Origin of the sequence: Streptomyces lienomycini, from assembly GCF_027947595.1 — a bacterium.
Taxonomy (GTDB): Bacteria; Actinomycetota; Actinomycetes; order Streptomycetales; family Streptomycetaceae; genus Streptomyces; species Streptomyces lienomycini.
Genome location: NZ_CP116257.1, coordinates 2392355 through 2623040, shown reverse-complemented (window position 1 = coordinate 2623040; position 230686 = coordinate 2392355). Strand labels below are relative to the sequence as shown.

At 71.4% G+C, this 230686-nt stretch carries 191 protein-coding genes and 9 pseudogenes (2 of these 200 cut by a window edge); 118 read left to right on the top strand and 82 right to left on the bottom strand.

All coding sequences use genetic code 11. The features are described 5' to 3' along the window. The 13 genes from BJ961_RS11870 to BJ961_RS11810 all read left to right on the top strand — a co-directional run. Window positions 1-74, top strand: the end of a protein-coding gene (locus tag BJ961_RS11870) for a hypothetical protein (RefSeq protein WP_271321266.1). Its footprint begins 1051 nt before the window's first position; only the last 74 of its 1125 coding nucleotides appear in the window; the start codon falls outside the window, past its left edge; its stop codon occupies window positions 72-74. 107 nt (window positions 75-181) lie between these two features. Continuing rightward, complete coding sequence (gene fxlM, locus BJ961_RS11865; protein ID WP_271321265.1) at window positions 182-1405, top strand: methyltransferase, FxLD system; 1224 nt, start codon at window positions 182-184, stop codon at window positions 1403-1405. Window positions 1406-1927: 522 nt separating this feature from the next. Beyond that, window positions 1928-2137 carry a hypothetical protein gene (locus BJ961_RS11860; protein ID WP_271321264.1) on the top strand — a complete coding sequence of 70 codons (210 nt, stop codon included), beginning with the start codon at window positions 1928-1930 and terminating at the stop codon, window positions 2135-2137. Beyond that, entirely contained in the window at window positions 2134-2601 is a 468-nt protein-coding gene (locus BJ961_RS11855; protein ID WP_271321263.1) for an NUDIX domain-containing protein, read from the top strand. Before BJ961_RS11860 ends, BJ961_RS11855 begins: the two co-directional genes overlap by 4 nt. After that, entirely contained in the window at window positions 2598-4595 is a 1998-nt protein-coding gene (locus tag BJ961_RS11850; RefSeq protein WP_381156731.1) for an ABC transporter ATP-binding protein, read from the top strand. Before BJ961_RS11855 ends, BJ961_RS11850 begins: the two co-directional genes overlap by 4 nt. A 134-nt stretch (window positions 4596-4729) precedes the next feature. Next, complete coding sequence (locus tag BJ961_RS11845; RefSeq protein WP_381156735.1) at window positions 4730-5353, top strand: NUDIX domain-containing protein; 624 nt, start codon at window positions 4730-4732, stop codon at window positions 5351-5353. A gap of 49 nt (window positions 5354-5402) precedes the next feature. Next, on the top strand, window positions 5403-6671 hold the full coding sequence (locus BJ961_RS11840) for a tyrosine-type recombinase/integrase (RefSeq protein ID WP_007389172.1): 1269 nt from the start codon (window positions 5403-5405) through the stop codon (window positions 6669-6671). After that, window positions 6668-7018, top strand: coding sequence for a helix-turn-helix domain-containing protein (locus BJ961_RS11835; RefSeq protein WP_007389171.1), 351 nt, complete (start codon window positions 6668-6670; stop codon window positions 7016-7018). The genes BJ961_RS11840 and BJ961_RS11835 overlap by 4 nt, the downstream gene beginning before the upstream one ends. Window positions 7019-7030: 12 nt before the next feature. Next, the gene (locus tag BJ961_RS11830; RefSeq protein WP_271321261.1) at window positions 7031-9352 is read left to right on the top strand and encodes a hypothetical protein; all 2322 of its coding nucleotides are present in this window, start codon (window positions 7031-7033) and stop codon (window positions 9350-9352) included. A 373-nt stretch (window positions 9353-9725) separates the two neighbouring features. Beyond that, window positions 9726-10826, top strand: coding sequence for an NAD(P)/FAD-dependent oxidoreductase (locus BJ961_RS11825; protein WP_007389169.1), 1101 nt, complete (start codon window positions 9726-9728; stop codon window positions 10824-10826). A 198-nt stretch (window positions 10827-11024) separates the two neighbouring features. Beyond that, the gene (locus BJ961_RS11820; RefSeq protein WP_007389168.1) at window positions 11025-11858 is read left to right on the top strand and encodes an aldo/keto reductase; all 834 of its coding nucleotides are present in this window, start codon (window positions 11025-11027) and stop codon (window positions 11856-11858) included. A 402-nt stretch (window positions 11859-12260) separates the two neighbouring features. Further along, complete coding sequence (locus BJ961_RS11815; protein WP_242755535.1) at window positions 12261-12968, top strand: alcohol dehydrogenase catalytic domain-containing protein; 708 nt, start codon at window positions 12261-12263, stop codon at window positions 12966-12968. A 213-nt stretch (window positions 12969-13181) separates the two neighbouring features. Beyond that, complete coding sequence (locus BJ961_RS11810; protein WP_007389165.1) at window positions 13182-13490, top strand: putative quinol monooxygenase; 309 nt, start codon at window positions 13182-13184, stop codon at window positions 13488-13490. Window positions 13491-13612: 122 nt separating this feature from the next. Here BJ961_RS11810 and BJ961_RS11805 read toward each other — a convergent pair whose 3' ends face one another. Together BJ961_RS11805 and BJ961_RS11800 are read right to left on the bottom strand one after the other, a co-directional pair. Beyond that, window positions 13613-13813, bottom strand: coding sequence for a hypothetical protein (locus BJ961_RS11805; RefSeq protein WP_239650169.1), 201 nt, complete (start codon window positions 13811-13813; stop codon window positions 13613-13615). A 3-nt stretch (window positions 13814-13816) separates the two neighbouring features. Continuing rightward, window positions 13817-13971: pseudogene (locus BJ961_RS11800) on the bottom strand (transposase); the annotation flags it as partial. Window positions 13972-14306: 335 nt separating this feature from the next. On the opposite strand from BJ961_RS11800, the gene BJ961_RS11795 reads away from it, so the two are divergent. The 4 genes from BJ961_RS11795 (at window position 14307) to BJ961_RS11780 (ending at window position 18611) form a co-directional block, all read left to right on the top strand. Continuing rightward, window positions 14307-14864, top strand: a complete 558-nt coding sequence (locus BJ961_RS11795; protein ID WP_007389163.1) for a type 1 glutamine amidotransferase domain-containing protein — start codon at window positions 14307-14309, stop codon at window positions 14862-14864. Window positions 14865-15054: 190 nt separating this feature from the next. Then, the gene (locus BJ961_RS11790) at window positions 15055-16248 is read left to right on the top strand and encodes an alcohol dehydrogenase catalytic domain-containing protein (RefSeq protein ID WP_007389162.1); all 1194 of its coding nucleotides are present in this window, start codon (window positions 15055-15057) and stop codon (window positions 16246-16248) included. Between the two features lie 368 nt (window positions 16249-16616). After that, entirely contained in the window at window positions 16617-17084 is a 468-nt protein-coding gene (locus BJ961_RS11785; protein WP_271321260.1) for an NUDIX domain-containing protein, read from the top strand. Between the two features lie 54 nt (window positions 17085-17138). Further along, a complete protein-coding gene (locus BJ961_RS11780) occupies window positions 17139-18611 on the top strand; it encodes an NUDIX domain-containing protein (RefSeq protein ID WP_271321259.1) in 1473 nt (490 codons plus the stop codon). Window positions 18612-18759: 148 nt separating this feature from the next. Here the strand turns inward: BJ961_RS11780 and BJ961_RS11770 are convergent, their stop codons facing one another. Then, window positions 18760-19629: an IS5 family transposase gene (locus tag BJ961_RS11770; protein ID WP_271321258.1), complete on the bottom strand. Its 870-nt coding sequence runs from the start codon at window positions 19627-19629 to the stop codon at window positions 18760-18762. A 662-nt stretch (window positions 19630-20291) separates the two neighbouring features. Next, window positions 20292-20960, bottom strand: a pseudogene (locus BJ961_RS11765) (IS5 family transposase); the annotation flags it as partial. On the opposite strand from BJ961_RS11765, the gene BJ961_RS11760 reads away from it, so the two are divergent. Then, complete coding sequence (locus BJ961_RS11760; RefSeq protein WP_333782080.1) at window positions 20866-22383, top strand: IS4 family transposase; 1518 nt, start codon at window positions 20866-20868, stop codon at window positions 22381-22383. The pseudogene BJ961_RS11765 and the gene BJ961_RS11760 sit on opposite strands and share 95 nt — an antisense overlap. Before the next feature lie 29 nt (window positions 22384-22412). Here the strand turns inward: BJ961_RS11760 and BJ961_RS11755 are convergent. The 3 genes and pseudogenes from BJ961_RS11755 to BJ961_RS11745 form a co-directional block, all read right to left on the bottom strand. After that, window positions 22413-22535, bottom strand: a pseudogene (locus tag BJ961_RS11755) (transposase); the annotation flags it as partial. Between the two features lie 94 nt (window positions 22536-22629). Beyond that, the gene (locus tag BJ961_RS11750; RefSeq protein WP_161377943.1) at window positions 22630-23049 is read right to left on the bottom strand and encodes a RacP protein; all 420 of its coding nucleotides are present in this window, start codon (window positions 23047-23049) and stop codon (window positions 22630-22632) included. A gap of 2 nt (window positions 23050-23051) precedes the next feature. Then, window positions 23052-23519, bottom strand: a pseudogene (locus tag BJ961_RS11745) (DUF6192 family protein); the annotation flags it as partial. A gap of 72 nt (window positions 23520-23591) precedes the next feature. Between BJ961_RS11745 and BJ961_RS11740 the strand changes: the two are divergent. Then, window positions 23592-24784 (top strand): IS3 family transposase gene (locus BJ961_RS11740; RefSeq protein WP_271321256.1). Its coding sequence is split into 2 segments (ribosomal slippage): window positions 23592-23862 and window positions 23862-24784, totalling 1194 coding nucleotides; the frame shifts between segments, so codons are not numbered across the junction. A 60-nt stretch (window positions 24785-24844) separates the two neighbouring features. Here BJ961_RS11740 and BJ961_RS11735 read toward each other — a convergent pair. From BJ961_RS11735 to BJ961_RS11690, 10 genes and pseudogenes are all read right to left on the bottom strand, one after another. Then, the gene (locus BJ961_RS11735; RefSeq protein ID WP_161378830.1) at window positions 24845-25201 is read right to left on the bottom strand and encodes a hypothetical protein; all 357 of its coding nucleotides are present in this window, start codon (window positions 25199-25201) and stop codon (window positions 24845-24847) included. Window positions 25202-25579: 378 nt separating this feature from the next. Beyond that, complete coding sequence (locus BJ961_RS11730) at window positions 25580-25888, bottom strand: PH domain-containing protein (RefSeq protein ID WP_161378831.1); 309 nt, start codon at window positions 25886-25888, stop codon at window positions 25580-25582. Window positions 25889-26132: 244 nt separating this feature from the next. Continuing rightward, a complete protein-coding gene (gene pulA, locus BJ961_RS11725) occupies window positions 26133-31478 on the bottom strand; it encodes a pullulanase-type alpha-1,6-glucosidase (protein WP_271321255.1) in 5346 nt (1781 codons plus the stop codon). Between the two features lie 47 nt (window positions 31479-31525). Beyond that, a pseudogene (locus BJ961_RS11720) lies at window positions 31526-34603 on the bottom strand (alpha-amylase family glycosyl hydrolase); the annotation flags it as partial. Between the two features lie 113 nt (window positions 34604-34716). Further along, complete coding sequence (locus BJ961_RS11715) at window positions 34717-36414, bottom strand: carbohydrate-binding module family 20 domain-containing protein (protein WP_007388229.1); 1698 nt, start codon at window positions 36412-36414, stop codon at window positions 34717-34719. 321 nt (window positions 36415-36735) lie between these two features. After that, entirely contained in the window at window positions 36736-37803 is a 1068-nt protein-coding gene (locus BJ961_RS11710; protein ID WP_007388230.1) for a LacI family DNA-binding transcriptional regulator, read from the bottom strand. Beyond that, on the bottom strand, window positions 37800-39440 hold the full coding sequence (locus tag BJ961_RS11705; protein ID WP_228956019.1) for a glycoside hydrolase family 13 protein: 1641 nt from the start codon (window positions 39438-39440) through the stop codon (window positions 37800-37802). The genes BJ961_RS11710 and BJ961_RS11705 overlap by 4 nt, the downstream gene beginning before the upstream one ends. A 76-nt stretch (window positions 39441-39516) precedes the next feature. Continuing rightward, window positions 39517-40422 (bottom strand): sugar ABC transporter permease, encoded by a 906-nt coding sequence (locus BJ961_RS11700; RefSeq protein WP_007388232.1) that lies wholly within the window; start codon window positions 40420-40422, stop codon window positions 39517-39519. Window positions 40423-40444: 22 nt separating this feature from the next. Next, a complete protein-coding gene (locus BJ961_RS11695; protein WP_007388233.1) occupies window positions 40445-41452 on the bottom strand; it encodes a carbohydrate ABC transporter permease in 1008 nt (335 codons plus the stop codon). Between the two features lie 113 nt (window positions 41453-41565). Continuing rightward, window positions 41566-42840, bottom strand: a complete 1275-nt coding sequence (locus BJ961_RS11690; protein WP_087788914.1) for an extracellular solute-binding protein — start codon at window positions 42838-42840, stop codon at window positions 41566-41568. Between the two features lie 404 nt (window positions 42841-43244). Between BJ961_RS11690 and BJ961_RS11685 the strand changes: the two genes are divergently transcribed. Next, a complete protein-coding gene (locus BJ961_RS11685) occupies window positions 43245-44273 on the top strand; it encodes a LacI family DNA-binding transcriptional regulator (RefSeq protein ID WP_161378187.1) in 1029 nt (342 codons plus the stop codon). 18 nt (window positions 44274-44291) lie between these two features. Here the strand turns inward: BJ961_RS11685 and rfbB are convergent, their stop codons facing one another. Next, window positions 44292-45269, bottom strand: a complete 978-nt coding sequence (gene rfbB / locus BJ961_RS11680; RefSeq protein ID WP_007388235.1) for a dTDP-glucose 4,6-dehydratase — start codon at window positions 45267-45269, stop codon at window positions 44292-44294. A gap of 77 nt (window positions 45270-45346) precedes the next feature. After that, window positions 45347-46420 (bottom strand): glucose-1-phosphate thymidylyltransferase, encoded by a 1074-nt coding sequence (locus BJ961_RS11675; protein ID WP_108988837.1) that lies wholly within the window; start codon window positions 46418-46420, stop codon window positions 45347-45349. 231 nt (window positions 46421-46651) lie between these two features. Here BJ961_RS11675 and BJ961_RS11670 point away from each other — a divergent pair, with 231 nt between their 5' ends. The 14 genes from BJ961_RS11670 to BJ961_RS11600 are packed head-to-tail and all read left to right on the top strand — an operon-like array spanning window position 46652 to window position 65027. After that, window positions 46652-47950: an aspartate aminotransferase family protein gene (locus BJ961_RS11670; protein ID WP_210918225.1), complete on the top strand. Its 1299-nt coding sequence runs from the start codon at window positions 46652-46654 to the stop codon at window positions 47948-47950. Beyond that, a complete protein-coding gene (locus BJ961_RS11665; RefSeq protein WP_007388259.1) occupies window positions 47947-48972 on the top strand; it encodes an ABC transporter ATP-binding protein in 1026 nt (341 codons plus the stop codon). Before BJ961_RS11670 ends, BJ961_RS11665 begins: the two co-directional genes overlap by 4 nt. Next, complete coding sequence (locus tag BJ961_RS11660; protein ID WP_125634041.1) at window positions 48969-49793, top strand: ABC transporter permease; 825 nt, start codon at window positions 48969-48971, stop codon at window positions 49791-49793. The genes BJ961_RS11665 and BJ961_RS11660 overlap by 4 nt, the downstream gene beginning before the upstream one ends. Next, a complete protein-coding gene (locus BJ961_RS11655; protein ID WP_125634039.1) occupies window positions 49790-50596 on the top strand; it encodes an ABC transporter permease in 807 nt (268 codons plus the stop codon). The genes BJ961_RS11660 and BJ961_RS11655 overlap by 4 nt, the downstream gene beginning before the upstream one ends. Before the next feature lie 6 nt (window positions 50597-50602). Next, entirely contained in the window at window positions 50603-52066 is a 1464-nt protein-coding gene (locus BJ961_RS11650; protein WP_161376552.1) for a hypothetical protein, read from the top strand. Window positions 52067-52073: 7 nt separating this feature from the next. After that, entirely contained in the window at window positions 52074-54161 is a 2088-nt protein-coding gene (locus BJ961_RS11645) for a glycogen/starch synthase (RefSeq protein WP_271321254.1), read from the top strand. Continuing rightward, a complete protein-coding gene (locus BJ961_RS11640) occupies window positions 54154-55275 on the top strand; it encodes a sugar phosphate nucleotidyltransferase (protein WP_271321253.1) in 1122 nt (373 codons plus the stop codon). Before BJ961_RS11645 ends, BJ961_RS11640 begins: the two co-directional genes overlap by 8 nt. Beyond that, a complete protein-coding gene (locus BJ961_RS11635) occupies window positions 55272-56198 on the top strand; it encodes a carbohydrate kinase family protein (RefSeq protein ID WP_007388265.1) in 927 nt (308 codons plus the stop codon). Before BJ961_RS11640 ends, BJ961_RS11635 begins: the two co-directional genes overlap by 4 nt. A gap of 17 nt (window positions 56199-56215) precedes the next feature. Continuing rightward, a complete protein-coding gene (locus BJ961_RS35980) occupies window positions 56216-59299 on the top strand; it encodes an HAD-IIB family hydrolase (protein WP_333782079.1) in 3084 nt (1027 codons plus the stop codon). Next, window positions 59296-61404 (top strand): 4-alpha-glucanotransferase, encoded by a 2109-nt coding sequence (gene malQ / locus BJ961_RS11620; RefSeq protein WP_210918228.1) that lies wholly within the window; start codon window positions 59296-59298, stop codon window positions 61402-61404. Before BJ961_RS35980 ends, malQ begins: the two co-directional genes overlap by 4 nt. A gap of 12 nt (window positions 61405-61416) precedes the next feature. Continuing rightward, window positions 61417-62598, top strand: a complete 1182-nt coding sequence (locus tag BJ961_RS11615; protein ID WP_161377946.1) for a sedoheptulose 7-phosphate cyclase — start codon at window positions 61417-61419, stop codon at window positions 62596-62598. Next, window positions 62591-63007 carry a cupin domain-containing protein gene (locus BJ961_RS11610; protein WP_125634031.1) on the top strand — a complete coding sequence of 139 codons (417 nt, stop codon included), beginning with the start codon at window positions 62591-62593 and terminating at the stop codon, window positions 63005-63007. The genes BJ961_RS11615 and BJ961_RS11610 overlap by 8 nt, the downstream gene beginning before the upstream one ends. Next, the gene (locus BJ961_RS11605) at window positions 63004-64056 is read left to right on the top strand and encodes an ROK family protein (protein ID WP_007388270.1); all 1053 of its coding nucleotides are present in this window, start codon (window positions 63004-63006) and stop codon (window positions 64054-64056) included. The genes BJ961_RS11610 and BJ961_RS11605 overlap by 4 nt, the downstream gene beginning before the upstream one ends. Next, a complete protein-coding gene (locus BJ961_RS11600; protein ID WP_161377945.1) occupies window positions 64053-65027 on the top strand; it encodes an SDR family oxidoreductase in 975 nt (324 codons plus the stop codon). The genes BJ961_RS11605 and BJ961_RS11600 overlap by 4 nt, the downstream gene beginning before the upstream one ends. Here BJ961_RS11600 and BJ961_RS11595 read toward each other — a convergent pair. Beyond that, window positions 64966-66315, bottom strand: a complete 1350-nt coding sequence (locus BJ961_RS11595; RefSeq protein WP_161377944.1) for a serine hydrolase domain-containing protein — start codon at window positions 66313-66315, stop codon at window positions 64966-64968. The two genes, BJ961_RS11600 and BJ961_RS11595, sit on opposite strands and share 62 nt — an antisense overlap. Window positions 66316-66621: 306 nt before the next feature. Between BJ961_RS11595 and BJ961_RS11590 the strand changes: the two genes are divergently transcribed. Continuing rightward, window positions 66622-66960: an alpha-amylase gene (locus BJ961_RS11590; protein ID WP_007388238.1), complete on the top strand. Its 339-nt coding sequence runs from the start codon at window positions 66622-66624 to the stop codon at window positions 66958-66960. Window positions 66961-67072: 112 nt separating this feature from the next. Here the strand turns inward: BJ961_RS11590 and BJ961_RS11585 are convergent, their stop codons facing one another. After that, entirely contained in the window at window positions 67073-67990 is a 918-nt protein-coding gene (locus BJ961_RS11585; RefSeq protein ID WP_271321252.1) for an alpha/beta hydrolase, read from the bottom strand. Window positions 67991-68187: 197 nt separating this feature from the next. Here BJ961_RS11585 and BJ961_RS11580 point away from each other — a divergent pair, with 197 nt between their 5' ends. Continuing rightward, window positions 68188-69045 carry a helix-turn-helix domain-containing protein gene (locus tag BJ961_RS11580; protein ID WP_125634023.1) on the top strand — a complete coding sequence of 286 codons (858 nt, stop codon included), beginning with the start codon at window positions 68188-68190 and terminating at the stop codon, window positions 69043-69045. A 528-nt stretch (window positions 69046-69573) separates the two neighbouring features. Here the strand turns inward: BJ961_RS11580 and BJ961_RS11575 are convergent. The 3 genes from BJ961_RS11575 to BJ961_RS11565 all read right to left on the bottom strand — a co-directional run bounded on the left by BJ961_RS11575 (window position 69574) and on the right by BJ961_RS11565 (window position 71759). Further along, the gene (locus BJ961_RS11575) at window positions 69574-69978 is read right to left on the bottom strand and encodes a hypothetical protein (RefSeq protein WP_271320152.1); all 405 of its coding nucleotides are present in this window, start codon (window positions 69976-69978) and stop codon (window positions 69574-69576) included. Next, window positions 69975-70829, bottom strand: a complete 855-nt coding sequence (locus BJ961_RS11570) for an IS5 family transposase (protein WP_271416969.1) — start codon at window positions 70827-70829, stop codon at window positions 69975-69977. The genes BJ961_RS11575 and BJ961_RS11570 overlap by 4 nt, the downstream gene beginning before the upstream one ends. Window positions 70830-70979: 150 nt before the next feature. Continuing rightward, window positions 70980-71759: a hypothetical protein gene (locus tag BJ961_RS11565; RefSeq protein ID WP_271321251.1), complete on the bottom strand. Its 780-nt coding sequence runs from the start codon at window positions 71757-71759 to the stop codon at window positions 70980-70982. Window positions 71760-72021: 262 nt separating this feature from the next. Between BJ961_RS11565 and cseB the strand changes: the two genes are divergently transcribed. The 3 genes from cseB to BJ961_RS11550 all read left to right on the top strand — a co-directional run bounded on the left by cseB (window position 72022) and on the right by BJ961_RS11550 (window position 74714). Next, window positions 72022-72732: a two-component system response regulator CseB gene (cseB, locus tag BJ961_RS11560; RefSeq protein ID WP_176156289.1), complete on the top strand. Its 711-nt coding sequence runs from the start codon at window positions 72022-72024 to the stop codon at window positions 72730-72732. A 1-nt stretch (window position 72733) separates the two neighbouring features. After that, entirely contained in the window at window positions 72734-73987 is a 1254-nt protein-coding gene (locus BJ961_RS11555) for a sensor histidine kinase (protein WP_164413965.1), read from the top strand. Window positions 73988-74168: 181 nt separating this feature from the next. Further along, complete coding sequence (locus tag BJ961_RS11550; RefSeq protein ID WP_248844602.1) at window positions 74169-74714, top strand: DUF3885 domain-containing protein; 546 nt, start codon at window positions 74169-74171, stop codon at window positions 74712-74714. Window positions 74715-74750: 36 nt separating this feature from the next. Here the strand turns inward: BJ961_RS11550 and BJ961_RS11545 are convergent. Further along, window positions 74751-75559, bottom strand: a protein-coding gene (locus tag BJ961_RS11545) for an IS5 family transposase (protein ID WP_107104626.1) whose coding sequence is annotated in 2 segments (ribosomal slippage) — window positions 74751-75209 and window positions 75212-75559 — 807 coding nt in all. Because the reading frame shifts where the segments join, the coding sequence is not laid out codon by codon here. A gap of 95 nt (window positions 75560-75654) precedes the next feature. On the opposite strand from BJ961_RS11545, the gene BJ961_RS11540 reads away from it, so the two are divergent. The 5 genes from BJ961_RS11540 to BJ961_RS11520 all read left to right on the top strand — a co-directional run bounded on the left by BJ961_RS11540 (window position 75655) and on the right by BJ961_RS11520 (window position 87282). Continuing rightward, entirely contained in the window at window positions 75655-76599 is a 945-nt protein-coding gene (locus tag BJ961_RS11540; RefSeq protein ID WP_271321250.1) for an MPN domain-containing protein, read from the top strand. 51 nt (window positions 76600-76650) lie between these two features. Next, on the top strand, window positions 76651-77178 hold the full coding sequence (locus tag BJ961_RS11535; RefSeq protein WP_161376415.1) for a hypothetical protein: 528 nt from the start codon (window positions 76651-76653) through the stop codon (window positions 77176-77178). After that, window positions 77175-77825: a site-specific integrase gene (locus tag BJ961_RS11530; RefSeq protein ID WP_161376414.1), complete on the top strand. Its 651-nt coding sequence runs from the start codon at window positions 77175-77177 to the stop codon at window positions 77823-77825. Before BJ961_RS11535 ends, BJ961_RS11530 begins: the two co-directional genes overlap by 4 nt. Window positions 77826-79697: 1872 nt before the next feature. Next, the gene (locus BJ961_RS11525; RefSeq protein ID WP_271321249.1) at window positions 79698-80138 is read left to right on the top strand and encodes a DUF3592 domain-containing protein; all 441 of its coding nucleotides are present in this window, start codon (window positions 79698-79700) and stop codon (window positions 80136-80138) included. Between the two features lie 220 nt (window positions 80139-80358). Next, window positions 80359-87282, top strand: a complete 6924-nt coding sequence (locus BJ961_RS11520) for a glycoside hydrolase domain-containing protein (RefSeq protein WP_271321248.1) — start codon at window positions 80359-80361, stop codon at window positions 87280-87282. Between the two features lie 55 nt (window positions 87283-87337). Here the strand turns inward: BJ961_RS11520 and BJ961_RS11515 are convergent. Then, window positions 87338-87676 (bottom strand): annotated as a pseudogene (locus BJ961_RS11515) (hypothetical protein); the annotation flags it as partial. Between the two features lie 88 nt (window positions 87677-87764). On the opposite strand from BJ961_RS11515, the gene BJ961_RS11510 reads away from it, so the two are divergent. From BJ961_RS11510 to BJ961_RS11500, 3 genes are all read left to right on the top strand, one after another. Further along, window positions 87765-88730, top strand: a complete 966-nt coding sequence (locus BJ961_RS11510) for a HAMP domain-containing sensor histidine kinase (protein ID WP_271321247.1) — start codon at window positions 87765-87767, stop codon at window positions 88728-88730. Window positions 88731-88821: 91 nt separating this feature from the next. Further along, entirely contained in the window at window positions 88822-89886 is a 1065-nt protein-coding gene (locus tag BJ961_RS11505) for a lipoate--protein ligase family protein (protein ID WP_271321246.1), read from the top strand. A 187-nt stretch (window positions 89887-90073) separates the two neighbouring features. Next, the gene (locus BJ961_RS11500; RefSeq protein WP_271321245.1) at window positions 90074-90736 is read left to right on the top strand and encodes a hypothetical protein; all 663 of its coding nucleotides are present in this window, start codon (window positions 90074-90076) and stop codon (window positions 90734-90736) included. Here the strand turns inward: BJ961_RS11500 and BJ961_RS11495 are convergent. The 8 genes from BJ961_RS11495 to BJ961_RS11460 form a co-directional block, all read right to left on the bottom strand. Further along, entirely contained in the window at window positions 90727-92277 is a 1551-nt protein-coding gene (locus BJ961_RS11495; protein ID WP_271321244.1) for an NCS1 family nucleobase:cation symporter-1, read from the bottom strand. The genes BJ961_RS11500 and BJ961_RS11495 overlap by 10 nt on opposite strands. A 110-nt stretch (window positions 92278-92387) precedes the next feature. Next, a complete protein-coding gene (locus BJ961_RS11490; protein WP_271321243.1) occupies window positions 92388-93410 on the bottom strand; it encodes a TIGR03842 family LLM class F420-dependent oxidoreductase in 1023 nt (340 codons plus the stop codon). A 19-nt stretch (window positions 93411-93429) separates the two neighbouring features. Beyond that, window positions 93430-94833: a dihydropyrimidinase gene (gene hydA, locus BJ961_RS11485; protein ID WP_271321242.1), complete on the bottom strand. Its 1404-nt coding sequence runs from the start codon at window positions 94831-94833 to the stop codon at window positions 93430-93432. Between the two features lie 34 nt (window positions 94834-94867). Next, window positions 94868-95710 carry a nitrilase-related carbon-nitrogen hydrolase gene (locus BJ961_RS11480; protein ID WP_271321241.1) on the bottom strand — a complete coding sequence of 281 codons (843 nt, stop codon included), beginning with the start codon at window positions 95708-95710 and terminating at the stop codon, window positions 94868-94870. A 135-nt stretch (window positions 95711-95845) separates the two neighbouring features. Further along, on the bottom strand, window positions 95846-97462 hold the full coding sequence (locus BJ961_RS11475) for a PucR family transcriptional regulator (protein ID WP_271321240.1): 1617 nt from the start codon (window positions 97460-97462) through the stop codon (window positions 95846-95848). A 38-nt stretch (window positions 97463-97500) separates the two neighbouring features. Further along, entirely contained in the window at window positions 97501-98784 is a 1284-nt protein-coding gene (locus BJ961_RS11470) for an aspartate aminotransferase family protein (protein WP_271321239.1), read from the bottom strand. After that, window positions 98781-99623, bottom strand: coding sequence for a nitrilase-related carbon-nitrogen hydrolase (locus tag BJ961_RS11465; protein ID WP_271321238.1), 843 nt, complete (start codon window positions 99621-99623; stop codon window positions 98781-98783). The genes BJ961_RS11470 and BJ961_RS11465 overlap by 4 nt, the downstream gene beginning before the upstream one ends. A 156-nt stretch (window positions 99624-99779) precedes the next feature. Then, window positions 99780-100031 carry a helix-turn-helix domain-containing protein gene (locus tag BJ961_RS11460; RefSeq protein WP_271321237.1) on the bottom strand — a complete coding sequence of 84 codons (252 nt, stop codon included), beginning with the start codon at window positions 100029-100031 and terminating at the stop codon, window positions 99780-99782. A gap of 87 nt (window positions 100032-100118) precedes the next feature. Between BJ961_RS11460 and map the strand changes: the two genes are divergently transcribed. Both map and BJ961_RS11450 read left to right on the top strand, forming a co-directional pair. Beyond that, complete coding sequence (gene map / locus BJ961_RS11455) at window positions 100119-100895, top strand: type I methionyl aminopeptidase (protein ID WP_271321236.1); 777 nt, start codon at window positions 100119-100121, stop codon at window positions 100893-100895. Window positions 100896-101037: 142 nt separating this feature from the next. Continuing rightward, on the top strand, window positions 101038-103566 hold the full coding sequence (locus BJ961_RS11450; RefSeq protein WP_271321235.1) for an ATP-dependent Clp protease ATP-binding subunit: 2529 nt from the start codon (window positions 101038-101040) through the stop codon (window positions 103564-103566). On the opposite strand, the gene ggt is transcribed toward BJ961_RS11450, so the two are convergent. Beyond that, a complete protein-coding gene (gene ggt / locus BJ961_RS11445; RefSeq protein WP_271321234.1) occupies window positions 103567-105378 on the bottom strand; it encodes a gamma-glutamyltransferase in 1812 nt (603 codons plus the stop codon). A 130-nt stretch (window positions 105379-105508) separates the two neighbouring features. Between ggt and BJ961_RS11440 the strand changes: the two genes are divergently transcribed. From BJ961_RS11440 to BJ961_RS11430, 3 genes are all read left to right on the top strand, one after another. After that, window positions 105509-106267 (top strand): hypothetical protein, encoded by a 759-nt coding sequence (locus BJ961_RS11440; RefSeq protein WP_271321233.1) that lies wholly within the window; start codon window positions 105509-105511, stop codon window positions 106265-106267. A gap of 137 nt (window positions 106268-106404) precedes the next feature. Continuing rightward, window positions 106405-107085: a response regulator transcription factor gene (locus tag BJ961_RS11435; RefSeq protein WP_271321232.1), complete on the top strand. Its 681-nt coding sequence runs from the start codon at window positions 106405-106407 to the stop codon at window positions 107083-107085. A gap of 2 nt (window positions 107086-107087) precedes the next feature. Further along, the gene (locus BJ961_RS11430; RefSeq protein ID WP_271321231.1) at window positions 107088-108368 is read left to right on the top strand and encodes a sensor histidine kinase; all 1281 of its coding nucleotides are present in this window, start codon (window positions 107088-107090) and stop codon (window positions 108366-108368) included. Here BJ961_RS11430 and BJ961_RS11425 read toward each other — a convergent pair. Continuing rightward, the gene (locus tag BJ961_RS11425; RefSeq protein WP_271321230.1) at window positions 108349-109911 is read right to left on the bottom strand and encodes an aromatic amino acid ammonia-lyase; all 1563 of its coding nucleotides are present in this window, start codon (window positions 109909-109911) and stop codon (window positions 108349-108351) included. The two genes, BJ961_RS11430 and BJ961_RS11425, sit on opposite strands and share 20 nt — an antisense overlap. Window positions 109912-109973: 62 nt before the next feature. Here BJ961_RS11425 and BJ961_RS11420 point away from each other — a divergent pair, with 62 nt between their 5' ends. The 4 genes from BJ961_RS11420 to BJ961_RS11405 are packed head-to-tail and all read left to right on the top strand — an operon-like array spanning window position 109974 to window position 115238. Beyond that, window positions 109974-111548 carry an NAD(P)-binding domain-containing protein gene (locus BJ961_RS11420; protein ID WP_271321229.1) on the top strand — a complete coding sequence of 525 codons (1575 nt, stop codon included), beginning with the start codon at window positions 109974-109976 and terminating at the stop codon, window positions 111546-111548. Beyond that, complete coding sequence (locus BJ961_RS11415; protein WP_271321228.1) at window positions 111545-112615, top strand: alpha-hydroxy acid oxidase; 1071 nt, start codon at window positions 111545-111547, stop codon at window positions 112613-112615. The genes BJ961_RS11420 and BJ961_RS11415 overlap by 4 nt, the downstream gene beginning before the upstream one ends. Next, window positions 112609-113979, top strand: a complete 1371-nt coding sequence (locus tag BJ961_RS11410) for a cytochrome P450 (protein ID WP_271321227.1) — start codon at window positions 112609-112611, stop codon at window positions 113977-113979. The genes BJ961_RS11415 and BJ961_RS11410 overlap by 7 nt, the downstream gene beginning before the upstream one ends. Next, complete coding sequence (locus BJ961_RS11405; protein ID WP_271321226.1) at window positions 113976-115238, top strand: cation:proton antiporter; 1263 nt, start codon at window positions 113976-113978, stop codon at window positions 115236-115238. The genes BJ961_RS11410 and BJ961_RS11405 overlap by 4 nt, the downstream gene beginning before the upstream one ends. Window positions 115239-115377: 139 nt before the next feature. Here BJ961_RS11405 and BJ961_RS11400 read toward each other — a convergent pair whose 3' ends face one another. From BJ961_RS11400 to BJ961_RS11350, 11 genes and pseudogenes are all read right to left on the bottom strand, one after another. Then, entirely contained in the window at window positions 115378-116844 is a 1467-nt protein-coding gene (locus BJ961_RS11400; RefSeq protein WP_271321225.1) for a class I adenylate-forming enzyme family protein, read from the bottom strand. A gap of 212 nt (window positions 116845-117056) precedes the next feature. Next, a complete protein-coding gene (locus tag BJ961_RS11395) occupies window positions 117057-117809 on the bottom strand; it encodes a lytic polysaccharide monooxygenase (RefSeq protein WP_271321224.1) in 753 nt (250 codons plus the stop codon). Between the two features lie 374 nt (window positions 117810-118183). Next, window positions 118184-118591, bottom strand: coding sequence for a DUF6278 family protein (locus tag BJ961_RS11390; RefSeq protein ID WP_271321223.1), 408 nt, complete (start codon window positions 118589-118591; stop codon window positions 118184-118186). Window positions 118592-118663: 72 nt separating this feature from the next. Further along, window positions 118664-119443 (bottom strand): exodeoxyribonuclease III, encoded by a 780-nt coding sequence (locus BJ961_RS11385; protein ID WP_271321222.1) that lies wholly within the window; start codon window positions 119441-119443, stop codon window positions 118664-118666. A gap of 119 nt (window positions 119444-119562) precedes the next feature. Next, on the bottom strand, window positions 119563-120201 hold the full coding sequence (locus tag BJ961_RS11380) for an MBL fold metallo-hydrolase (RefSeq protein WP_271321221.1): 639 nt from the start codon (window positions 120199-120201) through the stop codon (window positions 119563-119565). A gap of 43 nt (window positions 120202-120244) precedes the next feature. Beyond that, window positions 120245-121585, bottom strand: coding sequence for a bifunctional 3-oxoadipate enol-lactonase/4-carboxymuconolactone decarboxylase PcaDC (gene pcaDC, locus BJ961_RS11375; RefSeq protein WP_271321220.1), 1341 nt, complete (start codon window positions 121583-121585; stop codon window positions 120245-120247). A gap of 332 nt (window positions 121586-121917) precedes the next feature. After that, window positions 121918-122757, bottom strand: coding sequence for a MerR family transcriptional regulator (locus BJ961_RS11370; protein WP_271321219.1), 840 nt, complete (start codon window positions 122755-122757; stop codon window positions 121918-121920). Between the two features lie 21 nt (window positions 122758-122778). Further along, window positions 122779-122955 (bottom strand): hypothetical protein, encoded by a 177-nt coding sequence (locus BJ961_RS11365; RefSeq protein WP_271321218.1) that lies wholly within the window; start codon window positions 122953-122955, stop codon window positions 122779-122781. A gap of 164 nt (window positions 122956-123119) precedes the next feature. Continuing rightward, window positions 123120-123569, bottom strand: a complete 450-nt coding sequence (locus BJ961_RS11360; RefSeq protein ID WP_271321217.1) for a spore-associated protein — start codon at window positions 123567-123569, stop codon at window positions 123120-123122. Window positions 123570-123814: 245 nt separating this feature from the next. After that, window positions 123815-124510, bottom strand: a complete 696-nt coding sequence (gene pyrF, locus BJ961_RS11355; protein ID WP_271321216.1) for an orotidine-5'-phosphate decarboxylase — start codon at window positions 124508-124510, stop codon at window positions 123815-123817. A 58-nt stretch (window positions 124511-124568) separates the two neighbouring features. Next, a pseudogene (locus BJ961_RS11350) lies at window positions 124569-124847 on the bottom strand (NADPH-dependent FMN reductase); the annotation flags it as partial. 103 nt (window positions 124848-124950) lie between these two features. Here BJ961_RS11350 and BJ961_RS11345 point away from each other — a divergent pair. Beyond that, window positions 124951-125637 (top strand): hypothetical protein, encoded by a 687-nt coding sequence (locus BJ961_RS11345; RefSeq protein ID WP_271321214.1) that lies wholly within the window; start codon window positions 124951-124953, stop codon window positions 125635-125637. A gap of 69 nt (window positions 125638-125706) precedes the next feature. Here BJ961_RS11345 and BJ961_RS11340 read toward each other — a convergent pair whose 3' ends face one another. Beyond that, window positions 125707-126207 carry a MarR family winged helix-turn-helix transcriptional regulator gene (locus BJ961_RS11340; RefSeq protein WP_271321213.1) on the bottom strand — a complete coding sequence of 167 codons (501 nt, stop codon included), beginning with the start codon at window positions 126205-126207 and terminating at the stop codon, window positions 125707-125709. A gap of 30 nt (window positions 126208-126237) precedes the next feature. Here BJ961_RS11340 and BJ961_RS11335 point away from each other — a divergent pair, with 30 nt between their 5' ends. The 6 genes from BJ961_RS11335 (at window position 126238) to BJ961_RS11310 (ending at window position 132423) form a co-directional block, all read left to right on the top strand. After that, entirely contained in the window at window positions 126238-127302 is a 1065-nt protein-coding gene (locus BJ961_RS11335; protein WP_271321212.1) for a bifunctional NAD(P)H-dependent oxidoreductase/GNAT family N-acetyltransferase, read from the top strand. A 428-nt stretch (window positions 127303-127730) separates the two neighbouring features. Continuing rightward, on the top strand, window positions 127731-128864 hold the full coding sequence (locus tag BJ961_RS11330; RefSeq protein WP_271321211.1) for a PP2C family protein-serine/threonine phosphatase: 1134 nt from the start codon (window positions 127731-127733) through the stop codon (window positions 128862-128864). A 167-nt stretch (window positions 128865-129031) separates the two neighbouring features. After that, window positions 129032-129892, top strand: a complete 861-nt coding sequence (locus tag BJ961_RS11325; RefSeq protein ID WP_271321210.1) for a TetR/AcrR family transcriptional regulator — start codon at window positions 129032-129034, stop codon at window positions 129890-129892. 160 nt (window positions 129893-130052) lie between these two features. Then, on the top strand, window positions 130053-130946 hold the full coding sequence (locus BJ961_RS11320; protein ID WP_271321209.1) for a BKACE family enzyme: 894 nt from the start codon (window positions 130053-130055) through the stop codon (window positions 130944-130946). 29 nt (window positions 130947-130975) lie between these two features. After that, a complete protein-coding gene (locus BJ961_RS11315; RefSeq protein ID WP_271321208.1) occupies window positions 130976-131947 on the top strand; it encodes a 3-hydroxyacyl-CoA dehydrogenase NAD-binding domain-containing protein in 972 nt (323 codons plus the stop codon). Further along, complete coding sequence (locus tag BJ961_RS11310) at window positions 131944-132423, top strand: thioesterase family protein (protein WP_271321207.1); 480 nt, start codon at window positions 131944-131946, stop codon at window positions 132421-132423. The genes BJ961_RS11315 and BJ961_RS11310 overlap by 4 nt, the downstream gene beginning before the upstream one ends. A gap of 93 nt (window positions 132424-132516) precedes the next feature. Here the strand turns inward: BJ961_RS11310 and BJ961_RS11305 are convergent, their stop codons facing one another. From BJ961_RS11305 to BJ961_RS11270, 8 genes are all read right to left on the bottom strand, one after another. Next, window positions 132517-133788, bottom strand: a complete 1272-nt coding sequence (locus BJ961_RS11305) for an SWIM zinc finger family protein (RefSeq protein WP_271321205.1) — start codon at window positions 133786-133788, stop codon at window positions 132517-132519. A 1206-nt stretch (window positions 133789-134994) separates the two neighbouring features. Continuing rightward, entirely contained in the window at window positions 134995-137991 is a 2997-nt protein-coding gene (locus BJ961_RS11300; protein WP_271321204.1) for a DEAD/DEAH box helicase, read from the bottom strand. A gap of 106 nt (window positions 137992-138097) precedes the next feature. Further along, window positions 138098-138679 carry a sugar kinase gene (locus tag BJ961_RS11295; protein WP_271321203.1) on the bottom strand — a complete coding sequence of 194 codons (582 nt, stop codon included), beginning with the start codon at window positions 138677-138679 and terminating at the stop codon, window positions 138098-138100. Beyond that, the gene (locus tag BJ961_RS11290) at window positions 138676-139824 is read right to left on the bottom strand and encodes an ROK family glucokinase (RefSeq protein ID WP_271321202.1); all 1149 of its coding nucleotides are present in this window, start codon (window positions 139822-139824) and stop codon (window positions 138676-138678) included. Before BJ961_RS11290 ends, BJ961_RS11295 begins: the two co-directional genes overlap by 4 nt. Window positions 139825-139915: 91 nt before the next feature. After that, window positions 139916-140731, bottom strand: coding sequence for an ATP-binding cassette domain-containing protein (locus tag BJ961_RS11285; RefSeq protein ID WP_271321201.1), 816 nt, complete (start codon window positions 140729-140731; stop codon window positions 139916-139918). Next, the gene (locus tag BJ961_RS11280; protein ID WP_271321200.1) at window positions 140728-141768 is read right to left on the bottom strand and encodes an ABC transporter permease; all 1041 of its coding nucleotides are present in this window, start codon (window positions 141766-141768) and stop codon (window positions 140728-140730) included. The genes BJ961_RS11285 and BJ961_RS11280 overlap by 4 nt, the downstream gene beginning before the upstream one ends. Further along, on the bottom strand, window positions 141765-142769 hold the full coding sequence (locus BJ961_RS11275; protein ID WP_271321199.1) for a sugar ABC transporter substrate-binding protein: 1005 nt from the start codon (window positions 142767-142769) through the stop codon (window positions 141765-141767). The genes BJ961_RS11280 and BJ961_RS11275 overlap by 4 nt, the downstream gene beginning before the upstream one ends. Window positions 142770-142999: 230 nt before the next feature. Further along, window positions 143000-143737 carry a GntR family transcriptional regulator gene (locus BJ961_RS11270; protein ID WP_271417016.1) on the bottom strand — a complete coding sequence of 246 codons (738 nt, stop codon included), beginning with the start codon at window positions 143735-143737 and terminating at the stop codon, window positions 143000-143002. Between the two features lie 129 nt (window positions 143738-143866). Here BJ961_RS11270 and BJ961_RS11265 point away from each other — a divergent pair, with 129 nt between their 5' ends. Further along, complete coding sequence (locus tag BJ961_RS11265) at window positions 143867-144880, top strand: Gfo/Idh/MocA family protein (RefSeq protein WP_271321197.1); 1014 nt, start codon at window positions 143867-143869, stop codon at window positions 144878-144880. Window position 144881: 1 nt separating this feature from the next. Here the strand turns inward: BJ961_RS11265 and BJ961_RS11260 are convergent, their stop codons facing one another. Together BJ961_RS11260 and BJ961_RS11255 are read right to left on the bottom strand one after the other, a co-directional pair. Further along, window positions 144882-145571, bottom strand: a complete 690-nt coding sequence (locus BJ961_RS11260) for a response regulator transcription factor (RefSeq protein ID WP_271321196.1) — start codon at window positions 145569-145571, stop codon at window positions 144882-144884. Between the two features lie 76 nt (window positions 145572-145647). Continuing rightward, entirely contained in the window at window positions 145648-146877 is a 1230-nt protein-coding gene (locus BJ961_RS11255; protein ID WP_271417015.1) for a sensor histidine kinase, read from the bottom strand. Window positions 146878-147077: 200 nt separating this feature from the next. On the opposite strand from BJ961_RS11255, the gene BJ961_RS11250 reads away from it, so the two are divergent. Together BJ961_RS11250 and BJ961_RS11245 are read left to right on the top strand one after the other, a co-directional pair. Continuing rightward, window positions 147078-147278, top strand: a complete 201-nt coding sequence (locus BJ961_RS11250; protein WP_271321195.1) for a hypothetical protein — start codon at window positions 147078-147080, stop codon at window positions 147276-147278. A 55-nt stretch (window positions 147279-147333) separates the two neighbouring features. After that, entirely contained in the window at window positions 147334-148107 is a 774-nt protein-coding gene (locus BJ961_RS11245) for an SDR family NAD(P)-dependent oxidoreductase (protein WP_271321194.1), read from the top strand. Window positions 148108-148183: 76 nt separating this feature from the next. On the opposite strand, the gene alc is transcribed toward BJ961_RS11245, so the two are convergent. Together alc and allB are read right to left on the bottom strand one after the other, a co-directional pair. Further along, window positions 148184-149314 carry an allantoicase gene (alc, locus tag BJ961_RS11240; protein ID WP_271321193.1) on the bottom strand — a complete coding sequence of 377 codons (1131 nt, stop codon included), beginning with the start codon at window positions 149312-149314 and terminating at the stop codon, window positions 148184-148186. Between the two features lie 66 nt (window positions 149315-149380). Further along, window positions 149381-150718, bottom strand: coding sequence for an allantoinase AllB (gene allB, locus BJ961_RS11235; protein ID WP_271321192.1), 1338 nt, complete (start codon window positions 150716-150718; stop codon window positions 149381-149383). A gap of 260 nt (window positions 150719-150978) precedes the next feature. On the opposite strand from allB, the gene allR reads away from it, so the two are divergent. After that, window positions 150979-151782 carry an allantoin degradation transcriptional regulator AllR gene (gene allR / locus BJ961_RS11230; RefSeq protein ID WP_271321191.1) on the top strand — a complete coding sequence of 268 codons (804 nt, stop codon included), beginning with the start codon at window positions 150979-150981 and terminating at the stop codon, window positions 151780-151782. 113 nt (window positions 151783-151895) lie between these two features. Here the strand turns inward: allR and BJ961_RS11225 are convergent, their stop codons facing one another. Next, complete coding sequence (locus BJ961_RS11225; protein WP_271321190.1) at window positions 151896-152210, bottom strand: DUF5955 family protein; 315 nt, start codon at window positions 152208-152210, stop codon at window positions 151896-151898. Between the two features lie 149 nt (window positions 152211-152359). Between BJ961_RS11225 and BJ961_RS11220 the strand changes: the two genes are divergently transcribed. Continuing rightward, window positions 152360-152983: a nucleotidyltransferase family protein gene (locus tag BJ961_RS11220; protein ID WP_271321189.1), complete on the top strand. Its 624-nt coding sequence runs from the start codon at window positions 152360-152362 to the stop codon at window positions 152981-152983. A 184-nt stretch (window positions 152984-153167) separates the two neighbouring features. Then, window positions 153168-154790, top strand: coding sequence for a malate synthase A (aceB, locus tag BJ961_RS11215; RefSeq protein WP_271321188.1), 1623 nt, complete (start codon window positions 153168-153170; stop codon window positions 154788-154790). Window positions 154791-154869: 79 nt separating this feature from the next. Here the strand turns inward: aceB and BJ961_RS11210 are convergent, their stop codons facing one another. Further along, a complete protein-coding gene (locus BJ961_RS11210; protein ID WP_271321187.1) occupies window positions 154870-155826 on the bottom strand; it encodes a HipA family kinase in 957 nt (318 codons plus the stop codon). Window positions 155827-155998: 172 nt separating this feature from the next. Here BJ961_RS11210 and BJ961_RS11205 point away from each other — a divergent pair, with 172 nt between their 5' ends. The 19 genes from BJ961_RS11205 (at window position 155999) to BJ961_RS11115 (ending at window position 174201) form a co-directional block, all read left to right on the top strand. Then, window positions 155999-157336, top strand: a complete 1338-nt coding sequence (locus BJ961_RS11205; protein WP_271321186.1) for a TrpB-like pyridoxal phosphate-dependent enzyme — start codon at window positions 155999-156001, stop codon at window positions 157334-157336. 66 nt (window positions 157337-157402) lie between these two features. Beyond that, window positions 157403-158512, top strand: coding sequence for a 2-deoxy-scyllo-inosose synthase (locus BJ961_RS11200; RefSeq protein WP_271321185.1), 1110 nt, complete (start codon window positions 157403-157405; stop codon window positions 158510-158512). Window positions 158513-158517: 5 nt separating this feature from the next. Continuing rightward, window positions 158518-159159, top strand: coding sequence for a class I SAM-dependent methyltransferase (locus BJ961_RS11195; RefSeq protein WP_271321184.1), 642 nt, complete (start codon window positions 158518-158520; stop codon window positions 159157-159159). A 26-nt stretch (window positions 159160-159185) separates the two neighbouring features. Beyond that, window positions 159186-160028: a sugar phosphate isomerase/epimerase family protein gene (locus BJ961_RS11190; RefSeq protein WP_271321183.1), complete on the top strand. Its 843-nt coding sequence runs from the start codon at window positions 159186-159188 to the stop codon at window positions 160026-160028. A gap of 4 nt (window positions 160029-160032) precedes the next feature. Further along, window positions 160033-160914: a TatD family hydrolase gene (locus BJ961_RS11185; protein WP_271321182.1), complete on the top strand. Its 882-nt coding sequence runs from the start codon at window positions 160033-160035 to the stop codon at window positions 160912-160914. Beyond that, the gene (gene mfnA, locus BJ961_RS11180; RefSeq protein WP_271321181.1) at window positions 160877-162103 is read left to right on the top strand and encodes a tyrosine decarboxylase MfnA; all 1227 of its coding nucleotides are present in this window, start codon (window positions 160877-160879) and stop codon (window positions 162101-162103) included. Before BJ961_RS11185 ends, mfnA begins: the two co-directional genes overlap by 38 nt. Next, window positions 162100-163584 carry a B12-binding domain-containing radical SAM protein gene (locus tag BJ961_RS11175; RefSeq protein ID WP_271321180.1) on the top strand — a complete coding sequence of 495 codons (1485 nt, stop codon included), beginning with the start codon at window positions 162100-162102 and terminating at the stop codon, window positions 163582-163584. The genes mfnA and BJ961_RS11175 overlap by 4 nt, the downstream gene beginning before the upstream one ends. Further along, window positions 163581-164633 (top strand): zinc-dependent alcohol dehydrogenase, encoded by a 1053-nt coding sequence (locus BJ961_RS11170; RefSeq protein ID WP_271321179.1) that lies wholly within the window; start codon window positions 163581-163583, stop codon window positions 164631-164633. Before BJ961_RS11175 ends, BJ961_RS11170 begins: the two co-directional genes overlap by 4 nt. Then, window positions 164630-165955 carry a phenylacetate--CoA ligase family protein gene (locus tag BJ961_RS11165; RefSeq protein WP_271321178.1) on the top strand — a complete coding sequence of 442 codons (1326 nt, stop codon included), beginning with the start codon at window positions 164630-164632 and terminating at the stop codon, window positions 165953-165955. The genes BJ961_RS11170 and BJ961_RS11165 overlap by 4 nt, the downstream gene beginning before the upstream one ends. Further along, the gene (locus BJ961_RS11160) at window positions 165952-166692 is read left to right on the top strand and encodes an NAD(P)-binding domain-containing protein (protein ID WP_271321177.1); all 741 of its coding nucleotides are present in this window, start codon (window positions 165952-165954) and stop codon (window positions 166690-166692) included. Before BJ961_RS11165 ends, BJ961_RS11160 begins: the two co-directional genes overlap by 4 nt. Beyond that, on the top strand, window positions 166689-167837 hold the full coding sequence (locus BJ961_RS11155; RefSeq protein WP_271321176.1) for a BtrH N-terminal domain-containing protein: 1149 nt from the start codon (window positions 166689-166691) through the stop codon (window positions 167835-167837). Before BJ961_RS11160 ends, BJ961_RS11155 begins: the two co-directional genes overlap by 4 nt. A gap of 5 nt (window positions 167838-167842) precedes the next feature. Further along, window positions 167843-168643, top strand: coding sequence for a class I SAM-dependent methyltransferase (locus BJ961_RS11150; protein WP_271321175.1), 801 nt, complete (start codon window positions 167843-167845; stop codon window positions 168641-168643). Then, window positions 168640-170139 carry a coproporphyrinogen-III oxidase family protein gene (locus BJ961_RS11145; protein ID WP_271321174.1) on the top strand — a complete coding sequence of 500 codons (1500 nt, stop codon included), beginning with the start codon at window positions 168640-168642 and terminating at the stop codon, window positions 170137-170139. Before BJ961_RS11150 ends, BJ961_RS11145 begins: the two co-directional genes overlap by 4 nt. After that, a complete protein-coding gene (locus BJ961_RS11140; RefSeq protein ID WP_271321173.1) occupies window positions 170126-170932 on the top strand; it encodes a class I SAM-dependent methyltransferase in 807 nt (268 codons plus the stop codon). The genes BJ961_RS11145 and BJ961_RS11140 overlap by 14 nt, the downstream gene beginning before the upstream one ends. Next, complete coding sequence (locus tag BJ961_RS11135; protein ID WP_271321172.1) at window positions 170929-171861, top strand: carbon-nitrogen hydrolase family protein; 933 nt, start codon at window positions 170929-170931, stop codon at window positions 171859-171861. The genes BJ961_RS11140 and BJ961_RS11135 overlap by 4 nt, the downstream gene beginning before the upstream one ends. After that, a complete protein-coding gene (locus BJ961_RS11130) occupies window positions 171858-172769 on the top strand; it encodes a carbon-nitrogen hydrolase family protein (protein ID WP_271321171.1) in 912 nt (303 codons plus the stop codon). The genes BJ961_RS11135 and BJ961_RS11130 overlap by 4 nt, the downstream gene beginning before the upstream one ends. Window positions 172770-172774: 5 nt before the next feature. Then, a complete protein-coding gene (locus BJ961_RS11125) occupies window positions 172775-173389 on the top strand; it encodes a hypothetical protein (RefSeq protein WP_271321170.1) in 615 nt (204 codons plus the stop codon). Between the two features lie 6 nt (window positions 173390-173395). After that, window positions 173396-173629, top strand: a complete 234-nt coding sequence (locus BJ961_RS11120; RefSeq protein WP_271321169.1) for a ferredoxin — start codon at window positions 173396-173398, stop codon at window positions 173627-173629. Between the two features lie 2 nt (window positions 173630-173631). Next, window positions 173632-174201 (top strand): NADPH-dependent FMN reductase, encoded by a 570-nt coding sequence (locus tag BJ961_RS11115; protein WP_271321168.1) that lies wholly within the window; start codon window positions 173632-173634, stop codon window positions 174199-174201. Here BJ961_RS11115 and BJ961_RS11110 read toward each other — a convergent pair. Further along, the gene (locus BJ961_RS11110; protein ID WP_271321167.1) at window positions 174188-174832 is read right to left on the bottom strand and encodes a GyrI-like domain-containing protein; all 645 of its coding nucleotides are present in this window, start codon (window positions 174830-174832) and stop codon (window positions 174188-174190) included. The genes BJ961_RS11115 and BJ961_RS11110 overlap by 14 nt on opposite strands. A 230-nt stretch (window positions 174833-175062) precedes the next feature. Between BJ961_RS11110 and BJ961_RS11105 the strand changes: the two genes are divergently transcribed. The 4 genes from BJ961_RS11105 to BJ961_RS11090 all read left to right on the top strand — a co-directional run bounded on the left by BJ961_RS11105 (window position 175063) and on the right by BJ961_RS11090 (window position 179621). Beyond that, the gene (locus BJ961_RS11105; protein WP_271321166.1) at window positions 175063-175797 is read left to right on the top strand and encodes an alpha/beta fold hydrolase; all 735 of its coding nucleotides are present in this window, start codon (window positions 175063-175065) and stop codon (window positions 175795-175797) included. A 718-nt stretch (window positions 175798-176515) separates the two neighbouring features. Beyond that, the gene (locus BJ961_RS11100; protein ID WP_271321165.1) at window positions 176516-177322 is read left to right on the top strand and encodes a class I SAM-dependent methyltransferase; all 807 of its coding nucleotides are present in this window, start codon (window positions 176516-176518) and stop codon (window positions 177320-177322) included. 56 nt (window positions 177323-177378) lie between these two features. Next, window positions 177379-178098: a hypothetical protein gene (locus BJ961_RS11095; protein WP_271321164.1), complete on the top strand. Its 720-nt coding sequence runs from the start codon at window positions 177379-177381 to the stop codon at window positions 178096-178098. Further along, complete coding sequence (locus BJ961_RS11090; RefSeq protein ID WP_271321163.1) at window positions 178095-179621, top strand: DHA2 family efflux MFS transporter permease subunit; 1527 nt, start codon at window positions 178095-178097, stop codon at window positions 179619-179621. The genes BJ961_RS11095 and BJ961_RS11090 overlap by 4 nt, the downstream gene beginning before the upstream one ends. 84 nt (window positions 179622-179705) lie before the next feature. Here BJ961_RS11090 and BJ961_RS11085 read toward each other — a convergent pair whose 3' ends face one another. Then, window positions 179706-180401 carry a DNA alkylation repair protein gene (locus BJ961_RS11085; RefSeq protein WP_271321162.1) on the bottom strand — a complete coding sequence of 232 codons (696 nt, stop codon included), beginning with the start codon at window positions 180399-180401 and terminating at the stop codon, window positions 179706-179708. Between the two features lie 236 nt (window positions 180402-180637). On the opposite strand from BJ961_RS11085, the gene BJ961_RS11080 reads away from it, so the two are divergent. Beyond that, on the top strand, window positions 180638-181927 hold the full coding sequence (locus tag BJ961_RS11080) for an FAD-dependent oxidoreductase (protein WP_271321161.1): 1290 nt from the start codon (window positions 180638-180640) through the stop codon (window positions 181925-181927). A 4-nt stretch (window positions 181928-181931) separates the two neighbouring features. On the opposite strand, the gene BJ961_RS11075 is transcribed toward BJ961_RS11080, so the two are convergent. Next, window positions 181932-182753: an AraC family transcriptional regulator gene (locus tag BJ961_RS11075; RefSeq protein ID WP_271321160.1), complete on the bottom strand. Its 822-nt coding sequence runs from the start codon at window positions 182751-182753 to the stop codon at window positions 181932-181934. Between the two features lie 351 nt (window positions 182754-183104). Here BJ961_RS11075 and BJ961_RS11070 point away from each other — a divergent pair, with 351 nt between their 5' ends. The 7 genes from BJ961_RS11070 (at window position 183105) to BJ961_RS11040 (ending at window position 190378) form a co-directional block, all read left to right on the top strand. Continuing rightward, window positions 183105-183671 (top strand): GyrI-like domain-containing protein, encoded by a 567-nt coding sequence (locus BJ961_RS11070; RefSeq protein WP_381156849.1) that lies wholly within the window; start codon window positions 183105-183107, stop codon window positions 183669-183671. Between the two features lie 180 nt (window positions 183672-183851). Next, window positions 183852-185042, top strand: coding sequence for a BtrH N-terminal domain-containing protein (locus BJ961_RS11065; RefSeq protein WP_271321158.1), 1191 nt, complete (start codon window positions 183852-183854; stop codon window positions 185040-185042). Between the two features lie 44 nt (window positions 185043-185086). Further along, complete coding sequence (locus BJ961_RS11060; RefSeq protein WP_271321157.1) at window positions 185087-186106, top strand: methyltransferase; 1020 nt, start codon at window positions 185087-185089, stop codon at window positions 186104-186106. Window positions 186107-186183: 77 nt separating this feature from the next. Next, complete coding sequence (locus BJ961_RS11055; protein WP_271321156.1) at window positions 186184-186786, top strand: hypothetical protein; 603 nt, start codon at window positions 186184-186186, stop codon at window positions 186784-186786. Window positions 186787-186864: 78 nt separating this feature from the next. Next, the gene (locus BJ961_RS11050; protein WP_271321155.1) at window positions 186865-187521 is read left to right on the top strand and encodes a class I SAM-dependent methyltransferase; all 657 of its coding nucleotides are present in this window, start codon (window positions 186865-186867) and stop codon (window positions 187519-187521) included. Continuing rightward, a complete protein-coding gene (locus BJ961_RS11045) occupies window positions 187518-188279 on the top strand; it encodes a DNA alkylation repair protein (RefSeq protein WP_271321154.1) in 762 nt (253 codons plus the stop codon). The genes BJ961_RS11050 and BJ961_RS11045 overlap by 4 nt, the downstream gene beginning before the upstream one ends. A gap of 20 nt (window positions 188280-188299) precedes the next feature. Beyond that, the gene (locus BJ961_RS11040) at window positions 188300-190378 is read left to right on the top strand and encodes a molybdopterin-containing oxidoreductase family protein (protein WP_271321153.1); all 2079 of its coding nucleotides are present in this window, start codon (window positions 188300-188302) and stop codon (window positions 190376-190378) included. A 15-nt stretch (window positions 190379-190393) separates the two neighbouring features. Here the strand turns inward: BJ961_RS11040 and BJ961_RS11035 are convergent, their stop codons facing one another. The 3 genes and pseudogenes from BJ961_RS11035 to rsgA all read right to left on the bottom strand — a co-directional run bounded on the left by BJ961_RS11035 (window position 190394) and on the right by rsgA (window position 193165). Beyond that, window positions 190394-190843: an ATP-binding protein gene (locus tag BJ961_RS11035; RefSeq protein ID WP_271321152.1), complete on the bottom strand. Its 450-nt coding sequence runs from the start codon at window positions 190841-190843 to the stop codon at window positions 190394-190396. A 143-nt stretch (window positions 190844-190986) separates the two neighbouring features. Continuing rightward, window positions 190987-192245, bottom strand: a pseudogene (locus tag BJ961_RS11030) (GNAT family N-acetyltransferase). A gap of 35 nt (window positions 192246-192280) precedes the next feature. Further along, the gene (gene rsgA, locus BJ961_RS11025) at window positions 192281-193165 is read right to left on the bottom strand and encodes a ribosome small subunit-dependent GTPase A (protein ID WP_271321151.1); all 885 of its coding nucleotides are present in this window, start codon (window positions 193163-193165) and stop codon (window positions 192281-192283) included. Window positions 193166-193759: 594 nt separating this feature from the next. Here rsgA and BJ961_RS11020 point away from each other — a divergent pair. Next, on the top strand, window positions 193760-194620 hold the full coding sequence (locus BJ961_RS11020) for a helix-turn-helix domain-containing protein (RefSeq protein ID WP_271321150.1): 861 nt from the start codon (window positions 193760-193762) through the stop codon (window positions 194618-194620). Next, window positions 194617-194802: a DUF397 domain-containing protein gene (locus BJ961_RS11015; RefSeq protein ID WP_271321149.1), complete on the top strand. Its 186-nt coding sequence runs from the start codon at window positions 194617-194619 to the stop codon at window positions 194800-194802. The genes BJ961_RS11020 and BJ961_RS11015 overlap by 4 nt, the downstream gene beginning before the upstream one ends. 42 nt (window positions 194803-194844) lie before the next feature. Here the strand turns inward: BJ961_RS11015 and BJ961_RS11010 are convergent, their stop codons facing one another. Then, window positions 194845-195495 carry a TOPRIM nucleotidyl transferase/hydrolase domain-containing protein gene (locus BJ961_RS11010; protein WP_271321148.1) on the bottom strand — a complete coding sequence of 217 codons (651 nt, stop codon included), beginning with the start codon at window positions 195493-195495 and terminating at the stop codon, window positions 194845-194847. Between the two features lie 53 nt (window positions 195496-195548). Further along, window positions 195549-197066, bottom strand: coding sequence for an IucA/IucC family protein (locus tag BJ961_RS11005; RefSeq protein WP_271321147.1), 1518 nt, complete (start codon window positions 197064-197066; stop codon window positions 195549-195551). 208 nt (window positions 197067-197274) lie between these two features. On the opposite strand from BJ961_RS11005, the gene BJ961_RS11000 reads away from it, so the two are divergent. The 3 genes from BJ961_RS11000 (at window position 197275) to BJ961_RS10990 (ending at window position 200929) form a co-directional block, all read left to right on the top strand. After that, window positions 197275-198786 carry an IucA/IucC family siderophore biosynthesis protein gene (locus BJ961_RS11000; protein WP_271321146.1) on the top strand — a complete coding sequence of 504 codons (1512 nt, stop codon included), beginning with the start codon at window positions 197275-197277 and terminating at the stop codon, window positions 198784-198786. Between the two features lie 62 nt (window positions 198787-198848). Then, window positions 198849-200114 (top strand): vWA domain-containing protein, encoded by a 1266-nt coding sequence (locus tag BJ961_RS10995; protein WP_271321145.1) that lies wholly within the window; start codon window positions 198849-198851, stop codon window positions 200112-200114. Beyond that, window positions 200114-200929 (top strand): hypothetical protein, encoded by an 816-nt coding sequence (locus BJ961_RS10990; RefSeq protein WP_271321144.1) that lies wholly within the window; start codon window positions 200114-200116, stop codon window positions 200927-200929. The genes BJ961_RS10995 and BJ961_RS10990 overlap by 1 nt, the downstream gene beginning before the upstream one ends. Before the next feature lie 87 nt (window positions 200930-201016). Here BJ961_RS10990 and BJ961_RS10985 read toward each other — a convergent pair whose 3' ends face one another. Further along, the gene (locus tag BJ961_RS10985) at window positions 201017-201676 is read right to left on the bottom strand and encodes a winged helix-turn-helix transcriptional regulator (RefSeq protein ID WP_271321143.1); all 660 of its coding nucleotides are present in this window, start codon (window positions 201674-201676) and stop codon (window positions 201017-201019) included. 87 nt (window positions 201677-201763) lie between these two features. On the opposite strand from BJ961_RS10985, the gene BJ961_RS10980 reads away from it, so the two are divergent. The 5 genes and pseudogenes from BJ961_RS10980 (at window position 201764) to BJ961_RS10960 (ending at window position 208556) form a co-directional block, all read left to right on the top strand. Continuing rightward, window positions 201764-202972, top strand: coding sequence for a pyridoxal phosphate-dependent aminotransferase (locus BJ961_RS10980; RefSeq protein ID WP_271321142.1), 1209 nt, complete (start codon window positions 201764-201766; stop codon window positions 202970-202972). A 28-nt stretch (window positions 202973-203000) separates the two neighbouring features. Then, window positions 203001-203600 (top strand): histidine phosphatase family protein, encoded by a 600-nt coding sequence (locus BJ961_RS10975; RefSeq protein ID WP_271321141.1) that lies wholly within the window; start codon window positions 203001-203003, stop codon window positions 203598-203600. 47 nt (window positions 203601-203647) lie between these two features. Then, a pseudogene (locus BJ961_RS10970) lies at window positions 203648-204297 on the top strand (hypothetical protein). 315 nt (window positions 204298-204612) lie between these two features. After that, window positions 204613-208185 (top strand): ALF repeat-containing protein, encoded by a 3573-nt coding sequence (locus tag BJ961_RS10965; protein WP_271321140.1) that lies wholly within the window; start codon window positions 204613-204615, stop codon window positions 208183-208185. Next, a complete protein-coding gene (locus tag BJ961_RS10960) occupies window positions 208185-208556 on the top strand; it encodes a DUF6086 family protein (RefSeq protein WP_271417014.1) in 372 nt (123 codons plus the stop codon). Before BJ961_RS10965 ends, BJ961_RS10960 begins: the two co-directional genes overlap by 1 nt. Window positions 208557-208620: 64 nt before the next feature. Here the strand turns inward: BJ961_RS10960 and BJ961_RS10955 are convergent, their stop codons facing one another. The 8 genes from BJ961_RS10955 to BJ961_RS10920 form a co-directional block, all read right to left on the bottom strand. Then, the gene (locus tag BJ961_RS10955) at window positions 208621-210009 is read right to left on the bottom strand and encodes a nucleobase:cation symporter-2 family protein (RefSeq protein WP_271321139.1); all 1389 of its coding nucleotides are present in this window, start codon (window positions 210007-210009) and stop codon (window positions 208621-208623) included. A gap of 274 nt (window positions 210010-210283) precedes the next feature. Beyond that, window positions 210284-211672: an 8-oxoguanine deaminase gene (locus BJ961_RS10950; RefSeq protein ID WP_271321138.1), complete on the bottom strand. Its 1389-nt coding sequence runs from the start codon at window positions 211670-211672 to the stop codon at window positions 210284-210286. Window positions 211673-211744: 72 nt separating this feature from the next. Further along, complete coding sequence (locus tag BJ961_RS10945) at window positions 211745-213202, bottom strand: nucleobase:cation symporter-2 family protein (RefSeq protein ID WP_271321137.1); 1458 nt, start codon at window positions 213200-213202, stop codon at window positions 211745-211747. Between the two features lie 65 nt (window positions 213203-213267). After that, window positions 213268-214203 carry a factor-independent urate hydroxylase gene (gene pucL / locus BJ961_RS10940; RefSeq protein ID WP_271321136.1) on the bottom strand — a complete coding sequence of 312 codons (936 nt, stop codon included), beginning with the start codon at window positions 214201-214203 and terminating at the stop codon, window positions 213268-213270. Between the two features lie 7 nt (window positions 214204-214210). After that, the gene (gene uraH, locus BJ961_RS10935) at window positions 214211-214618 is read right to left on the bottom strand and encodes a hydroxyisourate hydrolase (protein WP_271321135.1); all 408 of its coding nucleotides are present in this window, start codon (window positions 214616-214618) and stop codon (window positions 214211-214213) included. A gap of 2 nt (window positions 214619-214620) precedes the next feature. Continuing rightward, window positions 214621-215130: a 2-oxo-4-hydroxy-4-carboxy-5-ureidoimidazoline decarboxylase gene (gene uraD, locus BJ961_RS10930; RefSeq protein ID WP_271321134.1), complete on the bottom strand. Its 510-nt coding sequence runs from the start codon at window positions 215128-215130 to the stop codon at window positions 214621-214623. 149 nt (window positions 215131-215279) lie between these two features. After that, window positions 215280-215648: a helix-turn-helix domain-containing protein gene (locus BJ961_RS10925; protein WP_271321133.1), complete on the bottom strand. Its 369-nt coding sequence runs from the start codon at window positions 215646-215648 to the stop codon at window positions 215280-215282. Continuing rightward, a complete protein-coding gene (locus BJ961_RS10920; protein WP_271321132.1) occupies window positions 215645-215911 on the bottom strand; it encodes a thiamine-binding protein in 267 nt (88 codons plus the stop codon). Before BJ961_RS10920 ends, BJ961_RS10925 begins: the two co-directional genes overlap by 4 nt. Before the next feature lie 141 nt (window positions 215912-216052). On the opposite strand from BJ961_RS10920, the gene BJ961_RS10915 reads away from it, so the two are divergent. The 5 genes from BJ961_RS10915 (at window position 216053) to BJ961_RS10895 (ending at window position 220867) form a co-directional block, all read left to right on the top strand. Further along, window positions 216053-216892, top strand: a complete 840-nt coding sequence (locus BJ961_RS10915; protein WP_271321131.1) for a TIM barrel protein — start codon at window positions 216053-216055, stop codon at window positions 216890-216892. A gap of 48 nt (window positions 216893-216940) precedes the next feature. After that, entirely contained in the window at window positions 216941-217831 is an 891-nt protein-coding gene (locus tag BJ961_RS10910) for a 2-hydroxy-3-oxopropionate reductase (RefSeq protein ID WP_271321130.1), read from the top strand. A gap of 217 nt (window positions 217832-218048) precedes the next feature. Further along, window positions 218049-219512 (top strand): catalase, encoded by a 1464-nt coding sequence (locus tag BJ961_RS10905; RefSeq protein WP_271321129.1) that lies wholly within the window; start codon window positions 218049-218051, stop codon window positions 219510-219512. A 451-nt stretch (window positions 219513-219963) separates the two neighbouring features. Then, window positions 219964-220206, top strand: coding sequence for a hypothetical protein (locus tag BJ961_RS10900; protein ID WP_271321128.1), 243 nt, complete (start codon window positions 219964-219966; stop codon window positions 220204-220206). Window positions 220207-220276: 70 nt separating this feature from the next. Beyond that, window positions 220277-220867: a TIGR04222 domain-containing membrane protein gene (locus tag BJ961_RS10895; RefSeq protein WP_271321127.1), complete on the top strand. Its 591-nt coding sequence runs from the start codon at window positions 220277-220279 to the stop codon at window positions 220865-220867. An 82-nt stretch (window positions 220868-220949) separates the two neighbouring features. On the opposite strand, the gene gcl is transcribed toward BJ961_RS10895, so the two are convergent. Then, window positions 220950-222734 carry a glyoxylate carboligase gene (gcl, locus tag BJ961_RS10890; protein WP_271321126.1) on the bottom strand — a complete coding sequence of 595 codons (1785 nt, stop codon included), beginning with the start codon at window positions 222732-222734 and terminating at the stop codon, window positions 220950-220952. A 147-nt stretch (window positions 222735-222881) separates the two neighbouring features. On the opposite strand from gcl, the gene BJ961_RS10885 reads away from it, so the two are divergent. After that, window positions 222882-223568, top strand: a complete 687-nt coding sequence (locus BJ961_RS10885; protein WP_271321125.1) for a hypothetical protein — start codon at window positions 222882-222884, stop codon at window positions 223566-223568. A gap of 17 nt (window positions 223569-223585) precedes the next feature. Here the strand turns inward: BJ961_RS10885 and BJ961_RS10880 are convergent, their stop codons facing one another. Further along, window positions 223586-225799 carry a trypsin-like serine protease gene (locus BJ961_RS10880; RefSeq protein ID WP_271321124.1) on the bottom strand — a complete coding sequence of 738 codons (2214 nt, stop codon included), beginning with the start codon at window positions 225797-225799 and terminating at the stop codon, window positions 223586-223588. 47 nt (window positions 225800-225846) lie between these two features. Then, a complete protein-coding gene (locus tag BJ961_RS10875; protein ID WP_271321123.1) occupies window positions 225847-226392 on the bottom strand; it encodes a hypothetical protein in 546 nt (181 codons plus the stop codon). A gap of 540 nt (window positions 226393-226932) precedes the next feature. On the opposite strand from BJ961_RS10875, the gene BJ961_RS10870 reads away from it, so the two are divergent. After that, entirely contained in the window at window positions 226933-230301 is a 3369-nt protein-coding gene (locus tag BJ961_RS10870; protein WP_271321122.1) for an ALF repeat-containing protein, read from the top strand. A 124-nt stretch (window positions 230302-230425) separates the two neighbouring features. Then, on the top strand, window positions 230426-230686 hold the 5' end (the start) of the coding sequence (locus BJ961_RS10865; protein WP_271321121.1) for a DNA/RNA non-specific endonuclease. 1695 nt of this gene lie beyond the right edge of the window; 261 of the gene's 1956 nt are visible here — the first part of the coding sequence; its start codon is at window positions 230426-230428; its stop codon lies beyond the right edge, outside the window.

The window sequence follows — 230686 nt, the reverse complement described above, 5'->3', positions numbered from 1 at the left end:
TCTCGGCGGATGTCTGGGAGCGCCACGTCACCCGTCGAGCCAGCTCCGGCTCGTCGCACAACCTCGACTCTTGACCGCGGTGGCGAGCCCCTTGGCGTTACGTCGCCTGCACACCGAAGGAGCTGAAGTGCCTACCCGCAGGTCCGACCCTGGGACCCTAGCCTCCCGAATGGAGATCACCGTGGCAGCCAGTACCGCCCCCACCAACCCGGACGAGGCCCTGGCCAAGCGGCTCATCGGCAGCGGCCACCTGCGCAGCCAGGCGGCCATCGACGCCTTCCGCACCACCGACCGGCACGCCTTCCTGCCCGGCGTCGCCCTGGAGAGCGCGTACGAGGAGGACGCGGTCCCGATCAAGCACAACGAGTACGGGGAGATGATCTCCTGCATCTCCGCTCCGTCCATCGTCGCCACCCAGCTCGAACAGCTCGGCGCCCAGCCCGGTCACAAGGTCCTGGAAGCCGGAGCCGCCACCGGCTACAACGCCGCCCTCCTCGGCAAGATCGTCTCCCCAGGCGGGCAGGTGTGGACCGTCGACGTCGACCAGGACCTCGTCGCCGGCGCGAGCCGGCACCTCGCCGAGGCCGGCGTCGACAACGCCACCGCGGTCATGGCCGACGGCGCAGCCGGGCTGCCTGAGCACGCCCCCTACGACCGGATCATCTTCACCGTCGGCGCCGGCGACGTCCCCGTGGAGATCCTTGATCAGCTCGCCCCCGGTGGGCGCCTGGTCCTGCCGATGCGCGTCCGCGGCAGCATCTCCCGCTCCTTCGCCTTCGAACGCGACGGGGAGACGTGGAAGACCGTCTCCTGCAAGATGGCCACCTTCATCCCGCTGCGCAAGGGCGTCTGCGACGACGTCTACACTCTCGTGCCGATGGCCGGCGAGGGCAACGTGCGCCTGGAGACGTTCAGCGAGCAGGACGTCGACCACAAAGCCCTGCGCTCCGTCCTCGACCAGCAGCAGACCAAGATCTACACCGGGGTGAAGTTCCGCCAGGGCTCCGCCTGGGAGTGGCTGTACCTGTACCTGGCCTGCGTGCTGCCCAACGGCCTCTCACGCCTGCCGGGCCAGCGCCCCGGGTTCACCCCGCACTTCGGGTGGGGCTCCATGGCAGCCCTCGACGCCGGATCGCTCGCGTACTTGACCATCCGCGAGGGGCACGAGAAGGGCCGGTACTGGGAGGTCGGCGTGATCGGCCACGGCGAGGGTGGCGGCGACCTCGCCGAGCGCGTCGTGAGCGAGATCCGCGCCTGGGACGCCAGCGGCGGCAATGACGCCCCCGAGCCGAGCTTCCGAATGGCCACCGCCGACTCGCGCGACCGGCTGACGGCGGACGACGCCCGCTTCGTCGTCGACAAGCCCTACAGCCGACTGGTCGTCGACTGGGCGCGCAAGGGCTGAGCCGATGATCCCCGCGATAGCCAGCCGCATCCCCTTGACCCGCCACACGCGCTCCCGCTTCAGGAGCGCATCAACCATCTCACCGGGCTGACCGTCGCGCCCGCAGGTACCAGCGGTCTCTGAGCGGGTCCGTCGCCCTCGGCGAAGCCGAGCTGCAGCGACTTCTCCGATACGACAGGGCGGCTTCAGGCAATCCCCTGAAGGAGGTACCGCAACCCACATGAGTGATCGAACACGGCATCACAGCCCGTCCCGCTCGGCCACAGAAGGAGTGGGCCCTGTATTCGAATTCAGGTTCTAGATTTCGCCCGTCTCCACCCGTTACGGCGACACAAGGGCGCCCGTTATCCGATCACTAGTCCGCATCTCTCCCGAGGAGCCCCCATGAATGCCGTACGCCTTCCTGCCCTCGTTTATCCCGTGTTCGAAAACACGACCGGCTCGTCGGGCGCCCCTTCGCACTCCGCCGTCGACCGCAACGCGGTCCACCCGTAGGTCGCGGCTGGATACGAGGTATCAGGCATGAATCACGCCACCAAGCCGCTGAGGCCGACCGATCCGAGCATGGGGTACGGCCGGCGTTTGTCCGAGACGGAGGCCCCGGCGTTGACCGCGTTCGCCGTCACGGAGACCGCGTGCGTCATCGCCTACGGTCCCCGGCAAGGCAATGTGCTCGTGACTGCGCGGGGCCCGCGCATCGTGAAACGCATGCGGCAGGAGGGCCGTCCGTGAGCGAGTCGCCTCACCTGCTCATCGCCGACGTCGCCCAGGTCCTGCTCCGGTCCAACGGCACCGCCCTGTGCGTGCGCCGCAATCCGGGCACCGCGCTCGCACCGGGACAGCTCACCGTCATAGGCGGCCACCTGGAGGCCGACGAACCACTCGATCATGCCGCGCGGCGCGAGGCGAAGGAGGAGACGGGCATCCTGCTCAGCGCGGAGCAGCAGGAGTTCTGCGGCCTCATCCACCACTACGACCCCGGTGACGGACTGGACCGGGTCACCGCCGTGTTCGTCGCGCAGTCCTGGACGGGTGCGCCGTACAACGCCGAGCCAAACAAGCATGAAGGGTTCTACTGGGTGCCGATGCAAAGACCGTCGCCGGACTGCCACCCCTACACCGCCACGATCTTCCACCTGCTCACCCACGGCCCGTGCTTCCGGGCTACCAACTGGCCTGCGGGAGGCGCCCGGTGAAGAGGTTCTTCGGGCCGGTCTCGATGGCCGAACCGCAGGTCTCCGACGCCGAACAGGAGTTGTTCGGCGGGCCCCTGCGCTACGACATGGGCTGGTCCCAGCACGAGCACGCGACCTTGGACCTGACCATGCTGTCGGCGCTTCGCTCCATGCCCGGGCTCGTCGGCTCCACTCTGCGCATGGCGTGGCAGGCCGACCGGCGTGCCCTGCTCTCGGTCGGGGTCAGCGAGATCGGCCAGGGCATTGCCGCAGCCGCCGGCCTACTTGCCGTCAACGCCATCATGCACGCGCTGCTCGCCGGCACCGGCAGCGGCGCCGACCGGCTGCACGCCCTGCTGCCCGGTCTCCTGGCTGCGGCCATTGTCGGCGTCGTCAACTCTGCCTTGTCGGCCTGGTCCACTTCCCGAGCCGGGCGGCTGGAACCCAAGGTGGAACGGATCGCCACCACCCAGTACCTGGCCGCCGCAGCCCGCGTTGAACTGGAAGCCATCGAGGATCCCGACTTCCGGCGGCTCGTGGACATCGCCCAGCTCGGCCCCGGATCCGCTCGCCGCATGATCGGCTCCTGCGTCGCGGCGCTGAACGGCCTCATTTCCCTGATCACCACCGCCGGCGTTCTCGCCGTGTTGCACCCCGCGCTGCTGCCCATGCTGATCCTCATCGCCGCCCCGCGCGGCTGGGGCGCCATGCGCGTGGCCCAGGAACGGTACGTGTCGGTGATGAGCTGGATCGAGCACGTACGGGCCAGCCGCCTGATCGGCAACCTGCTCACCGAACGCACCGCCGCGCAGGAGGTCCGTCTCCACGCGGTCGGTGCCTTCCTCCTCAGCCGCTACGAGCGCATGGCCGAGAGCGCCGAGGCCGAACAAGAGCGCCTCGCCTCCAGCAAGGCCCTCACCGAATGGGTCGCCTCCGCACTGTCCGGCCTGGCCATGGCCGCGACCTACGGCGCCATGTTCTGGCTGATCATGGCCGGGCACATGAGCCTCGCCGTCGCCGGGACCGCCGTCATCGCCGTACGGACCGGCTCGGCGAGCCTGGGCGCGCTGGTCATGAACATCAACCAGCTCCACGAGGAGAGCCTCTACGTCCGCGACCACGGCCGCTTCCTCACCGAGGCCGGCCAGCGGACACTGCCCGCTGGCGGGGCGCCCGTACCGGAACGCGTCAAGGAGATCGTTCTGGACCAGGTCACCTACCGCTACCCCGACCGGGACACCGCCGCCCTGGACGGAGTCTCCCTGACCTTGCCGATGGGCTTGGTGACCGCGGTGGTGGGCGAGAACGGTTCCGGCAAGAGCACCTTGATGAAGATTCTCTCCGGCATGCTGTTGCCGGCCTCCGGCACGCTGCGCTGGGGCGAGGCGGATCTCACCGGCCTCGACCGGGCTCAGGTCTTCGAGCGTGTCTCCCTGCTCACCCAGGACTTCCAGCGCTGGCCCGTGACCGCCGCGATGAACATCCGCCTCGGCCGCCCCGACCACTCGGCAACCGACGACGACCTGAAGCCCTCGGTCGACTACGCCGCCGCCGGCCCCGTCATCGCCAAACTCCCCGACGGACTGCGCAGCCTGCTGGCTCGCATGTTCCGTGGCGCCATCGAACTGTCCGGCGGCGAATGGCAGAAAGTCGGCCTGGCCCGCACCCACTGGCGTAGCTCAACATCACAGGCAGACGGCGTCCTCATCGTGGACGAGCCGACCTCCGCCCTCGATCCCGAAGCCGAGATCGAAGCCTTCGACCGCATCCGCCGCCTCGCTGCCCCGAACCGGGCCGTCGTCCTCGTCACCCACCGCATGTCCGGCGTCCGCCACGCCGACCACATCTACGTCCTCAACAACGGGCACCTCGCCGAGCACGGCACCCACGACGAACTCATCACCGCCCGCGGCCGATACGCCGCCATGTTCGACGCCCAAGCCGCCCAGTACGCCCCGACCGCGACCATCCCCCACCCCGCCGCGCCCACCGTCCCGGAAGGCAGAGCTACGTGACCTCTCCCGTCTCCCCTTCGGATCACGACACACCGCGTGCCGTTCCGTCGCCAGCGCAGTACGCCGCGTCCCGGCATGCCGCGTGGCTCGGGGCCGCCGCTGTCATCACCAACGAGGTTGGACAGGTTCTGCTGGTGCGCCCCACCTATCGCGAGGACGGCTCGTGGGTGCTGCCCGGAGGTGTCGTCGAACACGGTGAACACCCTCACGTCACCTGTCGGCGCGAGATCACCGAGGAACTGGGCCTGGACCTGCCGCTGTCGGCCGTGCTCGCCGTCCACTCCTTCTCCGCTCACCACCCCGACCTGCAATCCGGCACGCACTGCCCTGGAGAGGTCCGGTTCGTCTTCGACGGGGGAACCCTCACCCCCGACCAGGTGGAGGCGATTCGCCTGCCGACCAAGGAGCTGTCCGAGTACGCCTTCCTGGAGACCCGGGACGCGGTCCAGCGGCTGCGCCCCGTGGACGGGCAGATCATGCTCGCCGCCTACCGTGCCCGGCTCGGCAACACCGCCACCGCGCACCTCGCCGACGGCCGGCACATCCTTGACGTCCCGGCCCTGGACCGGCACGACGTTCACGTCCGCTTCCGGCCCTTGTGGGACAGCCCGCTCCACCCCGGTCCCGTGCCCGAGCGGCTGCCCGTGCGGCAAGCCTGGGCGTGGTGCTTCATCCTCGACGGCCGGGTCGTCGTCGTTGCCGACCCCGGCCCGCGGGGCGCGCTGCCGATGCTAACTGGAGTGCGCGCGGGTTCCTGAACGGTCGGCGGCGGACCGTTGCGCCATGTCGGCAGGTCAGGGGAGTGCGATGAGGCCGCGCCCTCACACCCTGGAATTCTGGTGCTACTGGCAGAATCTCAGAGTAATTCCTGTAACCTCGTGGATCGTGACGGATTCCGGGACTCGCGTGCTGTCCCTGGTCCCGCCGCTCATTGACGAGGTGCTCGATGAGTCTTCGGGCGTGCGGGGCGGGGATCAGGGCCTGGTCGACGTGCTCTCCCTGCAGCGCCGGTACGCCGGTGGCGCCTCGCTGGAGGACGAGCAGGCATTCTTCATGGACACGCTGGTGGAATACCAGTGGGCACGTGACTTGGCGGGGCTTGCCTCCTCGACGCTGGACGCGCTGACGAAGCCGGTCATCGAGGTCTGCGACCACTACCAGTTGGTGCCGTGGCGGCTGACCCCGCGGCATGTCGACGCGTACTTCGCGGGGCCGGGCAAGCGGCAGGCGCCGACGATCCGGTCCAAGCTCAACAAGATCGACCACTTCTTCGCGTTCCTGGAGCAGCGCTACGCTCATGAGATCTTCCAGCAGTTCGGGGCGATGGTCGAGTCCCCGATCGATCCGTTCAACCGGCAGGCACATCGCGGGGACTTCGGGCTGCGGGTGCCGCCATCGGCGCGGGCGACAAAAGAGTTCTTCGCCGCATGGCGGTCGGATCTGCCGAACGCCCGCAAGGAGGCGGTGGCCTGCCGCGATTACGTGATGTCGAAAATGATCTATATCTCGGGGGTGCGGGCGGCCGAGCTGTGCGGCATGAAGATGTGCGATCTCCACTGGGAGTCCGGGGAGTTCGGGCGGTTCCTGGTGCAGGGCAAGGGTGCTCGCGGGTCGGGGCCAAGACCGCGGGAGGCGTACATGTTCGCCGAGGGGCGGGCACTGATGTGGTGGTACGTCTCCGAGGTCCGCGGTCTGTTCGCGGACGATCCCGAACATCCCGAGGCGCCTGTGTGGCCCTCCGAGCGCCTGCCCAGGAGCATCGAGGATCTGAATATGCCGGTGGCGCCGGCGGTGACACCCTCCACGCTGCGCAAGGCGTTGAAGCGGGCCTCGGCCGGCCACCTGCACGGCCCGGTACGGCAGTTGTTCCCGCATCTGCTGCGGCACGCGTGCGCCACGCACCGCTACGAGGGAGGGATGAGCCTGTGGGAGGTGCAGAAGTTGCTGGGGCACGAGTGGACCACGACAACGGTTCGCTACATTTTGTCTGCCCAGGGCGACCCGGAGGTCGCCAGCCGGCAGTCGTCGGCGCGGGCCACGCAACGCTTGAGGGTCGACGCGGGGAGTCTGTCGTGAAGTGGAATCTGCGGTGGGCCGCCGCCAAGCAGAACATCTGGCGGCCCAGCGAGCTACTGCCGCGGTTCGCGGAGTACGGGTTCACGCCGTCACTGTCGAAAGTGTCGGCACTGTGGTCCGGCATCCCGGTCACCGTGCGCCTGGATGACCTCGACAAGATGTGCGCAGCACTGAACTGCACGGTCGGCGACCTGATGGAGGCTGATCCTGTCGAGCGGGTGGCACCCGGCGCGGAGCAGGGGCAGTCGCAGGAGCGGGCGGTCGGGGACGACGGCCCGGGGAGCGCAGGACCTCGCCCGGTGCCGCAGCGCGGTACGGGACGGCCTCGTTCACTGCCGCCGAACTGAGCGGTTTCGTAGATGGGCAAGCCGAAGCCGCGGACGGACGAGTGCGTGGGCTGCAACGGGTGGGGACGGCTGGCGCAGCCGCCGTACTGCTCTCCCTGTCACCAGTGGCGCTCGAAGCGGCACAATCCCGCAGCCGTATGCCGCCGCTGCGGACGCGACTGGCGGGTCAACATCGACGGATTCTGCCGCGCATGCGTCCTGGTCATCATCGACCACGACGCCGACTGGTACTACGACCCCGCTGCGGCCGTGAAGCTGCAGGTCGTGACGCAGCTCGCCCTGATCGTGCCGGGCGTCACGCTGACGGCCGCACCGTTCGGCGCGTACCGGCAGCGCAGTGACGGCCGCTACCACCCGCCCGCCTGGGCCCGTGCGCAGCGCCCTGACCCGGTGCGCGACGATCCGCGGATCTGCCCACCCACCTTGTCCGGGCAACTGGCCCTGTCCCCGGCGCCGTACCGGATGCGCCACGATCACGCCGCCGCGATCGTCGACCGCCCCGAGGATGAACTCCCGGAGTTACTCCGGGTGATGGAGGTACTGAACGCCTATACAGACGGTCACGCGTGTGCGGCGCGCTCGCGCAGTCTGGCGCTGCGGGTGCTGCGTCTGGCTCTGGCGGCCAGCCGTGCGGCCGGGGGCTGGCCGATCGACGGCCGCCTGATCAGGGCGCTGCCCGGATCCCGGCCCATCGTGACCGCAGTCCTCGACCGTGCGGGGCTACTGGCTACAGGCGGCGACGCGTACGCGTCGCAGACGGCCGAGCGTCACCGGGCCCGTGCCGATGCGCCAATCTGTTGCCCGCAGTGCCAGGCGTGGGGCTGCGGGCACAAGGGGCTCTGCCGGGGCTGCTACATCTGGGGCGCTCGTGCTCGCCCGGTCGGAGACTGTGTGCGTTGCGGCGGGGGTCCCCTGCCGTTGCGGGAGGGTTGGTGCCACGGCTGTTTGCGCCACCGCGCCCTCCTCGGCCCCGCATACGACCACGTGTCATGGCGGCAGCTACGCCTCACCGAGGAGTCGTTGGACCGGCACGCCGCGCGAACCAACCTCTGCCCACCCGGGCGCAAGCGCGCCAAGACGAGCGCGCAGAGCCACCCGAGCGAGGTGATCACGCCCGGTGTCGTGCCGTACGGGCAGCAGAAACTGTTCCCCGCTGAACGCGACTGGTCCGCTCTGCGCAGGGCCACCCTTCCCGAGCCGCAGCCGGAGGCCGTCCGGCTGCTGGCCACCTTCGACGCCCACGCCCGGGCACACGCCTGGACAAACCATGCCCGCAAGGCCGCCGCCCACGTCCTGCGAATCGCGGCCACCTGGCTCGGCACCCATGATCCTTTCGCCGAATACGATCTGCGCGCGATCAGCGCCGCCACCGGCCGCGGAAGCAGTTGCCGCCCCCGTGCGCTGAACGCCTTCCTGGCCGAACGCGGCCTGCTTCTCCCGCAGCCCCGGCCCGCCATAAGCAGTGTCGAAGCCTTCGTGGAACAGGTCATTGCCGGCTATCCGCCCCGGATCGCCGATGAGCTCGCCTCCTGGGCACGCCGGTTGCGCAGCCACTCCGACCGGCCGCCCACCGAGTGGCACACCCTGCGCCGATACCTCTCCTACCTCCGGGCACCGCTTGCCGACTGGACCGGCCGCTACCAGACCCTCCGGCAAGTCACCGCCGACGACGTCCACGCCGCCGTCACCGCAGTCAAGGGCGACCGCGCTCACGAACGCGCCGTCGCCCTGCGCTCGATCTTCCGCGCACTGAAACAGGCAAAAATCGTATTCACCGACCCCACCCGCGGCCTGAGCGTCACCCGCAACGAACCCCCGCCCACAACGCTGCCCCCTGACCGCCTCGCCGGACTCCTCGACATCACCGACCGGCCCGCCATCCGCTTCGCCCTGGCCCTGGTCACCCTCCACGCCCTCAACGGCACCGACCTCAACCGTCTCACTCTGGGCGACGTGATCTCGGCTCGCGCCCAGCTCCTCGTCCGCCGACCGCACAGCCGCCACACCGTCCACCACGACGAGGTCACCCTCCGCCTCCTGCACACTTGGCTCCGCCACCGCCACCAGCGCTGGCCCCGCACCGCCAACCCCCACCTCTTCGTCACCCGCCAGACCGTCATCCACACCGGCCCCGCCAGCAACAACTACTTCCCCGCGGCCTTCCAGCGTCTCGGCCTCACCCTCAACGGCCTGCGCACCGATCGCATGCTTGACGAGGCCCGCGACACCGCCGACCCCGTCCACCTCGTCCGCGTCTTCGGCATCTCCATCGCCACCGCCATGAAGTACGTCCACACCGCCCACCCTCACCGTGTCGGCGTCATCCCCCGGTGAACGGGCCGCCGGGGGCGCACCTTCTTCCGGTACGCCGGGTGAGAAATGCCATGGATGACACGCGTGGGTATCCGCCGGCCGTCGCATCATGGGCCGAAGGTGTGGCAGGTGGTGGTCGTGCCGCTGTCCGCCGGTGGCTCGGGGCAGCAGGGGGAACGCTGGGTTCGGTCAGCGGACGGACAGCATCAGGGGAAGTGGGAGCCGTGAACGAGTGGGATGTGATCTTGGTTGAGCAGTTGCCAGACTTCGGACCGGTGTGAGACTGAAGGGGACACGCTTTCGCCGTTGCGTCACGGAGAGCGTGACAACTCCGCTCACCGGGTCCAGTCACCCAACAGTTTCGCGGGGGCGACACGCGAAGTGAGGCGATCTAATGGACCGGGTTCCCGAGGTGGCCGTGGTAGGGGCTGGCATCGTCGGCCTGTGCACCGCCTATGCACTGGCCGAACGCGGAACGACTGCGCGGGTGTACGAAAGCGGCGTACCAGGCCACGGGCAGTCCAGTGGTCAGTCCCGCATATTCCGCCACGCGCACGACGACGCTCGCCTGGTCGAATTCGCCCGGCAGGGCCGGGCCGTTTGGGACGAGTGGGCCGACCGGTTGGGCGCCGAACTGATCTCCCAGGACGGAGTGGTCGCACTGGGCGGTCCCGTTCCTGAGAGACTGCGCATTCTGCAGGATGCCGGCGGTATACCGGTGCGAACCGTGGACAACGCCGAGCTTCACGCCCGTATGCCGCTGTTCGCCGACTACCACGGTCCCGCGATGCTCGAAGGGGACGGTGGCGCCATCCGCACCCGTGTGGCGATCGAGAGCCTGGCCAACGCGCTGGGTGACTCGGTGGTCACCGACGAGGTCATCTCGCTGCATCCAACGGGCCACGGCACGGTGGAGGTGCTCAGCGCGGCCGGCCGCGAAGAGTACGCAACGGCCGTGGTGTGCGCGGGCCTGGGCACCGCGCGGCTTGCGCGCAACGTGGGGCTTTCGCTGCCGGTACAACCGGCGGCCCACGTCCGCCTCACCTTCCAGGTCAGGGGAGCGCCCCCGGAACGGGTTGCCTGCCTGCAGGACAGCAGCGGGGAGTTCGGCGAGGTCGGCGTCTACGCGGCCCCCTACCCAGGCAACAGCCGGTACGCGGTGGGCCTCAGTCAAACGGTCGAGGTACGCGAGGACGGCAGCTTTGCGGATCCCAGTGCACTGGTGGCGCTCAACGACCGCGCCCGCGCGTATGTCTCCCACGCATTGCCCGGCCTCGACCCCGAGCCCGTGGAGTACCTGCACTGCTGGGTGACAAGCCTGCCGTGGAGCGAAGACGGCATGGCAGTCTGGGAAGCCGACAGAATCTTCTTCGCCGCCGGACACAACCTGTTCAAACAGGCACCCCGACTGGGACGGGCATTGGCCAGCGCGGCCATGGGCGAAGAACTCGAGGAGAACCTGTGGCCAGCGGCAGCACTCGGCCAGCCCCGCTGAACGCCCCGCCCAATCGGCTCCTTGCTCAGCCGCGGCACACCGCTGGCATCCGCGTGGTGGGTGACCGTGACCAAGCGGGAATCCTCGCCCGTGCCACAGAGAATCCCATTCCGGGCTGAGAGGATTCCGTTCCAAACTGAGATCGTGGTGCAGGTGGTGGTTGGCAGTCTTGGCCGCCGTTACACCTAGGAGGAAGCCATGGCGGATCCGCGGACGGTCGTCCTTCCTTGCGGGGTTGCGGTCCCGGCGCTCGGTCAGGGCACCTGGGGGATGGGGGAGGATGCCGGGCGCCGCGTGGCCGAGGTGTCGGCCCTGCGCTCCGGGCTGGACCTGGGGATGACCTTCGTCGACACCGCGGAGATGTACGGGGACGGCGCGGCTGAGGAAGTGGTGGCCGAGGCGGTGTGCGGACGGCGGGACGAGGTTTTCCTGGTCAGCAAGGTGCTCCCCTCCCATGCGGACGCCGGTGGAGTGGCCGAGGCATGCCGGGGGAGCCTGCGTCGTTTGCGCACGGACCGGATCGATCTGTACCTGCTGCACTGGCGTGGAGCCGTGCCGCTGGAGGAGACGGTCGAGGCGTTCGAGTCCCTGGTGCGGGAGGGTGCCATCCGCTCCTGGGGGGTGAGCAACCTGGACGTGGATGATCTCGCGGACCTGCCGCCCGGAGCCGGGCCGCAGACCGACCAGGTGCTGTACAACCTCAGCCGTCGAGGGCCTGAGTACAGTCTGCTGCCCAGGTGCCGTGAACTGTCGATCCCCGTCATGGCGTACTCGCCGGTCGAGCAGGGCCGTCTGCTCGGTCACGCGGCGCTGCGGGACGTGGCAGCCGCCCACGGTGCGACGCCCGCGCAGATCGCCCTGGCCTGGGTCCTGCGGCACGAGGACGTCATCGCGATCCCGAAGGCGTCCTCCCGCGCGCACGTCGAGGAGAACAGAGCGGCTCTGGAGGTGGACCTGACCGCCGAGGACCTCGCGACCCTGGACCGGGCGTTCCCGCCGCCGGGGAGCAAACGGCCGCTGGAGATGCTGTGACACCCCTGCAGCGCGCCCGACCGGGCTCCGCCAGGAGCCGGGTGGCCCGACCTCACCGATGGCGGCAGAGGGCGTCGTACTGTTCCTGCAAAACGCGGGCATTTTCCACAACGCCCTGGACATCGCCGAGATCGTCCGCCAGGTGCTGGAGGAGGGCTGGACGATCGAGCCGAAGGATCTGACGCGCATCTGGCCCCGAACACCCACAGAACTTGGTCAAGTCAAGTTCGGGGTCGGCGCGGCCGTTAGAGCGGAGTCCAGAGAGTCGCCGCCTGGTCCACGAATCGGACGCGGGTCACCCGCGGACTGCGTTTGCACGTGAGGCGAAGCCAGGTGACGGTGGAGATAGCTCGAACACTTCCACGGCGGCTATCCGGCTTCGCCCCCGGAGCGGAGCACGCGATGAACGGCAAGGCACTGACGTTGTGCGGCCTGGCTGTGGGCGGCGGGGCAGCGGTGATGATCCGCCGGTGGAAGGGTGAGTCGAGCGGGGCCGCCAGCGGGCACAGCGATCGCTGGCACACGGTGACGATCAACCGTCCCCCGGACGAAGTCTCTGCGAACGGACGGCTCCCCGAGCCGCTCGCGAAGCTCGGCGACAAGATCGAGGTCCAGGTGCGGCCGGCTCCCGGAGACCGCGGCACCGAGGTCGCCGCCCGCCTGCGCGAACCCGTGCCCTTCGGACCGGGAGGCGCCGCGGCCCGGCTCAAGGGCCAGGACCCGCGCGGGTCGGTCCGCCGTGCTCTGCGCGATTCCCGGGCGCTGCTCGAGTCCGGGCGGAAAGCTGATCTCTGCCGCCACCGCGCGCGCACGCGAGGAGGGAAGGCTGTGAGAGCACTCACCTGGAACGGGGTCAACGACCTGACCGTCGAGCGGGTCCCTGACCCGCAGATCATCAACCGCCAGGACGCGATCGTCAAGGTGCGTCTGAGCTCGGTCTGCGGCTCGGACCTGCACCTGATCGGCGGCTACATGCCGGCCATGGAACGCGGTGACGTACTCGGTCACGAGTTCCTCGGCGACATCGCCGAGGTCGGCTCGTCGCGCACCGCGCAGGAGAGCACAGGAGTCGTGCGAAAGCCGCGTAGGAGAGCAGAGGAGTCGTCATGACGGGCAAACGCGGGTGTGCCGCCACCTCGGCCGACGTTGATGATGATCTTCGTTTGTGGCATCCCGCTCCCCCACGACGGCCAGGTCCTGGGGCTCGGTAGGAGTGATGGGGGGCAGCGGCGAGCAAGATCAGACGGTCGCCGAGGCGGCCATAGCGGCGTTCTGATGATCGCGGCGACGCGAACCAAGGAAAGGGAAGAGGAGAGACCCAAGATGGCAACACAGGTCAGCAAAGCACTTCTGGTACGCCTCGAAGCACTGCCCGGCAGGGAGGACGACGTCCAGGACTTCTTGAACCAGGGGCTGTCGATCGTCGAGGGGGAACCCAAGACCGTCAGGTGGTTCGGAATCCAGTTCGGACCCTCGTCGTTCGGAATCTTCGACGCCTTTCCCGACGACGACGGACGCCAGGCGCATCTGTCGGGCGAGGTCGCGCAAGCGCTCGCTGAGAACACGGGTGAGCTCTTCGAGGAGCCCACGATCGAGCAGATCGATGTCCTCGTGGAGAAGCCGCCCGCCTAGAGCAGGTGCTGCCCGCGGGGCGGCGTGGTCAGCCGTAGCTGTCGCGGATAGTTGGTGGAGAGCCAGGGCTTGGTTGACGTTCTGGTGGGGCGGTGCCGGATGTGGGGAGTCCGACGAGGGCTTCAGGGTGGGGCGAAGGGCTGGGGGCCGTGCCACTGGAGGAGGACGGTGGTGGCGTCGTCGCAGAGGTGTCCGTGGTGGCTGTGCATGAGGCGGCGCAGAGTCTCGGGGAGGGGCACGCCTTCATCGAGGTGGCCGGTGAGGGAGGCAAGGAAGCGGTCGAGGCCGAATTCCTGGCCGGTTCGGGAGCGGGCTTCAGTGATGCCGTCGACGACGTATCGGATCGCGTCGACGATTTCGCGACGGGAGTGCTTCCCCGGCAGGCCACCGCGAGCCGTGTCGCAGGCCGCCGGCGGCAGCAGCGGTTCGGCCAGAGCCCAGTGGCATCAGTGGTATCCGACGGATAGCGAGGATGACGCATGACGGCCGCCCCAGCGATGTGACGGAGGCCGCCCGATCGCGGACGGTCCCCTTGCGGATCCCTGCCGTGGTTTGTCGTGGGCCGGGCAGGCCGGGTTCCCGGCGCGTCACCGGCCAAGCGAGACAACTCGCACCTTTTGACGTGTCTTGTGAGGGTGGGACAGTGGGAGTGGTGAGGTCGTTTCGTGGGTGACGTGCCCACCAGACATGGGGACGGGCCAGGCCAACCAGGCTGATCGAGCAGGGCAAGGACCAAGGTCCTCCTCCCCGACGGCAGCTGAGCGGAGGGCACGGACCCGAACCGGTCCTCCGCCGATCACCGGAAGGAACAGCACCATGACCAACGAACTGCACGGCAGGAAGGTCGCCATCCTGGCCACCGACGGCGTGGAGCGCGTCGAGCTCGAAGAACCTCTCGGCGCACTGCTGGGCGCCGGAGCACAGGCCGAACTCCTCTCCCTCCACACCGGCGAAATCAACGCGCGCCAGATGGACATCAACCCGGCCGGAACCTTCACCGTGGACAAGAAGGTCGCCGACGCACGCGTGAGCGACTACGACGCGCTCCTGCTGCCCGGCGGCACCATGAACCCCGATCAACTGCGAACCGACCCCGACGCCGTCGCCTTCGTGAGGGAGTTCGTGGAGACCGGCAAACCCGTTGCCACCATCTGCCACGGACCCTGGACCCTGGCAGAGGCTGACGTGCTGCACGGTCGCCGCCTCACCTCCTGGCCCAGCATTCGTACTGACCTGCGCAACGCCGGCGCCGAGGTCGTCGACGAGGAGGTCGTGATCGACCGCCAGCTGATCTCCAGCCGCGGCCCGCAGGACCTCCCCGCCTTCTGCGCGGCGATCATCGAACACTTCGCCAACGCACCGCAACCCGCCTGATCGGCAGAAGACGCGCTTGACCGGGCGCGTGGCACGCAGCGTTAGTGCGATGGCAAGCAAGAGGGTGTGGCGCTGGCCTGCATACCTCGGGTGTAGCCCTACGTTTAGGAAAGCCGACGTCGCAAAGTCGCCCAAATGACCGCCGACACTCACTCGGCCGAGTCACCGTGAATCAGCAGAGGAGATCGTCATGGCAAGCAGCAACCGCGCTATCACCTTTCAGAACCCGAAAGACATGCGCGTCGAGTCGCTCGACTTCCCGAAGCTTCAGATGCCGAACGGGAAGAAGGCCCCGCACGGAGTCATCCTCAGGATCGTCGCCACCAACATCTGCGGGAGCGACCTGCACATCTACCGCGGGTCCTTCCCCGTGCCCCAGGGCATGGTGATGGGGCACGAGATGACCGGTGAGGTCATCGAGATCGGCCCCGACGTCGAGTTCCTCAGTGAGGGCGACCTCGTCTCCGTCCCGTTCAACGTCGCCTGCGGCCGATGCCGCAACTGCAGGGCGCGCCGGACCGAAGTCTGCGAGACCGTGAATCCCAAGGTGTCCTGCGGAGCGTACGGCTTCAACCTGGGGGACTGGACCGGCGGCCAGGCCGAGTACCTGTTCGTCCCGTACGCCGACTTCCAGCTCCTGCGCTTCCCGGACAAGGACCAGGCCATGGCGAAGATCCGTGACCTGGCGCTGCTCTCGGACATCCTGCCCACCGCGTTCCACGGTCTCATGGAGGCCGGTGCCAAGCCGGGCTCGACCGTGTACATCGCGGGCGCCGGCCCCGTCGGCCGCTGCGGCGCCGCTGCGGCGCGCCTGCTCGGGGCGTCCTGCATCATCGTCGGCGACTACCACAAGGACCGGCTGGAGCTGGTGAAGAAGAACGGCTGCGAGACGATCGACCTGAGCCAGGAAGCGGCGCTCACCGACCAGATCGAGGCCATCCTGGGCGAACCCATGGTCGACTGCGCAGTTGACTACGTCGGCTCTGAGGCACACGGCATCGGGCGTGAGGCCGAGGACATGGACCCGGCCTACGCCCTCAACCAGGTGCTCGACGCCACCCGCGCGGGCGGGGCCACCGGAGTCATCGGTGTCTACGGCGCCGACCCGCTCGCGAAGTCGAAGGCTGAGCAGGAGGGAACGTACCCGCTCGACTTCGGCAAGGCTTGGATCAAGTCGCCGCGGATCACCGCCGGGCAGGCACCGATCATGCACTACAACCGCGAGCTGATGATGGCGATCCTGTGGGACCGCCTGCCCTACCTGAGCGCCATGCTCAACACGAAGGTGATCAGCCTCGACGACGCCCCCGACGCCTACGCGACCTTCGACACGGGAGTATCCGAAAAGTTCATCATCGACCCCCACGGCCTCATTCCCGCCTGAGGTCCGCCTTCCCCGGCTCGCAGTCCCCGTTCGGGGAGGCTGCGGGCCGGACCCCTGCCTTGCCGACGCACAGTCGCGAAAGGACCTCGGAACATCCCTGCTGCGTACGCTGGGACAGCACTCCGTGAGCCTCGGGCTCGCCACGAAGCGGTCAAGAGAAGAGCACGGCCAATGGCTCTGGGTGGCAGCGGGTGGCGCCGCAGGCACCGACGCGGCTGCAGGGTGGTGGTCCGCAGGTACCGCTCGGTGGACAGCTGAACCTCCGGCTCTCCCCTGCCGTAGAGAAGTCCGCCCGACTCGGTGTGGCCGGAGACCGTGGCGCCGGAGCCCAGCCACGGCGAGCAGTGCAACCCGCCATACTCTTTCTCATGGAGCGGCCACTCACGCGTGGGTTCCGCGGATTCCAGCTTCAGTTCGCGACGAACCCGCTCGCTTCGCCCGGCGGCACCATGGAAACAACCGACCCGACGCCCGAGGACACCCTGCACCGCGAAGCCGCCGAGGAGGCCCAGCTCGCCCTGACCGACCCGGTGCGACTGGGCTGGGTGCTGGACAAGACCGGCGAGGTCTACGGCGGCGTGGGACCCAACGCCCGGCTCCGCCTGGCCGCCCGGGTCACCGCCATCGGGCCGGCGGCCGTCGACCCCGCCACCGGGCACCCATTCGCCCGCCTGCTCGCCGCCCCCGCCCAAGCAGCCGCCCTGCTGGGCTGGGGTCCGCCCGGTGCACGCCAAGCCCAGCTCGCGGCGGAGACGGCACGCCAGAGATGGGGCCTGCCCACCGCTCGCGCCGCCGCTATCGACGCGATCCCCGCGCAGGGGATGCGGCTGAGCTGACTCGCACGCCCGGCCCGCCTCGACTTGTCCCGCACACACCCCTGAGGTAGCTCCATGCCGCTGTCGCACGAACACATCCGCACCACCGTCGAGACTTACCTCGCTCGTCACCCTCACGAGCGCGAGCAGCTCGGCGCCCTCTTGGACGCTCTCGAACGTCCTACCGACATCGCCAGCCGCTCCACGTTCACCGGACATGTCACCTGTGGCGCGATCGTCCTCGACCCGCTCGGCCGCGTGCTGCACGTGCTGCATTTGGCGAGCGGGAAGGTCCTCGCTCCCGGCGGACACGCCGAGCCCTCTGACGAGTCCCTGGCGGGAACGGCGCTGCGGGAGCTGTACGAGGAAACCGGGATTCCTCCCAAGGCAGTCACGCCCTGGCCCGGCTACGAGACGGTCCCGTTCGACATCGACATCCACGACATCGATGCAAACCGGGGCAAAGGCGAACCCGGCCACCAGCACTTCGATCTCCGGTTTCTCTTCCGCCTGCACACCCCGAACGAGGTGGAGGTGATGCTGCAGGAAGAGGAGGTCGGCGGCATCGAGTGGCGTCCCGTGGACAGGGCGGCCTCCCCATCCCTGCGTGAGAAGCTCCTGAAGCTCCCGCTACAGGTGGGACCTGAGATGGCCAACGCCTCCGCGCTGATCTACAACGACCGCGGCGAGTACCTGCTCCACCTACGCGACTACCTCCCCGGCGAGATCTGGGAGCCGGGCATGTGGTCCCTTCTCGGTGGTGGCCAAGAGCCGCAGGACGCCACGCTGGAGCACACCGTGCGGCGCGAACTGGCCGAGGAAGCCGGCCTCGATCTCGCTGACCTGTTCCCGTTCGGCACCGAGTACGCCTCCCACGACGACGGCACGACCGTAGCCATCGCCATCTACGCAGGCCGCTGGAACGGCGACCCGCGCGAACTCCACCTGACCGAAGGAGTCATGCTCGCCTGGTTCGCCCCCGACGACCTTCATCGCCTGCGCATCGCGGACACGACCAGCGACCTCGTACGGCGCCACGCCGCCAGCCTTCCGGCGGCGCAGAGCAGGCCCGAACCCGTAGAAGAGCGTCTGGCTTCGCCGCACGGAACAGTCCCCAACATCATCGGCGTCCACCTCTACCTGGAACGCCCCGACGGAACGATGCTGCTCGGACTGCGCCACCCCGACTCCGCGTTCGCGCCGTCCACCTGGCATGTCCTGGCCGGCCACTGCGAGCAGGAGAACGCCATCGACTGCCTGATCAGGGAGGCGAGGGAGGAAGCCGGGCTGCACATCGACCGGAAGGACGTCGAACTCGTCCACGTCGTCCACCACATCGGTCAGCCCAGGAACCCGCCCCGCATGGGCCTGTTCTTCCGCGCCCGTACCTGGAGCGGCGAGCCGGTGCTGCGCGAGCCGGACAAGTGCACCCAGTGGAAATTCTGGGACCCCACCGCCCTTCCCGACGACCTCGTCCCCTATACCCGACTGGCTATCGCGAAGATCCAGGACGGGGAGCTGTACAGCGAGACGGGATGGCCCGCATGACCGGCTCCCCGAGCAGCGCAGCCTGTCGCGCATCCACTGCAACTGCAGCCGGACGTTCGGACACCCGTCTGGTGGTGATCCGCGGCAACTCGGCATCGGGCAAGTCGAGCGTGGCCCAGAGCCTTAGAGGTCGTTTTCTCCCGTTGTTTCATCCCGGAATCTGCTGTTTGGTCTGCGGTGCCGGGCCGCGCCAGGAGATGGTGTTTTCGCTGGTTAGGCGGCGGGCCATGAGGTCTGTCATCGCTATGTGGATCATGGCTTCGGAGCGGGCGGGCCGGGTTTCGTAGTCGCGGGCCAGGCGGCGGTGGAGCATGAGCCAGCCGTAGGTCCGCTCGACCACCCACCGCTTTGGGATCGGGGTGAATCCCCTGGTCCCGGGCTTGCGTTGCGTGACTTCCATGTCGATGCCGAGGCTGGCTGCGTGCTCGACGAGGTGCTGGCGGTAGCCGCCGTCGACCCAAATCTTGCGGATGCGCGGATGTTCGGCGGCGACCCGGTTCAGTAGCTGGGTGCCGGCGATGGAGTCCTGCACGCTCGCCGCGGTGACCAGCACGGCAAGGAGAAGGCCCGTCGTGTCGGTGACGATGCTCCGTTTGCGCCCGACGATCTTCTTCCCGGCGTCGATGCCCTGACTGGTGGCGAGCACGCTGGTGGAGGTTTTCACGCTCTGCGCGTCGATCACGCAGGCCGACGGTTCGGCCTCTCGGTTTTCCTTCTGCCGTAAGAGTTGCCTCAGCAGGCCGTTGAGCTGGGCGAACACGCCTTCTTGTTGCCACCTGGCGAAGTAGCCGTAGACCGTGTTCCAGTGGGGGAAGTCGTGCGGGAGGTAGCGCCACTGAACCCCGGTGCGGTCGACGTACAAGATCGCGTCCATGATGTCGCGCAGGTCGTGCTCGGGCGGCCGGCCGAAGTCCAGGGCTCGGCCGCGGCGCTCGAAACGCCAGGCCGTCAGGACCGGCTCGATCAACTCCCAGCGTGCATCGGACAGATCACTCGGATACGGGCGTCGCTTCGACATGCATCCGGCGTACTGCCCCGGGCCGAGTGCGCCCAGTCGCGCTGAATCGGCGCTCGAAGCACACAACCTCAAGGACCGGACACTCTGGGATGAGACGGGATTGAGGCCCATTCCGCCCCGTCAGCAACATCCCCTGCCCCGCAGGTATCGACGGCCTCCAAGACCTCGCCGGCACCATCATCCATCACCCAGAGAATCGCCCAATTACGACGCAAGAAAGGTGAAAACGACCTCTTAGTGATTGTTTTCAATCCTTTCGGGTGCTTTGAGCGAAAGCGGCGTGCGGAGAGGGGGCACCGTTGCAGAACTTGAGGGATGTGACGATCTGGTTGCGGGTGGCGGGGCCGCCGTGGCTCCGGGGAGAGAGCGTCGTTGGACTGGATATGGATCCGCATAACCAAGCCGGGTTGTCTGGTGGCCATGGCGCCCAGTTGACCGGTGCGTACTGGCTCGACTCTCCTGTTCACGAACAGGACGACTGCATGTGGTGTCGTCAACTGCTGGGACCTGGTGTCGGCGCCCAGAGTGGCGTATCGAGTAGGCAGAAAAACGTTCCTCTTCATGGGCTGTCCGTGGTCCGAGCTGCGATGATCGGTCTCGCCGTGGTCACCATTGTGGTGGGAACTCTGTCAGTCGCGGTTGCCTGAACCCGCGGGGGTAGCCCTCTTCGTCCACCGGGGCCGCTTGCGAGTGAGCCGCCGCGTCATCAAGGTAATGGCGGCCCAGGTGATCAAGGTCTCGGAGTGCTGGATCAGCCGTTCGTAATCGCGGGCATGGCGGCGGGCGTGCATCATCCAGGCCAGGCTCCGCTCAACCACCCAGCGGCGGGGCAACAGGACCCAACCGGAGGTGTTCTTCGGGCGGCTGACGGTCCTGATCGTCAGGTTCAGGTGCTTCTTTGCCCAGGTCACGAGCTTGCCCGCATAGGCGGAGTCCGCCCAGACGAGGGTGATTTCGGGGTGCATCAGGCGGAGGCGGAAGAGGACTTCCTTGGCGGCGGCGGCGTCGTGCAGGTCGGCCGGGGTGACCATCACCATCAGCGGCAGGCCTTTGGTGTCCACAACCATGTGCCGTTTGCGGCCATTGATCTTTTTGCCCGCGTCATAGCCCCGGCTGTCCTTGCCGACGGTCGAGGCGGCTTTCACCGACTGGGAGTCGATGATCGTCGCGACGGCTCTCGGGCCTCTGCCCATGTCCCGGCGGATCCGCTGGGACAGGGCGTCACGGATCTGGCCGATGACCCCGGCCGCCGCCCAGCGGGCCATGAAGCCCCAAACGGTCCTCCATGGAGGGAAATCCGCAGGTAAGGCCCTCCATTTGCAGCCGGTGTCCCAATGCCGTTGCTTGTATGCCACAGATACCCGTGTCCCGGCCGGGACGCCGGTCGTTGAAGCGGGCATGCATCCATGGGTGGGGTTATCGGATGAGGTACGGCTCGGGTTGCTTACCGAGTGGATCACTCCCGAGCTGGTGGACGAGGTACTGGCCACGTGCGGCCGGCAGGACGCCAATCCCCGTCCCTTGTCGCGTCGGTTCATGGTCTACTTCGTGTTGGCTCTGGCGCTGTTCCAGCAGGACTCCTATGACGATGTCGCGGAGAATCTGGTTGGGGCGCTGGGTGAAATGGATCAGTCGATCCCGAACAAATCGTCGTTCACCAGGGCCCGACAGCAGCTCGGTGCTGCGCCACTGGAGGCGGTGTTCCGTCGGGTGGCAGGGGCGATCGCCCCGCCCACGCTTGAGGCGGCGTTCTGGCGCGGGATGAGAGTTGCCGCGGTCGACGGGTTCGTGCTGGACGTGCCGGAGAACGATGTGACACGTGCCGCGTTCGGTGGGCGGGCGGACAGCGCTGGCCAGCCTGTCGGGTTCCCGCAGGCCAGGGTAGTGACGCTGACAGAGACCGGCACGCACGCGACGATCGACGCGCGGATAGGCACCTTCAAGGGCGGTGGAGGCGAGCCCGCGCTTGCGACGGAGATGGCCGACAGTGCCGCCGGCATGATGGTGATCATGGACCGGGGCTTCCCCAGTGTCGCGCTGTGGAAGGCCTACACACAGGCCGGGGCGCACCTGCTGATCAGGGCTCGTACCTTCATCGCCGCGAAGCCCATGGAGATCTTGCCCGACGGGACCTATTTGACCCGGATGAACCTCGCCGGCCAGCGGAGATCTCATCCGGGCGGTGTGACGGTGCGGGTGATCGACTATCAAGTCGATGGTGGCGAGACCATCCGGCTGCTGACTGACCTGCTCGAACCCGAGGCCGGGCCCGCCGCTGAGCTGGCAGCCCTGTATCACGAGCGATGGGAGGTCGAGTCCGCCTACCGGCAGTTGAAGACCTTCCAACGCGGGAAGGCCGAAGTGCTGCGGTCGGCGTCGCCCGAACTGATACGGCAGGAGATCTGGGCGCACCTGGCCCTCCACCACTGCTTGAACCGGATCATCATGCGGCTGGCCGACGGTGATGGCCTGGACCCTGACCGGATCTCCTTCGTCAAGATCCTCAAGCACACACGACGCAGTGTCGTCCTCCAAGCCGGGAGGTCGACCCGCCGACTCCGCCAGTTCACAAAGCAGATGACCACGAAAGTCGCACGCAAACTCGACAACGGCCTCCGGCGGCTACGCGCGGCGGACCGCTACACCAGGCGGCCGATCTCGCAGTACGTCGCCCGCAGGAAAGACCAGGTCAGGCATGCTACGCGACGAGTCTCAGCAAAGATGATCACCCTCGCGCCCCCGATACTTCAGTAGGCGAAGCAACGGCATTGGCCGGTGTCCACGACGTATCGGATCGCGTCGACGATCTCCCGCCGGGGATGCTTCTCCGGCCGCCCGCCGCGGGCGGTGTCGCAGGCCGGCTGCGGCAGCAGCGGTTCGATCAGTGTCCATTCGTCGTCCGTCATGTCCGAGGGATATCGGCGGTGACGCACTTCTCCTCCCGTCACTGACGTGCGGCGGGGGCCGACCGGCTTCGCCGGTCGGCCCCCGCGGGATCGGTCAGGCGCTGGCGATGAGGTCGAGGGTGGACTCGATGGAGTTGAGCTGGGCGACGATGTGCTTGACCCACTTGTCGTTCGGATGGGCCGCGGCATGCGGGGCGACGGTGCCGGTGATGAACCGGCGGAACTGGGTCAGCTTCTCCCTGACCACCGCCCGTTCGTATGCCTCCAGCGCGGCCCGTTCGGCGCCGAGCTGATAGCCGTCGGCCCGGGTCCAGATCAGCGGCGGCCAGCCCTTGGACGCCGCTTCGTCCCGCAGGGCCGCAAGCCCCGATCTGACCTGGCTGTCCGACAACCCGCTGGCCCGGATCAGCTGGTGCATCAGCAGACCGGCGGGCCTGGCCTCGAACAGGACGAACCGGATGGTGTCCGCGTGCCGCCGGGCGGCATCGCCCTTGCGCCGTGAGGCGCGAGGCACGACTACTCGCCCCGCAGCATGCGGGCCAGCTCGCTGTCCATGTCGACCTTGCCGGTGTCGACGGCGGTCTCGATCCAGTCGAGCGTCGCCCGCACCTTGGCCACGTTCTCGTGGACGATCGTGCGTTCGTCCTCGCCCAGGGTGCGATCGCGCAGGCCGGGGACCGCCCGGCCGGCCGCGGCCACGAACGAGTGGCAGGCGGTGACCAGGTCCAGGAACTCCACCGTCCGGTCGATGTGGCGGACCGCCGGCGCGACCGGGCTGGTGTCCTCGAAGTGCTCGCGGGCCTGCCGGCCCCGCTCGACCTGGGCGTGATTGACCTGGTGGCGGGCGGTGTCGTCGCTCATCGCCTTGAACGCGACCTCGGGCCGACGCAGCAGACCGGTGGTCACCTGGGTGGCGACGTGCTCGTCTCGGGTGAACTCCTCCACCACCCGGACCTTGTCCTGGTCGGAGACCTTGGCTGCCACTGAGATGCCCCCGGATTCGTGGAGTCCTTGAAGCCAGGCTTATGATCCTGGCCCGAAGGAGAACCACGAGCAGTGCCAGCACCACGTAAGTACCCGGACGAGCTCCGCGAGCGGGCCGTCCGCGAAGTCCGCACCACCGGCCGTCCGATCGCGCATGTCGCGAAGGACCTGGGCATCCACAAGGAGGCCCTGCGCGGCTGGGTCCGTCAAGCCGAGGCGGACACCGGTGAACGCGACGACCGGCTGACCACCGCCGAGCAGGAAGAATTGAGGCAGCTCCGCCGGGAGAACGCGGAGTTGAGGCGGGCGAACGAGATTCTGAAGGCCGCAAGCGCGTTTTTTGCGGCGGAACTCGACCGTCCCCGGACGAGGCCGACCAGGTGATCGAGCACCTCAGGGACAAGGGCCTCGGGGTCGGGTTCGCCTGCCGGGTGCTGGGGCTGTCCGAGTCGGCGTACTACGCGCGCAAGAAGCGGCCGAAGTCGGCCCGCCGGCTGCGCGACGAGCAGCTCATGCCGCTGATCGAACAGGTCCATGCCGAGTCCGGCGGCACCTACGGCGTCCGCCGGATCACCCGCGCGCTCAAGCGCAAAGGTGTGCAGGTGGCCCGCTGCACCGTCGAGCGGCTGATGGACGAGCTGGGCCTGGAGGGCGTCATCCGTGGTCAACGCCGGAGGACTACCGTGCCGGAGCCGTCGGCGCCCCGACCGCCGGACCTGGTCGACCGCGACTTCACCGCCTCGCGGCCGGATCAGCTGTGGGTGGCGGACATGACCTATGTCCGCACCTGGTCTGGGTGGGCGTACGTGGCGTTCGTCCTGGACGTGTACTCGCGGATGATCGTCGGCTGGCAGGTCGCGAACCACATGCGGACCGAACTTCCCCTGGACGCACTGGAAATGGCGTTGTGGAGACGGAGGATCAAGAAGGACTCCGGCCTCATCCACCACAGCGACCGCGGGTCGCAATACGTATCAATTCGGTATACCGACCGGCTCGCCGAGATCGGGGCTTCAGCCTCGGTCGGCTCGGTCGCGGACAGCTACGACAACGCGATGGCCGAGGCGCTGAACGGCACCTTCAAGGCCGAGCTGATCGAGATGCAAGGACCGTGGCGGAACGTCGACCAGGTCGAGCGGGCGATCTTCCAGTGGGTGACCTGGTACAACGAGGAACGGCTTCACTCCGCCCTCGACTACGTACCTCCCGCCGAGTACGAACGCGACTGGTGGCGACAACAGGAAGCCACCCCACAGTCCGCCTGAAACAAGATCCGCGGACTCTACGAAACTCGGGACAGCTCACCCGTGGCGGGAAGCTGGGGATCAGGCCGTCATGTGCAACCGATCGTCCCAACAGCAGGCATTACCCACCCATCCGTTGTCGTGCCGACGCGCGGTGGCCAGAAGGATCTCCTTCCGGCAGAACTTGCAGGTCTCCAGCTCGACGTCGACACCGTGCTTTTCGAGCACCAGGGCGATCTGCGCGTCGGTGGGATACCCGTCAAACGATTCGTCTTCGGTGAGGATCTGGCCGTCACGGCGGCGCACCAGATCGTAGGAACGGCCGTCGATGCCGTTCCAGAGCAGTTCCTGGACGAGGTACTGCTCTCCGTCCACCTCGAAGGGGTCATGGTCGATTTCACGGGCAACGACGCTTCCGGGCTTTGAGGTGTTCCCCATAGTGGCCAACTTCCGTTTCGGGTTCTGTTGCTCTTGCGGTTGTCCCGCTCAGTGCTTGCGGTCGGACACTGCTCTGGGTGGGACCAAGCCGCGCAACTGCCGGGAAGTACCGGTGCGGAGCGCGGGCCGGGGTGCCGAGAGCAGAGGGCCTGAGGCCGGCCAAGGCTGGCTGGATCCTGGACAGGGGGTTGGCACGAGCCGGAACAATGGTGGCGAGCCGGTGGAAGAAGCCGCCTGTGAGAGAGACGGCACCAGCGGGGCCGGGACGTGGCGTCGCTGCTTCTCGTCGGCAGGCGAGTCAGGTCCGTGCGGGCCGCTATGGGGCAATGCGGTGCGGCCCGTCCCGCCAGCGGTGGGCGGGACGGGCCTGTCGTGTTGTCACCCGCGTGAATCGGCGTTCTTGCTGTGGGGTGCCTCGGCTTCGTCCATCAATGTCCGGTAGAGGCGAGTGGCGAGGTCAGCAGCCTCACTCGTGGTGCGATGCGCGGCGGGTACGCTGCCGCCGCCGGGCAGATGGGCGTAGACGCTCGCCAGGTCAAGCCTGCGCTGCCACGGACCTTGACGGGTGCTGACGGACTGCACGCGGTGGGCGGGGCAGACCGTGGTCACGTTGCGGAGGAAGAACCCGCTCCACACGGTGAAGTATTCGCCGATCCGGGCCGGGTGGGCGGTATGGCGTCTCGACATCGTGCTCGCGCCGCGGGAGGAGGGCGGTGTCCCTCCTGATTCGCGGCGCGATGCAGGTGCCGACGGTCGTCAGGTCTGACCGGAGTGAGGACATCTGCCGCCGCTACCGAGGCATCAAAGTCGTGGGCCGGAAGGGCTTCCAGGGCACACGGAACAATGCCCTGTTTGTTGCCGGGATCCGGCAACAAACAGGGCAGAGTCCTGTGTCACGTGTCGCCCTCTGTCTCCGGCGACGCCTCTGTCATCACTTGTCGGTGAAGACCGCGACGGTGCGGGCCGGCACGGTGAAGGTGCCGGTCTTCGCCGCGTAGGCCGACTCCTTCACCACCGGGTCCGCGCCCGCCGCCTGCACCGGGTGCAGCCGGTAGCCGGTCCCGGCCGCCGCGCCGACGCGCTGTTCCTGCTTCTCGGGCGTGGCGTTGAAGACGACGACGAGGTCGCCGAGGCTCATGGTGATCACCCCGGGTGTCTCGTCCTTGCCGGAGAGCGGGAAGGAGAGCCGGGACTGCACCTGCGCGGCCGTGGCGAGCGAGAAGTCCTTCTCGCCGCTGCGGATCCTCAGCAGGTCCCGGTAGGCCGCCGAGGCGCCGTTGATCTGCGGGCAGCCGACCTGGACGTCGCTCAGCAGGGGCTTGGCGTACGGCCACTTGTCCTGGTTGTCCGCGGCCGGTGGCAGCCCCCGGCCGAAGCCGTTGCCGTCGGCGCAGTTCCAGTGCAGGGCGTTGAACCAGTCGCCGCTGTCGTAGGAGTTGCGGTCCAGTGACTTGGAGCGCAGCAGGTCGGTGCCCGCCTGGGAGAGCGCCGGGCCCTGCGAGAGGGCGGCGGTCGCCATGGCGAGGACCTGCATGCGGGCCCGGTCGTCGGCGGAGGTGTCCTTCGGCAGCTTGAAGGTCAGCGCGTCGAAGAGGGACTCGTTGTCGTGCGCGTCGGCGTAGGCGAGGGCGTCGCCGGGTGCCGCCGCGTATCCGGCGGGGGCGCCGTTGTAGTCGACCTCGGAGCCCTTGACCTCCTTGCCGTCGGTGTCGGTGAAGGCGTAGTCGGCGAGGTTGCCGGTCAGGCCGACCTTGATCAGGTCCTGGTAGTGCAGGAGGCGGGCCTTCTGCTCGGCCTCGGTGCCGTTGGCCTTCGAGGAGTTGGGGTCGGTGTAGAGGCCGGAGGCGAAGCCCTGCACGCCGGGGTCCTCGTCGAAGGGGCCGCCGCCGCGCACGGCGTCGCGGGCCCGGTCGGAGAAGGTGGCGACGCCGGTGCCGGCCATGTTCTTCTGGGTGGCCTGGACGAAGCGGGCGTCGTCGGCGACCTCGCCGAAGTTCCAGCCCTCGCCGTACAGGATGATCTTCTTGCCGTCGACGCCGTCCTTCTTGAGCGTCAGCTCGTCCAGCGCCTTGCGGACCGCGAGGATGTTGGCCTTGGGGTGGTGGCCCATGAGGTCGAAGCGGAAGCCGTCGACCTTGTACTCCTTGGCCCAGGTGACGACCGAGTCGACGACCAGCTTGCCCATCATGGCGTTCTCGGTGGCCGTGTTGGCGCAGCAGGTGCTGTTGGCCACCGAGCCGTCGGCCAGCAGCCGCTGGTAGTAGCCGGGCACGATCCGGTCGAGGACGCTGGTCTTCGCCTGGCCGCTCGCGGCCGTGTGGTTGTAGACGACGTCCATGACGACGCGCAGGCCGTCCTCGTTGAGGGCCTTGACCATCTTGCGGAACTCGACGGTGCGCTCGGTGCCGTCCGGATCGGTGGCGTAGGAGCCCTCGGGGACCGTGTAGTGGTACGGGTCGTAACCCCAGTTGAAGGCGTCCTTGGCGGCGGCCTTCGTCACGCACTCCTGCTGCTTCTCGGAGTCGGCCGGGAGGGCGGCGAGGTCGCAGTCGGGCGTCGTCCGCTCGGACTTCCTCTCGGGGATGGTGGCGATGTCGAAGGCGGGCAGCAGGTGCACGTAGGAGGTACCGGCCTCGGCCAGCTCGCGCAGGTGCTTCGAGCCGTCGCTCTTCTCGTCGGTGAAGGCGAGGTAGGTGCCCCGGTGGTCCGCGTCGGCGGTCGGGTCGGCGACGGAGAAGTCGCGGATGTGCAGCTCCTGGATCTGGGCGTCCCTGAGCGGCACCGCCTCGGGCTTGCGGTAGTGCTCCCAGCCGCGCGGGGCGAGGGAGCGGTCGTCCAGGTCGACGACGAGGCTGCGCTCGGAGTCGGTGGACAGGGCGAGGGAGTACGGGTCGGTGACCTTGTTGGTGACGACCTTCTGGACACTGGGTGCCCACACAGTCACCGCGTACCGGTACTCCTTGCCTCGCCAGGCGGCTGCGGGGCCGGTCACCGACCAAGCACCGCTCGCGTCGTCACGGCGCATGGGGATGGTTCTGCCGTCGAGTTCGAGGGACACCTTGTGAGCCGTCGGTGCCCAGACCGTCAAGGCCGCGGTGCGGCCCTTGAACACCGGCCCGAACACCGTCCGTTTCGCCTTCCCCGCGTACACGTCGTCGAGGACACCCTGGATCTGGACGCCGGTCGCGGTGGCCAGAGCACCGTTCGCGAGGCGTTGGGTCAGGATGAGCTGCCCGAAGAGCGCGTCACGCACTCGGTCCCGGTCACGTGGGTCGACCGTGAACGCCGTGTACGCCTTCAGGTGGGGATACGCGGCTTTCTGGGACTCGGTGAGCTGCGCGGGCAGCAGCCTCAGCCAGCGCCCCTCGCTGCTGAGCGCACCGTCGTCGACGGTGATGCCGCCGTCGCGGGAGTACACCAACTGGGTCGACGCGGCGGCCTTGACGTTCATGGAGGGCGGCAGGGCAACGGTGTCGGTGTCGATCCACTGCGCCTGGGCCTTGGTGATGTCGAGGTCCGGGGCCGAGCCGACCGAGGGCAGCAAGTAGCCGCTCTCCCCCGCGTTCAGCCAGACTTCGTTGCCGTACACGGCCAGGTCCAGGGACCGGTCGCTGGGGATGTCCTTCTCGTCGCCCTTGTGCAGGATGTAGCTCAGTGAGGTCGCGCCGTCGGACAGCGGCACCTCGAAGGTGACCCCGTATGCATCCTTGCCGACGGGCTGCAGTGGCTTCGTCCAGTCCGTCTCCTTGGCGGAGCCGGTCCAGGTGTGCAGGCCCCATCCGTCGTAGTCACCGTCGGAGCGGTGGACGTGGATGACCGCCTTCGTCTTGTCCGGGGACGGGTACACCCCGTCCGGCTTGGTGGTCGCCTGGCCCTCCTTGCCCTGCTCGACCCAGACCTCACCGGTCTGCGCCAGGTCGATGGTGCGCTCGCCGCCCTCCGCCGTGCCGGAGTCCTCGATCGTGTACGTCACCGAGTCCGATCCCTCCGGAACCCTCACCCAGGCGAAGGCACCGTAGGCGTCCCGGCCGACGAAGCGTGCTTCCGTGTCCCCGGACTTGAGCAGGACGTTGTCGTAGTCGCCGTTCGCCCGCTTGTAGTGCACGACTGCGTGTGCGCGGTCCACGGCGCTCGGCTTCTTCGGTGTCGGTACCTGCCCCGTCACGGTGTCGGCGAGTGTGCTCGCGGTGCGGCCGGCACGGTCGACCACCACGGCCTTGTAGCGCAGAGGCGTCCCGGCTGCCACCGAGTCGGGGATCTTCTGCGTGAACTTGTACGGAGCGTGGTCGGCGGAACCGAGAGTCTGCCATCTGCCGTTGCCCACCTGGGCGGCCAGGACGACCCGCGCACCCGCCGTCCGCCCCGGATCCGCCGAGATCGTCACCGTGCCCGTGGCACCCGCCTCCGGCGCCTGCAGCGACACCGACGGCCGCACCGACGGCCGCTTCAGCTTGTTCTGCGCACGCAGCACCACCGACGACAAAGCCGGCACCGTCACCTCGATGCGCCCGTCCTTCGCCCGCACCTTGCCCGAACCGCCGTACAGGAACCGGAACTTGCCCGACCCACGACTCTCCACCGGCAGCTCGACCGTCTTCGCCGCACTCGCGTTGTTGACCGCGACGACATACTCCCGGCCACCCCCCGTACGCGAGAACGCGTACACGGAATCCTTCGCGTACAGCTCCTTCTGCACCCCGTCCGCCAACGCCGGATTCGCCTTGCGCAGCTTCGACAACGCCGCGATCGACCGGTACAGCGGATGCCGCACGTCATACGCGTCACTCGCATGCGTACGCTCCGTACCGATCTCGTCGTCGTCCAGGTAGTCCGTCACCTTCGACGCGAACATCGTCTGGCGGGCGTCCTTGTCCCCGCCGGCGCCGGTGAAGCCCTGCTCGTCGCCGGAGTAGATCACCGGGTTGCCCCGCGACAGGAACATCAACTCGTGCGCCAGCCGGTCCCGCCGCAACAGTTCCGCGTCCCCGGCCCCCGGGTGATCGGACTTCAGGAAGGAGCCGATGCGGCCCATGTCGTGATTGCCGAGAAACGTGACCTCGTTGTATGCGTTGGCCTTGTCCGTGGTGTACCGGTAGTCCTGTGCGAAGACGTCCGACAGGCCGGAGGCCGACTTGCCCTGCGAGGCGTAGCCGCGGATGGCGTTCTGGAGCGGGAAGTCGAGCGTCGCGTCGAGGCGGCCCTCGGTCACGTACGGGGCGATGACGGACGGGTCGGCGGAGAGCGTCTCACCGAAGATGAAGAAGTCGTCCCGGCCCCGCTTGGCGGCGTAGGCGTCGAGGGCCGTGGCCCACTGCGTCCAGAACTTCATGTCGACGTTGCGGACGGTGTCCACGCGGAAGCCGTCGATGTCGAAGTCCTTGACCCACCTCTCGTAGATCTTCTCCATGCCCTCGACGACCTCGGGCCGCTCGGTCCACAGATCGTCCAGGCCGGTGTGGTCGCCGTAGAGGCCGCTCTCGCCGACGAAGGTCGAGTCGCCGCGGTTGTGGTACATCGTCGGGTCGTTCAGCCACGCCGGGACTTTGGCCGTCTTCTCCGCAGCCGGGATCTGGGGCGTGTAGGGGAACGAGTCCTCGTCGACCTTGCGGTCGGTCTCCTCGGTGTCGTCGAACGGACGGCCCTCGGTGTCGAGGTAGGGGTAGGCGCCCTTGCTCCGGTAGCCGTACTTCTTCTCGGTGTTGGTGAGGACGTCGGCGGTGTGGTTGGTGATGACGTCGAAGTAGACCTTCATACCCTTGGCATGGGCCTTGGAGACGAGGTTCTTCAGGTCCTGGTTGGTGCCGAAGTGCGGGTCGACCCGGGTGAAGTCGGTGATCCAGTAGCCGTGATATCCGGCGCTCTCGCCGTTGCCCTGGACCGGTTTGTTCTTGAAGATCGGCGCCATCCATATCGCGGTGGTGCCCAGGCCCTTGATGTAGTCGAGCTTCCGGGTCAGACCCTTGAGGTCGCCGCCCTGGTAGAAGCCCTTGTCCGTGGGGTCGAATCCGGTCACCGAGCGGCTGCCGGTGAGACCTCCCCTGTCGTTGGACCGGTCCCCGTTCGCGAACCGGTCGGGCAGGACGAAGTAGAACTGTTCGCGGGTCACATCATGGCGTGCGGGCTCCGCGGCCAGTTTCGCGTCGGAGGGCGGCTTGGGCGGTGTCGGGGCCGCCGAAGCCGGCGTGGCAGTGTGCAGCGCTGCGCCGAGCAGCGCCGCCGCGACCGCTGCGGCGGCCGCCTTCCGTGAGGCGCCGTGCGCGCCATGTCTGCGGTTCACCTGGTCGAACCCTTCTGGACCTGCTGGGGCGTGGAGAACAGTGCTGTCACGCTCGTTGCACCCAACAGAGCTCCGTTGTCGGAACGTTGGGTGGCGATGAGCTGCTTGGCCCGGCGTGCTTCGGGGATGCGGTCGCGGTCGCGCGGGTCGATGGAGAACGCCGTGGTGTCGGCGAGTTCGGGGTGCGCCGCCTGCTGAGCCGCGCTCAGCTCGGTGGGGACGAGACGTAGCCACTGCCCTTCGTCGGACAGGACGCCGTCCCGCAGAGTCAGACCCCCGTCCGCGGCGTAGACGAGTTGCTGGGCGGCGACGCCCGTGCCGGTGCCGTGCCACACGACGGTGTTCTCGTCGATCCAAGTGGCCGCGGAGGCCGCGGGATCGAGATCCATCGGGAAGGCACCGCCGAGGGACGGCGTCAGATAGGGCGCCTCGCCCGCGACGCGCCACACCTCGTGGCCGTACAAGGAGAAGACAAGTGCCTCGTCGGCCGGGACGTCCTTTTCTTCCTTCTTGTGGAAGACGTAGCTCAGGGAAGGCGCACCCGCTTTGAGAGGCACTTCGAATACGAGACCGTAGGCGTCGCGGCGTACCGGCTGGATCGGTTCGTTCCACTCGGACGGGTTCGCGGCTCCGGTCCAGGTGTGCAAGCCCCAGCCGGCGTAGTCGCCGTCCGGACGGTGGTAGTGGAGGACGGCCTTCGTCGTGTCCTGAGGTGGATAGGCGTCCGCGGGACGGACGGCGTCCACGAGGTCCGCGTTCTCCTTCGTCCATACCTCACCGGCCGCGGCGACGTCCACGACACGCTCGGCGCCTTCGGGTTTACCGTCACGCTCGACCGTGAATCGGATCTTCCCGGTCCCCTCCGCGGGGCTGAGCCATGCGAACGCTCCGTAGGCGTCCCGTCCCGAGAAGTCGGCGGTGGTCCCGTTCGCGGTGTGCAGCGTCAGGCCGGCGTAGTCGCCGTCGGCGCGGTGGTAGTGCACGACGACGTGGCGGCGTTCGGCCGTCGGCTTCTTCGGCGTCGGTGGCTGCCCCGTCACGGTGTCGGCGAGTGTGCTCGCGGTGCGGCCGGCACGGTCGACCACCACGGCCTTGTAGCGCAGAGGCGTCCCGGCTGCCACCGAGTCGGGGATCTTCTGCGTGAACTTGTACGGAGCGTGGTCGGCGGAACCGAGAGTCTGCCATCTGCCGTTGCCCACCTGGGCGGCCAGGACGACCCGCGCACCCGCCGTCCGCCCCGGATCCGCCGAGATCGTCACCGTGCCCGTGGCACCCGCCTCCGGCGCCTGCAGCGACACCGACGGCCGCACCGACGGCCGCTTCAGCTTGTTCTGCGCACGCAGCACCACCGACGACAAAGCCGGCACCGTCACCTCGATGCGTCCATCCTTCGCCCGCACCCTGCCCGAACCGCCGTACAAGACACGGAACTTGCCCGACCCACGACTCTCCACCGGCAGCTCGACCGTCTTCGCCGCACTCGCGTTGTTGACCGCGACGACATACTCCCGGCCACCCCCCGTACGCGAGAACGCGTACACGGAATCCCCCGCGTACAGCTCCTTCTGCACCCCGTCCGCCAACGCCGGATTCGCCTTGCGCAGCTTCGACAACGCCGCGATCGACCGGTACAGCGGATGCCGCACGTCATACGCGTCACTCGCATGCGTACGCTCCGTACCGATCTCGTCGTCGTCCAGGTAGTCCGCCACCTTCGACGCGAACATCGACTGACGACCGTAGACGTCGTCCCCGGCGCCGGTGAAGCCCTGCTCGTCACCGGAGTAGATCACCGGGTTGCCCCGCGACAGGAACATCAACTCGTGCGCCAGCCTGTCCCGCCGCAACAGTTCCGCGTCCCCGGCCCCCGGATGATCGGACTTCAGGAAGAAGCCGATGCGGCCCATGTCATGGCTGCCGAGAAACGTGACCTGGCTGTACGCGTTCGTCTTGTCCGTGGTGTACCGGTAGTCCTGCGCGAAGACGGTGGCCAGGTCACCGGCGGGGCCGCCTCGTGAGGCATAGTTGCGGATGGCGGACTGGAGCGGGAAGTCGAGAGTTCCGTCGAGGCGGCCCTCGGTGAGGTAGGGAGCGGTGATGGCCGGGTCGGCGGAGAACGCCTCGGCGAACAAGAAGAAGTCCTCACGGCCCTTCTTCGCGGCGTAGGCGTCGAGTGCCGTGGCCCACTGCGTCCAGAATTCCATGTTGACGTTCTTGGCGGTGTCCACGCGGAAACCGTCGACGTCGAAGTCGTCGACCCACTTCTCGTAGATCTTCTCCATGCCCTGGACGACCTCGGGCCGCTCGGTCCACAGATCGTCCAAGCCGTAGAAGTCGCCGTACAGCGCGCTCTCGCCGGCGAAGGTCGAGTCGCCGCGGTTGTGGTACATCGTCGGGTCGTTCAGCCACTCGGGAACCATCTCGCCGGTGTTCTCCGGCGTGTACGGGAAGGAGTCCCGGTCGACCTTCGACATGGCCTCGGCGTCGTCGAAGGGCCGGCCCGACGCGTCCAGGTACGGGTAGGCGCCCTTGCTCCGGTAGCCGTACTTCTTCTCCGCGTAGTCGACGGTGTCGGCGGTGTGATTGGTGATGACGTCGAAGTAGACCTTCATACCCTTGGCATGGGCCTTGGAGATGAGGTCGGTGAGATCGCGTTCCGAACCGAAGTGCGGGTCGACGCTGGTGAAGTCGGTGACGGCGTAGCCATGATAGGAGGCGGTCTTCTTGCCGCCCCGTTCCAGCACCGTCTTGTTGCGGAACACCGGCGTGAGCCAGATCGCGGTGGTGCCCAGTCCCTTGATGTAGTCGAGCCTGCGCGCGATGCCCTTGAGGTCGCCGCCCTGGTAGAAATTCTTGTCCGTCGGATCGTAGCCCGTGCTGTAGCGGTCGCCGCTGAGGCCTCCCCGGTCGTTGGACGGGTCTGCGTTCGCGAAGCGGTCCGGCATGAGGAGGTAGAACTGTTCCCTGCTCACTGAAGGGCGTGCGGGCTGCGCTGCCAGCCATGCGTCGGGTGGGGGCGCGGGTGCCGTGGGTGCGGACGCCGCGTGCGCGGGTGCGGGCAGGGCCGTGGCCAGAACGGTCGCCAGCGCCGTGGTGAGAACGGATCTTCGCAGAGAGCCGGTCACGCGTGTGTGCTCCTCGTCTGTGCGGTCGGTTGGGATCCGGGGCACGTCCGGCCGCCCGGCGCCTGCGGCGAGGCGCGGCACCGGGCGGCCGTGGGTCGTGGAGGTGCGGGTGTTCAGTCGCGCCAGGTGTCGCCGAGCACGACGGTGCCTGACGACGAGACGGTCGCGGTGCGGTTCGCGCCGCTCTCCCAGGTGACCTTGCCGTTCGCGTCCTTGCGCAGGTACTTGTACTCGAAGGAGGTCCCGGCCGGGAGGCTGACGTCGAGCTTCCAGACCGGGTAGGCGGCCGGGTCGAGCTTGAGTGCGTTGTCGGGGTTCCAGTCGCCGAGCCGGGTGTTGTCGCCAGTGACGTAGATGTTCTCGCCCCAGCTGGTCGTGGCGTTCACGCGGAACGAGGCGCCGGCGGCCGGCTCGGGGTCGGTGCTGCCGCCACCACAGGTCTTGGCACCGACGTGCAGGGCCAGCGCGGTGTTCGCCCCGAGCGTGGCCGTGAACTGGCCGGCGGAGTTCACCGTGACGCCCTTGCCGCTCTGCACGTCGCAGTAGTCACCGGCGGGCAGGGAGGTCTGGAACGTGCGGGTCAGCGATCCGCCCTCGTGGTTGATGGCGACGTACGCCTTGGATCCGCGGCCGAAGGCGATCTGGTTGTTCCCGTTGTCCCACCAGTCCGTCACGGCCTCGCCGTGGGCGGTGTTGCGCCAGGCGACCATGCTCGCGACCTCGCGCCAGGCGTGCTGGCACTTCCAGCCGTCGGTGTAGCAGGCGTTCACCTGGCCGCCGTTGGGGCCGCCCGCCGCCGTGTCGGTGAAGGAGTAGCCGGAGTGCACGTCCGGAGCACCGTACGGCCAGGCCAGCGAGAAGACCTGGGCGAGCGTGTACGTGGCGCCGTCCTTGTAGGTGAGCGTCCGGCCGTTGCGTTCGGTGTCGTGGTTGGTCACGAACACGGACGCCTTGTCGCTCGGCAGGTACCCCCAGTCCTCCCCGAAGTTCTTCAGGTACGCGAGCTTCTCGCCGCTGAAGACCCGCTTGAGATCATAGGCGTACGTGAACTCCTGCGGGTCGCCGACGCCCAGGTACTCACTGGGCTGCACGGCCTCCCCCGGGGCTCCGATCGTTTCCAGCTTCATGTACGCGTTCGGGTCGGTGAGCCGCGACTTGATGTCCTTGAGATCGTCGACGGCGATGTGCTTGGCGGCGTCGACGCGGAATCCGTCGACGCCCAGGGAGAGCAGGTCGTTCAGGTAACCTGCGATGGTCTTTCGGACGTACTCCTCGCCGGTGTCGAGGTCGGGCAGACTGCCCATCTCGCAGTGCTGGACGTTCCAGCGGTCCCGGTAATCGGTGATGTCGGTGCGGCAGTCGTCCATGTCCGCGCCGGAGTAGGTGCCCGGGTAGTCGTACTTGCTGTACGTGGAGCCGCCGGTACCCGTGCCGGAGGAGTTGGCCATGTGGTTGATGACTGTGTCGGCCACGACCTTCACTCCGGCCGCGTGACAGGTCTCGACCATGCTCTTGAACGCGGCGCGGTCACCGAGCCGGGTGGCGATCTTGTAGCTGACGGGCTGGTAGGCGGTCCACCACTGGCTGCCCTGCACCCGCTCGTTGGGCGGTGAGACCTGGACGTAGCCGTAGCCGGCGGGGCCGAGCGTGTCGGTGCACTCCTTGGCAACCGATGCGAAGTTCCACTCGAACATCACCGCGGTGACGTCCTTGTCTCCGACCGGCGCGGCCTGCGCCGGGGCCGGGACCGTGACGGCGGCAGCGGCTCCCGCCACGACGGCGAGTGCGGCAGCCACGGACTTTCTGGCCATGGTTCCTCCTGAGTCGAAGGGCAACGCGCCATGCCCGTGGGGTTGGTGGGGGGATGGAGTCAACCATCGCATCGATGAATCTTGCTGCAAATGGTTGCGGGCCGACCGTATGGGGAGGCGCCTTCATGGTCAACCCCTTCGACCCCACTCTCGCCAAACCGCCGCATTCAATGGGGAATTCTTCTTGCAAGGACTTACGCAAGAGTTCCGACGGTGTTACCTTCAACCACGCTTCCGGTCCGGTGCCGGTGGCCCGGTCCGCACCGGGCCACACGCGCCCGGCCCGGACCGGAGCGGTACACACCGGCCCCGTTCACGGATCTAGGCGTGCGCCTGGCTCCGCGCCACCTGCGCCGTAGAGCCCCGCACCACCAGCTCGGGCTGGAACACGTACTCCGTCCGCTGGACCGGCGTACCGCCGATCTCTTCCAGGAGCGCTCCCACCGCCGCGGTCGCCATGGCCTGTACGGGCTGGCGCACCGTGGTCAGCGGTGGATCGGTGAACGGGATCAGCGGTGAGTCGTCGAACCCGATCACCGACACGTCCCGCGGCACGTCGAGGCCTCGCTCGCGCACCGCCCGGATGACGCCGAGCGCCATCGGATCGCTGCCGCAGACGATGCCGGTGCAGCCCTGGTCGAGCAGCGCGCCGGCGGCCGCATGGCCGCCCTCGACACTGAACAGCGTGCGCTGGATCAGTCTTCCGGCCTCGTCACCGGGAGTACCGAGGAAGGAGTGCAGCGCGGCCACGAAGCCCTCCGCCTTGCGCCGGGACGGTACGAAACGGGTCGGCCCGACGGCCAGGCCGATGCGCTCGTGTCCGAGATCCACGAGGTGACGCACGGCCATTCGCGCCGCCGAGCGGTCGTCCGGGGACACGAACGGCGCGTTGACGTGTTCGTTGAACCCGTTGATGAGGACGAACGGCACCTTCCGCTCGGCGAGCCGGGCGTAGCGCAACGCGTCCGCCGTGGTGTCCGCGTGCAGCCCGGAAAGGAACACGATGCCGTTGACACCGCGCTCCTCCAGCTGTTCGACCAGTTCGTCCTCGGTCGCCCCGCCCGGCATCTGGGTGCACAACACCGGGGTGTACCCGTATCCCGCGAGGACCTGCTCGATGACCTGGGCGAACGCGGGGAAGATCGGGTTGGTCAGCTCGGGGATGACCAACCCGATGAGTCCGGCGCTGCGCCGGCGCAGCCGTGTCGGCCGCTCGTAGCCGAGCACGTCGAGCGCGGCGAGGACCTTCTGCCGGGTACCGGAGGCGACGCCGGGCTTGCCGTTGAGCACCCGGCTGACGGTGGCTTCACTCACCGCCGCCTGGGCCGCGATGTCGTGGAGGCGCAGCGTGCCGGTCTCGGTTGCGCGAAGCGGCCGCAAGGCCGTCATACCTCCCACCAGACGGCCGTGTCGGCGGGCAGTTCGAACTCGTCGCCGCTTGCCCTGACCGGGCTCGATGCGAGCAGTACGCGGCCGGGTGCCGCGATGCGGACCGCGCTCCCCGTCGTATTGACGGTGCACGCGAAGCCGGGCCGGTCGAACCTCAGGGTTCCGGTCGGGGCGTCGTCGTGCCAGACCACGTCGGTGCCGGCGCCGAGGCCCGGCTGCTCGCGGCGCACGGCGAGGGCGGTGCGGTACAGCTCGAGAGTGGAGCCGGCGACGCCGGTCTGCGCCTCGACGCTCAGCTCGCCCCAGCCCGCCGGCTGCGGCAGCCAGCTGCCGCCGGCGCCGAAACCGTATGAGGAGCCCTCGCGGGTCCACGGGATCGGCACCCGGCAGCCGTCGCGGAAGCCGTCCTGGCCCTGGGCCCGGAAGAAGGACGGGTCCTGGCGCAGTTCGTCGGGCAGGTCGGTGACGTCGGGCAGGCCGAGTTCCTCGCCCTGGTAGATGTAGGCGGAGCCGGGCAGCGCGAGCATCAGCAGCGTCGCGGCGCGGGCACGACGCAGGCCCAGCGCGCGGTCACCGGGAGTGCGGATCTGCGTGCCGAGGCCGGGCGGGTTGGCGTACCGGGTGGCGTGCCGGGTGACGTCGTGGTTGGACAGCACCCAGGTCGCCGGGGCGCCGACCGGGCGCATGGCGTCGAGGGAGCTGTCGATGATCGCGCGGAGTTCGGCGGCGTCCCAGGGTGCGCCCAGGTACTGGAAGTTGAAGGCCTGGTGCAGTTCGTCCGGACGGACGTAGTTGGCGGTGCGCTCGACGGTCGGGGTCCATGCCTCGGCGACGAAGATCCTGTCCCGGTCGTACTCGTTGAGGATGAGGCGCCAGGCGCGGTAGATGTCGTGGACACCGTCCTGGTCGAAGAACGGCATGACGTCGGTGCCGAGCAGCTTGAGCTGGTCGCTTCCGCCGAGGTCGGGCAGGCCCTCGGCCTTGACCATGCCGTGGGCGACATCGATGCGGAAGCCGTCGACGCCCATGTCCAGCCAGAACCGCAGGATCGAGCGGAACTCGTCGGCGACGGCGGGGTGTTCCCAGTTGAGGTCGGGCTGCTCGGGCGCGAAGAGGTGCAGGTACCACTCGCCGTCCGGCAGCCGGGTCCAGGCGGGGCCACCGAAGATGGACTCCCAGTCGTTGGGCGGCAGTTCCCCGTTCTCTCCCTTGCCGGGGCGGAAGTGGTAGCGCTCCCGCAGCGGCGACCCGGGCCCCTCGGCGACCGCGCGCCTGAACCACTCGTGCTGGTCCGAGGAGTGGTTCGGCACCAGGTCGACGATGATGCGCAGGTCCAGGGCGTGGGCGTCGCGGATCAGCGCGTCGGCGTCCAGCAGAGTGCCGAACATGGGGTCGACGGCACGGTAGTCGGCGACGTCGTAGCCGCCGTCCGCCTGCGGAGAGGCGTAGAACGGGCTCAGCCAGACCGCGTCCACGCCAAGATCGCGCAGATACGGGAGGCGCTGCCTGATGCCTTCGAGATCACCGGTGCCGTCGCCGTTGCTGTCGGCGAAGCTGCGCGGGTAGACCTGGTAGATGACGGCGTCTCGCCACCAGTCCGCGGCTTCGCGGGTGGAGGTGACGCGGGCAGGTGCCATGTCGGTCGGGTACTGGCTCATGATGTCCCTTGAGACGTGAGGGGCCGGACAACGGGTCAGTGGTGCGGGCGGGTTCTCAGCCCTTGGTGCCACCGGCTGTCAGACCGGTCACCAGGTTCTTCTGAACGAGGTAGAAGACTGCGGAGATCGGGATGGCGATCAGTACGGCCGTCGCGGCCATGTACTGACGCTGCGCGTCGTGCTCGCTGACGAAGCTCTGCAGGCCGACGGCGAGGGTGTACTTCTGGTCGTCGAGCATGAACGTGGTGGCGAACGCGACCTCGCTCCAGGCCGTGATCATGGTGTAGAACCCAGCGACGGCCAGGCCCGGGCGGGCCAGTGGCAGGATCAGACGGAAGAACGTGCCGAACGGCGAGAGCCCGTCGACCCGGCCGGCCTCGTCGATCTCGACGGGGATCGTGTCGAAGTAGCCCTTCATCAGCCAGGCGCAGTACGGCACCGCGGTCGTGAGATAGACCAGGATGAGCGCCGCGTAGGTGTCGATGAGGCGGAGGTCCGAGAGGATCACGTACATCGGGACCATCAGGACCGCGATGGGGAACATCTGCGTGATCAGCAGGACCCACATGAACTTCTTGTAGCCCGGGAAACGCATCCGTGAGACGGCGTACCCGCTGGTCGCCGCCACGAGTACCCCGATCACGGTGGTGCCGAGGGACACGATGAGCGTATTGCCCAGCCACTTGAGGAAGTTGGTGTGCTCGAGCACGAACGAGTAGTTGCTCAGGGTCGCGGTGTCGAGGATGCGGGAGGGGTGGAGGTAGTCGTCCTTGCCCGGGCCGAGCGAGAGGAACACCAGCCAGCCGATCGGGAACAGCGCGACGAGGCTCGCGACGACCAGCACGGCGTGCGTGGCCACCGAAACCCCGCGGCTGCGCCGGCCACGGCGCGGAGCGTTGCGCGGCACGGACGTCTCGACCGGGTCCAGGGCCGGTGAGGTGGAAAGGGTCTGGGTGCTCATGATGGTGGCTGCTCCTGCGGCGTCAGATGGCGGCTTGCACGTCGTTGCGGTTCAGCCAGCGGCGGTAGACGGAGGTGAACACGATGAGGAGGGACAGCAGCAGGACGCCGTACGTCGCGGACTGGGCGTAGTCGCGCGGAGTCTGTCCGAAGCCGAGGTAGTAGGCCCAGGTGACCAGGATCTGCGCGTCCGGCGCGGTGTTGCCGAAGAGCAGGAAGATGATCGCGAACTGGTTGAACGTCCAGATCACGCCGAGCAGCACGACCGTGGAGCTGACCGACCTGAGCCCGGGCAGGGTCACGTTGCGGAACTGCTGCCAGGCGTTCGCGCCGTCCATCTCCGCTGCTTCGTACAGCGTCGAGTCGATCGACTGCAGGCCGCCGAGGAGCGAGACCATCATGAAGGGCACACCGCACCAGGTGTTGACCATGATGGCGGCGATCTGCTGGAAGAGCGGATCCTCCAGCCAGGCCGGCGAGGGCATCCCGAGCGCGTCGAGCGTCGTGTTGACGACGCCGGCATCGGCGAGCATGAAGCGCCAGGCGAAGACGGTGACGAACGTCGGCACGGCCCACGGCAGGATGAGCATCATCCGGTAGGCGGTGCGGCCGCGCAGCCCCTTCTGGTTGAGCAGCAGGGCCAGGCCGAGACCGAGACCGTAGTGCAGCGCGACGCAGGCGGCCGTCCAGACGATGGTCCAGATGAAGTGGGACCAGAAGCGGTCGTACGCCGTCGGTCCCCACAGGATGTCGGCGTAGTTGTCGAGGCCGATGAACTTGTAGGTGGCGTCGATGTGGTTGACGCCGATGGTGCGGGCGGAGTTGAGGCTCGTGGCGTCCGTCAGCGTCAGATAGAAGCCCCGGACCAGCGGATACAGCACGATGACGGCGAGCACGACAACGACCGGGGCGATCATCGCGTAGGCGTACCAGTGCTTCTGGTAGCCGCTCTTGAGACGGGTGATGAGGCCCGGACGCCGGCCGCGGTCGTCACCACTGGGTGCGGCCGGGCGCTCCACGGCGACAGTCATGAGGAAACACCTTCTGGTCTGGGGCGGGTGTAACGGGTGCCGCGGCCCGCCACGCGGGGCGGGCTGTTGGGGCGGGGCCGCGGCACCTGATCGGGGAGCGCTCGATCAGCGCGTCACTTGCTGAAGCCGTCGGGCAGGAGCTTGCCGTACTGGACCTCGACGGAGGACAGGACTGCGTCGAGGCTCTCCTTGCCACTGGCCGCCTTGGGCAGCTCCTGGTCGAGCGGCCCCCACAGCGAGCTGTACTCGGGCAGCTCGGGCCGCGGCTGGGCGGCGGAGAGCACCTTCTGGAATCCGGCGAGGCCGGGGTCGGCGGTCACCTTCTCGGTGTACGCGTCCGAGCGCGTGGGCAGCGTCGAGTTCTTCAGGGCGATCTGCTCCTGCGTCTTCGCGGAGGTCATCCACTTGACGAACTGCAGGGCCGCGTCCTGGTGGGCCTTGTCGGATCCGGCGTAGACGGACAGGTTGTGGCCGCCCGTCGGAGCGGCCGCCTTGCCGGTGGAACCGGCCGGGACGGTGGCGACACCGAGGTTGTTCTTGTCCTTGAACGCGGTGCCCTTGTAGAAGTTCGTGATCTCCCAGGGACCCTCGATGGTCATGGCGACCTTGCCGTTGACGAACGCGTCCTGGCGGTGCGCGTACGAGTCGGCCGTGACGTCCGCCTTGTGCAGGCCCTTGCCGTTGAACAGGCTCAGCCAGGTCTCGGCCGCCTTCTGTCCCTTGGCGGAGTTCACCGTGATCTTCTTGGCCTCGGCGTCGACCGTGTCGGTGCCCTCGCCCAGGAGGAACGGCTCGAGGTAGTAGCCCTTCTCGGAACCGAAGAACCCGTCGACGCCGGTCTTGTCCTTGATGGTGGCGGCGGCCTTCTTCAGCTCGTCCCAGGTCTTGGGCGCCTCGCTGATGCCCGCCTTCTCGAAGAGCTCCTTGTTGTACACGAGCGCGAGCGTGTCGGTGAGCAGCGGAACACCGTACGTCTTGCCCTCGTACTGGGCCTGCTTCATCAGGTTCGGCTGGAACTTGTCCTGCTCGTCGAGCGCCACGGTGCCGTCGAGCGGCAGCAGGTAGCTCTTCTTCGCGAAGGCCGGGGTCCAGCCGACCTCGGCACGAATCACGTCGGGTGCGCCGCTGGCGCCGGCCGCCGTGTCGAACTTGTTCTGGGCCTGGTCGAAGGGGACGTTGACGTATTTGACCTTGACGTCCGGGTTGGCCTTCTCGAAGTCCTTGATCAGGGCCTTGTACGTGGGCGCCTCGTTGGTGGCGTTCGACGTGTCCCACCATGTGATGGTCACGGGGCCGGAGGCCTTGCCCCCGTCATCGCTTCCGCCGCAGGCCGTCGCCGCGAGTGCGAGGGACGCCACCACCGCGGTGGTCACTATGCCACGCCGCATGAGATCTCCTAGAGGGTGAAGGCCCGTGAGTGGGCGAGGAACGGTCCCGTCCGTACCTCTGGCCGACTTGCCGACTGAGCCGTCGCGGCCACCGGGCGACGTGAACGTAACAGTGGAGAAAGACTGGCGAAAGACGTTGCGCGAATTTTCTGCAAGAACTGCCCATCGTTACTTCTTCGTATCCCATCGGTTGCCGACGGAATACTTGACGTGGCACGCATCCTTGAGACGCAGTGGCGCGAATCACCGCAAAACAGATGATGATGGGCCCGGTCCGCCCAACAGCTTCCCTCTTCGTGCCGCACGGGGCTGCAAGGTCTTCCGCAAGGACACCGGCTACACCATCACGGTGGCCGTCCGGTGCTGGTGGGCTTTCCCCCTGGTAACGGGTAGAGTCCCTGTCCATGACCGCGCGGCTCTCCGACATCGCAGCCCAGGCGGGAGTCAGTGAAGCCACCGTCAGCCGCGTGCTCAACGGCAAGCCAGGAGTGGCCACCGGCACCCGCGAGTCCGTCATGGCGGCACTCGACGTACTCGGGTACGAGCGACCGCCGCGGTTGCGCACCCGAAGCGCCGGCCTGGTGGGCCTGATCACCCCCGAGCTGGACAATCCCATTTTCCCCGCGCTCGCCCAGGTCATCGGCCAGGCGCTCACACGCCAGGGATACACGCCGGTCCTCGCCACCCAGACTCCGGGCGGCTCGACCGAGGACGAACTCACCGAGATGCTGGTGGAACGCAGCGTTTCCGGCATCATCTATGTCTCAGGGCTGCACGCCGACACCACCGCCGACACCCAGAGGTACGACCAACTCCGCGGTCAGGGCATACCGTTCGTGCTCGTCAACGGGTTCTCGGCGCACATCGAGTCCCCTTTCGTATCCACCGACGACCATGCCGCGACGCGCCTGGCCGTGCAGCACCTCGCCTCGCTCGGCCACACGCGGATCGGCCTCGCCGTCGGCCCGCGCCGGTTCGTCCCGGTGCAACGCAAGATCGCGGGCTTCCTGGCCGGGATGTCCGGGTATCTGGGCCTGAGTGAGGAACAGGGCGAGGAGCTTGTGCAGCACTCCCTCTTCACCATGGAGGGCGGCCAGGCAGCGGGTACCGCGCTCCTTGCGCAAGGTTGCACCGCCATCGTCTGCGCCAGCGACATGATGGCGCTGGGCGCCATCCGAGCCGCCCGCCAAGCCGGCTGCCGGGTCCCCCAGGACGTCTCCGTGGTCGGCTTCGACGATTCTCCGCTGATCGCTTTCACCGACCCGCCCCTCACCACCATCCGTCAGCCGGTGCACGCCATGGGCCAGGCCGCCGTCCGCGCGGTTCTCGAGGAGATCGGCGGAACCCCCGCGCCCCACACCGAGTTCATGTTCATGCCCGAGCTCGTGGTACGCGGCTCGACCACCGCGGCGCCCATCACCCGCCCCCGCTGATCCTTCCCGGGGAACCGGTCAGGCTGCCTCGTACAGCGGTCGCCACCAGTGCGGGTGCTCGCGGTACCAGGCCACGGTCCGCGTGAGCGCCCGCTCGAAGTCGCCGGACGGTCGGTAGCCGAGTTCCTGGGTGATACGCGTGTGGTCCACCGCGTAGCGGCGGTCGTGCCCCTTGCGGTCCTCCACGTGCTCAATGCGGTCGGGGCCCGCACCGCACAGTTCGAGCAGCCGGTGAGTCAGGTCGAGGTTGGTCAGTGAGGTACCGCCACCGATGTTGTAGACGCGACCGGCGCGGCCCGCCGTGCGGACGAGTTCGATGCCCCGCACGTGGTCGTCGACCGACAGCCAGTCCCGCACCTGCAGCCCGTCCCCGTAGACCGGGACCTTACCGCCGCTGAACAGCGCCGCCACAAAGCGCGGGATCAGCTTCTCGGGATGCTGGTAGGCACCGAAGTTGTTCGAACAGCGTGTCACCCGGACGTCCAGGCCGTGCGTGCGGTGATGAGCCAGTGCCACGTGGTCGGCGGCGGCCTTGGACGCCGCGTAGGGCGAGTTGGGGCTCAGCGGGGAGTCCTCCGTGGCGGCGCCGGCCGGCAGGTCGCCGTACACCTCGTCGGTGGAGACCTGGACGAAGGTGCGGGTGCCCTGTCGGAGCACGGCGTCGAGGAGAGTCTGGGTGCCCATGACGTTGGTGCGGGTGAAGGCCGCGCCGGAGGCGATCGACCGGTCGACGTGGGACTCGGCCGCGAAGTGCACGATGTCCTCGTGTTGAGCGGCGAGCCGCTCCACCGAACGGGCATCCAGCACGTCGCCGTGTACGAAGGACAGCCGAGGGTCGCCGGTGACGGATTCCAGGCGGGTGAGGCTGCCGGCGTAAGTGAGGGCGTCGAGCACGGTCACCTCGATGCCCGGTGGCCCGGCCGGCCCCAGCAGGGCACGAACGTATGCGGAGCCGATGAAGCCGGCTCCGCCGGTGACGAGGATGCGTCGGGTCATGAGGTCGTGTGCACCTTGTCCTTGGAGTGGTCGTCGACGGTGGCGGGGCGCATCGGTGCGTTCCGGCCGGCAGGCTGTCACGAAGTGAGGTGGACCCTGCTGTCGTCCCCGATGACGAGCCTGTGCGAGCGCGACAGCCGCGGGGACGCCACGACGACCGCGCCGCGGCCTATGAGGGAGTCCTCGATGCGTGGGGCGCCCGCGATCCGTGCCCCGGGCAGCAGCACCGAGTGGGCGATCGCGCTGTCCTCGATGCGGCAGTCCTCACCGACCGCGGTATAGGGCCCGATCATGGAGTCGGTGACCACTGTTCCGGCGCCGATGATCGCCGGACCTGTGATCCGTGAGCCCCGCACCACGGCTCCCTCGGCGACGAGGACCCGTCCGCGTACCGTGCTCTCGGCGTCGACCTTGCCCTCGATGCCTCCGGTCACGGTGTCCAGGACGTGCCGGTTGACCTCAAGCATGTCGTCGACGCTGCCGGTGTCCCGCCAGGGCGCCGCCGTGGTCTCCGCGCGCACCGGGAGCCCCTGGTCGATCATCCACTGGACGGCATGGGTGATCTCCAGTTCCCCGCGGGCGGAGGGGGAGATGGACCGGACCGCCTCGTGCACGGCGGCGGTGAAGGCGTAGACGCCCACGAGGGCCAGATCGCTGCGCGGGTGTTCGGGCTTCTCCTCCAGCCGCAGCACCCTGCCTTCGTCACCTCCCTCGACTTCGGCCACACCGAAGGCGGTCGGGTCGGCGACCCGCGTCAACAGCAGCCGGGCCGCCGCCCGTTCGGTCCGGGCTCGCCGCAGGAAACCGGTGACCCCTTCGGGCAGGTAGTTGTCACCGAGGTAGAGGAGGAAGTCGTCGTCACCCAGGAAGTCGCGGGCGATCCGCACCGCATGGGCGAGGCCCAGGGGGCGGTGCTGGCGCAGGTAGGTGACCCGCAGGCCGAAGGCCGAGCCGTCTCCGACCACCCGGCGGATCTCCCTCTCGTGGGAGCCGACGACGATGCCCGTCTCGGCGATTCCGGCGGCCGCCAGCGCGTCGAGCGCGTAGGAGAGAACCGGCCGGTTGGCTATCGGCATCAGCTGCTTGGCACCGGTGTGGGTGAAGGGACGCAGTCTGCTACCCGTCCCGCCCGCCAGGAGCAGGGCCTTCACACGGACCTCCGGCGGGGCGGTACTTGCGGTGAGTGCGGTCGCACTGACTCCTCCTCGGTCCAGCTCGGCGAGCGGGCGCGTTTCGACTCAAGCAGAGTTCGCAACACCGTGCAAGGCGCTTCTGAAATTTTCAGAAACTACTTGCTGAGATCGTCGCCACGGTGTTTCACTCGGAGTCCTCACCAACCAAAACCCTTGCTCCACAGCTCAGTTCACACGTAGGGAGCCGCCGTGAGGCACCAGCACCACCAGCTCGACCAGTTGGAGCGGGAGGAGTTGCGCCTGGCACCCGGAGCCTCCGAGGAGGCGACCGCGGGACGGCGGGTCTTCGCCGAAGGACGCGGCCCCGTACTGACCGACCTGGACGGCAACCAGTACCTCGACTTCGCCGCCGGCACCCTCACTCAGTCCCTCGGGCACACCCATCCCGAGGTGGTCGAGGCGCTCACCGCCCAGGCACACCGGCTGTGGAACGTGCACGACACCGCCACGCCCGACCGGGCGCGACTCCTCGACACCCTGGCCCGGCTGCTTCCCGAACACCTCGACACATACGCGCTGTTCTCCACCGGTGCCGAGGTGGTCGAGGCCGCCCTGCGCGTCGTACAGGCGACCGCGCCGCCGGGACGCAACCGGATCGGCGCGCTGCGGCACGGCTTCCACGGCAAAACGCTGGGGGCACGGATGCTCGTGCACTGGGACATCGGTCACCAGTCGTTCGCGGGCAACAGCGTGCTCGGCTACGCGCCCTACTGCTACCGGTGTCCGCTGGGCCTGGAGTACCCGTCCTGCGGTGTGCGCTGCGCGTCGCTGGTGCGCCGGCACATCACCGACAAGGCCAGCACGTCGGCTCTGGTCTTCGAGCCGGTGCTCGGCGCGGCCGGCGTCATCGTTCCGCCGGCCGGCTACTGGGACCAGATCGCCGACGCCTGCCGGGCAAGCGGTGTGCTGCTCGTCGCCGACGAGGTGCTCACCGGCGGCGGTCGCACCGGCGCCTTCCTGGCCAGTGACCGCGTCGGGGTGGAGCCGGATCTGGTGGCCATGTCGAAGGGCATGGCGAACGGCTTCCCCTTCGCCGTGCTCGCGGGCCGCCACGACCTGCTGCACGATCCCGCCGCGGCGACACCGGGTGCGTACGCCTCCACCTATGCGAGCAACCCGCTCGGGATAGCGGCCGCACGCGCGACCCTGGAGGTCATCGAGCGGGACCGCCTGATCGAACAGGTGGACCGTCTCGGCGAGGTGCTCGGTGACCGGCTCCGAGCACTGCACGACCGGTTCGAGAACCTCGGGGAGGTGCGCGGGCTCGGGCTGCTGTGGGGCCTGGAGTTCGTGACCGACCGGGCCAGCCGCACCCCCTCCCCCGCACTCGCCCGCTCCGTGTACACGACCGCGCTGGATCTGGGGCTGCGGGTCGCGCTCGGCGGGCACGTGCTGCGCATCGCACCGCCCTTCACGATCGACGAGGCGCTGGTGGACGAGGGTGTCGGACTGCTCGCGAAGGCGATCGAACAGGCGGTGGACGCGTGATCGTCGCACACGAACTGGTCAAGGAGTTCAAGATCCCGGAGCGGCGGCCGGGCCTGGCGGGCTCGCTCGCCACCCTCTTCACCCGCAGACACCGGGTGGTACGCGCCGTGGACGGCGTCTCCTTCGAGATCCCGGCCGGCTCACGCACCGCCTACATCGGCGCGAACGGCGCCGGCAAGTCCACCACCATCAAGATGCTCACCGGCATCACTACGCCCACGGCGGGGTACTGCCGGGTGCGCGGCATAGAGCCGTATCGCCACCGGCAGCGCAACGCCCGGTCCATCGGGGTCGTCTTCGGGCAGCGCAGCCAGCTGTGGTGGGACCTGTCCGTGCCGGACTCGTTCCGCATCCTGCGGCGGATCTACGACATCCCGGACCCCGTCTACCGGCGCAACCTGGCCCTGTACCGCGACCTCCTCGACATCGATGCGCTCGGGACCACACCGGTGCGGCAGCTGAGCCTCGGACAGCGCATGCGCGCGGAGATCGCGGCGAGCCTGCTGCACGACCCGGCGGTGGTGTTCTGGGACGAACCCACGATCGGGCTCGACATGGTGCTCAAGGAGGCCGTGCGCGAACTGGTCAACCACGCTCACCGCGAGCTGGGCACCACCGTCGTACTGACCAGTCACGACATCGCCGACATCGCGGCCATCTGCGACAGCGCCCTGGTGGTGGACCGGGGCCGGGTGGTGCATCAGGGCAGCATCCAGGACCTGTTGCGCTCGGCCGACCGGCGTGCCGTCCTCTTCGACCACCGCGACCCGATCGCGCCGGACACTGCCTGCGCGATCGTGGAGCAGGGACTGCCCGGGGTGCGGGCCACGGTGGTCGACGGCGGCCGCGTCCACGTCGACTACCCCGCGACGGAGTTCACCTCCCGCCGCGTACTCGCCTTCCTCCTGGAACGCTTCGACCTGGCCGACTGCTACGCGCCCGAGCCCGACCTCGAGGACGTGCTGCGCCAGATCTACGGGCAGCGACGTGACGCGGCCCTCCGTGAGGTGGACGCCGCGTGAAGCCACCCACGACGCGCGCGGTGCGGGCCTACCTCCCGTTCGCGACAGGAGGGCTGCAGTCACTCCTGCAGTACCGCTCGATGTTCGTGATCACCGGCATGACCGCGGCCGCGGGCGCGGCCGTCACCGTGTTCCTGTGGCGCGCCGTCTACGCGGACACTCCGGCGGACGGTGGGCCGGGCGGCTTCACCCTCACGGGCATCACCACCTACCTCCTGGTCGCGCAGGTGCTCCAGGTACTGCACACCAACCGGGTGGACGACGAGGTCGCCGCCGAGGTCTACCGCGGGGACGTGGCCGTGATGCTGGTGCGCCCGGTCAGCTATCCGCTGGTGCGGTTCTTCGCCAGCCTGCCGGTCGTCGCGGCGAACGCGGTGCTCGTCGCGGTGCCGGTCCTGGTCCTCTTCGCCCTCCTGGTACCTCTCACGGTGCCACGTCCCGGTGACGTGGCCCTGTTCGCGCTGTCCACCGTGTTCTCGGTGCTCATCGCGTTCTGCGTCAACCTGCTCACCGGCATGACCGGCTTCGTCACCACGAACACCTGGGGCGTCCGCATGGTCAAGCAGAGTGTGGTCGCCTTCTTCGCCGGGCAGTTGGTGCCGATCGCGCTGATGCCGCAGCCACTGGCGGCCCTCGCCCGTTGGCTGCCGTTCCGGGGCATGGTCGACGGCCCGCTCACGCTGCTCCTGGGCCGCTACGACGGCGCCGCCGGGGCACTGCAGGTCCTGGTGCAGCAGGTGGGCTGGGTCCTGGGGCTCGGGGCCGTGTGTGCCGTGCTGTGGCGGGCGGCACTCGGCCGGCTGGAGGTGCTCGGCGGATGAGCGCACGGAGCACGGCGGCGCGGTACGCGCGTCTGTCCTGGTTCCTCGGCGGTGTCGGTCTGCACCGGCTCACCGCCTACCGGTTGGACTTCCTGCTCGGTGCCGGCGCGTTCCTGGTCCGGGTCGGGGTGCAGACGGCCGTGGTCGGCCTGGTGTTCCGGCAGGTGCCGGTGGTGGGCGGCTGGTCGTACCACGAGGTGGTGTTCCTGCTGGGCTTCTCCCTGCTGCCGCGGGGCCTCGACCATCTCTTCACCGACCAGCTGTGGGAGCTGAGCCGCAAGCTGGTGCAGCGCGGTGAGTTCTACCGGCACCTGGTGCGGCCGGTCAGCCCGCTGTTCTCACTGCTTTCCGAGCGGTTCCTGCACCCGGACGGGTTCGGCGAACTGATCGTCGGCGCGGCCCTCGTGGGCTGGTCCGGATCTCATCTCGACCTGGACCTGACCGCCACCCAGTGGGCACTGGCCCCGCTGTTCGTCCTGTGCGGGGCGCTGATCCACTCGGCGGTGAAGCTCCTGTTCGCCTCGCTGTCCTTCTGGACGGTCACCAGCCTGCCCGCCATGTACGCGGCCAACCAGGTCTCCGAGTTCACCTCCTACCCGCTGGACATCTACCACCCGACCCTGCGGGCCCTGCTGACCTGGGTGCTGCCCTTCGCCTTCACCTCGTACGTGCCCTGCACCTATCTGCTGACCGGCGACACCGGGCTGGTGGTGTGGCTGCCGGTGGTGACGGCGGGAGCGGTCGCGCTCGCACTCGCGGTGTGGCGGCGAGGTCTGACCATCCACGACACGACCGGGAGTTGAGAGCCCATGCACGGTGCCGAAGCGGATGCGGGCCTGGACGGGCTGCTGCGCGCCGCCCCCTGGATGCCCGAGGACGCGCGCGCCGCCGAGCGTTTCGAGCGGATCGATCACGCGGTACTCGGCGGGGCGGCGTTGCTCCTGATCGTGGCGGCCGTCGGCGGTCCCGCGTCAGGTCGCCGGTTCTTCGTACCGGTGCGCGGAACCGACGGCGGCGGCTTCGAAGCGGCGCACGGCAGCGAGGCATTCGACGTCGCCGCGGTGACCCGCACGCTGACCGGCGGAAAGCTGCCTACAGCGCGAGGCGGGTCCGTCGAGTTCCGGGGACCCGGGCGCGGTCCGATCGGGGTGCGGCGCCTGCCGTTCGAGCAGGGCTGGTCCTCCAACGCGCTGTCGCTGGTGGACGTGTCGGGCACGGCCTGCATCCACAAGACGTACCGCCGTCTGGACGAGACCATCCACGAGCCGGAGCTGCTGCGCCGCATGAACGGCACCGGCCGCACCCCTCAGTGGGTGGGCGACTACACGTACGTGGCGCCGGACGGCACGTCCCGCAGTCCGCTCGGCGTGATCTACCAGTACGTCCAGGGCGAGGGCATCGACGTCCCGCTGCGCGGGAACCTCCGCTCGATGTGGCCGCGGCTCACGGACACCACGTCCGTCGAGGAGGTCGTCCACGCCCACCTCCAGCCGCTGGAGGAACAGTTGCGCCGGGCCGGCGAGTTCCTGGACGACTTCCACCAGGACCTGGCACACCGGCTGGGCGGCGCCGCCGAGTATCCCGTGCGCGAGGCCCTGGACGACGCGGTGGACCGCGCCGACCGTCTCGCCCGGCACGGCACCGGACTGGCACTGCCGAAGTCCGCGCACGAGGCCGCCTTCGAGGCCCTGCACACGGAACTCGCCGCGCTGGCGGCGGAGTTCGACGACGGGAACATTCCCGCGTCCGGACCCTGCCACGGTGACCTGCACCTCTCCCATCTGCTGTGCGCGGCCGACGGCGACAGGGGGGCCGGAACCGGCTGGCGCATGACGGTGCTCGACCTGTCCACGCCGGCGCTCGGCCCCGACGACCCGGACTGGCCCCGGCAGTCGCCCCTGCAGGACCTGGTCGCTCTCGAGCGCGCTCTGGAGTACTTCGCGGCCGACGAGGCGGCGTTCGAGGCCGCGCGGCGACTCGGCGTGGACTCGCTGGAGACGATGCTCGGCTCTCTGGACGGCGCTCCGCACTGGCCCGAAGCCCGGCGGGCGGTGCTGCGGCAGGTGTTCGCGGCGACCGACGCGTGGCGGCGGCACGTGACGCGGCTGCTGCTCGGTTCCGCCTCCGACCACCCGCTGCGCCGCCTGCTGTACGTCCGCAGGCTGCTGCACGAGCTCACCTACAACCAGGCCCATGCCCGCCCCTACCACGCGGCGATCGACCTGCGTCACGCTCGCGCGCTCGCGCCGGCCGCCGCGTTCGCGAGGAAGTGACCGAGCTATGGAACCGCGTATGCACATCATCGAGACGTACTTCGAATGCTGCGGCTTCGACCACACCTTCATCCAGGGCGGCACGTCCGTCTATCTGTGGAATCTGTCGAAGAAGTTCGCCCAGAGCGGCCACCGGGTCTCCATCGTGACCCCGGCCCACGGGCGCCTCGACGACCTGCGCACCCGTTACGAGGTCGAGGACCTGCCGTACGAGGACGCGTACACGCTGCCCGTCCCGCTCGACCCGGAGGTGTGGCGGGACTTCCCCGCCGAGGCCGCGCTGGCGCTCACCACCACCGCGCACCGCATCCGCCTGGACGGCGTCGACCTGTACTTCCTCGCCAACGACTGGCTGAACCGGCTGCCGGACACCTTCTACCCGCCGTACGAGAGCAAGGGCAGCGACCTGGTCTTCTTCAAGCCCTTGGTCTTCCAGGTGGACGCGGTGCGGTTCCTGCGTACCTGGTTCGGTGACGAGAAGGCGCTCGTCCACGCGCACGAGCCCTACTACCACTATCTGCTGCCCGCGGCGCTGCGCGACGACCCTTCGAAACTGGTCGTGAGCAACGTGCAGAGCAACATGCCCATCGCGAAGAAGGTGTACGAACCCGAGGTGCGGCGGTTGCTCGAACTGCTGGGTGCTCCGCTTCCGGCGCGTGCTCCCGAACCGCCCGTCGCCGCGCCCGCGGCTATGGTCCAGTACCAGCAACTCACCCATCTGCACTACGAGTACGGGCCGGACAACCTCGCCGTCTACGAGCTGACCGCCGACCACTCCGATCTGATCGACTTTCTCTCGCCGGGCCAGCTGGACTTCTACGCCGGTTTCCGTGACACCCCGTTCGAGGATCTCTTCGGACGGCTGCCGATCGCCGACGTGGTGCGTCGCAACGCGCACAAGATGTTCGTCGGCGGCTGCGCCGTCTCGGACCAGTGGCTGGCCTGGGACCCCGCCGGAGTCGACCGCACCGAGGTGCTCGAAGGGCTGGGCCTGGACCCGGACCTGCCGGCCTTCTTCCACAACGCCCGCTACGCCGTCCACCACAAGGGTCAGCTGGAGCTGGTCCGTGCCGTCGACCGGGTGCTGAGCGAGGGACTCGCGGCCGGCTTCGTCATCCGCTGCATCTCCGGCAGCGGCATCGACGACCCGTTCTTCCACGAGGTCGCCGCCCGGCACAAGGGGAGGCTGCACCTGGAGTGGGAACGGGTCCCGGAGCGGCAGGTGTTCGGGTACGCGGCCGCCTCCGACTTCTGCCTGTTCCCCTCCAAGTTCGAGATGGACACGTTCCTCATCGCACAGGGCGAGGCCATGGCCGTCGGCTCGGTGCCGATCGCCACGGACCAGCGGGGCATGGCGCACTTCGGACACGCGGACCCTCCGGACTCCGCCACCGGCTTCGCCGTGAACCGTTCGTTCGCCGAGGACGACGAGTTGCTGGTCGCCGCTCTCGCCGCCCGCATCCGTCAGGCGGCCGCCCTGTGGCGGGAGGAACCCGAGCGGTACCGGGAGCTGGCCCGGCGAGCGTCCGCCGTCGCCCGAGTGTTCACCTGGGCCCACTGCGCCGATCTGCACCTGACGGAGTTCGCCCGGCTGTGGCAGGGCGAACCCCCTCGGCTCGATCCCGAGCTCGCCCTGCGGCACGGCTGGTTCGACCTGGTGGAGGACCCGGCACGCACTGCGGACGCGGCCCTTGCCCGCGGTGATGTGGACGCCTACGAGCGCCGTGCGCCACTGGACGACGCCGCGGTCCGGCAGTTGTTCGACGCGGCCTGGGCACGCGCCGACTTCGCCGCGTGCGAGCGCGCCGCGGAGCGCGGCCGGCCGGGCGTGATCGGCGCCGACGACCTGACTCGGCTGCGCACGCGCGCCCGCCTCACGCCGGACGGCTCCCTGCTCTACCGGCTCCCGCAGGCGGTCCGGGTCGAGGTCGTGTCGCCGGCCTCCGACAGCGGCCCGCGGGCGCGGCCCGGCGTACGCGCTCTGGAACGCACGGCCCCGGGCACGTTCACGGGTCCGGCACCCGGGCCGGGCGCGCTGCTGCTGCTCACCCTGGACTCCGGTCGCGTGGTCTGGGACGAGGTGCGCCGTGGCTGACCGTACCGGGGTACGCGCCGTCCTCCTCGCCGGTGGGGAGGGCCGGCGCATGGGGCCGCTCGGCACCGGCCGCCTCAAGCCGCTGATCCCCTACGGCGGCGCCTGCCGGCTCATCGACTTCAGCCTCGCCAACGCGCACCGGTCCGGGCTGGGCGAGGTGTTGCTGCTGTCGCAGTTCGAGGAGCGGCAGCTCATGGACGACCTGCACCAGGTGTGGAACGCCCGGCCCGGCCTGCGGGTGCACTTCGGGCCGTACGACTCCGCCTACCGGGACGCGCCCGCCGGCCTCCTTCCACGCCGCCTCCCGCCCCGCTCCGGGGCACCGGAGCGGGGCACGGCCGATGCTCTGATCCGCAAGGCGCCCTACATCTTCGGCCCGGGCACGGAACAGGTGCTCGTGCTGCACGCCGATCACGTCTACCGCTTCGACTACGGCCCTCTCATCGCCTCGCACAGGGCGTCGGGAGCCGCCCTGACCATCGCCTACCAGCGCATCGAGCAACGTTGGGTGCATCTGTTCGGGATGGTCGACTTCGACGCGGACAACCGCCTCACACAGTTCGTCGAGAAGCCCGAGCAGCCCACCTCCGACCTGGTGTTCGCGGCGTTCTGCGTCTTCGACGCCGAGGTGCTCCACCGCCACCTCGAACAGCTCGAGGGCACCGACTGGCAGCACGACATCAGCCGCGACGTCATCCCGGCCATGCTCGCCGCCGGCGAGGACATCCGCGGCTACGAAGTGCACGGGCACTGGGCGGACATCGGCACCGTCGAGCGGTACCACCGGGCGCACCTGGCCCTCGCGGACCATCCGCACGCCGGTCTCCCGGCGGACCGGATGCCGTGCACCGTGCGCCCCGACGTGCGGCGCGCCTGGATCTCCGACTCCCCCGGCGTTCGTTCGTCCTGGGTGCCCCAGGATCTGGTCAACGAGGGGCAGGTGGAACGCAGTGTGATCTTCCCCGCGGTCCGGATCGGTGCGGGCGCCAGGGTGCGTCGCAGTGTCGTCCTTCCGGGTGCCGCTGTGCCCGCGGGCGCCGACATCGATGCGTCGGTCGTTCTGGAGAACGGGACGATCCAGCCCATAGCGCGGACAGAAGGAGTACTGACGTGACCGTTTCCTCGAGCATGTACGACATCCTGGTGGCGGGCGGGGCCGGTGTGGACACCATCGTCCGGGTGCCCGAACTCAGGGTGCCGCCCGGCGACTCCGTGTTCGTACCACCGGTGCGTGACTACGTGGCTCACACCGGCAACGGCGTCGCCCGCGGCACGCACGCCCTGGGGCTCACCACCAAGTTCATCGACTTCCTCGGCGCCGACGCACAAGGCCACCAGATCCTCGCCGCGTACGCCACGTCCGGGCTCGACTTCAGTCACGTCGTCTCGCCGCACGGCACTCCGCGCGGGGTCAATCTCGTCGACGCGCAGGGGCGGCGCTTCTCCTTCTACGACGGCCGCCATCCGGCCGACCTGCGGCTGCCCCGCGCCTTCTACCTGCCCTTCCTGGAGCGGGCCCGGCACGTGCACCTGTCCATCACGGGCGTCACGCTGGACATGTATGCCGACATCCACCGCCTCGGCGTCCCCTGCTCCACGGACCTGCACGACTGGGACGGTGCCAACCCGCACCACCTGGCCTACGCCGTCGCCTCCGACTACGTCTTCATGAGCGCCGCGGCGGTCCACGAACGTCTCGACGAGGTACTGCGTTCCATCCTGGACCGGGGCCGCGCGCGCCTCGTCGTCGCCACCGACGGGGCAGCCGGCTGCCACGTCCTCGAACGCGGCGACACGAGCGTGCGGCGCTACCCCGCCGTAAGACCGGAGCGTCCCGTCGTGGACAGCAACGGCGCCGGGGACGCGTTCGTGAGCGCGTTCCTGTACGCACTCGCGCAGGGAAGGCCGGTGGCCGACTGCGTGCTCGCCGGATCGGTGTCCGGAGCGTTCGCATGCACGAGCGCGGGCACGCACACCGAGTTCATCGACCGGGACGGGCTGCGGGCGGGCTGTGCGCGCGCCGGGGCCGACGGCTGACGACGGGAACGCACGACGTGCACATCATCACCTTCTCCTTCGAATGCGGCGGCTTCGACCCACGCCTGATGCGCGGCGGACTGTCTCCACTGGTGTGGCAGCTCTCCCGCCGTTACGCCGCGCAAGGCCACCGCGTCTCGCTGGTCACGCCGGGACACGGGCACGTGGACCGGCTGCGGGCCGCCCACGGCATCGAGGACCTGCCGCACCTCACCCGCACCCGCACGGTGCCTCTGGCGCTGGATCCCGAGGTCTGGGCCTCATGGCCGGCCGACCTGGACGTGGACGTGACGACCACGGTGCACCGGCTGCGTCTGGACGGCGTGGACGTGTACTTCCTGTCCAATGCGTATCTCGACCTGCTGCCCGACCGGCTGTATCCGCCACCGGGCGTCGAGGGCAGGGACCTCTCCCACTTCAAGCCGCTGGTGTTCCAGGCCGAGGGACTGCGGTTCGTCCAGGAGTACCTGCGGTCGGAGGACGAACCCGCCGTGGTGCACGCCTTCGAACCCGCCTATCACTACCTCTTGCCCCCGGTTCTCGCCCCCGATCCATTCCTCCACACGGTCAGCACCGTCGCCGCGAATGCCCCGATCGGGCAGAAGGTGTACCGGCCCCAGGTGACGCGGATGCTGAAGCTGTTCGGCGTGGCCGACGTGGACCTGGACGCGCTGGACGGCCCGCCGCCCGAGGAGCGCTCGACGCGGGCGGTACTCTCGCGCGCCCTGGCCGGGACCCGGATGCACGTCGAGTACGGCCCCGACCACGTCGGCCTGTTCCCGTTGATAGCCGCCCACGCTGATCTGGTCGACTTCGTGTCGCCGGGACAGCGCGCGTACTACAGCACATTCCGGGACACGCCCGTGCAGGCGCTCTTCGAGACGCTGCCGGTGGCCCGGACGCTGCGGCAGCGCGCCGACCGCGTCATCACCGGTGGCTGCGCCGTCACGGACTCCTGGCTGGCGCGCGACACGGCCTCGGTCGACCGGCACCAGGTGCTGCGCCGTCTGGGTATCGATCCGGCACTTCCGGTCTTTTACCACGCGGCGCGCTACGCGGTGCACCACAAGGGCCAGTTGGAACTGATGCGGGCTATCGAGGAACTGCTGGACGACGGAGTGGAGGCCGGGTTCCTGCTCCGCTGCTCCACGGGAGACGGCGCCGCGGCGAACGCGTACTTCCAGTCCGTGGCCGACCGCCACCCCGACCGGCTCCGGCTCGCGTGGGATCTCGCGGACGAGGACACCCTCTTCGAGGAGGCGGCGTGCGCCGACTTCTGCGTCTACCCGTCCAAGTTCGAATTGGACGGCTTCCTCATCGCGCAGGCCGAGGCGATGGCCTGCGGGGCCGTGCCGATCGCCACCGACCAGCACGTCACCCGGCACTTCCGGCACGCTCTGCCGAGCGGACATCCCGAGGCGACGGGCTTCTCGGTGCCCGGCTCGTTCCACGACGACGACCCGGCGCTCGCCCGCGGCCTGGCCGCGCGGATCCGCACGGCGGTCGGTGTCTTCGCCGCGCACGTCGACGGTTCCGACCCCACCTATGCCCGACTGTCCGCCAACTCGCGCGCCCTGGCCCGGAGGTTCACCTGGGAACGCGCCGCGCGCACCCGGCTGGACGCCTTCGAGGGGCTTCTCCATGGCCGGGTCCGGCCGTTCCCCGTGCGCGAGGCGATCGCGTACGGCTGGTTCGACGACCTGCCCGCGAGCGCCTGGGACCAGCACCCCGAGGAGATCCGGGAGGCGGCGCTCACCCGCGGGGACCTCGGCGCGTGGGAGCGCGCGGGCGGGGCGGTGGACGCGCAGGCGTGTGAACGGCTCTTCGAGGCCGCGTGGCGGGAGGCCGAGTTCACCACCGCGCTGCACAACGCCGTGGTGGCCGGACGCTCCGACCTGACCGCCCGGGTTCACGGCCGGGGCACCGTTCGACGTACGGCGAACGGCCGGTGGGAGGTGACGTACCGGCACGAGCACGTGGCTCGGGTGGAGGCCGTGCTGGAAGGTCGGAGGGGCGCTCGCACCGGACCGGACGCCGTCTCGGGCGGCTCCCGGCCGGCCGCGGGCGAGACCGCCGCGGAGGCCCTCGCGTCCGACGAGCCGGTGCCCCCCGGCACCGGCGCCGTGTTCCACGCCCTGTCTCCGCAGGGCGGTCGGCCCGGTTCCTTCCGGGCCGTACTCGACGCCGCTCCGGCGGGGCGCGACCTGTCCGTCATGCTCACGCTGGCCTCCGGTCACGTCCGCTGGGACACCCTGCCGCTGCGCCGGCCACCGTTCCGGCTGGTCGCAACCGATCTAGACGGGACCCTGTTGCGTGACGACCTGACCGTCTCTCCACGAACCCGTGCCGCCCTCGCGGCGGTGACCGACGCGGGAGCGCACCACCTCGTGGCCACCGGACGCCCGGCCTCGGCCTGCGCGCACATCCTCGACGCCCTCGGATACCGCGGTCTGGCCGTCTGCGGACAGGGCGCCCAGCTGTACGACGCCGGCTCGCGACGGCTGCTGTCCTCGGCCTCTCTCGGCCGTACGCTCGCACGCCGCGTCGTGGCGGGCGTGGAGGAGAGGCTCGGTCCCGTCGAGCTGGGCGTCGTCACGGCGCCGCCGGACAGCCGGTTCAAGGTGACCGAAGGCTTCGGGCAACGTGTGCGCCACGGCTGGGACGTGACCACCGACCGGGATCTGTTGTGGGACAGTCCCGTCGACAAGCTGATCCTGCACCATCCCGAGGTCGACGAGGACCGGCTGGCCGCGCTCACCCAGAGTCTGTTCGGCGACGAGGTGACGGTCGTCCACTCCGTGAAGGGCATGGTGGAGGTCCTGCCGCCGGGTACGACCAAGGCCGCCGGGGTCGAACGCGCCGCCCGGCTGCTGGGCTGCGCCGCGAGCGACACCATCGCCTTCGGCGACATGCCCAACGACGTCCCCCTGCTCACCTGGGCGGCGCACGGCGTCGCCGTGGCCAACGCCCACCCGGCCCTGCTCACCGCCGCCGACGAGATCGCACCGCCCAACGAAGAGGACGGGGTTGCGGTGGTCCTGGAGCGGCTCTTCACCCCCGGGGCGCAGAACCGCCGCACCCCCTCCGAACGTCACGCATGACCGCCCAGAAAGGGCACTTGACCATGGCCGACGCCCTTGTCCGCCTTGCCCGCGCCCACGGCGTGGCGACCTCCTACACCACCGACCGCGGTGTCCGCGTCGACGTCGCGCCCGACACCCTGGTCGCCGTTCTCGCCGCGTGCGGGGTGGACGCCGCCACCCCCGCGGCGGCGCGGGACGCCCTGGCCCGGCACGAATTTCGCTCCCGTACCCGCCTTTTGCCCCCGTGCGTCGTACTCCGGCAGCCCGAGACCGTACGGCTGGAGGCGCTCGGCCTGCCGCGTGACACCGAGGGCCACGTGGAACTGGAGAACGGTGCGGGAAGGGCCGCACTCGACGATCCGCTGCCCGCCGGACTGCACACCCTGCACGTCCAGGGCCCGACCGGTGTCGGCGACTGCGCCCTGCTGGTGGCCCCGGCACGGCTCGCGGTCCCCGAGGGCCGACACTGGGGCTTCCTCGTCCAGCTGTACTCCGTGCTGTCGCGACGCTCCTGGGGCATGGGCGACCTGGGAGACCTGGCGGACCTCGCCGCATGGTCGGGGCGCGCGCTGGGTGCCGGATTCCTCCAGTTGGGTCCCCTGCACGCCGCCGAGCCGGGACCGCTGACCGACCCGTCGCCCTACCGGCCCAGCTCACGCCGCTTCCCCGATCCCCTGCACCTGCGGGTGGAGGCGATACCCGAGTACGCGTATCTGGACCCGGCCGAGCGTCGCGACGTCGACGCCTGCGTGGCACAGGCGCGCGCCCTCAACGACAGGGTGCTGCGGGGACAGTCCCTGATCGACCGGGAGACTGTACGCGCCCTCAAGCTGCGTGCCCTGCGCGGCATCCACGGGGCGGCGCCGCTCAGTCCCGGCCGCGCCGCTTCCTTCGCCTCTTTCGTCCAGCGCGAAGGTGATGAACTCACCGACTTCGCCACCTGGTGCGCCCTCGCGGAGGTACACGCCGGCGACTGGCACACGTGGCCTGCCGACCTGCGCGATCCACGCTCGGCAGCAGTCGCCCGAGCCCGCACCGAACTCGCCGACGACATCGGCTTCCACCAGTGGCTCGCCTGGCTCACCGACGAGCAGCTCGCCGACGCCCAGCACCAGGCCCGCACCGCGGGCATGCCGATCGGGCTCGTGCACGATCTCGCTGTCGGCGTCTCGCCCCACGGCGCGGACGCCTGGGCGTACCAACGCTTTCTCGCCGCCGGCATGAGCGTGGGCGCGCCACCGGACGACTTCAACCCGCACGGCCAGAACTGGGGACAACCCCCCTGGCGGCCTGACGCGCTGGCGGCCGCGGCCTACCGCCCGCTGGCGGGTCTGCTGCGCGCCGGGCTCCGGCACGCCGGCGCGCTCCGTGTCGACCACGTCATGGGCCTGTTCCGGCTGTGGTGGATCCCCGACGGCTGCGCGCCGGACGCTGGCACCTATGTCCGCTACGACTCCGACGCACTGCTCGCCACACTGATGCTGGAGGCCAACCGGGCCGGCGCCGCCGTCATCGGGGAGGACCTCGGCACGGTGGAGGCCGGCGTCCGGGAGCACCTGGCGGACCTCGGCGTGCTGGGCACCTCCGTGCAGCGCTTCGAGTACGTCGGCGGGTCGGAGGGCCGGCATGGACCGCTTCCGCCCGACCAGTGGCGTCAGGAGTGCCTGGCCACACTCACCACCCACGATCTGCCGACCACCTCCGCGTGGCTGAGCGGCGAGCATGTGGAACTGCGCGCCGGGCTCGGCCTGCTGACCCGCCCCGAGACGGAGGAGAAGGCCGAGGCCGCCGCCGAACGCGATGGCTGGCTCGCGGAGCTGACCCGGCTCGGCCTGCTGCCGGACGGCGCCGATTCCGAGGACCGGGATGCCGCCCTCGTCGCACTGCACGCCTTTCTGCTGCGTACCCCGGCGCGGCTCCTCGGTGTGTGGCTGCCGGACGCAACAGGGGACCTGATGCCGCAGAACCTGCCGGGGACGTCGGCCGCGGTGCACCCCAACTGGAGGCTTCCCGTGGCCGACGCCACCGGGTGCCCGGTCCCGCTGGAGGATCTGCCGGACCACCCGCTGCTCCGGAGAGTCACCGAGTTGTTCACGCCTTCCCACCGTTCACGAGTCCACTGAGCAAGGAGAGAGATGTCAGGCCAGGTTCTTGCCCCGGTCGAGCCGGGCGTGCGCGAGGACGCCACCGGCTTCGACCTGCTGGCGCCCGAGGGCACCGCCTACCGCGTGGACCTCACCACAGGGGTGTTCGACCAGGAGAATCCGCTCCTCGCGCGCGCACTCATGGGCCGCAGGGTCGTCGCATTCGTCAGCCCCACGATCGAGGGACTGCACGGTGACCGGCTGCGCGCCTATCTCAACGCCCATGTCGATCCGGGGGACTGGAGTGTCCACACGCTGCGGACCGGCGAGCAGCACAAGACGCTCGCCGCCGCGGAGGACGTCTGCGCCACCGCCAAGGCCGCCGGACTCGACCGTCATGGGGTGATGCTGGCGGTGGGCGGCGGAATAGTCGCAGACGTCGTCGGCTTCGCCGCGTCCATGTACGCGCGCGGTGTCCGCTACGTCAAGGTCAACACGACGCTGGTGGGGCAGGTGGACGTCGGTGTCGGTGTGAAGACCGGTGTCAACGCCCTGCGCACGAAGAACATGCTGGGTGCCTACCACCCGGCTCACGCCTCCATCAATGATCCCGCGTTCCTCACCACGCTGCCCCCGCGTGAGATCCGCTGCGGACTCGCGGAGATCGTGAAGATGGCGGTGATCCTGGACGAGGAGCTGCTGCGGACCCTTGAGGATCACCCGGACGTCTTCCTCGGCCGGTCGTCCGCCGACGGCCGGCTGGAGGAGTATGTGCTGCGGACGTCGATGCGCCTGATGATGGAGGAGCTCTGCCCGAATCTCCGCGAGCACGAGCTGGCGCGCCTCGTCGACTTCGGGCACACCTTCAGTCCGGTGATCGAGACGGCCGGCAACCACCGCCTCGAGCACGGGGAGGCGGTCGCCGTCGACATGGCCCTCTCGGCACACATCGCACGGCTGCTCGGGCTGGCGGACGCGGACACGTGCGAGCGGATCGTGCGCCTGCTGCGGCGCATCGGGCTTCCGGTCTTCGACACCCTCACCTGCACACCCGAACTGATGAACCATGCGTTGCGGGCATCCTGGGAGCGGCGCGGGCGCAAGCTGCACCTGGTCGTGCCGACGGCACCGGGCAAGGCGACGTTTGTCGAAGAGCTGGGGGACGTCCCCGAGTCGTTGCTGCGCACGGCTCTGTCAGCGCTGGCGCGGGATACGGAGGGGCACCATGTCTGAGGCCGTGGACGGCGGGGCGGTGCGCAATCTGCGCGAACTGTTCGCGCCCAAGGAACACGACCACGGTGGCCTCGGCACCATCCTGGCGCACCGGGTCTACGCCCGTCGGAGCGGGCGGCGCGGGGCCGAGTTCGTCGATCTGGCCGTACTGCCGCCCGGCACCTCGATCGGCCGGCACCGGCACGGCGCCGACCGGGAGACGTATGTCGTACTCGACGGCAGCGGGTTGATGTTCCGGGACGGCGAGCACTTCCGGGTCGGCGCGGGCGATGTGATCGCCAATCGCCCGTTCGGCGAGCACGGCCTCGTCAACGACGGCCCGGGGGATCTGCGACTGCTCGTGTTCGAGGAGCCGGAGGCGGCGCGGCCGCGCACCTCCCCCGCCGCGTCCGGGGAGGCGACGGCGTGAACGTCATCGACACCGAGGCTCCTTTCGTCGTGGTGGACGTGGGCGGCACCACCCTGCGCATCGCGGACTACGATCCGATGACCGGCGCCCTGTCCGGTACACGCCGCACGCCCGTCGATGGCATGGCCCGCGACCCGAACGCTCCCGTGCCCGTGCTGCAGGAACGCGTCGTCGAACAGTTGGCCCGAGAGATCGGTGCCCGAACCGCGCGGGACGGCGGCCGTTGCGCACCGCGCACCGTCGGCGTGGCCTTCGCCGGGCCGGTCACCGCCGACGGCCTCGTTCTGGCCGCCCCCACGGTCTGGGGCGGACGGAGCGAGCCACTGCCCCTCGGTGCCCTGCTCACGGCGCGCGTCGGCGCCCCGGTCGTCGTCGTCAATGATCTGACGGCTGCCACCTGGCGCTACGCCGCCACCGAGAGCCGGCCCTTCTGCCTCATCACGGTCAGCTCCGGCATCGGGAACAAGGTCTTCCGCAACGGCGAGGTCCTGCTGGACCCGGGCGGCCACGGCGGGGAGTTGGGGCACTGGACCTACGACGCCTCCCCTGACGCCCTGCCGTGCGACTGCGGGGGCCGCGGCCACCTGGGGGCGATCGCCTCCGGCCGCGGTGTGCTCGCCGCCGCGCGACGGGCCGCGGTGACCGACCGGGGGGCGTTCGCCGCCTCCCGGCTGTCGGCTCTCGCCCACGGCCGTCCCGAGGCGATCGACAACCGTGCCATCGCCTCGGCGGTTCGGGCGGGCGACGCCTTCGCGACTGCCGTCCTGCGCACCACCGTCACTCCCCTCGCCCAGGCGATCGGGTCCGTCTTCACTTCGATCGGCATCTGCCGCTACCTCTTGATGGGCGGCTTCGCGCTGGCCGTCGGTGAGCCCTACCGCAGGCTGCTGGTGGCCGAGTTGACCCGGCTCGGCTGTTTCGGTCTGGACGCGGACGCCATCGACGCGATGGTGGCGCTCGGTGCCGCCGATGACGATCACGGCCTGCTGGGCGTCGGCCGCCTGCTCGGCGCGCGCCTGCCCGCCGGGGCCGGGCAGGTGGTCGGATGAGCACCGTCCTGGTGATAGGCAGCGGCTTCGTCGGTACCGGCATCGCCCGGCATCTCGCAGCCCACGGGCACACCGTCACCCTGGCGTCGCGCGGGCGGCCCTCAACGTCGCCCACGACGTACGGGGCACGCTGGGCGGCGCTGGACGCCACCGTCCCCGAGGCGTGCGACAGGCTTCTGACCCGACTGCGTCCCGACGGCGTGGTCCTGGTGCACGGCCCGTCCGACGTGACCTGGTGCGAGGAGCATCCGGGTGAGGCCGAGCAGGCTCACGCAGCGGTAGCGGGCAACGTGGCATCCCTGGCCCCGGGGGCCCGTGTCGTGCTCATCTCCACGGACAACGTCTTCGACGGCTCCTTGCCGCACAACACCGAGTCCACGCCGGTACGGCCCGCGAACGCATACGGCCGCGCCAAGCTCCGTGCCGAGCAGATCCTGCTGGCCACGGCGGCCGACGCCGTGGTGCTGCGCGTGAGCCTCGTCTACGGCCACGAGCCGGCGGACGCGGGGAAGTGGCTGAACTTCTTCGCGTCCTGCGCTCATCAACTGTTGCTGGGTGAAGCGGTGCACGCGCCCGACGACCATTGGACGACCCCGGTGACCGTCTCCGACGTGGCCCGGGTCACCGCCTCCGTGCTCTTCGCCCCTGCCCCGCTGCCCGAAGTCCTCCACCTCGGCGGTCCGGACCGGGTCACCCGGGCCGAGTGGGCGCTGACGATCGCCGACCTGCTGGGCGCGCCGCGGAGGTTGGTGGTCCCGGTCCCGAAGGCCGCGACGCGGTACGCCTCCCGGCCCGAGAACGCGTGTCTGACAAGCGCGTCGCTGCCCGGCCTGCTCGGTCTGACCCCGGTCGACGGTGTCGCCGCCGGGGCGCGAAAGCTCGTCACCGCTTTCACGGGGCGCCACGCGATCAGCCGGACACCTCCGGGGACAGGGCCGGTGTCGACGGAACCGGACCGGGAACGCGGGTGAAGCGGGCACCGGTGAGCTCGAGGGCCGCCGGCCGCCCGTCCTGATCCCGGAGCACCCGCAGTTCCTCTCCCACGTACGCGCCGTCCAGTCCGGTCAGACCGCCCTGCGGAGTGGTACCGAACCGGCTGGCCGGAGCGCGGAAGCGGGAAGGCTTGGTGCGGGTGCTCACCGGTTGCAGCAGCACGCTGCCGTCCGCCTCCATCTGGATGGCGTGCGGACGCGGGCCCTGGTACCAGTAGCCCGTGAGGTCCAGAAGGTGGGGCGGCAGGTTTTGCGGCGCCCACTCGTCGGGCAGGGGCAGCGTCTGCTCACCCACGATGTCGAGCAGTTCCAGGGCCCGGCTCGGGCTCAGCCCGGTGCTGGCGTTGCCGACGATCACTGCCCCCGTCCGGCGTTCCCGGTCCACCCAGATCGTGGCCAGGAATCCCGGTATGCCGCCGGGGTGTCCGATCAGAGTGCGTCCCTGGTGCCGTACCGCCTGCAGGCCCAGTCCGAATCCGGCGCCGGGCTCGTCCTCGTGGGCGGACAGCCGGGTCGGTTCGGCCATTTCGGCCAGCGTGTCCGGGTGGAGCACCTCGGCGCAGTCGCCCAGGAGGAACTCCGCCCACCTGGCGAGGTCCGCCGGCGTGGACCACAGCGCCCCGGCGGCGGCCATGGCGCGGGCGTCCTGGACCTCTTCGGCCACGAGCGTCGGCGCCCACGGGTGCACGCTCCATCCCGGAGCGGCCTCGGCACCAGGGTCCGTGCCCGTCCCTCTCATGCCCAATGGGGCGAGAACCTCCCTGGCCAGCACGTCTGCCCAGGGCTCCTGCCGAACCCTCTCGATCACCGCGCCCAGAAGGGCGTACCCGACATTCGAGTAGTGGAAGCGCTCCCCCGCCGCGCAGAGAACCCCGGCCCCGCGCCGCAGCGGCTCGGCCGGCCCCTGTCCGCTGTACGGCCAGTCACAGCCTGGCGTCATGGTCGTCAACCCCGCGGTGTGACTCAGGAGTTGCTCAAGGGTGCGGTCTCCGATTCCGGTGCCCGGCAGATACCGGTCCAGCGGGTCGTTCGTCCTGAGCTCACCCCGGTCCCGCAACCGCATCACCAGAACGGCTGTGAAGGACTTCGTGAGCGACCCGATCCGGTACTGCGTGTCCAAGGTCGGCGACCCGCCACCCACCCGTCCCCGGACGCCGGTCCAGGCCGTCCGTCCTTCGACCAGGGCACAGCCCGCGACGGACGGGACCCGCCCCAGGGCTTGGGCACGAGCGAGCCGGCTCAGGAGCAACTTCCCGGTTCCGCCCATCGGTTGGGCCGTGGGATCGGCGGACGGCTGAGGCAACGGAGCCATGGGGGACACTCCCGTCGTAGGTCTCGCACGGACGCCCCGACTTAACCAGCGACAACACGCACACTGCAAGAGATTCCCAAAAGATGCAGCAAGAACTTGCTCTCGACCATCCACCTCGCGCCCACTCCGGACCGTGACGCAATCTCCGACGGGTCTCGACGTGAGGTAGCAACCAGTTGAAGCGGGACAGTCCATCACCCATGGCCGAAAGTTTTTGCAGTAACTTGCGCAAGGGCGGTCACCGGCTCAAGGATTCGTCGCATGTCCCGCATGAAGCGCGTGAAGCGCACCCTCGCCCTCGCCGCCGTGAGCGCGGCCGGCCTGCTGATGACCGTGGCCGCCACCCCGTCCGTCGCGGCACCCGCCCAATCGCCCGCTCCGGCGTGCGTGGAGTACTACCAGAGCTGGCGTTACACGGACGTCGTCAACAACTGTGCCGAGACCGTGGCCGTCACCGTCGAGTACACGAACGGCCAGGACGCTCCGTGCCGCGTCATCGCACCCGGCGCCTGGGCGACCTTCGCCGGCTACGGCACGGACGGCAACTACGCGATCGCGGTGCGAACGTGCGAGCCGTCCGTTGCCGAGGTAGCCCCGTAAGAACTGCTGAAGCAACCATGCGACTCACTCGGCCGTCGATGACCGAAGCCGCCTCCTCCTCAGCGTTCGCCCTGCCGGCCAGTGCGGACGCGGGCGTCGCGACGGCGGCTGGTCATCCGGCCAGGTGCTTGCCGAAGAAGTCGGTGAGCTTGGCGACGGCAGCTGCGACGTGTTCGTCCCTGTCGTACAGGTCGATGTGCGTGGCGCCGTCGATGACGAACAGTTCCTTGGGTTCGGCCGCCCGTTCTATCGCTTCCCGGCTGAAGTACGCGGTCTCCGCCTCGGAACCCACGATCATCAGCAAGGGGCGGGGGGCGATGAGCCGGATCATCGCGTAGGAGTCGTACTGGGCCAGTTGGTCGGCGCTGCGCAGGACCCACCCCTGGACCGCTCGAGGGTGGTATCCGCGCGGGGTCCGGTAGAACTCGTAGGTCTCCCGGAACTGCCGGGTGCCAGTCGCCGGCAAGTCTTCGGCGTCGTCGGGGATCCAGGCCACTGTCTCCGGAGCCTCGCCGCGAGCCTCGGCGGTACGCGCCGCCGCGGCCCGGTCGAGCAGGGCCGTGAGGACCGCGGGGTCCTGGGCGCGGCCCAGCCCTTCACGGATCACGGAGCCCATGTCTCCGGCACTGACCGTGGCGACGGCTTTGACCCGGTGGTCGGTCTGCGCGGCGTAGGGGACGTATCCGCCTGACGCGCAGATGCCCAGTGCACCGATCCGGTCAGGGTCGATGTCGTCACGGGTGGTCAGGTGAGTCACGGCGGACTTGATGTCCTCGGCCCGCTGGAAGGGGTTCTCCAGTCCTCGCGGCTCGCCCTCGCTCTCCCCCTGGTAGGCGGCATCGAAGACGAGCGCGGCAAATCCCTCCCGGGTCAGGCGCTCGGCGTAGACACTCGGGCTCTGCTCCTTCACACCACCCCCCGGGTGGGAGATCACAATGGCCGGCAGGCGGGCGTCGATGCGCTCGTCGGGGGTGAAGAGAGTCCCGGCGACGGCCAGATCGTTGCTGGGAAACGTGACGTCGGTCTTCACGGTGTGTGTCTCCTGTCGTGCGGGTGGGTAAGGAAGTGGCCGCGAACGCTGGGAACGCTCCGTGCAGTCCTCGTCCTCACCGACAGTCGCACGCGGCTCAGGGTCGGGTAAGGGGCTTCTTCTGTCCCAGGACTGTGCTGTCCTGGGACACGCCAGGCCCCCTGTCACAGGGTCGGCGCGCTGTCACACTGGGGCCCATGAGCAGCAGTAACGGCCATGTCAGCGAACTGGGCGCTTTCCTGAAGGCGCGGCGTACGGAGCTGAGCCCGGCCGAAGCGGGACTCCCTGGTTCCGCCGGCAGGCGCAGGGTCAAGGGTCTGCGCCGCGAAGAGGTGGCGTTGCTCGCGTCGATCAGCCCGGACTACTACACGCGCCTCGAACAGGGCCGCCGCCGGGCGTCCGAACCGGTACTGGATGCCCTCGCGCGTGTCCTGCGGCTCGACGACGGTGAGCGCGCCTACCTGCTCGAGTTGTCGGGCCGGGACACAGCGCGGCCGCGTCGGCGCACCTCGCAGAAGGTCCGGCCGCAGCTACGGCGCCTCCTGGACGACCTCTCCACCACACCGGCCGTCGTCCTGGGCCGGCGTACGGACATCCTCGCCTGGAACGCCATGGCGTCCGCCCTGTTCATCGACTTCGCGCGGATTCCGGAAAGGGACCGCAACTTCGTACGACTGATCTTCCGTGAGCCGGCCGTCAGAGCGCTGTACGCGGACTGGGAGTGGGCGGCACGGATGACCCTGGCACAGCTGCGCATGGAGGCCGTCCGCGATCCCGAGGACCCACGTCTCACCGAACTTGTCGGCGAACTGTCGGTGCAGGATCCCGACTTCCGGCGCTGGTGGGGTACCCACCGGGTCGCGGCCCAGAGATCCGGCACGAAAGTGCTGGACCATCCGGTCGTCGGCCCGCTCACCCTCGACTGGTCCTTCCTCACCTCCACCGACGATCCCGACCAGCAGCTCATCACCCTGACCGCCGAACCCGGCACGACGAGTCACGACCGCCTGCGCACCCTCGCCTCACGGACCTCGGGAGCCCACGACCGGCCGTAGGCAGAAGTGCTCGCCCGGACAGCTCCTCCGCGATGGCGGGGGCCTCATGGCCGTCCGCCAGCAGGGTGAGAACCTGACGCTCTCGTCCCGACAGAGGCGGCATCGCCTCGGGGCCCGCCGCCCGGTGACGCAGCGGCGTGACCGGGGGCAACCTCTCCAGCACGACGACGAGCCCTCCGCGCAGCACGGTTAACGGCATGCGTTCCGGGCGGCTGGCGCCGCTCCCCCTCCCTGGCCGGCGAACCACTGGTCAACGGTGTGCCGGAATGCCGCGCGGTCCGGATCAAGTCCGTCTGCACAGGCGACCCTGCGCCGGGAGCCGGACGGCACCTTCCCTCATCCACTGGGACACTGCCGTCCGCGAGATCGCCGCCCGGCTGAAGACCGTGCGGCACCTACGGCGGCCAACCGATCTTCTTCTACGGCGGCGGACAGGGCAACCAGCGCGCGCTCCGGAGGGGTACGAAGGACTGAGCCTCCTCGTCAGTGGGAACTCGGCCTCGGCCAGGACCAGGCCTTGAGAGGGCGTTAAGTCCGTTTCTGGTAGCGGCCGCGTCCCGGTTGCTCGAGGAATCCCTGGCGGACGAGTCGTCCCAGGCGGGAGCGGGTGACGTTGATCGAGGGCTCGTCGGTGGGCAGGCCGAGGTGCTCATGCAGATCACGGACGCGGAACACCTCCCCGGGGTGCTCGTTGAACGTGGTCACGATGCGCTGGTAGACGGTCGCGATGGCGGTCTCCGCGGGGGCCGGTGCCTGGTCGGGAGGGGTGAGGCCGTCGATGACCTTGCCGGTGGCAGCGAGCTCGGCCAGGCGGGCTTCGGTCTCGGCGAGGTCGGTGGTGAGCCGCTCGATCTGCTCGCGCAGGTGGTCGGCGCGGGCAGCGGTCTCATCGTGCTCGGTCTGCAGCAGCCGCAGGAGTTCGCAGACGTTCACGCGGCCAGCTCCACGTCGTCCCGCCAGGTGGGGGTAGGGGTGGTGAGGCGGCGGAGCATGCCGGCGGTGGAGGCCCAGTAGACGCGGGAGGCCGCGTTGTCGGGCCGGTGGTCGTAGTCGCGGGCGAGGCGCCGCTGCAGCATGAGGGTGCCGTTGACCTGCTCGACCACCCACCGCTTCGGTTGCGGGACGAAGCCTTTCCCCTCGTCGTCGGGGTTGCGGCGGACCACCTCAACGGTGATGTCCTTCACCGCCCCGTGGATGATCACGGCGTCCTTGAAGCCCTGGTCGACCAGGACCTTCTCCAGGCGCATCCCACACCGCTCAGCCGCCTGGTCCAGCAGGGCGATGCCGGCTTCGTTGTCGTGCGCGCTCGCAGCGAGGATCACCACACCGATGACCAGGCCCAGCACATCGACGGCCAGTCCCCGCTTCCTGCCGGGCGTCTTCTTGTTCGCGTCCAGTCCCGTCGTCTCCTTCGGCACCCCGGCCGCCACGCGGACGGACTGGGTGTCGATGATCACCAGGGACGGGTCCTCTAATCGTCTGGACCGTTCCCGCACCTGGCAGCGCAGGATCTCCTGGATCCGCTGGTCAAGGCCGTCCTGGCGCCACAGGGTGAAGTAGTAGAACACTGCCGACCAGGCCGGGAAGTCGTGCGGCAGAAGCCGCCACTGACAGCCCGTCCGGTTCTGGTAAAGCAGCGCGTTCACGACCTCGCGCAGGGCGCAGGAGCCCGGGTCTCCGGTCGCCGACCGCGCCACCCGCTCCTGCTTCCACGCGGTGACCAGCGGCTCGATCAACGCCCACTGCTCGTCGGACAAGTCGGTTGCGTACGGCGTCCGTTCCATGCCCACGACCCCATCATGTACACGCCATGACACGAGGACGGAACTGTCCCATCACCCACGAACGGGCGACACCACATCATCAGGAACGGGACTTAACGCCCTCTGAGAGGGCCGTCGAAGACATCGACGCTCAAACGGAACAGGGCTCGATCAGCTCGCGGCATGGTGAATGATGGACTGGCCGTCGGTGGCGGTGATGTCGATGTCGGACAGGTCCACGTCACTTGTGCCCACCCGGACCGCATCCGCTTCTCGTCCCGTGGCGTGGATGCCGCCGGTGACCCTCAGGGTCCCCACCTCGCCGTCGATCTCGACCGTCGTCAGGTGGTCCCCGCTCGTGGCGATGCGCCCGTCAACCGTGGCCGTACCGATCCGACCACCTTGTTTGACGCTCAGGGCCACCGCGGCCAACTCCGCCTGCATTCCCCGCACCAGGCTGAGCGTGGTGATCGGGGCCTGCACGTCGAGGCTGCCGAGGACGCCGAAATTGACGAACCCGATTCCGCTGGGGCCGTGCGAGGTCACCGGTGCGGTCGCCGTCCACGTCTGCACCTGACCCCAGTTGTCCAACACCATGTCGTTCTGCCCGTACGTGGTAACCGGCCCGCAGTTGAGCACTTGGCCGACCACGGCACCCGAGATGACAAACACCCCGCCGCTGATCAGGTCCGTTGTCCCGGCGGGGATCCCGCCGTCGGTGTGGATCTCTCCGGTACACAGCGTGTTCACCCGCACGGTGCCCCCGTCTGCGACCCCGTCCCAGTCGCCGTGCCCGCCGACGAAGACGCCGCTGCCGAGCACCGGACGCTCGGGGCAGCGTACGGTCACGCTCTCCAGAATGTTGTCCCGCGTCAACCGCACGCCCTTGGCGCCGAACTCCAGAACGCCGCCGCGCAACCGTACTCCTGGTGCAAGCGTCACCATCGGCATCCCGCGAACCACACCGTTGACGGACCCCTCACGCTCACGGGAGCGAACACGACCCTGTCGCCGGTATCTCCCTCCGTGTCGAGCTTGTCGTCGGGCGATACAGCGTTGATACGGGCCCGAGCCGTGCCGGATGCCCCGAGACCACGGTTGGAAGGCACAATGCCTACGGAACGGGATGTCGTCGCGCGCCGACGGTGTCCGGCCGTGGGTGACAGGGAAGGAAGGGCCGGAGTCGGTGAGTGAAGGTGATGCCCCGGTGCCCGTGGCGATTCTCCTGGTCGAGGACGACGAGGTCATCCGCAGGTCGGTCACGATGGCTCTGGAGCGCTACGGCTACCGTGTCGCCTCCGCCGGTGACGGGCTGACCGGGCTGGAGCTGTTCCGGGAGGGCCGCCACGATCTGCTGCTGCTCGACGTGATGCTGCCCGGGCTCGACGGCATCGGCCTGTGCCGTCGCGTCCGGGAGACCAGCATGGTTCCCATTCTGATGATGTCCGCCCGGGGCGATGCCCTGGACGTGGTCTCCGGCCTGGAGGCGGGCGCCGACGACTACGTGGTCAAGCCCGTCGACACCGCCGTGCTGGTGGCCAGGATCCGCTCGCTGCTGCGGCGGGCCGTCTACTCCCCCGGCGCCGCCCCGCCAGCCGCGAGCCCGGAGGAACCGGCCGGCGATCGAGCCGGGGAGCACAACCTGCTCGTCTTCGGCGACCTGTCCATCGACACCGCGGGCCTCGACGTCTCCGTGGCCGGCCGGCCGGTCGCGCTGGCCCCCACCGAGCTGCGCCTGCTGCTGGAGTTCGCCGCGCATCCCGGCACCGTCCTCGACCGGCAGACCCTGCTGCGCAACGTGTGGGACTACGGCTGGGACGGCGACAGCCGCGTCGTCGACCTGTGCGTGCAGCGGCTGCGCAAGAGAATCGGAGCCGAGCGCATCGAGACCGTGCGCGGGTTCGGCTACAAGCTACGGCGCTGACGTGAACGCCGTGCGTGACCTGCTCAACTGGCGTTCGCTCCGCTGGAAGATCGTTCTCCTCGTCGCTGTGTGCTGCGGCGCCGTCGCGCTGACCGTCGGGAGCCTGGTGCACTCCAGCACCCTGGCCCGGTCGATGAACGACGGCGGCGCCAAGGCCGTCACGGCTCTGGCCCGGGCGCTGGAGGACTACGAGCGGGACGGCGTCCCGCCCACCGCACTCAAGGTGTCGCCCGGGGAGATGCCCGACGAGCTGCTGCGCGAGCTCCGCGACCGGCAGGACTTGAGCGACGGATACGCCACCTGGTACGACGCGGACGGCCCAGGCGACCATCCGTCGATGTGGGCGGCGCGGACGTATCGCGGCGAGCCCGTCGCGCTCGAGGTCGACATGACGTCCGACCTGCTCACGAGGCGCGCTTTGGACCGACACATGTGGAAGTACTCGCTGTTCGCCCTGGCCGCCGTCGTCCCCGTGTCGGCGCTCGCCGCGGAACTGCCGCACCGCAGACTGCGGAGGGTGGCACAGACCACACGCCGGATCGCGGCCGGTGACCTGACGGCCAGGACCGCGGACAACCGTGGCAGCGACGAGATCACCGACATCTCGGCCACGGTCGACTCGATGGCCGACAGCCTGCACCAGAGGCTGCTGAGCGAGCAGCGCTTCACCGCGGACGTCGCCCACGAGCTGCGCACCCCGCTGATGGGCCTGCTCACCGCGAGCGAGCTGCTTCCCGAGGGGGAAGCCACCGATCTCGTTCAGGACCGAGTGCGGGCCTTGCGCACGCTGGTCGAGGACCTGCTCGAAATCTCGCGCCTGGACGCAGGTGCCGAGCAGGCCGAGCGAGAGCGCGTTCCGCTCGCCGAGGCGGTTGCGGACTCGCTGGCCCGTACCGGTCTGGAGACCGGCCTCGCCGCGACCGGTGCCGGGTACGCCGAGACCGACCCGCGCCGACTCGACCGGATCGTCACCAACCTGGTCGTCAACGCCCACCGGCACGGCCGCGGACCGGTCACGGTGACAGTCGCGGGCACCACGGTCACGGTGCGCGACCACGGTCCGGGGTTCCCGCCCGAGCTGCTCGCCGACGGACCGCAGCGCTTCCGTACCGGGACGCCGGAGCGCGGTCGGGGACACGGACTCGGGCTGACCATCGCGCTCGGCCAGGCCCGACTCGTCGGAGCCTCTCTGACCTTCGGCAACGCGCCCGACGGCGGCGCCGTCGCCACCCTCCGCCTGCCGGTCGCCGGCTGACGCGGGTGCCGGGGGCCGAGCCCCGTGGCACATCCCTGCCTCGGCACTGAGTAGCTGTTTCTGATCCCCGGTTCTGAGACGTCGTTTCTATTGGTGGATGAGTGCCGGGCATCATGGTCGTCGATGGGAACCGATGGCGAGAGGACGGGTGCGGCAAGTGTCTGGAGGCGTACAAGCGGATTTGACCGAGCTGTGGCAGCAGCACTGGCCCGACTGTCCTCCGGTCGGGTACAAGCTCCGCGACCCGTACCGGGATCTCTGGGTGCGCTTCCACAGCCTGCCGGAGTCGAAGCGATACGCAGAGGTTGAAAGCGAATACGGCGTCGTCCTGGAGCGGTACAACACCGTCCTTGATGAGTTGTTCGCCGGTGGGGATATCTACGTGATCACCCCGGTTTGGGCGACCGAAGCCGAGGTTCCGCCATCCCAGCCAGGCGATGGCTACTGGCAGACCCTGCTGGTGGAGGACGATCCAGACCCGGAGTTCCGTACCTACTGCCACCTCTTCGCCGCCCGCCGACCCTGGCGATATGGCTGCCTCGACGAGCCGCTCCGTGACATCGCTGACGACAAGGTGGCGGGAGTCCTCATCACCGACACCCAGATGCGACGCATCTACCACCCCTACGACGGCGGCGCCGATGTCTTCCTTGCTACGCCCGGGGAACGGGATCGGACGCGCGATCGGCATGCCGACTGGCTTTCCAGCCACCCGTCGGGTCTCTGACGTGGCCAGCTCACCACCCCGCCCCCGTCGCCGGATTCAGGTAGTCAGCCGACGGAAGCAGATGCGGAGTGCCGCTATGCCGACGAAAGCGAGGAAGTGTTCGGCCTTGCGCTCGTAGCGTCGGTGGAGCCGTCGGCAGCCGGCCAGCCAGGACACGGTCCTCTCGACCACCCACCGGTGACGGCCGAGCCGCTGTGAGGACTCGACCCCTTTGCGGGCGATACGGTGGCCGATGCCGCGGCTGCGGAGCCACCGACGCAAGTGGTCGTAGTCGTAGCCCTTGTCGGCGTGCAGCTTCGCCGGGCGTCGGCGACGCGGGCCGCGACGGGAGCGGATGGGTGGGATGCCGCGCACGAGCGGTTCCAGGCCCAGGCTGTCGTGCATGTTCGCACCGGATATACCCAGAGACAGTGGGAGTCCGTTACGGTCGGTAATCAGGTGGATCTTCGATCCCAGCTTGCCGCGATCGGTCGGATTCGGTCCCGTCAAAGGCCCCCTTTTGCAGCCCGGACACTGACCGAGTCGATTGCGCACCGCGACCAGTCAAGCTCACCCCGGGCACCGAGTTCGTCGAGCATGACCCGATACAACCTGGCCCAGACCCGGTCCCGGCTCCACTGAGCGAACCGCCGGTAGACCGTCTGCCAGGCCGGACCGAACACCGGCGGCAACTGCCGCCAGGTGCAGCCCGAGGTCGCCACGAAGATCATCGCGGCCAGAGCCTCACGGTCACCCGCCCGGCGGCGGCCCCCACCCTGCGGGCGCTTCACCTCAGTCGGCGGCACCACACGCCGGAACAGCACCCACAACTCCTCCGGCACTAACCGCTCCACCAGATCCGTCATGCACGGATCAACGAACGATCACGCCATAAGAAACGATGTCTAAGGAATCTTCGGTCGCCCGGCCGAACCCTCGCCCAGACCTCAACTTCACCCCAGTGCGCAATGGCATGGACTACCTCTCGAGGGCAGTCGATGAATTGACCGAACGCGCCGGCCCTCCGAGCGATAGTGACCTGAAATACGCTGTACTCCACCTACAAGCAGCGACAGAGGTTCTACTCAAGGCAAGGCTGGTCGGCGAACACTGGAGTCTTGTCTTCAAGAACCCCGGCGGGGCAACTCTCGAAAACTTCAAGAAAGGAAAATTTGAGAGCTGCACCATCGAGGCGACCTTGGATCGGTTGCACAATATCGCACAGGTAGAAATCTCTCCATCCGACCGCGCCGCAATCAAAGTGCTGTCAGATGACCGAAACGCGCTCACACACTACGGTCACACAGCGAACGCATTCCAAGTCGAGGCTCGATCAGCGCGAGTTCTCAGCTTTTTGCTGCAATTCATTACCGAACACCTTAGACCGATGCTGTTGGCCGAGTTCGCCAAGTTGGTGGCGTACGACCCTACTGACTCCCCGTTGGTCGCCGTGGAGAAGGGCCTCCAGCAGCCTGGTGCCGTAAAAGCCCGGCGCGAACTGGAGCAGGTCGACCAAACCATGGACGAGCTGCGTATGAAGCTGGGAAGGATTCAGAAGTACGTCGAGAAGCGCTTGAATGATATATCGACCGAGCTGGCGCCCTGTGCAGCCCATACAGTGCAGTGTCCCGAATGCCGCCAGTGGGCGTTGGTAGTTAACAATGACGCAAGCTGGAAAGCAATCAAGTGCCGTTTCTGCTTGGCCACGTATAAGGGTGAGATGGCAGCTCTTCAATACGTGTGGAGCCTGCTCGGCGAGGACAACGGAACTGTGCAGCCTTGCCCAAACTGCAAAGCAGCAGACACCTTGGTAATTGGCGCTAGCACTGCCGCCCAAAAGACTGCAGCTATGGCCATCTGCTTCAACTGCGCCCACACGCCTTATGAGGAAGGGTCTGATGTTTAGCGCTGCCCTTACCCCGGACCGAACCACTTCGAGCAAGGATGCGTCGTCGGCATGACGCTGCGGGACCAGGACGAGGAGATCGTCGACGCCGAACTCGTCGAGGACGGGGAGTTGGTGCGCGCCTCGCCGGCTGCCCGTCCGCTCGTCGACGCGCACACGGTGCTGATGCCGGGCGAGGAGATCCCGACCAGCGACGACCCCCGCACGACGTACACGAAGCGGGACCTGTACGTCAGCGAGGAGACCGCCCAGGCCCTCAAGGAGGCGGAGCGGGAGGGGGCGCCGCAGCGGCGCACAGCGATGCGGTTGTTCGAGGCGTGGTGTGCGCAGCAGGGGCGCGTGGCGAAGCCCTGCACGACGGCGACGTACACGGAGTACGGCCGGCACCTGATGGCGAAGGGCCTCAAGGTCACGACGATCCGGCACTACATGTCCCTGATCCGGACGGCCATGCCGCCCGGGAAGAAGCCGGACAACAGCCTGTTCCTGCTGCTCCTCGGGCAGTACCGGAAGAAGAACAAGCGGGCGCTGCGCAGGAGGAAGCGTTCCCGATCACGCTGCCGTACCTGGTCCCGATGATGGAGAAGGCGGAGGCGGACCGGCCGATCGGCTGGCGCGACTCGGCGATGTTCGCCTTCGGGTACCGGTTCCTCGGGCGCAGCATCGAAGACGTCGACCTGAACCTCGAGGACCTGACGATCACCGACGACCGCGTGTTCGTCTGGCTCGCCGAGGACAGGACCCACCAGGGCGAGGAGCAAACGATCATCCTCCATGACCGGGAAGATCTGCGCCTCGTCTTCCGTCTACGCCGGTACGTCAACTGGCTGGCCGAGCAGGGCATCACCACCGGGCCGGTGTGGCGGGAGATCCTGCGCAGCGGAAGGGTCGCGTCGCCAGAGACCCGGGCCACGAAAGGGGGCGGGGCCACCAAGCGCGGCCTCTATCTGCGCCCGCAGACCGTGAACGACCGGGTGAAGCACTGGTTCGCCACGGCCGGGCTCAAGAGCGACGGGCGCCCCGTCTCCTCGCACGGCCTTCGCGCCGACGGCGCCACCGGCCTCGGCACAAGCGGCGCGACGGACGAGGAACTGGAAGCGGCCGGCCGCTGGAAGAAGGGCTCGCGCATTCCTCGGGAGTGGTACGTCCGGCCGACCAAGAACGCGGCCCGAGACCTCTTCAAGAAAGTGCCGGTGCACGACCCGAACGCCCAGGCACAGGAGTGACCTGAGCATGTGACGGGGGCCCGCACAGCCGTGTACGGGCCCCTTCGGACGTGCTCAGGTGGCAGGGGAACACGGCGCGCATAGCGGCCGCAGTGAGGACGAGGACGCAGAGGATGCCCGCAGGACGTCGCTCAGCTCCCCCAGGGCGTTAAAGGGCGGGCTGCCGTTCGGGGCAACGTCGAGCACGGACTGGACGGCGGAGCGGGCGCGGCCGGTGGCGTCGATCTGCTACTCAACGTCGGCCATCACTTCGGCGGGGAGGGCTGGAAGGTGCGGGACAGGGCGGCAGCGTTGTCGAGGGCGATGAGCGGGTCGACGGTGAGGGGGACTATCTTACCGAGGTCGACGGTGCTCGCCGCTGTGCGCGTGTGCAGCTGGGCGCCGAGGCAACCGCACGCGGCCTACTCGAGCTGGTTGTAACCGCGAGCCGCACTCGCTCATCCCTGATTCCCTGGGGTGGGGGACGCATCTTCGGGTTGCGCCCACCAAATCGAGCAGGACGAAGATCCGGACCACACACGGGCCAGCATCCGGCTCACACTGAGCCCAATCTACGCTTCCCTGGTCACGGCATCGCTCACGATGTACCACCATCAGACCAGGAACCTGCTGGACCCTCTGCTGATGCGGCCGAGCATGGCTGCTTGACACCAAAATTTCCGGCGCCCCTGCCTCGTGAGCTTCCTTATCTGGCCAGCCGACCAGCGACGCAAGGCACCTGACACCCCATCAGAACGAGCGTCACGAGCGTCACTTCAGCGTCAAGACATCGCCCGGAACGCCCACACCGCACATAATGCGCACGGGTAAAGTCGCAGGTCAGAACCCCTTCGCGACCGGTTCAAGGATCGCGACACACTCCACGTGATGCGTCATCGGAATCACATGGAGCCGATCAGCAAACCTCCTCTGCGCATCACGATCCTCCCGGACTTTCCGGTCCGTAGGGACTCCACCCCCTCAGGTATGCCTTGAGCTCGTCTGGCATCGCTCCCCTGGGAGTGGGCATCCCTGGAAGCCGGTTCAAGGGGTCGATCGACCTCGCGAATACGCATGCCCAGTCCAACCAGCGTCTGGCCGATTCCAGAATCGGCTCCTCCACGGCGCCACCCAGTTCTACAGGCGACGATCCAGAGCGTCGCAATAGACACCGAGTACGGCAGCCTCCTGCCAGCGTCCCACCTGTTCACGAAGCGCCTCTGCGAGTTGATCCCGAACGGCTCGCTTCTTTCGTCGTCATCGGGGTCGGGGAGACTGGCACGACAGTGATGACCGTCTCAGAGCGCCTCAGCCCCTTGGCGGTCACTGATCGTGTCCACCGCAGGGGTGGCCTTCACCTCGTCGCCGCAGGTGAACCCGGCTTCCCGTGGGGAGAATCTGGGGAGTATCCGCGCCGCTGGGGAGCGCATGGGGAGGATCGGCGACATAACGCAGCACGAATCTGAAACGCCCTGAAAGACGCATCCGCACAGGTCAGCGGCTGATGCGGCCACATCAATGCAGGTCAGCCCCATCCCGTGGACAACTCCATGCCGAAGGTGCCCTGGAGAGTGGGTCGGGTGGTGAACATGGGCCTCTCACCTCGCTGTGTCTCACGTGTGCCGTCCCGGACGACGGGCACTCACGACGGGTCCTGGGGAGTGTTCGGAGAGTTCGCGCCAGTGGCCTCGCCCTCCTGCTCCCCGAGCAGGCTATCGATCGTCCCGAATCCCTTCCTCCCCGCCTCCGGCAGGAAGGGGCGGTCGATAGGGTCGGAGGACGGCCTCTGAAGAGGGGCCGCGGGCAAGGCATTCGGAGGTAGTGGGCAGCATGTGTGGACGACCCGCTTCCCGCCTGCCGTGAGCGGTCGTCCACACCTCGGGAGGCTTCGACATGGTGCACGCTCTGGCATGCGGGGCCGTCGTGGCACTCTTCGGGCTCTCCTACGTCGTGTACGTGGCCCTCCGGGCGCTGTGGGACCTCTTCGCCGGCAAGGTACGACTCAGTGCACGGGGGGTGCGTGCCCGAGGGACGTGTGCCGGACATACGAGCGGCCGTTACGGCACCGGTGTCGTCGTCACGTTCGCGGACTTGTCCGGCATGACGCATCACATGGTTGCCAGTGCGTGGGAGGGTGTTCTGCCGGAGAGGGGCAGCGAGGTGGAGATCGTCTACTTGCCGCGGAACCCGAAGGTGGCGGGGGTCTGGCCGGTGCGCGCACTCGTTCCCAACGCCCTCTACATGGCAGTGGCGGTCCCGGTGCTTCTTGCGGCGGGCACGGCATGCCTGTTGGCCGCAGCCTGGATCGCCAGAACCGTGTGGTTCTCCGGTTGACCTCGATCCCGGCGTGGCGCGACTCCGAACGGCGGGGCCAGGAGGGTGTCGCAAGGATCACGGGCGCCCCGATGCCGTCCGGCGACGCGCGGGCTCTGTACGAACTCCGTTTCCCCGTTGTATGACTTCTCCCTATGTGATGGCGGAGGCGTTTTCCCGAGGCGCGCGCTTCGGGTGTCGGTTGACAACGTTGTCCACAGGGAGAGGGTCCGTGCTCGTCATGCCTGACAGATCCAAGAGACCGCCGATACGGCCGGCCGGGCCCCGGGCCCTGCGTTCCGCGGTCGCCGCCGTGGTCGCCGGGGCGCTGGGCCTCGCCGCGTTGACGGGCGGCGGCACCGCCGCGGCGGTGCCCGGCCCGACCGCGTCCGCCGCCGAGGGGGCGTCGGGCGGGACGGACTACACGAAGCTCGTCGACCCGTTCGTGTCGACCGCCGGCGACGCCGGCAACGACCTGCCCGGCGCCCAGGCTCCGCACAGCCTCGCCAAGGTCAACCCGATGACCGTGCCGGACCGCAACCACTCCGGGTACGACTACGACGAGGACCACATCGCCGGGTTCACCGCCACGAACCTGGACGGTGTGGGCGGTTCGGGCGGCGGCGGCGACCTGCTGGTCGTCCCGACCTCGGAGCAGTACGGCACGCGCCCGGCCCCGAGCACCTACGCGCACCCCTACAGTCACGACGACGAGAGCGCCACGCCCGGCTCGTACCGGGTGGGGCTGGGGTCGCCCGCCGGGACCATCGACGCCGAGATGACCGCGACGACGCGCACGGCGCTCGAACGCTACAGCTTCCCCGCCGGTTCGCGGCCCCAGCTCGTCCTCGACCTCGCCAACAACTTCACCAGCCGCACCCGCGCGACCCTGGACGCCACGGAGCTGAAGGACGGGACCACCGCGATCAGCGGTCTCGTCGCCGGGTCGTTCAACGGCGCCTCGTACCGGCTGTACTACTACGCCACCACGAACGTCCCCGTGACCTCGCTGCGCAGCTGGGGCGACGACGGCACGCTGAGCGGGGCGAGCACACAGGACGGCACGGACACCGGCGCCGTCCTCGGCTTCGACGAGACCGACGGCGACGACGTCGAACTGCGCGTCACGCTGTCGCCGATCAGCGCCGAGCAGGCCGCGACCGACCAGCACCACGAGGTCGCAGGCCGCACCTTCGAGGAGGTGCGCGCGCAGACGCGGGCCGACTGGAACGACACCCTCGGCGCCGTCGCCGTACAGGCGTCCCGGAAGGCCGACCCGGACTCGACGCTCACCAGGCAGTTCTACACGCACCTGTACCGCATGTACGCGCTGCCGGTGAACGCCACCAGCACCAGCGGCACGTACCGCGGCGTCGACGGCGCGGTACACGAGGCGAACGGCTTCACGTACTACGACGGCTGGTCCACCTGGGACGACTTCCGCAAGTACTCCGTCGAGGCGTACATCGACCCGGCGACCTACCGTGACATGGTGCAGTCCGCGGTGATCCTCTTCGCCGACGCGCACGCCGCGGGCAAGAGCCTCGGCAGCCTCACCCACTCGGTGCCCACGGTGCGCTGGGAACGCTCGGCCGTGGTGATCGCCGACGCGCTGTCGAAGGGGTTCAAGGACTTCGACCGGCTCGACGAGGCGTACCCGGCGCTGAAGTCGTACACCGGCTACTACACGGGCACGCAGCTGCGGCAGGGGTACGTCGCCGGTGATCCCGGCACGACGGTCCAGCGCGGCTACGACCAGTGGGCGCTGTCCGTCATCGCGGACGCGCTCGGTGAGGACGCGGACGCCGAGAAGCTGCGCGGGCAGGCGACGATGGCGATCGACAACCTGGTCAAGCCCGGCGCCTGGACCGCGGACGACGGCACCGAGGTCGGCCTGCTCACCCCGCGAGACGGTGACGGCGCCTGGCAGCAGGCCGACTACGAGAAGTTCGAGGAGGCCAGGCTCTACCAGGGCACGCTCTGGCAGTACCACTGGTACGACGCCTACGACATGGGCGGCCTCATCGAGGCCATGGGCGGCGAGAAGGCCGGCCGGGCGGCGATCCGGCACATGTTCGGCGAGGACTCGGACGCCGACGACGGATCGACCATGCTGCACTCCAACGCCAACGAGATCGACCTCCAGGCCCCCTACCTCTTCAACTACGTCGGTGAGCCCAGCCTGACGCAGAAGTGGGTGCGCGCCATCTACACGGGCGAGACCTGGAACCGGTACATCGCGACGGGCTCCACGGGCGAGGCCCCCAGCTCCGGCGGCGAGTTCAGGCCGCCGGTGAAGACCAGGGCGTACGAACTCGCACCGGACGGCTTCCTGCCGACCATGGACAACGACGCCGGCACCATGTCGACGATGTTCGTCGCCGCCGCCCTGGGGCTGTTCCCGGTGACCGCGGGTTCCAGCCAGTTCCAGATCGGCAGTCCGTTCTTCGACTCCACGACGATCAGTTACGCGGGCGGCGCCACGTTCACGGTGCGGGCCGACGGCGTCTCGCCGAGCGACTACTACGTGCAGCGTGCCACGCTGAACGGCAAGCGGTTCACGAACACGTGGCTCGACTACTCGCAGATCGTGTCCGGCGGCACCCTGAAGTTCGACATGGGTTCCAAGCCGTCGTCCTGGGGCTCCCGCACGGAGCCCGCGTACTCGCTGAACACCGACTCGGGCGACGACGACGGCGACACCGGGCCGGGCAAGGGGGCGACCGTCGTCTCCGCCCGCCCCGAGACCGTCGCCACCGCCGCGGACGGCACCGTCGACGCGAGCGTCCGGCTCCGCCTGTCGGGGAAGGCGTCGTTCGCCGCGCGCGAGGGGACCAGCCTCACCGGGAGCGGCGCGGCGAGCGTCACCGGCCTCCCGGAGGGCGTCACGGCGGACCTGCGGGTCACCGGCAGGCGCACGGCGTCGCTGAGACTCACCGGCACCACGAGGACCGACGTACGGTTCGGGCTCACCTTCCGCGACCGTGCCTTCGCCCACGGCGTACCGGCCTCGACGGTGACCGGCACCGGGGTGTCGGTCACCGACCCGCTGGTCGTGTCGGCCGCGGCGGTGCACCGCGCGAGCCTGGACGCCCTCGTCGACGAAGCCTCCCTGGTGCGCGAGGGCAACTACTCCGACGGTTCCTACAGCCTCTTCCGGGCCGCACTGGACCGCGCGCGAACCGTCCTCGCCGACTCCGCCTCCGGGACCGGCACGCTCATGGCCGCGCACGACGCGCTGCGGTCCGCCGCCGACGCGCTCACCCTGGACGAGGGCGGCTACGCCGTCCTCCAGGCCGAGGACCCCGACAGCATGGAGGGCCCCAGCCTGGTGAAGGAGGCGTACTACTCGGACGGCGACCTCGGTGGCGTCACCGAGGGGGCCTGGGAGCAGTACACCGGGCTCGACTTCGGCGGGGTCGCCCCGCGCAGCGTCTCCGTGCGCTACGCCAACTCGCAGGCCACGACGGCGGAGCCGAGCAGCGTCGACGTCCACGCCGGAGACGCCGACGGGCCCGTCGTCGCCACCGTCTCCCTGCCCGGGACCGGCGGCTGGCAGTACTACACGACGGCGCGGGCGGCCGTCACCGATCCGGACGCCCTGCTCGACGCGTCGAAGGCGACGTTCGTCTTCCACGCCCCGTCGGGCCGGCAGTGGGTGTCGAACTTCGACTGGTACCAGTTCTCGCCGGAAGAGGCCGACCCGGCCTCTCCGATCACCACGCTCGCCACTCTCACCACGGCCAACGCCTCGGCGAGCGGCGGCGGTTCGCTGCCGCTGAAGACCTCGGGCGGGGTCTTCGAGAACGTGACGAACGGCGCGTGGGCCCAGTGGCGGGGCACCGATCTCGGTGAGGGCGCCGACACCGTCGCCATCAGCTACGACAAGCCCCGTTCCCGTGCGGCGTCGGACTCGCACATCGAACTGCGCCTGGGTACGAAGGACGGCCCGGTGGCCGTCGACATCCCCCTCGACTACACCGGCTCGGGCTGGGGCACCGTCGCCTCCACCAGCGTGCGGGTCGACCCGGACGCCTTCGGCGGCGCCCAGGACGTGTTCGCCGCGTTCGTCTCCAGCACCCACACCGACGCCCAGCCCTACGTGGCCAACGTCCACTCGCTCACCTTCACGCGGGAGGCGGACGCCCCGGTGGTGTTCGACGCGACGGCGTTCGAGGGCAGCAGCGGGGGCGGTCTCAAGAGCGAGCCGGCCACCTGGAGCGGCGCGGGTTCCGCCACCAGCCTGGGCGGCACCTACGACGGGGCCTGGCTCGACTACGGGGACGTCGACTTCGGCGACGCCCCGAAGAACACGCTCACCCTCACCTACGTCAACAACTCCGCTCGCTGCGGCACCGGTTCGGCCGTCCAGCTCTATCTGGACTCCTTCGACGTGGACGACCCGGGCACCCCGTACGCGACCGTCCCGCTGCCGGTCACCGGCAGCTCGTGGTCGTCGGGAGGGACGACCAGCCTGACCCTGCCGCGGGCCGTCACCGGCACCCACGCCGTGCACCTGCGGCTGACGACGAACGCGGACTCCTCGCACCCCTACGTCGCCAACCTCGGCCGGGTGACGGTCGCTCACGTGGCGGCGCCCGCCGAGACGGACCTGTCCGCCCTGCGCAAGGCGGTCGAGCAGTACGTCGGTACGGCCGACGACGCGGACCGGTACGGCGCGATCGACTTCGGGGTGTTCGCCCGCGAACTCGCCGCCGCCCGCGATCTCCTGGAGGCCGACGACGCGACGCAGCTCGAGGCGGACCTGCGGACCCGGGCCCTGACCCTCGCCGCCAACCAACTGGTGCCCCTGCCGCGGCTGAAGCTGGAGAACCTGGTCGGCGCCGCGTCGGCGCTCCCCTACGCGCGCTACACGGATGCCTCCTGGAAGGCGTTCACCACCGCGCTCACCGCCGCGAAGACCGCCGTCGCGGACGACGCGGCGACGGACGGGACCCTCACGGCACGGTACGAGGCCCTCGGCGACGCCGTGTCCGCGCTCACGACGAAGCGCAGGACGGTACCGGCGGCGCCCGCCGCGGTGTCGGCGACCGCGTCCGGCACGAGCGTGAAGGTCACCTGGTCGGCGCCCGAGGACGACGGCGGTTCGCCGGTCACCGGCTACGAGATCACCCTCAGTGGGGGTCGGCAGGTCGTGATCGACGACCCGGACAGCCGGAGCACGGTGTTCACCCGGCTGGCGGACGGCACCTCGTACACGGCGCGCGTCCGGGCGGTGAACGCACTCGGCGACTCGGCCCCGAGCACCGCGACCCAGCCCACCGTCACCGGCGACAACAGGCCCCGGACGCCCACCGTCACGGGCGTGGTCACCGACGGCAAGCGGGTCCGGGTGAGCTGGCGGCCCGCCGGCGACGGCGGCTTCCCGGTCGTCGGCTACACCGTGGCCCTCGACGACGGAACCACCGCGCATGTGTCCGGCACCACGGACACCGCGCTGCTGACGACCGCGGGCCGGGCGAAGGGCCACTCCGCCACCGTGACCGCGGTGACCCTGGCCGGCAGCTCCGACGACCCGGACCCGACGGCCACCCCCGCCAGCACGGCGACGACCACCGCCACGGCCGTCAGCGCCTCCGACCCGTCGGACTACGAGCCGTCCCCCTTCCCGGACGACGTGCTGGGCGCCGCCTACCCGTCGGACTCGTGGCCCGCCACCGACGACGGAGGCGACTACTTCAACCGGCTCCTCAGCGGCTTCGACGACCTCGCGCCCGGCACCCTCGGAGCCAACGGGAAGCTGTCCGAGGGCACTTCGCCCACCGCGGAGAACGACACGATCACCCTCGGCATCAACAACGCGGCGACACGGAAGCAGGTCGACCGCGCCATGGTGGACGCCTCCCACAGCGCCACCGTCACCCTGGCCGACGGGCTGGGCTCCCGGCTCGGGCCGCTCTACCGCGAGGCCCTCGACGGAGGCCGACTGCCCAAGACCAGCGCGCTGTTCTCCCGCGTCACCAAGAGCCTGGACACCCACGACGCGGCGAAGAACCACTACCAGTACCCGCGCCCGTACGTCCGGCTCGGGTTCGTCGGCGACGGCGGCGGCGTCTACGAGTCCCAGGACGGCTCGTACGCGGGCCTGGCCACCAGCGGCTCGTACCCGAGCGGCCACACCTACGGCGGCTACGAGGCCGGGACGATCCTCGCCACGCTGCTGCCCGAACTGGCTCCGTCGATTTTGACGCGCGCCTCGGAGTACGGGAACAACCGCATCGTCCTCGGGTTCCACTACCCGCTGGACGTCATGGGCGGCCGGATCACGGCCCAGGCCACCGTGGCGCACCGCTGGGCGGACCCCGGCTTCGAGAGGCTGCTGACCCAGGCGCACACCGAGATCCGGAACGTGCTGCTGGCCCGGTGCGAGGAGAAGGGCTACGGCGACACGCTCACGGCCTGCGCGGGAGACCCCTACGCCGGTCTGAGCACGGCTCAGCAGATCGATCAGTACACGCAGCGCCTGACGTACGGGTTCTCCCGGACCGGCAGGGCCGGACAGGCCCTCGACGCGCCGTCCGACGCGGCGGCGCTGCTGATCACCGCGTTCCCCGGCCTGACCGCCGAGCAGCGCACCCAGGTGCTGGAGCAGACCGCGACGGACTCCGGGTACCCGCTCGACCTCACCGGGTCCGGGGCGCCGAGCTGGCAGCGGATCAACCTGGCGGCGGCGATGGCGGCGGACGTGGTGGTCGACGCGGACGGGTCGGTCACGGTGACCAACTCCCCCGACGCCACGAAGGCGAGCGTCGCGGACGCCTCCGCGATCACCGTGGGGGGCGTCGCGCTCGACGGGTTCGACCCGGAGGTGTCCACGTACGTCGTGGACTGGCCGAAGAACAGGCGGACCCCGGCCGTCGGTGCCGTGACGGCCGCGTCGGGCGCGCGGGTGAAGGTGACGGCCGGGAGCCCGACGGTCTCGTCCTCCCAGCGCGGGTTCACCACCCGCACCGTCACGGTGACCTCGGCGAACGGCGCGTTCACCCGCACCTACACGGTCGGCTTCCGGCCGGCGGAGCAGCGTCCGCACCGGCCGGGCGCGGTCTGGCACGCCGACGGCGGGACGGCCGCGGGCGGTGGGACGGCCGCGGGCGGTGGCGGTCTCTGGTCGCCGGCACGGGAGTGGGAACTGACCGTTCGATGACCGGGGTGGACCGCCGCCGTCACGGCACGTCCGTGGCGGCGGCGGTCCGCCGTTCTCACGTCGGGCTCGGCTCCTGCGTGCGCGACCCGTTGCCCTCCTCGGCGCGGCGCAGGGCGTCCTCGTCGGTGCGGGCGTCGTAGGCGACGAGTCTCGCCAGCGCGGCGGTGAGCAGTCCCACGGCCGCGACACAGGCCACCCCGCCGGTCCAGATCGCCGGGCGGGCGCCGGTCCAGCCGGTCGCGCCGCACACCACCAGCTGGCCGTGGCACCGGGTGCGGGACACCGAGCCGCTGGTCAGGCTGACCAGCAGGGAGCCGACGGCACCCGCCGAGTACATCAGGCCCAGCGCCCAGTCGGCGTCGAGTTCGTCGGCGAGGGGGTGACACGCATGCGGCCCAGGCTAACCGGCGGGTCCGGTGCGGAGCGGAAATGGGTGTGCGAACCGATGGACGCCCGTGCCGTGCGTCGCCGACGCTGCTGCGGTGCCCTTGTTTTGGAGAATCTCCCTGTTCAACGCGGTGGTGCTGATCGCGGCCACCGCGCTGCTGCTGGGACCGGTCACCGTGTCGACGCCCGTCCTGCTCACCGAGGCCGCGATCCTCACGGTGGGTCTCGTGGTGATCCTGACCGCCAACGTCCTGCTGCTGCGGATCGGTCTCGGGCCGCTGCGCCGGCTCGCGCACGCCATGACCACGACCGACCTGCTGCGGCCGCGGGTCCGTCCGAAGGTCGACGGCGACGGCGAGATCGCCGAGCTGATCACCACCTTCAACACGATGCTCGACCGGCTGGAGGCCGAACGCGCCCTGAGCGCCGCCCGCACGCTGAGCGCGCAGGAGTCGGAACGCCACCGGGTCGCCCAGGAGCTGTACGACGAGGTGGGGCAGACCCTCGCCGCCGTGCTGCTGGACCTGAAACGGGTCGCGGACCAGGCACCCGACTCCGTGCGCGAGCAGCTCTCGCAGGTGCAGGAGACGACCCGGGCCAGCCTGGACGAGATCCGCCGCATCGCCCGGCGGCTCCTCCCGGGGGTCCTGGAGGAGCTGGGCCTGAGCAGCGCCCTGAGGTCGCTCTCCGACGAGTTCACCGGGCCTTCGCTGACCGTGCGCCACGACATCGCCCCCGGGCTGCCCGCCCTCGGTGACAACGCCGACCTGGTCCTCTACCGGGTCGCCCAGGAGAGCCTCACCAACGTGGCCCGGCACGCCGGTGCACGCGTGGTGCTCCTCACTCTGCGGCGGGCCGGGGACGCCGTCGAACTCCGGGTGCGCGACGACGGCCGGGGCTTCGACGACTCCGGCGACGCCGAGGGGGCCGGTATCCGGGGCATGCGCGAACGCGCCCTGCTGATCGGCGCCGACCTCGTGGTGGGCCCCGCGCGCGGGGGCGGGACCGAGGTGCGGCTGGCCGTACCCGTCGGCGACCGGGTGGCCGGCCGGATCGGGTGAGCGACCGGGTGACACCGTCGGGAGCGGCGCCGGGCGGGAACACACCGGTCGGGCGCACTGTTGTCCCCGGAGGCGAAACGGAGGCACAACGGTGCACGGTGAGTACAAGGTCCCCGGCGGCAAGCTGGTCGTCGTGGACGTGGAGGCCGAGAAGGGTGTGCTGCGGCACGTACGCGTGGCGGGCGACTTCTTCCTGGAACCGGACGAGGCGCTGGACGCCGTGAACCGCGCCCTGGAGGGCGCCCCGGCCGACACCGACGCGGCGGGACTGGCCGCCCGGATCGACGCGGCGCTGCCCGAGGGCACCGTGATGTACGGCCTGACCTCGGAGGGCGTCGCGATCGCCGTACGCCGCGCGCTCGCGCACGCCACGGACTGGACGGACTACGACTGGCAGCTGATTCACGAGGGCCCCCAGGCCCCCGCGCTGCACATGGCGCTCGACGAGGTGCTGACCGCCGAGGTCGCCGCGGGCCGGCGTCCGCCGACGCTGCGCGTGTGGGAGTGGGGCTCCCCGGCGGTGATCATCGGCAGTTTCCAGTCGCTGCGCAACGAGGTGGACGCCGAGGGGGCGGCCCGGCACGGCGTCGACGTGGTGCGCCGCGTCTCCGGCGGCGGCGCGATGTTCGTGGAGCCCGGCAACACGATCACCTACTCCCTGTCCGTGCCGGAGGCACTGGTGCAGGGGCTCTCCTTCCAGGACAGCTACGCCTACCTCGACGACTGGGTGCTCGGCGCACTCGGCGAGATGGGCATCCGCGCCTGGTACCAGCCGCTGAACGACATCGCCACCGACCAGGGCAAGATCGCGGGCGCCGCGCAGAAGCGCGTGGTGGGGCCCGGGGGCGGGCCCGGCGCCGTGCTGCACCACGTGACCATGTCGTACGACATCGACGCGGACAAGATGCTCCAGGTGCTGCGCATCGGGCGGGAGAAGATGTCCGACAAGGGCACGAAGTCCGCGAAGAAGCGGGTGGACCCGCTGCGCCGGCAGACCGGCCTCGCGCGCGAGGCCGTGATCGAGCGGATGATCTCCTCCTTCGGCGGCCGGTACGGGCTGTCCCAGGGCAAGGTGACGGACGAGGAACTGGCGCGGGCCCGGGAGTTGGCGCGCACGAAGTTCTCCTCCGCCGAGTGGACCGCGCGGGTGCCCTGACGCCGGTGGCGGCCCTCGCCCCGGTCACCGTGACGGCGGCCGCGAGGCACCGGCGGCGTCCGTTCGTCTGCGTCACCACGCGGGCACGGACCGAGTTCGCCCTTCCGCCGCACGGGGAGTCGTGTGAGACTGGCGTCCCGTTCGCCGTGCGGGCACCCTCCGCACCCTCCCCCACGAGAAGTGCGCCGTGCGTTCTCTTCCCCTGCCGCTCGCCCTGACCGCCCGTCTGGCGCCGGTCGCCGTGCTCGCCACCGCCGGCTGGGCGCTGTCGTCCGGGCCGGACACCTCACCGGCCGCGAAGGACAGGACGCCGCCCGACACCGCCGGGAGATCCTCCTCCGCCCCGGCGACACAGGCGGAGACGAAGACGTACGCCGCCGCCCCGGCACCGTGCGCGAGCCTGGCCGAGAAGACGGTCACCTCGCTGGTGCCGGGTGCGAAGGCGGCCGGCAAGGAGATCCCCTCCACGGACACCAAGGCCCGCCGCACCTGCTCGTGGAACGCGCTCAAGGGGTACGACTACCGTTGGCTCGACGTCTCCTTCGAGGTGATGAAGAGCGACGAGTCGGCGCGGAAGTCGTACCAGGAGCGGGTCGCCGACCGGAGCGGCGGAGGCGAGGTGCCGGGGCTCGGCGACGCGGCGTACTCCATCGTGGACCTGACCACCGAGGACAAGCAGCAGACGCGCGAGGGCACCGTGCTGGTCCGCGCGGCCAACGCCCTGGTGGTGATCACGTACAACGGCAGTGACTTCGAGTCGAAGAAGGCACCCGGCACCACGGAGATCAACAAGGGTGCCATCAAGGCGGCCAAGGAGGCGGTGGCCGCCTTGCGGGGCGGTCAGGGCTGACCGGTGGCACCGACCGCCTCGGCGCGGGGCCGGGTGGCCGGCATCAGCATCAGCGCCAGGTGGAGCACCAGGGCCGTGGTCAGGCCCACCGCCCAGCCGTAGTCGGCCAGCGGTTCGAGGAAGGGCACGGGCCGGCCGTCGACGAGGGGATGGAAGTCGGCACCCCCGACGGCCAGGACACCGCCGACGGCGAAGGCGACGACGGCCCGCCAGTTCCAGCCCTTGTCGTACCAGTAGCGTCCGCCGGCGCGGTACAGGTCGACGAGATGCAGCCGGGCGCGGCGCAGGATCCAGTAGTCGGCGATGAGGATGCCGGCCACGGTGCCGAGCAGCCCGCCGACCAGGCCGAGCCAGGTGAAGATGTAGCCCTGTGGGTCGGAGTACAGCTTCCACGGGCAGATCAGCACGGCGAGGACGGACGTGATGAGCGCGCCCGCCCGGAAACTCACCCTTCGCGGTGCGACGTTGGAGAAGTCGAAGGCCGGGGAGACCAGGTTGGCCGCGATGTTGACGGACAGGGTCGCCACCAGGACGGTCACCAGGGCGAACAGCAGTCCCACCACGTTGTCCGTCTTCGCGGCGAGTTGCACCGGGTCCCAGATCGGCTCGCCGTACACGGCCTGCGAGCCGGAGGTGACCATCACGGACAGGAACGCGAACAGGGTCATCGTCGTCGGCAGTCCGAGGGCCTGGCCCCGGGTCTGCGCCTTCTGGCTCTTTCCGTAGCGGGTGAAGTCGGGGATGTTGAGGGACAGCGTGGACCAGAAGCCGATCATGCCCATCAGGGAGGGCCAGAACAGCTTCCAGAAGTCGCCGCCCCAGCCGAGTCGCGACGGCTGGTCGAAGAGCGGGCCGAACCCGCCCGCCTTGTCGCTCATCCACCACAGCATCACGAAGGCACCGACGAGGACGAAGGGCGCGGCCCAGTTCTCGAAGCGTCGGATGGTCTCCATGCCCCGGTAGATGATGGCGACCTGGAGCGCCCAGAAGATCGCGAACGACAGCCACATGGTCCAGGCGTGGCCGCCGATCGTCGCGGCGCCGGTCCAGCCGTCGCCGATCAGCTTGCCGGCCAGGAAGTAGATGGCCTCGCCGCCGATCCAGGTCTGGATGCCGAACCAGCCGCAGGCCACCAACGCCCGTACGACGGCGGGCAGGTTGGCGCCCCGGATGCCGAAGGAGGCGCGGGCGAAGACCGGGAAGGGGATGCCGTACCTGGGTCCGGCGTGCCCGGTGAGCAGCATCGGGGCGAGCACGATCAGGTTGGCCAGGGCGATGGTGAACACCGCCTGCTTCCAGTCCATGCCGACCGCGATGAGACCGGAGGCGAGTGTCCAGGAGGCCGTGTTGTGGGCCATGCCGACCCACAGGGCGGAGAAGTTGTACGTGGTCCAGGTGCGCTTGCCGACGGGCACGGGCAGCAGGTCCTCGTTGGCGTAGCGGCCGCTCGGCGGCGCGGAGCCCGGGGCGAGCTCCACGCGCCCGTCGGGGAGGGTGACTTGGGCGGACGGCGGTATGGCCGTGGGCGCGGTGTCGGTCATGGGCAGGCCAATCATGCGGTGGGACGGGAGAGGCCGTGCGGGGAGTGCCGCGGGGGGTGCGCGGGTGCGCCCTGGGGCCCGCCCCGGGAGCGGGGCGGGCAGGGGGTGGGTCAGGCGTTGACGGCCGGGATGACCTGTGTGCCGTAGGTGTCGATCACGGCTTCCTGCGCGTCGTGCATGGCGTACAGCGCGAACTGGTCGACGCCGAGGGCACGCAGGGCGGTCAGCTTCTCGATGTGCTTCTCGACCGGTCCGATCAGGCAGAACCGGTCGACGATCTCGTCCGGCACGAACTGCGTGTCGGGATTGCCGCTGCGCCCGTGGTGGGCGTAGTCGTAGCCCTCGCGGGCCTTGATGTAGTCGGTGAGTTCGTCGGGTACGGCGCCGGTGTGGGCGCCGTACTTGGCGACCAGGTCGGCGACGTGGTTGCCGACCATCCCGCCGAACCAGCGGCACTGCTCGCGCGCGTGGCCGAGGGCCTCGGGCGAGTCGTCGGCGGTGACGTAGGCCGGGGCGGCGACGCAGATCCTCACCTCGGAGGGGTCGCGTCCGGCGGCCTCGGCGGCGTCCCGGACGGCCTTGACCATGTACTCGGTCAGGTAGAGGTCGGCGAGTTGGAGGATGAAGCCGTCGGCCTCCTCACCGGTCGTCTTCAGCGCCTTCGGACCGTACGCGGCCATCCACACGGGGACTTCGGCGCCCGGTTTCACCCAGGGGAACCGGACGACGGTGCCGCCGCCGAGGTCGGCCTCCTCTCCCCTGCCCAGCGCGCGGATGACCTTGATGGCCTCGCTGATGCGGGCGAGGGTGTTGGGTTTGCGTCCCGCGACGCGCATCGCGGAGTCGCCGCGGCCGATGCCGCAGACGGTGCGGTTGCCGAACATGTCGTTGAGGGTGGCGAAGGTGGAGGCCGTCACCTCCCAGGTGCGGGTGCCCGGGTTGGTGACCATCGGGCCGATCTTCAGTGTGCTGGTGTGGGCCAGGACCTGGCTGTAGATGACGAACGGTTCCTGCCAGAGCACGGCGGAGTCGAAGGTCCATCCGTGGCTGAAGCCGTGGTGCTCGGCCCGTTTCATCAGGTCCACGACGCGGGAGGCCGGCGGGTCGGTCTGCAGGACGAGTCCGAAGTCCATCTGCACCGCTCCTCGTTGTCTAGTCGATGTACTGACAGGTGGCGCGCGGGGTGTAGAGGCCGTGCCCCTTGCGCCCGGTGTACTCCCGCTCGGTGACGACGGGTTCGCCGCGCGAGAGCACGGTCTCCACCCGGCCGGTGATCCGCCTGCCCTCGTATGCCGAGTAGTCGACGTTCATGTGGTGGGTCTCGGCGGAGACGACCTGTTCGGCGTGCGGATCGTAGACGACGATGTCGGCGTCGGCGCCGGGCGCGATGGTGCCCTTCTTCGGGTAGAGGCCGAACATCCGGGCAGGGGTGGCGCAGGCGATCTCGATCCAGCGGCGGCGGCTGATGTGACCGTCGACGACGGCCTGGTGGAGCAGGTCCATGCGGTTCTCGACACCGGGCATCCCGTTGGGAATCTTGGAGAAGTCGCCGCGGCCCAGCTCCTTCTGCCCGCTGAAGCAGAAGGGGCAGTGGTCGGTGGAGACCACCTGGAGGTCGTTGGTGCGCAGCCCCCGCCACAGCGCCGCCTGGTGCTCCCTCGGCCTGAGCGGCGTGCTGCACACGTACTTGGCGCCCTCGAAGTCCGGCTCGGCGAGGTTGTCGGTGGACAGGAACAGGTACTGCGGGCAGGTCTCGCCGAAGACGGGCAGGCCCTCGTCGCGGGCCCGGGTCAGCTCCGCCAGCGCCTCGGTCGCCGAGACGTGCACGACGTACAGGGGCGCCCCGGCGACCTGGGCGAGCCGGATGGCGCGGTGGGTGGCCTCGGCCTCCAGGAGGGCCTTGCGGACCTCGCCGTGGAAGCGGGGGTCGGTCTCCCCGCAGGCGAGGGCCTGTTCGACGAGGACGTCGATGGCGATGCCGTTCTCGGCGTGCATCATGATCAGGCCGCCGTTGCCGGCGGCGCGCTGCATGGCGCGCAGGATCTGGCCGTCGTCGGAGTAGAAGACACCGGGGTAGGCCATGAACTGCTTGAAGGAGGTCACCCCTTCCTCCACCAGCAGGTCCATCTCCTTGAGCGTCTCCTGGTTCACGTCGGAGACGATCATGTGGAAGCCGTAGTCGACGGCGCAGTTGCCCTCGGCCTTGGCGTGCCAGGCGTCCAGGCCCTCGCGCAGGGAGTGTCCGACGCTCTGGATGGCGAAGTCCACGATGGTGGTGGTGCCGCCCCAGGCGGCGGCGCGGGTGCCGGTCTCGAAGGTGTCGGCGGCGTAGGTGCCGCCGAAGGGCATCTCCATGTGGGTGTGCCCGTCGACGCCGCCCGGGATGACGTACTTGCCGCTCGCGTCGATGGCGTTCTCGGCCGTGAACGCCTCGGCCGCCGGGGTGCCGGTCGCGGCGAGGGCGGCGACGCGGCCGTCCTCGATCAGGACGTCGGCGTGGATCTCGTCGGACGCGGTGACGACGAGGCCGCCGCGGATGACGGTACGGCTGCTCATGCTGCTGTTCCCTCCTGTCAGGGGCCCGGTTCGGTCAGGGCGCGGTCAGCGGGGAGTACGCGCCCGGCGCGCGGTCGCGGTAGAACTGCCAGCGGTCGCGGACCTCGCGCAGCTTGCCCATGTCCAGGTCGCGGACGACGAGTTCGGTCTCCTTGTCGCTCGCCACCTCGCCGACGAACTGCGCCTCGGGGTCGACGAAGTAGGAGGTGCCGTAGAAGTCGTTGTCGCCCCACTCCTCGACGCCGACGCGGTTGATGGCGCCGACGAAGTACTCGTTGGCGACGGCGGCGGCCGGCTGCTCCAGCTGCCACAGGTAGCCGGACAGGCCGCGGGAGGTGGCGGACGGGTTGAAGACGATCTCGGCGCCCTCGAGGCCCAGCGCCCGCCAGCCCTCGGGGAAGTGCCGGTCGTAGCAGATGTAGACGCCGACCTTGCCGACGGCGGTGTCGAAGACCGGCCAGCCGGAGTTGCCGGGGCGGAAGTAGAACTTCTCCCAGAAGCCCCGCACCTGCGGAATGTGCGTCTTGCGGTACTTGCCGAGGTAGGAGCCGTCGGCGTCGATGACGGCGGCGGTGTTGTAGAGGACGCCGGGCTGCTCCTCCTCGTACATGGGGAGCACCAGGACGATGCCGTGCTCGCGGGCGAGCCGCTGGAAGCGCTCCACGATCGGGCCGTCCGGGACGCTCTCGGCGTAGGCGTAGAACTCGGGGTCCTGGACCTGGCAGAAGTACGGTCCGTAGAACAGCTCCTGGAAGCACATGACCTGTGCGCCCTGGGCGGCCGCGTCGCGCACCGCCTGCTCGTGGACCTGGATCATCGATTCCTTGTCGCCCGTCCAGGCGGTCTGGAAGAGCGCGGCACGGATCACTCGGCTCATCTTCGGCCTCCACTCGCTCGATTCGCTCGCTGTGGCGCTCGCTGTGGCGCTCGGTGTACGGCGAGACTAGGGACGGCGGGTGGCCGAAATGAGTGGCACGGTGTCACGTCTGCGGGGGTCGGGCATTGCACGGTGTCACCCCTGCTGTGCGTCGTGGGCGAGGAGCGCGATGTGGACGGAGGCGGCCTGCTCGAAGTCGTCGAGGTCGACGCCGAGCCGGCCCTGTATGGCTTCGAGGCGCCGGTAGAGGGCGGGCCGGGAGACGTGGTGGAGTTGGGCGGTGCGGGACTTGTTGCGTCCGGTGGCGAGGTAGGTCCGCAGGACGGACAGCAGGTCCTCGTCGGGGCCGCGCAGCAGCCCGTCCAGCTCGCGTTCGGCGAAGGACTGCACGTGCGGGTCGTCGCGCAGCAGCCGCACCAGTCCGCGCAGATGGATGTCGCGCAGTCGCACCACCGGCGGCAGGTCCATGGGTGCCGGGGCGTCGGCCACGGCGTCGGCGACGTGCTGGGCCTCGCGCAGTCCGGCGGGGACGTCGGCCCAGTCGGCGCGGGCGTCGGCCGCCGCGACCAGGGCGTACGTGGCGTCCGGTTCCGAACGCAGCCGGGTCGCGAAGTGGTCGGTCAGCGCCCTGGCGTCCTGGTCGGGGGCGAGGCTGAGCAGGACGGCGACGCGGTCGTCGGCCAGCCCCGCGGCGATCCCCGGCAGTCCCAGCCGCCGCAGCACCCGGGCCGGGCGGGCGGGCTGCCGGTCGCGGACGACGAGGGGGACGAAGACGCGCCGGTTGACGGGCAGTCCGGCGGCGCGCGCCCGGGGCAGCAGGTGCCGCGCCGGTACGGCCCCGGTGACCAGGTCGGTGAGCAGGCTCCGCGCGGACTGCTCCTCCCAGGCGTCCCGGGAGCCGCCGCAAGCACCCCCGCGGGTTCCGTCACCGGCGAGCATGCGGTGCAGGACGAGGGCCTCGGCGGCCCGGTCGGCCAGCAGGCGTCCGGCGGCCCGGTCGCCCCGGTAGCCGCACAGCACCAGTCGGCCCCAGCTCTCTCCGCGGCAGCTCAGTTCGGCGCGGACCCAGCCGTCGGCCGATCCGGCACCGGCCTGGCGGGCGATGCGCTCCCAGTCCCGCAGCACGTCGTCGACCGCCGCCCGCTCCCCCGCCGTGGCCAGGACGCGGTGGGCGAGGTTGGTGACGACGACGGGGCAGCCGGCGTGCCGGGCCACCTCGTCGAGGAGGCGCTGCACCGGGGCGCCCGCGGTGATCAGACCGGTCAGTTCGGTGCGTACGGCCTCGGAGAGGCTGACGGCGGCGAACTTGCGCCGCAGCAGCCGGGACTGGACCTCTTCGGTCAGCTCGGCGAAGGGGAAGGGCCGGTGCAGCACGACCAGGGGCAGCCCGCAGCGCTCGGCCGCGCGCCGCATCACCTCGGGCGGGGCGGGGAAGGCGCGGCCGAGGCCCAGCACGACGGCCGCGGCCTCGGCACGGTCCAGGGAGCGGATGTACTCGCCCTGCTTGGCCTCGTCCCCGGCGAGGAGCACGCCGGTGGTGAGGACCATCTCTCCGCCGCTGAGCATCACGCCGACGTCGGCGGCCTCGGCGACGTGCACCCAGCGCACGGGCCGGTCGAGCCGGTGGGCGCCGGCCACCACCTCGGGCTGTCCCGCCCGCACCCGTTCCAGGCCGAGGACCTGGCGGACCGACAGGGCCGGCTCCCAGGGTTCCCGGGGCTGCGGGGCCGAGGTCTCCGAGGTGGTGGTCATGGCGGCGCCTCCTGGGCTCGGGACGCGGAACGCGCCGGTCAGATGCTCCGCAGGGCGCGTTCGAGGATCGCGGCGCCCTCCTCGGCCTCCGCGACGGTGAGGGACATCGGCGGGGCGATGCGCAGGACGCTGGTGTCGTGGCCGCCGCCCTTGCCGACGAGCAGCCCGCCCGCGCGGGCCTCCTCGAGCACGGTGGACGCCGCTTCGGGGGCGGCCTCGTCGGTGCCGGGCCGGGTCAGTTCGACGCCGATCATCAGGCCGCGCCCGCGCACCTCGCGTACGTGCGGCACCTGGGCGGCGACGGCGCGCAGCCGTTCGATGAGCAGTCCGCCGACGCGCCGGGCGTTGCCCTGGAGGTCGTGCTCCAGGAGGTGGGCGAGGTTGGCGAGGCCCGCGGCCATGGTGATCTGGGTGCCGCCGAAGGTGGAGATGCTGTTGGCGTCCAGGCAGTTCATGATCTCGGCGCGGGCGACGACACCGCCGATCGACATGCCGTTGCCGATGCCCTTGGCGAAGGTCACGATGTCCGGCGGCCCGCTTCCCGCGTGGGCCTGCCAGCCCCAGAAGTGCTCGCCGGTGCGCCCCCAGCCGGTCTGCACCTCGTCGGAGATCCACAGGATGCCCCGGTCCCGCAGCACCTCGCGGAAGGCCGCGTACAGGCCGTCCGGCGGGGAGGTGAAGCCGCCGACGCCCTGGACGGGTTCGGCGATCAGCGCGGCGGGGGCGCGGGTGTGGCCGAGCAGGTCCTCGAGGTCGGCGACGCAGGCGTCGATGAACTCGCGGTCGTCCAGGTGCGCGTAGGGCCCCCTGGAGCGCACGCCGCCGTGTACGTAGAGGGTCTGGAGCGGGGTGAGGGAGGTCGGGGACCAGCCGCGGTTCCCGGTGATGCCGACGGCGCTGAAGGAGCGGCCGTGGTAGCTGTTGCGCATCGCCAGGATCGCGTTGCTGCGGCGGTGGGCGGTGGCGAGCAGCAGGGCGGTGTCGTTGGCCTCGGTGCCGGAGGTGGTGAAGAAGACGCGGGCGTCGGGGATGCCGGACAACTGGGCGACGCGTTCGGCGAGTTCGACCATCGAGCGGTTGAGGTAGAGGGTCGAGGAGTGGACGATCCGCCCGGCCTGCTCGGCGACGGCCTTGGTGACCTCGGGCAGGGCGTGCGCGGTCATCGTGGTGAGGATGCCGCCGAAGAAGTCGAGGTACCTGTTGCCGGCGGCGTCCCAGACGTGGCGGCCCTCGCCGTGGGTGATCTCCAGCGGGTCCTCGTAGTAGAGGGCGAGCCAGTCGGGCAGGACGGCGCGGTGGCGGGCGAAGAGATCCTTGGTCACGGCCGCACCAGCCCCTCGTAGGCGTCGGGTCGGCGGTCGCGGTAGAAGGCCCACTGCTGCCGCACCTCGTCGATGAGGTCGAAGTCCAGGTCGCGGACGACGAGTTCCTCCTCGCTGTCGCTGGCCGTCTCGCCGACGAACTGCCCGCGCGGGTCCACGAAGTACGACGTGCCGTAGAAGTCGTTGTCGCCGTACTCCTCGACGCCGACGCGGTTGATGGCGGCGACGAAGTACTCGTTGGCGACGGCCGCGGCGGGCTGCTCCAGCTGCCACAGGTGGGCGGAGAGGCCGCGGTGGGTGGCGGACGGGTTGTAGACGAGCTGGGCGCCGCCGAGGCCGAGTTGGCGCCAGCCCTCCGGGAAGTGCCGGTCGTAGCAGATGTAGACGCCGACCTTGCCGACGGCGGTGTCGAAGACCGGCCAGCCGAGATTGCCGGGGCGGAAGTAGAACTTCTCCCAGAAGCCCTTGACCTGGGGGATGTGATGCTTGCGGTAGGTGCCGAGGACGGTGCCGTCGGCGTCGATCACGGCCGCGGTGTTGTAGTAGAAGCCGGACTGCTCGACCTCGAAGACGGGGACGACGATCACCATGCCGGTCTCGCGGGCCAGTGCCCGCATGCGGCGGGTCGTGGGTCCGTCGGGGACGGGTTCGGCCCAGCGGTAGTGCTCGGGGTCCTGGACCTGGCAGAAGTAGGGGGCGTTGAACACCTCCTGGAACCCGATGACCTTGGCACCGCGCCGGGCGGCCTCGCGGGCGTGCTCCTCGTGTTTCGCCACCATGGACTCGGTGTCGCCGGTCCAGGTGGCCTGGACGAGAGCGGCACGAACGACGTTGGCCATGAGCTGCTCCTTCGACACGACGTCAGAGCCTCTACGCCCGTAGAGCAGGCCGTAGAGGGACGAACGTAAGCCTGGCCGGACGGGCTTGCCAAGACCATCGTCGTCAAGGCGCGGTGTCGATCACGTTTCGCACTCCGGTGGGTGAGTGCCGGCGCCTCAGGCCATCGCGGGCGCGCACCGCCCCACCAGCTCGTCCATGGACAGCCCCAGCGCGCCGGCCAGCGCGGCCACCGTGAAGAACGCCGGGGTGGGCGCCCGGCCGGTCTCGATCTTGCGCAGGGTCTCGGCGGAGATTCCGGCCTCGGCGGCGACCGCGGTCATGCTCCGTTCGCCGCGGGCCGCGCGGAGCAGGCGGCCGAGCCGCTCGCCGCGCTCACGCTCTTCGGGGGTCAGAGGAGTGCGCACCATGACGTCATTCTAATACCGGGTTCCCGTACCGGTCCCGGGTGTGCCCCACGTCGCGAACCCAATTCAAATACCGGTATAGTAATTGGCATGGTGGAACTGAAGACGGACACATCTATCGATGCCATGCACGCGGCCGGCCAGGTCGTCGCGCAGGCCCTGACCGCCGTCCGGCAGGCGGCGGACGTGGGGGTGTCGCTGCTGGAGCTGGACGCGGTGGCGCACGAGGTGCTGCGGAAGGCGGGCGCGGGCTCGCCGTTCCTCGGATACCGGCCCTCCTTCGCGCCGACCCCGTTCCCGGGCGTCGTCTGCGCGTCCGTGAACGACGCGATCGTGCACGGCATCCCGGACGGTTACCGGCTGCGCGACGGGGACCTCGTCTCCATCGACTGCGGCGCGCTCCTGGACGGCTGGGCCGGCGACTCGGCGCTCAGCTTCGTCGTGGGCACCCCGCGCCCGGCCGACCTGACACTGATCGAGACCGCGGAGCGGGCCCTCGCGGCGGGCATCGACGCGGCCGTCGTCGGCAACCGCATCGGCGACATCGCGCACGCCATCGGCACCGTGTGCCGGTCGGGCGGCTACGGGATCATGGAGGACTTCGGCGGCCACGGCATCGGCCGGCACATGCACGAGGACCCCGGGGTGCCCAACGAGGGCCGGCCGGGACGCGGACTGCCCCTGCGGCACGGCATGGTCATCGCCATCGAGCCCATGCTGATCGCCGGCGGCCGGGACGACTACCACGCGGCCGCGGACGGCTGGACCCTGCGCACCAACGACGGCTCCCGCGCGGCACACGTGGAGCACACCGTGGCGATCACGGACGGCGGTCCCCGCGTCCTGACGTCCAGGAACGGCCTCTGAGTCCCCTTCCCGCCCGCCCCGTCCTCCCGGCTTCCCGGCATGCCCACCCGAACAGAACGTGTCATGTTGGGCATGACCGCGCCCCGTCCGGGTTACCCGGCCCCGGCACGCCGATCAGCGAAGCAGCGGAGGACCGGAAACGATGACCAGCGGCTTCATGGGCCCGGAGGGCGACCCGTTCGCGGAATTCCTGGCACGCTTCTTCGGCGGGCCCCGGCCCCGGCAGATCGACATCGGACGGCTGCTCAGCCAGCCAGCCCGGGAGCTGGTGCGCGGCGCCGCCCAGTACGCGGCCGAGCACGGCAGCCGGGACCTGGACACCGAGCACCTGTTGCGGGCAGCGCTCTCCACCGAGCCGACCCGGGGGCTGCTCAGCCGGGCCGGCGCCGACCCCGACTCGCTGGCGTCGCAGATCGACGAGCGGACCGGCCCGGTGCAGCACCCGCCGGGCGAGGTCCCGCCGCCCACGTCGCTCTCGCTCACCCCGGCCGTCAAGCGCGCCCTGCTGGACGCGCACGAGCTGGCCCGCTCCACCGGCACCGGGTACATCGGCCCGGAGCACGTGCTCAGCGCCCTGGCCGCCAACCCGGACTCGGCCGCCGGGCACATCCTGAACGCGGCCCGCTTCGCACCGTCCAGCATGCCCACGGAGTCGCCGGAGGCCGCGAAGGCCCGCACCGAGAGCACCCGGACCACGAACACGCCGACCCTCGACAAGTACGGCCGCGACCTCACCGATCTGGCCCAGCAGGGCCGGATCGACCCGGTGATCGGCCGGGAGGAGGAGATCGAGCAGACCGTCGAGGTGCTCTCCCGGCGCGGCAAGAACAACCCCGTCCTGATCGGTGACGCCGGCGTCGGCAAGACCGCCGTCGTGGAGGGTCTCGCCCAGCGCATCACCGACGGCGACGTGCCCGACGTCCTGGTCGGGCGGCGGGTGGTCGCCCTCGACCTGACCGGCGTCGTCGCCGGAACCCGCTACCGGGGCGACTTCGAGGAGCGGATGAACAACATCGTGGGCGAGATCCGCGCCCACTCCGACCAACTGATCATCTTCATCGACGAGCTGCACACCGTCGTCGGTGCCGGCGGGGGCGGCGAGGGCGGGTCGATGGACGCCGGGAACATCCTCAAACCGGCCCTCGCCCGCGGCGAGCTGCACATCGTGGGCGCCACCACGCTGGAGGAGTACCGCAGGATCGAGAAGGACGCCGCCCTCGCCCGCCGCTTCCAGCCGATCCTGGTGCCCGAGCCCACCACCGCCGACGCGATCGAGATCTTGCGCGGACTGCGCGACCGTTACGAGGCGCACCACCAGGTCCGCTACACCGACGAGGCGCTGGTCGCCGCCGTGGAGATGTCCGACCGCTACCTCACCGACCGGCGGCTGCCGGACAAGGCCATCGACCTGATCGACCAGGCGGGCGCCCGCGTCCGCCTCCAGTCACGCACCAAGGGCACCGACGTACGGGCCCTGGAGCGCGAGGTGGACCAGCTGGTCCGGGACAAGGACCAGGCGGTCGCGGACGAGCAGTACGAGCAGGCCACCCAGCTGCGCGACCGGATCGTCGAGCTGAAGCAGCGGATCACCGAGGCCACCGGCGACGGCGAGGCCGACGAGGGGCTGAACCTGGTCGTCGGCACGGAGTCCATCGCCGAGGTGGTCTCCCGCCAGACCGGCATCCCGGTCAGCAGCCTCACCCAGGAGGAGAAGGAGCGCCTGCTGGGTCTGGAGTCCCACCTGCACGAGCGGGTGGTCGGCCAGGACGAGGCCGTACGGGTCGTCTCCGACGCCGTGCTGCGCTCGCGCGCCGGGCTGTCCAGTCCGGACCGGCCCATCGGCAGCTTCCTCTTCCTCGGCCCGACCGGCGTCGGCAAGACCGAGCTGGCCCGCGCGCTGGCCGAGGCGCTGTTCGGCAGCGAGGACCGGATGGTCCGCCTCGACATGAGCGAGTACCAGGAGCGCCACACCGTCAGCCGCCTGGTGGGCGCCCCGCCCGGGTACGTCGGGCACGAGGAGGCCGGTCAGCTCACCGAGGTGGTGCGCCGGCACCCGTACTCGCTGCTCCTGCTGGACGAGGTGGAGAAGGCCCACCCCGACGTCTTCAACATCCTGCTCCAGGTCCTGGACGACGGCCGGCTCACCGACTCGCAGGGCCGGACCGTGGACTTCTCCAACACGGTTGTCGTGATGACCAGCAACCTGGGCTCCGACGTGATCACCCGGCGCGGCGCCGGGATCGGTTTCGGCGCGGGCGGTTCGGAGGCCGACGAGGAGGCCCGGCGCGAGCAGGTGCTGCGCCCGCTGCGCGAGCACTTCCGGCCCGAGTTCCTCAACCGCGTCGACGAGATCGTGGTCTTCCGCCAGCTCAGCGGCGAGCAGTTGCGGCAGATCACCAGCCTGCTCCTGGAGCAGACCCGCCGCATGGTGCACGCGCAGGGCATAACCGTCGACTTCACCGACGCGGCCGTGGACTGGCTCGCCGAGCGCGGCTACCAGCCCGAGTACGGCGCCCGGCCGCTGCGCCGCACCATCCAGCGCGAGGTCGACAACGAGCTGTCCCGGCTGCTCCTGGACGGCCGGGTCGCGGAGGGCGGCCGGGTGACGGTCGACGTCGAGGACGGGCGGCTGGCGTTCCGGACGCCGCAGCACCCCGTCCCCGAACTGTGACTACCGCTGCCGCACCGGCTCGACCACCATCGCCGAGCCGCCGCCGCGCCGTTCCTTCTCGGCCGCGGCCAGCCACGTGCCGTTCGGCAGCCGTTGCACGGCGGTCGCGGCGCCGATCTCGGGGTTGAGCTTGAAGGAGTGCCCGAGGGCCTCCAACTCCGCCCGTGTGCCGCTGTCGTAGAGGCCGGGTTCGAGTTCGGTCTGCGCGGCGTTGCGCTGGCTGGCGCGCGGGGCGGCGATCGCGTCGACGAGCGGGAGTCCGCGGTCGAGGAAGCCGGTGAGCGTCTGGAGCACGGTGGTGATGATGGTGGCGCCGCCGGGCGAACCGAGCGCCACGACCGGCTTGTGGTGGCGGTCCAGGACGATCGTCGGCGCGATCGAGGAGCGGGGGCGCTTGCCGGGACCGGGCAGGTTGGGATCGTGGACCGCCGGGTTGGCCGGGGCGAAGGAGAAGTCCGTCAGCTCGTTGTTGAGCAGGAAGCCGCGCCCCGGCACGGTGATGCCGCTGCCGCCGGTCTGCTCGATGGTGAGCGTGTAGGCGACGACGTTGCCCCACTTGTCGGCCACCGTGAGGTGCGTGGTGTTCTCGCCCTCGTACGTCGTCGGCGCCGCCGTCCCGCCGCCCGCGCAGTGGGCCGGGTGCCGCGGGTCGCCGGGGGCGAGCGGGCTGGTGAGCACCGCGTCGTCCATGATCAGGCACTCACGGGAGTCGGCGTACCGCTGGGACAGCAGCTCCTTCGTGGGTACGTCCTCGAAGGCGGGGTCGCCGACCCAGCGGCCCCGGTCGGCGAAGGCGATGCGGCTGGCCTCGATGTAGCGGTGCAGGTAGCCGGCCTTGTCCGCGGCGGAGAGGTCGGTGCGCTCCAGGATGTTGAGGGCCTCGCCGACGGTGGTGCCGCCGGAGGAGGACGGTGCGATGGAGTACACGTTCAGGCCGCGGTAGCCGGTCTTCGTCGGCGCCTGGAGCTTGGCCTCGTAGGCCGCGAGGTCCTTGGCGGACAGGTCGCCGGGGCGGGCGTTCCAGCCGGAGTCCGGGTCGACGGGCGGAGCGTTGACGGCGGCGACGATGTCCTCGCCCAGTGCGCCGTGGTAGATCGCGCCGACGCCCTTGCGGCCCAGCTCCCGGTACGTGCGGGCCAGGTCGGGATTCTTGAACGTCGAGCCCACGACCGGGAGTTCGCCGCCCGGCAGAAACAGCTCGGCGGTGTCCGGGAAGTGGCGGAAGCGCTCTTCGTTGGAGGCGGTCTGGGAGCGGAAGGTCTCGTCGACGGTGAACCCGTGCCGGGCCAGTCGTTCGGCGGGCTTCAGCACGGAGGAGAGCGGGCGGCTGCCCCACCGGTCCAGCGCGGTCTGCCAGGTGGCCGGAGTGCCCGGCGTGCCGACGGCGAGGCCGCTGGTGACGGCGTCGGCGAAGGCGAGCGGCTCGCCGTTCTCCGTGAAGAGCTTCTCGTCCGCGGTCAGCGGTGCGGTCTCGCGGCCGTCGATGGTGCGCACGGTACGGGACCTGGCGTCGTAGTAGACGAAGTAGCCGCCGCCTCCGACCCCGGCCGAGTAGGGCTCGGTGACGCCGAGCGCGGCGGCGGTGGCCACGGCGGCGTCGACGGCGTTGCCGCCCTTGCGCAGTACTTCGATACCGGCGGCGGAGGCGTCCTGGTCGACGCTGGAGACGGCGCCGCCGTAGCCGACGGCGACCGGGGTCTTCCGGTCGGCCCGCCCGCTCTGCGGCGTGGGCGGCGCGGCCGCCCCCACCGACACCACCACGGCGGCCGAAACCGCCAGGACCGTCAGATTCCGAGCGACAGGGCGACGCATCCGCACCTCCAGGGAAAGGCCGTTCGGGCAGCTTAGTTGATCGTCATGGCCGCGTCAGGAGCATGGGGCGAGCCCGTCCCCCGCGGCCCGTCGAACACGAGTACGTGGAGGACCGCTAGCATGCGCGCCCATGACCGACGACGTACGCAACATCGTCCTGGGTGTGGTCGCGGCAGGCGTCAGCGCCACGCTGGGCTGGCTCGCCCGCACCTACCTCTGGAAGCGGAAGCTCCGCCGCAAGCAGGCGTTCTTCGGGCTGCCGGACGGTTCCGACTCGCTCCTCGTCGTCAACCGGGACCCCGCCTCCCCGGAACCGGCGGTCCACCGCTTCGACGTCTTCGCGCTGCTGGAACTCTCCGCGCTCATCAAGGACTGCGGCGCGCACGCCCAGGTGGTCACCCAGGACATGGTCGGCCAGGGCTTCGGCGAGCGCACGGAGTTCTGCGTGGGCGGCCCCGGTTCGAACCGGCGGATGGTGGCCCACATGGCCGCCATGCTGCCCGGCGTGCGGGTCAACGTCGACCCCGAGCCCGGCCCCGAGCGGGGCGCGTTCCAGATCGGCGGTGAGCGCTACCGGCTGGAGTCGGGCGTCACGGAGTACGTGCTGCTGGCCCGTCTCACCGCCGGGGAGCGGCGCGAGGCCCGGCCCGCGTTCCTGTTCTGCGGGCAGCGGGCGATCAACAACCAGGCGGCCACCCGCTACCTCGCCCGGCACCACGAGAAGCTGGCCCGCAAGCACGGCGACCACTCCTTCGTACTGCTGCTCAAGGTGGTCAACTCCCAGGCGTACGGTCCGGACGTCGTCGAACTGGTCGGGGACGTCACCCGGGCGGCGACCAGTCCGCTGCCGACCCCGGCGCCGAACTCCCGCACCTCCCACCGGGCCTGAACGCCCGACGGAGGCGGGCACCCGCCCCTCTGCCGCCGTCGGGACGGACGGCCACCCCTCGCCCCGCTCCACCACTTGGGAACTTACCTGCGCCACAAGGGCGTTGAGGCCGAGTGCGGGGCTGAAGAGGAGTGGACATGACACAGGAGCTTGCGCGGAATCCGTGGCGGCTGCTGCTCATAGAGGACGACCGGGAACTCGTCGTCCTGCTGTGCGAGGTGTTACGGGACGAGGGGTACGCGGTCGACGTCGCGGCCGACGGCCAACGGGGCCTGCACCTCGGCCTCACCCGGCGCTACGACGTGTTCGTCGTCGACCGGCGGCTGCCGGTGCTGGACGGCCTCGACCTGCTGGGCCGGTTGCGGGCCCGCGCGGTCCGCACACCGGCGCTGATGCTGACCGCCATGGGCACCCTGCACGACCGGGTCGACGGCCTGGACGCCGGGGCCGACGACTATCTCGTGAAACCCTTCGAGCTGGACGAACTCGGCGCCCGGCTGCGGGCCCTGTGCCGGCGTTCACTGGAGGGCGGTGACGTCCTGCCGATCGGTTCGGGGCGTCTGCATGTCGCCCGGCGCGAGGTCGAGTCGGCGGACGGCGAGCGGATCGCGCTCGCGGCGCGGGAGTTCGCCCTGCTGTGGGTGCTCGCCTCGCACCCCGACGCCGTCCACACCCGGGCCGAGCTGCGCCGGCTGGTGTTCCAGGAGGCACCGGCCTCCTCCATCGTCGACACCTACGTCTACTACCTGCGCCGCAAGCTCGGCCGGCAGGTGGTGCGCACGGTGCACGGACTCGGCTACCGGCTGGGTGCGCTGTGAGCGTGTCGGCGGCGAGCGAGCGGGACGCCGTCCGCCGGGCCCGCCGGCGCATCGCCGTACTGACCGGCGTCATCATCACCCTGCTGGTCACGGTCGTCGGCGGGGTCGCCGACACCGTCATGACCCGCGCGCAGAGCGACCAGGTGTGGCGGGAACTGCGCTACGGCGCGGAGCGCGGCGACCTGTCCAGTCCGCCGGTGTGCACCTGGCTGTTCGCGCGCGGCGCGACCGCGCTGCCCAACGCTCCGGCGGGCTTCCCCGTGGAGGCCGACATGCGGCAGGTCCGCCGGACCCGCGAGACGGTGGAACGCACCGTCCGACGCGACGACACCCGGTACCTGGTGCGTACCCAGGTCAGGGCGGACGGGCGGGTCGTGCAGGCGGTGCTCGACCTGCGCTTCCAGTTGGCCGACCGCCGGCACCTGTGGTTCGCGCTGGCCGTCGCCGAGGTGGTGGGACTGCTGGCCGCCGCCGTCACCGGGGTGGTGCTCGGGCGGCTCGCCGTGTCCCCGCTGGCCGAGGCGCTCGCCCGGCAGCGCCGGTTCGTCACGGACGCCAGCCACGAACTGCGCACCCCGGTCACCCAGGCGTACACGCGGGCCCAGTTGCTGGCGCGGCAGGCGGCCGCGCACGGTATGCCGGCCCGGCACCGCGAGGGGCTGGCGCGGCTGGTCGGCTCGGTCGGCCGGCTCGGTGAGGTGCTGGACGACCTGCTGCTGTCCGCCAGTCTCGCGGCGGGTCCGGCGCGGCCGTCGGACCACCGGCCGGTCGACCTGGTGGCGCTGGCCCGTTCGGTGGTCGCGGAGGAGGCGGACCGGGTGCGGGAGGGCCGCATCACCGTCGTCGTGGACGGGCCGCCGCACCCCCTGTTCGTCGACGGCGTCGGATCGGCGCTGCGCCGGGCCGTCGGGGAGCTGCTCTCCAACGCCGTCGGGCACACCCCGGCGGGCGGGCGGATCGAGGTCGTGCTGGGAGGGGCCCGCGGCACGGTCACCCTGACCGTCGCGAACACCGGGGCGGGCTTCGAACCCGCCGAGGCGGAGCGGCTCTTCGAACGGTTCCACCGGGGTGGGGCCGCCGGCCGGTACGGGCTGGGGCTCGCGCTGCTGCGGGAGGTCGTCACCCATCACGGCGGGACGGTCGACGCGACCGGGCGGCCCGGGCACGGCGCCCGGTTCACCATCAGGCTCCCGCTGGGCGGTTCCCCGCCCGCCGCCGTCGCGCCGACCGGAAGACGGGCGGTCCGCCCCGGCGCGCGCCGGGTCAGGGCCGGACGTACCTGACCAGCAGGCGGGCGGCGGCGCGGACGTCCGCGGCCAGCGGACGGTCGGGGTCGACCGGGGGGATCGCGTCGGCGAGGACGGTCAGGAGTTCCCCGCACCGGGGCGCGGTGGTGCGGCGGGCTCCGACGTGGGCGGCCTGGCGCAGGCCGAGGGCGAGCGACCCGCACAGCAGGCCGAGCAGCTCGGCCGAGTCGTGGGCGCGCAGGGCCGCCTGCGTACCGAAGGGGACGACGTCCTGGTTGTGCAGGTTCGTCGGCAGGCTCTGCATGCCGGCCGGGGTCGCGGCGCGGCGGATCTCCGCCACGAACGCGGTGGTGGCCAGCTGCACGCCCTGCAGACCGTGCTGCGCTCCGGGTTCGGTGGCGAGCATCGGTGGCAGGCCGCCGTTGCGGGCCGGGTCGACCAGGAGATCGAGCTGGCGTTCGGCGAGGTTGCCCAGCTGGGCGGTGACGGAGGCGAGCAGGTCGGCGGCGAACGCGGCGGGCTGCCCGAAGAAGTTTCCGCCGTGCACGGCCCTCCCCGCTTCGTCGTCGCGATCGATGCCGGTGCCCGTGCCGGCGTCCGTGCCCGTGCCCGTGCCCGTGCCCGGAATGAACAGGGGGTTGTCGCTGACCCCGTCGAGGTCGGCGGCGACGACGCCGTCGACGTAGCGCAGTGCGTCCTCGGCGGCGCCGAGCAACTGCGGGGCGCACCGGATGCTGTACGGCTCCTGCAACGGCCGGGTGCCCGAGGGCACGGCGCCCTCCAGGGTGTGCCGCATCCGGCCGCCCGCCTCGACGGCGCCGGGGTGGCCGTAGGCCCGCAGCAGGCCGGCGTCGAGGAAGCCGGTGTCGCAGCCGAGGAGGTCGGTCAGCAGGCAGGTGAGCGCGGTGAGCGAGCGGTGGGCGGCGCGGACGGAGTCGAGGGCCAGCGCGAGGGCCGCGGTGGTGACGGAGGTGCCGTTGACCAGGGCGAGCGCGTCGCGTCCGTCCAGGGTCAGGGGGCTCAGTCCCGCGGCGGTCAGCGCGTCGCCGGCCGGCATCCGGGTGCCGTCCAGGTAGGCGTGGCCCCGGCCGCGCAGTGCCTGTGTGGCGTAGGCGAGCGGGATGAGGTCGCCGCTCGCGCCGACGGAACCGTAGCGGGGGACGGCGGGCGTGAAGGTGGTGGCGAACATCGCCGCGAGCCGGTCGACCACGTCGGTCGAGACGCCCGACAGTCCCGAGGCGAGGGAGCGGGTGCGCAGCAGCAGGGCGGCGCGGACGATCTCGGGCGGCAGGTCGGGGCCCTGGCCGGCGCCGAGGTGCGCCAGGGTGTTGTCGCACTGATCGGCGTCGTCGGCGCGGCCGGCGTAGCCGACGAGGGCGCCGAAGCCGGTGTCGGCTCCGTAGATCCGGCGGTCCCCGCCACCGGGTCCGCGGCGCAGCGCGTCGAAGAGACGGCGCCCGCGTGCGACGCGTGCGCGGGCCTCCTCGTCCACCGTGACGGTGACGGGGAGCGCCGCGCGGCGCAGGGCGGCGGCGTCCGGAGGGGCGGTGAGGGCGACGGTGTCCGTGGGAGTGAGCACACCGGGGAACGTAGGCGCGGGATCTCAGAGCGCTCTGAAATCCCGTGGCTACCTTCCGTGCCATGAGCCATGACTACCTGATCATCGGAGCGGGCCCCGCCGGCCTGCAACTCGCCTCGCTCCTGGAGCGGGACGGCGCGGACTACCTCGTCCTGGAGCGCGGCAGCGTCCCGGGCGCGTTCTTCACCCGGTTCCCCCGGCACCGGTACCTGATCTCGAACAACAAGGTGCACACCGGGTACGACGACCCGGAGCTGCGGCTGCGGATGGACTGGAACTCGCTGCTGAGCGACGACCCGGAGCTGCTGTTCACCCGCTACAGCCCCCGCTACTTCCCGCCCGCCGACGACCTGGTGCGCTACCTGGCGGACTTCGCCGACCGGACCGGGGTGCGGGTGCGGTACGACACCGAGGTCCGGCACGTCACCCGCGACGCCGAGGGGTTCACCGTCACCGACCGGGACGGGACCGTGTACCGGGCCAGGCGCCTGGTGGTCGCCACCGGCATGCCGGTGCCGAACGTGCCGTCGATCCCGGGTGTCGAACTGGCCGAGCGGTACGACACGATCGACACCGACCCGGCGGCCTACACCGATCAGCGGGTGCTGATCATCGGGCGGGGCAACTCCGCGTTCGAGACCGCCGAGAACCTGATGGAGAACGCGGCGGTCATCCACGTGGCCGGCTCGGGCTCGCTGCGCATGGCCTGGCGGACGCACTACGTGGGGCATCTGCGGGCGGTCTACAACAACTTCCTGGACAGCTACCAGCTCAAGTCCCAGAACGCCCTCCTCGACGGCCGGGTGCTCGACATCGGCCGGGACGCGGACGGGTACCGGGTCCAGGTCGCCTTCGAGCGGAACGGGGACGTGGTCAAGGACCTGCGCTACGACCGGGTGATCGTGGCCACCGGGTTCCGCTGCGACGTCTCGGTCTTCGACGAGACCTGCACACCGGACCTGATCGTCGACGGCCGCTTCCCGGATCTGACACCCCTGAGCGAGTCGGTCAACGTGCCCGGCCTGTACTTCGCCGGGACGCTGATGCAGGGCCGCGACTTCCGCAAGGCCACGACCGGTTTCATCCACGGCTTCCGCTACATGGTGCGGGCCCTGCACCGGGGACTGCGGCAACGCCACCACCAGGAGCCCTGGCCCACCGCGGAGTTGGGCGGGTCCACGGAGCGGGCCGTGGACGCCGTGATCGCCCGGGTCAACCGGTCCTCGGCCCTGTGGCAGCAGTTCGACGTCCTCGGCGATCTGCTGACGCTCGCCCCGGACGGCACGCTGCGCTACGCCGAGGAGGTCCCGGTCGCCCACGTGCCGGGCGCCGTCGCCGCCGGGGACTTCGGGGACGTCGAGGCGCACGCCGTGATCACCCTGGAGTACGGCAAGGACCACGACCTCGTCGACCCCTTCGACGTGACCGCCGGCCGCAAGTCCCAGTACGACGTCTCCGGCCTGGACGGCCGCTACCTGCACCCGGTCGTGCGCTGGTACCGGCAGGGCGCGTTCGTCGCCGAGCACCATCTCGCGTCGAACCTGGAGAACGAGTGGGACAGCGAGGAGTACCACCGCGCCCCGCTGCGGACGTTCCTCGCCGCCCACCGCGACACGGTGGCCCCGGTGGCGCCGTGACCCTCCGCGAGCTGCACGACGCGGCGCGGGCGGCGCTCGACCCCGTCCGCTACGACTTCGTGGCGGGCGGCGCGGGCGAGGAGCGCGCGCTGGCGGCCAACGGGCGGGCGTTCGACCGGTACGCGCTGCTGCCCCGCGTGCTGCGCGGTGCCGCCGAGCGGGACACCGCCGTCGATCTGCCGGGCGCCCGGCGGACGGCGCCGGTGCTGGTCGCGCCGACGGCGTTCCACCGGCTGCTGCACCCGGGCGGGGAGCGGGCGGCGGCGCGGGCCGCGGCGGCCGAGGGCGCCGTCCTGGTGACCGGCGTCGCCGCGACGACGTCGGTCGCCGCCGTCGCCGCGGCGGCCCGCGAGGCGGACCCGGACGCGGCGGTGTGGTTCCTGCTCTACCCGCACCCGCGCCGGGAGGTCACCGAGGCGCTGGTGCGGCGGGCGGAGGAGGCCGGCTGCTCGGCCCTGGTGGTCACCGCCGACTCGCCGCTCCTCGGGCGGCGCACCCGGGACCTGCGCAACGGGTTCACGGACCTGCCGCCCGGCTACGCCGCGGAGAACATGCGCGACCTGCCGGGCGCCCCGCCGGGCGCCCTCACCGACATCCCGATGCACCCTGCGGCGTCCTGGCGGGACTTCGCCGAGACGGTGGGTATGACCTCGCTGCCCGTGTGGGTCAAGGGCGTCCTGCACCCCGAGGACGCGCGGCTGGCCGTCGGGCACGGTGCGGCGGGCGTGATCGTCTCCAACCACGGGGGCCGCCAGTGCGATGCCGCCGCGGCGTCGCTCGACTGCCTGCCCGCGGTCGTCGACGCGGTCGACGGTGCGGTGCCGGTCCTCCTGGACGGCGGCGTACGCCGGGGCGGTGACGTGGCCGTCGCCCTCGCGCTGGGTGCGGCGGCCGTCGGCGTGGGGCGCCCGGTGCTGTGGGGGCTGGCCGCCGCGGGCGAGGCGGGCGTGCGCGAGGTGCTGCGGACACTGCTCGCGGAGTACGACCACACGCTCGCCCTGTGCGGCGGGCGCCGCAACACCGATCTCGGCGCCGACATGGTCGTGCGCGGGAACGCGCCGTGGTGAGCGGCCCGGGGCGGCCCGCCTCGTGGTGGCTGCCGCGCGCGGTGGTGGCGTTGCGCGTGCGCGTCTTCGAGAAGGTCAACGGCGACCGGGTGGTGACCCTGCCCAACTCCACCCATGGCCCCGAGGTGTTCGAGCGGGTGTACGCCCACCCCGCCGTGAACGGCCGCAGCGCGGGCGCGGGCCTGTCCGACCTGTTCTGGTACTGGCTCGCACCGGGCTCGGACGTGCACCAGGAGCACCTGGAGCCCGGGGAGCGCTACGACGAGGTCGCCGCGACGACGCGGCGCATCCTGGCCGGGTCGTCCGCCGGGCTCGCCGGGGCGGCCGGGCGGGCCGTCGCGGACGTCCTCGACACGGTGCCGGGCACCCGCGTCAGCCTGGTCCGGCTGCGCGACCTGCTGATGCCCGCGTGGGCCGCCTTCACCTACGAACTGGTCTTCGGCCAGGCGTGCCCGCCGCACGCCCGGGACCTGATCACCGCGCACGCCGACGACGTGGTCAGCGCCCTCAAGTGCACCGGGCTGCGGCACCCGCGCCGCCGGGCCCGGCTCACGGCGTACCTCGACGACCGGGTCGCCGCGGGCGAGGTGCCGCACCGGCTGCCGGACTCCCTGTCGCCGTCCGAGCAGGCGCTGTATCTGCAGGGGACGTTCTTCAACACGGCGGTCGTGCAGCTGTCCGAGGCCACCGCGCACGTCCTGCTCGCCCTGGCCCGCCACCCGGAGGTGCAGCGCCGCCTCGTGGAACACCCGGACGACGACGGGTACCTCACGCGGGTGATCGACGAAACGCTGCGCCTCTACCCGCTGTTCGGGATCGCCCATCGCATCACCACGGGCGAGGTACCGCTCGACGACACGACGGTGCTGCCGACCGGGTCCGTCGTCTGCTTCAGCTACCCCGACTACCAGGCCACGGGCCACGAACGGCCCGACGCTTTCGACCCGGACCGCTGGTCGGACCCCGCGGCCAGGAAGTCCCGGTACATCCCGTTCGGGGTGGCCGCCAACCGTCCCTGTCCCGCGTGGCGCGTGTCGCCGATCGTCCTGCGCGCCGCCGTGCGTGAGGTGCTGGTCCGGTTCCGGCTCGACTCGACGGCCTCGCACACCCGCTCCAACCCGCACCGCGCGCCCTGCCTGCTGATCCCCCGTCCGCTGGCCCCCGGCCGGCGCCGGCTGGCGGCCCTGCGCCGGTTCGTCCGGCTGCGCGACGGCGTGGAGGACGTCACCCGGGGCCTGCGTCAACTGGTCCTCGGCACCGTCATGGTGCTGCACGCCCGGTGGCTGCGCCCGGCGGCCCGGCACTTCGAGGAACCACGCACCGGACGCTGTCCGGTCGTCCACCACGAGGAGAGCAACGGATGAGCACCACGGAACTGGGCCCCGCCTTCTTCCTGGCGGTCGTCGTGATCCTCGTCGTCTGCCGGGTCGTCAGCAGGTTGCTGCAGACCGTCGGTCAACCACCGGTCGTCGGTGAGATGCTCGCCGGCGTGGTGCTGGGCCCGTCGGTCCTGGGTGCCCTGCTGCCCGGTGTCGAGTCGGCGCTCTTCCCCACGGAACTGCGGCCGGTGCTGTACGTCGTGGGGCAGATCGGGCTCGTGGCGTTCATGTTCCACGTCGGCTGGGACTTCCGCGCGGACCGGCTCCGGGGCGTCGCCCGCCCGGCCGGGCTGGTGTCGGCGGCGGGGCTGGTGGTGCCGCTGCTGCTCGGTGTGGTGCTCATCGCCGCCGTCGGCGAACGCACCGGCGCGCTCGCCCCGGACGTCTCGGTGACCGTGTCGGGCCTGTTCGTCGGCGTCGCGCTGGCGGTGACGGCGTTCCCCATGCTGGCCAGGATCATCGCCGAACGGAACCTGGCGAAGACCCGGTTCGGCGCCCTGTCCCTCGGTGCCGGAGCGGTCGACGACGCCGCGGCCTGGGTCCTGCTCGCCGGGGTCTTCGGCATCGCGGGCGGCAGTGCCGGGAAGATCTCGGTGGCCGTCGCCGGAGGCTGCGGCCTGGTCGCGGTGATGGCCGTGTCGGTGCGGCTGCGCGCCCGGGCGACGCTGCTCGCCGAGCGGACGGGGCCCGACCAGCTCCTGCTCGCGCTGGTCGGCGTACTGTTCCTGGTCGCCTGGTACACCGACGTGGTCGGACTGTACGCCGTGTTCGGCGCGTTCAGTCTCGGCGTCGTCTTCCCCCGCTCACCGCGCCTCGACGACACGGTGCGGACACTGCAGCCCGTGGGCGCGGTCTTCGTGCCGCTGTTCTTCACCTACTCGGGGCTGAACACCGACTTCACCCTGCTGGGTTCGGGCCCGGTGCTGCTGTTCACCGCGGGGTGCGTGGTGGTCGCGGTCGTCGGCAAGTTCGGCGCCTGCTGGCTCGCGGCGCGGGCGGCGGGCGAGCCCAACCCGGTCGCCCTGCGGGTCGGGGCTCTGATGAACGCGCGCGGCCTGATGCAGTTGGTCGCCCTCAACCTGGGGCTGGCGGCGGGCATCGTGACGCAGGCGATGTTCAGCGCCCTCGTGGTGGTCGCCATCACGACGACCGTGATGGCGACACCGCTGCTGGCCCTGCTGGACCGCCGGGACCGCCTGCGCACCGGACGCCCGCGCGAGGCCGTCGTCACCGGCGGCACCTGAGGGACGGGGCGGGGCCGTCGGCGGGGGCCGTCGGCCGGGGGCCGGCGGCACGGGTCCGGTCCGTGGGCGCGGGGCCGGACCCTCAGCGCGGGTGAGCCCGTCCTGCCCGCGCGACCGCGTCAGCCGCCGCTTGTCCGGCTCAGGTCGACCGCGTCAGCCGCCGCTTGTCCGGCTTTCCGGCCGCGGTGAGCGGTACCTCGTCGATGAGGGTGAGGCGGGTCGGCGCGCAGGCCTCCCCGAGTCGCGCCGCCACCAGGGCGCGCAGCTCGTCGAGGACGGGTACGCGTCCGGGCGCGGGGACGACGAAGGCGTGCACGGCCTCGCCCGTGGCGTCGTCGGGCACCGCGACGACGTGGGCCTCGGCCACCGACGGGTGGCGGGCGAGCAGTCGCTCCACGGGGCCGGTGTAGTACACGTTGGCGTCGACGATGACCACGTCCCGGGTCCGTCCGGAGAGCCACAGTCGTCCCTGGGCGTCGAGGCTGCCGAGGTCGCGCGTGCGGACCCAGCCGTCCACGAACACCTCGCCGCCGAGTTCGGGGCGACCCCAGTAGCCGCACCCCTGCGAGGGCGTACGGACGAAGATCTCCCCCTCGGTGCCGGCCGGCACGGGGCGGCCGGAGGGGCCCCGGACCTCCAGGTCCACGGGCGGCACGCCGAGCGAGCCGGGCGGGTCGGCGGGCGTGGCCATGGAGATCATGCCGGTCTCGGTCTGCCCGTACCCGTGGAAGACGACCGGGCCGAGCACCTGCGCGGCCTCCCGGGCCCGGTCCGGTTCGAGCGGTGAGCCGGAGACCATGAGCGCGCGCAGGTCACCGAGGTCGGCGGGCGCGGAACGCAGGGCCGTCACGAGCCGGTTGAGCCGCCCGACCGTGATGACGCTCGCCGTCGCCCGGTGGCGCGCGAGGGCCCCGGGGAGGTCCGGCGGGTCGGCGGCGACCAGGACGCCGCCCGCGGCGAGGGTGAGCAGCCCGTACTCGAGCATGACCTGGCTGGCCAGAGTGCCGAAGACCAGGAACCTGTCCATCCGGCCGGCCAGCTCCCGGACCGCCGGCGGCCAGTCCTCCGGGCGCAGCGTCCAGGCCGCCGTCATCGCCCCGTACGTCTGGGCGCACGCCTTGGGAACGCCGGTGCTGCCGCTGGTGTGGATGAGCCGGGCCACGTCCCGCGGCCGCGCGGAGACGCGGGGCCGCCGACCGTCGTCGGACGCCGCCAGCAGCCCGTCGAGCGACAGCACGTTCCTCTCGGCCGTCCCGGCGTCCGCCGGGCCCGCCTCGCCGGGCCGGTCCGTGACGGTGACGTCGACGCCGGCGTCGCGCAGGAGGGCGGCACGCTGGTGGTCCGTCAGTCCGGGCCGCACCCCGACGACGCGGGCTCCGACCGTGTACGCGGCGACGACGGCGGCCAGGGCCTCCGGACCGACGCCGAGCAGCAGGGCGACGGCGTGCCCGGGTCCGACCCCGCGCTGCCGCAGAGCCGCGGCGACACGCCGGGTCATGCCGAGCAGGTGCCGTCCGCTCACCTCGCGGCCCCGGTACTCGAAGACGGTGCGGTCGCCCGCCGCGTCGAGCAGGTCGAGGACTGCACCGGGGAACTGTTCGGTCATGGCGCTCCTTCGCGGGGCCCGTTGCGGCGCGGGGCGGGGCGACGACCGGTTGGTCGCGCACCACGGGCCGGACGCTAACGGCGCGGTTTCAGAGCGCTCTGAGAACCGGGCCGAAGCGCGCGTGGGCCGGCGCACGCTCCGCACGGTGCGTGCGGGGCGTGCGCCGACCGGTCGCGTCGTGCTCGGGTGGCGCGATGGCGGGGTGCGCCGGTCTAGCAGGCGCCGAGGTCCTCCCAGACACCCCATTCGCCGGTGGTACCGGGCTCTTCGCCCGTCACCCACCACTTGGCACGCCAGGTGTGTCCCGCGTGGGAGACGGTCTCTCCGCCGTCGTAGACACTCCCCGCGCTCCAGGCTCCCGCGGCGCAGTCGCCCGGCTGATCGCCGCCGCCGTCACCACCGCCGCCGTCGCCCCCACCTCCGTCGTCGCCCCCGCCGTCGTCGCCCCCGCCGCCGATGCTGACGTCGATGCAGGCGTAGAAGGCGTTGGCGGTGTCCGCGATGTTCCAGACCGCGAGCACCTTCTGCCGCCCGCTGAACCCGCTGAAGTCCAGCTGGTGGCTGACCGAGGCGGGCGGCAGGGCGCCGCGGCCGTCGAACTGGGCGATCTTCCGGTCGCCGATGAAGTACTGCCAGTTGCTGGTGGCGTGCCGCGCCTCGATGGTCCAGGTGAAGGTGTGGTTGGTGCCGATCGGCGTGACCCGCCACCCCTTGGCGTCGTCGTCCAGGTCGGCCCACCGGGGGTCCCCGCCACTGCAGTTGCGCAGCCCCTTGGGGCCCTCCACGCTGGCCGGTTCCCACTTGATCTGACCGCACTGCACCACGCGGTTGGCGCACTGGTCCTGTCGGCTGCCCGGCGAGACCACCCAGCCGTGGGCGCTCGCCGTGGGTGCCGGCAGGCTCAGGGCCACCACAGGGGCGACCAGCGCCCCCACGGCTGCCGCTACTCGTCTCTTCATGCGCATGACATCACGGATCCCTTCGGTACACGTCGAACCAGCCTGCCCCGGCGTACGTACGACGTTGCCGATGAGGCAACACCCGCACCGCAGGTCTAGACCTGCGCTTGCAGGTCTAGACCTTAGCGGAGGAGTGGAGGCCGTCAAGGGGGCCGGAGAGACCGGCGGCGGCACCCGGGTGCCCGCCCTCGACGAGGCCGCTCATCGGTGTGCAGCTGACCTTCTCCTCGCCCGCGAGCAGTGATCTCCGGCTGCACCCTGCGTAGGCCCCCGTGCGTTCGTGTCCACTCCGACACGGCACGGTATAGGCACAAACGCCACACACGCCATCGACACGCATCTTTCGGGCATTACCCCTATTTAACGCGCCCGGTCTCGGCTCACGTCTCGGCGACCTCGCCGTACAGCTGCGAGAGTTCGGGCACGCCGCCCTCCGCCCACGCGTGACCGTTGGCCACCACGTCGAACTCCCGGCCGGAGGCGAGCCGGACGACGGGCTGGCCGTCGGACCGGATGGTCCATACGGCGCCGGGCACGGTGCGCACGATCACGGTGCCGAGGTACAGGCCCGCGTCGTTGCCGAGCCAGGTCAGGATCTCCTCGTCGCCGCGCCAGCGCGGCAGCACCTGGTCCAACTGCTCCAGTGAGAGCGCGGAGTCGTCGAGCCGGACCCCCTCCCGCAGCGCCTGGGAGCGCAGCAGGTCACAGTCGGCGAGCAGTTCGCCGATGCCCTCCGCGTCGTGCGCTCGTGGATCTTCGCGCCGCTTGCCCAGGAAGGGGAAGTTCATACCTCCACACTGTCATTCGTACCGCCATGTGCACCACAGGGCGCGCGGAGGTGCGCGGGCGGCGCGAACCGGCTACAGGTCCAGGTCCACCACGACCGGCGCGTGGTCCGAGGCGCCCTTGCCCTTGCGCTCCTCGCGGTCGACGTAGGAGTCGGTGACCGCCTTCGCGAAGGGCGCGTTGCCGTAGACCAGGTCGATGCGCATGCCGCGGTTCTTGGGGAAGCAGAGCTGGCGGTAGTCCCAGTACGTGTAGGGGTGGTCGTACTTCAGCGGGCGCGGGACCACGTCGGACAGTCCGGCGCCGCGCAGGGAGGCGAGGGCGGCGCGCTCGGCGGGGGTGACGTGGGTGGAGCCCTCGAAGGCGGCGCGGTCGTACACGTCGTCGTCGGTCGGCGCGACGTTGTAGTCGCCCATCACGGCGAAGGGGCGGTCGCCGGAGGCGTCGCTCTCGACGGCGGCGCGCAGCGCCTCGAACCACTGGAGCTTGTAGGCGTAGTGCGGGTGCTCGACCTCGCGGCCGTTGGGCACGTACACCGACCAGACGCGGACCGGGCCGCAGGTGGCGGAGACCGCGCGCGGTTCCTGGACGCCCTCGTAGCCGGGGTCGCCGGGCAGGCCCTTGACCACGTCCGCGAGGCCGACGCGCGAGAGCACCGCCACCCCGTTCCACCGGCCGGTGGCGTGGACGGCCGCCTCGTAGCCCGCCTCGCGCAGCTCGTCGAAGGGGAACTGCGCCTCGGCGACCTTGGCCTCCTGGAGGCACAGCACGTCGGTACCGCTGCTCTCCAGCCAGGCGAGGAGCCTCGGGAGGCGGGCGGTGATCGAGTTCACGTTCCAGGTCGCGATGCGCATGTCCCACAACCTACCGGGCGGGACTGACAACCCGGCCCCGCCCGGGGCCCACCACCCCCTTCCGGCTCCTTGCGGATCCGTGCGGCTCCGTGCGGCTCCGTGCGGCACGGTGGTGGGGCTCACACCCGGGCGGAGCCGCCCGGGGTCAGCCGGAGGTGCTCGGCGCCGCCCAGTTCGCCGATCTGGCGGTCGTAGATCGGGCGGGCGAGGTCGGTGAGGAGCGCGTCGTGGATGTCGTAGGCCCGCTGCGGCCGGACCTCGCGGACGTAGTCGATGACCTCGGAGATCTTGTTCCAGGGGGCCATGACCGGCAGCATCAGCGTCTCGACCGGGTGGTCGGGCACGGTGAGGGCGTCTCCGGGGTGGAAGACCTTCCCGCCGTCCACGAGGAAGCCGATGTTGGTGACGCGCGGGATGTCGGGGTGGATCACGGCGTGCAGTTCCCCGTGGACCTGTACGTCGAATCCGGCGGCGGTGAAGGTGTCGCCGTGGCCGACGGTGTGGACGCGGCCCGGAAACGCCGCCGAGATCTTCTCCGCCACGGACTTCGCCGTCCAGATCTCGGCGGCCGGGTTGTCCTCCATCGCGGCGCGCAGCCGCAGCTCGTCGAAGTGGTCCGGGTGCTCGTGGGTGACGAGGATCGCGTCCGCGCCGAGCGCGGCGTCCTCCTCGCTGAACCCGCCGGGATCCAGGACGAGCGTCCGCCCGTCGTCGTTGGCGAGGCGGACACAGGAGTGCGACTTCTTGGTGAGCTTCATGGGCCCATCCTGCCGCCGCCCGCCCGCTCCCGGCCCGCAGGGCTCACTCCGGTGGTGTCGTCTCCTCGCGGATGACCTGCTGCGCGACGCGGAAGGCGCGGTCCGCGGCCGGCATGCCGCAGTAGACGGCGGCCTGGAGCAGCACTTCCTTGATCTCGGCCGGGGTGAGGCCGTTGCGCAGAGCGGCCCTCAGGTGGGGCGCGAGCTCGTCCTGGTGGCCGCCGGCGACGAGGGCGGTGAGCGTGACACAGCTGCGGGACCTCCGGTCCAGGCCCGGCCGGTCCCAGATCTCGCCCCACGCGTACCGGGTGAGGAACTCCTGGAAGTCGCCCGAGAAATCGTCCGACTGCGCGAGTGCCTGGTCGACGTGGGCGTCGCCGAGCACCTCGCGGCGGACCTTGAGCCCCGCGTCGTACGGGTCGGGCCGCACCTGCGCCTGTGGCGGCACGGCGGCCGGGGCGATCTCGGCGATGGGCGCGGTCTGCGGCGGCGGCGCGAGAGCCGGCTGTACGGGGGCGGCGGAGTGCCCGGCGACCGGGACGGGGGCCGCGGTGGGGTGGGCCGGGACGGGGAGCTGGCCGGTGGCGGTCGCGTCGGGGGCGGTCTGCCAGGCCGTGGTGAAGTGCCGCACCAGCAGGTCGGTGACGGCGGCGGGCTGCTCGACCGGAACCAGGTGCGAGGCGCCGGGCACGACCGCGAGCCGGGCGTCGGGAATGCCGGCGACCAGGGTCCGGGCTTCGGCGGGGCCGGTGACCTGGTCGTCGGAGCCGACGAGGACCAGCGTCGGGACGCCCACCCGGCCGAGTTCGCCGCGGACGTCGAACGCGGCGAGGGCCTCGCAGGCGGAGATGTAGCAGCCGGGGTCGGTGGTCCGCACCATCTGCACGGCCCACTCGGTGATCGCGGGCTGGGCGGCGGCGTACCCGCCGGTGAACCAGCGCTCCGGCGAACTGCGGGCGATGGGGTCGAGCCCGTTGGTGCGCACGATCACGCCGCGCTGGCGGAACTCGTCGGCCGTCCCGAACCGGGGCGAGGCGGCGATCAGCGCGAGGGAGGCGAGGCGTTCGGGGTGACGCAACGCCAGTTCGATGCCGACGGCGCCGCCGAACGCGCAGCCCGCGTACCCGAAGCGCTGCACGCCGAGTCCGTCGAGGGTGGCCAGCAGACGCGTGGTGAGCTCGGCGACGGAGCCCGCCGGGTGGGCGGGGGCGCCTCCGTGTCCGGGCAGGTCGAAACGGAAGATCCGCCACTGCTGAGCCAGTTCCGGCACCTGCCGGTCCCACATGTGCCAGGTGGTGCCCAGGGAGGGGCCCAGGATCAGAACCGGAGCGTCTTCTGGTCCGTCGAAGCGGTATTGCAGGGTGTTCGGTGGTGTCTCGCTCACTCCCCGACCCTCTCATGTCCCACGGACACCCCCGCAACGAAGGGGGCCGGAAACCGATCTGCCCAGGTTGAGGACCTCGCGGACGGTATACCGCTTGAGGCGTCGGATGACTTCAGGGCGATTTTGCCCTGCTGGGTGCGGCGTTCGTCATGCGCCTGGGTGCGCGGGTCGTGGCGCAGGCGGGCGAAGACGATGCCGGACCAGGTGGCGACCTGGGTGAAGTCGGCGACCCACCGCTCGTTCGGACAAGATCTCGTCGGCCCGGCGCAGCCCGGCGGTCTCGGCCCGCAGGACGGGCCGTGACTCGATCCTCTCAGGGAATCGAGCCACCATCAGGCTCGGAGCGCTTCATTGAGCAGTTCTACGGCGCGTTCCATGCACCGCACGCGGGCGGGGGAAGCGTCGTAGGGCATCTTGCCGATGGCTCGGAGCGCGCTCATCGTCGCTTCACCGTCCTCCGGGCCCGCCAGCTGATCATGCTGGTGGGCCGCGAGTTCGTCCAGAGATTCGTCGAGTCCGGCCTCCTCGATGGCGGATTCCACAGCGAGCTCGTGGGCGCACCACTGCTCGGCGATCTCTTCCACACGGGGATCGTCGGGGTCGACGCCGTCGTCGAGGGCGGTCTCGGCCTCAGTCAGGCGGTCGTCCTCGGCCCGCAGGTCGGGGTGGGTGGCCAGGACGATGAACCGGTCAGCCTGAACGGCCGCGCCAAGTGGTCCGAGAACGCGCTCAGTGACGAGGAGGGTGTCCAGATCCGACCGCCGCAGGGCGCCGAGGGGCAGCTGGCGCACGCGGCCGGTGACGAGGGGGGAGAGCAGGCCGAGGGGGTTGCCGGTCTCGCGCCAGTTGCGCACCGCGGCCCGCCGGCGTTCGATGACGGCTGCCTGAGCGGCCAGGGATTCCTCCAGTCGGGCGAGGGACTGCTCGATGCCGGTGGTGGGCTCGAAGGTGGCGCGGATGTCCTCCAGGGCGATTCCGACGTCTGCCATCTTGCGGATCCACAGCAGGCGGATCATGTCGTCGTAACCGTAGCGGCGGCGGTCATCGGCGCCCCGCTCCGGCTCGGGAAGCAGCCCGATGGCGTGGTAGTGGCGGATGGCCCGGGGGGTCGTCCCGGCGAACGCGGCGGCATCGCCGATCTTGACCCGGCGGGGAATCACAGGAAGGTGCATGAGGACCTCTCGACGTCTCACTCACCAGCCACTGGACCACATGCCGTTACGGCATGTGCAACCCGCCTCCACCGACGCCGAACGCAGCACCCGCCCGCCGGAGCCGGGGAGGGGGACGTGCAGCAGGTCGATGACGGTGCTCCCGAAGCTGAACACAGCCGAGTTGTCGTCCTCGTAGGTCACCGGCAGGCCGGACACATCACGGTGGAACCGCTTCGTGCGGCTGTTTCACCAGCGTCTCCCCCCGGGGCCGCCGAGCGCCGGTTCCGGCGCCTCTCCGGCGGCAGGCGGCCTGCCGCGTCGCCGGACGCGGCAGGCCGGGTGGTGGTCACCGCCGGACGGCGGCCGTCACCAGCGGTGCGTCACCGGACGGTGGTGACCCGGTGTTCGGCGAGGGCGGCGCAGTTGGAGCCCGTGATCTGGACGCTGACGTTGGCGATGCTGCCGCCCCAGTCCACGCAGTGGGCCTTGCCGTAGACGTAGGTGGGACCGGCGTACGAGGTGTACCTCCCGTAGTCCTGGTCGTACGCGTCGGTGTCGTGCACGTAGATCCACGCGTACATGTCCGTCGCGGTACCCGGAGTGCTGCGGATGGTCGCGACGCAGTTCTTGCCGTTGGAGGCGTTGTAGGTGAGGTAGACGGTGCCGAGCGAGCCGACGGCGGCCGAGTTGACGGTCTTGTAGCCGCTGCCGCAGACCTTCCCGGGCGTGGTGTTGGGAGCGGCGGACGCAGGCGCGGCGAGCGCCGTCGCGGTACCCAGGGCCAGGGCCGCCACGGCGGTGGCGGACAGGACGGGGCGTGCAATGCGCATATTTCCCCCTTGCGGTCGTAGGAGTTGTTTGCTCCTGTCTGGTGTGACCACGGGCAGTGGGGATTGGTTGTGCTCCGGACGCGCCCTTTCCGTCAATTCACCAGAGACGGAAGGGTGTTCGAATGAAGAGCGGTACCGCGGTGTCCCTTCTCACTGCGGTCACCGAGTCGCACCGCTACCCGCGCCGGCGCAATCAGGTCGCCCGCCACCCCGACGCCCCGGCCTGACCCGACAGGGCACGTCTGCTACGAAGCCAGACTGGTCCGGACGGCACGGAATGCGGTCGCCGGATCCGCCGCTCGCGTGACTGTGCGGCCGACGACGACATGCGAGGCTCCGGCAGTGATCGCCGCACGCGGTGTGCCGGGACGGGCGTGCTCGGCCGGCGACTGTCCGGACAGCGTGACGCCCGGAGTGATGATCAAGGCATCGGGGCCAAGGACGCCACGCAAGGCCGCCACGTCCTGCGGCGAGGCGATCACGCCGTGGCAGCCGGCCCTCTGCGCCAACCGGGCCAGTCGGAGCACCTGCTCGTCCACCGCATCGCCGACACCGATGTCGGCGAGATCCGCGTCGTTCATGCTGGTGACCACAGTCAAAGCAAGGACACGCATTCCGGGGAAGTCGCGGGCAGCCTCGACTGCCGCGGACATGATGCCGCTGCCGCCCATGCCATGCACGGTGATCATGGACACGCCCAGCGCCCCCGCGGCGCGAACCGCCCCAGCAACCGAATGCGGGATCTCGAAGAGCTTGAGGTCCAGGAAGACCTCCTTGCCCTGGGCGACAAGACCCTTGATGACATCCGGCCCCGCTGCGGTGAGCAGCTCCAAGCCGACCTTGTAGAGGCGGCACTCGTCACCCAGCCGCTCGACAAGGGCATCCGCGGCCGCACGGTTGTCGCAATCCAAGGCGACGATGATCTGGCTGGTCGGATCCACAACGACATTGTGCCGTCGCCCTGCCACGGCCAGTCGCCGGGGCGACCTGAGCCGGTGATCGCCTGAGGTGGTCGATCGCGTTCTTGAGTGCGGCGTTGTGGCCGTAGTTGTACTCCGGCACCACGAACACGAAGGCGTCCGCCTTCGCGACCTTGGCGCTCCAGTCGCGCGTGTGCTGGTGGGTGCGGCGGCCGAGCCTCGGGTGGTGAGGTTCGTTCATGAACGGCAGGTTCACCTCGGCGAGGTCGGCCACCTCCCTCTCGTCGACGCCGTGGGCGCGGGTCGCTGGACCCGTCGCGGTCCCGGCTGCACTCGACCGGCTCGACGCGAACGGCAACCCGGACGGCGGCGTCCGCCGGTCTCGCCGAGGGACAGGGGCTTCAGCCACCAACTGCCTGCTCACCGCCCACTGGTAGAAGGCCGGCACTAGGATCTCCGGCATGGCGAAGGGCAAGGTGCAGCGGCGGGCGCGGAAGATCCTGGGCGAGGAACCCGTGGCCTTGGTCTGGTGTGAGATCCACAAGCCCATCCCCGCACCGCCCAAGGACGTTCACCGTGCGGCAGGCAAAGGGCGCCTGAAATCGCGCCACCACTGGTTGCTGTACGCCGGGGCTGTGGTGTTCTTCTTCGTGGTCGTACCGATGATCTTGATTGACCATCTCGGCCGCAGGCTTGACCAACGGCTGTCGGGACGGAGCCGTGGCGGTCAGACCGGACAGGCGTGCCCACCCGACACACAGCGTTCCGGCCGTGGCCGCTCTCGTGAGAGGGATCGCGGGCAGGACCCGGCCAACGGGGTCTTCGACGGGGACTGGAACCTGACCGCGGGCCAGCTGCTGCTGCGTTGGTACGGACACTCGCCCAGCCCCAAGCGCCTGGTCATGCTGACCCGCGACCGCGTCTGCGTGGCAGCGTCCCCTCGCCGTCGGCTGTCGCCGACCAAGGCCGACGATTTCCGGACCGTCACGGAGTTCACCCTCGACCAAGCACGGATCGAGGGTGAGGCGGGTCAGCCGCGCGGGTACGCCACCTTCCGGCTCGCGTTCGCCGACGGTTCCTGGCTGGAGATGGGCCGACTGGGCGAGCCGGAAGACGCCGATCACTTTCTGCGCACGGTCAGCGGCTGATCAACCCTTCCGGCTGCCCCGGCCGCTCAGCCCGAGTCTTCACGGTGGCCGGCAGCTCGCCGACGCGGCTCACGGAGTCCCCCCGGCCGATTGCGAGAAGGATTCCTCCGGTTGGCCGGCGAGTTTGGCGGCGATGCGGCCGAGAACCGCGAGCTCCTGGGGGTCGAGCTGGTCGACGAAGTGGCGCCGCACTGATGCGACATGAGTGGGAGCGGCCTGCCGGAGAGTATCCCGTCCCCTCTCGGTGAGAACCAGGAAGCAACCTCTGCCGTCGGCCGGGTCCGGTGCACGGCGGATGAGCCCACGTGCCTCCATGCGGGTGGCGTGGCGGGACAAACGGCTTCGGGACCACTCCATCTTGGCGGCCTGCTCACGCAGGGTGCCGGTGCCGTCGGCGCGCTCGGACAGGGTGCTGAGCACCTCGTAGTCGGGCTCGGACAACCCGAGTTCGGCCAGGTCCTGCGCGGTGCGGGCCTGCACGACGGTCACCATACGGCGGTATGCCCTCCAGGCGTGCTCCTCTTCCGAACCGAGCCAGCGGGTAGCAGCATCCGACCTTTTCGTTGACATGTAATCAATTTACCAGCTAGCTTCATTTCCATGTCAACGAAAAGAACGCGCGTTCTCGTACTGATCTGCAGTACGCGTCCCGGCGCGCTCGGCCCGGCAGTCGGCAACTGGCTGACCGGGACGCTCGCACCGAGCGCCCTCACCCTGGATGCGACCCTGGCGCCCCTGGCGCTCGGTGATCTGCAACTGCCCTTCCTGGACGAGGAGGAGCACCCCTCGACCGGCGTCTACCACCACGAACACACCCGCCGGTGGAGCGCGATCGTCGATGAGGCCGACGGCTTCGTCGTCGTGACGCCGGAGTACAACTACGGGATGCCCGCGACCCTGAAGAACGCGCTCGACTACCTTGGCCCCGAGTGGGCCTGGAAGCCGGTCGGGTTCGTCAGCTACGGCAACACCTCGGCGGGCACCCGGGCGGTCCAGCACGCCAAGCAGGTGATGACCGCTCTTCGCCTCGTCCCCCTGGGCTCCACCGTCGCGATCCGGATCGCGGACGCGATGCGAGAGGACCGCTTCCAACCCGGGGCGCCCCTCGGTGACGCCGCCGAGGGGCTGCTCGCGGAACTGGTGCGGGTCGCTCAGGCCCTGACCCCGCTTCGCGAGCGCGGACGCGTGAGCGCGGTGGCAGGACCCGTCGCGGGCTCGTACGCACGGCGCCTCGCCCCGGACGACGCGCCGGAGGTTACGGTGCTGCAGCGCTGCTGTTGGGCCGAGGAGGCGGTCGCCAACAGCACCCTGGCGATACCGGCCCTGCACGAGTCGCCCCACCAGGTGCGCGCATGGCTGGCCGACTGGCAGGCGACGGGCCTGTGGCGGGACGGGCGGCTTCTCGGGATGGTACGGACGCGTCGCAGCGGAGCCGAGCTGCACGTGGGGCGGCTCGCCGTCGTCCCCGACCTGCGCGGACTCGGTCTGGGCCGATGGCTGCTCCGCATGGCCGAGTCCGCCGGGGAGGGCTGCCGTCGTATCGTCCTGTCCACCGGCGCCGCCAGCAGCCGGAACCTCGCCCTCTACGAGAGTCAGGGGTACGCTCCGCTTCGCGTGGAAGCGGACGCCGGTGTGGTCCACCTCGCCAAAACCGTCCCCGCCTGAGCGCTTCGGGGCCCACACCCGCCCGCGGCCGTGGATCATGTCGGACGAACTGTGGTCGCCGGTCGAGCCGTTGCTGCCGAAACCGGGACCGCTCACCGCTGCGGGGCAGTCCCGGACTCCCGCCGGGTTCCCTCTTCGGTCTCGGTCAGGGGCCGGCTGCCGTATCGGCGTCATGACAGTCCGCGCGAACGCACATGCCATGTCAGGAAATCAAGGCCCGGCTCATGCGGAGTGACATACGACGTCCGCCTCGCATCTGCGGCGAGGCTTCACCGAGCGGGGTCACCCGGGCGGAGGCACTCCGGTCCAGGTGCGGCAAGCCTCCCCGCGTTCGGTATGTCAAGCAGATTGGATGATCGAGGCCGCCCGTCTGTCGCGGCATGTGGCATTCGCACCGTCCGATCACCCCGCCACTGGAGGATGCTCGCATGTTCGGTTCGTCGCGTGCGGCGCCGGTTCCCGCGGAGGGCGGTGCGGAACGCGACGACGGCGCCACGATCCGCACACCCCCGACGCGTGCCGTCGTCCTGGTGACGGTCGCGGCGACGGTGGTGACCCTCGTCGTGGGCGCGGCGACCGGGACGGCCGTGCTGCTGCTGGGACTGCTGGTGTTCCTCCCCGCGTTCGCCGCCGCGCTGTGCACCCCGCGGCAGACGGCGCTGGTCTCCTCCTGGGTGAGCGTCCTCGTCATCGTGCCGGTGGCGCTGTCCGCGGAGCGGCTCGGCGACCGGGTGGTCCTGGCCCTGTTCGCCCTCGGCTTCGGCGCGCTGGCCGTCTACGGGTCCTGGCTGCGCACCACTCGCGAGGGGGCTCTGGTACGTCTGCGGTCGACCGCTGCCGCGATGCAGCGGCAGATCCTGCGTCCGCTTCCGCTGCTCACCGACGACGTACTCGTGGACGGCGTGTACGAGCCGGTGCAGCAGGACAAACTCGTCGGGGGCGACATCTACGACGTGGCGGCCACGCCCTGGGGCACCCGGGTGCTGATCGGCGACGTCCAGGGCAAGGGGCTCGCCGCCATCGGCATGGCGATCGACGTGGTCGGTGCGTTCCGCGAGGCCGCTCACCGCGAACCGACGGTGACCGCGCTCGTGGACTCCCTCGAGGCGGCGGTGGTCCGCCACAACGGGTACGCGGAACAGCGCGGCGAGCCGGAACGGTTCGTCACCGCCGTCGTCCTGGGGGTGGGCACCGGCACCGAGACCCAGCTCGTCATGTGCGGCCACATCCCGCCCTACGTGCTGCACGACGGGACCGTCACCCCCGTCACCGGAGGGACGGAGCATGCGCCGCTCGGCCTGGCCGACCTCGTCGACGAGCCGCGCACGGTGTCCTGGTTCCCCTTTCCCGCCGGGGCGACGCTGCTGCTGTGCACCGACGGCCTCACCGAGGCCCGCTCCCCCGCGGGCGCCTTCTATCCGCTGGAGACTCGCCTCGCCGGCCACGCCGACATCACCGCGGGCCGGCTCACCCACGCACTCGTCGACGACGTCCACGCCTTCACCGAGGGCGTGCAGCAGGACGACTTGGCCGTACTCGCCGTGCGCCGGTCGCCCGGATGACAGTCCACGGGCGAGTGCACGCTCCTGACTGGCACGCCAGTCAGGTTCTCAACAACTTACGCAAGGCTCGTACCGGTACCTTGCACCAGCAGTGTCAACCCGTGACTTCTCACTTCCCCACTCGGGGATGTTGAGTTTTCCGCAACACACCCCTAGGGTCGGGTCCCGTGGAAACCGACGATGTCCTCGACGGCGGCGCACCGGCCGCCGACACCGCCGCCCGCGTCCGCGAGGTCATCGCGGCGGCGGGCGTCAGCCAGCGCGAGTTCGCGCGCCGTGTCGTCCTGGATCCGTCGAAGCTCTCGCGTTCGCTCAGTGGCACCCGCCGCTTCACGGTCGCGGAGCTGGCACGGATCGCCGACGAGGGCCGGGTCGACGCGGGCTGGCTGCTCGGCACCCGGCCTCGCGAGGAGGACCCGGCGCCGACCGTCGGCATCGAGGGCGGACGACCGTTGCAGATCGTCCGCGAGACGGTCCGGCTGATCGCGGAGCACGGCTTCCACGCGGTGCGGGTCGCCGACATCGCCCGTGCCTGCGCCACCAGCAGCGCCGCGATCCACTACCACTTCCCGGGCCGCGCCGAACTCCTGGAGGCCGCCGTGCGCTGGTGCATGGACGAGGACACCTCGCACCGCGCCGCCCGTCTCGCCGGGGCGGACGACGCGGCGGCGGAACTGCGCCAGCTCCTCGCGCTGCAGACGCCGCGCACCGAGCAGCAGCGCCGCCAGTGGGCGGTGTGGCTCGACCTGTGGGCCGAGGCCGCGCGCTCCACGGCGGTGGGCCGGCTGCACTCGGAGTACTACCGGCAGTGGCGGGAGACCGTCGCCGACGTCGTACGCCGAGGTGTCGGACAGGGTGTGTTCCGCGCCGGGGTCGACCCGCAGGCGGCGGCGCTGACGCTGACCGCGCTGATCGACGGCCTGGCGACACACGTCCTGTCGGTGAGCGGGCCGTCGGCCGCCCGTGCCGCGGACGCCATGCACGCGGCACTGACCACCCACGTCACCCACACGATCCTGACCCCGTAGTCCGTAGTCCGTAGTCCGTAGTCCGTAATCCGTAATCCGTAATCCGTAGTCCACAGCCCGTAGCTCATAGCTCGTAGCCCGAAGCGGCGGAAGCTCGGCAACCCATGCCCCGCGCCCCGCTCCACCATCACCGAGCGGCAAGAACCCGGGAGGCCCCCACATGCCCATGACCGAGAACGTCATCATCACCTGTGCGCTCACAGGCGCCGGTGACACCGTTCGCAAGAGCCCCCACGTCCCCGTCACTCCGGAGCAGATAGCCCGGAACGCCGTGGAGGCGGCCGCGGCCGGAGCGGCCGTCGTCCACATCCACGTGCGCGACCCGGAGACCGGCGACCCGTCCCGCGACCCGAAGCTGTACCGGGAGGTCGTCGAACGCGTCAAGGAGACCGGTACCGACGTCGTCATCAACCTCACCGCCGGCATGGGTGGCGATCTGGTCATCGACCCGGACGACCCGCTCACCCACCTCCCCGGCACCGACCTCGTCAGCGGGCTGGACCGCCTCCCCCACGTCGAGGACCTGCTTCCGGACATCTGCACGCTGGACTGCGGCTCGCTCAACTTCGGCGACGGCTCGAACCTGTACGTCTCGACGCCCGACATGCTACGCGCGGGCGCCCGGCGCATCCAGGAGCTGGGGGTGCGGCCCGAGTTGGAGATCTTCGACACGGGTCAGCTGTGGTTCGCCAAGCAGTTGCTCGCGGAGGGGCTGCTCGACGACCCGACCGTCTTCCAGCTGTGCATGGGTGTGCCGTGGGGGGCGCCCGCGGACCCCGGAGTACTTCAGTCGATGGTGAACATGCTGCCGGAAGGGGCGCGTTGGGCGAGCTTCGCGCTCGGCCGGATGCAGATGCCGTGGGTCGCGCAGTCGATCCTGCTCGGCGGGCACGTCCGCGTGGGCCTGGAGGACAACCTGTACCTCGGCAAGGGCAACAAGGCGACCAACGCCCAGCTCGTCGAGCGGGCGGTGACCCTCACCGAGTCGATCGGCGCCCGCGTCGCGACACCGGACGAGGCCCGCGCCACCCTCGGCCTCAAGCCGCGCAAGTAACCCGCCGCGACGACGAAGGAGCCCCTCTCATGAACACACCCGAGACGACCCCGCCCGAGAACGTCCGCCGCGTCGCCTGCGTCGGCGCCGGAGTCATCGGTGGCGGCTGGGTCGCCCACTTCCTGGCCCGCGGCTACGACGTGACCGCCTGGGACCCCGCGCCCGACGCCGAACACAAGCTGCGCCGCCTGGTCGACGCGGCCTGGCCGGCGCTCACCTCGCTCGGTCTCGCCGAGGGCGCCTCGGCCGACCGGCTGACCGTGGCCGCCACCCTCGAACTGGCCGTGGCAGAAGCGGAGTTCGTTCAGGAGAGCGCACCCGAGAAGCTCGACCTCAAGCGCGATCTCCTGGCCCGTTTGGACGCGGCGACACCACCCGGCGTCGTCATCGCCTCCTCCACCTCCGGCTATCCGATGACCGACATGCAGACGGCGGCCGCCGACCCGTCGCGTCTGGTCGTCGGCCACCCGTTCAACCCGCCCTACCTCATCCCGCTCGTCGAGGTCGTCGGCGGTGAGCGCACCGACGCGGCGGCGGTCGCCTGGGCCTCCCGCTTCTACGAGGTCGCGGGCAAGTCCGTCATCACGATGGACGACGAGATACCGGGCTTCATCGCGAACCGCCTCCAGGAGGCCCTGTGGCGCGAGGCGTTGCACATGGTCGCGAACGGCGAGGCGACGGTCCGGGACATCGACCTGTCGATCACCGAGGGGCCCGGGCTGCGCTGGGCGGTGATGGGGCCGATGCTGACGTTCGCGCTCGCGGGCGGCGAGGGCGGCATGGCACACATGCTGGACCACTTCGGCCCGTCCCTCAAGTCGCCGTGGACCCGACTCGAAGCGCCCGAGCTGGACAAGGAGTTGTACGACGCCGTGGTGGCCGGCTGCGAGGAGGCCGCGGACGGCCGCTCCATCGCGGACCTGGTGGCCGAACGCGACCGGGGCGTCATCGACGTGCTGCGCGCCACCGGCCGCCTGGACCGCGAGGAGGGCACCCGATGACGCCCCTCCCCCTGTTCCACAGCACGGTCCGCCCGGAGTGGATCGACTACAACGGCCATATGAGCGAGGCCTTCTACGTCCTCGTCTTCGGTCACGCCACGGACGCGCTGATGATCGAGGCGGGCCTGGACTCCGGCTACCGCGCGTCCACGGGCTGCTCCCTCTACACGGTCGAGTCGCACATCCGCTATCTGCGCGACGTTCCCCAGGACGCCCATCTGGCCGTCCGTACGCGCGTGTTGGGAGCGGCGCCGCGCAAAGCGCGCTTCGTGCACGAGATGTACGTGGTGTCCGAACCGGAGTCCGGGCCGACGCCCGACGCCGCCCCGGTGGCGACGACCGAACTGCTCGCCGTCCACGTCGACCAGCAGGCGGGCCGGGCCGCCGAGTTCCCGGAAGCGGTCCGGCGCCGCTTCACGGAGCTGACCGAACCGGCTCCCGACTGGGCGGGCCGCTCGATCTCAGCCGTGGGCTGAAGCGCGCGGGGGCCCGGCCCCATCCCCGTGGCGGGCCCCTGCCCGCGCCTGGGCCTCGGTGCGTGGCTCACGGTCGTCGGCCGCACCCGTCGGTCAGAGGTCGTCCCGCGTGCCCAGGCCGGTGAGGGCGCCTACCGGGTCGAGGTCGGGAGTGCCGCGCGGCCACCAGTCCTCGCGGCCCGGCTCCGATTCGTACGCGTACCACAGGCCTGCCCGGCCGAGTCTGAGCTGGACGTGGCCGTGGGGGTGGGTGAGATGGTTGCGCCAGGGGCGGAAGGCGGGGAGGTCGGCGGCGAGCAGCAGCGGGCGGGCACGGTCGAAGCGGCCGGCTGGCGGGTCCCAGGGCTCCTCCAGTACGTCGAGGCCCTCCGGTCCGCCCTGGCGCCAGGCGGCCACGGCGCGGGCCAGCTCGGCCGCGTCGCGGCCGGCGGCGGAGGCCAGGGACGCGTAGAGCGCGCGGGTGCCCGCGGTGAGACCGGAGCCGGGGCGTGCCGCGGCGAGGCGGACGGCGTCCTGCCACAGCGTCAGACGGCCGACCGGGTCACGTCCCGTGGTGAGCAGGGCGTGGGCACGGGCGGCGGCGTCGGTGGCCAGTTGGTCCAGCGCGAAGGGGTCGGGGCCGCCCGGCGCGGCCGGGTAGGCGGGCGGCTGCTCGGGGTGCGGGAGGGCCGCCTGCGGCGCCGGGAGGGGCGGGAGGGCGCCCCGGGTGAGGGCCTCGGTCGCCCGGACGCCGGGCAGGGGGGCGGGTCCGCGGTCCTGGGCCGCACGAGCCGCGCGGGCCGCGTTGAGCCGGGAGAGGGCGTCGAGCAGCTCGCGTTCGCCCCGGCCGCGCAGCAGGAGCAGCACGAAGGGGTCGGCGTCCAGCAGACGTGCCGTCTGGTAGCACACGGCCGCGGCGTGCTTGCAGGGGTGCCCGGAGTCGGGGCAGCTGCACTGCGGGGTGAGGTCGCCGGGGCCGGGGAGCAGCGGGACGCCGCGGTCGGCCAGGTCGGCCAGGGAATGGGGAAGCTCCCTGTCGAGGAGGGCGGCGATGTGCCCCGGCCGTTCGACGGCGGCGTCCAGGAACCGCTCCCAGTCGGCGTCGCCCAGCGTCCGCAGCCGCACCTGCACACGGTACGGCCGGGCGCGGCTGCCCTGCACGTAGGCGAGGACCAGGCCGGGCGTCACGGTGATCGCGTCGACGTGTCCCCGTTCGGCGTACCCCCGTCCGCGCTCCAGTCGCGCGGCGTCCAGAGCGCCCTCCTCCAGCGCCCTCACCCACGCGTTCCCCCACCACGTCCCGGCGAGGCCCTCCTCCGCGGCCGCCCGGGGCGGGAGCGCGGGGAAGGTGCGCCGAAGCTCGCCGTCGCGGTCCGGGGCCGCCATCGAGCGGGGGGCGCGGGGTGTCGCGGGCGGGGTCGCAGGTGGCGTGGAGGGTGGTGTGGCGGGCCTGCGGCCGTGCGCGGCCGGCTGCCGTGGGCCCGGCTGGGGGAGGTCGGCGGCGCGTGGGAGGAGGTGGCCCAGGGCCACGGCTCACCGGCGGACGCCGAGGCTTCGTCGGAGGGTGTCCGCCCGGCGGAAGCGGGCGCGGCGGGGAAGCGGCGGCTTCGGCGGCAGGGTCCGGGCCGGGCGACGGACCGGGCTCCGGGCGCGCGGCCGCCCGGCTCTCGGCCGGGGACGCGCCGGGCGACCCCTCCGAGGTCGGGACCTCCTCGACCTGGTCGTCCTCCGGCGGCAGACGGAAGGCTCCCGCCACGAACTCCCGTACGGCGCGGGCGCGGGCGTCGGCGGTGCCCGAACCGCCGGTCCCCCGTGGACGGCCCGCGGGACGGGGCGACCGCCGGGTACTCCCGGCACCCTTGGTCTCGGCGTCCGCCCGCGCCTGCCGACGAGCGGCACGCAACGCCTCCCGCGCCACGTCCGCGGGCCGACTGTCGCCCCCGGCCCCGCCTCCCGCCCCGCTCCCCGTGCCCGGGCGGGGCGTCTCCGGCTGCGGCTCCGGGTGCGAACCCGGGTGCGGGTGCGGGTGCGAACCCGGGTGCGGGTGCGGGTGCGAACCCGGGTGCGGGTGCGGGTGCGAACCCGGGTGCGGGTGCGTCCGGTCGACGGAACCGTCCGCCGCCTCGTCGCGGGGCTCCGCCACGGCAGGAGCGGCCGTCCCGTCGGAGACAGGCGGCGCGACGGACTCGGGCACCTCGTGGGGCCGGTCCGCGGCCTCTGCCGCCTCCATGGTCCCCGGGACCGCCAGGGCCGCCGTAGTCGTGCCCGTCTCGGCGAACCCGTGGGCCTCCGCTCCACCCACCGCGTTACCGGCGTCGGCATCCGCGTCGGAAGGCGCGTCGGCTTCCGACGGCCGTGCGGTCCGGGCGCTGCGCAACGCGGCGCGTGCGACGTCCCCGGGGCGTGGCCCGGTGTGCGCCTCCGGATTCCGCCCCGGACCGTGCTCGTCCGTCTGTGCGGGCCCGGGAGCCGCCACGGAGTCCGCGTCGGCGTCAGCGCTCGCGGTGGCGTCGACGGCGCGGCCGGGTGCGCCCTCGCCCCGCTCGCGTGCCTCCCGCAGGGCGCGACGGGCCTCGTCGGCGGGCCGGGGGGTCATGACGGCCTCCGCAGGGAGACGAGGTCGGACAGTTCACGGGATGTCAGCTCGGTGAGGGCCGACTCCCCGGAGCCGAGGATCGCGTCGGCCAGGGCCCGCTTGGACTGGAGCATCTCGGCGATGCGGTCCTCGACCGTGCCCTCGGTGATGAGCCGGTGCACCTGGACCGGCTGGGTCTGGCCGATGCGGTAGGCGCGGTCGGTGGCCTGCTCCTCCACCGCCGGGTTCCACCAGCGGTCGAAGTGCACGACGTGGCCGGCGCGGGTGAGGTTCAGGCCGGTACCGGCGGCCTTCAGGGACAGGACGAGCACGGGGGTCGCCCCGCTCTGGAAACGGTCCACCATGCGCTCGCGCTCCGGCACCGGTGTGCCCCCGTGCAGCAGGTCGACCGGCACCGCGCGGGCGCCCAGGTGGGAGGTGATGAGGCGGGCCATGCCGACGTACTGCGTGAAGATCAGCACCGAGCCGTCCTCCGCGAGCACCGTGTCCAGCAGCTCGTCCAGCAGGGCGAGTTTGCCCGAGCGGGCGGTCATCCGGTCGGCCCCGCCCGGCGGGTGGTCCTCCTTCAGGAACAGGGCGGGGTGGTCGCAGATCTGCTTCAGCGAGGTCAGGAGCTTGAGCACCAGTCCCCGGCGGCCCATGCCCTCGGCCGACTCGATGGCGAGCATCGACTCGCGCACCACCGCCTCGTACAGTGCGGCCTGCTCGCGGGTGAGCGGCACGGGGTGGTCCGTCTCGGTCTTCGGCGGCAGCTCGGGGACGATGCCCGGGTCGGACTTCCTGCGGCGCAGCAGGAAGGGGCGGATCAGCCGGGCGAGGCGTTCCACCGCCTGTTCGTCCTCCCCGTTCTCCACCGCGCGCGCGTGCCGGGCGCGGAAGGACTTCAGCGGGCCGAGGAGACCGGGTGTGGTCCAGTCGAGCAGCGCCCACAGTTCGGAGAGGTTGTTCTCCACGGGTGTGCCGGTCAGTGCCACGCGCGCCGGGGACTCGATCGTACGCAGGGCTTTGGCGGTCGCCGAGTAGGGGTTCTTCACGTGCTGTGCCTCGTCCGCGACGACCATGCCCCAGGGCTGCTCGGCCAGTGTGGTGGCGGCGGACCGCATGGTGCCGTAGGTGGTCAGGACGAATCCGCCGGTGAGGTCGTCGAGAGTGCGGTCGGGGCCGTGGAAGCGGCGGACCGGGACGCCGGGCGCGAAGCGGTTGATCTCCCGCTGCCAGTTCCCCAGCAGGGAGGCGGGGCAGACCACCAGAGTCGGTTCGGTGCGGGCACGCCGAAGGTGCAGGGCGATGACGGTGACGGTCTTGCCGAGGCCCATGTCGTCGGCGAGGCAGCCGCCGAGGCCGAGGGAGGTCATGAGGTCGAGCCAGGCCAGGCCGCGCAGCTGGTAGTCGCGGAGGGTGGCGTGGAGGCCGGGCGGGGGTTCGGCGGGGCGTACGCCGGCCGTGAGCCGGTCGCGCAGGGTGGCCAGCGCGCCGACGGGCACCACGTCGACCGTCTCGCCGTCGGCCTCCGCGCTGCCGGTCAGGGCGACGGAGAGCGCGTCGACCGGGTCGAGCAGGCCCAGGTCGCGTTTGCGGGCCCGGCGGACGAGTGCCGGGTCGACCAGCACCCACCGGTCGCGCAGCCGGACCACCGGGCGGTGGGCCTCCGCGAGCGCGTCCATCTCCGCCTCCGTGAGCGGGTCGCCGCCGATCGCCAGTTGCCAGCGGAACTGGAGGAGGTCCTCGCTCTCGAAGAAGCCGGTGCCGTCGGTCGCGGAGCCGGGCGCGGACCGGACCACCGCGGTCGCGGTGAGGTCCTGGGCCAGGTCGCGGGGCCAGTGCACGGCGACCCCGGCGGCGGCGAGGCGGCCGGCCGCGACGCCCAGCAGGTCGGTGACCTCCTCCTCGGACAGGGCCAGTACGTCGGGCACGTCCTGCTCGGTGAGCCGGTCCAACGGCGGCCAGACCCGCGCCGCGCGCCGCACCGCCAGAGCGGCGTCCACGCGCGCGCGGGTGCCGAACGCCTCGTCGGCCGCCCCGGACCACAGGTCCGCCGCGTCGGCCACGAGGGTGGGGTCGGCGAGGCTGTGCACTTGGACGACAGCCGCGCCCGCGTTGCGCAGGGGGCCGCGGCCTCTGGCCTCCCCTCCCGCGCCGCCGTCTCCGTCACCGTCGAACAGGTCGTACGCGGACAGGTCCAGGCGGAGCGAGATCCGCACGCCCGCGTCCATGCCGGCGGCGACCTCCGCGGCCCAGTCGTGGGCGTCGGGCATGCGCTGGGCGCCGCGCGCGGCGAAGGGCCGGCCCGAGGCGTGGGGCGCGGCCGGGGTGCGGGGCAGGGTGTCGGCGACCGCGTCCAGGAAGGCGCGGACCAGCGCTTCCGGCTCCGGCAGCCGGATCGGGCCGGGGCCGTCCAGCGGGACCGCGTGGCCCTCCGGGGGCAGGGCGGCGGCGACGGCACGCAGGTGCGCGATGTCGTCCGGGTCGAGCGGGCCGGCCCGCCAGGCGTCGTGCCCGGTGGCGGTCAGGCCGGGCAGCAGCCGGCCGCGTGCGGTGAGCCGCAGGGCGTGCAGGGCGGCCGCGCCCCAGCAGGCCGTGGCCGGGTGGGCGGCCGGGTCGTGCCGGGCGCGCACCAGGAGGGGCAGCGCGTCGCCGAGCGGCAGCGCCAGCGCGGGCGTCGTCGCGCGCCGCACTGCGGTCCCGTGCCGCCGGACCACGGTCAGCTCGGTGAGTCCGGGCGCTCGGTCCGCGTCCTCGCGGGCCCCTTCGGGGGCGGGGTCTGCACCGTACGCGGGCGGTCCGGGGGTGAGGGGGCCGTCGTCGGGGTCCCAGAAGGCGATCCGTCCCTGCCGTGGGAGCGGTGCGGGCAGGAAGACCGCGGCGAGCCGGACGGGGACGGACGCCGGCTCCCCCTCGGACCGCTCCCCGTCGGACCGCTCCCTCTCGCCCGGCGCGCCGAAGCGCCCGGCAGCCGACGGATCCGTCGTGTCCGCCACGGCCATGTCGCCCATACGTCCTGTCACCTCCCGCCCGTCTGCCCGATCAGATGTCTTCGACTCTACGGGCGGGGTCTGACAATCGGCTCCGACGGCGTCCCGGGACGGGACGGAGCGGGCCCTACGGGACGGTGTGCGAGACGACGTACACCATCGGGTAGTCCGGATCCTCCATGTTCACGACGACGTCCTGGGTCGGCGCGGGGTCCCGCTGTTCCTTGACGACGCCCCACCAGGGGCCGGATCCGCCGAACTCCCATCCGGTAACCCGCTGGGCACGGTCGCTGATCGCGATCTTGTCCTGCACCAGCGCGTCCCGGGTGACGCCGAGCCCCGCCAGGAAGACGTCGAGGCCGGCGTCGGTGGTCTCGAACTGGACGTAGAGCCGGCTGGTCTTCCAGTTGTTCGTCTCGTAGTACGCGACCTCGTCGGACGGGACCGGGACGGGCACCTCGTAGATGCGGCGCTGCAGCTTGGACGGCCAGCCCTCGGTCATGCCGGTCGCCGCGTACTTCGCCTCCTTGTCCCGTCCGCTGTCGCGGCTCTGGCCGGCGGAGATCGCGAGGTAACCGGCGGGTACGCCGATGAGCAGCACGATGGTGAGCAGCGTCAGCGCGCGGCGCCGGATCATGTGCCGGCGGCCCTCGCCCGGGGGCCCGGGGTCCCCGGGCGGTGCCGCCCGGTGCGGCAGTGCCTCGGTCACAGCGACTCCCCGGACTCGCGGCGGGCCTCGGCGTACCGCTCGTAGCGCTCGTAGCGCTCCACCCGGCGCCGCTTGGCCCGGCGGAACCGGCGGGCGACCAGCCGGGCCAGGTCCGCCGCACCGACCATGCCGGCGTCGGGGCCGAGCTGGGCGCGGACGATGCGGGCCTCGGGGCGGTAGCCGCGGCCGGTGAGCTGGCGCTTGAAGGCGTCGCGCGCGGGGCCGATCAGCAGGTCGTCGGCGGCGCTGACCCCGCCGCCGATCACGAAGCAGGACGGGTCGAGGGCCGCGGCGAGGTTGGCGATGCCGACGCCGAGCCACTGGCCGATGTCCTGGAGCAGCTCGATGCACATGGCGTCGCCGTCGCGGGCCAGCTCGGTGATCATCGGACCGGTGATGTCGCCGATGCTGCCCTTGACGTGCTCGATGATGCCGTAGGCCACCGGCGAGTCGGCGGCGGCCAGCTCACGGGCCTCCCTGACCAGGGCGTTCCCGGAGCTGTACTGCTCCCAGCAGCCGCGGTTGCCGCACGGGCAGCGGTGGCCGCCGGGGACGACCTGCATGTGCCCGAACTCGCCGGCGACGCCGTACTTGCCCCGCTTGACCTGGCCCTCTTCGAGGATCGCGCCGCCGATGCCGGTGCCGAGCGTGATCATGACGAGGTGGTCCTCGCCGCGGCCGGCACCGAACCGCCACTCGGCCCAGGCGGCGGAGTTGGCGTCGTTGTCCACCAGGACGGGGACGGCGAGGCGGCCGGCGAGGCGGTCGCGCAGCGGTTCGTTGCGCCAGGACAGGTGGGGGGCGAACAGCACCCGGTTGCGGTCGGCGTCGACCCAGCCGGCCGCGCCGATGCCCACGGCGTGCACGTCGTGCCGGTCGGAGAGGTCCAGGACGAGTTCGACGATCGTGTCCTCGACGACCTTCGGGCTCTTGGACTTGTCCGGGGTCTCCGTGCGGAGCTTCTCCAGGATGTTGCCGTCGGCGTCGACCACACCCGCCATGACTTTCGTGCCGCCGATGTCGATGCCGACCGTCGGCACGCGGGGTGCCGTGAGGTGCGAGCGGCGTTCCCTGGTGCCCACGGTGCGCAGGACCGGGGCGCGGCGGGAGCCGATGGGGGCGGTGAAGTCGCGGTAGGTGCTCATCGGGTGCGATTGTGCCGCACGGCTGTGCCGGGTGCCGAATGGGACAGGGGGTGGTGTGATCGGTTCGTTGCCGGGTGCCGGTGCATCGTGGTTACTCGCGCAGTTCCCCGCGCCCCTGGGTCCGTTGCAGCTCATGGCGCAGATCGTCCAGTTCGTTTCCGCCTGCCATCTGGCGCGTCAGCTCGTCCAGCGTGATGTCCTCGCGCTCGTGGTTGCCGACCATCGTGCCCCGCTTCAGCAGCACGAACCGGTCCCCCACCAGGTACGCGTGGTGCGGGTTGTGGGTGATCAGGACGACACCCAGGCCCTGGTCACGTGCCGCCGCCACGTATTTCAGGACCACACCCGACTGCTTCACGCCCAATGCCGCCGTCGGCTCGTCCAGGACGAGTACCTTCGCGCCGAAGTACACCGCGCGGGCGATCGCCACGCACTGGCGTTCGCCGCCGGAGAGGGTGCCGATGGGCTGGTCGACGTCGCGCAGGTCGATGCCCATGCGCAGGAGTTCCGCGTGGGTGGTGCGGCGCATGTGGTCCACGTCCATGCGCTTGAACGGGGCGACGCCCTTGCGCGGCTCGGAGCCCAGGAAGAAGTTGCGCCAGACCGGCATGAGGGGGACGACGGCGAGGTCCTGGTAGACGGTGGCGATGCCGCGGTCCAGGGCCTCGCGCGGGGAGGAGAGGCGGGTCTCCTCCCCGTCCAGGCTCAGCGTGCCGCCGTCGTGCTGGTGCAACCCGGAGATGATCTTGATGAGGGTGGACTTGCCCGCGCCGTTGTCGCCCAGTACGCAGGTGATCTCCCCGGCGCGGACCTCCAGGGACACGCCTTCCAGGGCGCGTACGTTGCCGTAGTTCTTGCTGACGCCGGACAGCTCGACGAGCGCCGTACGGCCTTCGGTCTGCGTCACTTGGTGGCCTCCGCGCGCTTGCGGACCCAGGCGTTGAGCAGGGTCGCGAGGAGCAGCATCGCTCCGAGGAAGAACTTGAACCAGTCGGGGTTCCACTCGGCGAAGACGATGCCCTTGCTGGTCATGCCGAAGATGAACGCGCCGACCGCCGAGCCGACGGCGCTGCCGTAGCCGCCGGTGATCAGGCAGCCGCCGATGACGGCCGCGATGATGTAGATCAGCTCGTTGCCGACGCCCTCGCCGGACTGGACGACGTCGTAGGAGAAGAGCAGGTGCTGGCCGGAGATCCAGGCGCCGAGGCCGACGCCCATGTAGAGGCCGATCTTGGTCCTGGTGACCGGGACGCCCACCGCGCGCGCGGCGTCCTTGTTTCCGCCGACCGCGAAGATCCAGTTGCCCGCGCGGGTGCGCAGCAGGATCCAGCTGGCGACGGCGACCAGGGCGAGCCACCACAGGATGGTGACCTTGAAGCCGACGCCGCCGACGGTGATCGTGGAGGCGAAGACGTCGCGGGCGGAGGGGAAGCCCTCCATGTCGTCGATCGACTTGGTGGAGACGGTGCCGTCGACGAGCTTGGTGAAGCCCAGGTTCAGGCCGGTCAGCATCAGGAAGGTGCCGAGCGTGATGATGAAGCTGGGCAGATTGGTGCGGGTGAGCATGAAGCCGTTGAAGGCGCCGATGGCCAGGGTGACCAGCAGCGACACGCCGACACCGACCCAGACGTTGGCGGTCATCTGGTAGCTGAACATCGACGACACCAGCGCCGACGAGGTGACCATGACGCCCGCGGACAGGTCGAACTCCCCGCCGATCATCAGCAGCGCCACCGGGACGGCCATGATGCCGATCGTGGAGGCGGCGTAGAGCACCGTGCTGAGGCTGGAGGCGCGCAGGAAGCTGTCGGCGAGGAACGCGAAGAAGACGAAGACGGCGATCGCGCCGACGACGGAGCCCAGCTCGGGGCGGCCGAGGAGTTTCCGCAGCGGAGAGGTCTGCAGAATCCTTTCGTCAGCTCCCTTCACCTGGGTGGCGTTCATCGCGTGCCCCGCTCCGTGTAGTCGGCCAGCGCGGCGGCGTCGTCCTTCGTGATGATCTGCGGGCCGGTGAGCACCGGCCGGCCGCCGCCGAGGACGTCGGCGTTGTACCGGTACAGCCACAGCAGGTCGACGGCCTCGTAGCCCTGGAGGTAGGGCTGCTGGTCGACGGCGAAGCCGAGGGTGCCGTCCTCCAGCCCGGCGGCCACCTTGGCGTTGAGGTCGAAGGTGTCGATCTCGGCCTTGCTGCCCGCGCCCTGCTTGGCCTTGACGGCGGTGTCGGCGTAGGGGGCGCCGAGGGTGACCACGGCGTCGACGGACTTGTCGGTCTGGAGCTTGGCCTCGATGGCGGACTGCACGTCCGGCATGCTGGTGCCGTTGACGTAGAGCCGCTGGACCTTGCCGTCGAAGGTCTTCTCGACGCCGTCGCAGCGCTGCTCGTGGCCGACGTTGCCCTGCTCGTGCAGGACGCAGACCGCCTGCTCGCGGCCCCGCTCGTTCAGCTCCTCGCCCACGGCCTCGCCCGCGATCGTCTCGTCCTGGCCGATGTGGGTGAGGGCGCCGAACTCCTTGGACTCCTCGGAACCGGAGTTCACGGTGATCACCGGGATACCCGCCTTCCGCGCGCGGGCGAGGGCGGACTTCATCGCGTCGGGCTTGGCGAGCGTGACGATGATCCCGTCGACCTTCTTGTCGATGGCCGCGTTCACGAGCTGGGCCTGCTGCTGCGCCTCGTCGTCGTGGGAGTAGAGGAAGTTGATGTTGTCCTTGAGCGCGGCCTGCTCGGCGCCGCTCTGGACGATGTCCCAGAAGGTGTCGCCGTCGCCCGAGTGGGTGATCATCGCGAAGGTCCAGCGGGGGGTGTTCACCGCCGCCCTGCCCTCGGCCGACGCGGCCTTGCGGGCGTCCTCGGCGCGCTTGCCGCCGGTGCTGCTGCAGCCGGCCAGGGACACCGACAGTGCCCCTGCCAGCGCGATGCCCACCCATGTCCGAAACCGTGCCACGAGGCCGTGCCCTTCTTGCCGTGCTGTGCCGTGCCGTGCGTGCCGGGGCACTCACGGCCCCGGCCGGGTTCTGGGAACCCCAGGGGTTCTGGAAACCCCAAACGCTCCATTGTCCGACACACAAACGGAGCGCATGCCTCCGGGGATCGGCCGACGGTCACATTGTCCGGACATTGCGACGAACCCGCACGGTGGGAGCCGCCGCCGGAAGGTGCCGTTCGGGAACCGCGTCAGGACCGTACGAGCAGCTGGAACTCGAAGGAGTAGCGGGAGGGCCGGTAGGTGTGCGTGCCGAACTCGACCGCGCGTCCCGTGTCGTCGAAGGTCGTGCGTTCCATGGTGAGCAGGGGGGCGCCCTCGCCCTCGCCGAGCCGCTCGGCCTCGTCGGTGGTGGCGGCGCGGGCGCCGATGGTCTGACGGGCGCTGTGCAGGGTGATCCCGGCGGCGCGCATCAGCCGGTAGAGGCCGGTGGCCTCCAGCTGGCCGGTGTCGAGTTCGAGCAGCCCGGACGGCAGGAAGTTGCACATGTACGCCATCGGCTCCCCGTGCGTCAGCCGCAGCCGCTCGACGCGGTGCACGTCGCTCCCCTCGGCCACGCCGAGCGCGGCGGCGACCTCGGTGGTGGCGGGGACGACGGTGTTGACCAGGACCTTCGTGGCCGGGCGCTGTCCGGCCGCCTCCAGGTCGTCGTAGAGGCTGCTGAGTTCCAGCGGGCGCCTGACCTTGCTGTGCACGACCTGGGTGCCGACGCCCCGGCGGCGCACGAGCAGGCCCTTGTCGACCAGCGACTGGATGGCCTGGCGGACGGTGGGCCGGGACAGACCGAGCCGTGCGGCCAGCTCGATCTCGTTGCCCAGCAGGCTGCCGGGGGTCAGCGCGCCGTGCTCGATCGCCGCCTCCAGCTGCTGCGCCAGCTGGAAGTACAGCGGCACGGGGCTGCTGCGATCCACGCCGAGGTCCAGCGACACGGTCGGGTCCACTTCTGGTTTGGGCACGCGCCGAGCGTAGCTCTGTGCGCAGGTGACGGGAAGTTGCGCAGTCCGATTGTCCGGACATACGCATTGACAGGGTGTGGGCTGTGAGCCCACTTTGATTCCATGCGCATCGGGGTCATCGGAACGGGCCGCATCGGCACCGTTCACGCCAACACGCTCAGCCGCCATCGCGACGTGGGATCCCTGATCCTCACGGACGCCGACCTCTCGCGGGCCCAGGACCTGGCCCACCGGCTGGGCGAGACGGCGGCACCGGGGGTCGACGAGATCTTCCAGTGGGGCGTGGACGCGGTGGTGATCACCACGGCGACGCCGGCCCACGCCGAGCTGATCGGCCGGGCGGCGCGCTCGGGGCTGCCGGTGTTCTGCGAGAAGCCGATCGCCCTCGACCTGCCCGGCACGTTGCAGGCGATCGCCGAGGTGGAGGCCGCCGGGACGATCCTCCAGATGGGCTTCCAGCGCCGCTTCGACACCGGCTACACGGGCGCCAGGGAGGCGGTGCGGTCCGGGCGGCTCGGACGGCTGCACACCGTACGGGCGGTGACGAGCGACCAGGCTCCGCCGCCGGCCGGGTACCTGCCCCAGTCCGGCGGGCTGTACCGGGACACGCTCATCCACGACTTCGACGTGCTGCGCTGGGTGACCGGGCGGGAGGTCGTCGACGTGTACGCCGCCGGGTCCGACGCCGGTCCGCCGATGTTCCGCGCGGCGGACGACGTGGACACGGGTGCCGCCCTGCTCACACTGGACGACGGCACGCTGGCCACGGTGACGGCGACGCGGCTGAACGGGGCGGGGTACGACGTCCGCATGGAGCTGGCCGGGGAGCTGGACCAGATCGTCGTGGGCCTGGACGACCGGACGCCGATCGCGTCGACCGAGCCGACCGGCCCGCCCGCCGCGGACAAGCCGTGGACCGGTTTCGTGGAGCGTTTCGGGCCCGCCTACGAGGCCGAGCTGACCACGTTCGTGCAGGTCGTACGCGGTGAGCGGGCCAACCCCTGCGACGGGCGCGAGGCACTGCGGGCCCTGCGCATCGCGGAGGCCTGCGACATCTCCCGGCGCGAGCGCAGACCCGTACGGCTGACGGAGGTTCCCGAGGTGCTCACCGGCTGAGTCACGGCCGTCCGGTCCCGTCGTCCTGGTAGTCGTCCAGGAGTCCCGCGTCGTGGGTCAGCAACGCGATCTGGACCCGGTTGTCGAGGTCGAGCCGGGCCAGGATGCGGGAGACGTGGGCCTTGACCGTGGCGACGCTCATGAAGAGGTGGGCCGCTATGTCGGCGTTGGCCATGCCCCGGCCGACCGCGACCGCGACCTCGCGCTCGCGGTCGTTGAGGGTGTCCACGCGTGCACGCGCGCGGGTGCGCCGCGTACCGGGCGTGGTACCGGCCGCCTGCTCCATCAGCCGTCGGGTCACGGCGGGCGACAGGACGGGATCCCCGGCCGCGACCCGACGGACCGCGTCGAGGATCTCCGCGGGCGGGGTGTCCTTGAGGACGAACCCGGCGGCGCCGGCGCGCAGCGCCCGCAGTACCTGCTCGTCGGCGTGGAAGGTGGTGAGGACGATGATCTGGGGGGCGTCCGCGCGGCCCCGTAGCCGTTCGGTCGCCGTGAGGCCGTCCACCACCGGCATCCGGATGTCCATGAGGACGACGTCCGGACGGGTGCGGTCGACGAGCGCCCCGACCTCGTCGCCGTCGGCGGCCTCGCCGACGATCTCCACGTCGTCGGCGCCGCCCAGCATGAAGGACAGCCCGGCCCGCACGAGCGGGTCGTCGTCGACGAGGAGCAGTCTGATCGCAGTCATGGGTGACACGTAATCACGGGCGCGGGGAGAGGGGCCGCCCCGGTGGAGACGGCCGCCCGGCGGCCGGTTGCCGGCCTCAGCTCCACGGCAGCCTCGCCCGCACTTCGAACCCGCCCGCGGCCGTGGGCCCGTGCTCCAGGGTGCCGCCCGCGAGCGAGGCCCGCTCGGTCAGCCCGATCAGCCCCTGCCCGGACCCGGGCACGTGGGGCACCTCGCCCGCGGGCGGGGCGTTGCGCACCGACAGCGCGAGTCCGTCGCCCGGCGCTCCGGTGACCGAGACGGTGACCTCGGTGCCGGGGGCGTGCTTGCGCGCGTTGGTCAGGGCCTCCTGGGCGATGCGGTAGGCGGTACGGCCGACGGAGGCGGGGACCGCCGCGGGGTCGGCGGCGCGGCCCGTGAGGACGACGTTCATGCCGGCCTCGCGGGACTCGGCGACCAGCGCGTCGAGTCCCGCGAGCGTCGGCTGGGGGCGGCCCGCGTCGTCGGGTTCCGCCGCCCGCAGGACGCCGATGATCTCCCGCAGGTCCTGGAGGGCCTCGTGCGCGCTCTCCCGGATGACGCCCGCCGCCCGCGCGATCTCCTCCCGGGAGGCGTCCGGCCTGAATTCCAGGGCGCCCGCGTGCACGCTGAGCAGGGTCAGCCGGTGCGCGAGGACGTCGTGCATCTCACGGGCGATGGCCTCCCGGGCCAGCCGCTGGGCCTGCTCGGCCCGCAGCCGCGCCTCCGTCTCGGCACGCCGGGCCCGGTCGCGCAGACTGAGCAGCAGCAGGCGCTTGGACCGCGCGAGCATGCCCCAGCCGACGACCGCGACGGTGAGCAACGCGCTGATCACGACCGACGCCAGGAACGGCAGGCCGGGTTCCGGACGCATCCAGTAGTAGAGGAGCTGCACCAGGAGCCCGGCGCCTCCCACCCAGGCCACGTACCGGAACGGCCGGTGCACGGCGACCGTGAAGAGGGAGACGAGGGCCGCGCCGCCCGCGGTGGCCGAGAGCGGGGTCACCGCAACCATCACCACGGCCAGCCCGACCGGCCACCGGCGCCGTAGCCAGACGGCGGCGCAGGCCAGGGCGCCGGTCAGCTGGTCCACGACCGCCAGGGGCGGCGAGAGGTCCGCCTCCTGGTCGAGCGTGTCGGCGGCCAGCAGGCCGATGACCACCGCGACCAGGAAGCACGTGAAGTCGACGATCCAGTCGCGCGCGGTGCGCCGCGGCCGTCCACCGGGCCGCGCGGGCCCCGGGTACAGATCCTCGACCACGGCCGCGGGCAGCGCCCAGCGGCGCCCTGCGTACGCGGGGGACGTCATGGTCTGTTCGTCGCTCTTCACAGTCGACGAATCTACGCAGCGGGCCCGCCCACGTCCCCCGCCAGAAGGAGATCACCGACCGAAGTCGCGGGGCCGGCGACTTTCGGCGCGGCGGCTCACGCGCGGGCGAGCCCTTCGGCGGGCGGGGACCGCCCCGCGGCCGATGCGGGCGACGGCTCCGCGGGGCGAGAGTCGGCGGCATGAGGAGATTTCTGGAGTTCCTGGGTTTTCTGGCCGTGGTCCAGGGAGTGATGGCCCTGTTGCAGGAGTTCACCGACTGGGACAAGGGGGTGGTGCACAGGGTCGACTTCCTCGACGGTCACGAGCTCTACGCCGGTGTGGTCCTGCTCGCTCTCGGTTTCGCGCTGTTCGTCGCCGCCGCGCACCGGAGGCCGGGGTGAGGTCGACGTCCGTTCACCGCCAGCGGGGGTGCGGCGGGGCCGCTGGGATGGAGTCATGAACACGAACACGAACACGAAGTCACTGGCGCACTTCCCGGCGCCCCTGTCCGGCCGGACGGCCCTGGTGACCGGCGGCAGCCGGGGCATCGGTGCGGCGACCGCGCTGCGGCTGGCGCGGGAGGGCGCGGACGTGGCCCTCACCTATGTGAACGGCAAGGACGCGGCGGAGGACGTCGTACGGGCCGTCGAGGCGCTGGGGCGCCGGGCGGTGGCCCTGCGGTCGGACGCCGCCGACGCGGAGGAGGCGGCGGGGGCGGTCGAGCGGGCCCAGGCGTTCGGCGGCGGCCTCGACGTACTGGTCAACAACGCGGGTCTCGGGTTGCTCGGGCCGGTGGAGAGCTTCTCCGTCGCCGACGTCGACCGGCTGCTGGCCGTGAACGTCCGCGGGGTCTTCCTGACCTCCCAGGCGGCCGCGTCCCGCATGAGCGACGGCGGGCGGATCATCACCGTCGGCACCTGCATGTCCCAGCGGGTGCCGGGACCCGGCGGCACGCTCTACACGATGAGCAAGTCGGCGCTGATCGGGCTGACCAAGGCGCTGGCGAGGGAACTGGCTCCGCGCGGGATCACGGCGAACATCGTGCATCCGGGGCCGATCGACACCGACATGAACCCGGCGGACGGCCCCTTCGCGGACGCGCAGGCGGCCCTGACGGCGCTGGGCCGCTTCGGCACGGCGGACGAGGTGGCGTCGACGGTGGCCCACCTGGCGACCGCGTCGTACGTCACCGGCGCGGAGTTCGCGGTGGACGGCGGCCACGCCGCTTGACCGCCCCCGCGACGTGCGCGCGGGGCGCACCGGTGCTGTCCTGCCGGTGCGCCCCGCGGGTCGGTGAGCGGCGGGGTCAGCCGCCCAGTTCCTGGTGGCGGGCGGCGAGGTGGGCCGCGCCGTCCTCCGTCAGGGTGCCGAACAGGCGGAGGCGGGAGATGCCGCCGTCGGGGAAGATGTCCACGCGCGCGTGCGTGCCGACGGCCGTCTCCGGCAGGACGAAGCGGTGGTTGGTGTCGGGCTGCATCCGGGTGCGCGGGAGGACCTCGTTCCACTCCCCCGACTCGCCGTCCTTGACGGAGAGGGACGCCCAGCCGGCGCTGTTGCCCTTCAGGTACGCCGTGTCGATCTCGATCGCGCGGATCCGGGCGCGGTCCACCAGGCGGTACTGGATCCAGTCGTTGCCCCGGTCGCGGCGGCGGCGGGTCTCCCAGCCGTCGTCCATCTTGCGGGAGCGGCCCGGCTGGATGGTGTTGGTGGCCGGTGAGTAGAAGAGGTTGGAGGCGTCCTCGACCTGGCCGCCGTTCTCCAGGGCGACCACGTCGAAGGTGCCGAGGGCGGTGAGCCAGGCGGGGTCCGGGACGACCTCGCCGTGGACGCGCAGGCGGGCGATGCCGCCGTCGGGGTGCTGCCGCAGGCGCAGGTGGGTGAAGCGCTGCTCGGTGGAGACGGCGAAGCCGTTGGCGGCGTGGCCGCCGACCGGGGTGCGCGGGACGAGGGTCGTCCACTTCACGTCGTCCGCGAGCAGTTCCTCGGGGGACGGCGAGCCGGCGAGCGAGGCGCCCTCGACGGAGACGGCCTGGGGGTAGTTGCCGCGGAAGTGGGCGGTGTCGACGACGATGCCGCGGATCACGCCGGGGGCGCCGAGGCGGATCAGCGCCCAGTCGTGGTCCTCCTCGGTGGGCCAGGGGTGCTCGGCCGAGGCGCCGCGGCGCCGGCGGGTCTCCCAGCCGTCCATGACCTTGCCCTTGTGCCCGAAGTGCTCGGGGTCGAACTCGGCGGGCCCGGGCACCAGCAGGTTCTCGCGCTGGGCGAAGAACTCGTCGTTGGCGGCGACGACACCCGCGCCGAGCTGCCGGTCGGCAAGGTTGGCGTACTGGGTGAAGGGGAGGTCGGCCGTGCGGTAGTCCGCGTACGGGTCGCCCCCTCCGTAGGGGTTCGCGTCGCCGGTGAAGCTGGCCAACGAGGTGTTCTGCCGGTCGGTCACGGTGATCAGGTGTTCCTTTCGGGGCGGTTCTGGATGTACTGGATTCAGGGGGTGTCCGGGCGCGTGTCAGGCCCGGTCGAGGAGCTGTCCCTTCGGGTCGGTGAACGCGCCGTCCGACGCGACGCGCGTGCCGCGCAGCCAGGTGGACTTCACGACGCCGTACAGGGTCTTGCCCGCGTACGCGGTGACGCGGTTGCGGTGCTGGAGGGCGGCCGGGTCGACGGTGAAGGTCTCGTCGGGGGCGAGGACGGCGAAGTCCGCGTCGCGGCCCGCCGCGATGGCCCCCTTGCGTGCGTCGAGCCCGACGAGGGCGGCCGTGCGCGCCGACATCCAGCTCACGACGTCCTCCAGGCCGAGGCCCCGCTCACGGGCCGCGGTCCACATCGCGGGCAGGCTGAGCTGGAGGCCCGCGATGCCGCCCCAGGCGGTGGCGAAGTCGTCGGTCTTCAGGTCGGCGGTGGACGGCGAGTGGTCGGTGACGACGCAGTCGATCGTGCCGTCCGCCAGCGCCTGCCAGAGCAGGTCCTGGTTGGCGGCCTCGCGGATCGGCGGGCAGCACTTGAACTCGCTCGCGCCGTCCGGCACTTCCTCGGCGGTGAGCGTCAGGTAGTGCGGGCAGGTCTCGACCGTCACCCGGACGCCGTCGGCGCGGGCCTCGGCTATCAGCGGCAGCGCGTCGCTGGAGGAGAGGTGGAGTACGTGCACGCGGGCGTTGAGGCGTTTCGCCTGGGCGAGGAGGGTCGCGATCGCGGTGTCCTCGGCGTCGCGCGGGCGGCTGGCGAGGAAGTGGGCGTACTCGGGGCCGCCCCGCTGGGGGGCGGCGGCCAGGTGGTGCGGGTCCTCGGCGTGCACGATCAGCAGGCCGTCGAAGGCGGCGATCTCCGCCAGGGACCGGGCGAGCTGCTCCTGGTCGAGGTGCGGGAACTCGTCCACGCCGGACGGGGAGAGGAACGCCTTGAAGCCGAAGACCCCGGCCTCGTGCAGCGGGCGCAGGTCCTTGACGTTGTCCGGCAGGGCGCCGCCCCAGAAGCCGACGTCGATGTGGGCCTTGTCGGCGGCGACCTCGCGCTTGGTGCGCAGGTGGTCGACCGTGGTGGTCGGCGGGATGGAGTTGAGCGGCATGTCGACCAGGGTGGTGATACCGCCGGCCGCCGCGGCGCGGGTGGCGGTCCAGAAGCCCTCCCACTCGGTGCGGCCCGGGTCGTTCACGTGCACGTGGGTGTCGACCAGACCGGGCAGGACGACGTGGTCGCCGACGTCCTCCAGCCGGGCGCCCGCCGGGACGGGGGCGTCGTACGGCAGGACGGCGGTGATCTTCTCCCCGGTGACCGCGATCGACGCGGCGCGGGTCCCCTCGGGAGTGATGACGCGCGTCGAGCGCAGCACCAGTTCAGCTTCGGACACCCGGATCCCCTTCTCTGCTTGTGCTTCTGGTTCTGCTTCGCTGCCGCCGGAATTCAACGTTCTGTTGAAGGAGTCTTCACTCCCGCTTCCGGGCAGTCAAGAGGCACCCTTTGTGGTGGCATGCTCAACGAGCAGCTCTGGACGTTTCCACAAAGCGGAATTAATATTCCAGCAAGCAGAACGTAGCTACGTACAAGCCGGTAGTCAACCGGCCGCCGGGTACGCTTCTTTCCTCCCGCCAGCCCCGAAAGGAACGTGCCGTGCCGACGTCCAGCGCCAGCACCACCGACTCCGCCAGGTCCGCCACCGGTGGCGTCCAGTCCCTGGAGCGCGCCTTCGACCTGCTCGAACGGATGGCGGACGCGGGGGGCGAGGTCGGCCTGAGCGAGCTCTCGGCCAGCAGCGGACTGCCGCTGCCGACCATCCACCGCCTCATGCGCACGCTCGTGGCCTGCGGATACGTACGCCAGCAGCCCAACCGCCGATACGCGCTCGGCCCGCGCCTGATCCGGCTCGGCGAGTCCGCGGGCCGGCTGCTCGGCACCTGGGCCCGCCCGCACCTGGCCCGCCTGGTCGAGGAGACCGGCGAGACGGCGAACATGGCCCTGCTCGACGGCGACGAGATCGTGTACGTCGCGCAGGTACCGTCCAAGCACTCCATGCGCATGTTCACCGAGGTCGGACGGCGCGTCCTGCCGCACTCCACGGGTGTCGGCAAGGCGCTGCTCGCGGACTTCCCGGCGGACGAGGTGCGGGCACTGCTGGGCCGTACCGGCATGCCGGCCGCCACGGACAAGACGATCACGACGCCGGACGGCTTCATCGCGGCGCTGGAGGACGTGCGGCGCCAGGGCTACGCGATCGACGACAACGAGCAGGAGATCGGCGTCCGCTGCCTGGCCGTCTCGGTGCCGGACTCCCCCACCGCCGCGGCCATCTCGATCTCCGGCCCCGCAGGCCGCGTCACCGAGGCCGCGACCGACCGGATCGTGCCGCTGCTCCAGCAGGTGGCGGCGGAGTTGTCGGAGGCCCTGCTGGCCTCGAACGGCAGCACGGCCGGCTGAACCGCGCCCGCGCGGCGGGACTCAGCCCGGGGCGCACGCCCGGGGTGTACGCCCGGAACGCACGGCGGAACTCGCGCCCGGGGGCGCACGGCGGGCGGCCCGGCTTCCGGGACTCAGCGGCGCGGCGGGTCCCCGAACAGCTCGACCGCGTGACGGACCTCCGTCAGCCCCGGCCCGAGGGCGCTGACGGAGCCGATCGCACCGGCCACCAGCAGCAGGGAGCGGCGCAGTCGCGGCACCTCCGGGGCGCCGCGGCCCGCCATCGCGGCGAGGTCGGCCAGTTCGTCCTCCGCGATCACCCGGTCCGGGAAGTCCGCGGGCAGCAGGGCGAGTTGACGGCGCAACCGGGACACCGCGGTCCGCAGCGCCACCACCCTCACATCCTCGTCGCCGACGACCACTCGCTTCTGCTCCGAGCTTCGCAACACAGCCCTCCCCCTCACGCGCCCCACCCCGTCGTGCGCGGGCCAGTAAACGCCACCCCGTGCGGGACGCGCCACCACGCGGACCGAAATTCAGCCTCCGGAAAGCCCGCGCACGCCGGAGCGTTTGGCACACCGTCAGGTATGCAGGACGCATGACCGACGACGAAGACCAGACAGAACGCCAGGTGGCTGGCCCGGTGGCGGGACTGCTGCTCGCCGCCGGGGGCGGCCGGCGGCTCGGCGGCCGCCCCAAGGCCCTGCTCGAACACCGTGGACGCCCACTCGTCGAACACGCGGTCGAGGTACTGCGTGCGGCCGGTTGCGCCCGCGTGCACGTCGTCCTGGGGGCGCGCGCCGACGACGTACGCGCGCGGGCGGCGCTCGGCGACTGCGTCCTCGTGGACAACCCCGACTGGGAGCAGGGCATGGGGTCGTCCCTGAGGGCCGGGCTGGACTCGCTGGCGGGGACCGGGGCGCGGGCGGCGCTGGTCTGCCTGGTGGACCAGCCCGGCATCGGCGCGGCGGCGACGGCCCGGGTGCGCACCGGATACCGGGACGAGACGTCGCTGGTCTCGGCGGCGTACGCCGGCGTGCGCGGCCATCCGGTGCTGCTCGGCGCCGCGCACTGGGCGGGGATCGCGGCGACCGCCACCGGGGACCGGGGTGCGCGTACGTATCTGAGGGAACACGAGGCGCAGATCGCCCTCGTCGAGTGCGGGGACGTGGCGCGGCCGTACGACATCGACACCGAGGCGGACCTGGTCCACCTTGAGTGAGGGAGGTGGCACCCAGCGCCACCTTGCCTCGACCCGGAGAATCTCGACATCAACAAACCATTGAAGTTCCACGATGAGGAAACTACTATCCACTGACCAGAAGCACTCCGCTGCACGGCGAGTGCGTAATGCCCCCTACGCACCCTCTGGCACCCGGTGCCACCGCTGAAGGAAGTGACAGCTCATGTCCGCACCAGCGCCGTCCCCGCTGGCCATCGTCGACGCCGAGCCCCTGCCCCGGCAGGAGGAGGTCCTCACCGACGCGGCACTCGCCTTCGTGGCCGAGCTGCACCGGCGGTTCACGCCCCGGCGTGACGAACTCCTCGCCCGCCGTGCGGAGCGCCGCGCCGAGATCGCCCGCACCTCCACGCTCGACTTCCTCCCGGAGACCGCCGCCGTCCGCGCGGACGACTCCTGGAAGGTGGCCCCCGCTCCGGCCGCGCTGAACGACCGCCGCGTCGAGATCACCGGTCCCACCGACCGCAAGATGACCATCAACGCGCTCAACTCGGGCGCGAAGGTGTGGCTCGCGGACTTCGAGGACGCCTCGGCGCCGACCTGGGAGAACGTGGTCCTCGGTCAGCTCAACCTGACCGCGGCCTACACCCGCACCATCGACTTCACCGACGAGCGCACCGGCAAGTCCTACGCCCTGCGCCCGGCCGAGGAGCTGGCGACGGCCGTCGTGCGCCCGCGCGGCTGGCACCTCGACGAGCGCCACCTCCAGGTGGACGGCCGTCCGGTCCCCGGCGCCCTGGTCGACTTCGGCCTGTACTTCTTCCACAACGCCCAGCGCCTGGTCGACCTCGGCAAGGGCCCGTACTTCTACCTCCCGAAGACGGAGTCCCACCTGGAGGCCCGCCTCTGGAACGAGGTGTTCGTCTTCGCGCAGGACTACGTCGGCATCCCGCAGGGCACCGTCCGCGCCACCGTCCTGATCGAGACGATCACGGCCGCGTACGAGATGGAGGAGATCCTCTACGAACTGCGCGACCACGCCTCCGGGTTGAACGCGGGCCGCTGGGACTACCTGTTCTCCATCGTCAAGAACTTCCGTGACGGCGGTGCCAGGTTCGTCCTGCCGGACCGCAACGCGGTGACGATGACCGCCCCGTTCATGCGGGCGTACACCGAACTCCTCGTCCGCACCTGCCACAAGCGGGGCGCGCACGCGATCGGCGGCATGGCCGCGTTCATCCCCTCGCGCCGGGACGCCGAGGTCAACAAGGTCGCGTTCGAGAAGGTGCGCGCCGACAAGGACCGCGAGGCCGGTGACGGCTTCGACGGCTCGTGGGTCGCCCACCCCGACCTGGTGCCGATCGCCATGGAGTCCTTCGACAAGGTCCTCGGCGACAAGCCCCACCAGAAGGACCGGCTGCGCGAGGACGTCGACGTCAAGGCGGCCGACCTGATCGCCGTCGACTCGCTCGACGCCAGGCCGACGTACGCGGGCCTGGTCAACGCCGTCCAGGTCGGCATCCGTTACATCGAGGCGTGGCTGCGCGGCCTGGGCGCGGTGGCCATCTTCAACCTGATGGAGGACGCGGCCACCGCCGAGATCTCCCGCTCGCAGATCTGGCAGTGGATCAACGCGGAGGTCGTCCTCGACAACGGTGAGCAGGTCACCGCGGAGCTGGCCCGCAAGGTCGCCGCCGAGGAACTGGCGAACATCCGCGCCGAGATCGGCGACGAGGCCTTCGCGGCCGGCAACTGGCAGCAGGCGCACGACCTGCTGCTGACGGTCTCGCTCGACGAGGACTACGCCGACTTCCTGACGCTGCCCGCGTACGAGCAGCTGAAGGGCTGACGCCGCAGGCGCTCGACGAGCCGCGCCCCCGGTGCCGGAGCACGGCACCGGGGGCGCGGACGTGTGCCGGGCCGGGGGGTCAGCCCAGGTGCACGGACCAGTCCTGCTCGGCGGGCGGCTTGCCGTGCAGGTCGGGGACCCGCTTGAGCCAGTCGGGGCGGCCCCGCCGGGTGCGTGCCGCGCGGGCGGCGTTCTCGGCGGCGAGTTCCTCGCGGCTCGGGAATCCGGTGGGCAGCCACTGCCGGGATGCCTGCACGCGCGCGTGCAGGTAGGCCACGTAGGCGGCGCGCACCTTCTCCGGCGTGTCGAGGTCGCCCTCGCAGGTCAGCCACGGCTCCGGCACCCGGTCCACCACCTCGCGCAGCAGCTCCCGAGTCACCTTCGGCGCCAGCTCGGCGTCGGCGGCCGGGACGTCGGGCGCGCAGTGGCCGAGGGCGTGGTGGCGGAAGTCGTACGCCTTCTCGGGCGGGGAGGCGCCCCAGCGGTGGTGGAAGACCAGGGCGGCGCCGTGGTCGATCAGCCACAGGCGCGGGGGTGCGGTGCCGAGGGTGGGCCAGACCATGAGGTTGGAACTGTGCACCGTCCGGTCGACGTTCACCGTGAGGGCGTCCAGCCAGACGACGCGCCCGGCCTCGCCCGCGTCCACCGGGAACACCTCGGCCAGCTCGGGCGTGAGGTCGGCGCCGCCCGACAGGTAGTCCATGCCGAGGTTGAGCCCCGCGCTGGCGTCCAGCAGGTCACGCACCTCCTGGTGCGGTTCGGCTTCGCCGAGCGCCGGGTCGAAGTGCGCGAGCACCAGCTCAGGCACCCGCAGCCCCAGCTCCCGGGCCAGCTCCCCCACGACCACCTCGGCGACCAGCGCCTTGCGGCCCTGCGCGGAGCCGGTGAACTTCAGGACGTAGGTGCCGAGATCGTCGGCCTCGACGACGCCGGGGACGGAGCCGCCGGAGCGCAGCGGCTCGACGTAACGGGTGACCCCGACCTCTCTCAGTGTTCCCACGACCGGCCTGCCTCCCCATCGCCTCAGGGTGACCATAGTAACCGAGTGTGATCGACGGCGGCCGGGTGAGCGAGCGGCGGTCAACTGAACGGAACGTTCCCTCGCCCCGCTTGACCCTCGCGGTGAACCTTCCCGATCGTCCTTTTCGCCCGGCGCCGGGCGGGCGACGCTTCCGTTCGTGCCCGTGGACGATCGAGAGGAGACCGCAATGCAGTCCGGGGAACAACCTGGCTGGTCACCGGATCCCGTCGCGCCGGGGCCCGACCCGCACGAAGTGCCGACGTCCTGGTTCAACATCGTCCCGAACCTGCCCGCCCCGCTGCCCCCGGCCCGCGATCCGGAGGACGGCAAGGGGTCGCGGCTGGAGGTGCAGAACCGCATCCGGCTGGACGCGATGCGCACCCAGGACGCCGCGACGGACTCGTTCCTGCCGATCCCCGAGCGGGTGCGCGAGGAGCTCGCCGGGCTCGGCCGCCCGACCCCGCTGCTGCGCGCCCGGGCGCTGGAGGAGTACCTCGGCACCCCGGCCCGCATCTACCTCAAGCGCGAGGACGTGCTGCCCACCGGAAGCTTCAAGCTGAACTCCGCCGTCACCCAGGCGTACTTCGCGGCCCGGCAGGGTGTGGGGACCCTGGTGACGGAGACCGGGGCCGGTCAGTGGGGGCACGCCGTGGCCTGGGCCGCCCGGCGCTTCGGACTGCGCGCGATCGTCTTCTGGGCCGGCATCTCGGCGCGGCAGAAACCCGGCCGGCACACGGTGATCGAGATGCTCGGCGCCCAGGTGCACCCCTCGCCCAGCGAGCTGACCGCACCCGGCAAGGCGCTGCTGCGCGACGGCCGGCACGCGCTGGGCTCCCTGGGCACGGCCATCGGCGAGGCCATCAGCTACGCCGCCGAACACCCGGAGACCCGCTACATCTCGGGCAGCAACCTGCCGCACGTGCTCGCCCACCAGACGGTCATCGGGCAGGAGGTCAAGACACAGCTCGACGCGCTGGGCGAGCGGGTCGACACCCTGATCGCCTGTGTCGGCGGCGGCAGCAACCTCGGCGGGCTCATGGGCCCCTTCCTCGCCGACAAGGCCGAACGGGGCGACGGGCTGCGGCTGCTCGGGGCCGAGTCGGCGGCGGCGCCGCGACTGACCCGGGGCCAGTGGCGCTACGACCACGCCGACCCCGAGGGAGTCACCCCGCTGAGCAAGTCCTACACCCTCGGCCGGGACTACGAACTGCCCGAGACCCACGTCGGGGGCCTGCGCCAGCACAGCGGCTCCTCCGTGATCGGCGTCCTGCGGCAGCAGGGCCTGCTGGACGCGGTGGCCTACGACGAGGGCGAGGCGTTCGACACCGGCCGGACGGTGCTGCGTACCGAGGGCATGCTCATCGCGCCCGAGTCCTGCCACGCCGTACGGGCCGCCGTGGAAGAGGCCGTACGGGCCCGGGAGACCGGCACGGCGAAGACCATCGTCGCCTGCGTCAGCGGCAACGGCGCGCTCGACCTCGACGGATACACCGCCCACTACGGCGGTCGTGCCGCCCACGCCTGAGCGGCTCCCCCCGTCGGGCGCGGGCCCGACACCCATCCGCACCACCGGATCCACCGGAGGACGAACGTGGCCAGTGGCACCATCATCGAGCTGACGAGCGGCGTCAGCCCGAGCTGTCCGTACCACCTGGGGGACGGCATCGCCGACCGGCTGCCGGAGCACCTGCGCCGGCACGACTTCGACGAGCTCTACCTCGTCACCAGCGACGCGCTGTACACGCGGTACGGCGAGGAGCTCGCCCGCGGTCTCGGCGGCGACGGCATACCGGTCAACGTGCTCACCGTGGCGGAGGGCGAGCGGGCCAAGGGCTGGCCCCAGCTCACCGACCTGTGCGAGCGGCTGGTGGCCGCCGGGATCACCAAGGACTCGGTGGTCGCCGCCCTCGGCGGGGGCATGATCAGCAACCTCGTGGGGCTGGCCGCCGGGCTCATCTACCGCGGGGTCCGCTTCGTCGACATCCCCACCACGATGCTGAACCTCACCGACGGCACGCTCAGCAACAAGCAGGCCGTCAACGGGGCGCTGGGCAAGAACCAGTTCGGCATGTACCACGCCCCGCTGTTCATCTGGGCGGACGTCGCGTATCTGCGCGGCGAGCCGACGCGCCAGCACCGCAGCGCCATCGCCGAGGCCGTCAAGAACGGACTGGTGCACGACGCCGCCTGGTTCGCGCGCCTGGAGGGGCTCCTCACCCCCGGTCTGGAGGCCGTCCGGGACGACCTGCTCGGCTTCTGCCACGAGGTGGTGCGCAGCAAGCTCGGCATCCTGGCCCTGGACCCCGGCGAACGGCGGGCCGGGATCATCCTCGAGTACGGCCACACGGTCGGCCACGCCGTGGAGTTCCTGACCGGCGGCCGGCTGCTGCACGGCGAGGCCGTGGGCATCGGCATGTGCGCCGCGGCCAAGGTGGCCATGAAGCTCGGCATCGCCGGTGCGGAGGTGCTGGAGCGCCAGGAGTACGTGCTGCGCGACCGGCTCGGCGGCACGGTGCGGCTGCCGGACGACCTGACGCCCGAGCAGATCGTCGAGGTCATCCACAGCGACAACAAGCGACGCTCCGGCGCCGCGGTCCGCTTCGTCCTCGTCCCGGCCGTCGGTTCCGTGCACGTGGTGGACGGGGACTGGGAGACGCCGGTGCCCGAACCGTTGCTGAAGAGCGTACTGAGCGAGGGGTGAACTCCATGGACACCACGACACGCACGCCCGAGGTCGACGAGACCGTCTACCGGCTCGACGGGCCGCTGCGCTGGGCGCTGGGCGAGGTGCAGGACCTGCTGCGGGCGGCGGGCGCCGGACCCGGGCAGCGGGTGCTGGACGTCGGGGCCGGTACCGGGTACGCCACCGTGCCCGCCGCGCGCGCGGTCGGTGCCGAGGGCGGCGTGCACTGCGTCGACGGCAGCGCGCCGCTGCTGGAGGTCCTCGAGAAGAGGGTGGGCAGAGAGGGGCTCGACGGACGCGTCACCACGCAGGTGGGGCCGCTGGTCCCGCTGCCGGTCCCGGACCGCGGCTACGACCTCGTGGTCTGCACCTACGTGCTGCACGAGCTGGCCGAGCAGGCCCCGGCGGCCGTCGCCGAGATGTACCGCGCGCTGCGGCCCGGCGGGCGGCTCGTCGTCGCCGACTACCGCAAGACCTCCGATGCGGACCGCAACCGCGAGATCGAGGCCTGGTACGCCCGGCAGCCGGACGGCGCGGGCCCCGACGAGCGCCACCTGCGGTTCACCCTCGCGGACCTGGAGGAGATGCTGCGCGCCGCCGGATTCCAGCAGACGCACCTGAGCACCTGGCACGACTTCCACACCCACGCCATAGCCACGCGGTGAACCGGCCGCGCAGAAGGGGGATCCCCGTGTTCCGACTCAGCTACAACGCCAACGGACTGCGCAACCTCACGATCGAGAGGGCGATCGAGGAGGTCGCCGACGCCGGGTACGACGGCATCGAACTCTCCCTGCACCCCCGGCACATCGACCCCTTCGACTTCGGCGCCGACCAGGCCACCGTCGTGCGCAAGGCGCTGGAGCGCGCCGGTCTTCAGGCGTGCTGCCTCGCCGCCGGTGCCGACAACCTGCTGAGCGAGGAGCGGTTCGAGCCGTCCCTGGTGCACCCCACCGCGGAGGGCCGTGCCCGCCGTGTCGACCTCGTCAAGCGCGCCGTGCGCATCGCCGACGAACTCGGCGTGCCGCTGATCAACTTCGCGACCGGCAAGCGCAAGCCGGAGGTCGCCCCGCAGGAGGCGCACCGGCTGCTGGTCGAGGGCGTCCAGCAGATCCTGGAGGGCACCGACAGCGACGTCGTGCTGTGCATGGAGCCGGAGCCGGAGTTCTTCCTGGACACCAACGCGGGTGTCGCGGCGCTCGCCGCCGAGCTGGGCAGTGAGCGGTTCGCGCTCGCCCAGGACCTGGGCCACTGCAACGTCGTCGAGGAGGACTACCTGGTCTCCGTCGAGCGGCATCTGCCGGTCACCCGGGTGATCCAGGTCGAGGACATCAAGGGCCGGGTCCACTACCACGAGATCCCCGGCGACGGGGACCTCGACTTCACGGAGTTCTTCCGCATCCTGGGGCGCGGCGGCTTCGACGGGCACGTCAGCGTCGAGCTGTACAACCACGTGGACACCTACCGGCACGCGCTGCGCCGCAGCCACGAGGTGCTCACCGCCGCTGCCGCCGCCGCGTCCGAGCAGGGCTGAGGCCGTGCCGCCCGTCCCCGGCCCCGCGTCCGGTCCCGGTCGGCCGCTGCCACTGCCGCTGCCGCTGTTCGACCACCACATCCACAGCGACCTGCGGAACGCCGACGACTACGAGTTGATGGCGGTCAGCGGTGTCCTCACCGCGCTGGCCCCCTGTTCCAGCTCGCACGAGTCCCGCACCACCGGCCAGGCCTTCGCGACCCGCTTCGACCGGCTGCTGGACGTGGAGACGGGCCGGGCGGCCGCCTACGGCGTGGACCTGTACGTCGGACTGGCCGTGCACGCCGCCGACATGACCGACCGGGAGAGCGCGCTGGCCGGGGTCGACGAGTTGGAGAAGCGCCTGGACCATCCCCGGGTGAAGGCGATCGGCGAGGTGTCGCTGCGCCGGCTCACCCGCGAGGAGACGGAGGTGCTGGAGGCCCAGCTGCGGCTGGCCGCCCGCACGGCCACTCCGGTGATGGTGGAGACCCCGCCGCCGCCGGAGGCGTTCACCGCGATGCTGCCGGTGCTGGCCCGGGCCGTGGAGCGCTCCGGCGTGGACCCCGCGCTTGTCGCGGTCATGGACCTGGACGAGCACAAGCTGGACCTGGTGCGCGCGTCCGGGCCGCTGGCGGAGTGCGGCGGGTACGGGCTGGCCGTGTCGCCGCGCCAGGACGCCCTGTTCGCCGTGCGGGAGAAGATCACGCACCGCGAGGTGACGGAGATCCTCGACCGCTGGGGACCGGACCGGCTGATGCTCAACACCGGCTTCCACTTCGGGTCCGCCGACCCGCTGGGCCTGGCCAAGACCGTCCACCGTCTCCGCCTCGGAGGCGTCCCCGAACCGACCGTGAGGGCTCTGGCTCATGGAAACGCTGCTAGGTTCTTCGACATCCCGGGCTGAGACCGGGTCCCTGCCCGAGCGCGGCCGCGGCGACACCGTGCTGGACGAGGTGCGCGACCTCTGCCGCGACGACCACGCCTACACCGACGGCACGGTCTTCAACTCCATCTGCTCCGCCCCGCTGGAGATCGCCCGCCGGGTCTACGCCGAGCACCTGGACGCGAACCTGGGCGACAACCGCATCTACCCGTCGCTGCGCCGTGCCGAGGCCCAGCTGAGCGCGATGCTCGGTGAACTGCTCGGTCATCCGGGCGCGGTGGGCGTGACCACCTCCGGCGGCACCGAGGCCAACCTGCTGGCGGTCCTCGCGGCCGTACGCCGGCACCGGAGCCGTTCCGGAGGCCGGGGCGGACCGGCGCGGATCGTGCTGCCCGAGAGCGCGCACTTCTCGTTCGACAAGATCGTGGGCCTGCTGCCGGTCGAGCCGGTGTACGCGCCGCTGGACGAGCGGCTGCGGGTGCGGCCCGCGGAACTGGCCCGGCTGGTCACCGCCGACACCGCGCTCGTCGTCGCCACCGCCGGCACCTCCGAGGCCGGTGCCGTGGACGACGTCCCCGCCGTCGCCGAGCACACCGCGGCCCTGGGCGTGCCGCTGCACGTGGACGCGGCGACGGGCGGTTTCCTGATCCCCTTCGCCCGTGAACTCGGCCACGAGCTGCCGCCGTTCGCCTTCGACGTGCCCGGCGTCACCTCGGTGACCCTGGACCCGCACAAGTACGGCGGCGTGCCCATCCCCTCCGGTCATCTGCTGCTGCGCGACGGCGCCGACGCCGAGCTGCTGCGCACCGCCTCCCACTACCGGGGCACCGTCGACCACCACGGCCTGCTCGGCACCCGTCCGGGCGCGGCCGTGCTCGCCGCCTGGGCGGCCCTGCGGGCGCTGGGCCGCGACGGCTACCGCGATCTGGTGGGCGGGGTGTTCGCCCGCCGCGACCTGCTCCTCGGGCTGCTGCGCGCGGCCGGTTTCGAGGTCGCCGTCCAGCCCCAGCTGACCGTCGTCACGGTGCGCCACTCCGAGCCGGAACGGCTGGTGGACGCGCTGGAACGGCGCGGCTTCATCGCCTCGGTGGCCCGCCGCTACGGCCTGCTGCGGCTGGTCGTGCACTGGCACCAGACGGAGGAGCAACTGCGCGCCCTGGTCGCCGCCATGGCCGACGCGGACGCCCGGGCGGAAGGGGGCGCGGCGTGAAGGTCCTGTTCGTCTCCGTCAACAAGCTGAAGTCCTTCCGCCCGGTGCTGCCCATCGGCATGGTCACCGTGGCCACCCAGGTGCGCACGGCCGGATACGAGACCGAGGTGCTGGACCTGATGTGGGAGGAGGAGGACGAGGAGGCCGTCCGGGCCGCCGTCGCCCGGCTGCGCCCCGACGTCGTGGGCATCTCCGTGCGCAACGTCGACTCGCAGAACATGCTGGAACCGGTCATCTACACCCCCCTCGCCCGCGAGGTGGCCGACTGGGCGCGCGAGGAGCACCCGGGAGTGACGGTCGTCCTGGGCGGGCCCGGGTTCTCCACCGTCCCCGAGGACCTCATGGACTTCGTGCGGGCCGAGTACGGCATCACGGGTTTCGCCGAGGAGTCGATGGTTCCCTTCCTCACCCGTCTGGCGCGCGGCGAGGAGCCCGAGGACGTGCCCGGCGTCATCTACCGCCGGCCGGACGGCTCGTACCACCGCCGGGAGCCGGTCTTCCGGATCGACTACCGCAAGGCCGCCCGCCCCGACCCGGCCCTGTACGACCAGCGCTACTTCACCTACTCCTACGAGACCCACGACCGCAGCGAGAAGGTCCCGGCCACCGTGCAGACCAAGAAGGGCTGCGTGCTGGAGTGCGTCTTCTGCAGCAACTTCCTGGTCGACGGCACCGGGGTGAAGTTCGACGAGGTCTCCCGGGTCGCGGACGAGGTGGAACGGCTGCGCGACGAGGGCCTGGAGGTCATGGAGATCGTCGACGGGGTGTTCAACCTGCCGCTCAACTACTCCCTGGAGATCCTCAAGGAGTTCGTGCGGCGCGGCATCGAGATGCCCTGGTCCTGCATGGTCAACCCGGGCAACGTCACCCCGGAACTGGTCGACCTGATGGTCCGGACGGGCTGCTACTACGTGGAGTTCGGCACCGACTCGGCCTGTGACCGCGTGCTGCGCCGGCTGAAGAAGAACTTCCGGCAGCGCCAGATCGTCCAGTCCCACCGGCTCTTCGAGCAGGCCGGGATCAGGGTGGAGCACTGCCTGTTCATCGGCAGCCCCGGCGACGACCGCGACTCGGTGCGGGAGACCTTCGACGTCATGGAGGAACTGGTGCCCTCCGGGGCGCCCGACGCCCACGCCTACTGGACCCTCGGACTGCGGGTGTGCCGCGGCACCTCGCTGCACGCCACCGCCGTGGCGGAGGGGCAGCTCACCGGTGACGAGCGGTTCATCGTGCCGAAGTACTACGTGTCCCGGGACGTCATCGGCGACGACGCCCTCCTCGACGAGATCCAGGAGCGGGTGCTCGCCAACGACAACTGGTACCTGTGGTGGGGGCTGCGCACCATCGGTCTGCGCGAGCGCATCCGGATGGCCCGCGAGGAGAGCCGCCGCATCGAGGCCGAGCTGCTGACGCACCTGCCCCGGCCGCGCCCCGTACCGGTGTCCGTGGCGCCGGTTCCACGGCGGGAGGCCCGGCCGTGACCGACGTACGCGATCTGCTCCTGACCGCGCCGGGCGAGCTGCGGTCCGCCGACGCCTCGCCGCCGCTGGCCGCGCTGCGCCCCGACGACGTGGTCGTCGAGGTCGACCGGGTGACGCTGTGCGGCAGCGACCACCGGCTCTACGACGGCACCTACGGGGGGCCGCGCAGCTATCCCATCCGCTTCGGCCACGAGTGGTCCGGGCGGGTGGTGGACGCCGGACCGGGCGCACGGCCGCTGCTGGACCGCCTGGTGACCGGCGACTGCTCCCGCTGGTGCGGGCGCTGCCCGCGCTGTGCCGCCGACCGCAACGTCTGCCACCGCATCCAGAAGTTCGGAATCACCGTGGACGGATTCTCCACCCGCCTCAGGACGGTCGACAGCCGCTACCTCTACCCGGACGACTTCGACCTCGGCGCGGGGCTGCTGGCCCTCAGCGAGTTCTTCGCCGTCGCCCATCACGGGCTGCGCCGCGTCCCGCCGCACGAGGGCGACGACGTCCTGGTCATCGGCGCCGGGGCGCTGGGGCTGGCCAGCCATCTGCTGCTCGTCCACGCGTACGGGGTGCGCTCGGTGCACGTGCTGGAGTCGGACCCCGCCAAGGCGGCCCTGGTCACCCGGCTGTTCCCGGACGCCGTGGTGCACACGCCGCCGCCCGCCGGGGAGCACGGTCCCGCCGACTACGCCGCGCTGACCAGGGACGCCCGGTATCCGGTGGTCGTCGAGTGCTCCGGCAGCGAGCACGGCATGAACACCGCCCTGGCGCTGGCCCTGCCGCTCGGCCGGGTCCTCTGCTTCGGCCTGCGGTCCTCCGCGAACCTGCGGACCGACCTGCTGGTCGCCAAGGGCCTCACGCTCAGCGGATCGATCGGCGGCACCGGCAGCTTCCGCGACGTCCAGGCGTTCCTGGCCGCCCACCGCGAGCAGGCCGCCCGGTTCGTCACCCACCGCCTGCCGGCCGACCGGGCCGCCGAGGCCTTCGCACCCGCACCGCACGGCACCACCCCTCGCATCAAGACGCAGATCCTCTTCGGGGAGGAGACCCAGTGACCGCCGCACCGCCGCACCTGAGGTACGAGGAGATCCGCCGCTCGGCACTCGCCGACCTCGACGCGTACGAGAAGCTCACCCGGGACCAGGCGGCGCGGCTGCGGCTGGACCGCCTGCGCGACCACGTCGCCTACGCGCTGTCCGCCTCGCCGTACTACCGCGAGCGCTGGGCCGCCCACCGGGCCACCGCGATCGACCACCTCGACGACGTCCGCAAGCTGCCGTTCACCACCAAGGCGGACCTGCGTGCCGCGTACCCCTTCGGCCTGGTCGCCGTCGACCGGCGGGAGATCGTGCGCTACGGGGAGTCCACCGGCACCACCGGCAGCCCCACCTCCTCGGTGATCACCTACGAGGACTGGATCCGCGGCAACGTCGCCGTGGAGCGCTCGACCGGCCACGTCTTCGGCCCCGGCGACCTGGTCTTCATCGCCATCCCGTACGAACTGGCCTTCGCCTCCTACGACATCGACCGGGCCCTGGAGCAGGCCGGCGCCGGGGTGGTCGCCGTCGGGACGCTGAGCCGGGTCTGCCCCTTCGAGCGCATGGTCGAGATGATGTGGCAGGTCGGCCCGACCGGCCTGGTGTGCACCCCGAGCCGCGCGCTGCGGCTGTACGACATGCTGGCGGACAGCGGCCGGGACGCGCTCGCGGTGGGCCTGCGCACCTTCCTGTACGTCGGCGAGACCTGCTCCCCGGCCAAGCTGTCGAAGATCGCCGACCTGTGGGGGGTCCGGCTCTCCAACGCCTACGGCTCCACCGAGACCAACTCGCTGGGCCTGGTCTGCGCCGAGGGAAGCCTGCATCTGACCGAGGACCGGCACCTGTTCGAGGTGCTGGACCCCGAGACGGCGCAGCCGGTGCCCGACGGCACCGCGGGCGAACTGGTGCTGACCACCCTGGTCGGCCGCGCGATGCCGCTGCTGCGCTACCGCACCGGCGACTACGTGACGGTGTCGCCGCGGCCCTGTGCCTGCGGCAGCCCGAACCGGGTGCTCGCCCACCACGGCCGGGTCGGTGAGCAACTCGTCCACGACGGGCGGCGGATCAACAAACTGGCCCTGGAGGACGTCGTCCTGTCGACCGAGGGGTCGGGGCTGTACTGGGCCGCGGGCATCACCGACGAGGGACTCGTGGTGAAGGTGGAGGCCGAGGACGGCGACCCGGGCGGGCTGTGCGCGGCCGTCGCCCGGCGGGTCGAGGACGCCTTCGGCCTGCGCCCCGCCGTCTCGCCCATCGACCGCGCGCAGGTGCGGCGGGCCATGGACCGGATGCTCAAGCCCGGCAGCCTGAGCCTGGACGACCTGGCGGCCGTGTCATGACCGCCGAGCGCGTCCCGCGGACCCTGGGGATCGCCGGGACGGGACGGCTGGGAGAGGTGCTGGCCACCCGGTTGCGGGACCGTTTCCGCACCGTCCTGTACGACAGTGACGCGTCGGCCGCACGGCGGGTCGCGACGGGCACCGGGACGCGGGCCGTCGACGCGCCGGAACTGGTGCGCACCGCCGACGCCGTGCTGCTGTGCGTGCCCCCGCACTCCGCTCCGGACGCCCTGACGCACCTGGCCCGGCTCGCGGCGGGGACCGGGCACCGCCCGGTGTTCGTCAGCCTCGCCACCGGCCTCGGCACGGCGCGGCTGCGCACCTTGGTCGCCGCCGGGTCCGCGGCGGGGACCGAGGTGCTGGGGCTCAAGCCGGTCTGCCAGTACACGGCGCTGGCGCACGGCGTGCCGGCGGTCTTCGTCACCGCCGACCGGCACCGCCTCGGACTGCTGCGGGCGATCACCGCGGACCTGGGCACCGTGGTGGTCGGGGACGAGGAGTCGGTCGGCCGCGTCAACCGCGCGGCCACCAAGGCCGCGCTGGCCGCGTGCGAGGACCTCGCCCGCACCCTGTCCGCCGCCGGCACGGACCCCGTCCTCGTCCGCTCCGCGATCCGCAACGTCCTGGCCGGCACCGCCCTCGACCATCCGCCGCAGCCCGGCAACGCCTACACCCGCTCCGTCCTGGACGAACTGGCCGCCGAGCGGCGTGCCGAGCCGATCGGGGGTGCCGCGTGACGACCGCCGGCACGGCACCGCCGTTCACCCGCTACGGCGGGGCCAACTGCGAGACCTCCGCGTTCCACAAGATCCTCGACTTCCACGGGGTCCAGGTGAGCGAACCGCTGCTGTTCGGCGTCGCCGGAGGCATCAACTTCATGCACATGCCCCCGGCGCCCGGCGGCGGCCGGTCGTTCACCGGGGGGCGCAACGGGCCGTTCCCGGAGTTCACCCGCCGCATGGCGGACGGGGTCGGGCTGCGGCTGGACGTCGACGTCACCGAGGACCCGGAGCTGGCCTGGCGCGAGCTGCGCGGACAGCTCGGCCTGGGCCGCCCGGTCATCGTCTACGGCGACCTGTTCCACCTGCCGTACTTCCAGGCCACCCGGCACTTCGGCGGCCACGCGTTCGTCGTGCACGGACACGACCCGGACCGCGGCACGGTCTCCGTGTCCGACCGCTGCTCCCGCCCGCGCACCCTCACCCTGGCCGAGCTGGCCGCCGCCCGGGGCTCCGCGCACCACCCCTTCCCGCCCCGGCACGCCCGGCTCGCCGCCGACTGGTCCGCGGCCCGCGAGCCCGCCGAGGACGACATCAGGGGCGGCGTCCGGTCCTCCTGCCGGGCCATGCTCCGGCCCCCCGTGCCGACCTTCGGCCTGCGCGGACTGGCCGCCTACGGGGCGGGTCTGGACCATCTGGTGCGCCGCTCGCCCGCCGACGACGTGGTGGCCGAACTCACCGGCGCCTTCGTCGACTTCGAACTCGCGGGCACCGGAGGCAGCGCCTTCCGCGTCCTGTTCCGGGACTTCCTGGAGGAGGCCGCCGCCCGCGTCCGCGACCCGCGCCTGCGGCGGGCCGTACCGCTCGCCCAGGACTGCGTCGACGCCTGGGACCGCTTCCTGGAACTCCTCGTCCCCGCCTGGACGCCGCTGTTCACCGAGCTGCGCGACACCTACCGGGAGCGCGACCAGCGGCTGCTCGACGGCAGCGAGGAGGCCCTGGAGCGCGCCGCGGGGCTCGGGGCACGGCTGCCCGGACTGCGCGAGGGTGCCGCCGCCGAGCTGGACCCGCTGCGCGATCAGCTCGGCGCCGAACTGCGCGGTTCCGTACGCGCGCTCGTCGCCTGCGAACGGGCCCTGTTCGACGAACTGAAGGAGGTGTGACGCCCATGGCCGCGGCCGTTCCGCTCTTCTTCGCCGACCGGATGCCGGCCGACCACCCGCGGGCCACCGCCACGGAGCGCGCCGCCTACGACCGCTACCTGGCCGCCCGCAACCACTACAAGGAGGAACTGCTCGACGAGGTGGTGGCCGCCGTGCGGGACGGCCGCGGCGGCCCGGTGCTGGAGGTCGGCACCGGCTACGGCGGCCTCGGCACCGAACTCCTGCGCCGCACCGCGCCGGACCCGGCCGGTACGCCCGACGCGCCCGGCGCCCCGTTCGAGCTGTACGCCGTCTGCGAGTCGGAGGCGGCCCGCGAGCTGTACGCACGGCGGCTGCGCGAGGCGGGGCTCACGGCGCGGCTGTGCGTCGCGCCGGGCGGCGTTCCCGACCCGGACGACGACTTCTGGCGGGGGCGGCGTTTCGGCACCGTCTACAGCGCGAACGCGTTCAACGCCTGGCCGGACCCGGCGGGCGTCCTGACCCGGCTGGCCGCGCTCACCGCGCCCGGCGGCCGGGTGCTGGTGAACGACCTGCGGCGCGACCCCGACCCGTTCATCCTCGAGTACTCGCTGCGCGAGATGGCCGACGACACCTCGTCTCAGGGCCGCTACCGGCTGTGCACCTACCTGGCCTCCCTGCAAGCCGCCTACACCTGCGCCGAGGCCGGGACCCTGCTGCGCGACGCGGGGCTCACGGCCTGGACGGTCAGCCCCGACGGCCCCATGGCCCTCACCCTCCGGCGCGCGCCGACGCACCCGGGCCCGCCGGCTCCCACCGCCCCATCCGACCCGTGGAGGTCCCCGTGACCCAGGAGACGATCACCCGCAACTTCCTCGACACACCGAGTTTCTGGCGCGAGTATCCCGAACGCGACATCGAGTTCGTGCGCTGGTACCCGTGCGACGTGGGGCCGCTCAGCCCCGAGCAGGTGTACTCCAAGCAGGAGAAGTTCCCGCGCACCACGTCGTTCTACGTGCACATCCCGTTCTGCAACCAGGTGTGCACGTCGTGCCCCTACAACAAGTTCAACACCCGCAACACCCTCGTCCAGCGCTACATCAAGGCGCTCAAGGCGGAGATCGACCTCTACTCGAAGTCGCCGTACCTGCGGGACGTCGTCTTCACCTCCGGCTACTTCGGCGGCGGCACGCCCACCACGCTGCGCGCCGAGGAACTCGACGACCTGCTGGGCTACATGAAGCAGCGGATGAACTTCAGCGACGACTGCTCGATCACCATCGAGTCCACCCCGGTCGACGTGGACCAGCAGAAGCTGGACGTGCTGCTCAAGCACGGGGTCAGCCGGATGAGCCTGGGTGTGCAGACCTTCCACGACCCGATCCTGCGCTACCTGGGCCGGGCCCGCGCCCACACCGGGGAGTCCGCGACCCGCACCATCGAACTCATCGCGCGCAGCGGCATGGAGAACCTCTGCATCGACTACATGATCGGCATGCCGGGTCAGACGCACGAGCTGTGGGGCCAGGACCTGCGCACCCTGATGGACCTGCCGGTCACCTCGTTCTCCGTGTACAACTACGCGGTGCTGCCGGGCTCGGAGGTCTTCTTCGCCCTGCAGTCCGGTGCGACGCCGCCCTGCCCGAGCACGCAGGACGCGGACGAGATGTACCGGTACATGCACACCACGCTGATGGACGCCGGGTACCTGGCCCTGACGTACAACGACTTCCTGGAGCCGATGCGTCCCGAGTGGCGGGCCGAGGGTGCCACCACGTACCCGGTCCTGCTGGACGGCTCCAAGCCGTACCAGGGGATGGAGACCGACACCTTCCGGCTCACCGACCACCTCTCCCAGGTGTGGGGCCGCTGCGGCGACATGGTGGCCATCGGCTCCGGCGCCTACGGCTACCTCAACAACCACATGTACCTCAACCAGCCGGACATCAACGCGTACATCGACACCTGCAACGCGGGCCGGCTGCCGGTGGTCATGGGCGCCTACACCGACGAGCACGAGCAGCGGTGCCGCAGTCTGGTCCTCGGCCTGAAGCTGCTGCGGGTCAAGCGCTCGGTCTACCGCGAGCGGCACGGCGTGGACCCCTACGAGTACTTCAAGGACAAGGTCGACTCGCTCGTCGCCAAGGGACTGCTCGTCGTCACCGACGAGGCCCTCCAGGTCACCTACCCGAAGGGCTGGTACTACATCGACAACATCTGCAAGACGTTCTACTCCGACGCCAACTACCGGCTGCCGCAGCCGACTTCGGCGAGCACGGAGATCCTCAACTGGCAGCTCGACCGCACCGACGGACGGAAGGGACTTCCCATTGTCCAGTCCTGAGACCACCGCCACCGCACCCGCCGACGACACCGGGGCGCCGCCGCCCGCGCTGCGGCGTGCCCGCCGGCAGAAGATCTTCGACCTCGGCGAGCGCGTCCCGCGCAAGGACGTCTTCGGGGACGTCGACGAGTGCCGCGCCTACGACCGCAACATCCGCACCTCGATGATCATCCCGATGCAGCACATGATGAAGCTGATCGGGCCGTACTGCGCCGGCGGCAAGGACGTCCTGGAGATGGGCTGCGCCAGCGGGCTGATCTCGCTGCGTCTGTCGGCCCAGCACCCGGACTCCGTGTTCACCGGGGTGGACGGCAACGACGCCTTCCTGGAGGTGGCCCGGGAGAACACCATCTTCGCCAACCTGGTCGGCTACGGCGGGGACTTCGGCTGCGAGTGGGCCCGGCTCAGCAGGCTGCCGTACGAGGACGACTCCTTCGACGTCGTCTTCAGCTTCTGCGCGGTCGCCCGCTGGGACAAGCCCGAGCGGATCGTCGCCGAGTGCGCCCGGGTGTGCCGGCCGGGCGGCATCGTCGTCCTGTACGACCTGGCCCGGGACGCGGAGGAGGGCATGGTCTCCTTCGTGCTGCAGTACGCGGACGGTGACGCCGCCGAGTTCATGGACTCCCTGCGCGCCTCCTACAGCGAGCCGGAGATGCGCCGGGTGCTGGCGGAGCGCGGCCTCGGGGACTGGACGGTGGCCAAGGAGAACATCAACCTGATCACCTCCTCCCGTCCGCTCAACGTCGGCTACACCGTCGGCGAACCCGGCATCTACAACAACGACCCGGTATGACCGCCTCGGCACCGCGCAGGAGGGCGCGCGTCGGTCTCGTCCAGTTGTCCGTGGCCACCAACCGCCGCGCGGACAACCTGGCGCGCGCCGACGCGCTGCTCGCCGAGGCCGCCGACGACGGCTGCGAACTCGTGGTGCTGCCCGAGGCGTTCGCCACCGCCCTCAACCTGCCCAGGAGCCACGAGGTGGCCGAGCCGGTGCCCGGCCCGGTCACCGACTGGCTCGCCGCGAGGGCCGCCCGGTACGGCGTCTGGCTCGCCGCCGGGGTGCTGGAACGGGCGGACGGGCGGGTGCACAGTTCGGCCGTCCTGCTCGACGACACCGGCCGGATCCGGGACGTCTACCGGCGCACCGTCGTCTACGACCTGGAGGCCCACTTCCTCACCGGGGAGGTGGGCGCCCGGGCGGTGGACACGCCGTTCGGGCGGGTCGGCCTGCTGGTGGGCTACGACGTCCAGTTCCCGGAGGTGCTGCGCACGCTGTTCGCCGACGGCGCGGAGATCATCGTCTGTCCCTCCATCCTGCTGCGGCCCTTCGCGGAGCCGGTGCGGCAGATGGTGCTCGCCCGGGCCGCGGAGAACTGCGCGTACGTGCTGTTCGCCGCGGCCACCGGCGAGAACACCCTGGCCGGGCTCACGTACATGGGCCGCACCGCCGTGGTCCGCAGCCCGATGGCGATCGGCGCCTACTCGCGCGACTTCCGCAAGCAGGCCCCGGTGCTCGCCGAGGCCGACCGCGAGGAGTGCGTCGTGGCGGCCGAGCTGGACCTGCACGAGCTGCGCCGGATGCGCGACGCGGCTCCCTTCCTGGCCGACTTCCGGCGGTGCGGGCTGAGCACGGCACTGGCCCGTGCCACGTCCGCGCCGCACCCGTCCGTGGCGGACGCCGCCCCGCCCCCTCACGCCCCGGCAGTTGGAGAGTCACGGTGAAGCCCACCAACCGGCCCCGAGTGGCCCTGCTCCAGACCCTGTGGGACCTCGATCCGGAAGTGAACCTGCGGCGCGTCCTGGCGCTGCTGGACACCATCGACGAGGCCGAACTGATCGTGCTGCCCGAGTTCTTCCTGGGACCGCCGTTCTACTTCCCCGGCCGGGCCCATCTGAAGGGCGTCATCGACCAGCCCGTGCCGGGGCCCGTCTTCGACCGGCTCGCGCAGGCGGCCCGCCGCACCGGGGCGTACATCCTGTGCGGCACCGTCGTCGAGCGCGAGGGCGACCGGTACTACAACACGGCCGTCCTCCTCGACGACCGGGGCGAGGTGGTCGTCAAGGCCCGCAAGACCCACCGGTTCGCGGCCGAGATGGTCTCGGTGACGGCGAGCGACGAGTTCACCGTGGTGGACACGCCGTTCGGCCGGCTCGGGATCTGCGTGTGCTCGGACTTCTGGATCCCGGAGGTGCCGCGGATGCTCGCGCTGCGCGGCGCCGAGATCATCGCCGTGCCGGGCGCGGCCCTGCGGGGCAACATCCAGATCACCCGGCCCTGCCTCCAGGCCAACTCCTCCTTCAACGTCTGCTACACGCTGCTGGCCAGTGCCGTGGGGTCGGTGACCGGGGAGCGTGCCGGGCGCCAGGTGTCCATCGAGGTGGCCGGCCACAGCACGGTCGCCGCCCCGGAGGAACTGCTCGGATCCCTCGACGAGGAGGAGGGCGTGCTGCGGACCGAGCTGGACATGGACCACCTGCGGAGCCTGCGCGAGGTGGACCTGTCCTTCCGCCGCAGCCTGTACTTCTGCCTGCACGGGCGGCGCCCCGAGCTGTACGACCGGCTGCGCGAGCCCTACAGCGGCCACCAGGACCTGCAGACCCTGCTCACCGACTACCTCACCAGGAGGTGACTCACGTGATCTACCCTGCCCCCGCCGCCCTCCCTCCAGAGGAGGAGCAGGAGGCGTATCTGGACTCCGTGCTGGACTGGTTCGACGACGCGGCCCGCACGACGCCCGACGCGGCCCTGACCGGCTTCCTCGGCCACCCGGTGGACCTGCGCACCCTGCGCATCACCGGCCTGCACCACGTGGCGGTCTACGTCGGCGACTACGACCGGGAGGAGGACTTCGACCAGTGGCTCGCCCTCGTCGGGAAGAGCCCCGGCACGGAGGACGTGCGCACCGGGCCCTCGCACATCGCGCCGCGCGAGTACGGCACCCCCGGGCACTGGATCAACTGCCGGGCGGGCGGCCGGGAGCTGGAGCTGTTCACGTGCCGTTCCCGCGGGGACTGGGCCGGCCGGCCCGCCGGGGAGAAGAACGCCCTCATGTCGCACTTCGGGCTGGCGGTCGACGCCCCGGACCACGTCCGGCCGCTGCTCGACTACCTGGCGACCTTCGACGGGGTGGAGCTGCTGGCGTTCGCGCCCGGTGACGAACTCGGCCACACGTACGGGCACCTGCTGCGCCGCGACACCGGACGCGTACTGGAGCTGGTGCATCCCGGCGCCCCGCCCGCGAGGGGGTGAGCTGCCGTGGCCGTCCAGCCGCCCGCCCGGCTGCCCGACAACGCCGCGGGGCGGTTCTACGTGAACGAGGAGTGCACCGACTGCGACACCTGCCGGTGCATCGCCCCGGACTTCTTCCTCCGCAACGACGACGCCGGATACACCTACGTCGCCGTGCAGCCGCGGTCCGAGGACGACGAGGACGCCGTCTACGAGGCGATGGACTGCTGCCCGGCGGACGCCATCTGCGAAGAGGAGTGAGTGTGATCCGGATCCTGGGCATCGGCGGCAGCATGCGCCCCGGCTCGACCAGCCAGGTGCTGCTGCGCCGGGCCCTGGCCACCCTCGCCGCCGACGGGTGCGAGACGGAGCTGCTCGACCTGCGCGAGCTTCAGCTCCCGTTCTGCAACGGCGACAAGAAGGAGCCGTGGCCGCACTTCCCGGACGTGCGGCGGCTGCGGGAGGCGGTCCGGGCCGCGGACGGGGTGATCCTGGCGGGGCCCGAGTACCACGGCACGGTCGGCGGGGCGCTGAAGAACGCCGTGGACCTGCTCGACTTCGAGCACGCCGAGGGCAAGGTCCTGGGCGCGATCGTCGCGCTGGGCGGGCGCAGCAACTCCAACGCGCTCAACGACCTGCGGCTGATCGCCCGCTGGCTGCGGGCCTGGATGGTGCCGCAGCAGGTGGCCGTCCCGCAGGCCCGCCGGGCGCTGGTCGACGGCGAGCCGGTGGACCTGGCGGTGACCGAGCGGGTGGACGAACTGGCCCGCGCGGTGGCCCGCGCGGCGGGGCTGCTGCGGGTGCGCGACGACGAGGCCGTCACCCGCGGCTGACGGGCTGGCGCAGGATGGTGCGCAGTTCGTGCGAGGGCGCCGTCGTGGCCGGGACCAGGTAGATCTCGTGGTGCCGGCCGGCCGGCACCAGGCCCTGACCGTCCAGGTACCGGTGCAGGGCCCGGACGGAGGCGGGCTCGTTCTCGATGGCGCCCTCGTGCAGCAGTTGGACGCACGGACCCTCGTCCAGGGTGTGTTCGCGCAGTGCGGCCGCGGCGGCCTCGGCGTCGGGGGTGTCGGCCTTGGCGCCCAGTTCGGCGCGGACCGCCTCCAGGCGGTCCCTGTCGACCGGCTCGGCCTGACGCAGCAGCAGGGTCCAGCGCCAGCTGGTGCGGTCCTGCCACAGTCCGGGGTCGCCGCTTGCGAGGTCCAGTCGCGGGTCGGTGCTCCACCACAGCCCTTCGAGGGGGCACGGCCCGGTGGCCGCGCCGTCGGCGGGGTCGCTCTCCACGGCCACCGCCTGCGTCGCGATGTAGAGCGCGGCGACGGCCGCCGCGAAGGACTCGGAGCCCTGCGGGTCGCCCTCGCCGTCCACGGCCAGGTAGCGCAGGGGCGGCACTTCCACCAGCGCCGGGTCCGGTGTCGCTTCGTACAGCTTCTGGAACGGGTGGCCGAAACCGCTGTTGCCCATCGCACCTGTCCTCGTGACGGCGGAGATCTGACGCCGTGAAGAACGGCACCGGGCCGGGAAGGACACGGCGGACGAATTGGCCATCCCGGTCAACGCCCCGGATGCCGTACACGCGGCCCTTGACCGCCGCGGCGAAGGACTCCGGCACGTCTTCCGCGCCGCCCCGCACGCGGTGAGTCTTTGCCCTGCCCGTGCCCGTACCGGGCCCGCGACCCCCGACGGAGGCGAAGATGGCAACGTTCGTGCTGGTTCCCGGTGCCTGGGCGGGAGGCTGGATCTGGCGCTCCGTGAGCGCACGGCTGCGCGAGGCGGGTCACGCCGTGCACACCCCGACCCTCACCGGCCTCGGTGAACGCCGCCACCTCGGCGGCCCGCACACCGGGCCCGGCACGCACGTCGAGGACCTGGCGGGCGTCCTGACGTACGAGGGGCTCGAGGACGTGGTGCTGGTCGGCCACAGCTACGCCTCCGCGGTGCTGCCCGGCGTCGCCGACCGCTGCCGGGAGCGGCTGCGGGGCCTGGTGTACGTGGACAGCGCGCCGCTTCCCTCGGGGATGGCGCCGGCGGAGCTGCTGCCGGCCGGTCTGCGGGAGTCCTTCGCCGAGTCCGTGGCGCGGGACGGCGACGGCTGGGCCCTGCCGGTGCCGGACTGGGAGGACCTCACCCGCACCTTCGGCACCGCCGGCATCGACGCCGCGGGGCGCGAGCTGATGACGCTGCTGCAGACCCCGCATCCGTGGTCCTGCTACACCCGCGCCGTCGAGCTGGAGCACGGCAACGACCCCGGTGTCCCGCAGACCCTGGTGTGCTGCGCGATGCCCGCCCCGCAGCGGGACTTCTTCCGCGGCGAGCACAGTCCTCTGGTGGGCGACTGGACCTTCCGGGACCTGCCGACCGGGCACTGGCCGATGCTCTCCGCCCCGGCCGACCTGGCCACCCTCCTGACCACGACCACGGACGCCTGACCCCGCCTCCCCCACCACGCCCGGCACCACTCCGGACACCGTCCGCCAACTCCCCCGGATCCGGGCCACCCCGGGACGCCGCCGGCCGACTTCCCCAGATCCGGGCCACCTCGGGACGCCGCCGGCCGACTTCCCACGCCCAGCACGCCCGCCGGACGCCTCCGGCCGACCCCTGCGTCCAGCACCACCACCAGCGCCTCCGACCGGCTCCCCGCGTCCGGCGCGGTCCGCTCCGGGCGCCCGTCCGGCCTCGCACGGCTCCGGGCCGCCCCGGACGCCCCGCGCGCCCTCTCCCCCCATGTCAGCCCGCCACTCGGCGCCTCCCCCGCCTCCCCGCCTCCCCGCCTCCGGCACGATCCGTGCCAGGCGGCGCCCCAGCCCTCGTACGGCTCCGGGCCGTCCCAGACGCCTCCCGCCGTCTCCCCGCGTCCAGCACGATCCCCGCCGCCTTCCCGCGTCCGGCGCGGTCCGTTCCGGGCGGTGCCCCCGGCCCGCGCGGGTTCGGGCCGTCCGTGGTCCGGGGCCGTGGTCGTGTGTCTTCGCGGCGTTCCGCCGGGCGGTTCACCATCACGGTCAACTGCCGCCGGGGTCCGGGAGAAGTAAGTGACCTCCCCGGCCCCCTTGCCGCCGGCCGCGGGTTCCCGTCGGCGCCCGCTGGAAGACTCCGCTCCACGGGCCGCCCCGGCCCGTCACGCCCGTCCGGACGAGAGGTGAGACGGTGGACACAGCCCCGCGGTACGACGGCGGCCCGCCCGCACTGGACCCGGCCTGGGAGCACGAACGCCTGCGGCTGGACCGGCTGGCGGTGATGACGGACCCGGCGACGCGGGAGGTCCTCGACAGCTGCGCGCCGGACGATCCGCGCGAGATCGTGGAGATCGGCGCCGGCCGCGGGTCGGTCGCCCGTGCGCTGGCCCGGCGCCACCCCGGGGCCCGGGTCTGGGCGACCGACGTCGACCTGCGGCACCTGGACACCGGGGGCCTGCCCAACCTGGTGCCCCTGCGACACGACGCGAACGGCGATCCCGCACCTGTGACGGGCGTCGACCTCATCCACTGCCGGTCCGTCATGATCTTCCTCGACGATCCGTACGCCGCGCTGGAGCGCCTGGTCGGCTGGCTCGCGCCCGGCGGCTGCATCGTCGTCGAGGAGCTCGCCGGATTCCCGCCGTACGACCCCACCACCGTCCTCGGCGGCGCCCTCGACGCGGTCTCCGAGGTGCTGCGGCACGACGCGGGCGCGGACCCGCAGTGGGTGCGCGATCTCATGACCGACCCGCCGGGTCCGCTGGCCCGCCACGGGCTGGTGGACTGCGGGGCGCAGATGCGGGTCTACCCGTTCCAGGCCGGCAGCCCGGCCTCCGAGTTCTCCCGGCTGACGCTGGAGCAGCTGCGCCCCCGGCTGCTGGGGCAGGGCCGGCTCACCGAGGACCGGCTGGACACCGCGGTGGCCCTGTTGCGCGACCACGACCTCGACGACCCCGCCAGCGCGGTGCTCAGCGTCTGGGGCCGGCGCCCCCGCTGAGATTCCGCCGTCGGCACGAGCCCGTTCCCGCAGACGAACCGAAGGAGTGGACCACGATGACCGTCCAGGACCGGGGCCACGAGCAGAAGATGCTGACCACGTACCTCCTGCGGCCCGGCGGCCTCGACCGGGCGACGGACGTACTGGAACGGCACTGGCCCACGCTGCGGCGCAAGGGGCTGGTCACCGGCGAGCCCTCGTGGATCGCCGAGGGAAGCGGCGACGACGGCCCGTTCGTCGTCGAACTGGTCACCTGGGGGGTGCCCGACGCCGTCGACCAGGCGTATCTCGACCCCGACGTCAACGCGATCTGGCAGGAGATGTTCTCGCTCACCGAGAGCCGCGGGGCCCGGCCGCCCGTCGACTGGCCCGCCGTCACCCAGCTCGCCGGCGACCCCGCGCACCCGGCCGTCGAGGGGGCGGCCGCGCAGACCCTGACGGCGTACCAGGTTCTGGAGGGCCGCGAGGGGCAGCTCGCCGAGCTGCTGCCCCGTTGCTGGGCCGCGCTCCGGACGGCGGGCCTGCTGATCCCGGAGGCGGAGCCCCGGCTGTACGCGGGGGAGAACCCGCACGGCCCCTTCCTCGCCGAGCACCTGTCCTGGAGCGACCCCGGGGGCCCGGCGAAGGCCGCCGCCGACAGCGCGGCGGCCGAACTGTACGGACAGGCCGCGGCGCTTGCCGAGGAGCGCGGCGACCGGCCCGGCGTGGAGCGGTGTGCCGTGCGGCCGCTCCGCCTCGGGTTCATGACGCACACCCCGACTGGAGAGAACACGTGACCTCACCGACCGACACCAACTCCGGAGCGGCGGGGGTCAACCCCTGGGCCGCGCTGGGCATGCTCTGCCTCGGTGTCTTCATGACCCTGCTCGACGTGACGATCGTCAGCTCGGCCACGCCGAGCCTGATCGAGACGTTCGACGCGTCGATCGACCAGGCGGTGTGGGTCTTCAGCGCCTACATCATGGCCTTCGCCAGCACCCTGATCGTGGCCGGCCGGCTCGGTGACCTGTACGGGCCGCGGCGGACCTACCTGGTCGGCCTCACCGTCTTCGTGGTCGCCTCGGTGCTGTGCGGCCTGTCCCAGGCGCCGTGGCAGCTGATCGTCCTGCGGGCCGTGCAGGGTGTGGGCGGCGCGCTCGTCGTTCCCCAGCTCATGCCGATGATCACCACGCTGTTCCCGCCGCAGAAGTGGGGGGCCGCGTTCGGCTTCACCGGAGCGCTCTCCGGGCTCGCGGTTCTCGCCGGTCCGCTGGTCGGCGGGGTGCTGGTGACGGGCGTCGGCTGGCGCTGGATCTTCTACGTCAACCTGCCCATCGGCCTGCTCACCTTCGCGCTGGTGACGCGGTACCTGCCCGATCCGCGGCCCGCCCGCCGCCAGCCCCTCGGGGTGGGCTCCGTGGCCCTGATGCTGGTCGGTATCGGTGCCGTGGTGTTCGCGCTGGTGGAGGGCGAGCGGCTGGAGTGGTCGGGCACGGTGTGGGCGATCCTGGCGGCCGGGCTCGGGGTCCTCGCGGTCTTCCTCGCCGACCAGCGGCGCCGGCAGTCCGGCGTACCGCTGGTGCCCTTCGCGCTCTTCCGGATCCACAACTTCACCGTCATGAACCTGATCGCCGTCACCGTCGGCTTCGGGGTGGTGGGCGCCTTCCTGCCGCTGACGCTGTACCTGCAGTCGGTGCAGGGGCTGTCCGCGTCCGAGGCGGGTCTCGTCATCGCCGTCATGCCGCTGGTGTCGGTCCTGGCGGCGGGGGTGAGCGGGCGTCTCATCGAGTCGGCCGGCCCCAAGCGGCTCCTGATCTGCGGCATGGTGTGCTTCTCGGCGGGCCTGGGGCTGGTCGCCTGGCAGGCGACCGCCGACGCCTCGGTGTGGCAGCTCGTCGGCCCGCTGGCCCTCGCCGGGGCCGGCACGGGCTTCACCTTCGCGCCGATGTTCGGTGTCGGGCTGCGCGACGTGCCGCCGGAGCGCAGCGGCGTGGCCTCCGGCACGGTCAACACCGTCCAGGAGTTCGGGGGGCTGCTCGCCAGCGCGGTCATCGGGGTGGTGCTCCAGACCCGTCTGGGCGCCGGCCGGAACATCGCCACCGGTCAGCCGGTCGAGGGCGGCGGGGAGCAGTCGCGGGCGGCTCTGGACGCCTTCCACGACACGCTCGCGGGCGCCATCCGTACCAGCCTGGTCATCCAGATGTGCGTCCTCGCGGCCGGTGCCCTGTGCGCGCTGGCCGTCCGCAGCGCCGCGCCCGCCGCCCCCGCGCAGGACCGGCCTGCCGGGCAGCAGGAGCCGCGGCCGGCCGGTATCGACTGACGCGGCGGATCCCCCGACGCCGCGCGCCGACCGGCCCCGGCCCCGCTCCCGCCCGGGAGCGGGGCCGCCTCGCGGTGCGTCGTCCTAGCGTCGGCGGACGAACCGTGCCCGTTCCTCGGGGCTCAGGCGTTCGGTCGCGTAGCGGACGGTGACGCGGGGCAGGTCGGGGGCGTGCCGGTCGAGGAAGTCGACCATCGCCCGCTCGTCGCGGCGGCCGATCTCCCGGAGCATCCACCCCAGCGCCTTGTGGATGAGCGGCTCCGGGTCCCGGCGCAGCGTCAGCACCAGGGAGAACGTCGGCTCGTAGCGGTCGGCCCTGATCAGCGCCAGCGTGCCCAGCACGGCGATCCGCCGCTCCCACAGGGAGGGCGACCCGGCGAGCCGGTCCAGGACGTCCAGCGACTCCTCCAGCAGCCACGGCCCGAGCACGACCGGCGCGGAACCGTCGACCAGGTCCCAGTTGTCCACGCAGTCGGTCCGCGCCAGGTAGAAGTCCACCAGCGCCCCGCGCTGCGCGCCGCGAGCGGTCCGGACCTGCTCGGCCAGCACCAGCAGCCCCGCGAACCGTTCGTCGTGCACCCGGCTGCGCAGCAGCGAGTCCAACTCGTCCGGCGTCAACTCGCGGTAGCCCCGGGCGAGTCGACGCAGCACCGGGACCCGTACGCCGAGCAGTTCGTCGTCGTCCGCGGGGCTGAGCACCCGCTCCTGCTGGGCACGCACCTGCGGTTCGGCCAGCTCCCGGAGTTCGGCCCGCAGCCGCTGGAGTGAGGTAGGAGTCATGCACCGGGACGCTAGCGCAGCGCCCCGGCCGCTCGCCCGGCCGCCGGGTCCGAGGGCGGGCCTGGTCAACTGCCCGCCGCGCGCCGCCGCACCCGTTGACCGTGGCGGCGAAGTCTCACCGCATGCGCTTGCCGCCCGCACACGTGTCCGCAGACGCTGCCTGGAACACCCGCTCGCGCACCGGACGACCCCGGCACGATTCCCACGACGGCCCCCGGGACGAGGAGAGATCCGACATGGCGAAAGAGACGTTCAAGGTGGTGGTCATCGGCGCGGGCCTAGCCGGGCTGACGCTCGCGCAGGGCCTGCGCACACGGGGCGTCGACGTGGAGGTCCACGAACGCGACACCACTCCCGCCGACCGGTCCCAGGGGTTCCGCATCCATGTCAACCCGACCGGGACGCGGGCCCTGCGCTCCTGCCTGAGCGACGAGTTGTTCGAGCTGTTCCTGGACACCAGCGGCGACGGCGGCGACGGCCTGCGCTTCACCGACCACCTGCTGCGCCCGCTGCTCAGCCTGGACGGCCCCCGCGACGCGGACCCGCTGCTGAACCACCAGTCGGTGTGCCGGGTCACCCTGCGCCACCTGCTGCTGCGCGGTCTGGACGACGTGGTGCGCTTCGGCCGGCACTACGAGCGGTACGAGGAGCTGGCGGACGGCACCGTCGTCGCCCACTTCAGCGACGGTTCCACGGCCCGCGGCGACGTCCTCGTCGGCGCGGACGGCTGCCGTTCCCGGGTGCGTGCCCAGCGTCTGCCGCAGGCCCGGGTCATGGCGACGGGCGCCGTCGGAGTGGCCGGGAAGCTGCCCCTGGACGAGGAGTTGCGTGCCTGGGTGCATCCGCCGCTGCTGTCTGCCGCGCACATCGTCATGGGCCCGCACGGCGCCCGCATGTTCGCCGCCACCCACCAGTACCGCAACCGGCCCAGCAAGGCTCTGGACCTTGGGGCGGCTCCCGCGGGCGGGCTGCTCTTCGACACGGACACCGACTACCTGATGTGGGCCGTCACGGCCAGTCCCGGGCGCTTCGCGCTGCCCACGGACACCACGTCCAGCTCGCCGCGGCAGCTCGGCGAGGCGGTGCTGCGCCTGGTCGACGGCTGGCATCCGGTGATCCGGCGGGCCGTCGCCGACGCCGACCCGGAGACGCTCACCGGACTGCCCGTGCGCAGCGCCGTCGCGGTGCCCGACTGGGCGCCCTCCCGGGTCACCCTGGTCGGGGACGCCGCGCACTGCGCGACCCCGCTCGGCGGCATGGGCGGCAACATGGCGCTGCGCGACGCCGAGTTGCTGTACGGCGCGCTCACCCGGGCGGCGCGCGGCACCCGGGTGGAGGAGAGCGTCGGTACGTACGAGGCGGCGATGCGCGCCTATGCGGCGGACGCGGTGACGAAGTCGAAGAAGAACCTGGACCGCTCCCTGTCCGAGAACCGGGTGAGCCGGGCCGTGACCCGGGCGACCTTCCGGATGATCGACCGTATGCCGTCGGTGAAGCGGCGTATGGCGAGCGAGGCAGGTGGCTGACGGATCATCCTGCCGGGGCGGGCCCCGGCTGCGCCGGCCTCAGCGGAAGGCTCACCCATGCAGTGGTCCTGACCTCGGGCAGGAACCACGGCATCCGCTCGTACTCGACCAGGTACGGCACCGGCGGGTGGGTGCCGTCGTACAGGCCCAGCATCACCGCGCTCACCGCGAGGTGCATGAAGGTGTACGGGATCAGGTGCACCGGTCCGTGATGGGTGATCCGCAGCCGCCGTTGGCCGGGGACGACCTGGAGGCCGATGCCGTCCGAGGGTGCGAACGACGGGGGTACGGCCATTCCCACGTCGAAGCGGATCGAGCCGTCCCGGTAGAACTCCGGGTCGTCGTGGGTGATTTCCAGCGGCTGCTGGGCGTCCGGTTCATGGCCGTGCACTTCCAGCCAGTCGCGGAGGTGCTGCCACCTTCCGGCCAGCGAGGCGTGGGTTCCGAAGTGCCGCAGGAACGCCACCAGCCGGCTCTGGGTGTCGACCTCCTCCAGTTCCGAGCAGCCCGGGCCGGACTTCGGCCACGGCCCGGTCGGCTCCCGCCGCCGCAGCTCGGCGGGGGTGCTGCCGAACGCCTCCCGGACGGCCCGGGTGAACGGGGCGTGCGCGGAGTACCCGCAGCGCGCCGCCACCTCGTACACCGGCCAGTCGGTGAACACCAGCCGGTAGACGGCGATTTCGAGGCGGTACCGGCGCACGTACCGCTGGACCGATTCTCCGGTGGTGTCCCGGAAGATCTTCCGGAAGTAGTGGGGTGCCGTGTGCACCTGCCGCGCGATGACGTCGACGTCCACACCGTGGGAGGCGTCGCGCAACGCGGCCACGATATAGGGAATGGCCGAAAGTACTCGACTGTCGTGGAGTGCCGCGGTGGTGGAGCGCATCGCGCCGCGTGCCGCCGCACCCTCATGCCTGAATTCCTGCACTGGGAGCCCCCGTATCCTCCAGGCAGACACCGCCTCGTCGTTGAGACGGCGCGAAATATAGGCGTCGAACGAATGGGTAACGTCCTTCTGAGTTGTGAAATCCTGTCACAACACGGCGCTCGGTCAAGACATCCGGTGGCCAATATGAAACACCCGCGGTAGTTCAAAGCCCAACTGAATCTGGGATATTGTTCCGGCCCTTCCAGCAAGGACAGCCACGGCCCACGGGCCGCCGAGAGCGAGAGGGACATGGCCGTGCACCGAAGAACCGACCCGCTGACGGCGCCCGCCCGCGACACCGTCGTCGCTTCGGGCCAGCAGCTGTACACCTTCGACCAGTTCGGCCCGTTCTCCGTCGTCTGCCTGCGCCACTCCGGTTCGTTCCGGACGCTGGACCGCACCTGGAGCCGGCTGCTGGCCTACACCGAGAGCCACGGTCTGGCCGACGGCGCCCGGCTCGTCGGCGTGGTCTACGACGACCCGGCCGACGTGCCGCCCGAGCGGCTGCGCTACGACGCCTGCGTCTGCGCCCCGGACACCGTCCTGCGGCCGGACTCGCGCGACCTCCTCGACGCCGGTGACCTGCCGCTGCGTTACGAGACCCTCGGCGGGCTGTGGGCCTGGCGCACCACCCACCGCGGCGCCTTCGACACGCTGTCCGCCACCTACCGGCGGGCCCTGCACACCACCGCCTTCCGGCAGCAGGGCGTGGTCGCCCCTTGCCCGCGGCCCCCCTTCTACGAGGTCTACCGCTCCGGGCCGGGCGCCGCCGCCGACGCCGAGGCGGAGATCGACATCTACCTGCCGGTTCCCTGAACCGGCCCGCGTGGCCATCCCGGTCAACACCGGCCCCGTCCCACCCGCCCGAGGTGACCGTTACGCAGACCCGCTCCCCGCGCGTATGGGTCGGTCACCGCCCGCTCTGCAAGACTCCCGGCGTCAGCGCGGCGACAGGCCACCGGCGGCCCGCACGGGCTCGCGGGGAAGGGAGCAGGCATGGCGACGGCCTCGGCCAGCGGCAACACACGGGACCCCGCGCCGGGCACGGACGGCACGGTCCGTCTGTACGGCGGCGAGCACTGCGAGACCTCCGCGTTCCGCAAGGCGCTGCACGCCCACGGGCTCGGCCTGAGCGAGGAGATGCTGCTCGGGCTCGGCGGCGGCATCGGCTTCATGTACGTGCCCAAGGCCCCCGGTACACCACCGTTCCTGGCCACGCGGAACGACCCGTTCCCGGTCTTCACCCGCCGTATGGCCTCGGGTGTCGGTCTGGAGCTGTCCGTCGTGACCACCACCGACCCCGAGGAGGCCCGGGGCCGGCTCGACCGTGAACTGGCCGACCAGGGGCTCGCCGTCGTCTACGCCGACATGCACTACCTCCCCTACTTCCGGGCGCACCACCACTTCGGCGGCCACTGCCTGGTCGTCACCGGGACCGACCCGGACACCGGCCGGCTGCGGGTCTCCGACCGGCCCGCCGGCCCCCGCACCCTGGACCCCGGTGAGCTGGCCGCCGCCCGCGGCTCCCGGCACCAGCCGTTCCCGCCCCGGCACGCCATGCTGCGCGCCCCGTGGTCCGCGGCCCGCCCGCCCTCGGAGGGCACCCTGCGTGCCGCGCTGGGTGCCGCCTGCCGCGCGGGGCTGGAACCGCCGAACGCCTCCCTGGGCATCCAGGGGCTGCGGATGCTGGCCGAACGGCTGGTGGCCACCGTCCGCGACGAGGCGGCGCCCGAGGCGGTGGTAGACACCCTCGTCCAGGCCTTCGTCGACCTGCGTCTCGCCGGGACCGGAGGTGACGGCTTCCGCTCCATGTTCCACACCTTCGTCGCGGAGACCGCCGCTCTCCTCGACGACGGCGCGGTCGCCGACGCGGTGCCCCTGGCCGCGGCCGACGCCGCCGCCTGGCGGCACCTCGTCGCCACCCTGCTGCCCGCGGGCACCGCGCTGGGACGGCTCGGCGAGGCGCACCGCTCGCGGGAGGAGCACCTGCTCGCGGCGGCCCCGGACCGGCAGGCAGAGGCGTCCGCCGTGGACGCGGAGCTGCCGGGCCTGCGCGACGAGGCCGTCACCGAGGTCAAGGGGCTGCGCCAGGATCTGGCCACCGCCCTGCACGACGCCGTGGCCGACGTCATCGCCCGCGAGAGCGCACTGCTCGGGCATCTGCGGCCCGCGGCCCACGAACACTGAACGCACGGAATCGACGACGGCGTCCAACCGCGAAGGAGCACGCTGTGAGCGCAAGCCCCGCCGACACCTCCCCGGACACCGACGAGAGGATCGGTGTCCTCACCGACCTCGTGACCCCCTGGGCCGTGCGCGTGGCGGCCACCCTCATGATCGCGGACCACCTCGGTGACTCCGCGGCGGCGGTCGAGGACCTCGCGAAGCAGTGCGGCGCCGACGCGGACGCCGTCGGCCGACTGCTCGAACACCTCGCCGTCAAGGGCATGTTCGCGCCGGACGGCCCCGGACGGTACCGCAACAACCCGCTGTCCGACCGGCTGCGCCGCGACCACCCGATGACGATGTATCCGTGGCTGGACATCGAGGGCGGCATGGGGCAGTACGACCGCGGGCTGATCGCACTGCTCCTCGCCGTCCGCACCGGCGCGGAGGCCTACGCTCCCACCTTCGGCCGGCCCTTCTTCGAGGACCTCAACACCGACGCCCGCCGCGGTGCCGCCTACGACGAGCTGATGGCCACGGTCACCGCGTGGACCCTCCCGGAGATCCTGGGCGCCTACGACTGGAGCGGCGTCCGGCACGTCACCGACGTCGCCGGCGGCAGCGGCGCCCTGCTCACCGGGCTCCTCCAGGCGCAGCCGGGGCTGCGCGGCACCCTCGTCGACGATCCGCGCGCCGTCCGCACGGCGGGCGAGCGTTTCACCGCCGCCGGTGTCGCCGACCGGGCCACCGTCCACCCCGGCTCCATGTTCGATCCGCTGCCCGGTGGCGCCGACCTCTACCTCGTCAAGTCCACCGTCATGGGCTGGGGCGACGAGGGGGGAGCGGCGATCCTGCGCCGCTGCGCCGAGGCCGCCGGGCCGCAGGGGCGTGTCATGGTCGCCGAGTTCCTGCGCGGCGCACCCCGGCTCGTGCCCTCCCTCGACCTCTACATGACGCTGCTGGGCGGCAAGGAGCGCACGGAGGACGAGTTCCGCGCGCTGGGCGCGGCCGCCGGTCTCACTCTGCTGGCGACGCACCCCACACCGTCCGGATACTGCCTGCTGGAGTTCACGGTCGATGCATAGGGTGGGCCGATCGTCCGACCCACCGGATCGTCCGGCCCACCGGATCTGCCGGTCACACCACCGACGGGACCCCCCACGTGCAGCACGCGACCATCCCGAGAAGCCACAGCCGTACCGCGCCGACGGTCCCGGACCAGGCGGGCGGCCTCCGCCCGCAGGACTGGACGGCGGTCCGCGCGCGGCCGCTGCCGGTGCTGAGCCTGCGACACCGCGGCTCCCCGGACACCCGCACGGACACCTGGCGCAGCCTGACCGCGCTGGTGTTCGGCTGCGGGCTGGCGACCCGTCAGACCCGCGCGATCGAGGTGCACTACGACGCGGCGGGCGGAGATCTGGCCCTGCGCCGCTTCGACGCCTGCCTGACCCTGCCGCACCTGGAGACCGCGGCCGAGGTGACCGCGGAGGACCTGGCCCACGTGCCGGGGGTGCGCTTCGAGACGATCATGGGCCATGGGCCGTTCCTGCATCGCAGGCCCGCTCCCGCCGAGTCGTGGGAGGGGCCGCCGCCCACCGCGGGCGCCCACTCCCCGGGGAGCGTGCACACCGCGACCCACAGTGCCGCGTGGCCCTGCTACTACGTGTACGAGTGCAGCCCCGCCCTGGCCGCCGGAGTGCCGGTGGTCACCGACGTCTACGTGACCCTGAGGCCGGCCGCCTCCTCGGGCCGGCCCCGCTGGTAGGACTTCGGGGCGTCGCGGGCGGGGCCGACCGGGGTGGCACGGCGCACGGCCGTGCCCGGACCAAGGACGGAAGCCGCCATGACCACCACCACGCTCGACTGGAACCGCACCTACCGCGCCGGTGACCACCACAAGTACTGGGAGTTGAGCCGGCCGTCCGCCGAACTGGTGGGGCTCCTCGCCGCGCTCGGTCCCGGCGGGGGGCGTGCCGCCCTGGACATCGGGTGCGGTACCGGCTGGGACACCCTCGCCCTGGCGGGTGCCGGGTACCGGGCGACGGGCGTGGACCTCAGCGAAGTGGCGCTGGGCCTGGCCCGGGACCGTGCGGCCTCCCAGGGCCCGGAGGGCGGTGCTGCCGGGGGCGACGGGCCCGCGTTCGAGCAGGCCGACGTCCGGCGGCTCCCGTTCGGCGAGGCGTCGTTCGACCTGCTGGTCGACCGCGGCTGCCTGCACCACCTCGGCGAGGAGGACCGCGAGGAGTACGCCCGGGAGGCCGCCCGCGTGCTGCGCCCGGGAGGCGTCCTGTACCTCAGGGGCAGCCGCGTGGAGACCTTCCCCTTCAAACCGCTCACCGCCGGACTGCTGCGCCGCCACTTCGTCCCGCACGGCTTCGAGGCGGGCCCGCTGCTGCCCTTCCAGCTGGAGACGGACGCGATGTCGCTGCCGGCCCACGCCTGCGTCCTCACCCGGACCACGTCCGCCGGGCCGGTCGCCGACCGGTCCGCGGCACGGTGAGTGCCGCCGCGTCCGCCGGGTCGCACGCGCGGGAGTTGCGCACCGCGCGGGAGTTGCGCACCGCGCTGGAGGGGCGCGCGGTGCCCGGCCGGGCGGCCGGGGAGAAGCGCTACCTGCGCAGCGAACTCGACCACATCGGCGTGCCGCTGCCCGCCATGCGCGCGCTCGCCCGTGCCCACGTCCGCGCCCATCCCCGGCTCACCCATGACGAGCTCCTCGCTTTGGTAAGGGAGTTGTGGAGGGAGCCGGTACACGAGTCCCGCTCGGTGGCCCTGATCCTCCTCGACCACCGCGCCGACCTGCTGGACGCGCGGGACACGGCCTTCCTCGAGGGACTGCTGCGCGACTGCGGCACCTGGGCCCACGTGGACCTCCTGGCGCCCTTCGTCGCCGGCCGGCTGCTGCTGCGGGAGCCGCGGACCCAGGACGCGGTGCGCGGCTGGGCGGCCGACGAGGCGCAGTGGGTGCGGCGGGGCGGCGTCCTCTCGTTCCTCCTGGGCGTCCGTCAGGAGTCCGACTGGCCGGACTGGTTCCCGGTGTTCTGCGAGGTCGCCGATCCGCTGTTGGCCGACGACCGGTTCTTCGTGCGCAAGGCCATCGGCTGGGTGCTGCGCGAGGGCACCAAGCACCATCCCCGGCAGGTCGCCGACTGGCTGGAGCCCCGGCTCGACCGCGTGTCCGGGCTGACGCTGCGCGAGGCCGTCCGGCGCCTGGAGGACCGGGAGCGACGGCGGCTGATCGCCGCACACCGCGCATGAGCGAAAGGCTGTGAGTGGAGATGACGCATGTCAGCACGGTCGAGGACGGCCGCTACCGCACCGTGTGCCGGATGTGCCACGGCGGGTGCGGCGCCCTCGTGGATGTCGCAGGGGGCCGGCTGACCGCCGTCGACGGGGACCCCGACAACCCCAACAACCGCGGGTTCCTGTGCGCCAAGGGACGCGCCTCGCTCGCCCAGCTCGACGACCCGGACCGGCTGACCCGGCCGCTGCTGCGCACCGGGGCCCGCGGCAGCGGCTCGTACCGGAGCATCGGCTGGGACGAGGCCCTGGACCGGGTGGCCGAGGCCCTCGACACCGCCCGCCGGGAGCACGGGCCCGAGTCGCTGGTGGTCGCCCAGGGAACCGACCGCAACTACCAGGAGTGGCTGTTCCGGTTCGCCAACAGCTACGGCACGCCCAACGTGCTCGGCCCGGCCCACGTCTGCTTCTATCCCCGGGTGATGGCCGGCATCCTCACCATGGGCGCCTTCACCTTCTGCGACTACGAGGGCTCCCCGGACCTCGTCCTGCTGTGGGGCTGCAACAAGTCCATGACCCACGGGGACGGCGTCATCGGCACCCGCCTCCTCGACGCCGTACGGACCGGCACCCGCATGCTCGTCGTCGACCCGCGCCGCACGGCGCTCGCCGGTCGCGCCGAACACCACCTCCAGGTGCGGCCCGGGGGCGACGCCGCCCTCGCCCTGGCGATGATCCACACGGTGATCGAGGCGGACGCCCACGACCACGACTTCGTGGCCCGGCACACCGTGGGCTTCGAGGACCTGGCCGCACACGTCGCCGACTACGCGCCGGAGGCCGTGGAACACCTCACCGGCATACCGGCCGCCCGGGTGCGCGAGGCGGCCCTCGCCTATGCCGCGGCTCCGGCGGCGGCCATCGAACTGGGCACCGGCGCCCAGCAGAACCGGAACTCCTTCCAGCTCTGCCGGGCCGTGCTGATCCTCTCCGCCCTGTGCGGCAACATCGACCGGCCCGGCGGCGACGTGATCTGGGACCCGCCCGGCATCATCGGCCGCCGCGCGCTGCCCCTGACCGAGGCACTGCCCGAGGAGCAGGGCGGCCGCAGGCTCGGGGCCGACCGCCACCGCGTCCTGTCCATGGCGGGCTGGGCCCACCCCCGCGCGGTCTGGGACGCGGTCCTCGACCACCGCCCCTACCCCGTCACCACCATGCTGGTGCACGGAAGCAACCTGCTGGTCAACTACGCGGACTCCGACCGGGTGCACGCGGCCCTCGAACGCCTGGACTTCCTGGCCGTCGCCGACCTCCATCTGACGCCCACCGCCGCCATGGCCGACGTCGTCCTGCCGGTCGGCGGCTGGCTGGAACGCGACCAGATCGTCGAGCACGCCCACTACGTCGCCGCGCGCCGCAAGCTGGCGCAGGTGGGCGACTGCCGCTCGGACGAGTACATCCTGACCGAACTGGCCCGGCGGCTCGGCCTGGAGCACCACTTCTGGCCGGACACCGACGCGTCCCTGGACGCGCGTCTGTCCCCCATCGGCCTGGACTGGAAGACCCTGGCCGACCGCTCGTACCGCCCGACCGAGCTGCGCTACCACAAGTACCGCACCGACGGCTTCGCCACCCGCAGCGGCCGCCTGGCGCTGCGCAGCGACGCCCTGCGCGCCTTCGGCTACGACCCGCTGCCCAGCCACAGGCCCCCGGCCGACGGCCCCGAGGACGGCCCCTACCTGCTCACCTCCGCGCACTCCCCGTTCTTCTTCAACTCCGAGTTCCGCAACATCCCGGCGCTGCGCGACAAGGAGCCGGAGCCTGTCGTCGAGCTGCATCCGACGGCCGCCGCCCGTGAGGGCATCGCCGACGGCGACTGGGCCCGGGTCCGGGCCCGAGGCCGCGAGATCCGCCTGCGCGCCCGGGTCACCGACCGCATCGCTCCCGACGTCGTGGTGGCCTCGGCGTGCTGGTGGTACCCGGAACGCGGCCCGGAGGGGGGCTGGCGCGAGAGCAACGTCAACCGCCTGACGGCGAACGTCGACGAGAACGAGGAGATGGGCTCCTCCAACTTCCGCGGCATCCGCTGCTCGGTGCACCGGGCGGACGACGCCTGAGCGGCCGCGTCGCGGTCACCTCGGGGGCAGGTCCAGCTCAGCGCGGACCGTCTTGCCGACGGGCACGCGGTCGAGCACGCCCCACCGGTCGGCCAGCGCGTCCACGAGCAGGAGCCCCCGGCCGTGCTCGGCCTCCGGCGGTGCGGTGACGGTGGACCCCGGCCCGGCCGGACGGCGCTCCCTGCGGCTGTCGGACACGTCGATCCGCAGCGTGTACGCGTCGAGCCGCAGCAGCACCTCGATGTCCCGCCCCGGCGCCCGTCCGTGCGTCACGGCGTTCGCCGCCAGCTCCGCGACGAGCAGCGCGGCCGTGTCGGACACCGCCGAACCGTACGGGACGCCCCACGCGTCCAGCCGGTGCACGACGAGGTGCCGCGCCAGTCGGGCACCGCGGGGGGTGGAGCTGAACCGCTGGACGAACATCCGTGCGGTGACCGGGAGTCGGGGGGTGGAGGCTGGTCTCATACCGCTCATCCCACCTGCGGTGACGGCCCTTCACCAGGTCGGCCACCGGTACGCGGAGCAAGCGTACGAACACGTGGAGTGGGCGGTGGGGGGAGGGGCTGTGGTGCCCCGGGCGTTCGAGTCCCGGGGCACCGCAGGAGGGGTCAGACGCCGAACGCGGCGGGGTACTGGATGGTTCCGCCGGGTACCGTGCGGGTGTCGTCGAGGGCCATGGCCATCATGGCCTCGTCCGGCACCTCGAAGGGTGCGCGGATACCGAAGCGGGAGGCCGGGGTGAAGCCGAACCGCGGGTAGTACTCGGCGTGTCCGAGGACGAGGACGAGGTTCTCGCCCATGGCCCGGGCGGCGTCGAGTGCGGCGCGGATGGCGGCGGAGCCGGCGCCGGTGCGCTGGGCCGCGGGCAGCACCGCGCAGGGCGCCAGGGCGAGAGCGGGTACGCCGTCGACGTGGCAGCGGGTGAGCAGCGCGTATCCGGTGGCGGTGCCGTCGGAGGCCGCGGTGACCATGGACAGTCCGTCGATCCACGCCTTCGGGTCGGCGCGCAGGGCGTCGACGATGTCGGCCTCCAGGGTGGTGGGGAAGGCCGCGAGGAGGATGTCGCGGATGGCGGGGATGTCCTCGGTGGTCTCGGAGCTGACGGTCCAGGTCGTCATGGTGTCGTCCTCGGTCGTGTCGGGGGTGTGGTCGTGGGCGCGGAGGATGTAGACGGCGTAGTGGTAGTCGCCGCCGTGTTCGCGCCGCATGTCGATCTCTGTCCGGTGCGCGGCCAGGGCCTGCGGCATGCCGGGGTGCTGCGGGTCCGCCCGGTCCATGCGCTGGGTGAGCGGTGTGTAGTACTCGTCCCACCAGTCGCTTTCCGGCAGCACCCGGTGCGCGTGGAGACGGTAGCCCGCGGCCTGTGCGGCGTCGGTGTTCGCGGCGTGGGTGCGCAGCGGGTAGACCGCGTCCCAGTAGGCGCGCACCGGGGCGGCGGGGCTGGGCACGGTCCATTCCATTTCGGTGACGACGAGGACGCCGCCCGGGGCGAGCAGGCGGCGCCAGGCGCGCAGGGCGACGTCGAAGCCGATGGTGTAGACGGACCCCTCGGCCCAGATCACGTCGAAGCTGTGATCGGGGAAGGGCACCTGGTCCATCGAGCAGTTGACTGGCGTGATCCGGTCGCCCAGGCCGCTTCGGCGGCGAGGCCGTCCAGGTACGGCTGGTGCAGGTCGACCGCGGTCACGTGCGCGCCGGCTTCTTCGGCCAGCAGCAGTGCGGAGCGGCCGGGGCCGCAGCCCGCGTCGAGGACCCGAGGGTGCTCGGGCAGCGGTCCGGCCGTCTCCAGCGCGTGCCGTGTGGTGGCGTCCGAGCCCGGTCCCTGCCGGGGCAGGTCGTGGTGCAGGGCGAAGAACGCCTGCGTCACCGGGTCGCCGCCGGGGGCGGGGGCGTCGTTGATGTTCACTGGCGCTCCCGGAACCGGTAGGTGGCGCGCAGGTGGCGCGTGATGTCCTTCTTGGTGGCCTCGCGGTCGGCGCGCAGCCGCGAGTCGGTGCGGGAGGCGGCGTAGGCGTTCTCCCGCAGCAGCCGGTGGTAGCTGTCCAGTCGGCGTTGGGGGATCTCGCCCGCGTCGACGGCGGCCAGCACCGCGCAGCCGGGTTCGTTCGCGTGTGCGCAGTCCGTGAACCGGCAGTCCTGTGCGAGGTGCTCGATCTCGGCGAAGGTCTGTTCCAGCCCGCTCTGGGTGTCGTGGAGACCGATCGCGCGCAGGCCGGGGGTGTCCAGCAGGACCCCGCCGCCGGGCAGCGGGAGCAGTTCCCGCCAGGAAGTGGTGTGCCGGCCCTTGCCGTCCGCCTCGCGGACGGCGCCGGTGGCCAGCAGGTCCTCGCCCAGCAGCCGGTTGCCCAGGGTGGACTTGCCCGCTCCGGAAGGGCCGAGCAACACGATGGTGCCGTTCAGGACGGCGGTCAGGGTGTCCAGGCCCTGTCCGGTCACGGCGCTGGTGACCAGTACGTCCACACCGGCGGCCACCTGGGACACCTGCGCCTCGGCGGAGGGCAGGTCCGCGCACGCGTCGGCCTTGGTGAGCACCACGACCGGCTGGGCGCCGCTCTCCCATGCGAGGGCGAGCATGCGTTCGGTCCGACCGTGCTTGAGCGGTGCCGCGAGCGACACCGTCACCACGACGGTGTCGACGTTGGCGGCCAGGACCTGGCCGTGCGAGGTACGCGAGGAGGACGAGCGCACCAGGGCGGTGCGACGTTCCAGCATCGCGTGCAGCACCGGCGGGCGGCCGGTGGTGACGGGGCGCAGTGCCGCCCAGTCTCCCGTGCACGGCGCCGACATCGGATCACTGTGATCGGCGGTGCCGGGAATCTCCGCGCGGACGATTCCGGCGTCGGTGACTGCTTCGCACGAGCCGCGTTCGGCCCGCACGATGCGGGCGGGGATCAGTCCGGCGGCGCGATGGGGTGTGAAGGCGTGCTCGCACGCCTCGTCCCAGCCGTAGTCCGCGAGGGAATGCGGCTGAGCTTGATGCCAAGTTGATTGAGACAACGTAAGGACCCTTGAAAGGGGGCCCCGATCGGCACGGTGGATCGCCTTCCGCGAGCTGTCGGAGCTCCTGCGGGGCGTCTACGTCAGGTCAGACCGGGGCCCGGGACGTGAGGATGGTCCGGCGGGCACTGCACACGGCAGTGGCCTTGGCGACAGACATCAACTCACCTCCCGATTCTGGTCCTGCAGTGACCTGGTTGTCTCTGCACCAGTGAGGTTAGCACCTTCCGCCCCGTGCCGGCGCCGGACGGGCACACCGGTCCAACCCTGGTACGCAGGGTCAGCGTACGGGCACGGAGAGTGGACGGTAGGGGTAACCATCCGTGACCATGGGCGCGTTGGACGGGTTGGGCCGGGTGTGTGTACGTGCGGGAGGTGGCCTGGATGTCGGACGGTACGGGCGGGGCGGGTGGCGCGGAAGCGCCCTGCGGGGGCGGGGAGCCGGAGCGGTCGGACAGTCTCCGGACCTTCGGCGAGGTCGTCAAGGCGTTCCGCAAACGGGCGGGGCTGACGCAGGAGGAGTTCGCGCCGCGGGTGCGGTACTCGGTGCCGACGGTGGCGTCGATCGAGCAGGGGAGGCGCTTCCCCCCGCTGGATTTCGTGGAACGCGCGGAGGACGTCCTCGACGCGTTCGGCGCGTTGCGGGGTGCGGCGCGGCATCTGTCGCGGCAGCCGGGGCTGGCGAGCTGGTTCCGCCAGTGGGCGCGGTTCGAGGCGGAGGCGGTGAGTCTGTACACGTACGAATGCCGGGTGGTGCCGGGGCTGTTGCAGACGGAGGGGTACGCGCGCACGCTGTTCACGAACCAACTGCCGCCGCTCGGTGACGACCAGATCGAGGCACGGTGGGTGGCCCGGGCGGAACGACAGCGGCTGCTGAGGGAGCGGCCGAACACGGCGTTCAGTTTCATTCTGGAGGAGCATCTGTTCCTGCGACGCACCGGCGGGACGGAGGGGACGCGGGAGCTGATCAGCCACGTACTGGATCTGGCGGAGCTGCGGAACGTGGAGGTGCAGGTGATGCCCTTGGTACGGAACGCCCACGCGGGGATGGCCGGCCCGATGCAGCTCCTGGAAACGCCGGAGGCACGCTGGTTCGCCTACAACGAGGGGCAGCGCGGGGGCATGTTCGTCTCTGAGCGGAAAGAGGTCAGCGTTCTCCAGATGAGGTATGCCAGGATGCGGTCACAGGCCCTCTCCCTCGACGACTCCCTGGGCCTGTTGCAGCAGATGCGAGGAGCCTCATGAAGACGACGGAACTGGCCTGGTTCAAAAGCTCGTACAGCAGCAGTGGCGACGGCGACTGCGTCGAGGTCGCCTCCTGCCCCGACACGATCCACGTCCGTGACTCGAAGGTGCGGCAGGGAGACCAGCTGGCCGTGTCCCCGGCGGCCTGGACCCGCTTCCTCACGTACACGACCAACCGCTGACAGGGCGGCGACACGGTTGCCCGGCCCGGAGGGCGTGGCCGGTCACAGCCCCGCGAGGAGGTCCGCGAGCGGGGCCGGGGTCCGGCCCGGGGGCAGGGCCTCCACCAGGAGGCGGCCGTAGCGGATCTTGCGGCCCTTCTTGGTGCTGAGGAAGCGGCGCACCTGCTGGTGCCGGTCGCGGCCGTGCTGGGCGGGCTGGCCCAGGAAGGTCTGCCAGGGGCGGAGTTCGTCCTCGGACCGTATGACCTCCTCGACCCGCTCCGGGCCGAGTGCGCGGATCAGCTCGTCCTCCAGGTCGGCCACGCAGACGAAGAAGTCCCGCGGTGCCCGGGCGCGTTGCCAGCCGCGGTCGAAGAAGGGTTCCTCGCGGACGTCGCACAGTCCGGTCAGGCGCAGGCCGAGACCGGGCGGGCCGAGGAGACCGGCGTAGCGGCCGACGCTCATCGCGCCGCCCATCGACACCACGGCCACGCCTTCGGCGGTCAGGTCGCGGTCCTCGCGCGCCGCCAGTGCCTCGACGGCCGCGAGGTCGCTCGGGCCTTCCAGCAGCACCGCCGTGCGCAGCCCGAGGTCCGCTGCCAGAGCCGCTGCCAGGTCCCCTGCCCGGTCGGCTGCCGGATCGCCTGCCGTGCCGCCGGGGGCCCCGGCCGCCCAGCGGGCGATCTCGTCCCGGAACGCGTCCATGTCAGCCATGCGGTGAGTGTGCACCCCGAAGGGCTGCCGCGGCACCGGATTTCCGGTGCCGTTCACGTCCCGCGCAGCGGGTTGGGCAGGGGCCGGTAGCGGGCGTCGGCACCGTCCGCGCCGGTCCAGCGCAGCAGGAGGTTGGTCTTGGCGGGGAGGGTGGGGGCGGCGAGCAGGGCGGGGATCTCGGGGAGGTCGTGGCGGGCCAGGACGCGGCGGACGGCGGGCCAGGGGGCGAGGCCGGGGTGGTGTTCGGTGAGGGCGGCGGCGATCTCGTACAGGTGGTTGACGAGCAGGCAGTACACCAGGCGTTCCCAGCCGGCCGCCCGAGGGATGTCCGGCAGGAGTTTGACGCCCTCCGCGTCCCGGAAGAGGGCCTGCACCGGGGTACCGTCCCCGTCCACGGCGACCAGGGTGTTCTGCAGGTGCGCCTCCAGGACGACGCCGTCGTCGTCGAAGGCGGTCAGCACCGGCGGGACGACGGCGGCGAGGTACGCCTCCCACCAGGCCGCCGGGTCCGTGGTGCGGGCCAGCGGGCTGCCGGGGAAGCCCTCCACGAGCGCTGCGGCGAGCAGCGGAGTCGCGCCCGGCAGGACGCGGTCGCGCAGTCCGTCGCGGACGACGACGGCCAGTTCCTCGAAGGCGAAGTCCGCGGTGCGGTAGCCGCGGTCGCCGAGCCAGGCGGCGGGAGGTCCGGCGGAGGCGAGGGCCTCGGTGGCCGCCGTGTCGGTGCGGCGCAGTCTCAGCAGGTCGTGGCGCCACAGGCGGCGGATGTCGTTGGTGATGCGCACGTCGAGGCTGAACTTGAGGAAGAGGTCGGGGTCGGGCGCGTACACCGTGCGGACGGCCGCCGTCGGCCAGGCGAGGAAGCCGGTCGTGCCGACCCGCAGGAGACGGCCGTCGGCGAAGGCGGGGGCGAGGGCCGCCGCCGTCAGGGCCAGCTGCCAGGGATGGGCGGGCAGCAGCCGGTAGCCGGGCGGGGCCTTGCCGAGGGCGTCCAGGACGGCGGTGTCGCCCTCGTCGACGACGGTGTCCTCGCGCGCGGCGAGCAGCGTCAGCGGGAAGCGGGCGTGCGCCTCGGGCGCGTAGGGCAGCCACCCGGAGTGGGGGCCGCCGCCGCGGGCCTTGGGGGCGGGATGGTGGGTGTGGCCGGTGAGCAGCGCCTGCTCGGAGCGCAGGTACGGGTCCGCGGGCGGGGTCGCCCGTGCGCGTGCCGTCAGCAGCGCGGCCACGGCGTCCCGGCTGTCGGTCATCTCGGTGGGCAGTTCGTGGTTGGGCACACCGGTGTGGCGGCGCAGTGCCTCGGCGACGAGCTTCACCAGTTCGGCGTGGTCGACGCGGTGCCATCCGTCCGCCGTGCGGACCTCCGGTTCGGCGGGCCGGCGGCCCTGCCGCACCCGCAGCAGTCTGCCGCCGGGCAGCCGGTACACGGGGCGGGTGCCGGGGCCCGGCAGCGGCTGGGCCACCTCGCGCAGCAGGCAGTTGAGCAGCGGTACGGCCGCGTGGGCGTCGGCGCGGCGCGCGACGTCGTCCCGGGAGTCGGCGCCGGTGGGCGGGGGCAGGAGATCCACGCGTTCCACTCGTTCCCTACGGTCGGTCCATGGCGGAGAGGACGGAGACGGGCAGGACGATCAGTATGTCTGTCGCCATGTCCCTCGTTGTGCCACTCGTCACGGCCTGCCCTCGTCAGTCCTCCGCCGTGGTCCCGTCCTCGTACCGGCCCTGTACCCGACCCGTACCCGCCCTGCTGTCCGACTCGTACCCGCCCCGTACCCGAGGAGCCAGCCCGTGCATCGTCCCCCCAGTGCGGCGGCCGAGGTCGCCGACGAGTTGGCGGCCGTCCGTCCCGCTCTGACCGCCCGGTTCGCGGCCGAGGGGCCCGGCGCCCGCGCGGCCGTGCTGTCCCGGCTGTGGCGTGCCCTCGCCTTCGAGCCGCTGCCGTGGATCGGGGGGCGGGAGCGGGCCGGGGACGGGCTCGTCCTGCGGCTCCGGGACGGCCGCCGGCTGACCGGTCCGGCCGCCGACCCGTACCGCACGGACGCGTACGTCCCGGTCGTACGGCTGGACGAGGTGGCGTACGACGACCCGGAGCGGCTGCTGACCGACCTCGCCGTACCGCACTCGGCGGGGTTCGCCGCCGAACTCGGGCACAGCGCGGCGTCGTTGGCGCTGTCGCGGGCGGCTCGGGAGGGAGCGCCGGAGAATCACCCGGACGAGTGGCCGGACAGTGACTGGGGCTGGGAGCGGCGGGTGGTGGACGGGCACCCGTACCACCCCGGCTGCCGTGCGCGGCCGGGGTTCTCGGTGGCGGAGCAGCTCGCGTACGGGCCGGAGCACGGGCCGGTGGTGGAGCTGGGGCTGGTGCCGGTCGCGGCGGCGGAGTGCCTGGTGACGGGGGTGTGGCCGCGGGAGTGGCGGGAGGGGGCGCGGGTGCTGGTCCCGGTGCATCCGTGGCAGGCCGCGCATGTGCTCGGGCGGCCCCGCGGGCAGGGGGTGGCGGCGCACCCGCTGATGTCCCTGCGGACGCTCGCCGTGCCCGGCGGGCCGCACGTCAAGACGGCGCTGAGTGCCCGGCTGACGTCCTCGGTGCGGGACATCTCGGTCGCCTCGATCGCCGCGTCGGACGCCTTGTCGTCGTTCGGGGAGGCGGTGGCGGCGCGCATGGACGGGCTGCTCCACGTGACCCGCACGCTGGGCGCGGCCACCGCCCACTCCCCCGACCTGGCCGCCGTACTGCGCGAGTCGCCGCGGGGGTACGCCGCGCCGGGCGAGCACGTCGTCCCGGTGGCCGCGCTGGCGACGACCGGACTGCCCCGCTCCCCCGCGTGGCTCGCCGCGTTCGCCCGGCTCGCCCTCACGGCCGGTCTGCGCGCGCTGGAGCTGGGTGTGGCTCTGGAGGCACACGGCCAGAACCTTCTGGTGGTCCTGTCGGCGACGGGCGACCCACTGCGTCTGGTCTACCGCGACCTGGCCGACATCCGCGTCTCCCCGGTCCGCCTGGCCCGGCACGGGATCGCCGCCGCCGGTCTGCCCGTACGGGTGCTCACCGACGAACCGGCCGCACTGCGGCGGAAGTTGTTCGGTTCGCTGGTGGGCGGGGCGCTCGCGGCCACGGCGGGGTCGGGTCCCGCGCTGCGCAAGGCGCTGGAGGCGGCCGTGCCCGAACTACCGCGCGGTGAGGACCTGACGGCCCTGTGCGAGGAGCCGCTGCCGGTGAAGGCGCTGACGCTGATGCGGACTTCACCGGGGAGTGCGGGGGATCTGTGGACGGAGCTGCCCAATCCGCTGCACGGGAGGTGAAGTCGGGGCATCGGCGCGGTCTCGTTTTGGAGCGCGGCACCCCGGCTCAATAGGATCCGCCGATGATCACAAGAACACGGCTGGCGGCGGGTGCCTGTGCCCTGCTCGCCGCGCTGGCGGCCGGGATGGCGTTTCCCGCCGGGGCGGTCGCCGGTGAACCCACGGGTGAGGACGCGCCGAAGGTCGACCTCGTGCTCGACGTCAGCGGTTCGATGCGGACGCGGGACATCGACGGCGGTACGCGCATGGCCGCGGCGAAGCAGGCGTTCAACGAGGTGCTCGACGCGACGCCGGAGGAGGTGCAGCTCGGCATCCGCACGCTCGGCGCCGACTACCCGGGCGACGACCGCAAGACCGGCTGCAAGGACACCGCGCAGCTCTACCCGGTGGGTCCGCTGGACCGCACCGAGGCGAAGACGGCGGTGGCGACCCTCTCGCCCACCGGTTGGACGCCGATCGGCCCCGCGCTGCTCAAGGCGGCCGACGACCTCGACGGCGGCAACGGATCCAAGCGGATCGTGCTGATCAGCGACGGCGAGGACACCTGTGCCCCGCTCGACCCGTGCGAGGTGGCCCGCGAGATCGCCGCCAAGGGCATCGGGGTCACCATCGACACGCTGGGCCTGGTCCCCAACACGAAGCTGCGCAAGCAGCTCAGCTGCATCGCCGAGGCGACCGGCGGCACGTACACGTCGGTCCAGCACACCGACGAACTGACGGACAAGGTCAACCAGTTGGTGGACCGGGCGGCCGACCCGGTGGTGACGCCGGTCGCCACCGAGGGCGCGGACGCGTGCGCGAAGGCGCCGACGCTCAAGTCGGGCCTGTACACCGACCGCGAGGAGTTCGGGCAGCAGCGCTGGTACCGGGTGGACGTGGAGCCGGGCCAGGAGCTGCGCGCCTCGGTGAGCGTGGGCGCCGACCGGGCCGTGAATCCGTCCTACGGGGTGCTGCTGCGGGCGGTGACCGTGCACGGCCGGGAGATCGTGCGCGGCGAGGCGGCGGGCAACGGCCGCACGGACGTGCTCTCGACGGGGCTGCGCTACCCGAAGGCGGAGAGCGACGACGACGACGCCGCGGCCGAGGCCGTGTGCCTCCAGGTCACCAACTCCTTCTCGGTGGCCTCCGGGGTGAAGACCTCGCCCGGTCTGCCGCTGGAGCTGACCGTCGACGTGGTGGACGGCCCGAGCGACTCCGACGACGTGGCCGCCTTCGGCCTCGGGCGCGGCTGGTGGCTGCTCGGCGTGCTGATCCTGGTCGGCTTCGTGGCCGGTCTGCTGTGGGGCTGGCTGTCGCGTTGGCGGCTCGCGGTCTGGAGGACCAACTGATGCGATTCACCCGAGCGTTGAGTGCCGGGCTGCTGCTGCTCGGCGTCGCCGCGGCCCCCGCCGCGGCCGACTCCTCGCCCTCCGCGAGCCCCTCGGGCGACGGCACCGCGCCGACCTCGGCGGGCACGTCCTTCCGTACGGCGACCGAGATCGAGCAGGGGCAGACGGCCACGGCCGGCGGCTCCGCGGGCGACTACCTGTACTGGTCGTTCCCGGCCGACGCCATGCAGCGTCCCACCGTGAAGGGCACGGTGAAGCTGCCCGAGACGCACGCCGCCCAGACCTGGCGGATCGACGTGTACGACGGTCTGCGCCGCCGCCAGGCCTGCCAGTGGGGCGCCCAGACCCGCACCGCGCAGGAGGGCGCCTCCTCCCTGGAGCTGGCCTGCGTCCTGCGCACCGTGCGCGCCTGGACCGAGCCGTGGGCCAACGACCCGCTGCCGGGCACGTACTACGTCCGGCTGACGGCGGTCGACGTGCCGGCGTCCGACCTCGGCGTCCCGGTCTCCACCGAGGTCCGGGTGGACTCCAAGGACATGGGCGGCGCCGCGGCGGTGGACGGGTCGCTGGCCGAGCCGCTGGTGCCCGGCATCGCGATGACGTCCGGCGAGGACGCGGGGGACAAGGCCGACGACGCGGACCGCGGCGCCGTGCTGTCCGCGATCGAGCCCGAGGACGGCTGGTCGTCGGGCTGGTGGTCCGACCGCTGGGTGTGGACCGGGATCGCAGGCGTGCTGGCCGCGCTCGCGGGAATCGGCGGCTACGCGCTGACCCGCGGGTCGGGCCGCCCGTCCCGGGTGCCGCCCGGCGTCTGACCGCATCCCGGAAGGCCCGCCGTGGGACAGCGTGCCCCCAAAAGGCCCGCCATGGGAAGGCCCGCCCCCGGCGGGCCTTCCGTCGTCTCAGCCCTCCCGCAGGGCCTTGGCCGGCGGTCCGTCGCCGGTCACCCGGACGCGGCCGTCCCGCACCGCGTCCCGCAGCGCGATCTCGCCGCGGCCGAGCGCCGCGCAGGTCACGGCGTCCAGCACGAGTCGCGCGTCGGGCTCCGCGGGCGCGGGCCCGTCGCCGTACACGGGGCCCTCCCCCGGGCCCTCGCCCGTCGTGTCGGCGTACAGGTGGAAGTCCCCCTCGTCCGACCGGACTTCGACGAGCCCCTCGCCCGCCCCGGCCGCCCGCAGGGCCCGCAGCAGGGGCAGGGCGAACCAGTGCGCGCGTACGGCGTCCGTGGGCCGCCGCTCCCCCAGTTCGCCGGCGCCCCACGCGCCGAGCGCCTCGAGGACGGGCAGCAGGGCCCGCCCGCGAGCGGTGAGTTCGTAGACGTACGCCGCGCCGGGCGGGGGCAGCCGGCGCCGCGTCGTCAGGCCGTCGCGCTCCATGTCCTTGAGCCGCGAGGCGAGTACGTCCGTGCTGACGCCGGGCAGGTCGGCGTGCAGGTCGGTGTAGCGCCGCGGACCGGCGAGCAGCTCACGGACGATCAGCAGGGTCCAGCGGTCGCCGACGGCGTCGAGCGCGCGGGCGGCGGAACAGTACTGGTCGTAGCTTCGGCGAGCGCGAGGTGACATGCGACGCAGTGTAGACAAGTTGTTGGACTTTCCAAGCTCCTACTTGGTAAAACCAAGCAACACCAGATTCCGGAGGGGAAGCCGCGCATGGAGTTCCGGCAGTCGAACAAGCTCAGCGAGGTCTGTTACGAGATCCGCGGCCCGGTCATCGAGCAGGCCAACGCGCTGGAGGAGGCGGGGCACAGCGTGCTGCGCCTCAACACCGGCAACCCGGCCGCCTTCGGCTTCGAGGCGCCGGAGGAGATCGTGCAGGACATGATCCGCATGCTGCCGCAGGCGCACGGTTACACGGACTCGCGCGGCATTCTCTCCGCCCGCCGTGCCGTCGCCCAGCGCTACCAGGCGCTCGGCCTGGAGGTGGACGTGGACGACGTCTTCCTGGGCAACGGCGTCTCCGAGCTGATCTCCATGGCCGTGCAGGCCCTGCTCGAGGACGGCGACGAGGTCCTGATCCCCGCTCCCGACTTCCCCCTCTGGACGGCGGTGACGACCCTCGCGGGCGGCAAGGCGGTGCACTACCTCTGCGACGAGCGGGCCGACTGGTACCCGGACCTGGCCGACATGGAGTCGAAGATCACCGACCGCACCAAGGCGGTCGTCATCATCAACCCCAACAACCCCACCGGCGCCGTCTACCCCAAGGAGATCGTCGAGGGCATCCTCGACCTCGCCCGCCGGCACGGCCTGATGGTCTTCGCCGACGAGATCTACGACCAGATCCTGTACGACGACGCCGTGCACCACTCGGCCGCCGCCCTCGCCCCCGATCTGGTGGTCCTCACCTTCTGCGGCCTGTCCAAGACGTACCGGGTGGCGGGTTTCCGCTCCGGCTGGCTGGTGGTGACGGGGCCGAAGCAGCACGCGAAGGACTACCTGGAGGGCCTGACCATGCTGGCCTCCATGCGCCTGTGCGCCAACGCGCCCGCCCAGTACGCCATCCAGGCCGCGCTCGGCGGCCGCCAGTCCGTCCACGAGCTGACCGCCCCCGGCGGACGGCTGCGCGAACAGCGCGACGTGGTCTGGGAGAAGCTGAACGAGATCCCCGGCGTCACCTGCGTCAAGCCCAAGGGCGCCCTGTACGCGTTCCCGCGCATCGACCCGAAGGTCCACAAGATCCACGACGACGAGCGCTTCGTCCTGGACCTGCTGCTCCGCGAGAAGATCCAGGTCGTCCAGGGCACCGGCTTCAACTGGCCGAGCCCGGACCACTTCCGCATCCTCACGCTGCCCCACGCGGACGACCTGGAGGCGGCGATCGGACGGATCGGCCGCTTCCTGAGCGGCTACCGACAGTAGCCGCGCCCCGGGTCGTAGCCTGGACGGCATGGGTGATCTTTTTCTGGTCCGGCACGGCGAGACCGAGTGGTCGCGCTCCGGGCGGCACACCGGGCTGACGGACGTACCGCTGACCGAGAGGGGGCGGGAGCAGGCGCGGAGCCTGGTCCCGTTGATCCGCTCGCACCGGATCGGGGCCGCGTTCGTCAGCCCGTTCCAGCGGGCCCGGGAGACGGCCGAGCTGATCGGGCTGCACGAGGTGCGCGTCGACACCGACCTGCACGAGTGGGACTACGGCGGCTACGAGGGGATCACGACCGTCGAGATCCACCGGAGCCGGCCCGGCTGGTTCCTGTTCGACGACGGGGTCGCGCCCGGGCCGCCGGACCACCCCGGGGAGACGCCCGAGCAGGTGGGCGAGCGGGCCGACCGGATGCTCGCCAGGGTCGAGGCCGCGTTCGCCGACACCGAGGGGTGCGTCGTGCTGGTGGCGCACGGGCACTTCCTGCGGGTGCTGACCGCCCGGCACCTCGGCCTGCCGGCGTCGCACGGGGCGCTGTTCCAGCTCGGCACCGGCACGCTGTGCCGACTGGGCACGGAGCACGGACGGCCGGTGATCGCCGCCTGGAATGTCAGACCTCCGTCGTAGTCTTCGAAGGCGTCTCGGGTGAGCCGACGAGGAAAGGGGGGCGTGCCGTGGCCCTGTCGCCCACCGCCGCTCAGCGGCGCCTCATCGCCGCCGCCGATCCCGCCACCGGGCGCCTGAAGGGCCCGCCGGCCCAGCTCGCCGCGCTGGTGAAGCGCGGGCTCGCCTTCCGGCACCCGCGCCCGCCCCACGACCACTTCCTCACCCCCGCCGGACACCGGGTACGGGAGGCGGCCCCCGGTCCGCAGGCGGTGGCGGTGGCGCCCGAGGTGCCCGCCGCGCCGGACACCGGGGTGGGTTCGCCGCACGGGTCGGCGGGGAGGACGCCGCCCCGGGCGACGCGGGGCCCGCGCGGCTGCGGGAGGTGCGGAGCGCCTGGGAGGGCCTGCTGGAGCTGCGCCGGATGACGCACCCCGACGGGAGCACGGACCGGCCGTGCGGCTGGGAGCGGTCACATCTCGTGCGGGCCGCCGCGCTCGCGCTGGAGGCGGCCGGGCACCGCCCGGCGGGCCCGGACGGGGGCGACGGATACCGGGTGCGCGCGACCCCGCAGCCGGAGGCCGTCGCCGTGCACGCCCCGGACGACGCCACGCTGCGGGCCTGCGCGACAACGCTGGAGCACGCCGGCTGGCAGCCCGGAGAACACACCGACCCCCGCACCCGGACCCGGTACCTCCTGGCCTCCCCGCGGAAGGTATGACACCTCCGTGCCGGGATCGGTGCGATCAGTCCACGCGCGAGCCGGGACAGCGGCCCTGAGCGAACCGTTCCCCTTCCGGGCGCGATGCGCGCTTCGCCCGCAATGGGCGCCGAAATCAGATCCGACCGCACCCAACAGCGCTGCTGTAACGAACTCCTGACGTCTCGTCACCACACACGTAAGATCATGCGGCCTCATTGATCGGCAGCCGAGGGCTGCCTTGAGCGAGACGAGTGTCCCGTGAATCGAAGAACAAGAGGGCCGGACGGCCCGCGCAGACCCTTGCGCGCGATACGTGCCTCGGCGCTGGGTCTGTTGTCCCTGACTCTGACCGTGGGCCTGCTGGGTTCCACACCCGCCCCGGCCGAGGCGGCACCGACGACGTCGGCGGGGCAGCTCGCCGCCCTGGCGGAGGCCACTCCCACGGACCGCGGCCGGGTCGTCGACTACTGGAAGGAGGGCGGCCCCGGGGTCAAGGCCGCGGCCGAGGCCGCGCTGACCGGGACCGACGCCGACCTCCGGACGTTCCTCACGGCCGTGGACGGCATCGCGTACCAGGACGATCGCGTCACCGCCGCCCAGATGGCCAGTGTCGGCGGTACGGAGTTGCTGACCGCCGCCCGAGCCGCCCTGGCCGACACCCCGGCCGCGCTCGAGGACTTCCTGGACGACGGCTGGCAGGACCCCCTGGAGGAGGATCAGCGGGTTCAGGTCGCCCGGGTCATCAGCACTGCCGGGCCGGGCGTCCAGGACGCCGGGCGGGCCGCGCTGAACGGTACCCCGGACGACGTCACCGCGTTCCTGCGCCAGGGCCAGTACGCCGCGCGTGAGCAGGACGAGCGTGTGCAGGTCGTCCAGATCATCAGTGTGGGCGGCCAGAACGTGCAGGCCGCAGGACGCCTGGCCCTGCAAGGTACACCGGAGGACCGCCGGGAGTTCCTGGACGTCGGCCAGTTCGTCGCGCGCAACAAGGACACTGAGCACGCCACGGTCGCCGAGCTGGCTCGGCAGACGAAGGAGGCGGGCCGGCAGGCGGCCGAGGAGACCGAGGCGGCCAAGGCGGCATCGGCCGAAGCGGTGGAGGCGTCCGAGCTGGCCAAGGAAGCGGCCCTCAAGGCCCAGGCCGAGGCCGAGGCCGCCAAGGACGACACGGACAAGGCCGCCCGTGCCGCGGGCCGTGCCGCCAAGGCGGCCGCCCAGGCCGCCGCCTCGGCCCAGAAGGCGATCGACGCGGCTCGTGCCGCGAACAACTCCGCGCGCATAGCCGCGAACGCCGCCTCCCAGGCCGCCGCCGCCGCAGCCGCCGCTTCCCAGGCCGCGGCCCGTGCCCAGTCCGCGGCGGCCGACGCGGCCGTGGACGCGGACAACGCGCACGCCGCGCGTACCGCCGCGGAGAGCGCGCGCGACATCGCCAAGGGCGCCGACCTGGCCGCTGACGCCGCCGACCAGGCGTTCAAGGCCGCCACCGCGGCCGGTAACGCCGCGGCCTCCGCCATCAGCGCGGGCAGCAACGCCGATGCGGCGGCCGACGCCGCGATGAAGGCGAGCAGCTACGCGGGTGACTCCAGCGCCGCCGCCGCCGAGGCGCGTGCCGCCGCGGCGGCCACCAAGCGCCACGCGCAGGAGGCCAACCGCGCGGCCGCCGAGGCCGAGAGACTGGCCCGCAAGGCCGCAACGGCGGCGGCGGACGCCCGCGACGCAGCACGGTCGGCCGCGACTCACGCGAGGAACGCCGCAGCCGCCGCGGACGATGCCGCCGACCACGCGGGCGATGCCGCCAAGGCGGCCACCGAGTCGACCAAACACGCGAATGCCGCCTCCGAGGCCGCGAACACGGCTTCGGCCACCGTGGTCAAGGCCCAAGAGATCTACCAGCTCGCCCGCGAGGTAGAGGCCGAGGAACTGCTCGGGCGCACCAACGCCGGTATCGAGCGTGCCAAGGACCAGGCGGCGGCGGACGCCGCCCGCACCGCCGGCCTGGCGGAGCTGGACCAGGCGGCCCGCGACCGGGACACCGAACGTGACCGGCTGGTGGCCCTGGCCGCCGAACCGGGCGCCGACCGGGCCGCGACGGCCGCCCAGGGGCGCACGCTCGCCGTGCTGACAATGAAGAACGGAACGGCCTGGGGACGCGCCGCGGCCGAAGCCGCACTGGCCGGTGACGACGACGTCGTCCTCGACTACCTGAAGAACGGCTGGCAGACCGCCAGGGAACAGGACGAGCGCACCTACGTCGCGCGCCTCGCCGAAGAGAGCGCGACACCGGAGATCCGAGCCGCGGCGGAGACCGCACTCGCCGGAGATGCCGCAGCCGTCACCGCCTTCGTCCAGGAGGGCCAGTACCAGGCGGCCTCCCAGAGCATGCGGATCGCCATCGCGCAGATCGTCTCCGCGGCCGGCCCGGTCGTCACCGAGAAGGGCCGGGCGGCACTCGGCAGCGGCGACCCGAAGAAGTTCAGCGAGTTCCTGGTCGCGACGCAGTACACCGCGCAGACCCAGGACGAGCGGGTCAGAGCCGCGCAGTTGGTCTCCGTGGGCGGTCCCGAGGTCAAGTCCGCGGCCCGCGTCGCGTTGGCGGGCTCACCCGCGACGCTGCACGCCTTCATCGCCACCGGCCAGTACACGGCGGCACGCAAGGACCAGCTCACGGCCACACACGTGGCGCAGGTCCAGAAGCTGATCGCGGACGCGTCGAAGATCGCGGCGACCGCCCAGAAGGACGCCGCGCTCGCCCAGAAGGTGGCCGCCGAGGCCCGCAAGGCGGCCGACGACGCCAACGGCTGGGCGCAGAAGGCGGACGAATACGCCGACCAGGCCCAGGGCTACGCCGACGAGGCGGCCCGGCACGCCAAGGACGCCGAGGCGTCGGCCGCCAGCGCGGCCCAGTCCGCCGCGACCGCGCGCGCCGCGGCCAAGGACGCCGACCGGGCCGCCAAGGATGCCGCCCTGTCCGCCACGGACGCCACCCTCTCCTCGGAGATGGCTCAGGTGTCGGCGTCCAGCGCCTGGGTCGCCGCCGAACAGGCACGCGCGTCGGCGACCGCGGCGGGCAAGGACGCCGAGGCCGCGAACAAGGCCGCCACCGAGGCCCTGGTCATAGCGACCAAGAAGTACCGTGAGGAGGAGGAAGCCCGCCGCAAGGCCGCCATCGCCGCCAAGGAGAAGGCGATGAACGACCCCGGCGCTCGTGCCCGCGAGATCTACCGCTGCGGGCAGGCCCTCGTCCCCTGCGACCCCCAGGGTTTCGCCCGCTGGTGCACCCACAACGAGGTCTACTGCCAGATCCTCGCCTACGGGGACGAGTTCAACGACGCCATGCAGGGGCTCTGGGGAGTCACCGCGGAACTCACCGGCCTCACGGAACTCGAGGCCTGCCTCGACAACAAGGACCTGGAACACTGCTGGTCTCTCGCGGCGGATGTCCTCGTGTCCGCCAAACTCAAGGCACTGAACAAGGCCTTCGACAGCCTCAAATGGGTCAAGCGCGGCTGCAAGGTCGTCTCCCGTCTGACCACCCTGTCGGCCGCGCAGGCGGCAGGGGCCGGCAAGGGGTGCCTCGAGGGTGAGACGGACTACGACGTGTTCGACCCCGACACAGGGAAGAAGATCACTGACATCGACCTCTTCGAGGACGACATCCTGTGGGAGGACAAGAGCGTTCTCGGGTCCTGGACCGACGAAGGTTGGCTCGACAAGCACATCGACGCTAAATTCGAGAAGTACCTGAAGGCTCGCAAGCAACTTCCCGGGGAGTACCAGGGCGCCTCGATCGGCTTCAGGTTCACCCGGCCGGACCAGGATGCGCGGTTCGTGGCGGCGGTCGAGGCCCGGTTCAACAAGTTGCGGGAGAAGTATCCGGATGTGCACATCATGACGAAGTGGTTCTGATGGGTTACCCGTTCCAGACCGCCGACGGGTCAAGGATCCTCTGGGATCCGGCACTCAGGGTGGGCCAGGCCTACGTGGCACTCGCCCGGGAGGCCGCTGAACTGCACGGCCTGCCGACGGGCTTGACCGAGAACGAACGACTCGGTGGAAGCGATGTCGACCCGGCCGCGTTCCAGCGGTTCACCCAGGGGCTCTACGACCGGTACTGCTCCACCAACAACTTCGTGCTGCACGGCCTCCTGCGAGGTCTCCTGCTGTCCTCGATCGTGATGCTGGAGAAGACCGGCGGATCGATCGTCCGGACCCCGGGGAGGGAGGACGGTCTGCTGGAAGACCTGGACTCCTACGTGCGGGCCATGTGGACGGACTGAACCGGCCTACGAGACGTCCGGCGCCGGGCCCCGTGACACGGGGCCCGGCGCCGGGCTGTCGGCGTCAGGGCGCGGCCACGGCCCGGGAGGACTCGGTGATCTCCGTGCCCGCCTCCATCGGGTGGGTGACGTCCTCCGCCTCGCGTTCCCGGCCGCCGATGTGGTTGAAGACCAGGTTGAGCGCGACGGCGGCCACGCAGCCGGTGGAGATGCCGGAGTCCAGGATGATCCGCGCGTTCTCCGGGAACGAGTGGTAGAACTCCGGCGCCGCGATCGGGATGATGCCGACGGCCAGGGAGACCGCCACGATCAGGACGTTGTTGTCCTTGTCGAGGCTCGCCCGGACCAGGGTCTGGATGCCGCTGGCCGCGACCGAACCGAACAGGACGACGCCGGCGCCGCCGAGCACGGGGCGGGGGACGACGGCGATGAGCGAGGCGGCCATCGGGCACAGCCCCATCAGGACCAGGAAGCCGCCGCCCACGGCGACGACGTAGCGGCTGCGGATCTTCGTCATCGCGACCAGGCCGATGTTCTGCGCGAAGGCGCTGCACATGAAGCCGTTGAAGACCGGGCTGAGGGCGGAGCCCAGGGTGTCGGCGCGCAGGCCGGCGGCGATGGTCTTCTCGTCGGCCGGACGGTCCACGATCTCGCCGAGGGCGAGCATGTCGGCCGTGGACTCGGTCATCGAGACCACCATCACCACGCACATGGAGAGGATCGCGGCGACCTGGAACTGCGGGGCGCCGAAGTGGAAGGGCGTGGGGAAGCCGACGACGTCCGCGTCCGCGACCGGGCCGAAGTCCGTGACGCCGAACGGGATGGCGATGAGCGTGCCCGCGACCAGGCCGAGCAGCACGGCGATCTGCTTGACGAAGCCGCGGGTGAAGCGGCGCAGGACCAGCACGATGACGAGGGTGATCGCGGCGAGGCCGAGGTTGGTCGCCGACCCGAAGTCGTCCGCGGTGGGGCTCGGTCCCTGCGCCCAGCCGAAGGCGACGGGCAGCAGGGATATGCCTATCAGGGTGATGACGGTGCCGGTGACGACCGGCGGGAAGAAGCGGATCGCCTTGCTGAAGAAGGGGGCGGCGACGAATCCGAGGAGTCCGGCGACGATGACCGCCCCGAAGATGATCGGCAGCGTGTCGGACTTGTCGTCGGTGGAGGCGACGACCGCGGTCATGGGGGCGACACCGGCGAAGGTGACGCCGTTGACGAAGGGCAGCCGGGCGCCGATCTTCCAGATGCCGAGGGTCTGCAGGAAGGTGGCGAGCCCCGCGGTGAAGAGGCAGGCGCCGGTGAGGAAGGTGAGTTCGGTGGCGCTCAGGCCGATGGCCGCGCCCACGATCAGGGGTGGGGCGACGACTCCGGCGTACATGGCGGCCACGTGTTGCAGGCCGGTCGTCGCCATCTTGAGTGGCGGGAGTTTCTCGTCAACAGGGTGGTCGGCCACGGCGGCGTTCCTCCGGTCGGTTACACGTCGGCTCTGACGCGGGTGTCTTGGAGGTGGTGCGGGTGGGCATGGGGGCACCTCCCGCTCGAGCGAAGTCGAGAGTGGGGGAGGGACCGGGACGGACCGTTCGGGGAAACGGGAGACCGCTCCGGGGCGTGCGCGCAGGGGCGCACGCCCCGGAGTCGGTCACCGTGGACCCCGCTCGGGTCCACGGTTACCGGCCGGGAGCCGTCCCTCCCGGCCGGAGATCAGGTGGTGTTCCGTCGTGCGGGGTTCAGCTCTGTGCGGCGATCTGCGCCAGGCGTCGCGCCGCGTCCCGGGTGGAGCGGGCGACGGCGTCCTCGTCGACGGTGAGCAGCCTGCCGTCCTCGACGATCCGGCGGCCGTTCACGAACGAGGCGGTGACCGGGGCGGCGGCGCCGAAGACCAGGGCGGTCACCGGGTCGGCGATCGAGGAGTGGGCGAGGGTGTCCATGCGCCACAGCACCAGGTCGGCGAGCTTGCCCGCCTCCAGGGAGCCGGTCTCGGCGGCCCGGCCGAGGACCTGTGCGCCGCCGTAGGTGCCCAGCCGCAGCGCCTTGCGGGCGTTCAGCGCGGCCTCGCGGTGGGCGCCGAGGCGGTTGATCAGCAGGGCGTTGCGGAGTTCGGTGTGGAGTTCGCCGGACTCGTTGGAGGCGGTGCCGTCGACGCCGAGGCCGACCGGGACGCCGGCGGCGAGCATGTCGGGGACGCGGGCGATTCCGGCGGCCAGGCGGGCGTTGGAGGACGGGCAGTGGGCGACGCCGGTGCCGGTGCGGGCGAAGGCGGCGATGTCGGAGTCGTTCATGTGGACGCAGTGCGCCATCCACACGTCCTCGCCGAGCCAGCCGGTGGACTCGAAGTAGTCGGTCGGGCCCATGCCGAACAGCTCGTGGCAGAACTTCTCCTCCTCCACGGTCTCCGAGCCGTGGGTGTGCAGCCGCACGCCGAGCCGACGCGCCAACTCGGCGCCCTGGCGCATCAGTTCGATGGAGACGGAGAAGGGTGAGCAGGGGGCCACGGCGACCTGGGTCATGGCGTCGAAGGAGGCGTCGTGGTGTTCCCTGACGGTGGCCTCGGTGGCGGCGAGCGCGCCGTCCAGGCTCTCCACGGCGAAGTCCGGCGGCAGCCCGCCGTCGGACTCGCCGCGGTCCATGGAGCCGCGGGCGAGGGTGAAGCGGACGCCCATGTCGCGGGCGGCGCGGATGATCGCGCCGGACAGGTCGCCCGCACCCCGGGGGTGGATGTAGTGGTGGTCCGTGGCGGTGGTGACGCCGCCTCGGGCCATCATCGCCAGCGAGCCCTGGGCCGCGGCGTGGGCCATCGGCTCGTCGACGCGCGCCCAGGTCGGGTACAGCGCGACCAGCCAGTCGAAGAGGTTGTGGTCGGTGGCCAGTCCCCGGGTGATCCACTGGTAGAAGTGGTGGTGGGTGTTGACCAGACCGGGCGTGACCAGGTGTCCGGTCGCGTCGATCCGGGCCGTGACGTTCTCCAGGCCCTCGGGGGCTCGTCCCGCGCCGACGGACTCGATCCTGTTGCCGGCGATCACGACGTGGCCGCTGGCGTACTCGGTGTCACCCGCGTCCACGGTGGCGATCGCACAGTTCTCGATGACGGTGCGCTCGGCTGCCGTTGCTGCTGCCATGCTGCTTCCTTGTCTTTCAGTGGGGCCCATGGGCGGGGAGTCGAGTACCCACGGGGAGGGCACGGCAGGACCCTAGGAGGATTTGAGTGCCGGAACGGTGGTGCGGCTCCGGGTGCCGAGATGGTGGAAGAACAGGTTGAGGGCGACCGCGACGATGGCTCCGGCGCTGATGCCGGAGCCCAGCACGGTCTGCGCCCAGGCGGGGAACTGGGCGTAGAAGGTCGGCGCGGCCAGCGGGATGATGCCCGCGCCGAGCGCCACGGCGACCAGGATGATGTTGGAGCTGTCGTCGAGTCCGGCCTCGGACAGCGTGCGGATGCCGCTGACGGCGATGGAGCCGAAGAGGACGATGCCCGCGCCGCCGAGGACCGGCATCGGGACCAGCGAGACGACCGCGCCGAGGACGGGGAAGGCGCCGAGGACGAGCAGGGTGGCGCCGGCGACGGCGACGACGTAGCGGCTGCGCACCCGGGTGAGGGAGACGACGCCGACGTTCTGGGCGAAGGCGGAGGTGGGGAAGCCGCCGAAGACGGGGCCGATCAGGGTGGCGAGGCCGTCGGTGCGCAGGCCGCGGGTGATGACCCCGGCGTCGGCGCGGCGGTCGCAGATCTCGCCGAGGGCGAGCATGCCGGCGGACGACTCCGTCATCAGGACCAGCATGACGATGCACAGCGAGAGGATGGCCGCGGGCTGGAACTCGGGGGCGCCGAAGGCGAAGGGCGCGGGCAGGGCGGCGATCGGCGCGGAGTCCAGGGCGCCGAAGTCCGCCATGCCGAAGGGGATGGCGGCCAGGGTGCCGATCAACAGGCCGAAGAGCAGTGCCACTTGCTTGACGAAGCCCTTGCCGAAGCGCTGGATGACCAGGATGACGGCGAGGGTGGAGGCGGCGAGCGCGAGGTTGCGCATCGAGCCGAAGTCGGCGGCGGTCTTGTCGCCGCCCTGGGCCCAGCCGACCGGGACCGGCATCAGCGTGACGCCGATGAGGGTGATGACGACGCCCGTCACCAGCGGCGGGAAGAAGCGCAGGAGCCGCCCGAAGAACGGGCCGACGGCGAGGCAGAAGACACCCGCGACCATCACCGCGCCGTAGACGGCGGGGAGTCGGCTGCCCTCGGTGTTGGTCTCGACGATGGCGAGGATGGGCGCGATACCGGCCGAGGAGGCGGCGTTGACGAACGGCAGGCGGTTGCCGACGAAGCCCTTGACGCCGAGGGTCTGGAGCAGGGTGGCGACGCCCGCGATGAGCAGCGAGGCCGCGATCAGCCGGGTGCGGCCCTCGATGTCGAGGCCGCAGGCCTGGCCGATGATGAGCGGAGGGGTGACGACGCCCGCGTACATGGCGGCGATGTGCTGGAGCGCGGCGGGGACGAGCCGCGAGGGGTGGAGCTTCTCGTCGACCGGGTGCACGGACGTGACGGCGTCCTCGGTGTGCACCGGCGGGGTGGTGCCGGGGCCGGTGGCCGGGGTGGAGTCCGGGCCGGTGGCGGCGGAACCCGGGCCTGTCGCGGGCCCTTTCGCAGGCAGTGCCATGGTGTTTCCTCCGGTGTGGCGTGCCTCCGGCCCCGGGGGGTGGGGCCGGCGGCACGCGTCCCGCGTCAGAGGTTGGTCATGTCGACCGGGATGAGTTGCTCGGCGCCGTCGCGCAGGATGGTGGCCTCGATCAGACCGTAGGGGCGGTCGGCGGCGTAGTACACGGCGCCGTCCTTGGCGTCGTTGTCGATCCCGAAGGGCGACAGGTCCGAGCGGAAGTGGTGCTTGTTGGGCATCGAGAAGCGGATCTCGTCGACCTCGTCGCGGGAGTTGAGCACCCGCACACCCATCTCGAAGAGGGTCTGCTGGAGCGAGTACGAGTAGGTCTCGGCGAACGCCTGGAGCGCGTGCTTGCGCACCCCGCCGTAGGAGCGGTCCCAGTCGGGGGCGTGCGAGTCGATGCCGTCCCAGTTGTGCCGCCACCAGGTGGAGACGGTGGTGGCGAGGATGCGGTCGTGGTCCTCCTGGAGGGTCGTGTACTTGTCCTTGAGGAAGCCGAAGAACTCGGAGTTGGTGGAGTTCAGGACGGTGAGGTCCTTGAATCCGGAGAGCACCTGGATGCCGTGGCCGTCGTAGGTGATCTGGGCAACGCGGGTCTCCTGGCCGGTGCGGACGAAGGAGTGGGCGATCTCCTCCGAGCCGACGAAGCGGGCGCCGCCCTTGGAGGTCTCGATCCGCTCCCAGCCGTACTCCTCGACGCGGATGCGGGCCCGGTGGATGGGCTCGTTGTCGTCGACGAAGTGGCGGGCGAGCTTGACGCCGAGGTCCTCGGCGCTCTCGATGCCGTGCTCCTTGGCGAAGGCGAACACCGTGTTCTTGGTGGTGTCGGTCGGCAGGACGTTGGCGTTGGAGCCGCTGCGGTGGACCTCCTCCATGTCGCCGGAGAGGGCGACGGAGACGTTCAGGTCCTTGATGTGGTGCGTGTCGCCGTCCCGCGTGATCTTGACGACTCGGTTCTCGGCCTTGCCGTACTGGTTCTGTCCCAGGACGAAACGGGTCATGATTCGGTCAGCTCCCTCGGTAAACGGAGTAGCCGAACGGGTTGAGCAGCAGCGGAACGTGGTAGTGCTCGCCGGGCACCACCGCGAAGGTGATGGTGACCTCGGGGAAGAACACGGGCCGGCCGTTCTCGCTGTCCCGGAGCGCGGGGGCGTCCTGCTGGGCCGCGGCTTGTTTCTTGGCGAAGTACGTCTCGGTGTCGAAGTCGAGCCGTACGTGGGTGGTGCCCTCCGGCAGGGCCGGGAGGTCCTTGCACCGGCCGTCGGCGTCGGTCGCGGAGCCGCCGAGTGCCTGCCAGTCCACTTCGCGGCCCGCACGGGCGGCGAGGCGGACGGCGACGTCCCCGGCGGGGCGGCCGACGCTGGTGTCCAGGATGTGCGTGGACACGGAGGCGGTGGTGCTGGTGCTGGTGCTCATGGTCAGGCGTCCTGTTCGACGAGTCGGGTCAGGCGGATGCGGTTGATCTTCCCCAGTTCGGTGCGGACGATCTCCCGCTCCTGCTCGGGCGAGTTGCCGATCCGCTCCAGAGCCGCGTCCCGCATCTGCTCGCCGGTCCGGCCGGTGGCGCAGATGAGGAAGACGTGGCCGAACTTCTCCTGGTAGGCCAGGTTCAGTTCGAGCATCTCCGCCTTGAGGCCCTCGGCGGCGCCCGCCATGCCCGCCTGTTCGCGGGACGAGGTCGGGTCGCCCGGCTTGGGGCGGCCGATCGGCGGGTGCCCGGCCATCGCCTGGGCGAGGTCGTCCGCGGTCAGCTCCGCCGTGGCGGCGTCGCTGGCGGCGTGGAGGTCCTCGAGGGTGGCGAAGGGGCGGGCGGTGAGCAGTTGCCGGGCCCACGCCGTGGAGGCGCACGCCTCAAGGAGTCCGGCGCGTGCCGAGGTCTCCTCGAGGGCGTTGAAACGGGCCAGGCCCGACGCGGAAGTGGACGTCACGGGAGCCTCCGTGGCCTTGTGCTGAGCGGGCGTGCCGATAGCTAACGCCCTCGGAAACAAGCCGTCAACACTTTGTTGAAAATTCGGGGTCGGAAAAGCCGCCGCCCGGTTACCGGACGGCGGCTGGGGACGCGGGGGAACCGTGCGGGTCAGGTGCCCTTCTCGCGGTTGAGGTAGTTGTACACGGTGAAACGGCTGACGCCGAGGGCGCCCGCGACGGTCTCCACACCGTGCCGTACGGCGAAGGCGCCGCGCGCCTCCAGGGCCCGTACGACCTCCTGCTTGGTCCGGCGGTCGAGGTCGGCCAGCGGCCTGCCCTGCCGGCGTTCCATCGCGGCCAGGATGTGGTCGAGGGAGTCGGCGAGTTGGGGCAGGCGCACGGCGACGACGTCGGCGCCCTCCCAGGAGAGCACGACGTCCTCCGCACCGGCCTCGTCCGGCGGCAGCATCTCGCCGCCCATCGCGTCGACCAGGGGCTTGACGGCCGCGATGAACGGCTCCTCGGCCGGGCCGGTCACCGCTCGCCCTCTTGCGCGCCGTCTTCTCCGACCACGTTGACCTGGAGCGAGATCCGGGTGGCACCGGCCTCCAGGGAGCGGCGCAGCAGCGCGTCCACGGCGGTGAGCACCTGGTCGGCGCGGCCCTCGGCGGTGTTGCCGAAGGGGCCGACGTCCACCGCGTCCAGCTCGGCCGCCTCGACGACCTCCCGGGCCACCACCGCGTGGGCGGGCGCCTCGTCCAGGTCGAAGGGCTCGGTCGTGAACTCCACTCTCAATCGCACGCGGTCAACCTAACGCGGGGTGACCGCTTTGCGCCGCCCCCTCTTGACAACAGCCGCACTCCCCGGGCAACCTTCCATCAAGCAGAAACGAACTTCCGTAATGCGGAATATCGATCGAAACGGAAGGGAGCGCGGCACCCGATGGGCTTCGCAGATCAGCGCTTCAACGTCAACCTGTCGATCCTCTTCACGGAACTCCCGCTCCTGGAGCGCCCCGCGGCCGCCGCGGCGGCCGGCTTCACCGCGGTCGAGCTGTGGTGGCCCTGGATCGACTCGCCCACCCCCGAGCAGTCCGAGCTGGACGCCCTCAAGGCGGCCGTCGAGGACGCCGGCGTCCGGCTCACCGGCCTGAACTTCTACGCCGGGCGGCTGCCCGGACCCGACCGCGGCGCGCTGTCGGTCCCCGGCGAGGAGTCGGACCGCTTCCGCGCCAACATCGACGTGGCCGCCGACTTCGCGAAGTCGCTGGGCTGCACGGCCCTCAACGCGCTGTACGGCAACCGCGTCGAGGGCGTGGACCCGGCCGAGCAGGACCGGCTCGCGCTGGAGAACCTGGTCCTCGCGGCCCGCGCGGCCGACCGGATCGGCGCGGTCCTGCTGGTCGAGGCGCTCAACAAGCCCGAGTCGCCGCTGTACCCGCTGGTGTCGGCACCGGCCGCGATCGCGGTCGTGGACCAGGTCAACGAGGCCACCGGGCTCGGCAACGCCAAGTTCCTCATGGACCTCTACCACCTGTCCATGAACGGCGAGGACCTGGCGCAGGTGATCGACGCGTACGCCGCGAAGACCGGCCACGTCCAGATCGCCGACAACCCGGGCCGCGGCGCCCCCGGCACTGGCTCCCTCCCGCTGGAGGACCTGCTCGACCGCCTTCGGAAGGCCGGGTACGACGGCTGGGTCGGCCTGGAGTACAAGCCGGGCGACGTCCCCAGCACCCAGTCCTTCGCCTGGCTGCCGGCCGAGGCCCGCGCGGCCCGCTGAGCGCCGCCCCGCAGGAATTCTCCACAGATTTTCAGAGAGGCACCCATCATGAGCACCCTCCCCAAGGTCGCCTGGATCGGTCTCGGCATCATGGGCTCCCCCATGTCCGAGAACCTGATCAAGGCCGGTTACCGGGTCACCGGCTTCACCCTGGAGCAGGACAAGCTGGACCGCCTGTCCGCCGCCGGCGGCACCGCGGCCGGCTCGATCGCCGAGGCCGTGCGCGACGCCGACGTGATCATCACCATGGTGCCCGCGTCCCCGCAGGTCGAGGCCATCGCGTACGGCCCCGAGGGCATCCTGGAGAACGCGAGGTCCGGCGCGCTCCTGGTCGACATGTCCTCGATCACCCCGCAGACCTCGGTGGACCTCGCGAAGGCGGCGAAGGACAAGGGCGTCCGCGTCCTGGACGCCCCCGTCTCCGGTGGCGAGGCCGGTGCGATCGAGGCCGTGCTGTCCATCATGGTCGGCGGTGAGCAGGCCGACTTCGACGAGGCCGGGCCGCTCCTGGAGGCGCTCGGCAAGACCATCGTGCTGTGCGGTCCGCACGGCTCGGGCCAGACCGTGAAGGCCGCCAACCAGCTCATCGTCGCCGTCAACATCCAGGCGTGCGCCGAGGCCGTGGTCTTCCTGGAGAAGTCCGGCGTGGACCTGAAGGCCGCCCTGGACGTGCTGGGCGGCGGTCTGGCCGGCTCGACCGTGCTGACGCGGAAGAAGGACAACTTCCTGGCCCGCGACTTCAAGCCGGGCTTCCGCATCGACCTGCACCACAAGGACATGGGCATCGTCACCGACGCCGCCCGCAACGTCGGCGCCGCGCTGCCGGTCGGCGCCGTGGTGGCCCAGCTGGTCGCGTCGCTGCGCGCCCAGGGCGACGGCGGCCTGGACCACTCGGCCCTGCTGCGGGCCGTGGAGCGCCTGTCCGGCGACCGGGTCTGACCGCCGTACGCACCACCTCATGACCTCCGGGTGGCGCCGCCGCTGACACCTGTCCTGTCGCGCCCGAGCGGCGGCGCCGCCCGGAACCCACTTCAACAAACTGTTGACGTGCTACCGCCCCAAACTTAGGCTCCACGAAGCGGAAACACATTTCCACTCACTGTTTCCCTGCATGTTTTCGCTGAACCCTCGTCTGCAAGGCCACGGAAGGTCCACGATGTCGCAGCGCGTACTCACCACCGAGTCCGGCGCCCCGGTCGCCGACAACCAGAACTCCGCTTCCGCCGGCATCGGCGGCCCCCTCCTGATCCAGGACCAGCACCTCATCGAGAAGCTCGCCCGCTTCAACCGCGAGCGCATCCCGGAGCGTGTGGTGCACGCCCGCGGCTCCGGCGCGTACGGCCACTTCGAGGTGACCGACGACGTCACCGGCTTCACGCACGCCGACTTCCTGGACACCGTCGGCAAGCGCACCGAGGTCTTCCTGCGCTTCTCCACCGTGGCCGACTCCCTCGGCGGCGCGGACGCGGTCCGCGACCCGCGCGGCTTCGCGCTGAAGTTCTACACCGAGGAGGGCAACTACGACCTCGTCGGCAACAACACCCCGGTGTTCTTCATCAAGGACCCGATCAAGTTCCCCGACTTCATCCACTCGCAGAAGCGCGACCCGTTCACGGGCCGTCAGGAGCCGGACAACGTCTTCGACTTCTGGGCGCACTCCCCCGAGGCCACGCACCAGATCACCTGGCTGATGGGCGACCGCGGCATCCCGGCGTCGTACCGCCACATGGACGGCTTCGGCTCGCACACCTACCAGTGGACGAACGCCAGGGGCGAGTCCTTCTTCGTCAAGTACCACTTCAAGACGGACCAGGGCATCCGCTGCCTGACCGCCGACGAGGCCGCGAAGCTCGCGGGCGAGGACCCGACCTCGCACCAGACGGACCTGGTGCAGGCGATCGAGCGGGGCGTGTACCCGTCCTGGACGCTGCACGTGCAGCTGATGCCGGTGGCCGAGGCGGCGAACTACCGCTTCAACCCGTTCGACGTGACCAAGGTGTGGCCGCACGCCGACCACCCGCTCAAGCGGGTCGGCCGGCTGGTGCTCGACCGCAACCCGGACAACGTCTTCGCGGAGGTCGAGCAGGCCGCGTTCTCCCCGAACAACTTCGTCCCGGGCATCGGGCCGTCCCCCGACAAGATGCTCCAGGGCCGCCTGTTCGCCTACGCGGACGCGCACCGCTACCGCCTGGGCGTCAACCACACCCAGCTGGCGGTGAACGCGCCGAAGGCCGTGCCCGGCGGCGCCGCCAACTACGGCCGCGACGGCCTGATGGCGGCCAACCCGCAGGGCCGGTACGCCAAGAACTACGAGCCCAACTCCCACGGCGGCCCGGCCGAGACCGGCACCCCGCTGGCGGCCCCGCTCGCGGTGTCCGGCCACACCGGCACCCACGAGGCGCCGCTGCACACCAAGGACGACCACTTCGTGCAGGCGGGTGCGCTGTACCGGCTGATGAGCGAGGCCGAGAGGCAGCGGCTGGCGGCGAACATCGCCGGCGGCCTGTCCCAGGTCTCCCGCAACGACGTGGTCGAGAAGAACCTCGCGCACTTCCACGCCGCGGACCCCGAGTACGGCAAGCGCGTGGAGGAGGCGGTCCGCGCCCTGCGCGAGGACTGATCCACCGGCTCGCGCACGGAACCCGGCGGGGAGGCCGGGCCGTGTGCGCGGCCCGCGCAGGCACCGAAGCGCCCCGGATGAGGGGTGAGCGCCCAGGTGCCGGCGCGGGCAGGGCGAGGACCGCGGCGGCCAGCGAGCCAGTGCGGTGGTGAAGGGCACGGACGCTTCTCCTACGACCTGAGGGGAGGAGCCGTTCCGGCCCGTCGCACCGCCGCGGTCCCAGCCACCCGCCTCTCGTGACCGAGAGGCCCCCCTACCCCGTCCGGCGGCGCGAACGACCTGTCGCGCCCAGCCTCGCGCCGCCGGACGGACACCACGTGCGGCGTTCCTCACCAAGAACCTTCACCGGCCGACGAGCGCCGGATGCGGACGGTCCCGCATCCGGCGCTTCTCGGCGTTCACCCGAGTGCTCCGGCGTGCGGATCGACCGCGCGCGCAGCAGCCTGGAGTCATGGCTACGGCACACCCACCCGAGCGTCCGCACATCGTCGTCCACTCCCCCGCCCTGGACGGCTCCCGCCGTGTCACTTCCGGCGAGGAGACCCTGGGCGTCGCCTCGCACGTCGACGACGTCGCCGAACTGCTGCGGCTGGCCGACCTGTACGTGACCGACGTCGAGGACAGCGACCTGGTCGAGTGGCAGGGCGGCGGCCCGGAGGACTGGCCGGGGCTGCACGAGCACCCCGGTGGCTGAACGCGCGTAGGAGCCCCCGGCAGCGGGCACAACCCCGGGAACGCGGGGATGCACGGGGGAGGTGCGTGTCGTGGGCGGTGGCACGGAGATCGGGTGGGAGCCGCACCAGATCGCGCTGCTGGGCGGTGGTCCGCGGGCCGCCGTCACGGTGGCGGTGGTCGCCCTGCACCTGCTGGGCGCCGTGGAGACCGGCCCACGCGGGACGCTGTGCGCGGCCGGTCCCGAGCCGGAGGGACTGGAGCCGTTCGAAGGGACCGTCCTGGACTGCCTGCACGAGCCGCTCACCGTCCGCGAACTGGTCCGGCACCCGGACGTCCGCCTGGCCCTGGCCCTGACACGCATCCCGCTCGCCGAGGACGGGCTCCTGGGCCGCCCCTGGCTGAGGCCGAACCGCGGCGCCCGCCGGCGCGTGGCGTTCTGGCGGGAGCGCCATCCCCTGCCGGTCGTCAGGCACGGTCTGACCGACGACGACACGCTGCTCGCGGTCGCCCTGCACGGTGATGCCGCACTGCGTCTCCTGCTGCCCCGTTTCGCCGAGCGGGCCTGGCTCGTCGAGCGGGTGGAGGTGGAGGACCGGGACACGCGGCGGCACTCACCGCGCGGCGGTCCGAACGGTGCGTCCGGCCCCTTCTCCTGCGGCGGCGGGGGCGGCGCGGACTGAATGCGCCCCGCGGGGGCCCGCTCGCACGGGAGCGGCCCACCCCCGGGGGGGACGGGCCGCTCCCGGCGCTCGGGTCTCGGCGTCAGACCTTCAGCGGCCTGATCGCGGTCGGGGCGTGCCCCGGCTCGGTCGCCGGCTCCTCGAACTCCGTGACGTTGCCGATGTCGTTGGTGCCCGACATGGAGATGTTGGTGACGCGCTCCAGGATCGCCTCGACGACGACCGGCACCCGGTGCTCGGCGGCCAGCTTCTTGGCCTGCTCCAGCGCCGCCCCCAGCTCGTTCGGGTCGGTCACCCGGATCGCCTTGCAGCCCAGGCCCTCGGCGACCTTGACGTGGTCGACGCCGTAGACGCCCAGCTCGGGCGAGTTGATGTTCTCGAACTCCAGGTTGACCTGGAAGTCGATCTCGAACGCCCGCTGCGCCTGGCGGATCAGGCCCAGGTAGGAGTTGTTGACCAGGACGTGCACGTACGGGATCTTGTGCTGCGCGCCGACGGCCAGTTCCTCCAGCATGAACTGGAAGTCGTAGTCGCCGGAGAGCGCGACGACCTGCGCGTCCGGGTCGGCCTTGGCGACGCCGAGGGCGGCCGGGACGGTCCAGCCGAGCGGTCCTGCCTGGCCGCAGTTGATCCAGTGCCGCGGGCGGTAGACGTGGAGCATCTGGGCGCCGGCGATCTGGGAGAGGCCGATGGTGGAGACGTACCGGGTCTCCGGGCCGAAGGCCTTGTTCATCTCCTCGTAGACGCGCTGCGGCTTGATCGGGATGTCGTCGAAGTGCGTACGGCGCTGGAGGGTGGCCTTGCGCTCCTGCGCGGAGGCGGCCCACGCGGAGCGGTCGGGCAGCTTCCCGGCCGCCTTCAGCTCCTTCGCCACCTCGACGAACAGCTCCAGGGCGGCCCCGGCGTCGGAGGCGATGCCGTAGTCCGGGGCGAAGATCTTGCCGATCTGGGTCGGCTCGACGTCGACGTGGACGAACTTCCTCCCGGCCGTGTAGACGTCCAGCCTGCCGGTGTGGCGGTTGGCCCAGCGGTTGCCGATGCCGAGGACGAAGTCGGACTCCAGGAAGGTCGCGTTGCCGTAGCGATGCGAGGTCTGCAGGCCGACCATGCCGGCGTTCAGCTCGTGGTCGTCGGGGAGCAGGCCCCAGCCCATCAGGGTCGGGACGACCGGGGTGCCGGTCAGCTCGGCGAACTCCACCAGCAGGTCGGCGGCGTCGGCGTTGATGACACCGCCGCCGGCCACGAGCAGCGGGCGCTCGGCGGCGTTGAGCAGGCCGATGGCCTTCTCGATCTGGGCGCGGGTGGCGGTGGGCCGGTAGACCGGGAGCGGTGCGTAGGTCTCCGGGTCGAACTCGATCTCGGTGGTCTGGACGTCGATCGGCAGGTCGATGAGGACCGGGCCGGGGCGGCCGGAGCGCATCAGGTGGAACGCCTGCTGGAACACGCCGGGGACCTGCGCGGCCTCCAGCACGGTGACGGCCATCTTCGTCACCGGCTTGGCGATGGAGGCGATGTCGACGGCCTGGAAGTCCTCCTTGTGGATCACCGCGGTCGGCGCCTGGCCGGTGATGCACAGGATCGGGATCGAGTCGCCGATCGCCGAGTACAGGCCGGTGATCATGTCGGTGCCGGCCGGACCCGAGGTGCCGACGCAGACGCCGATGTTGCCGGGGTGGGTGCGGGTGTAGCCCTCCGCCATGTGCGAGGCACCCTCGACGTGGCGGGCGAGCGTGTGCTGGACCCCGCCGGACGCCTTGAGCGCCGCGTAGAACGGATTGATCGCCGCGCCCGGCACACCGAACGCGTCGGTGACGCCCTCGCGCTTGAGAATCTCAACTGCCGCTCGGGCAGCGGTCATACGAGCCATCGAGTACTCCTGCTCCGGCTGTCGGATTCGCACTCCCGTCGCGCCCCGCGGTGAGCTTCTTCCGTAGCAACTTCCGTATAGCGAAATTTGTTTTCTACGATCTGGAAGTAATGTAAGTGGGCAGCCGAAGGCCGTCAAGGGAGGACGATGGGGGTCATGTCCGAGACCATCTCGGTGTGCTGCACCGCCTGCGGGCGTCGGCACCGCTACACGGCACCGTCGTATCCGTGCGCCTGCGGGGCGCCCGTCGCACCGGAGCTGGATCCGTGCCGGGCCGCGACCGCGGTCACCCACCGCGCGTGGGACGAGGAGTGGATCGGGGTGCGCTGCGGGGCCTGCGGTGCCGAGAGCCGGTGGCCGCGGCCGGAGCTGGGGTGCCCGTGCGGGACGGTGCTGTGCGTGCCGGTGGACCCGGCCGCCGCGGGCCGGGCCGGGCGGGCCCCGGGCTCACGGGTCCCGGCGCACCGGGCCGTGCCGATCCGCACCGCCCGCGACGCGGTCACCGCCGCCGTCCTCTACCTGCGCGGCCTGGGCCACCGGGACGTGCGCCGCGCCGACCAGCGGCCCCTGTCCGGCATCGGGCTGGCCTCGCCGGGCCTCGTCGTCCAGGTGGATCCGACGGTGGGCCCGGCCTCGGTGCGGGACGTGGAGTGCCTGTGGCTGACGGCGATGTCGGAGTCCGCGCGGTGCCTGTACTTCTCGCTCGCCGGGTACGCGCGGGAGGCCCGCGTCCGCGCCGACCTGCTGGACGTGCCGCTCTTCGTGCTCGAACCGTACGGTGTGCCGCGCCCGGCAAACGCGCCGGCCGCGGCGTTGGACGCCACGGCCGGCTGAGGGGTGTCGCGGGGTGCCTACCTCGCCACGTACCCGAAGGTGGTGCCGACGGCCGGGAGGCCGCCCTGGCCGGGCTGGTACACGGTGGGCTCGGCGTTGGGCTCGCCGAGGGTCACGTTGGACATCGGCAGGGCGTACATGGCGCCGGTGCTGGTCGGGCCGTAGGGCATGCCGACGTACAGGTGGCTGCCGGTGAAGTGGAGGCTGGAGCCGAGGCGCTGGTTGGCGCCCGGCGCCCCGGGGATGCCGTCGCCGTCGCCGGACTCGATCCACTTGTCGTTGACGCCGGGCGAGCCGAGCATCGAGAAGACGTGGACCGCGCCGGCACTGGCCGTGCTCCCGATGGCCTCGTCCGGGATGCCGACGGCCAGCTTCATCGTCGCCACGGTGCTCACCGCGCGGGGTGCTGTGTTGACGGCGGTGAGGGCGGCGCCGAAGTGGTCGCCGGCCTCGGCGGTGCCGGACACGTCGTCGTCGGCGGTGCCCGACCAGATCCCGTTGGTCTGGCTGTAGGTGCCGGACGCGGTGACGCGGAAGACGAGGACGTTGCCCGCCTCGGCCTTGCTGACGCCGTTGACGTTCAGGGCCTCGCCCGGGGAGCCGACCGCGAGGAGCGACTCGTCGGCCGTCGCCGAGCCCGACGGACGGTAGGGGGCGAGCGCCAGTGCCGCGCCGAAGCGGTCGCCCTTCTCGGCGCCGCCCGAGACGGTGTCCAGGTCCTGGTCGAGACCGAACAGCGGGGTGGGCCGCTTCTCGCTGTTCAGCGCGTGCGAGAAGACCGCGACCATGCCGGCGGCGTCGTCTCCGGCGATGTTCTCGTTGGGGGTGCCGATCGCGAGGTGGTTGGCGTCCGCGGCGAGCACCGCGCCGAAGCCGTCGTTGGTCTCCACCGTGCCGGGCACGTCCAGCCTGTCCTGGTGCACGCCGACGTTGGTGCCGCCGCGCACGTAGTACACCTGGCCCGCCTTGGCGACGGTGCCGAGCTTCTCGCCGGGCGTGCCGATGGCGATGAAGGGCTCACCGGCGGCGGTGGTGCCGGCGGCGAGGGCGTCGCCCATGAGGTCGCCGGTCTCCGAGGCGGAGGCGGCGAGGGTGCCGTTGCCGGTGCCCTGCTCGAAGTGGGTGGCCTTGGTCGCCGAGGTGCCGAGGCCGCCCCGGCCGCCGTGCAGGACGTCGACCATGCCCGTGTCGACGGCCTCGCCGAGGTTCTCGCGCGGAGTGCCGACCACGAGGTCGGTGCAGCCGTCCTCGTCGTAGTCGACGGTGGCCAGCGCCGTACCGAACTGGTCGTTGCCCTCGGAGCCGCCCGGCACCCAGTCGAGGTCCTGGGTGATCTCGGCGGTGCCCTTGCCGCCGCCGTAGACGACCCTGACCAGGCCCGCCTTGGCGTCGCCGCCGACGGTGGCCATCGGGTCGGCCACGGCGACGTCCTCGACGCCGTCGCAGTTGAAGTCGGTGATCCGGTTGGCGCCGGCCTTGGACGCCACCCAGGAGCCGAGGTCGTCGACGCGGGTGACGACGCCGCCGGTGCGCGTCTCGGCGGCGTCGATGCCGAGACAGCCGGCCTGGTAGGAGCGGCTGCCGAGCGCGGCCAGTTGCGCGGCACCGTTCACCGTACGGACCAGGGGGCCGCCGGTGTCGCCCATGCACGCGGCCACGCCGTCCTTGCCGGTGACCGTGGCGGTCGTGGCGTCGGCCGCGTCGACGGAGAAGGCGCCGGTGTGCAGGTTCAGCGGAGCCCACTCGGTCTGGGTGCGGCCGTAGCCGGCCAGGGTCAACTCCTCGCCCGTGGTGGGCGCGGCGCCGGCCAGGGCCACCGGGGCGACGTTGGTGACCGGGCGGTTCAGCCGGGCCAGGACGGCGTCGCGGTCGGTGCGGGGCACCAGCTCCACGACCGTGCGGACCGCGCCCCCGGTTCCGGCGAGGTCGGCGCGGCCGATGGTCGCCGTGGTGGTGAGGGCGGGCTTGCCCGCGGGGACGGCGAGTGACTCGGCGGGGTTCTCCGCGAAGCAACTGGCCGCGGTGAGCAGCCACTCGGCGTCGACCAGGACGCCGGAGCAGCCGCGGTCGTGGTCACCGACGGTGAGCTGGGCGGCGAAGGAGTACGTCGTGTTGGAGTCGGGAACTGCGGGGCCGGTCACGGCGTTCGCCGGGGTCGCGGTCAGGACGACCGGCCCGGCGAAGAGCGTGGCGGCGAGTGCGGCGAGCCGCGAGGATCTGGTGTTTCGCATCAGCACTTTCCTGCAGACAGTCGGAAGGGACGATGTGGGCCGGCACCTCACTTGGTGGTGCGAATCTCCACCAGCAGGTGTTCGCGGCCCTGCTCGTCCGCACTCTCGCCCACCGCGGTCCAGGTGTTCTTCTCGATGTCGAAGGACTTCTCCTCGTCCCCGACGGTCATGTCCACCTGAGTGGCGTAGTCGTTGCCCCTGACGAGGTAGACGGCGGGGATCTCCATGGTGAGCCAGCCGGAGGTGCCCACGGTCCGGAAGCAGATGGGGTCCCCCGCGCGCCTCGCCATGACTTGGATGAGGTCAGTGCCGGAGGCGCAGTCGGCGAGAGTGATGTGACCGTCACCACGCTTGAGCACGATGCCCCGCTCCTCAAGGATCCGGTCGGCGCCCGGGTAGTTGAAGTCCTCCACCGCATAACCGGGACCCTCGTCGGCCACGGACACCGCCGGGCCGCTGCCCTCGTCTCCGCTCTGCGTCCCGGCCGCCAGGACTCCGAACGCCACGGCACCGGTGGCCATGCAGGTGATCAGGGTGCGCGCGACGATCCTCTTGCGGTGCGACTTGGCCGTGCTCACGACGTGTGCCTTCATCTCATTCCTTCGTCGATCCGTGAATGGCTGCGCCCTCGACGACCGGGGTGATACGTCGGGCCGCCCCTGTAGCGGGCAGTATCGGGAATCGCTCTCAACCGGCCTTTTCGAGGGGCTGCGGGAATCGTCTGCCTTTGAAGTTCCCCATGTTTCGGCAGCTTTCGAACCCGGCGAACATCAACCCCCACCCCCCTCGCTCCGACCTCGTCGAAAAGGTGCGGAAACGTCGTCCTCCAAGATCCCGATTTCACCGTGCCCATACATGTCATCGCCCCCTGGCGATCTCGTCCACCGCCTGAACCTGAGCAAAACGGACCGGACTTGGAGATCGAGTGTGAGATCCGTCACTCCACGTGGAGATGGTGTGACCAAATGCGAAGAAGTCGCACAGAGCAAATAGTGGCATTCACGACCCATCGCCTGACTACCTCTCAATTTTTATCGGGTGCAATTGATTTCCACATGACGGCGCGTTGGAATGGTCTGGTCTGAGCTTGCATTCGCTGCCCGTCAACCACTGACGACGAGGACAACACTTCTATGCAGACGACGTACTGGAGTCGCAGACGACTCCTCGGCGCGGTTGCCGCTACCACCGCCGCAGCCGCCGCCCCCTTGTCGCTCGCGCTTCCGTCCCCCGCCCTGGCCGCCGACGCCGATCCCGCCGACTCACTCACCTTGCCGGACACCGACCGCGCGAAGGTCGTCAAGGCGTTCATGACAGGCGGCCGGGCCACCAAGGCCGCGGCCACGTACGCCTTGTACGGCACCGACGCGGAAGTCCAGACGTTCCTGACCGAGACGCTCCCCAAGGTCAGGGTGGAGGACAACCGCGTCGCCATCGCCAGATCCCTCGTCCGGGCCGGCAAGGGCACGCGCCGGGACGCGGTGGCCGCCCTGGACGGCGGTGACGACGCGATCGCCGCGTTCCTGGCGCAGGGCTACCAGCCCGCGCTGCTGGAGGACCTGAGCGTGGCGACCGCCATCGTCTCGTCCACCGGCGACAAGGCGGTCAGGCGAGAGGCGTCCACTGCCCTGAACTCCGGCACCCGCCAGGCCTTGGAGACCTTCCTCACGGACGGTCAGTACGATGCCGCGCTGGAGGACGCCCGGGTTCAGGTGGCGGCCATGCTGGTCAGCGCCGGACCCGAGGTGCGCAAGTACGCCGATCGCGCGCTGAACGGCTCGGCCACGGACGTCCAGTGGTTCCTCGACACCGGCCAGCACATCGCCCGGGCCCGGGACCAGGAGTCCGCGACCATCGCCGAACTCGTGGCGGTGGTGGAGCGGGAGGGCAAGCGCGCCCGGGCCGAGACCGACCTGGCCGTCGAGGCGTCGGAACGTGCCGAGACCGCCGCCCAGAAGGCGAAGGAGGCGGCCGAAAGGGCCGCCGCCGAGGCCGCGGCCGCCCAGCAGGACGTGAAGAAGTCCGCTGCGGCCGCCCGTAAGGCGGCGAACGCCGCGAAGGGCGCGGCGAACGCCGCCCGCGACGCCATCAGCGCCTCGAACGCGGCCGTCACCGCCTCCCGTCGCGCCTCCTACGCGGCCACCGCCGCCTCGCACGCCGCCGCGTCGGCCGGCAACGCCGCCGCGCGCGCCTACAACGCGGCCATCGCCGCGTCCAAGGACGCCGGCAAGACGCAGGCCGCCAAGAACGCGGCCGTCGCCGCTCGCGACGCGGCCGCGAAGGCCCAGTCCGCGGCCAAGGCCGCCGACTACGCCGCCGCCGCCACCGCCCAGTCCGTCAACGCGGGCATCGCCGCGGCGGGCGCCGCGCGCAACTCCGCCGCCGCCGCACGGGCCGCCGTGCAGGCGGCCGAGGCCTCCGGCGCGGCCCAGTCCGAGGCCGCCGAGGCCAAGCGGCAGGCGGCCATCGCGACGGCCGCCGCCAACCGCGCCACCAACTCCGCCTCCACCGCTCAGGCGCTCGCCAACACGGCGGCTTCCGCCGCGCGTCAGGCTCGCGACGCCGCCAACTCCGCGGCCGCACACGCGTCCAAGGCCGCCGACGCCGCCGAGGAAGCGGTGAAGAACGCGGGCAAAGCCATCGACTACGCCAACAAGTCCACCGCGCACGCCGCGGAGGCCGTGAAGGCCGCCGACACCGCCACCAAGGCGGTGACGGACGCCATGACCGTGGAACAGAACGCCCGGGACGCGGAGCTGGCCCGCATCGAGCAGGAGAAACTGCAGGGCATCGACGAGGCACGCCAGCTGGCCCAGATCGAGGCCGCCGAGAGGGCCGACTACGAGGACAAGCGCACCCAGGACGCGCAGACCGAGCAGGCCCTCAAGGAGGTCATCGCCGCGGCCGAGAAGGCGTTGTGGGAGACCGGTGACCTGACGCTCGCCGCCACACTGGGCCGCAAGGCCGCCACCGGGCTGCTGGACAGCAAGGGCCCGTGGACGCGGCAGGCCGCTCAGTTCGCACTCGCCGGCAGCGACGAGGACGTGCTCTCCTGGGTGGACCTCGACCGAACCCTCGCCATGAACCAGGACGACCGGGAGACCGTCCTCTACCTGGCACAGATATCCAGCCCCACCATCGCGGAAGCGGCTTACGCCGCCCTTCAGGACTCCAGTTCGACCGCGGTGGGGGACTTCCTCACCTCGGGCGTCATCCGGGCATCGCAGGACGACAACAAGGTCCAGATCGGGCGCATCCTCGACGACGATCCGGGCAAGGCCGTCATCAAGGCCGCCAACGACGCGCTCGACGAGAACACGCCCGAGGGTTACCAGGACTTCTTCGACCGTACCTACCCGGCCGCGGTGCGGGAGGACGACTCGGTGGCCACCGCGACGTTGACGGCCACCGGCGGCGAGTACGTGAAGGCGTACGCGGAGGTGGCCCTGGAGGGCCCCACCTGGATGCGCCGGAGTCTCGTGCAGACCGCGCAGTACAAGGCGGCACGACTCGATCACGACTCCGCCACCCACGTCGCCGCGATCCGCGGGTCGATCGCGGCCGCCGCCAAGATCGCCTACCAGGCGCAGAAGGACGCGGCGGATGCCTCGAAGGCGGCAGCCGACGCGCGCAAGGCAGGCGAAGAGGCGCAGGAGTGGGCCGACAAGGCGCTGGACGCGGCGGACAAGGCGAGCGGCTACTCCCAGCAGGCCGAGGACAACGCCGACGCCGCCGACCGTTCGTCGGCTGCCGCCCAGGCTTCGGCCAACCAGGCCAGCGCGGCGGCCGCGACCGCGCGCCAGGCGTCCCGGTCGGCGAACTACTCCGCGAACAAGGCCATCGACGCCGCCCGTTCGGCACTCCAGTCCTCCTACAGCGCTCAGGCGTCCGCGGCGGCCGCCCGCCAGTCCGAGCTGCAGGCGGGCCGGGACAAGGCGGCGGCTGCCGCCGCCGCCAGCCAGGCACACCAGATCGCCGACCAGAAGCGCCGGATCGAGATCCAGGAGAAGGCCCGTGAGGCCGCCGAGAAGGCGAGGGAGCAACGCCAGCAGGGCAGAAACCCGGCCGACAGCGGCACCAACGACGAAGTCCGCCCCAACGGCACCGACACCGGCACCGGAGGGGAGGGCGAGGACTGGTGGTCGGACGCCGGCTGGTGGGCCGACACCGCCAACAAGGTCAGCGTCGCCTCGGGCCTGATCGCCGCCGGACTTGGTGCCGCCAGTCTGGTCTTCCCGCCGCTCGCCGCGGGCGCGGCGTTCTTCGGCTATGTGTCGCTGGGCGCCGGCGCGCTGAGCGCTCTCTTCACCGGTATCGAACACGGCTTCCTCAGCGGCGAGTTCGTCAGCTCGGTCGGAAGCGCCGCCCTCAACCTGGCCACCTTCGGCCGCGGCAAGGCGGTGAAGTCGCTCGTGAAGAAGGCCTCCCCCGTGGTCAGCAAGATCGCGCACGAAGGCAAGGAGCTGGTCTCCGACTTCGTCGACGACCTCGTCCCCTTCTGACGAGGACCCCCCACTCGCGCAACGGGTGATGCCCCGCCCCGCCGGTGCCCGGCGGGGCGGTCCCGTGCGTCCCCCGGGCCCCGCTCACCAGGCAGCACGTCACATCCGAAAGGCATGTACGACAATGCGACCATTCTCGCTGTTCACCCGGCTCCAACGGGCGGCCGTCCCGTTGCTGGCCGTCCTGGCCCTCGGTGTCACCACCACCGCGATGGCGCCGGTCTCCGAGGCGTCCGCCGCGGCCCCCCGCACGGTGGACCGGATCAAAGCGGCAGCCCCGGCCAACCCCCCGGCCCCGGTGGAGACGGAGCCCCTCCGCGTCACCCCCGGGGAACACTGCACGCCCACTCCCACCGGTTCCCGCGAGCGCAGGGCGGGCGCGGTG

Coding starts and splice junctions, on each gene's coding strand:
- BJ961_RS11160 (WP_271321177.1), top strand. CDS start 165,952: ATGACCGCCGAGCGCGTCCCGCGGACCCTGGGGATCGCCGGGACGGGA.
- BJ961_RS11460 (WP_271321237.1), bottom strand. CDS start 100,031: ATGGTGCGCACTCCTCTGACCCCCGAAGAGCGTGAGCGCGGCGAGCGG.
- pucL (WP_271321136.1), bottom strand. CDS start 214,203: ATGACCCGTTTCGTCCTGGGACAGAACCAGTACGGCAAGGCCGAGAAC.
- BJ961_RS10885 (WP_271321125.1), top strand. CDS start 222,882: ATGGGGGTCATGTCCGAGACCATCTCGGTGTGCTGCACCGCCTGCGGG.
- BJ961_RS11335 (WP_271321212.1), top strand. CDS start 126,238: ATGTCAACGAAAAGAACGCGCGTTCTCGTACTGATCTGCAGTACGCGT.
- BJ961_RS11735 (WP_161378830.1), bottom strand. CDS start 25,201: ATGGGGAACACCTCAAAGCCCGGAAGCGTCGTTGCCCGTGAAATCGAC.
- BJ961_RS11315 (WP_271321208.1), top strand. CDS start 130,976: ATGAACACACCCGAGACGACCCCGCCCGAGAACGTCCGCCGCGTCGCC.
- BJ961_RS11710 (WP_007388230.1), bottom strand. CDS start 37,803: ATGACGGCCTTGCGGCCGCTTCGCGCAACCGAGACCGGCACGCTGCGC.
- BJ961_RS11655 (WP_125634039.1), top strand. CDS start 49,790: ATGAGCGCACGGAGCACGGCGGCGCGGTACGCGCGTCTGTCCTGGTTC.
- BJ961_RS11250 (WP_271321195.1), top strand. CDS start 147,078: ATGAGGAGATTTCTGGAGTTCCTGGGTTTTCTGGCCGTGGTCCAGGGA.
- BJ961_RS10910 (WP_271321130.1), top strand. CDS start 216,941: ATGAGCACCCTCCCCAAGGTCGCCTGGATCGGTCTCGGCATCATGGGC.
- BJ961_RS11220 (WP_271321189.1), top strand. CDS start 152,360: ATGACCGACGACGAAGACCAGACAGAACGCCAGGTGGCTGGCCCGGTG.
- BJ961_RS11440 (WP_271321233.1), top strand. CDS start 105,509: ATGACCGACGACGTACGCAACATCGTCCTGGGTGTGGTCGCGGCAGGC.
- BJ961_RS11260 (WP_271321196.1), bottom strand. CDS start 145,571: ATGACTGCGATCAGACTGCTCCTCGTCGACGACGACCCGCTCGTGCGG.
- hydA (WP_271321242.1), bottom strand. CDS start 94,833: ATGAGCAGCCGTACCGTCATCCGCGGCGGCCTCGTCGTCACCGCGTCC.
- BJ961_RS10880 (WP_271321124.1), bottom strand. CDS start 225,799: ATGCGAAACACCAGATCCTCGCGGCTCGCCGCACTCGCCGCCACGCTC.
- BJ961_RS11400 (WP_271321225.1), bottom strand. CDS start 116,844: ATGACCGAACAGTTCCCCGGTGCAGTCCTCGACCTGCTCGACGCGGCG.
- BJ961_RS11370 (WP_271321219.1), bottom strand. CDS start 122,757: ATGCACCTTCCTGTGATTCCCCGCCGGGTCAAGATCGGCGATGCCGCC.
- BJ961_RS11785 (WP_271321260.1), top strand. CDS start 16,617: ATGGAGCGGCCACTCACGCGTGGGTTCCGCGGATTCCAGCTTCAGTTC.
- BJ961_RS11760 (WP_333782080.1), top strand. CDS start 20,866: ATGACCCCGGCCGCCGCCCAGCGGGCCATGAAGCCCCAAACGGTCCTC.
- BJ961_RS11070 (WP_381156849.1), top strand. CDS start 183,105: ATGGCCGTGCACCGAAGAACCGACCCGCTGACGGCGCCCGCCCGCGAC.
- BJ961_RS11015 (WP_271321149.1), top strand. CDS start 194,617: ATGAAGACGACGGAACTGGCCTGGTTCAAAAGCTCGTACAGCAGCAGT.
- BJ961_RS11205 (WP_271321186.1), top strand. CDS start 155,999: ATGCAGTCCGGGGAACAACCTGGCTGGTCACCGGATCCCGTCGCGCCG.
- BJ961_RS10875 (WP_271321123.1), bottom strand. CDS start 226,392: ATGAAGGCACACGTCGTGAGCACGGCCAAGTCGCACCGCAAGAGGATC.
- BJ961_RS11825 (WP_007389169.1), top strand. CDS start 9,726: ATGGACCGGGTTCCCGAGGTGGCCGTGGTAGGGGCTGGCATCGTCGGC.
- BJ961_RS10870 (WP_271321122.1), top strand. CDS start 226,933: ATGCAGACGACGTACTGGAGTCGCAGACGACTCCTCGGCGCGGTTGCC.
- BJ961_RS10960 (WP_271417014.1), top strand. CDS start 208,185: ATGGGTTACCCGTTCCAGACCGCCGACGGGTCAAGGATCCTCTGGGAT.
- BJ961_RS11010 (WP_271321148.1), bottom strand. CDS start 195,495: ATGGCTGACATGGACGCGTTCCGGGACGAGATCGCCCGCTGGGCGGCC.
- BJ961_RS11565 (WP_271321251.1), bottom strand. CDS start 71,759: ATGCCGATGGTGACGCTTGCACCAGGAGTACGGTTGCGCGGCGGCGTT.
- BJ961_RS11570 (WP_271416969.1), bottom strand. CDS start 70,829: ATGGAACGGACGCCGTACGCAACCGACTTGTCCGACGAGCAGTGGGCG.
- BJ961_RS11700 (WP_007388232.1), bottom strand. CDS start 40,422: ATGAGCACCCAGACCCTTTCCACCTCACCGGCCCTGGACCCGGTCGAG.
- BJ961_RS11210 (WP_271321187.1), bottom strand. CDS start 155,826: ATGGTCACCCTGAGGCGATGGGGAGGCAGGCCGGTCGTGGGAACACTG.
- BJ961_RS11705 (WP_228956019.1), bottom strand. CDS start 39,440: ATGGCACCTGCCCGCGTCACCTCCACCCGCGAAGCCGCGGACTGGTGG.
- ggt (WP_271321234.1), bottom strand. CDS start 105,378: ATGCGTCGCCCTGTCGCTCGGAATCTGACGGTCCTGGCGGTTTCGGCC.
- BJ961_RS10900 (WP_271321128.1), top strand. CDS start 219,964: ATGGCTACGGCACACCCACCCGAGCGTCCGCACATCGTCGTCCACTCC.
- BJ961_RS11530 (WP_161376414.1), top strand. CDS start 77,175: ATGATGGAGAAGGCGGAGGCGGACCGGCCGATCGGCTGGCGCGACTCG.
- aceB (WP_271321188.1), top strand. CDS start 153,168: ATGTCCGCACCAGCGCCGTCCCCGCTGGCCATCGTCGACGCCGAGCCC.
- BJ961_RS11330 (WP_271321211.1), top strand. CDS start 127,731: ATGTTCGGTTCGTCGCGTGCGGCGCCGGTTCCCGCGGAGGGCGGTGCG.
- BJ961_RS11340 (WP_271321213.1), bottom strand. CDS start 126,207: ATGTCAACGAAAAGGTCGGATGCTGCTACCCGCTGGCTCGGTTCGGAA.
- BJ961_RS11520 (WP_271321248.1), top strand. CDS start 80,359: ATGCCTGACAGATCCAAGAGACCGCCGATACGGCCGGCCGGGCCCCGG.
- BJ961_RS10990 (WP_271321144.1), top strand. CDS start 200,114: ATGCGATTCACCCGAGCGTTGAGTGCCGGGCTGCTGCTGCTCGGCGTC.
- BJ961_RS11490 (WP_271321243.1), bottom strand. CDS start 93,410: ATGGACTTCGGACTCGTCCTGCAGACCGACCCGCCGGCCTCCCGCGTC.
- BJ961_RS11450 (WP_271321235.1), top strand. CDS start 101,038: ATGACCAGCGGCTTCATGGGCCCGGAGGGCGACCCGTTCGCGGAATTC.
- BJ961_RS11110 (WP_271321167.1), bottom strand. CDS start 174,832: ATGGGCAACAGCGGTTTCGGCCACCCGTTCCAGAAGCTGTACGAAGCG.
- malQ (WP_210918228.1), top strand. CDS start 59,296: ATGACCGCCCAGAAAGGGCACTTGACCATGGCCGACGCCCTTGTCCGC.
- BJ961_RS11280 (WP_271321200.1), bottom strand. CDS start 141,768: ATGAACGCCACCCAGGTGAAGGGAGCTGACGAAAGGATTCTGCAGACC.
- BJ961_RS11380 (WP_271321221.1), bottom strand. CDS start 120,201: ATGAAGCTCACCAAGAAGTCGCACTCCTGTGTCCGCCTCGCCAACGAC.
- BJ961_RS10915 (WP_271321131.1), top strand. CDS start 216,053: ATGGGCTTCGCAGATCAGCGCTTCAACGTCAACCTGTCGATCCTCTTC.
- BJ961_RS11320 (WP_271321209.1), top strand. CDS start 130,053: ATGCCCATGACCGAGAACGTCATCATCACCTGTGCGCTCACAGGCGCC.
- BJ961_RS11305 (WP_271321205.1), bottom strand. CDS start 133,788: ATGGCGGCCCCGGACCGCGACGGCGAGCTTCGGCGCACCTTCCCCGCG.
- BJ961_RS11615 (WP_161377946.1), top strand. CDS start 61,417: ATGTCAGGCCAGGTTCTTGCCCCGGTCGAGCCGGGCGTGCGCGAGGAC.
- BJ961_RS11600 (WP_161377945.1), top strand. CDS start 64,053: ATGAGCACCGTCCTGGTGATAGGCAGCGGCTTCGTCGGTACCGGCATC.
- BJ961_RS10995 (WP_271321145.1), top strand. CDS start 198,849: ATGATCACAAGAACACGGCTGGCGGCGGGTGCCTGTGCCCTGCTCGCC.
- BJ961_RS11360 (WP_271321217.1), bottom strand. CDS start 123,569: ATGCGCATTGCACGCCCCGTCCTGTCCGCCACCGCCGTGGCGGCCCTG.
- BJ961_RS11040 (WP_271321153.1), top strand. CDS start 188,300: ATGACGCATGTCAGCACGGTCGAGGACGGCCGCTACCGCACCGTGTGC.
- BJ961_RS10985 (WP_271321143.1), bottom strand. CDS start 201,676: ATGTCACCTCGCGCTCGCCGAAGCTACGACCAGTACTGTTCCGCCGCC.
- BJ961_RS11830 (WP_271321261.1), top strand. CDS start 7,031: ATGGGCAAGCCGAAGCCGCGGACGGACGAGTGCGTGGGCTGCAACGGG.
- BJ961_RS11255 (WP_271417015.1), bottom strand. CDS start 146,877: ATGACGTCCCCCGCGTACGCAGGGCGCCGCTGGGCGCTGCCCGCGGCC.
- BJ961_RS11840 (WP_007389172.1), top strand. CDS start 5,403: ATGAGGCCGCGCCCTCACACCCTGGAATTCTGGTGCTACTGGCAGAAT.
- BJ961_RS11790 (WP_007389162.1), top strand. CDS start 15,055: ATGGCAAGCAGCAACCGCGCTATCACCTTTCAGAACCCGAAAGACATG.
- BJ961_RS11495 (WP_271321244.1), bottom strand. CDS start 92,277: ATGACCGACACCGCGCCCACGGCCATACCGCCGTCCGCCCAAGTCACC.
- gcl (WP_271321126.1), bottom strand. CDS start 222,734: ATGGCTCGTATGACCGCTGCCCGAGCGGCAGTTGAGATTCTCAAGCGC.
- BJ961_RS11035 (WP_271321152.1), bottom strand. CDS start 190,843: ATGAGACCAGCCTCCACCCCCCGACTCCCGGTCACCGCACGGATGTTC.
- BJ961_RS11095 (WP_271321164.1), top strand. CDS start 177,379: ATGACCGTCCAGGACCGGGGCCACGAGCAGAAGATGCTGACCACGTAC.
- BJ961_RS11345 (WP_271321214.1), top strand. CDS start 124,951: ATGGCGAAGGGCAAGGTGCAGCGGCGGGCGCGGAAGATCCTGGGCGAG.
- BJ961_RS11085 (WP_271321162.1), bottom strand. CDS start 180,401: ATGACTCCTACCTCACTCCAGCGGCTGCGGGCCGAACTCCGGGAGCTG.
- BJ961_RS11150 (WP_271321175.1), top strand. CDS start 167,843: ATGGCCGCGGCCGTTCCGCTCTTCTTCGCCGACCGGATGCCGGCCGAC.
- BJ961_RS11685 (WP_161378187.1), top strand. CDS start 43,245: ATGACCGCGCGGCTCTCCGACATCGCAGCCCAGGCGGGAGTCAGTGAA.
- BJ961_RS11715 (WP_007388229.1), bottom strand. CDS start 36,414: ATGGCCAGAAAGTCCGTGGCTGCCGCACTCGCCGTCGTGGCGGGAGCC.
- BJ961_RS10945 (WP_271321137.1), bottom strand. CDS start 213,202: ATGGCACTGCCTGCGAAAGGGCCCGCGACAGGCCCGGGTTCCGCCGCC.
- BJ961_RS10975 (WP_271321141.1), top strand. CDS start 203,001: ATGGGTGATCTTTTTCTGGTCCGGCACGGCGAGACCGAGTGGTCGCGC.
- BJ961_RS11385 (WP_271321222.1), bottom strand. CDS start 119,443: ATGCGCATCGCGACCTGGAACGTGAACTCGATCACCGCCCGCCTCCCG.
- map (WP_271321236.1), top strand. CDS start 100,119: ATGGTGGAACTGAAGACGGACACATCTATCGATGCCATGCACGCGGCC.
- BJ961_RS11105 (WP_271321166.1), top strand. CDS start 175,063: ATGGCAACGTTCGTGCTGGTTCCCGGTGCCTGGGCGGGAGGCTGGATC.
- BJ961_RS11525 (WP_271321249.1), top strand. CDS start 79,698: ATGGTGCACGCTCTGGCATGCGGGGCCGTCGTGGCACTCTTCGGGCTC.
- BJ961_RS11050 (WP_271321155.1), top strand. CDS start 186,865: ATGACCACCACCACGCTCGACTGGAACCGCACCTACCGCGCCGGTGAC.
- BJ961_RS11300 (WP_271321204.1), bottom strand. CDS start 137,991: ATGGGCGACATGGCCGTGGCGGACACGACGGATCCGTCGGCTGCCGGG.
- BJ961_RS11020 (WP_271321150.1), top strand. CDS start 193,760: ATGTCGGACGGTACGGGCGGGGCGGGTGGCGCGGAAGCGCCCTGCGGG.
- BJ961_RS11395 (WP_271321224.1), bottom strand. CDS start 117,809: ATGCGCATGAAGAGACGAGTAGCGGCAGCCGTGGGGGCGCTGGTCGCC.
- BJ961_RS11580 (WP_125634023.1), top strand. CDS start 68,188: ATGAGCAGCAGTAACGGCCATGTCAGCGAACTGGGCGCTTTCCTGAAG.
- rfbB (WP_007388235.1), bottom strand. CDS start 45,269: ATGACCCGACGCATCCTCGTCACCGGCGGAGCCGGCTTCATCGGCTCC.
- BJ961_RS11435 (WP_271321232.1), top strand. CDS start 106,405: ATGACACAGGAGCTTGCGCGGAATCCGTGGCGGCTGCTGCTCATAGAG.
- BJ961_RS11310 (WP_271321207.1), top strand. CDS start 131,944: ATGACGCCCCTCCCCCTGTTCCACAGCACGGTCCGCCCGGAGTGGATC.
- BJ961_RS11535 (WP_161376415.1), top strand. CDS start 76,651: ATGACGCTGCGGGACCAGGACGAGGAGATCGTCGACGCCGAACTCGTC.
- BJ961_RS11065 (WP_271321158.1), top strand. CDS start 183,852: ATGGCGACGGCCTCGGCCAGCGGCAACACACGGGACCCCGCGCCGGGC.
- BJ961_RS11420 (WP_271321229.1), top strand. CDS start 109,974: ATGAGCCATGACTACCTGATCATCGGAGCGGGCCCCGCCGGCCTGCAA.
- BJ961_RS11390 (WP_271321223.1), bottom strand. CDS start 118,591: ATGAACTTCCCCTTCCTGGGCAAGCGGCGCGAAGATCCACGAGCGCAC.
- BJ961_RS11480 (WP_271321241.1), bottom strand. CDS start 95,710: ATGAGCCGAGTGATCCGTGCCGCGCTCTTCCAGACCGCCTGGACGGGC.
- uraH (WP_271321135.1), bottom strand. CDS start 214,618: ATGAGCACCAGCACCAGCACCACCGCCTCCGTGTCCACGCACATCCTG.
- BJ961_RS11860 (WP_271321264.1), top strand. CDS start 1,928: ATGAATCACGCCACCAAGCCGCTGAGGCCGACCGATCCGAGCATGGGG.
- BJ961_RS10980 (WP_271321142.1), top strand. CDS start 201,764: ATGGAGTTCCGGCAGTCGAACAAGCTCAGCGAGGTCTGTTACGAGATC.
- BJ961_RS11650 (WP_161376552.1), top strand. CDS start 50,603: ATGCACGGTGCCGAAGCGGATGCGGGCCTGGACGGGCTGCTGCGCGCC.
- BJ961_RS11695 (WP_007388233.1), bottom strand. CDS start 41,452: ATGACTGTCGCCGTGGAGCGCCCGGCCGCACCCAGTGGTGACGACCGC.
- mfnA (WP_271321181.1), top strand. CDS start 160,877: ATGGAAACGCTGCTAGGTTCTTCGACATCCCGGGCTGAGACCGGGTCC.
- BJ961_RS11135 (WP_271321172.1), top strand. CDS start 170,929: ATGACCGCCTCGGCACCGCGCAGGAGGGCGCGCGTCGGTCTCGTCCAG.
- BJ961_RS11080 (WP_271321161.1), top strand. CDS start 180,638: ATGGCGAAAGAGACGTTCAAGGTGGTGGTCATCGGCGCGGGCCTAGCC.
- BJ961_RS11195 (WP_271321184.1), top strand. CDS start 158,518: ATGGACACCACGACACGCACGCCCGAGGTCGACGAGACCGTCTACCGG.
- BJ961_RS11245 (WP_271321194.1), top strand. CDS start 147,334: ATGAACACGAACACGAACACGAAGTCACTGGCGCACTTCCCGGCGCCC.
- BJ961_RS11465 (WP_271321238.1), bottom strand. CDS start 99,623: ATGGCCAACGTCGTTCGTGCCGCTCTCGTCCAGGCCACCTGGACCGGC.
- BJ961_RS11610 (WP_125634031.1), top strand. CDS start 62,591: ATGTCTGAGGCCGTGGACGGCGGGGCGGTGCGCAATCTGCGCGAACTG.
- BJ961_RS11795 (WP_007389163.1), top strand. CDS start 14,307: ATGACCAACGAACTGCACGGCAGGAAGGTCGCCATCCTGGCCACCGAC.
- BJ961_RS11290 (WP_271321202.1), bottom strand. CDS start 139,824: ATGAGCACCTACCGCGACTTCACCGCCCCCATCGGCTCCCGCCGCGCC.
- BJ961_RS10950 (WP_271321138.1), bottom strand. CDS start 211,672: ATGGCAGCAGCAACGGCAGCCGAGCGCACCGTCATCGAGAACTGTGCG.
- BJ961_RS11770 (WP_271321258.1), bottom strand. CDS start 19,629: ATGTCGAAGCGACGCCCGTATCCGAGTGATCTGTCCGATGCACGCTGG.
- BJ961_RS11820 (WP_007389168.1), top strand. CDS start 11,025: ATGGCGGATCCGCGGACGGTCGTCCTTCCTTGCGGGGTTGCGGTCCCG.
- BJ961_RS11645 (WP_271321254.1), top strand. CDS start 52,074: ATGGAACCGCGTATGCACATCATCGAGACGTACTTCGAATGCTGCGGC.
- BJ961_RS11595 (WP_161377944.1), bottom strand. CDS start 66,315: ATGGGCGGAACCGGGAAGTTGCTCCTGAGCCGGCTCGCTCGTGCCCAA.
- BJ961_RS11690 (WP_087788914.1), bottom strand. CDS start 42,840: ATGCGGCGTGGCATAGTGACCACCGCGGTGGTGGCGTCCCTCGCACTC.
- BJ961_RS11810 (WP_007389165.1), top strand. CDS start 13,182: ATGGCAACACAGGTCAGCAAAGCACTTCTGGTACGCCTCGAAGCACTG.
- BJ961_RS11730 (WP_161378831.1), bottom strand. CDS start 25,888: ATGTCGAGACGCCATACCGCCCACCCGGCCCGGATCGGCGAATACTTC.
- BJ961_RS10905 (WP_271321129.1), top strand. CDS start 218,049: ATGTCGCAGCGCGTACTCACCACCGAGTCCGGCGCCCCGGTCGCCGAC.
- BJ961_RS11780 (WP_271321259.1), top strand. CDS start 17,139: ATGCCGCTGTCGCACGAACACATCCGCACCACCGTCGAGACTTACCTC.
- rsgA (WP_271321151.1), bottom strand. CDS start 193,165: ATGTCGGCGCCGTGCACGGGAGACTGGGCGGCACTGCGCCCCGTCACC.
- BJ961_RS11265 (WP_271321197.1), top strand. CDS start 143,867: ATGCGCATCGGGGTCATCGGAACGGGCCGCATCGGCACCGTTCACGCC.
- BJ961_RS11815 (WP_242755535.1), top strand. CDS start 12,261: ATGAACGGCAAGGCACTGACGTTGTGCGGCCTGGCTGTGGGCGGCGGG.
- BJ961_RS11590 (WP_007388238.1), top strand. CDS start 66,622: ATGTCCCGCATGAAGCGCGTGAAGCGCACCCTCGCCCTCGCCGCCGTG.
- BJ961_RS11475 (WP_271321240.1), bottom strand. CDS start 97,462: ATGACCACCACCTCGGAGACCTCGGCCCCGCAGCCCCGGGAACCCTGG.
- BJ961_RS11405 (WP_271321226.1), top strand. CDS start 113,976: ATGAGCACCACGGAACTGGGCCCCGCCTTCTTCCTGGCGGTCGTCGTG.